Genomic DNA, 224,241 nt, shown 5'->3' on the forward strand with positions numbered 1-224,241 from the left:
CCGCGTGATCATGCAGGACTTCACCGGCGTGCCCTGTGTCGTGGACCTCGCCACCATGCGTGAGGCCGTGAAGGAGCTCGGCGGCGACCCCGCGAAGGTCAACCCGCTCTCCCCGGCCGAGCTGGTCATCGACCACTCCGTCATCGCCGACAAGTTCGGCACCAACGACGCCTTCGCGCAGAACGTCGAGCTGGAGTACGGCCGCAACCGCGAGCGCTACCAGTTCCTGCGCTGGGGCCAGACCGCCTTCGACGACTTCAAGGTCGTCCCGCCGGGCACCGGCATCGTCCACCAGGTGAACATCGAGCACCTGGCGCGCACGGTCATGGTCCGTAACGGCCAGGCCTACCCCGACACCCTCGTCGGCACCGACTCGCACACCACCATGGTCAACGGCCTCGGCGTCCTCGGCTGGGGCGTCGGCGGCATCGAGGCCGAGGCCGCGATGCTCGGCCAGCCGGTCTCCATGCTCATCCCGCGCGTCGTCGGCTTCAAGCTGACCGGTGAGCTCAAGCCCGGCACCACGGCCACCGACCTCGTGCTGACCATCACCGAGATGCTCCGCAAGCACGGCGTCGTCGGCAAGTTCGTCGAGTTCTACGGCGAGGGCGTCGCCGCCACCTCGCTTGCCAACCGCGCCACCATCGGCAACATGTCGCCGGAGTTCGGCTCCACCGCCGCGATCTTCCCGATCGACGACGAGACCATCAAGTACCTGAAGCTGACCGGCCGTGACGCCCAGCAGCTCGCGCTGGTCGAGGCGTACGCCAAGGAGCAGGGCCTCTGGCTGGACCCGGCCGCCGAGCCTGACTTCTCCGAGAAGCTGGAGCTGGACCTGTCGACGGTCGTCCCGTCGATCGCCGGCCCGAAGCGCCCGCAGGACCGTATCGTCCTGGCCAACGCGGCCCAGCAGTTCTCCCAGGACGTCCTCAACTACGTCGACTCCGTGGACGAGTCCGGCAAGGAGTCCTTCCCGGCCTCCGACTCGCCGGCCGTCGCCCCGAACGGCGCCCCGTCGAGCCCGGTCACCGTCACCGCCCCCGACGGCTCGACCTACGAGATCGACCACGGCGCGGTCACGGTCGCGGCCATCACCTCCTGCACCAACACCTCCAACCCGTACGTCATGGTCGCCGCCGCGCTGGTGGCCAAGAAGGCGGTCGAGAAGGGCCTGACCCGCAAGCCGTGGGTCAAGACCACCCTCGCCCCGGGTTCCAAGGTCGTCACCGACTACTTCGACAAGGCGGGCCTGACCCCGTACCTCGACAAGGTCGGCTTCAACCTCGTCGGCTACGGCTGCACCACCTGCATCGGCAACTCCGGCCCGCTGCCGGAAGAGGTCTCCAAGGCCGTCAACGACCACGACCTCGCGGTCACCTCGGTCCTCTCCGGCAACCGGAACTTCGAGGGCCGTATCAACCCCGACGTCAAGATGAACTACCTGGCCTCCCCGCCGCTGGTCGTCGCGTACGCCCTCGCGGGCTCCATGAAGGTGGACATCACGCGCGACGCCCTCGGCGTGGACCAGGAGGGCAAGCCGGTCTTCCTGGCCGACATCTGGCCCTCCGAGGCCGAGGTCAACGACGTCGTGGCCAACGCCATCGGCGAGGACATGTTCAACAAGTCCTACCAGGACGTCTTCGCGGGCGACGCCCAGTGGCAGGCGCTGCCGATCCCGACCGGCAACACCTTCGAGTGGGACGCGGAGTCGACGTACGTCCGCAAGCCCCCGTACTTCGAGGGCATGACGATGGAGACCACCCCGGTCTCCGACATCACCGGCGCCCGCGTCCTGGCCAAGCTCGGCGACTCGGTGACGACGGACCACATCTCGCCCGCCGGCGCCATCAAGGCCGACACCCCGGCCGGCAAGTACCTCACGGAGCACGGCGTCGAGCGCCGCGACTTCAACAGCTACGGCTCGCGCCGCGGCAACCACGAGGTCATGATCCGCGGCACGTTCGCCAACATCCGCCTGCGCAACCAGATCGCGCCGGGCACCGAGGGCGGCTACACCCGCGACTTCACCCAGGCCGACGGCCCGGTGTCGTTCATCTACGACGCCTCGCGCAACTACATCGAGCAGGGCACCCCGCTGGCCATCCTGGCCGGCAAGGAGTACGGCTCCGGCTCGTCCCGCGACTGGGCCGCGAAGGGCACCGCGCTGCTCGGCGTCAAGGCCGTCATCGCCGAGTCCTACGAGCGCATCCACCGCTCGAACCTCATCGGCATGGGCGTCCTGCCGCTCCAGTTCCCGGAGGGCCAGTCCGCCGCGACCCTCGGCCTGACCGGCGAGGAGACCTTCTCCTTCACCGGCGTCGAGGAGCTCAACAACGGCACCACGCCGCGCACGGTCAAGGTCACCACCGACACGGGCGTCGAGTTCGACGCGGTCGTCCGCATCGACACCCCCGGTGAGGCCGACTACTACCGCAATGGCGGCATCATGCAGTACGTGCTGCGCTCCCTGATCCGCAAGTAAGCGGTCAAGCAGGCAGTACGGCAGGGCAGTTGACAGCCCTGCAAGGGCCGCACCCCCCGCGACGGGGGTGCGGCCCTTCGCCATGTCCGCGCCGGGAAATCCCAGGTCATCACCCACCCTCAGGTGGAACACAGCGTTCCTTCAGCGGACCGGGACACGATCCGGACATGACTGGCACCGCAGGGTTCCGAAACGGCCGCGTCCGGGTGGAGGACGGGAGATGAGCCTGCGCCCGCGCCGCCACCGACCTCAGGGGCGCACCCGCGTGCACCGCCCACGGGTGCGCACCCGCTCGCTGCGCACCCGCCTGCTCGTCCTCGTCAGCGCCACCCTCGTCCTCCTCAGCGCCACGATGGCGCTCACCACCGCGTTCTTCCAACGCGCCTACCTCATGGGCGACCTGGACGGCCGGGTCGCGGCGGCCGCCTCGCGCAGCCTGGGCGGGGCCTCGCTGCACCCGGAGATCGACGACGACCTGGGTTTCCTCGACGACAACGGCCACGCCACCGGCATGCTCGCCGCCCGCCTCGACGAGGACGGCGCGATCCTCGCCGCCGAGGTCGTCAGCCAGGACGCGGCACCGAAGGGCCTCACCGCCGCGCAGACCGCGGCCCTGGCGGACATCGCGACGGACGGCTCCCAGCACACCCGGACCGTGCCGGGGCTCGGCACCTACCGGCTCACCGCCGTCGAGAGCGGGCGCGTCCGCGTCCTCGCCGGGCTGCCCATGGACGACGTGCAGCGCATGATCGGCGGACTGGTCGTCGCCGAGGCGGTCGTCGCGGTGGCCGGGCTCTTCGTGGCGGGCTGCATCTGCACCGTGGTCATACGACGCCAACTGCGCCCCCTCGGCCGGGTCGCCGCCACCGCCGCCGAGGTCTCCCGCGCCCCGCTCGACCGTGGCGAGGTCACCGGCCTCACCCGTGTCCCGGCCGGGGACACCGACCCCGCCAGCGAGACCGGACAGGTCGGCGCCGCCCTCAACCGCATGATCGACCACGTCGAGTCCTCCCTCACCGCCCGCCGGCACACCGAGGAACGCATGCGTCGCTTCCTCGCCGACGCCAGCCACGAACTGCGCACCCCGCTCGCCTCGATCGCCGGGTACGCCGAACTCATGAACCGCGGTACCGGCCGGATTGAGCCGATGCTCGCCTGGCGCCGCGTCCGGGCGGAGTCGGCTCGGATGACGGGCCTGGTGGAGGACCTGTTGCTGCTGGCCCGGCTGGACGAGGGCCGCCCGCTGCAGTCCGCCGAGGTGGATGTGGCGGCGCTGGTCGCGGAGGCGGTGTGGGACGCGCGGGCCGCCGGGGGAGACCATGAATGGCAGCTCGAACTCCGCCTCGACGACACGCCGTTGGTCCTGGGTGACGAGGCCCGGCTGCGTCAGGTGGTGGCCGGCCTCCTGTCCAACGCACGGGCCCACGCCCCGCCGGGCACGACGGTGGTCGCCTCCGTCGAGACCGGTGCCGGCCGCTGTGCGATCCGGATCCTGGACGACGGCCCGGGCATCCCGCCCGACCTGCTCCCACAGGTCTTCGACCGCTTCACCCGCGCCGACACCTCCCGGGCCCGCGGCGGCGCGCCGGGCGGCGGCTCCGGTCTCGGCCTCGCCATCGCGGCGGCGATCGTGTCCGCGCACGGCGGCCGTATCGACGTGGAGAGCCAGCCGGGCCGTACGGAGTTCACGATCGAGCTGCCACCCGCGGGAGCCGAGCCACCGCCACCGGCCACGGCGCCGCTCCCGCCCGTCCCGGCAGCGCTGTCCGCCCGCCGGCCCTAGGCCATGTCATCCGGGGCGATCTCCGGCAGTGCCTGTTCGGCCCAGATCACCTTGCCCTGCGGGGTGTACCGGGTGCCCCAGCGCTCGGTCATCTGCGAGACCAGGAACAGGCCCCGGCCTCCCTCATCGGTCGTCGCGGCGTACCGCAGATGCGGGGAGGTGCTGCTGGCGTCGGCGACCTCGCAGATCAGGGTGCGGTCGCGGATCAGCCGCACCTCGATCGGCCCGCAGCCGTAGCGGATGGCGTTGGTGACGAGCTCGCTCAGTACGAGTTCCGTGGCGAAGTCCAGCTCGGACAGGCCCCACTGCGCGAGCTTTCCGGAGACGGCTTCGCGCATCCCCGACACGGCAGCCGGATCGCGTGGCACGTCCCAGTCGGCGACCCGGTCCGGCGGCAGCGCCCGGGTGCGCGCGATGAGGAGAGCGACGTCGTCCTTGGGCCGCCCGGGAAGGAGTTCGTCCAGCACGGCCTGGCAGCTCTCCTCCGGCGGCCGGTCGGGGTGGCCCGTCAGCGCCTTGCGCAGCAGCTCCATGCCCACGTCGAGGTCCCGCGCGCGGTCCTCCACAAGGCCGTCGGTGTACAGGACGAGCTGGGAGCCCTCGTCGAGGTCCAGCTCTGCCGTCTGGAACGGCATGCCGCCGAGGCCGAGGGGCGGGCCTGCCGGCAGTTCGGGGAAGGTCACGCTGCCGTCGCGCTGGACCAGCGCCGGCGCCAGGTGCCCCGCCCGCGCCATGGCGCAGCGGCGCCTCGTGGGGTCGTAGATCGCGTACAGGCAGGTGGCACCCACGATCTCCGCGGCCGTGTCCGCGCTCGAGGACTCGTCCTGGTCGATACGGCCCACCAGGTCGTCCAGATGACCCAGCAGCTCGTCGGGCGGCAGGTCGAGCGTGGAGAAGTTGTGCACCGCGGTGCGCAGCCGTCCCATCGTGGCGGCGGCGTGCAGACCGTGCCCGACCACGTCGCCGACGACCAGCGCCACCCGGCTCCCCGGCAGCGGAATCACATCGAACCAGTCACCGCTCACGCCCGACTGCGCCGGGATGTAGCGGTAGCCGATGTCGAGGGCGCTCTGCTCGGGCAGGGCCCGCGGCAGCAGGCTGCGCTGGAGGGTGACCGCCAGGGCGTGCTCCCGGGTGTACCGGCGTGCGTTGTCGATGCTGACGGCGGCCCGGGCAACCAGCTCCTCCGCCAGCGACAGGTCCTCCTCGTCGAAGGGGTCGTGCCCCGCGGCCCGCCAGAAGTTGGCCATGCCCAGCACGACCCCGCGAGCCCGGATCGGGGCGGTGATCAGCGAGTGGATTCCGTACTCGAGGATGTCCCGGGTGGTTTCCCGGTCCTGCTCGTGCCAGTCCGTCGCGGTCGACAGGTCGGTCACCAGCTCGGAGCGGCCGGTGCCGTAGCCGCGGCCCTGGGGTGAGGAGGGCAGGAAGTCGATCAGCCGGCCCTTTTCGTAGAGCGGATGGTCGTCGCGGATGCCGCGCACGGTGACGCGTCGGATGTCCGTCGCGGTGGGCGGCGGCTCGTCCCCGTGCACGACGCCGTCGGCCAGGTCCACGGTGACGAAGTCGGCGAAGCGGGGGACGGCGACCTGCGCCAGCTCGTCGGCCGTGCGGATCACGTCGAGGGTGGTGCCGATGCCCAGTCCCGCGTCGTACAGCAGATCCAGTCGCTCACGTGCGAGCTGCGCCCTGCCGGACACCGCCTGGAGCTCGGTGGTGTCGCGGAGCGTCACCACTGTTCCCCTGGGGCCTCCGTCACGGTCCGTGGTCCGCTGGTTGACCGCCAGCAGGCGTCCCCCGGCGACGTGCACCTCGTCGGTGGCCTCGCGCCCGGAGACGAGCAGGGCCGCCGTCTCGGGGTCGAGACCGGAGAGCTCCCGGACGTGCCGCCCCTCGGTGTCGGCGGACAGCTCCAGCAGCCGCCTGGCCTCGTCGTTGGCGAGGAGCAGCCGCCCGTCGTCACCGACGATGAGCACCCCTTCCCGTACGGAGTGCAGCACCGCGTCGTGGTGCTCGTACATGCGGCTCATCTCGTCCGGGGCCAGGCTGTGGGTCTGCCGGCGCAGCCGCCGGCCCACCAGCGCCATCCCGCCGGTCGACACCACGAGCGCGCCGGCCCCGGCGCCCAGGATGATCGGCAGTTGCCGGTACACCTGGCTGGTCACGTTCTCGACCTTCATGCCCGACGAGACGAGGGCGGTCACCCTGCCGGCGGCGTCGTGGACGGGAACCGTCGCCTGCACCTCGTCGCCCAGCGGACCCTGGACGCTCTCGGTGTGGACCTTCCCGTCCAGCGACGGCTCGATCCGGCCCACGAACCGTTTGCCGATCCGGTCCGGGAGGGGGTGGGTGTAGCGGATGCCCTTGGTGTCCATGATCACGATGAAGTCGACGCCCGCGGCCTTGCGTCCCGCTTCGGCGAGCGGCTGAAGGACGCTCGACGGGTCAGCCGTCCGCAGCGACGCCTCGACGCCCGGAGCGTGCGCGAAGGTCTGCGCGACAGCGACGGAGCGGCGCTTGGCCTCCGCGTTGGTGTCCCGATCCGACTGCAGAACCAGCGCGAGGACGGCGCCGGCCACGAGCAGCACGACGAGCGCCACCTGCAGCACGAAAACCTGTCCGGCGACGCTTCGGGGGCTCTTGCCGATCAAGGACCGAAGGGAGTGGCGCCCAAAACGGGCGAAACGCTCCGCCATGCGGGCATTTGTAGCACCGCTCATTCCTGGTGGCTATGGCCGTCCAATCGGTGGACGGGTTTCGGGAGGGCGTACGGCCAGGTCGGAACCCCACGAGCGCGTCGAGGTCGATCTCGATCGGGAACGGCAACTCGGTGCCGAGCTTGGTCCACGACGCCGAGTGGAACGGCTCCCTCGATCCGGGGGAGAGCACGACATTCGGCTACGTCGTCTCCGGCTCCGACGGTGACAGTGCGGCGACTCTGCCCTGCCGGGTGGGCTGAACCCCGGGGTTCGGTCCGCCGGGGGCCGTAGCTCCGGGCGGACCCGGTGGACGCTGAGCCGCCGTCCACCGGGTCCGCGAGCCGGACGGGCCCGAAGGGGGGAAGTGGGGCCGTCCGGATGGTGCGTGGCTTGTGCGCTGCCGTGATGCGACAACGTTGTCGATTGGTCTGCACATGACTCTACCGCCTCAACGGACAACGATGTCAACTCAGTTGGCCTGCTCAGCCGTTCGGGTGCCCCGCCTGTGTGCCCTCGCGCCCGCAGGCGTTCCTCCGTGGTACGCGTGGCGCACGCTACTGTCCCTGCGGCTTGTGCGACCTGTGGTGCGCGACCCGTCCGAAGGAGGAGGGGCCGCGTCATGCGCTTCCGTCCCACGAGCCTGCTGCTGGCCGCCGTTCTCGCGGTCACCGGCGCCACCCCCGCCCTCGCGGCGACCACCGCACCCCCGGGCCTGGTCCAAGACCCCACGCCGTACGTCGATCCCCTCGTCGGCACCCGGAACGGCGGCAATGTCTTCCCGGGCGCCGTCACCCCGTTCGGCATGTTCTCCTTCAGCCCGGAGAACACCCGAGGCGATGCCACCCGCACGGCGGCGCCCGGTGGTTACCACTACGACGCCACCCGCATCCGGGGCTTCAGCCTGACCCACATGTCCGGTACCGGCTGCGCGGGCGGCAGCGGTGACGTCCCCTTCTTCCCGTACGCCGGCGAGGTCACCTCGTCGCCCGCGAGCGACACCAAGGACGCCGTCTACGCCTCCGACTTCGCTCACGCCGACGAAATTGCCGAACCCGGCCGCTACAAGGTCCGCCTCGCGTCCGGTGTCACCGCCGACCTCACCGCCACCGCCCGCACCGGCTCGGCGCGCTTCGCCTTCCCGGCCGACAAGCCGGCCTCGCTGCTGGTCAGGACCGCCAACTCCGAGGTGGGGTCGACCGATTCGACGGTCCGGATCGATCCGGCGAAGCGCACGGTCTCCGGGTCGGTCAGGTCCGGCAACTTCTGCGGGTACCTCGACCCCGAGGGCCAACGCGCCTACTACACCGTCCACTTCGTCGCTCGCTTCGACCGTGCCTTCAAGGCCATGGGCACCTGGCAGGACGATCACCTCAACCCCGGGTCCACTTCCGCGAGCGGCGGCACCGGCGGGTTCGCGAACGGCGGGCTGCCGGTGGTGGGCAAGGGCGCCGGCGGCTACGTCCAGTTCGGGCCCGGCGCCGGACCGGTGAACGTCAAGGTCGGCATCTCGTACGTCAGCCGGGCCGGCGCCGAGGCCAACCTCGCCGCGGAGAACCCGCCACAGCGCTCCTTCGACGCCGTACGCGACGCGGCCCACCGCGCCTGGCGTGAACGGCTGTCCGCGATCCGCGTCGGCGGCGGCACCGACGCCGAGCGCACCACCTTCTACACCGCGCTGTACCACGCCCTCCTGCACCCGAACGTCATCAGCGACGCCGACCGCCGATACCGCGGCCCCGACGGCAAGGTCCACACCGTCAGCCGCGGCCACCGGGCCCAGTACGGCACCTTCTCCGGCTGGGACGTCTACCGCGGCCAGGTCCAGCTGCTCACCCTGCTGAACCCCCGCGTCGGCTCGGACATCGCCCAGTCCCTGTACGAACTGGCGGAGCAGAACGGCGGCATCTGGGACCGCTGGCTGCAGGGCGCGAGCGGCACCCACGTCATGAACGGCGACCCCTCACCCATCGCGCTGGCCGGCATCCGCGCCTTCGGCGGCACGGACTTCGACCTCCGTGGGGCACTGAAGTCGCTGGTGCAGGCGGCGACCGTGCCTACGGACGAGGACCTGTCGCCGGCCGGCAAGCCGGTGCTGTCCGTCGGGCAGCGCCCCTCCCTGGACAAGTACCTCAAGCACCACTACATGCCGTCCGTGTCGAACGCGTGGGGCGGTGCCGCCGAGACGCTGGAGATGTCCGGCGCCGACTTCGCCCTCTCCCGACTCGCCGCCGAGGCAGGGCAGAAGGACACGGCGACGACCTTCGCCCGCCGCTCCCAGTGGTGGCAGAACAACTTCAACATCGCCGCCGCCCCGACCGGCGGCTACATCGCCAACCGCAAGGCCGACGGCAGCTGGGTGACCGGCTTCACCCCGGCCACCGGGAACGGGTTCGTGGAGGGTACGGCGGCCCAGTACACGTGGATGGTCCAGCACAACCCGGCGGGCCTGTTAGCCGCGATGGGCGGTCGGGACGCGGCCGTGAAACGCCTCGACGCCTTCTTCCGCAACGCCGACGGCAGCTGGGCCTTCACCGGCAGCGGCGGTGAGAAGTCCGAGCTGGACAACGAACCGTCCATCAACGTGCCCTATCTGTACGCCTACGCGGGCGCCCCGCACAGGACCCAGGAGACGGTCCGGGCGGCGATGCGTGAGCTGTGGTCCACCGAGCCCGAAGGCATCCCCGGCAACGACGACCTCGGTGCCATGTCGTCCTGGTACGTCTTCTCGGCGCTCGGCATGTACCCCCAGGTGCCGTCCCGTGCCGAACTGGTCCTCGCCTCACCGCTGTTCCCCCGCATCGAGATCGACCGCCCGAACGGCAACGACATCTCCGTGCACGCGGACGGCGCCGCCGCCGACGCCCCGTACATCCGCTCCCTGATGGTCGACGGCCGCACGAGCGAACGCCCTTGGCTGTCGGCGTCCCTCGTGCGTGACGGTGGCCGACTGGACTACACCCTCTCCGGTACGCCCGACCCCGCCTGGGGAGCGTCGGCGGCCCCGCCGTCCTTCCGCGAGGGCGAGCAGCCGTACCAGATCGGCGTCGGCCCGACCACGGCGACCGTCGCGCCCGCTGGGACGGCGAAGGTCGGCATTCGCGCCCTGTCGATGGGCGGGAGAGAGGGCCCCGAGGTGCGCTACCGGGCCGACGTGCCCGACGGCATCACGGCAACTCCGGCTGAAGGCACGGTGATCGACGGCTCACAGGAGATCACGCTGAGCACCGCCGAGGGCGTGGCTCAGGGCTTCTACGACGTGGACGTGACCGTGACCTCGGTCGACACCTCCTACGTACAGCCCGTCTCCCTGACCGTCGCCGCGCCCGGGACCTTCCTCGCCGCCTACAACAACACCGGCGTCTCCGACGACGCGGGTGACCACGACGAGGCCGACTTCGACGGCGGCGGCTGGAGCTACTCGCGCCAGGCGCTCGCCGGGGCCGGGCTGACGCCGGGCAAGCAGGGCACGGTCGGCGGCGGGCTCAGCTTCATCTGGCCGGACTCGACGAGCGGCCGTCCGGACAACGTCTCGGCAGCGGGGCAGGTCGTCGAACTCGCGGACCCAGCAAGCCAGTTGTCCTTCCTCGGCAGCGGCGTGAACGGCAACCAGCAGTCCAGGGCCACCGTCACCTACACCGACGGCAGCACCGACACCGTCGACCTCGCCCTGACCGACTGGACCGTCGGCGGTGGCGCCGAGACGGTCCAGTACGGCAACGAGATCGTCGCCCGGGCCGCGTACCGGAACGCCGCCGGCGCGGACCGGGACCCCGTCGACACGTACGTCTTCGCCACCCGGCCGTTCAGCGCGCCGGCGGGTAAGGCGATCGCACGCGTGACGCTGCCGGAGGACAGCGACCTGCATGTGTTCACGCTGGCCGTGAGCTGAGACCTCAGGGGTTCAACTCGACGTCCAGCCGGTCCAGTTGGCGGCGCACATGCACCGCGTCGTCGCCTTCATGGCCGTTGAACGGACAGGGGTGGATCTCCTTGCGCGGGTCGGCGCCCGACAGTTCCGCACAGCGGTTGAAGGCGCCGTACGCCCTGCTCGGCGGGCACACCGTGTCGCGCAGGCCGACGCCGAAGTGGGCCGGGGCGTGGGCGCGGCGGGCGAAGGAGATCCCCTCCATGGAACGCGGCCTCCCGAGCCGCACGACATGGAAGAGGCCGTACAGCAGCCCGGACGCGCCGGACGCGGTGACGGTCGTAGCGCCGTCACCGCGTCCGAAGGTGTAGGTCTCGCCGCCCTCGGTGCCGGTCAGCTCCAGCACCAGGTCGTAGGGACCGGGTTCGGGACGCCGCGCTGTCGCGCGAGACGCTGCCCCCGAACCGTTCGCAGGCCTCCACCACCTCTCCGTGGACCGTGTCCACGAGCGGACCCGAACCACGGATCAGCGTCCGCCGGGTGCCGATCGGCCGGAACGCCTCGTCCGGCAGCCAGGCCGGATCGACACCCTGCATGAGACCCCCAATGCGCTTGCTCAGGCGAGCAGTTCGACTTCCGACACCACCGCCTCACCGTCGAACACGAGGCGGTACTTCCCGTACGTACCCGGTGACCCCACGGAGAACGCCCGTGTCTGCCGGTCCCAGGCGAAGGACTGCCCGGAGCGCTCGTCGAGGGTCCGCCAAGTGCTGCCGTCGTTCGACCCCTGGAGCTTCCAGCCGGTCGGAGCCTTCGCCCGCTCGGCCGGTGACGTCAGGGTGTACTGCACGGCCTTGGCGCGTTCGGACACCGGCAGCTCGGGCGAGGTGACACTCGCCTGCGTCGCCGATGTGTTGTCGAACAGCGCACCGTCACCCTTCAGCACGTCCGTGCGGGGTGTCGGCACCTCGTCGTCCTCGGTGATCGACACCGGGGCGGCGTTCTTGCCGGTGCCCCACGAGGAGGGCCGCGGGCCCATGTCGAACTCCAGGACGCCACCCTTCGCGATCAGCGAGTGGGGGAGCGAAGTCGACTTCCACGAAGCGCCGTTGACCTTCAGGCCCTGAACGTACACATTGCGGGCGCTGTTCTTCGGTGCCTTGACGACGAGCTTGCGGCCGTTCTCCAGCTGGACCGTCGCCTTGGTGAAGAGGGGCGACCCGATGGCGTACTCGCCACTGCCCATGACCAGCGGATAGAAGCCCAGCGCGGAGAACAGGAACCAGGCAGACTGCTCGCCGTTGTCCTCGTCGCCGTGGTAGCCCTGCCCGATCTCGCTGCCGACGTAGAGGCGGGACAGTACCTCACGGACGTTCTTCTGCGCCTTCCAGGGCTGGCCTGCGGCGTTGTACATGTAGTTCGCGTGGTGGGCGACCTGGTTGGAGTGGCCGTACATGCCCATCCGGACGTCCCGCGCCTCCGTCATCTCGTGGATGACGCCGCCGTAGGAGCCGACGAAGTCGGGCGAGGCCGTCTCCGGGGTGGCGAAGTACTCGTCGAGCTTGTCCGCGAGACCGCCGCGGCCGCCGTAGAGGTTGGCCAGGCCCCGGCTGTCCTGCGGGGCGGTGAAGGCATAGCCCCAGCCGTTCGTCTCCGTGTAGTCGTAGCCCCACACGCGCGGGTCGTACGTCGAGGACTCGACGCGCCAGTCGCCCTTCTCGTCGCGGCCCTGGAAGAAGCCCGCCTTGGAGTCGAAGAGGTTGACGTAGTCCTGGGCGCGGTTGAGGAAGTACGCCGACTCCTCCTTGTAGCGCTTGTCGCCGGTCTTCTTGTACAGGGCCTGGCCCATGCGGGCGATGCCGTAGTCGTTGAGGTAGCCCTCCAGCGCCCACGACAGGCCCTCGTGCGTCTCGGTGCTCGTGTAACCGAGGAAGGGCGAGGTCGCCATGCCCTTGCGGCCCACACCGGACGACGGGGGCACCACGGTCGCGTTCTTCACGGCCGCGTCGTACGCCGACTTCGCGTCGAAGTCCACGCCCTTGACGTACGCGTCCGCGAAGGCGACATCCGACGACGTACCCGTCATGAGGTCCGCGTAGCCGGGGGAGGACCAGCGGGACGTCCAGCCGCCGTCCTTGTACTGCTGGACGAAGCCGTCGACCATCTCGCCCGCCTGGCTCGGCGTGAGGAGCGAGTACGCCGGCCAGGTCGTCCGGTAGGTGTCCCAGAAGCCGTTGTTGACGTACACCTTGCCGTCCACGATCTTCGCGCCGGTGTGCGTCGGGGTGTCCGGATTCGGCATCGGCGAGAACGGCGACGCGTACTGGTACTTCGAACCGACCTTCTCGAAGCCGGAGTTGGGGTACAGGTACAGCCGGTACAGGCTGGAGTACAGCGTGGTCAGCTGGTCCTGCGTGGCGCCCTCGACCTGGACCTTGCCGAGCAGCTTGTCCCACTGGCGCTGGGCGCGCGACTTCACCGTCTCGAAGGAGGCGCCGTCGACCTCCTGGCGCAGATTGTCCTTCGCCTGGTCGACGCTGATGAGCGAGGTGGCCAGGCGGAGCGTGACGGTGCGGTCGTCACCGGCGTCGAAGCGCAGCTGCCCCTTGACCCCGCTGGACGAGCCCTCGGTCACGGGCTTGTCGAACACGCCGTGGATGAAGAGACGGGTGGCGCCCGTGGACAGTCCGGACTTCACGTCCGAGTAGCCCGTGACGATCCCGTTCTCCTTGTCGAGCGTGAGCCCCGCCTGGTCCGTCACGTTGTCGAAGAGGACGCTCGCGTCGTCGCCCGGGTAGGTGAAGCGCAGCACCGCCGCATGGTCGGTCGGCGCCATCTCCGCCTTGAGCCCGTTCTCGAACCGCACTCCGTAGTAGTACGGCCGCGCGGTCTCGTTCTCGTGCCGGAACGCCAGCTCGCGCGCCTCACGCCCCGTGTCCGGGGTGCCGGAGGCGGCCGACGGCATCACCTGGAAGGTCTGCCGGTCACCCATCCAGGGGCTGGGCTCATGGCTGGCGCTGAACGCCTGGATCGTCGGCAGGTTGTCGTCGTTGTTCGCACGTGCGTAGTCGTACAGCCAGCTCAGCGAGCCCGCGTTCGTCACCGGCGTCCAGAAGTTGAAGCCGTGCGGGACGGCGGTCGCCGGGAAGTTGTTGCCGCGCGAGAAACCGCCGCTGGAGAGGGTGCCGCGGGTGGTGAGCGCGTAGTCCGACTTGTGGGCCTTGGGCTTCTCCGGCGCGACGGACTTCAGCGCGATGTCGTCCAGCCAGCCCCGGAACTTCGCCGGGCCCTTGGGGGAGTCGTACGCCACGAGTATCCGGTCGACCGTCTTGCCGCCCGCGACCGATCCGATCCGCGAGGCGACGGCGTTCCACTGGTTGACGTACAGCACCTTGGCCGCGCCCTGTCCGCGCGGGGAGAGCGGGAAGCCGTGCTGGTCGGTGGCGCCGAGGTCGCTGAGGTAGGTGCCGTCGGTGAAGGCCAGGTCGACCGAGACGTTCGTGGCGTCGTAGTCGCGGTCGCCGTCCGCCATCGAGGGGAAGACGCGGTACGACAGCCGGGTGTCGCGGCCGACGGCCACGTTCACGTCGTAGACCTTGTTGTACGAGTACGCCCGCCCGTCGGTTGTGTGCCGGCCGGCGTAGCGCAGCGCCCGCTTGCCGGTGAAACCGGCGCCCGCCTTCGCGGTCGGGGAGCCGCTCGGGCCGCGGTCGACGAGGGAGAGCATGTCCTGCGGGACCGGGCCGTCGCTGCCGCCCGTGGAGAACTGGACGTCGGCGAGCTGAAGGATGTCGGAGGCGCCGTTGTTCTGGGTGATTTCCAGCCGGAAGTGCTGGTATTCGGCCGATTCCGAGAGGTCGTACGTCTTTGTCTGGAACCGTTCGGTGAACGTCTCGCCGGAGCGGGTGTCGAGGGTCTTCCAGTCCTTGCCGTCCGTGGAGCCCTTCAGGGTCCAGTCCCGCGGGTCACGTTCGGCGTAGTCGTTGGCCGAGGTGAGCGCGTATTTCGCGATTTTCATCGGTTTGTCAAGGTCGAATTCCACCCATCCGGTGGATTCGAAGACCAGCCACTTGCTGCTCGACTCCCCGTCGGAGAGGTTCTCCTTGACCTCGCCGCCGCCGGTGTTCTCGCCGCTGGCCCGGACGTCGGTGACATGGTCGGTCACATTGCCCGGAATGCCGCTGCTGTAGCCGCCGTCGACGCCCGAGGCGCGCTTGCCGCCGTCCGGGGCGGTGTCGACGGTATTGAGCCAGTCGGGTGCCGGATCGCCGGCCTCGAACGAGGACGCGAAACTCCGGTCAGCCGTCGCGGGGGCCTCGGGCAGGGCTACCGCCACGCCCTGCGAGGCCACGGTCAGAGCAAAGGCGGTCGCCGACACGACCGCCGTACCCCATCTGTGCCGAGCTCTCTGCTGCTTCAACGGGTACCCTCCCTGCGCACGGGACAACGTTGTCAACTTCGCTGCGCAAGGATCAGTTGTGGCTCAAGTGCCGGGTATTGTCAAGGGTGTTGGGTGCGGCATACGAGGCCTATGTCGCGGATTATTCCGGGCAAGCCGCACACAGGCCGCTCATATTTCCGCGAGGTCTCAACTCGGAAAAGACCATCGGCCAACCTTGCATTCGATCTTGCTCCGCTGGCGGGAAGTGGACTATACCTGTCGGCACTTCACATGATTCCGCACTTCCTGCACAACCCAGCGTGACCCGACCGCGGTGCCGGGGAGGATCCGGTTCACCGCCTGAGTCCTGGAGAAGGCGAGGACTTGAGCATGGGATCCACTTCCGCCGAGAACGCCGAGAACACCGAGAACACCGAGAACAACGGCTCCGCACGTGTGGGGCGCCGCGATCTGATCAGGCGGTCCGCCGCCCTCGGTCTGATCTCCGTACCGACGATGAGTTTCCTCTCCGCGTGTGCCACCGGCGGAGGCGGCGGCAGCGACGAGGAGAGCAAGGCCCCGGGTGGCGCGAAGTCCGCCACCAACCCCCTCGGGGTGAAGCAGGGCACCGCCCTGGAGGCGTTCATCTTCAAGGGCGGCCTGGGTGACCAGTACGCCAAGGACGCCGAAGCCGACTACAAGTCGAAGTACAAGGCCGAGGTCAAGCACACCGGCACCCAGCAGGTCGGCCCGAAGCTGACCCCGCGCTTCGCCGGCGGCAACCCGCCGGACGTCATCGACAACTCCGGCGCCGACCACCTGGACATGAACAAGCTGTCCACGCAGGGCCAGCTCCAGGATCTGAAGGCGCTGCTCGACGCGCCCTCGCTGGACGACCCGAGCAAGAAGATCTCGGACGTCATCCACCCGAGCACCATCGAGAAGGGCAAGCACGGCGAGACCTTCGACGTGCTCTACTACGCCTTCACCATCTACGGCACCTGGTACTCGCAGAAGGCCCTCGACGACAACGGCTGGCAGTACCCCAAGACCCTCGACGAGATGGTCAAGCTCTGCGGCGAGATCAAGAAGACGGGCACCGCGCCCTGGACGTATGCCGGAAAGTACCCGTACTACGTCCACTTCAACCTGTTCGCGCAGATCGCGAAGATCGGTGGCATGGAGGGCTGGATCGCCATCGACAACCTGGAGCCGAACGCCTGGACCAGTAACGACGCGGTCAAGCAGGTCGTCGAGCACTACGAGGAGCTGGCCGCCAAGAAGTACTTCCTGGCGGGCAGCCAGGGCCTGACGCACATTCAGTCGCAGACCGCCTGGAACAAGGGCAAGGCCGTCTTCATCCCCAACGGTTCCTGGGTGGAGAACGAGGCCGCCCCGACCACGCCCAAGGACTTCGGGATGTCAGTCGGCGCCCTCTTCGACGGCTCCGCCGGCGACAAGCTGCCGAACGGCACCCTGCGCGCCGAGCCCAGCGAGCCGTACATCGTGTCCGCCAAGGGCAAGAACCCGGCCGGCGGCATGGAACTGCTGCGCATCATGCTCTCCAAGAAGCACGCGCAGAACTTCGCCACCAAGGTCAAGTCGCTCACCTGTGTGGTCGACGCGACCGAGGGCATGACTCTCTCGCCGGGCCTCGCCTCGGCGAGCAAGGCGTTCAAGGATGCCGGGGACAACATCATCAGCCTCCAGCTCCAGGAGTGGTACCCCTCGCTCACCGACGAGAAGATCGGCGGTCTCACCGGCCAGCTGCTCACCGGTGAGCTGAAGGCGGCCGACTGGATCAAGAAGGCGCAGGAATACGCCGACGCCGTGGCGAAGGACGATTCCGTGAAGAAGTTCAAGCGCGAGAAGTAAGAGTCCGGTCCGGCACAACGGCACTCGAAGGGGAAGGGGCCGGGAAGCACCATGCAACACGGCAAATACCGATTCATCGTGGGCTTCCTGGCCCTGCCCGTCATCGTGTATGCGGTCTTTGTGATCTCGCCGTTCGTCCAGGCGTTCCAGATCTCGCTGACCGACTGGTCGGGCCTGGTCGGCACGGCGAAGTTCGTCGGCCTCGAGAACTTCGAAAAGCTCTGGCACAACGAGGACTTCTGGAACGCGCTGTGGCACAACGTCTACATGCTGATCGCGGTGCCGATCGTGACGCTGGGACTCGGCCTGTTCTTCGCCTTCATGCTGAATGTCGGCGGAAAGCGACGCAAGAACGAAGTCATCACCGGTGTCGCGGGTTCGAAGTTCTACCGTTTCGTCTTCTTCTTCCCGCAGGTCATTTCCATCACCATCATCGCCGTCATCTGGTTCAACATCTACAACCCGGACCCGCAGGACGGCATGCTCAACTCCCTGCTGGGCGCGGTCGGTCTGGACGGCTGGCAGAACGCCTGGCTGGGCGAGAAGAGCCTCGCCCTGCTGTGCATCATGGCGGTGATGATCTGGTCCCACGTCGGCTTCTACGTCGTGCTGTTCTCGGCGGCGATGGCCTCCATCCCGCGGGACATCTACGAGGCGGCGCTGCTCGACGGCGCGGGCCGCTTCCCCACCTTCTTCAGGATCACGCTGCCGCTGCTGTGGGACACCGTGCAGACCGGCTGGGTGTACATGGGCATCATCGCGCTTGACGGCTTCGCCCTGGTGCAGATCATGTCGGTCAACATGGGCGGCCCCGACGGCGCCACGGACGTCATGCCGCTGCGCCTGTATCTGACGGCGTTCCGCGACAGCCAGTTCGGCTACGCGTCCGCGATGGGCGTCGCGATGCTCATCGTCACCATGACGTTCGCAGTGCTCACCCTGCGCTTCGCGCGGCGTGAGCGGATCGAGTTCTAGGGGTACGGGGCGATGACGACCGACACGAACACCGGCACGGTCACCAAGACGGACGAGGCGGACCGGCCGAGCGTCACCAAGAAGCTCGGCGCGACCGACGGCCGCAGCTCCGAGGGCGGCGTCCTGCACGTCTTCTCGCACGGCATGCTCGTCCTGTGGGCGCTGATGGTCGGCGTGCCGCTGCTGTGGGTGCTGTGGAGCTCCTTCAAGACCAGCAACGGCATCCTCTCCGACCCGTGGGGGCTGCCGACCTCGTTGCACTTCGAGAACTGGGCCAACGCCTGGAACAAGGCGAACATGGGCCAGTACTTCCTCAACACCGCCATCGTGGTGGGCGGTTCGGTGGTCGGCACCATGGTGCTGGGCTCGATGGCCGCCTATGTGCTGGCCCGCTTCACCTTCCCGGGCAACCGGTTCATCTACTTCATGTTCGTGGCCGGCATGTCCTTCCCGGTCTTCATGCTGGTCATCCCGCTGTTCTTCGTGCTGCGGGACTTCCCCGGCAGCTCGCTGCTGGCGACCTACCACGGGCTGATCCTCGTCTACATCGCCTATTCGCTGCCGTTCACGGTCTTCTTCATGACCGCGTTCTTCCGCACGCTGCCGACGTCGGTCGCGGAGGCCGCACTGATCGACGGGGCGTCGCACACGCGAACGTTCTTCCAGGTGATGGTGCCGATGGCCAAGCCTGGTCTGATCAGCATCGGCATCTTCAACTTCCTGGGGCAGTGGAACCAGTACCTGCTGCCGATGGTCCTCAACCAGAACGAGGACAAGTACGTGCTCACCCAGGGCCTGGCGATGATCGCCCTGCAGCAGGGCTACGAGAACGACTGGGGCGCCCTGATGGCCGGCATGATGATCGCGATGCTGCCGGTGCTGATCGTCTACTTCATCTTCCAACGGCAGGTGCAGGCGGGCCTGACGGCCGGTGCGCTGAAGTAAACGCTCTCTGTTGGCCCCACCGTAAGCAGCACGTCACCCCACGTCATACGTGAGCCGTCCCACACCGGGACGGCTCACGCGTGCGTGTGCACACTTCCGGATCCGGTTCAACCTCTTGACGGGAGGCAACCCGAACAGCTCAGCTTAGAGTTCACTAGTTGGACACGGACGGGGCCTCATCGAAGCGCTCCGCGCGCAGGAGGTCGTCGTGGAGACTCCGGGGTCGCAGTCGTCGCTGCACCGAGCCAACCTGGAGCGGGTCGTCCGGGCCGTCCGGCTTGCCGGATCGCTCACCCAGGCGGAGATCGCCAGGACCACGGGTCTGTCGGCGGCGACGGTCTCCAACATCGTCCGGGAGCTCAAGGACGGCGGCACGGTCGAGGTCACGCCCACCTCGGCGGGTGGCCGACGGGCCCGCAGCGTCTCCCTGAGCGGGGATGCCGGGATCGTCATAGGGGTCGACTTCGGGCACACCCATTTGCGCGTCGCGGTCGGGAACCTCGCCCACCAGGTGCTGGCCGAGGAGGCCGAGCCGCTGGATGTCGACGCCTCCTCGACGCAGGGCTTCGACCGGGCCGAGGAGCTGGTCAACCGGCTGATCGCGGCGACCGGCGTCGACCGGTCCAAGATCGCCGGGGTGGGCCTCGGCGTGCCCGGCCCGATCGACGTCGAGTCCGGCACCCTCGGCTCGACCGCCATCCTGCCCGGCTGGACCGGCACCAAGCCCGCCGAGGAGCTGCGCGGCCGGCTCGGCGTGCCCGTGCACGTGGACAACGACGCCAACCTGGGCGCCCTGGGCGAGCTGGTCTGGGGCAGCGGGCGGGGCGTGCGGGACCTGGCGTACATCAAGGTCGCCAGCGGTGTCGGCGCCGGCCTCGTGATCAGCGGCAAGATCTACCGGGGCCCGGGCGGCACAGCGGGAGAAATCGGGCATATTACTCTGGATGAATCCGGCCCGGTCTGCCGCTGCGGAAACCGGGGCTGCCTGGAGACCTTCGCGGCCGCGCGCTATGTGCTTCCGCTGCTCCAGTCCAGCCACGGCACCGACCTCACCATGGAGGGTGTCGTGCGGCTGGCCAGGGACGGAGACCCGGGCTGCCGTCGCGTGATCGCCGACGTCGGCCGCCACATCGGCAGTGGAGTCGCGAATCTCTGCAACCTCCTGAACCCGAGCCGCGTGGTCCTCGGCGGTGATCTCGCCGAGGCCGGTGAGCTGGTCCTCGGGCCCATCCGGGAGTCTGTCGGCCGCTACGCCATTCCCAGCGCGGCGCGCCAACTGTCCGTTCTCCCCGGGGCACTTGGCGGTCGTGCGGAAGTGCTCGGAGCCCTCGCGCTCGCGCTCAGCGAGATGGGGGATTCAACCCTTTTGGACAGCACGCTGCACGCGGCCACGCCTGCCTTCACTTAGAGAACGTATGGCACCGTTGCCAACCCGTTAAGGATTTACTTCTTGACGTCGCACGTGTGGCCGAGTTGACTTCCAGCCACCTCGGCCGCAACGTCGCGGCCTCGTCAGGGAGGTTTCTGAAGTGAACACGCGTATGCGTCGTGCCGCCGTTGCCATTGCCGCAGGTGCGATGGCCGTCTCGCTGGCTGCCTGTGGCAGCGCCGAGGAAGCCGGCGGCGACAACGACTCGACCGCCTCCGCCGCCAAGGGCAATGACATCAAGGTCGGTCTCCTGCTCCCGGAGAACCAGACCGCGCGCTACGAGAAGTTCGACCGGCCGCTGATCGAGGAAAAGATCAAGGAGCTGACGGACGGCAAGGCGAAGATCGACTACAACAACGCCAAGCAGGACGCCAACCTGCAGGCCCAGCAGGTCGACACCATGATCACCAACAAGGTGGACGTCCTCATCCTGGACGCCGTCGACGCCAAGGCGATCAAGAACTCCGTGCAGAAGGCCGTCGACGCCGGCATCAAGGTCGTCGCCTACGACCGTCTGGCCGAGGGCCCGATCAGCGCCTACACCTCGTTCGACAACGTGTCCGTCGGCAAGACCCAGGGCGAGGCCCTGCTGAAGGCGCTGGGCGACAAGGCGACCAAGGACTCCAAGGTCGTCATGATCAACGGCTCGGTCACCGACCCGAACGCCGCGCAGTTCAAGGAAGGCGCCCACTCCGCGCTCGACGGCAAGGTCACCATCGCCAAGGAGTACGACACCAAGGAGTGGAAGCCGGAGAACGCCAACTCCGAGATGGAGGCGGCGATCTCGGCGGTCGGCAAGAACAACATCGCCGGCGTCTACTCGGCCAACGACGGCATGGCCGGCGGTATCATCACCGCGCTCAAGGCCGCGGGCATCAGCGTCCCGGTCACCGGTCAGGACGCCGAGCTGGCCGCCGTGCAGCGCATCGTCACCGGCGAGCAGTACATGAGCGTCTACAAGCCGTACGCCCCCGAGGCCACCGCCGCGGCCGAGATGGCCGTCGCGCTCGCCCAGGGCAAGTCGCTCGACTCCATCGCCAAGGACAAGGTCGACAGCGGCAGCGAGAAGGGCATCCCGTCGGTGCTCGTGCCCGTCACCTCGCTGACGAAGGACAACATCAACGACACCGTCATCAAGGACGGCGTCTACACGGTCGACGAGATCTGCACCGGCAAGTACAAGGCCGCTTGCGACAAGGCCGGCGTCACCGGCTGAGCCGTAGCGGCGAAAGCAGGCTCAGGCCCCTTTCCAGATGCGGGAATTCACCCTTGAATTCCCGCACGGGGCACGACTGCTACAGACTCCTCCGGCGCCCCGCGCATCAGTCAGCCCCGCAAGCTCGGCGCGGGGCGCCGGACGGAACCCCCGCGGGTATCCCCCGCCCACCCACCCTGCATTTCTCTGCACAACCCTTCCGCCGGGTCAGGCGGCGAAGGAGATGGTTCACGTGTCCGCTACGCCCGTGCTGGCGTTGCGCGGGGTCTCCAAGCGGTTCGGTGCCGTTCAGGCGCTCACCGACGTAGAGCTTGAGGTCCACGCCGGTGAAGTGGTCGCCCTGGTGGGCGACAACGGCGCCGGAAAGTCCACGCTGGTCAAGACGATCGCCGGCGTGCACCCCATCGATGAGGGCGTCATCGAGTGGGACGGCAAGTCCGTCCAGATCAACCGGCCGCACGACGCCCAGAGCCTGGGCATCGCGACGGTCTACCAGGACCTCGCGCTGTGCGACAACATCGACGTCGTCGGCAACCTCTTCCTGGGCCGCGAGCTGAAGAAGCGCGGTGTCCTCGACGAGGTCGAGATGGAGCGCCGTTCGCTGGAGCTGCTCCAGACGCTGTCGATCCGCATCCCCAGCGTGCGTATCCCGATCGCCTCGCTCTCCGGCGGTCAGCGCCAGACCGTGGCCATCGCGCGTTCCATGCTCGGCGAGCCCAAGCTGGTCATCCTCGACGAGCCCACCGCCGCCCTCGGGGTCGAGCAGACCGCCCAGGTCCTCGACCTGGTCGAGCGGCTGCGTGAGCGCGGGCACGCCGTGATCCTCATCAGCCACAACATGGCCGATGTGAAGGCCGTCGCGGACAAGGTCGCCGTGCTGCGGCTCGGCCGCAACAACGGCGTCTTCGAGGTCAAGACGACCTCGCAGGAGGAGATCATCTCCGCCATCACCGGCGCCACCGAGAACGCCGTGACCCGCCGTGCGGCGCGCACGAACGGGGAGGTTTCCAAGTGAGCATCGACAAGACCTCCACGACGTCGCAGGACCACGAGGTCCTCAACACCGAGGCCGCCGCGGCCGCGGTGACCGCCGTCGACCCCCGCCTGCTCGTGCAGGAGCAGGGTCTGGCCGGCTACCTCACCGAGTTCCGGCGCAAGCTGAAGGCCGGTGAGCTGGGCTCCCTGCCGGTCATCCTCGGCCTGGTTGCCATCTGCGTGATCTTCCAGAGCCTGAACTCGGCCTTCCTGTCCGCGCAGAACATCAGCGACATCACCGTCACGATGGTCGGCACGGGCATGATCTCCGTCGGCATCGTCTTCGTGCTGCTGCTCGGCGAGATCGACCTGTCCGTCGGCTCGGTCAGCGGCGCGTCCAGCGCCATCGCGGCCGTCCTCGCGGTGAACCAGGGCTGGCCCGAATGGGCGGCCGTGCTCATCGCCGTCGCGGCGGGCGCCGTCATCGGCGCGGCACACGGCTTCTTCTTCGCGGTGCTCGGCGCTCCCGCGTTCGCCGTCACGCTGGCCGGTCTGCTGTTCTGGCTCGGCTTCATGCTCCAGACACTGGGTGAGAACGGCACGATCAACCTCGACAGCGACGGTCTGATCGGCAAGCTGACGACGTACTTCTTCACGGACGTGGCGGCCGCGTACGGCCTGGCGGCCGTGGTGACCGCGGTGTTCTTCATCACCTCGTTCCTGGGCAACCGCCGCCGTCAGGCCGCGGGCATCCCGTTCCGCCCGATGAGCGACACGATCATGCGGACGGCACTGCTCGGCGTCGTCTCCTTCGCCGCGGCGGTCATGTACAACCAGTACAAGGGCCTGCCGCTGGCCACGGTGATCTTCCTGGTGTTCCTGGTGGGCACGGACTTCCTGCTGCGGCGTACCTCGTACGGCCGAAAGGTCTTCGCCCTCGGTGGCAGCGTCGAGGCCTCGCGTCGTGCGGGCATCAACGTCACCATGGTGCGGATCACCGTGTTCGCGATCTCGGGCGGGTTCGCCGCGATCGGTGGCCTGTTCCTGGCCTCGAAGATCGCCTCCGCCAACCAGAGCGCCGGTACCGGTGACCTGCTGATGAACGCCATCGCGGCGGCCGTCATCGGTGGTACGTCCCTGTTCGGTGGACGTGGCCGCACCTGGAACGCGCTGCTCGGTGTGCTGGTGATCGTCTCGATCCAGTACGGCCTGCAGCTGGAGTCCATCGCCGAGCCGGTGAAGTACATGATCACCGCCGGTGTTCTGCTCACCACGGTCGTGATCGACTCGATCACCCGTAAGACGCAGAAGACCGCGGGTCGCGCGTAGCACCCTCGCGCACAGGCCCTGTGCCCGGCACCAATGGCGGTGCCGGGCACAGTCATGTCGTAGGAACGGCACAAATTGGGTACAGCCGATCGCGTGACCCACGACGGGTGGGCCGGGAACCTTCCGCCTGAGCGGAACATTAGACTCGACAAGCCCGGCAACAGCTCTACTGCAAGGAGGCACGGGTGCCGCTGCTGACCCGCATCACGGGACCGCGCGATCTGGACCGGCTCAGCCCTGAGCAGCTGGACCAGCTGGCCGAGGAGATCCGGACCTTCCTCGTCGAGGCGGTTTCCAAGACCGGCGGCCACCTCGGCCCCAACCTCGGTGTGGTGGAGCTGACCATCGCCCTGCACCGGGTCTTCGACTCGCCCAAGGACAAGGTGCTCTGGGACACCGGCCACCAGTCCTACGTCCACAAGCTGCTCACCGGCCGCCAGGACTTCAGCCGGCTGAAGATGAAGGGCGGCCTGTCGGGCTACCCCTCGCAGGCCGAGTCCGAGCACGACGTCATCGAGAACAGCCACGCGTCCACGGTCCTCGGCTGGGCCGACGGCCTCGCCAAAGCCAACCAGCTGCGCAAACGCGACGACCACGTCGTCGCCGTCATCGGAGACGGCGCGCTGACCGGCGGTATGGCCTGGGAGGCGCTGAACAACATCGCCGAGGCCAAGGACCGCCCGCTCGTCATCGTCGTCAACGACAACGAGCGGTCGTACGCGCCCACCATCGGCGGTCTCGCGAACCACCTGGCGACGCTGCGGACGACCGACGGCTACGAGCGCTTCCTGACCCGCACCAAGGAGATCCTCGACCGCACCCCGGTCGTCGGCAGGCCCCTCTACGAGACCCTGCACGGGGCCAAGAAGGGCCTCAAGGACTTCATCGCGCCACAGGGCATGTTCGAGGACCTCGGGCTGAAGTACGTCGGGCCGATCGACGGACACGACATCGAGGCGCTGGAGTCGGCCCTGGCGCGCGCCAAGCGCTTCGGCGGCCCGGTCATCGTGCACTGCCTCACCGAGAAGGGCCGCGGCTACCAGCCGGCCCTCCAGGACGAGGCCGACCGCTTCCACGGCATCGGTCCCATCCACCCCGACACCGGCCTGCCCATCAAGGCCTCGGGCGCCGACTGGACGTCGGTCTTCGGCGACGAGATGGTCCAGCTCGGCAAGGAGCGCGAGGACATCGTCGCCATCACGGCCGCGATGCTGCAGCCCGTCGGCCTCAAGAAGTTCGCGGACGCCTTCCCGGACCGCATCTACGACGTCGGCATCGCCGAGCAGCACGGTGCCGTGTCCGCGGCGGGACTGGCCACGGGCGGCGTCCACCCCGTCTTCGCCGTCTACGCCACCTTCCTCAACCGCGCCTTCGACCAGGTCCTCATGGACGTCGCGCTGCACAAGTGCGGGGTCACCTTCGTGCTCGACCGGGCCGGCGTCACCGGCACCGACGGCGCCTCCCACAACGGCATGTGGGACATGTCGATCCTTCAGGTCGTGCCCGGCCTCAGGCTCGCCGCCCCGCGCGACGCCGACCAGGTGCGCGCGCAGCTGCGCGAGGCCGTCCAGGTCGAGGACGCGCCGACCGTGGTCCGCTTCTCCAAGGGTGCCGTCGGCCCCGCCGTCCCCGCCGTCGGCCGCGTCGGCGGCATGGACGTGCTGCGCGAGCCCGGCACCGACACCCCGGACGTGCTGCTCGTCTCCGTCGGCGCCCTCGCGCCGATGTGCCTGGAGATCGCCGGTCTGCTCGACAAGCAGGGCATCACCACCACCGTCGTCGACCCGCGCTGGGTCAAGCCCGTCGACGAGGCCATGGCCCCGCTCGCCGAGCGGCACCGCGTGGTCGTCACCGTCGAGGACAACTCCCGTGTCGGCGGCGTCGGCTCGGCGGTCGCGCAGGCCCTGCGCGACGCGGGCGTCGACGTCCCGCTGCGTGACTTCGGCATCCCGCCGCGCTTCCTCGACCACGCCTCCCGCGCCGAGGTCATGACCGAGATCGGCCTCACCGCGCCCGACATCGCCCGCCAGGTCACCGGGCTGGTCTCCAAGCTGGACGGCCGGTTCGACCGCACGGCGGCCGACGTCGACTCGGTGGAGCCCGCCCGGGACTGACAACACCGGTACAGCCGGATGGGCCGGTTCCGCCACTCGTGTCGGTGGCGGAACCGGCCCATCTGTGTGAATCCCCCCGCGTCGGGGCAGGCGTACCACGCCCCCTCTCGATCATGTCGAGGACGACAAGTGTGGGAGGTACGACCGTGAGCAGCACACTCTTCCGGACGAAGAGAGTAGAGCAGTCCATCCTCGATACCGAGGAGCCAGAGCACGCGCTCAAGAAGTCCTTGTCCGCGCTGGATCTGACCGTCTTCGGCGTCGGTGTCATCATCGGCACCGGCATCTTCGTCCTGACCGGCACCGTCGCCAAGGACAACGCCGGGCCCGCGGTGGCCCTGGCGTTCGTCGTGTCCGGCGTCGTCTGCGCGCTGGCCGCGCTCTGCTATGCCGAGTTCGCGTCCACCCTCCCGGTCGCCGGGTCGGCGTACACGTTCTCGTACGCCTCCCTCGGTGAACTGCCCGCCTGGATCATCGGCTGGGACCTGGTCCTGGAGTTCGCGCTCGGGACGGCGGTGGTGGCCGTCGGCTGGTCCGGCTACATCCAGTCGCTCATGGACAACGCGGGCTGGACGATGCCCGACGTCCTCGGCAGTCGGGAGGGCGCCGACGCCTTCGGCTTCGACATCCTCGCCGCCGCACTCGTCCTCGTCCTGACCTTCATCCTCGTCCTCGGCATGAAGCTGTCCGCGCGGATCACGTCCCTGGTCGTCGCCATCAAGCTGGCCGTCGTCCTGACCGTGATCATCGCCGGCGCGTTCCTGATCGACGCCGACAACTACGACCCGTTCATCCCGAAGACCCAGACGGTGGAGGCCGCAAGCAATCTCGACGCCCCGCTGATTCAGCTCATGTTCGGCTGGGCCCCGTCCAACTTCGGCGTGATGGGCATCTTCACCGCCGCGTCCGTCGTGTTCTTCGCCTTCATCGGCTTCGACGTCGTGGCCACGGCGGCCGAGGAGACCAAGAACCCGCAGCGCGACATGCCGCGCGGCATCATCGGCTCACTCGTGATCTGCACCACGCTGTACGTCCTCGTGTCGATCGTCGTCACGGGCATGCAGCACTACAGCCGGCTGTCCGTGGACGCCCCGCTCGCCGACGCGTTCAAGGACACCGGGCATCCCTGGTTCGCGGGCTTCATCAGCTTCGGCGCCGCGGTCGGCCTGACGACGGTCTGCATGATCCTGCTCCTCGGCCAGACCCGTGTCTTCTTCGCGATGAGCCGGGACGGACTGCTGCCCCGCTTCTTCTCGCACGTCCACCCCCGGTTCAAGACGCCGCACCGGCCGACGATCCTGCTCGGCGTGATCATCGCGGTCCTGGCCGGCTTCACCCCGCTGACCGAACTCGCCGCGCTGGTGAACATCGGCACGCTGTTCGCCTTCGTGGTCGTGGCGATCGGCGTGATCATCCTCCGCAAGACCCGCCCCGACCTGCACCGGTCCTTCCGCACCCCGTGGGTGCCGTTCCTCCCGATCCTGTCGGTGCTGGCCTCACTGTGGCTGATGATCAACCTGCCTGCCGAGACATGGGTCCGGTTCGCGATCTGGATGGCCGTCGGCTCGGTCGTGTACTTCCTCTACGGCCGCTCCCACAGCCGCCTCGGACGGAACGAGGAGACGACCGCGGCCGAGGTGGGCAAGAGAGAGCCCGGGGACACCGCATAGGCGGAACCGACGGCTGCAAGGGCCGCGTACGGCAGCCGGCTACGGCCGGACCGTGCGCGGCCCTGCCACGTCCGCCCCCAACTCGGACACCCGCCGCCGCAGTTCCCGGTCCGCGGTCACCACAAGGCAGGGCCGTCCGTCCGCCCGCGCGACCAGCTCGACCATATGGTCGTCGCCGCTCCCGGCGGCGGACTCCACCCGTACCCCCGGCACGCTCTCCACACCCCGGGCGGCCCCCTCGACCACGAGCACGATCTCAACGGGCCCCGCACGCCCCGGCACTCCGTCCGCCGCCAGCCGGTCCCGCAGCCGCTCCGCGGCCCCCCGCCGGTCCCGCCACCATCCGTCGGGCACCGACCCGACGACGTTCGCGGCGTCGACGATCACGAGCAGGGGCATGTCGTCGGACGGGGGGACGTCTTCAGCCGGGGGGACGCCGTCAGGCGGGGGGACGTCGGCAGTCATGGGGCAAGGGTCGCACGGCTCACTCCGGGGCCTTGTCCTCGTCGAAGTCCTCCGCGAAGCTCGCGAAGTACGCCGCCGCCATGTCCTCGTCCCCGTGCCCCTGTGCTGCGGCCCGCTCGAACCGCTCCGCGCTCGCCGCGGCCACATCCAGGCGTACGCCGTGCCGCTCGCCCGCCGCCACGATGAGCCGCGCGTCCTTCGCCGCCGTGGACACCGCGAACTGGGCCGGGGTCAGCCCGCCGTTGAGCACCAGGCCCGTTTTGGCCCGCAGATACCCCATGTCGAGCGGACCCCCGTCGATCACCTCGAAGAACCGCTGCGGATCCACATCGAGCGCCTTGGACAGCGCCAGCACCTCACTGGCCGCGTTCGTCACCGCGAGCACCCAGCTGTTGGCGACCAGCTTCAGCCGTGTCGCGGTACCGGCCGCGCCGTCCTCGCCGGTCCATACCGTACGGGCGCCGACGGCGTCGAACACCGGCGTCACCGTCTCGCGCCCCTTGACGGGCCCGGCCGCCAGCACGGTGAGCTGACCGGCCTCGGCCGGCTGGCGGGTGCCGAGCACCGGGGCGTCGTAGAAGACCAGGTCGTGCTCGCGGGCGAAGGCGGCCAGGTCGGCGATCCCCTCGATGCCGGCGGTCGTCGACTGCACCCAGACGGCACCGGAGCGCAGTGCGGGCGCCGCGTCCCGCATGACGTCCAGCGTCGCGGGACCGTCGTACAGCATGGTCAGGACGACGTCGGCGTCCCGGACCGCCTCGGCGGGGGTGTCGGTGACGAGGACGCCGTCGGCGGCCAGGGGCTCGGCCTTGGGGCGGGTGCGGTTCCAGGCGCGGACGGTGTGCCCCGCCTTGACCAGATTGCGGGCCATGGCGGCGCCCATGATTCCGGTGCCCAGGACGCTCACGGTGAGCTTGTCGGTCATGACGTCGACTTCCTGTTCTCGTGCGGACGTTGCTGTGATCCAGCTTGCCCGGGGCCGGGGCACGCCGTCCGCACGCCCCCGAATAGAGTGAACCGGTGAACGGCGACTGGCTCATCCGCGGCCGCGACGGCCGCCTCAGTGTCTATCTGCCGACCGACGACGCCGTCCTGTGCCGGGCGGAACTCGGACCCGGCGGCCCATGGGAACCCCCGCGTCGGCTCGGCGGCGAGCAGAAGCTGCGCCCCGGCCCCGCGGTCGGCCAGGGCGCCGACCGCTACGCCCATCTGGCCGCCTGGCGTCCCACCAAGCCGGGCGAGGCAGGCCTCGTGCACTCCACGCACTTCCGCCCGCGCCTCGCGGCCCTGGACTGGATCCCCATCGGCCACCCGAACCGGACCGGCGACCGCACGGGCATGCCCGCCGTCACGGTCGACGCGCAAGGGCGGTGCCATGTCTTCGTCCGCAACAAGGCGGGCGGAGTGAGCATGCTCGGGCAGAAGGCGGTCGGCGGCTGGGGTCCGTGGCGTGACCTCAAGGGGCGTGAGGTCGACGAGCGGCTGGCCGCCGTGACGGGGGAGTCCGGGCTCGTCGAGCTGTACGCGGCAGTCCCCGGAGCCATCCTGCACTGGCGGCAGGAGAGTCCGGGCGCCGTCCCGGCCTTGGAGGAGGCGATGGAGACCCCGGTACGCCCGGGCACCCTCCGCGCCCTCGCGACCTCCGCCGAGCACACCACCCTCTTCTACGCGGACGACTCCGGCGACCTGTGTGCCTGGCGCCCCGGCACCAAGCCGGTCACGCTGCTTGCGTCCGCAGGCCCCGGCGCGGTCTCCGTGATCCGCTGCGAACTCGACGGCCACGACTGCACGTTGCTCGCCCAGCGCTCGGCGAGCGGACGCGTCGCCTTCGCCGCCTACCCGACGGAGCAGGAGTCGGCGGGGGCGTGGTGGACGGAGTCCGGACCGCAGCTCGCGGCGGACGCGGTGGTGGCGCTGGCGCTGGACGAGGACGAGCGGGTCGTGGCGGCCACGATGTCCCCGTCGACCGGGCAGCTGCTGGTGACCCGACGCAAGGAGGAGCCGGGGCTGGCGCTGGAGGCCTGGCGAGAGGTCTGACCCCCCGGGAGTCCCGACCCGCCGCCCACGCGAACGACTCCCACTCACGCAACAGGCCCTCCACCCACGCGAAGGGCCCCCACCCACGCGAAAGGGCCCCTGCCGGAGCAGGGGCCCTTACTGGCGTACGAGTCGTGTTACGCCGGAACCGACGCCACGCCCGGCGCCAGGAACTTCTTGCCGTTCACGCGCTCGGAGACACCCTCGCGGTCCAGGTACGGCGTGATGCCGCCCAGGTGGAAGGGCCACCCGGCGCCCGTGATCAGGCACAGGTCGATGTCCTGGGCCTCGGCGACGACGCCCTCGTCGAGCATGAGCCCGATCTCCTGGGCGACGGCGTCGAGGACGCGCTCGCGGACCTGCTCCTCGGTGAGGACGGTGTCGCCCTGCTTGAGCAGCGCGGCGACCTCCGGGTCCAGCTCGGGCTTCCCGCTGTCGTACACGTAGAAGCCGCGCTTGCCCGCCTTGACGACGGCCGCGAGGTTCGGGGAGACCGTGAAGCGGTCGGGGAAGGACCGGTTGAGGGTCTCGGAGACGTGCAGACCGATCGCGGGACCGACCAGCTCCAGCAGCACCAGCGGGGACATCGGCAGGCCGAGCGGCTCGATGGCCTTCTCGGCGACCTCGACCGGGGTGCCCTCGTCGATGACGTTCTGGATCTCGCCCATGAAGCGGGTGAGGATGCGGTTCACGACGAACGCCGGGGCGTCCTTCGTCAGGACCGCGGTCTTCTTCAGCTTCTTGGCGACGGCGAAGGCCGTGGCCAGGGAGGCGTCGTCCGTCTTCTCGCCGCGGACGATCTCGAGCAGAGGCAGGACCGCGACCGGGTTGAAGAAGTGGAAGCCGACGACCCGCTCGGGGTTCTTCAGCTTCGACGCCATCTCGGAGACCGAGAGCGACGAGGTGTTGGTGGCGAAGATCGCGTGCGCCGGGGCGACCGCCTCGACCTCCGCGAACACCTGCTGCTTGACGCCGATCTCCTCGAACACGGCCTCGATGATGAAGTCCGCGTCCGCGAAGCCCTCGGCCTTGTCCAGCACACCGCTGACCAGCGCCTTGAGGCGGTTGGCCTTGTCCTGGTTGATACGGCCCTTGCCGAGCAGCTTCTCGATCTCGGCGTGGACGTAGCCCACACCCTTGTCGACGCGCTCCTGGTCGATGTCCGTGAGGACGACCGGGACCTCCAGGCGGCGCAGGAAGAGCAGCGCCAGCTGCGAGGCCATCAGGCCCGCGCCGACCACGCCGACCTTGGTGACCGGGCGCGCCAGGTTCTTGTCCGGGGCGCCGGCCGGGCGCTTGCCGCGCTTCTGCACCAGGTTGAAGGCGTAGATGCCGGAGCGCAGTTCGCCACCCATGATCAGGTCGGCGAGCGCCTTGTCCTCGGCGTCGTAGCCCTGCTGGAGGTCGCCGTTCTTGGCGGCGGCGATGACGTCGAGGGCGCGGTAGGCGGCCGGAGCGGCCCCGTGCACCTTGGAGTCCGCGATGAAACGGCCCTTGGCGACGGCCTGGTCCCAGGCCTCACCGCGGTCGATCACCGGACGCTCGACCTCGACGTCGCCCTTCACCACCTGGGCGGTCCAGATCAGCGACTGCTCCAGGAAGTCGGCGCCCTCGAAGATGGCGTCGGCGATGCCCAGGTCGAAGACCTGCTGGCCCTTGAGCTGCTTGTTCTGGTTGAGGCTGTTCTCGATGATCACCGAGACGGCCTTCTCGGCGCCGATCAGGTTCGGCAGGATCGTGCAGCCGCCCCAGCCGGGGACCAGGCCGAGGAAGACCTCGGGGAGCGAGAAGGCCGGGAGCGCCTTGGAGACGGTCCGGTACTTGCAGTGCAGACCGACCTCGACGCCACCGCCCATCGCGGCGCCGTTGTAGTACGCGAAGGTCGGGACGGCGATACCGGCGAGGCGCTTGAAGACCTCGTGGCCGCCCTTGCCGATGGCGAGCGCGTCCTTGTGCTCCTTGAGGAGCTCGACGCCCTTGAGGTCGGCGCCGACGGCGAAGATGAACGGCTTGCCGGTGATGCCGACGCCGACGATGTCGCCGGCCGCGGCCTCCGCCTCGACCTGGTCGATGGCGATGTCCAGGTTGGCCAGCGACTGCGGGCCGAAGGTGGTCGGCTTGGTGTGGTCGAAGCCGTTGTCCAGCGTGATCAGGGCGAAGCGCCCGGCGCCGAACGGCAGGTCGAGGTGGCGTACGTGCGCGGACGTCACGACCTCGTCGGGGAACAGCTCGGCCGCTCCCTTGAGAAGCTCAGCGGTGCTCACTTGTCGCCTCCGGCGTCCTTGTGGTGCGGGTTCTCCCAGATCACCGTGGCGCCCATGCCGAAGCCGACGCACATGGTGGTGAGGCCGTAGCGGACCTCCGGCTGCTCCTCGAACTGGCGGGCCAGCTGCGTCATCAGACGGACGCCCGAGGAGGCGAGCGGGTGGCCGTAGGCGATGGCGCCGCCGTACTGGTTGACGCGCGCGTCGTCGTCGGCGATGCCGTAGTGCTCCAGGAAGGCGAGCACCTGGACGGCGAAGGCCTCGTTGATCTCGAAGAGGTTGATGTCCTCGATCGACAGGCCGGCCTTGGCGAGGGCCTTCTCGGTCGCCGGGATCGGGCCGTAGCCCATGACCTCGGGCTCGACACCCGCGAAGGCGTACGAGACCAGGCGCATCTTCACCGGCAGGTTGTTCTCGCGGGCGAAGTCCTCGCTCGCGATGATCGAGGCGGTGGCGCCGTCGTTCAGACCGGCCGCGTTACCGGCGGTGACCCGGCCGTGGACGCGGAACGGCGTCTTGAGGCCGGACAGGCTCTCCAGGGTCGTACCCGGACGCATCGGCTCGTCGGCGGTGACCAGGCCCCAGCCCGTCTCACCGGCCTCGGCGTTGGTCCGGCGCACGGAGACAGGCACCAGGTCCTGCTGGATCTTGCCGTTGGCGTACGCCTTGGCGGCCTTCTCCTGCGAACGCACCGCGTACTCGTCGGCGCGCTGCTTGGTGATCGTCGGGTAGCGGTCGTGCAGGTTCTCGGCGGTCATGCCCATGAACAGCGCCGACTCGTCGACCAGCTTCTCGCTGACGAAGCGCGGGTTGGGGTCCACGCCCTCGCCCATCGGGTGGCGGCCCATGTGCTCGACACCGCCCGCAATGACGGCGTCGTAGGCACCGAAGGCGATCGAACCGGCGACGGACGTCACGGCGGTCAGGGCGCCGGCGCACATGCGGTCGATGGAGTAGCCGGGCACCGACTGCGGGAGGCCCGCGAGGATGCCGGCCGTGCGGCCGAGGGTGAGGCCCTGGTCACCGATCTGCGTGGTCGCGGCGATGGCGACCTCGTCGATCTCCTTCGGGTCGAGACCGGGGTTGCGGCGCAGCAGCTCCCGGATCGCCTTCACGACGAGGTCGTCGGCGCGGGTCTCGTGGTAGATGCCCTTCGGGCCCGCCTTGCCGAACGGGGTGCGGACGCCGTCGACGAAGACGACGTCCCTGACGGTACGAGGCACGATGGCTCTCCTCCAGAGGTGCGGGATCTGCACTGCTGCGCTGCGCAAGCGCTGAGCGCGCGCTCAGGCTCATGCTACTTATGAGTAACGTAGCTGCACAGTCCTGGAGGGGGGAGCGGCGAAGGTCACATCGCGGGGTGGGTGCCGAGGTTCATTCCGGGGCCCCCTACGAGGCGGCCCGGCTGGACGGCGCAGGCGCCGAAGATCTTGGCGTGATCTCGACGTCGCTGTTCCGCTTGAAGGGCCCGTTCGGCGCCCACCGGGAAGCGATCTCGGCAGGAGCGGTGCTGGTGATCCTGCCGACGCTGATCGTCTTCCGGCCAGGCGCCGTTAGGCGGACAAGGCGGCAACCAACACCGGCGTGACCTGCTCGACCTGCCAGGCCCGCGCCCCGTAGCCGGCCAGCGACTCCGCGACCGACTCGGCGTCGACGACCTTCGGCGGCTCCCAGCAGACCCGCCGCACGGTGTCCGGAGTGATCAGGTTCTCCTGCGGCATGTTGAGCTGCTCGGCCAGCGCGGACACGGCGGCCCGAGCCGCGGAGAGCCGAGCCGCGGCAGCAGGGTCCTTGTCGGCCCAGGCACGCGGCGGCGGCGGCCCCGTGACGGGCTGCCCCGGCGCCGGCAACTGCGACTCGGTCAAAGCCTTCGCACGATCGACGGCGGCCTGCCACTGCTCCAGCTGCCGCCGCCCCATGCGATGCCCGAACCCGTTCAGCGCGGTGAGGGCGTGCACATTGCCCGGCAGGGAAAGCGCGGCCTCCACGATGGCCGCGTCCGACAGCACCTTGCCCGGCGACACGTCCCGCTTCTGGGCGATACGGTCACGCGTCTCCCACAGCTCCCGCACGACGCCCAGCTGCCGACGCCGCCGCACCTTGTGCATCCCGGACGTCCGCCGCCACGGATCCTTGCGCGGCTCCGCAGGCGGCGCGGTCGCGATCGCCTCGAACTCCTGCCGCGCCCACTCCAGCTTCCCCTGCCGGTCCAGCTCCTTCTCCAGCGCGTCGCGCAGATCCACGAGGAGCTCGACATCCAGCGCCGCATACCGCAGCCACGGCTCGGGCAGCGGCCGCGTCGACCAGTCGACGGCCGAGTGACCCTTCTCCAGGACGAATCCGAGCACGCCCTCGACCATCGCACCGAGGCCGACTCTCGGGAAACCGGCCAGTCGCCCGGCCAGCTCGGTGTCGAAGAGCAGGGTCGGCACCATGCCTATCTCGCGCAGACAGGGCAGATCCTGGGTGGCCGCGTGCAGCACCCACTCGACGCCGGACAGCGCCTCGCCGAGTCCCGACAGGTCGGGACAGGCCACGGGGTCGATCAGGGCCGACCCCGCGCCCGCGCGGCGCAGCTGCACGAGATAGGCGCGCTGGCCGTATCGGTACCCGGACGCGCGTTCGGCGTCGACGGCCACGGGGCCGGAGCCGGCGGCGAAGGCGGCGATCACTTCAGCGAGCGCGGCCTCGTCGGCGATCACGGGCGGAATACCCTCGCGGGGCTCCAGCAAAGGGATCGGCGCCTCCGCAACAGAAGACCCGTTGTCTTCCGGAGGGGCGCCTCCGGTGGTTCGCAGTGAACTGTCTGCTGCGGTCTCTTGGGCGTCGGTCACATGTCAAGGGTATCTGTGTATGGACAGCGCCCGCCGACGGAACGTTCCGTCGGCGGGCGCCTGAGGGTCGTAAACCAGTCAGTCACGTGAAGGTTCCGGTCCACGACAGATGAGGGACGCGGGCGGGATCAGCGGCCGATCCCGTTCACGTCGGTGAATGATCAAGCGTTCATGGATTCAGTGGATGATGCCCGTCCGCAGGGCCACGGCGACCATTCCGGCGCGGTCACCGGTGCCGAGCTTGCGGGCGATGCGGGCGAGGTGGCTCTTGACGGTCAGGGCGGACAGGCCCATCGAGACGCCGATCGCCTTGTTCGACTGGCCCTCCGCCACCAGCCGCAGCACCTCGACCTCGCGACCGGACAGCTCGCGGTAGCCGCCCGGGTGGCTCGGGGCGCCCGGGTGGCGACGGTGCATACGGGCGGCGGCGGCGCCGATGGGAGCGGCACCGGGCCGGGTGGGGAGCCCGACGTTGGTGCGGGTGCCGGTGACGACGTAACCCTTCACGCCGCCGGCGAGGGCGTTGCGAACGGCGCCGATGTCGTCGGCGGCGGAGAGGGCGAGGCCGTTGGGCCAACCCGCGGCACGGGTCTCGGACAGGAGGGTGAGGCCGGAGCCGTCGGGCAGGTGGACGTCGGCGACACAGATGTCGCGGGGGTTGCCGATGCGGGGACGAGCCTCCGCGATGGACGAGGCCTCGATGACGTCGCGTACGCCGAGCGCCCAGAGATGACGGGTGACGGTGGAGCGGACGCGGGGATCGGCCACGACCACCATGGCGGTCGGCTTGTTCGGGCGGTAGGCGACCAGGCTTGCGGGCTGCTCAAGGAGAACGGACACCAGGCCTCCTGGGTGCGGGGACGGCTTTCAAGGTCACAGTCGTCTTCGGCACCAAACCCGTGGCCCTTTAGAGAAAGATCACGATTTAGTGAGTAACAATCGGGGCAATTCAGACACACGGTCGATCGACTGGCGCGGAAATCGGCTCGATCAAGGGCGGTTCCTGACCGAAAGTGGCCGTATCGACAAAGTGACGGTCAAATCGGTGGCGGTCACCGTGCGTGGCGGGCACGACGAGAAGCCGTCACGGCAAGTGACGGCTACGGAGTCAGTTTCGGTTATGGGGTGAGGGGGCGAGAGGCGGTCAGCGGGACTGCGGGTCCCGCCGCTGCGGCAGCGTCACCACCGACGCGTCGCCCGGACCCGCCGGAGGCAGCCCCGCGACCTGGGCGAGCAGATCGCACCAGGACGTCAGGTGGGCCGCGGTGTCCGGAACGCCGCCCAGGCCCTCGCGCGGCGTCCAGGAGGCACGGATCTCGATCTGCGAGGACGCCGGGCGCTCGGACAGGCCGCCGAAGTAGTGGGAGCTCGCCCGTGTGACCGTGCCGCTCGGTTCGCCGTACGACAGCCCGCGCGCCTGGAGCGCGCCGGTCAGCCAGGACCAGCACACGTCGGGCAGCAGCGGGTCGACGGCCATCTCCGGCTCCAGCTCCGCCCGCACCAGGGTCACCAGCCGGAAGGTGCCCCGCCAGGCGTCGTGACCCGCCGGGTCGTGCAGCAGCACCAGCCGGCCGTCGGCCAGGTCGTGGTCGCCGTCGACGACGGTGGCCTCCAGCGCGTACGCGTACGGAGCCAGGCGCTGGGGCGCCTTGGTCTGCTCGACCTCGATCTGCGGCCGCAACCGACTGCTGCGCAGGGCGTCGACCGCGGCGCGGAACGCCGGTGGAGCCGTACTGCTCGAATGCCGGTCCGCCTCCCCTTTGTCCCTCGCCTCATCCATTCCGCCACTGCCGTCCGACAGTCTTCCCTGAGCCGCAGCCATGCCGGGAAGATTAAGGGGAACCGGGGCTTCGTGCAGGGAGGGACACCCGGACAACACGGCAACCCCAGCGCCGGCCCTGTTGCGGCCGTGCGAGACTTGCCCCCGTGAGTGCCAACCAGACGCCGCCGACCGCCACGTACGATTCCGCCTTCCTCAAGGCGTGCAGGCGCGAGCCCGTGCCGCACACGCCCGTGTGGTTCATGCGGCAGGCCGGGCGCTCCCTGCCGGAGTACCGCAAGGTCCGCGAGGGCATCGGGATGCTCGACTCCTGCATGCGGCCGGAGCTGGTCACCGAGATCACCCTGCAGCCCGTACGCAGGCACAACGTGGACGCGGCGATCTACTTCAGCGACATCGTCGTCCCGCTCAAGGCCATCGGCATCGACCTCGACATCAAGCCCGGCATCGGCCCGGTCGTCGAGCGCCCCATCCGCACCCGCGCCGACCTTGCCCAGCTGCGTGACCTGACCCCCGAGGACGTCTCGTACGTCACCGAGGCCGTAGGCCTGCTCACCCGCGAGCTCGGGGCCACTCCGCTCATCGGATTCGCGGGCGCGCCTTTCACCCTTGCGAGTTACCTCGTCGAGGGCGGCCCGTCCCGCACGTACGAGAACGCCAAGGCGATGATGTACGGCGACCCGGAGCTCTGGGCCGACCTGCTCGACCGCCTCGCGGACATCACGGCTGCGTTCCTCAAGGTGCAGATCGAGGCCGGCGCCTCCGCGGTCCAGCTGTTCGACTCGTGGGCCGGCGCGCTCGCCCCCGCCGACTACGTGCGCTCGGTGATGCCCGCCTCCTCGAAGGTCTTCAAGGCCGTCGAGTCCTACGGCGTCCCGCGCATCCACTTCGGTGTCGGCACCGGTGAGCTGCTGAAGCTCATGGGCGAGGCCGGCGCGGACGTCGTCGGCGTCGACTGGCGCGTCCCGCTCGACGAGGCCGCCCGCCGCGTCGGCCCCGGCAAGGCGCTCCAGGGCAACCTGGACCCGACGGTCCTGTTCGCCGGCACCGAGGCCGTCGAGGCCAAGACCCGCGAGGTCCTCGACACGGCCGCCGGTCTGGAGGGCCACGTCTTCAACCTCGGCCACGGCGTCATGCCGTCCACGGACCCGGACGCGCTGACCCGCCTCGTCGAGTACGTCCACAAGCAGACGGCTCGCTGACGGCGCTCACCACGTGTGGGGCCGCGCTCTCCTGCCGAACAGCAGGCCGCGCGGCTCCGGCGGCGGTGGTGTCCCCGGCTTGAGCGGCCACGCGAGCGCCATGCCGGCCAGGAAGCCGACGATGTGCGCCGCATAGGCCACGGTGCCCGCGTCGGAGACGCCGTCGCCGTTCGAGTACACCGCCTGCAGCACGAACCAGAAGCCGAGCACCAGCCAGGCGGGCAGGCGTAGCGGCAGGAAGATCAGGAACGGCACGAGGACCCACACTCTGGCCTTCGGATACAGCACCAGATAGGCGCCCAGTACGCCCGCGATGGCTCCGGAGGCGCCGATCAGGGGTTCGGCTGAGTCGTCGTTGAGGAGCGCGAAGCCGTACGACGCCGCGTATCCGCAGGCGACGTAGAAGAGGAAGTACCGCACGTGGCCCATGCGGTCCTCGATGTTGTTGCCGAAGATCAGCAGGAACAGCATGTTGCCCAGCAGGTGCAGCCAGCCGCCGTGCAGGAACATCGCCGTGAAGACCGACAGGGCGGGGGACTTGTCGTAGCCTGGCGGGCCGATCACACAGCCCGGGCCCCGCGGGCCGACGGCGACCTCGCCGGTCGGCACCACTCCCGGGAGCTGACCGTGGATCAACTCCCTCGGCACCGCCGCGTACTGGTCCAGGAACGCGTGTAAATGGCACAGCTGGGACAGGCTGCTCTCGCCGGCCACGGTGCCCGCCGTGCCGGGCGTGGACAGGAAGACGAGGACGTTCGCGGCGATCAGTGCGTATGTCACCCAGGGGGTGCGGCGCACCGGGTTCACGTCATGGACGGGGATGACCACGAGGTGTATCTGCCCCCGATGTCTGCCACGAATCGGTGAACGGGCCCGTCGTCGCGCGCGTATGTGTCGGCAACCGCCCGCGGCACGGGGAAGGCGGGTCGCGGGGTCTACGTGAGGAACAGGCGATGAACGACCGAGTTACTCCTCCGATTCACGCGTTGCCCGACGGGGAGGCCGAGATCGCGGTGGTGGTGCGGCTGCCGTGGGAAGACGTGGCTCGGCTGGGGCAGGAGGCCGGCCGCCTGGCTTCGCAGATGCAGCGGCCGGTGACGCTGGACGAGGCCGTCAGCCATCGGCTGCGGTCGGTTCGGCCGGGGGCCGCGCATGCGAAGCCGGCGGGGGAGCAGCCCGCTGCCGCGATGCCGCCGAGTGTGAGCGCGTCCGTGTCGTCCTTGCCGTCGCGGCCGCCGACTGAGCAGGCTCGGCAGGCCATTGAGCGGATCAACGGATCCGCCTAGGGCGCGAATCGAGTCGTGAGCATCGGGTGGTAGCTGTCGGGAGTCTTGGCGTATCGGGTGTCGCACCGTCCCGGTTCCGGCCTCCTGGTACGTCACGCTCTGGGGCATGGGACACGGCCCGGCACCCGGCTCAGGTGCCGGGGAGGATACGGCGCGTTTCGTAGGCCCACATCGCGATCTCGACCCGGTTGCGGGCGCCGAGTTTGGCCATCAGGCTGGCCAGATGCGTCTTCACCGTGCTGAGGCTGATGTGCAGTGCGTCGGCGATCTCGGTGTTGGTCAGCCCGCGGGCGACGGCGAGGAGCACCTGCTCCTCGCGGGCGGTGACGGGGGAGACCGGCTGGGCCGCGGGCCGGCCGGCGGGCAGGTCCGCGAATGCCTGGAGCAGGCGCACGGTGACGCTGGGCGCGATGAGCGCCTCACCGTCGGACGCCGAACGCACGGCCTGTGCCAGAAGGTCCGGTCCCGTGTCCTTGAGGAGGAATCCGCGGGCGCCGGCACGCAGCGCGCCGTAGACGTACTCGTCGAGGTCGAACGTGGTGATGACGACCACGGCCAGCGGGTCGGCGACGCCCGGGCCGGCGACCAGCCGGGTGGCCTCGAGCCCGTCGAGTACGGGCATGCGGATGTCGAACAGGCAGACGTCGGGGCGCAGTTCGCGGGCCAGACGTACCGCTTCCCGCCCGTCGGCGGCCTCGCCGACCACCTCGATGCCGGGCTGGGCGTTCAGCATGATCCGCAACCCGGTGCGGATGATCGTCTGGTCGTCAGCGACGAGGACGCGAATGGACACCGCTCTCGCTCCTCGCCCTCGGCAGTTCGGCGTCGACATGCCAGCCCCGGTCGAGACCCGGGCCGGCTCGTAGTGTGCCGCCGAGCAGGGTCGCGCGCTCGCGCAGTCCGGTAAGTCCGTATCCGTCGCGACCCCGGCCGGTGCGTTGGCCGTTGTCGCGCACACTTACCCGTACCGTGTGCCGTTCGGCGGCGACCCGGATGACGAGCTCGGTCGCGTCGACCGCATGGCGCAGCGCGTTGGTCACCGACTCCTGCACGATCCGGTAGACGGCCGCGTCCACGGCCGGGGGCAGCGCGTCCAGTTCGCCGTCGAGCCCCAGGTCGACCCTGAGGCGGCCACCCGGGGTGCGCACCAGGCGCTCCAGATCCGCGACTCCGGCAGGGGGCGCCAGCTCGGCGCCGACGCCGCGGTCGCGCAGTGCGGCGACCATGGCGCGCATTTCCTCCAGCGTGCGCGCCCCTTCCTCCTCGACCCCCTCCAGCGCCTCGACGGCGGCGGACGGGTCGGTGCCCGCGAGCACCCGGCCCGCCTGGGCGGTGATCACCATGGCCGACACGTGGTGGGCCACCGTGTCGTGCAGTTCCCGGGCGAGCTGCTCGCGCTCGCGGGAGCGCACCTGGTCCAACTGCCGCTCGCGAGCGGTCACCCGGAACCGCACGGCAGCCCCGACCACGCCGGGCAGCAGCAGGAAGACGATGCCCACGAGGTTCTCGACGACCGGGGTCTCGTCCGTGACGGAACACAGCGCCCCGGCCGCGAGGATCACCGCGCCGCCCAGCACGATCTCGCGTCCCGATCCCCACCGGGGCAACGCGTACACCAGCACGAGCACGACCGCGCCGGTGTACAGGCCGACGGGCTCGCGAGGAGCGGCGACGAGCGAGGCCACCTGAAGCAGGACCACCGAGCCGAACGCCAGCGTCACCATCGCCAGCGGGCGGGTCCGGCGCCACAGGGGCAGCAGGCACAGCCATACGGCGAACACCACCGCCACCGGCCGCCACACGACGTTCTCGCGCAGGGTGGCCTCCAGCGCCACACCGGCAAGGCCCGCGGCGAGCAGCGCCCAGTCCCGCCGCACCCGGGCGGGCGCGCCGGGCGGCCGGGGTTCGGTCCACAGGGTTCGCAGGTCGTCTCGCAGCACGGTTCTCAGCCTAGGGACCGCGCCGTGCCGCGCATCAGCCGAAAGGACGGGGTGTCACTCCGACTTGGGGCCGACGGATCCGCGGCCCGCGGGCCGATGCCGCGGAGCGCCGTGGCGACGAGCCTCGGCATCGGCGGCCGTACAAGGACGGCCGACGAGGTGGTTGGAGGACCCGATGCTCTCGAAAGCCCTGTTGCGCCTGGGCGCAAGCGCCGCCCGCCATCCCTGGCGGGTGATCGCGGCATGGCTGATCGCCGCCACGCTCGCCGTCCTCGCCGCCGTCGCCTTCGGCGGGCGGACCGCGGACTCGATGACCGCTCCGGGACTGGACTCCCGACGGGCCGCGGAACTGATCGAGCGGGCAGGCACCGGCCAGGAGGGGATGACCGCCCAAGTGGTCGTCACCCCCCTCGACGACGGTGCGACGTTCTTCGACGACGACGGCGCGCGCACCGCTCTCACGCGGCTGCGGGCCGAGGTGAAGCGGCTGCCGCACGTGCTCGGCACGAGCGACCCGGCGGGGGCGCTCGACGCGGGCGGGGACACCGCCGTGCGCGGCGGCCTCGTTTCGGCCGACGGGCGGATCGCGGTCGTCCGGGTGCAGTACCCCGACCAGAGCCGACTGTCGGCCGAAGACCTCGACGCCCTCGTCGATCTCGGCGACCGGCTGCGCGCCGAGCTGCCGTTGCGCATCGAGATGGGCGGGAACCTCTTCTACGCCTTCTCCGACCCCGACGGCGGCGCGAGCGAGCTGATCGGCCTCCTCGCCGCGGCCGCGATCCTGTTCCTGGCGTTCGGTTCGCTCGTCGCCGCCGCGCTGCCGATCGGCATGGCGGTCTTCGGGCTGACCGTCGGGGTCGCCACGATGACGGTACTGGCGGGGGTGACGGACGTCCCGACCTTCGCACCGGTCCTGGGCAGCATGGTCGGGCTCGGAGTGGGCATCGACTACGCGCTGTTCGTGCTCGCCAGGCACCGGGAGTACCTCGCGCGCGGGCTGGATCCGCACGAGGCGGCCGGACGAGCGGTGGCCACGGCGGGGCGGCCGGTGGTCTTCGCCGGCGGCACCGTCGTCGTGTCGATCCTCGGCCTGGCGGTCGCGAACGTGCCGTTCATGACGGTGGGCGGGCTCGCCGTCTCGATCGTCGTCCTGATCATGGTGCTCGCGTCGGTGACGCTGCTGCCGGCCTTCCTCGGCGCGGCCGGCCCGCGCCTGGCCCGATCCGGCCGGATCGGCCGGGCCCTGCAGACCAGGAAGCCGGTCCGACTCGCGCGGCGGCGCCACCCGGCGGTGGGCGCTGCCCACGCCGCCGGGTGGCGCCGCTGGATCGGGCACGTCAGCCGGCACCCGGTGCCGTACGCGGTCGGCGCGGCGGGGCTGCTGCTGACCGCCACGCTGCCCGTGCTCGGCCTGCGCGTCGGTCTGCCCGACGACGGCTCACTGCCCCACAGCCGTACCGAGCGCCGGGCCTACGACCTCGTCGCCGAGGGATTCGGCCCGGGCACCAACGGTCCCCTCGTCATCGCCGCGGACCCCACCGGTGATCCGGGAGTGCTGGACCGACTCGTCGGGGCGGTCGCGGCGGATCCGGGCATCGCATCCGTCGCGCCGACGCACATCGATCGGGCCACCGGCATCGCGACCCTCGTGGTGTTCCCGACCACCAGCCCTCAGGACAAGGCCACGGCCGACACCATCGCCCGGTTGCGCACCGACGTGCTGCCCACGGCGATCGGGCACGGCCCGGCCAGGGCCCACGTCGGCGGCGCAGCCGCGAGCCTGTCCGATGTGGGCCAACGCACCAGCCAACGCCTGCCGATGTTCGTCGCCGCCGTGCTGGCGATGTCGTTCCTCCTGCTGATGCTGGTCTTCCGCTCGATACTCGTACCGCTCAAGGCGGTACTGCTGAATCTGCTGAGCATCGGCGCGGCCTACGGCATCATGGTCGCGGTCTTCCAGTGGGGCTGGGGAGGCGCACTCATCGGGCTGGAAGCGACGGTTCCGATCGTGTCGTTCATCCCGATGTTCCTCTTCGCCATCCTGTTCGGCCTGTCGATGGACTACGAGGTGTTCCTCCTCTCCCGCGTGCGCGAGGAGTACCTGCGCACCGGCGACAACGGCACGGCGATCGTCGAGGGCGTCTCGCGCACCGCCCGGATCATCACCTCGGCCGCCCTCATCATGGTGGCGGTCTTCCTGTCCTTCGCCGTCGCCGAGGACCCCTCCACCAAAATGTTCGGGCTCGGCCTGGCCACCGCGATCTTCATCGACGCCACGGTCGTACGCATGGTGCTGGTACCGGCGACCATGACACTCCTCGGCCGCAGCAACTGGTGGCTGCCGAAGTGGCTGGACCGGATGCTTCCCCGCGGCCCGGTCGGCACCGACGACACCGACGCGGAATCCACGGGTGAGGCCCCGCGTCCACGGCTGGTTGACCGTTGACTCGACTCCTGCCCGCCCTTGGCGTCCGGCACCTCAGCGCGTCACCCAGGGGCCTGTCGAGTCGTGATCATCGGGTGGTCTGGTGAGGTCCTTGATCCAGATCATCGAGGCGCGCAGGTGGAGACCGGCGAGGTGGCTGTCGGGAGTGCCAGTTGCGCTCGCGTCACGTAAGACCGTCCACCGGACCGGACCGTGCCACGAAGGCACATCCCGCACATTGATCACGACTCGGGCGGGTCGCGCCCACGCGGCCGAGCCGCATATCGATACAGCCCCGCGCCCCTGAGGGCGTTGCCCGCGCCGCCTGTCAAGAAGGTCCGGTGTTGACCGCCTTCGCTGCCTTGCGGGCCGCCACCAGGACCGGGTCCCAGACCGGGGAGAACGGGGGCGCGTATCCCAGGTCCAGGGACACCATCTGTTCCACCGTCATGCCGGCCGTCAGGGCGACCGCCGCGATGTCGACTCGTTTGCCCGCGCCCTCGCGGCCGACGATCTGGACGCCCAGGAGGCGGCCCGTGCGGCGTTCGGCGAGCATCTTGACCGTCATCAGCGAGGAGTTGGGGTAGTAGCCCGCGCGGCTCGTCGATTCGATCGTGGCCGTGACGTACTGCAGGCCCGCCCGGCGGGCGTCCTTCTCGCGCAGACCCGTGCGGGCGATCTCCAGGTCGCAGACCTTGCTGACGGCCGTGCCGACGACGCCGGGGAACGTGGCGTAGCCGCCGGCGGCGTTCGTGCCGATGACCTGGCCGTGCTTGTTGGCGTGCGTACCGAGGGCGATGTGGCGTTCCTGGCCGGACACCAGGTCGAGGACCTCCACGCAGTCGCCGCCCGCCCAGATGTTCTCGTGGCCGCGTACCCGCATGGCGAGGTCGGTGAGCAGGCCGCCGTGGTCGCCGAGGGGGAGGCCGGCCGCTCGCGCCAGCGTGCTCTCGGGGCGGACGCCGATGCCGAGGACGACCACGTCCGCCGGGTACTCGGCGTCCTGCGTGGCCACCGCGCGGACCCGGCCGTCCTCGCCGGTGAGGATCTTGGTGACCTCGGTGTCGTTGACCATGGTGATGCCGAGGCCCTCCATGGCCTCGTGCACCAGCCGGCCCATGTCCGCGTCGAGCGTGGACATGGGTTCGCTGCCCCGGTTGACGACCGTGACCTCGTAGCCGCGGTTGATGAGCGCCTCGGCCATCTCGACGCCGATGTAGCCCGCGCCGACGACCACCGCGCGCCGGCCACGCGTGTGTTCCAGCGTGTCGATCAGGGCCTGGCCGTCGTCGAGGGTCTGCACGCCGTGGACGCCGGGGGCGTCGGCGCCCGGCATGTCGGGGCGGATCGGGCGGGCGCCGGTCGCGATGACGAGTTTGTCGTACGACGTCCAGGACTCGGCGCCGGAATCGACGTCACGCGCGCGTACCCGGCCGCCTGCCACGTCGATCTCCGTGACCTCGGTCCGCATGCGCAGGTCGATGTCCCGCGCGCGGTGCTCCTCGGCCGTACGGGCGATCAACTGGTCGCGCTCCGGGACGCCGCCGCCCACCCAGTACGGGATGCCGCAGGCCGAGAAGGAGGTGAAGTGGCCGCGTTCGAACGCCACGATCTCCAGCTCCTCGGCGCTCTTCAGACGCCGCGCCTGCGACGCCGCGGACATCCCCGCGGCGTCGCCTCCGATGACGACCAGTCGTTCTCGCGTTCCCGACCCACCACTCGCAGCACTCATGTTCATGCGAACACGCTACGAGCGCCGGGCATTTCAGTCCCGCTCGCCGCCCTGTCCGGCGCCGTGCTCGTCCCCCGCGTGCGTGCGCCCCGGTGCCTGGCGGGCCGTCGGCAGCGGACCCAGGGCGGTCGTCGCGGGCGCGGTCGCCGGGCGCCGGGGCATCCGGGGCCGCAGGACCTTCAGCCACAGCAACACGATCAGTGCCGCCACGGCGGCGAAGGGCAGCACGGCGCCGAACACCACCGCGAGCCAGCGCAGCATCGTCACGAACGCGCCCCAGCCGCCCGCGAGCGCGTCCAGGAAGCCGGGGTCCTCGTCCTTCGGGGCCGCCTTCTTCACCGGCGTCTCCGACAGGGAGAGGGTGATCGTGGCCAGGCTGGTGCGGTCCTTCAGGGACGCCTGCTGGGCCAGCAGCGCCTCCAGGTCCGCCTGGCGGGAGCTCAGCTCGCCCTCCAGCGTGACCACGTCGCTGAGCTTGGTCGCCCGGTCCATCAGCTCGCGGATCCGGGCCACGCTGGCCCGCTGCGACGTGATGCGGCTCTCCACGTCCACGACCTGGTCGGTGACGTCCTGCGCCTTGGCACTGCGCTCGATCAGCTTGCCGGCGCCCTCCAGATCGGCGAGGACCTCGGCGTACTTGTCGACGGGCACGCGCAGGACGACGCGGGTGCGCTCATGGCCCTTCCCGTCGCCGGTGGTCGTCTCGTTGCCGACGTAGCCACCCGCGTTCTCGGTGGTGGCGCGGGCCTCGTCGAGAGCCCGCGGTACGTCCTTGACCTGCACGGTCAGGGAGGCCGTACGGATGATGTGGCTCGCCGTGGCCTTGGGCGGCGCGGTCGCCCGGTCCGCGCCGGAGCCGCTGCCCGGGGCGCCCGCGTCCGCACTCGCCTGGACCTCCTCCTTGGCGGCCCCGCCCCCCGCGGCGGCGCTGTCGGATCCCGCGTCGTCCGTGCCGCTGCAGCCGGTGAGCGCGAGGGCGGCGGCCAGCAGGAGGCCGGTCAGGACCTGGACCGGTCGTACGGGTGGTGCGGATCGTGCGGATCGTCGTGCGCGCATGTGGGCGTACCCCCGAGGGTTGTCGTGGCGACTGATGCTTCTTCGACGCGCGGGTCCGGCCGAACGTTGGCGGGAAACGGTCCCGATGCGGTCACGGTCGGGACTCGTGCGGGACACCGGGGCGCGGACGGGCTGTCAGTGGGGTCTGAGAGGCTGGGGACATGCGCGAAGCTCAGACTCGTAGGGGTGCGGGCCAGGTCGTCGTCATCGGCGGCGGGATCGCCGGTCTGGCGGCCGCCCACCGGCTGCTGGCCGCCGGCAGGCGGGTGACCGTCCTGGAGGCGTCGGACCGGATCGGCGGCAAGCTGCTGCCCGGCACGATCGCCGGTGCGCGCGTGGACTTCGGCGCCGAGTCGATGCTGGCCCGCCGCCCCGAGGCCGTCGCCCTCGCCCGCGAGGTGGGCCTCGCCGACCGCCTCCAGCCGCCCGCCACCGCGACGGCCTCGATCTGGACCCGAGGCGCCCTGCGACCGATGCCCAAGGGACATGTGATGGGCGTCCCCGGCACCGCCGCCGCCCTGACCGGCGTCCTGTCCGACGAGGGCCTGGCCCGCATCGAGCGCGACGCCGACCTGCCCCGCACCGAGGTCGGGGACGACGTGGCGGTCGGCGAGTACGTGGCGGCACGCCTCGGCCGCGAGGTGGTCGACCGCCTGGTCGAGCCCCTGCTGGGCGGCGTGTACGCGGGCGACGCGTACCGCATCTCGATGCGTTCGGCCGTGCCGCAGCTCTACCAGGCGGCGAAGACGCACGACTCCCTCACCGAGGGCGTCCGCGAGATCCAGGCCAAGGCCGCCGCCGGCCGGCAGACCGGGCCGGTGTTCATGGGCATCGAGGGCGGCGTGGGCCAACTCCCGCTCGCCGTCGCGGAGTCGGTGCGCGCGCGGGGCGGCGAGATCGTGACCGGGGCGCCGGTGACGGAGCTGCGCCGGGAGGCGTCCGAAGGGTGGCGTGTCGTCGCCGGTGACCGGGTGCTGCACGCCGACGCGGTCGTCGTCGCCGTACCCGCGCCGGCCGCCGCCGCCCTCCTGCGCGCCGAGGCCCCCGAGGCAGCCGCCGAGCTGGACGGCATCGAGTACTCCTCCATGGCCCTGGTCACCCTCGCCTACCGCCGGGCCGACACCGACCTGCCGGCGGGCAGCGGCTTCCTCGTGCCGCCGGTCGACGGACGCACCATCAAGGCGTCGACGTTCGCCTCCCAGAAGTGGGGCTGGATCGCCGACGGGAACCCGGATGTGGTCGTGCTGCGCACATCCGTGGGCCGCTACGGCGAGACGGAGATCCTCGGCCGCGACGACGACCACCTCGTCGACGTCTCCCGCCGGGACCTCCGGGCGGCGACCGGCCTCGACGCCACCCCGCTGGAAACCCGCGTCACGCGCTGGACCGACGGCCTGCCCCAGTACCCGGTCGGCCACCACGCGCGCGTGGCCCGCGTCCGCGAGCACGTCGCCGAGGTGCCGGGCCTCGCGGTGTGCGGCGCGCAGTACGACGGGGTGGGCATCCCCGCGTGCATCGCGAGCGCGTACGCCGCCGTGGACCAGCTGGACGGCGATCCGAGCGGTGTCGAGGAGCTCACCGCCAACCCGGTGCAGAGTCTGCACGGCGGAGCGGGAGAATAGGGGACATGAGTGACGACGCCTCCACCACCGAGTCCGGCAGGATCCCGAACAAGGGCAAGCTGGCCAAGGACCTCAACGAGGTCATCCGCTACACCCTCTGGTCCGTCTTCAAGCTGAAGGACGTCCTCCCCGAGGACCGCGCGGGGTACGCCGACGAGGTCCAGGAGCTGTTCGACCAGCTCGCCGCCAAGGACGTGACGATCCGCGGCACGTACGACGTGTCCGGGCTGCGCGCCGACGCCGACGTCATGATCTGGTGGCACGCCGAGACCAGCGACCAGCTCCAGGAGGCGTACAACCTCTTCCGCCGCACCAGGCTGGGCCGCGCCCTGGAGCCGGTCTGGTCGAACATGGCGCTGCACCGCCCCGCCGAGTTCAACCGCTCGCACATCCCGGCGTTCCTCGCCGACGAGACGCCCCGCGACTACGTCAGCGTCTACCCCTTCGTGCGCTCCTACGACTGGTACCTGCTGCCCGACGAGGACCGCCGCCGCATGCTCGCCGACCACGGCAAGATGGCCCGCGGCTACCCGGACGTGCGCGCCAACACCGTCGCCTCGTTCTCGCTCGGCGACTACGAGTGGATCCTGGCCTTCGAGGCCGACGAGCTGTACCGCATCGTCGACCTCATGCGCCACCTGCGCGCCTCGGAGGCCCGCAGGCACGTCCGCGAAGAGGTGCCGTTCTACACGGGCCGTCGCAAGAGCGTGGCCGAGCTGGTGGCCGGGCTCGCCTGATCAGTGCGGGAGCCGGGCGGTGGCCTGCTGAGGCCGGCCGCCCGGCTTCGTCGCGGTGTGCTGCCTCAGCTTCTTCGCCTTGCTCTCGCCCGGGCGCTCCGGCTTGGGCTCGGGGTGCCCCTCGCACGCCGCGCGCCGGGCCGGGAGGCGGCCCTCCAGCAGGTAGGCGTCGACGTGACCGTTGACGCACGTGTTCGGGCCGTACGCGATGCCGTGCGTGCCGGCGTCCCGCTCGGTCACCAGTACCGAGCCCGACAGCCGCCGGTTCATCTCCAGCGCTCCGTCGTACGGCGTGGCGGCGTCCCGCTCGGCGGCCAGGATCAGGATCGGCGGCAACTCACCCCGCCCGGTCCGGACATCGAGCGGCTCCTGCCGGGGCGCCTGCCAGTAGGCGCACGGCAGGTTCATCCACGCGTTGTCCCAGGTCTCGAACGGCGCCACGCGCGCGAGCCGCGTGTTGTCCCGGTCCCAGACCGCCCAGTCCGTCGGCCAAGGCGCGTCGTTGCACTCCACGGCCGTGTAGACCGCGCTCGAGTTCTCGTCCTCGGCCGCCGCCTCCTTCGCCGGCGCGGCCAGCTCGACCAGCGGCTTCGGGTCGCCCTTCACATACGCCGACAGCGCCTTCGCGCGCGACGGCCAGTAGTCGTCGTAGTACCCGGCCTGCAGGAACGCCTCCTGCAGCTGCCCGGTCCCGACCTTCCCGCCCGCCGGCTCCTCGGCCAGCCGCGCCCGTACCTTCTGGTAGCTGCGCAGCACCTCGTCGGACGTGGCACCGAGGCCGTACACGTCGTCGTGCTCGGCGACCCACTCCCGGAAGTCCGCCCATCGCTCCTCGAACGCGGCCGACTGGGCGAGGTTGCTGCGGTACCAGATCTGCGCCGGGTCCGGGTTCACCGCCGAGTCGAACACCATCCGACGTACGTGCGAGGGGAAGAGCGTCGCGTACACCGCGCCGAAGTAGGTGCCGTACGACGCCCCCATGAAGGTCAGCTTCGACTCGCCCAGTGCGGCCCGCAGGACGTCCAGGTCACGGGCGTTGTTCAGGGAGTTGTAGTGCTGCAGCGCGCTGCCCGTGCGCTGCGCGCAGCCACGCGCGTACGCCTTCGCCCGGGCGATGCGCTCCTTCTTGTACGCCTCCGAGGGGTGCGTCGGCGCCTGCACCGGCCCCTTGACGGACTGCTTGGGGTCCTGGCAGGACAGCGGCGCGGACGGCGACACCCCGCGCGGGGCGTAGCCGACCAGGTCGTACGCCGCCGCCAGCCGCTTCCACGCGGGGAGCAGGCCGATCAGCGGGAAGTGCAGCCCCGAGGCGCCCGGCCCGCCCGGGTTGTAGACCAGGGCGCCCTGCCCGGGCACCCGGCGCTTGCTGTTGTGCGGGTCCTTGTGCGTGGCCCGCACCCGGCTGACGGCGAGCTTGATCTGCTGGCCATCGGGACGGGCGTAGTCGAGCGGGACGGACACCGTGCCGCACTGCATCTTGCCCGGCAGGCCCTGCCCCTTGGCGCATTCGCCGAAGGTGATGCCGGCGGCCTCGGCGCGCGTGGCGGCCACGGTCGTGCCGTGCTGCTCGGCCGTACCCGGGGCGGCCCCGGTGCTGCCGGCCGGAGCGGCGGAGAGGGTCGTCAGGAGCAGAGCCCCGGCGACCGAGTAGAGGGCGGCAGCTCTCATGGCGTATCCCTTCGGTGCACGGCAGCAACAAAAGGGATATTTCGTTCGTCTGTTGATGAAGGCAAGCACCGCCCCGCCGGTGTCGGCCTCAATGCCCCCTATGCGTCACCGAGCCGACGGGCTGTCAGTCGTAGCTGTCACTCGTGCCGGTGGAACGCGTGGTGGTGCGGCTCGCGGTGCGCGAAGGCCGCACGCAGGTCCGGCTCGCCGATGGCGCGTACGCCCCTTATCGCGACGGAGGTGAGGTACGTACGGTCGTCCCCGGCCCGGGAGCGCCGGACCAGGGTGCTCAGCAGCCGCTGCCCGGCCGGGGAGGCCCACTGCGCGTACGGGTGGATCTCGATCCGGGCGATGGCGAGACAGCTCAGGGTGAGCACGAAGGGGAGCGCGAACCAGAGCGCGACCAGGTGGGCCGGCATGTCCGACTGGGCCGGCGCCAGCAGCGCGATCGCGCCCAACGCCAGTACAGCGGCCACGGCGAGCTGCACCTGCCGGATCGAGGCCGCGATCCCGCCGCGCTCCCCGTCGGGTACGGCGAGGCCCGCGCTGACCAGACGGTCGGCGAGACTGCCGACCGCGTCCGCGGCGGCTGCGGCGTCCCGCACCGGCTCGATGCGGGACTGGCCCTGCGGCCCGATGGCCCCTATCACCGAGCGCTCCATCTCGTCCCGGCCGCGCGGATCGACGACCGTCGCCCAGCCGGTGTGCGCGAGCAGCAGGCGCCGCTGCCGCGCCATGGAGACGAGGGTCAGATCGGCGACCCGTCGCGGGCCGCCGGACAGGAAAGCGGCCTCGTACAGCGTCAGATCGTGTCCTTGGCCCGCGGTCGCCTCTTTCGCGTCGGAGGCCGCGGTGTGTACGGCGGCCAGGCACAGGCGCGTGCAGGCAGTGCCGGCGACGGCCCAGGCCAGCAGGAGGAGAAGGACCCAGAACATGCCGCGTTTCTATGCCAAAGGCCCAGTGAAACGCCATGCCTTGTTCACAATGCGGACCGAGAGTTGCCGGGATGTGACGTTCCGGATAGGGCGTCGAGGGCGTCAGGACCCCTGCGGGCGGGGGCTGGTCGCGGCCGGCGGCAGGGTGTACTTGGGTGACGGCGACGGGGGCGGGCTCATCGGGACGGCCGGAGCGGGGGCCTCGGTCGGCCCGGGCGGGGCGGGGGAGGGCGTCAGCGGAGGGGTGCTGTCGGCGACCATGTCCCGGGCCACGGCGTCGTAGTCGACGTAGCCGGTCGCCTCCAGGACCGTGATGTGGTCCAGCACCGTGGTGTTGGCGTCGTCGGCGAGCTTGCGGACGAGGGAGTTGCGCGTACTGGCCCGCACCTGGGCCACGACGGAGAACACCTTGCCGTGCGCCAGGCGCAGGATGTTCGCGAACTGTCGGTCGTACTCGACGCTCTGGGCCGCGCTCAGGGTGTCCAGCCACTCCTGCTGCTGCTCGGTGGGCTCGTTCGGCAGCGCGAGGCTGAGCTTGGCGGCGACGTCACGTACCCGCTCGTCGAGGAACGTGTGCCCCTCGATGAGGTGCCGGCCGGCGGTCCGTACGGCCGGGGTGGTGCCCTTCTGCTGCGCCTGCTCACCCGCGGGCAGCTCCCACAGCCCTGCCAGCCGGACCTTCGTGATGAAGTCGCGGTCCAGCGCGGACAGCGGCCCGTACCCCGTCGAGACGGTCTCCGCGTTGAGCACGTCCAGACCGGTGCCGGACCGGTCGGCGTACGACCAGATGGGAAAGACCATCGCCAACAGCGTCGCCGTCAGGCCGGTGATGATCAGCCCGGTGCCGCTGAAGATGCCTCGGCCGTTGACGCGGGGTTGCGATCGCATGGTGCCTCCTGGTGCGGCACCGCACGTTAGTGCGCTTCGGGGGTGGGTTGGCATATTACTTCGGCGCCGGAGTGTGCCGTGCCCGGCACCCGGCTCATCGCCGCAGCCGCCCCGTCCGCTTCCCAGCTCAGCGCCGCAGCAGCACGCGTCGCGTGGCGCGGGCCAGCCGTACCCCCGGCCGTCGCGACCGCGGCGTGGGGCCCGAGCGCTCCAGCCACCACTCCTGCAACTCCGCCCGGACCCGGGCGTCTTCGAGCCGGCCGCCGACCAGCAGGTACCCGGCGAAGTCCAGGGCGTCGCGCCGGTAGCCGTCGGTCATCGGGTTCCCGTGGCTGTAGCCGAGGAAAGCCCGTCGATACCCGTTCCCGAGGATCACCGGCAGCTCGGGCGCGACCTTCGCCACGACGTCCGCCCGCTTACCGGCGAGCGCCCGCGCCTGCACGCCGAGCCGTACCCGGTCGAACCCCTCCGGCACCGGCGTCCCGGCGACGAGCGCGGACAGCAGCGAGGCCTGTGCGAGGGCGAGCCGCTGACGAGCGGGATCGGTGACTGCCTCGGCCCGCACCGTCCCGTCCCGGGGTGGGGTGTCGACGGCTGTCTCCGCCCGGTGGGTGGTGGCGGGTGGTGCCTTCGGCGGAGTGGATTCGGTGCGGGCCCTCTCGGCCGCGCCCGCGGCCGGCACCGCCTCCGGCGAGGCCCCCTCCAGGCCCGCCGCCTCCGAAGCGGCTTCAGCCGAGGACGCCCCGCCCCGGGTCGGCGTCCCGCGAGGCACCTGGGCCGCGCGCGGCGTCTCCACCGCCCCCTTCTCCACCGCCCCCTTCTCCAAGGCCCCCCGAATCGCCCCCAACTCGCGCTCCAGCTCCCCCGGCTCCGGGAAGTTCTCGTCGCGTTCCAGCAGAACCCCGGGCGGGGTCACGCGGGAGGCGAGGTCCGTCAGGATGTCGAGGACCGGCCGGGGCACGGCGTGGGCGTGGCTGTCGTGCCAGACGCCGTCGCGTTCGAAGCCGCCCGCGACATGGACGTACGCGATGGCCTCCAGCGGAAGTTCGGCGAGGGCCTTGGCGGGGTCCTCGCCCCGGTTGACGTGGTTGGTGTGGAGGTTGGCCACGTCGATGAGCAGCCGCACCCCCGTGCGGTCGGCCAGCTCGTACAGGAACTGCCCCTCCGTCATCTCCTCGCCCGGCCAGGAGATGAGGGCCGCGATGTTCTCCACGGCGAGCGGCACGGGCAGCGCGTCCTGCGCGATACGGACGTTCTCGCACAGGACGTCGAGGGCGTCCCGGGTGCGGGGGACCGGCAGAAGGTGCCCCGCCTCCAGGCGCGGCGACGCCGTGAGCGGCCCTCCCGCCCGTACGAACGCGATGTGCTCGGTGACCAGCGGCGCCCCCAGCGCCTGAACCCGCTCGGCGAGTGCGGTCAGCCGCCCGGTGTCGGGCCGCTCCGCTCCGCCCAGCCCGAGCGAGACACCGTGCGGGATCACGGTCACGCCGCGCTCCCGCAGCCGTACCAGGGACTCCGGAAGATGCCCGGGGCAGACGTTCTCGGCGACAACCTCGACCCAGTCGATGCCCGGCATGCGCTCCACGGCGTCCGCGATCTCCGGACGCCACCCGATCCCCGTACCCAGTCGCTCCATCGTCCCCTCCTCGGCCTCTTCCGTACCCGCTGTCCCGTCTCCTCGGACGTGCCGGACGTGACGGGGGTATGGCCCCGCGGGACCCGCCCGAACCCCTGGGCCGACACCTTCAGAGCAACATTTGAGGTTGGGCGGCCGGGACCCGCGTCCCGCTCCCCGCACCGGACGAGCGGCCTCGCAAGGTCGTACGCACCGCACGCCGACGGCGTTCAAACGCCCCGCCCAAGCACGCCTGAGACCGGGACACGGCACGACCGCCCACCGGGTGGTCGCTCAGGTACCCAGATTCCGGACGGTCTCCGCCACCAGGCGGCTGCCCCGTGGGGCGTACCACGACGTGTACGACGACAGCTTGGCGACCGCCGTGCCCAGCCACTCGGGATCGCCGAGCCGGTGCAGCGCCTTCGCCTCGGTGAGCTCGTCGAACAGGGCCTTCAGCACGATGACGTGGCCGCCCGTGTACCGGCGCTCGTGATGGGTGTACCGCACCCTCCACAGGTCATAGGGATGGCGCACGATCCCGTTCAGGGAGCAGCCGTCGCGGCCCATGTCGGCGCCCGGCGCGAAGGCTCCGGCGAAGCCCGCGAAGGGCGTGGTCTGCCACCTGCGGTAGGCGGCCCGCACCCGCAGCTCCAGGAACCGCGTCCACTCCACGACGAGCAGCGGCGCCGTCTCCCCTCGCCGGCAGTGCTCCAGGCCCTCGGGCGTCAGCACGACACTCAGGCCCTCCTTGCGCGTCGGGTCCCCGATCACCCACCGGTCCCCGATCGGCTCCAGCGGCCCCAAGTACAGCCCCATGGCCTCTCCCCTCGATCCCGTCGCCGGTCCGGTCGCCTGACGCCGGTCCGGCAGCCGCTCCGAGGAACGCCCCGCGTCCTACCGCAGCGCCGGATGGTCGGCGACCACCGTGCACGATCCGGGCGCGATCTCCGTGAACCCCGCGTCGCGCACCAACGGCAGCCCCCTGGTCGTCAGCTCGGGCCAGCGCTTTGGGTCCGCGGTCCGTACGGCGAGCGGGAACCCCGCGTCGCGCCAGGCGGCCCGCTCCTCGTCCGACAGCTCCCACCAAGCGAGTTGCGCCGCGTGCCCGGTCTGCGCCATCGCCTTGCCGGCCGACATGTCGAGGTCGGGGTTCAGCCAGAGCACGGGCCCCGACGGGTCGGCGTCCACGGGCGGCTCGGGGTCGTCGAGGTCGGTGCCGGAGACCTGGAGCTTCGCCAGCTCCTTGGGCCACCCGTCCAACGGCACGGGCGGGAAGACCCGCACCTCGGCCGCCTTGCCGGTGACGGTGATGCCCGGCAGTGTTTCCGCCCGCCGCCACTCGGCGCCGCGGGCCCGCCGCACGACCTTGCGGATCCGGGCGTCCTGCCAGTCCCGCATGGCCGCGGCCCACTCGCCGTCGCCGACGGAGCGCTCGTCGTCGAGGATCACCAGGACGGCGCGGGCGGAGGTTTCGAGGGCGTCGGTGCGAGCGGGTGGAGCGCCCCGCTCGATCCGTACGACGAGAGGCAGTACGAACTGCGGAGCGTCATCGCGGGCACTGGGCTCCGACCGGAAGGGGCTGTCGCCGGCGGACGTCGGTTCTTGGCTCACGACAACACCCTAAGGGGCGCGGAACCGTGTCGATTTTGCTGGTTCGCCGCGTGAGCGCGATCAGCTCCCGGCCGGCCGCCACGCGCCATGGGACAGGATGTCCTCCATGCAACGTGATCTTCGTCTGGACAACGTGGGCCGCCGCTACGGCCTGCGCGGCCCATGGGTCTTACGCGGCGTGCATCTCACCGTGCCGCCCGGCAACCTCATCCGCGTCGAAGGCCCCAACGGCACCGGCAAGTCCACCCTCCTCCGGCTCCTGGCCGGCATCGACGCCCCGACCGAGGGCCGCATCACCGGCCGCCCCCGCACCGCCTACGTCCCCGAACGCTTCCCCACGGCCCTCCCCTTCACCGCCGTCGGCTACCTCACCCATCTCGGCAAGGTGCACGGCCTCTCCCGTGCCGCGGCCACCCGGGCCGCCCTGGAGTGGCTCGACCGCTTCGGCGCCGCCTCGTACGCCCGTACGCCGATGGCCCAGCTGTCGAAGGGCAGCAGCCAGAAGGTCGCCGTCGTCCAGGCCCTCCTCGCCGAACCGGAGCTGCTCGTCCTCGACGAGGCGTGGACCGGCCTCGACGCCGCCGCCCGAGAGGAACTGGAGCGGGCTGTCGCCGAACGCACCGCGGGCGGCACCGCCGTGGTCTTCGTGGACCACGACCCGGGCCGCCTGGCGGGAGCGCCCGACGCGACGTACACCGTGCGGGACGCGGGACTCGACCTGCTTCCGGAAGACGCGCCTTCGGCACCGACCGGCCCGCACGTGACCGTCGTCGTGCGGGGCCCGCGGGGCGGACGGCTCCCCGCCGACGCGACCCGCACCGTCATATCGGCGGAGGAAGCCGAGCCCGGCACCCACCGCCTGACCGTCCCCGCGTCCCATTCGGACGTCCTCCTGCGCGCCCTGCTGACGGCCCGCCCGCCCTGGCACGTGGTGAGCGTGAGACAGGAGCCGACCCCCGAGACCGAGAGCCGCCGATGACCGCCCTTCTCAGCTACCAGACCGCCCTGCTGGCCCGTTCGCAGCGCTGGCTGCCGCCGTTCATCCTGTACGTCGCGTTCCTCGGGATCGGTGTGTCGAGCGGTCAGCCGGTGCTCGACTCGCTCGGCTACACGGCCGCGGCCCTGCTGCCCGTCGCCGCCTGGCTGGTGCGGATCTGCGTCACCAACGAGCCACCCGCCGCCCGCAGTTGTGTGTCCGCAGCGGTCGGGCCGGGGCGGGCGCATCTCGCCGCGCTGCTGGTCGCGCTGACCGCGGCGGCGGTCCTGGGCACGCTCGCGACCCTCGTCGTGACGCTGATCAGCGACCCGGTGAGCGCGGACCACCAGACGCGTGTGCCGCGGCTCCCGGCGGGCGCGGCCGGGCTGCTCGCCACGCTGGCCTGCGCCCTGCTCGGCACGGCCGTCGGCGCCCTCACCACCTGGCCGTTGCTGCGCTCCACGGGACGCGCGGTCCCCACGATGCTGCTCGCGGCGCTGCTGTCCGTGGTCGTGACCGGCTCCCCGGCACAGGCGGCGGTCAGCGGCCTGGTCACCGGCTCCCGCTCGGGCACGGTCCCCATGCCCCTGCTGCCGTTGGCCGCGGCGGCCCTGCTCACGGCGGCGGCGATCGCCGTGGCCTGTGCGCTCACGTCCCGCCGGTCACCCTGAGGAAGGGCTCATCCCGAACAGGCCGTGCGCTGTGCCTCCTGCCACTCACAGACCGGGCAGAGCGTGATCCCCTTGTACGACTCCGGGTACTCCGTGGGCTCCCGGCACAGCACGCACTCGGCGTACGGCGGCCCGTCGGCCTTGGGCGGCCTGGTCGCGTCGATCAGGCAGTAGTCGTTCGTAGCCTGTTCCTCGCTCATGCGTCCAGCGTACGAGCATCAGGTCCGCCCGCCGGCCGCCCCGATCAGCTCGGACACCTTCACGAACCGAAAACCCCTGGCGCGCAGCTCGGGTACGACGCTGCGGACCACCCGCTCGGTCGTCGGAGCGGCACTGAGCGTGCAGTGCATGACGACCACGGACCCCGCCCGCACCCCGTCCAGCACCTCCTGCGCGACAGCACGGGCGTCCGTCGCGAACGCGTCCCCGCTCACCACGTCCCACTGCACGGCGGTGACGCCGGCCGGGCTGAGCGCCTTCAGAGCGCGCCGGTCGTAGCAGCCGCCGGGAAACCGGAAGTACGGCATCGCGTCACGGACCCCCACTTTCCGCAACGCCGCGTACGCACGCTCCACATCCACCCGCATCCGCTCCTCGCCGACCGTCGGCAGCCCGTAGCAGTCCTCGGTGAAGGCGTAGTGGCTGTAGGAGTGGTTGGCGACCTCGAACAGCGGGTTCCGCCCGATGGCCCGGGCCTGCTCCGGGTACTCCTCGGCCCATCGCCCCGTCATGAACACGGTCGCCGGCACCTTCAACTCCCGCAGCGCCGCGACCAGCCCGGGATTGTCGAACCGTTCCCCCCGCGCCGCCCGGGGCCCCTGGTCCGCGGTCATGTCGGCGTCGAAGGTGAGCGCGACGGCCTTGTCCCGACCGCGCGGTCCGTGCTCGAAGACGGGCGTCACACCGGCGGGACCGGGGGCCAGGGTCGGCGGTCCGGCCATGGGGGAGACGTCGGCGGTGGCGCTGGGCGCGGGCAGGGGAGCCCGGGTCGCCTCGTGCGGCGCACAGGCGGCGAGCGCGCTGAGCGCCGCACCCAGGGCGCAGAGGGCGGTGACGCGACGTACAGATGTGATCACCGTATGAAGATATGAGGATTAAACGGTCTTTTCGCTACGCCGACGGATACGCCGGGCCCGTGTCACCCGCCCGGCGGACCGCGGCCTCTCCCGGGCTGCTCAGTCGGTTCGTGTGCAGGAGCCCGTCGGCGCGGTGGCCGGAGGACGGCACTGGAGGCTGTACTCGCTCGCGTCCGTGCTCAGGTAGCGGCCCATGCAGGTGCTCACCGAAGTGCGGCCGCGTTCGGCGCAGAAGGTGAGGGCGGCGCGGCCGTCGGCGAAGGGGCCGGGGGCGTAGATCACCCAGTAGCCGGGGCGCAGGGAGGCGTACTCGTCGCTGCGCAGGACGGCCGCCTCCGGCACCGACCGGCGGACGGTGGCGAGCCGCTTGTCCCGGGCCGCGGTGCCCGCGGCGACGGGTTCGGAGTGGAGCTGGGCGATCCAGCGGCCGTCGGGGGTGGCGGGCGGGGTGGGAGCGGCGGTCTTCGTGGTGGGGGTGGGCGCGGGCGTCGGCTGTTGTTTCGCCGGGGTGGGGGTGGACTTCGTGGCCGGAGGGTTCGAGGTGGCGCGGGCCTTGTCGTCGCCGCCGGTGTCACCGGGGCGCAGGGCGAGGAGGACCAGAGCCGCCGCGGTGGCGATCGCGAGCCCTGCGGTCACGGCCACGGCGAGGGGTCCCCGGCGCCGGGGCTCGTGCATCCGCTGCGGAACCGTGGGCCGGGGCGTGTCGAGCTGCGTCGGCGTCGCAGGCGCGGGCGGTGCGGCGGCGGTCAGCGTCGGCTGTGCCCAGTACGGCGTCGTACCGGCCTCCACCTGCGCCAGCATCGTGTCAAGGCGGGCGGCGTCCGGGCGCGCCGCCGGGTCCCGTACCAGCAGGGCTTCGAGCACCGGCGTCAGCGAGCCCGAGCGGGTCGGCCGCGGGAGAGGCTCGTCGAGTACGGCGGCCAGGGTGGCAAGTGTGGTGGGGCGGCGCAGGGGGCTGACGCCCTCCACGCACACGTACAGCACCACGCCCAGCGACCAGAGGTCGGCGGCGGGGTCGTCGTCGCGGCCCCGGATCCGCTCGGGGGCCATGTACTCGGGCGAACCGACGAGTTCGCCGGTCGCCGTGAGGGCTGTCGTGCCCTGCAGGGCGGCGATGCCGAAGTCGGTGAGGACGGCGTCGCCGTCGGGACGCAGGAGGATGTTGGCGGGCTTGACGTCCCGGTGCTGGATGCCCGCCGCGTGCGCGGCCCGCAGCGCGCCGAGCACCTGACGGCCGACGCGGGCCGCTTCCACCGGAGTCAACGGGCCGTCGTCCAGGCGCCGCTGGAGCGAGACGCCCGGCACCAGCTCCATCACGATCCAGGGGTGCGGGTCGGCGGCCACGATCTGGTGGACGGTGACCACATGGGGATGGCTCAGCCGGGCCAGCGCCCGCGCCTCCCGCAGCACCCGCTCGCGCACCACACCGACCGTGTCCGCGTCGGACCGGACAGCCTTGAGCGCGACCTCTCGGTGCAGCACCGTGTCGCGAGCCCGCCACACGGTGCCCATTCCTCCGCTGCCCAGCCGCTCCACCAGCTCGAAACGGCCGTCGACGACATCCCCCGGTGCGTTCATGCCGCACAGGTTAGAGGACGTTCCGGAGAGGAAGCCTCCACTCGTTCGAGGGACGGTGCGCTACCTGCGCCAGGGGCCCGTCACCGCGAACGTCGTCCCCGGGGTATAGCAGTTGACGTACATCGTCTGCCCGTCCGGCGCGAAGGTGACCCCGGCGAACTCGCCCCACTCGGGCTCCTGCGGCGTGCCCAGGTTCTGTGCGTTGCGCGCCATCGCGTACACCTCCCCGCGCCGGGTCACGCCGAACACGTGCTGGGCGCCGTTGCCGTCCTCGCACACCATCAGGCCGCCGCTGGGGGCGAGGCAGATGTTGTCCGGGGACTCGCCGGGGAGTTGGAGGTCGGTGTCCGGACCGAAGACGATCACGAGGGTGAGGCGGCGCTCGGTGGGGTCGTAGCGCCAGATCTGGCCGTAGTGATCCGCCGCCGAGCCCTCCGCGCTGCGGGCGAAGGACGAGACGAAGTAGACGCAGCGGCCGCCCCAGTAGCAGCCCTCCAGCTTCTGCGCGTGGGTGATGCCCTTCGGGCCGAAGTCCTGGTGGCGGATGGGGGTTTGGGCGGCGAGGGGGTCCGGTACGTCGACCCACTCGATGTTCTCGAAGGTCGCACCCGTCTCCTGGATCGAGGAGAGGTCCGGTACGCCCGGGACACGCATCGCCTGGAGGCGGCCGCCCGCGCGCAGGGAGCCGAGGCCGCCGTGCGGGGCGTGGGGGAGGAAGCGGTAGAAGAGGCCGAAGGGGCGCTCGAAGGCGTCCTCGGTCTCGTAGACGATGCCGCGCCGCGGGTCGACCGCGATCGCCTCGTGCTGGAAGCGGCCCATCGCGGTCAGCGGGACGGCGCCGGAGCGGTGCGGGTTCGCCGGGTCGACCTCGAAGATGAAGCCGTGGTCCTTGGTGTAACCGTTGGTGCCGGCCTTGTCCTCGGTCTCCTCGCAGGTCAGCCAGGTGCCCCAAGGGGTGGGCCCGCCTGCGCAGTTGACGGCCGTGCCGGCGATGGCGACACGCTCGGACAGGACGCGGTTGCGGGAGTCCAGGGTCAGGGCCGTACAGCCGCCCTTGCCCTGCGGGTCGTAGGTGAGGCCGGGGACCGTCGGGACGGGGACGGCCGCCGTGTTGCGGTTCTCGTGGTTGCGGACCAGGTGGACGCGGCCACGGGAGCCCGGCAGGGCTGTCATGCCGTCGTGGTTGGAGGGGACCGGGCCCTCGCCGGAGCGGAGTTGGTCGCCCTCGCGCGACAGGACCCGGTAGCGGAATCCTTCCGGCAGGTCGAGCAGGCCCTTGGGGTCGGGGACCAGGGGGCCGTATCCGGTGTGGCCGAGGGTCTGCGCGGCGGCGGTGCCTGCGAAGAGCTCCGACAGGGACCCGGCGAAAGCGATGCCGATACCCAGGGAGCCGGAGCGGGCGAGGACCTGACGTCGTGTTGCGGACATGGGGGGAAACCTTCCTGCTGGCGGACAGGAACTTGATCCCGCCGTGTCTATCACCTGGCGCGACTCGCGTGAACCACGCGCGTAGCGTGTGTCACTTCAGTGGCGATTGGCCAGGTGGCTCCGCCGGGAGTTCGGCCGGGGGTTCAGGAGTCGGTTCGGACGGAGGTTCCGTGGATTCCTCGACGGCTATCGGCTCCGAGACGGCGGCCGACTCGCCGACGGCGGCCGGCTGGTCGACGGTGGCCGACTCGGGAACGGCGGTCGGCTCGGTGGTCGCACTGGCAGCGTGGTCCTGCGGTGGCTGTGCGCCCCGCTCCAGGAACCGCAGCAGCTCCACCGGGATCGGCAGCACCAGCGTGGAGTTCTTCTCCGCCGCCACCGCCATCACCGTCTGCAGCAGCCGCAGTTGGAGGGCGGAGGGCGCGTCGGCCATCTGGTGCGCGGCCTCGGCCAGCTTCTTGGAGGCCTGGAGTTCGGCGTCGGCGTTGATGACCCGGGCCCGCCGCTCCCGGTCGGCCTCGGCCTGGCGGGCCATGGACCGCTTCATCGACTCCGGCAGGGACACGTCCTTGATCTCGACGCGGTCGATCTGCACGCCCCAGCCGATCGCCGGACTGTCGAGCATCAGCTCCAGGCCCTGGTTGAGCTTCTCGCGGTTGGACAGCAGATCGTCCAGATCGCTCTTGCCGATGATCGAGCGCAGCGAGGTCTGCGCCATCTGGGAGACGGCGAAGCGGTAGTCCTCGACGTTGATGATCGCGGCCGCTGCGTCCACGACCTGGAAGTACACGACCGCGTCGACCCGCACGGTCACGTTGTCGCGGGTGATGCCCTCCTGGGCGGGCACGGGCATCGTCACGATCTGCATGTTGACCTTGTGGAGCCGGTCGACGGCCGGGAGGATCATCGTGAACCCCGGCTCGCGCACGGAGCCCCGCAGCCGGCCGAGCCGCAGGATCACCCCGCGCTCGTACTGCTTGACGACCCGCGCGGCGGCCGCGACGTACACCAGCCCCACCGCTGCGACACCTGCGGCCGCACCCAGCAGTTCCTCGACCATGGCGACCCCCTCGCCGAGAGGTCCGATCAGTACGCTCCTGTAACGCTATGTCCTGCAACGATATGCCCGGTGCCCGGTCCGGGGCCATGGACGGCTCCGGACCGGACACCGGGCCAGGGGTCACACCTCACCGGGGGCACACGCCACCCGGAGTCGTACGCCGGTCAGGCCGCCGTGACCCGTACCGGATCCGTGCCGGCCGCACTGTGGCGCTCGGCCCAGTTCTCCAGGGCCGTACGGCAGGCGTGGTCGAGGTGGTGCAGTCCGGACAGGTCCAGCTCCACCGGGCGGTCCTGCGGCAGGGCCTCCAGGCTGTCGAGGATCTTTGGCAGCCTGAGGAAGGTCGCGTTGCCCGACAGGTACGCCTGGATGGGTCCGGCGCCCTTGTCGATGACCTCCAGCTTCACGTGCGAGGCCTCCCAGGCGGTCTTGGCGACCGACAGGGCCAGACCGATCAGCACGCCCTCGAACATGTTCACCGTGACGATCGAGAGGGCGGTGACCACGAGGATCAGTGCCTCGCCCCGGTGACCCCGCCACAGGGAGACGATCCCGCGGAAGGGGATCAGCTTGAAGCCCGCGTGGACCAGGATGCCCGCCAGCGCGGGGATCGGGATCAGCGCCAGCGTGGCGGGCAGCAACGCCGCGAACAGCAGCAGCCATACGCCGTGCATGACACGCGCTGCCTTCGTCTTCGCGCCCGCCTGGACGTTGGCGGAGCTGCGCACGATGACCGCGGTCATCGGCAGCGCACCGAGGGCGCCGCAGACCGCGTTGCCCGCGCCCTGCGCCATCAGCTCCTTGTCGTACTCGGTGCGTGGCCCGTTGTGCAGCCGGTCCACGGCCGCGGCGCTGAACAGCGACTCGGCCGACGCGATGAGCGTGAAGGCGACGATCGTGGCGAGCACGCCGACATTCGCAAGCTCACCGAGGGCCGTCAGGGACGGCGGCTGGATGGAGCCCAGCAGGCCCTTGACCTCGACGGTGGCGACGGGCAGGGAGAACACGGCGGCGACCAGCGTCGCCAGACCGACCGCGGCGAGCGGACCGGGAATCGTGCGTACCTTGGCCGGCAGCCGCTTCCACAGCACCAGGACGGCGATGGTGCCGGCGCCCAGCCCGATCGAGGCCAGCGCCCCGGTGTCGCCGAGGGACCCGGCGAGCGCGCCGGGCAGCCCGGCTATTTTCTCCAGGCCGGAGGCGGGCGCCTTGGCGTCCGCGACCGAATAGAGCTGTCCGGCGATGAGCACAAGGCCGATCCCGGCCAGCATGCCCTCGACGACGGAGACCGAGATCGCCCGGAACCAGCGCCCCAGCTTCAGGGCGCCCATGAGGAGCTGGAGCGCCCCGGTGGCGAGGACGAGCACACCGAGGACCGGCAGCCCGAACTCCTGGACGGCCTCGAAGACCAGCACGGTCAGACCGGCGGCGGGTCCGGAGACCTGAAGGCTGCTGCCGCGCATCAGGCCGGTGACGATGCCGCCCACGATGCCGGTGACGAGCCCGAGCTCGGCCGGCACTCCGGAGGCGACGGCCACGCCGACACACAGGGGCAGCGCGACCAGGAAGACGACCAACGAGGCGGCGAAGTCCTGCCGCAGATGAGGGTATTTGGTCATCATCATGATCACAGAGCCTCGAACGCGTCGGTCTCGGCGCTGTGGGCGCGCACGGCGCCCTTGTGCACCTCGTAGTACCAGGCGTGCAAGGTCAGTTGACGCTCCTTCAGCTTCTTGTCGATGAACGGGTACGAGCGCAGCCGCAGCACCTGCGTCAGCACATGGGCCTGGACGCCTTCGGCGACCTCCGGGTCCTCGGCGGCGCCGGTCGGACGCGGGGTGGCGTGCGAGAGCCAGTCGCGCACGGCCGGTACGGAATCCAGGTCGTCGCCGCGCACCAGCGCGCCGACGGCACCGCAGTGGGAGTGGCCGCAGACCACGATGTCGCTGACGCCGAGGACCTCCACGGCGTACTCGATGGTGGCCGCCTCGCTGGTGGGGTGCTGGGAGGCGTACGGCGGGACGATGTTGCCCGCGGTGCGCAGCTCGAAGAGCTCGCCGGGGCGGGCGCCCGTGATCAGGGCCGGTACGACCCGGGAATCGGAGCAGGTGATGAACAGGACCTGCGGAGACTGCCCTTCGGCGAGCCTGGCGAACTCCTCAGGGCGCTGTCCGAACATACGGGCGTTGTCGATGAGGGGCTGCATGTGTGGTGACTCCTCCTGGCGCGCCTCAGTGGCGCGTCGGGGTTTACATGACAGGGGTGGGGGGACTGCTCTGCTGCTCAGCAGCGGAAGATCTGAAGCCCCGCCGGAGTGTGGGACGTCGAGGATCTCGACGTGCGCTCGTGCGCGGCGCCGGCTCCGGCCGGCTGGTGCGCGGACGCGGAGTCCCGGGCGAGCAACGGTCGGTCGGGCGCCTGCGGCCCGGAGTCGGCGAAGCGCGGGTGGTCACGGGTGCGCAGTGGACCGGTCGGGTCCCCGTCACCGGACGGGACGCAGTGGCGCGACGTGAGGGTTTCGTCGCGCAGCGCCTTCCCGGAGAGGTTGATTCCGGGTTGGGCCTTGGCCTCTGCCTGACTCGCTGTGTATGCGTGTGCGAAGGCCGCGCCAGGTGCGAAGAACTGGAGGGCGAGCAGGATCGCGGCGAGGATCGACATCGGGGTCCGAACCGTCGTACCTCGGAACATGCGCCCCCCTCCACTCAGTCCACGCCTCATGCACGTGCCAACACTTGGTCAACCGTTGGTCAAGAAACACGTTAACCCGGCAACGTTGTTTGCAGGGTTAACTTAACGTTTCGAGCTGAAGAGAGCCTGAAAGCTGAGGGTGGCTTGGCTTGAACTACCCCTTGACCAGGGGGAGTTACTGGGTTACCAGGACCTTGGCGTCACGGGCCAGCGCGGTGAGTCGCGAGATCGCGCGGAAGTACTTCTTGCGGTAACCGCCCTTGAGCATGTCCTCGCTGAACAGCTGGTCGAACGGCAGTCCGGAGGCCAGCACCGGCACTTCACGGTCGTAGAGCCGGTCCGCGAGCACGACGAGCCGCAGGGCCGTCGACTGGTCGGGAATCGGCTGGACGTCGGTGAGACACACCGCCTTCAGGCCGTCCGTCAGCGCGCCGTAGCGGCTGGGGTGGACGCGGGCGAGGTGCTCCAGCAGATGCGGGAAGTCGTCGAGCGAGGCGCCCTCGGTGGCGTACGCCGCCTTCGTCACCTGTTCGTCGGAGTACGGCGCGGGCGCTTCGGGCAGGCCGCGGTGGCGGTAGTCCTCGCCGTCGATGCGCAGCGCGTGGAAGTGGGCCGACAGGCCCTGGATCTCGCGCAGGAAGTCGGCCGCCGCGAAGCGGCCCTCGCCGAGCTTGCCGGGGAGGGTGTTGGAGGTGGCGGCCAGCGCGACACCCGCGTCGACCAGCTTCCCGAGCAGCGTGGAGACGAGGACGGTGTCGCCCGGGTCGTCGAGCTCGAACTCGTCGATGCACAGCAGGCGGTGGCCGGACAGGGTCTGCACCGTCTGCTGGAAGCCGAGGGCGCCGACGAGGTTCGTCAGCTCCACGAAGGTGCCGAAGGCCTTGAGGGACGGCTCGGCCGGGGTGGCGTGCCAGAGGGAGGCGAGCAGGTGGGTCTTGCCGACGCCGTAGCCGCCGTCGAGGTAGACGCCGCGGGGGCCCGCCGGGGTCTTGGGCGCCTTGGGCCTGCCGAACCCCAGGAAACCGCGCCTGGCCTTGCCGGCGCCGCTCGCGTGCGCGCCGCCGAGCCCGGCCGCGAAGGTCTCCAGGACACCGACCGCCTCGGTCTGGCTGGGCTGGTTCGGGTCCGGGATGTAGGTGCTGAAACGGACCGAGTCGAAGCGGGGCGGCGGCACCATCTCGGCGACCAGCCGGTCCGCGGGCACGTGCGGCTCGCGGGCGCACAGGGACAGCGGGCTCGCTTCGGCTATGGGGCTCGGCCCGGAGGCGGCGGGGGAGGACGACACGGGTCACCATGCTAAGCGCCGTGCCACACTCCCTCACATGCGACGCCTGTTCCCTGTGACCGATGAGACAGCAGCGAGGGCCTCCGGCGGTGCGGCCGGGGACGACGGGGCCGGTGCGCCCGGAGGGTCTCCGGTGGGCGAGGTTCGCCGTGGCGCCGGGTTCCCCGGTGGCGATCTCGTCGATCGTGAGTGGAGCCTCGCCGAGCTCGGCGCCGCATACGCCTATCCCGAGCCGGGTCCCGGCGGGCGACAGCCTTGGCTGCGCGCCAACATGGTGTCCACGCTGGACGGGGCGGCCCAGCACGACGGGCGTTCGCAGCCCATCTCCACCGCGACCGACATGCGGATCTTCGGCACGCTGCGCGCGCTGGCGGACGTCGTGCTCGTCGGCGCCGAAACGGTACGCCAGGAGGGGTACCGTCCGGCACGCGCGCGTGCCGAGTTCGCCCAGGCCCGCGAGGCGGCCGGGCAGGGGCCCGCACCGGCCATCGCGGTGGTGAGCGCCGGCCTGGGCCTCGACTTCAGCCTTCCGCTCTTCACCTCGCCGTTGGTGCCGACCCTCATCCTCACGGGCGCCGCCGCGGCCCCGGACCGCGTCGCGGCCGCGGAGAAGGCGGGCGCCCAGGTGGTGATCGCCGGTGACGGCGTCGGCGTGGACCCCGTGCGCGCCGTCCAGGCCCTCGCCGAGCTCGGCCACACCCGCCTGCTGACCGAGGGCGGGCCGCGGATGCTCGGGCAGCTGGTGGCCGCCGGAGTGCTCGACGAACTCTGTCTGACGATCTCCCCGATGCTCACCGCGGGAGACGCCCAGCGGATCGCCGGGGGGCCGTCGGTGCCGGTTCCGAAACGGTTCGGGCTGATCTCCCTGCTGGAGGAGAACGGCTTCCTGTTCAGCCGCTACCGGCGGACGTGAGGTTAGTTCGGTTCGGAAATGGGTTCTATGAGTGCCGTGCGCCCGAAACGGCGGAATCCATCGTTCCGTTTGGCTTCCGCCGGGCACACTAAAACTCGCAGTCCCCGTGCGAGCACGGGGCAGGATGGTTTCCGCAGAAGGGGCGCCCGGTGTTCACAAGCGTTTTGATGATCGAGAAGGCCCTGACGTCCGCCGACGTGGAGTTCGTCACCACCTTGCACGGGGACGAGGAGGTCTCGTTCCATGTGCTGCTCCAGCCGCGGGGTGAGCAGGCCGACAGGTTGCTGCGCGCCATCGACGACATCGCGCTCGGCGAGCTGGACGAGGCGGTCCGTGAGGGGAACACGCCGGAGGGCCAGGAGGCGCTCAGCACGGGGGAGCGGGCACTGGAGGTGTCGCTCACGGCTCTGCGTACGTCCGGGGCGGCGGCCGAGGGGCGGCTCCTGGAGGACCATCCGCTGGACGCTCTCAGAACGGTGGTGGACGAGGTCGGGGCGGACGAGGTGATCGTGCTGACCGACCCGCACTATGTGGAGGAGTTCTTCCACCGGGACTGGGCGTCCAGGGCTCGGCACAAGGTGGGGGTGCCGGTGCTGAAGCTGTTCTCGCACAGCAAGGCGTAGGGGCACGGTCCGCGGCGTCCGGTGCGCGAGGTCCGCGGTCCCACCCAATAGGCTGGGGCCTCACCGTCGTATCGCACTCCTGGGAGAACACACATGGCACCCGGCATTCCCCACGCCATGGACCGACCGCACTTCATCGGCATCGGCGGGGCCGGGATGTCGGGGATCGCGAAGATTCTCGCGCAGCGTGGGGCCAAGGTGGCCGGCAGTGACGCCAAGGAGTCCGGAACCGCAGAGGCCCTGCGGGCCCTGGGCGTGACCGTGCACATCGGGCACGCGGCCGAGCACCTCGCCGACGACGCCAGCTGCGTCGTCGTGTCGTCGGCGATCCGGCAGGACAACCCCGAGCTGGCCCGCGCCGCCGAGCTGGGCGTTCCGGTGGTGCACCGGGCCGACGCGCTCGCCTCGCTGATGGACGGGCTGCGCCCGATCGCCGTCGCCGGTACGCACGGCAAGACCACCACGACGTCGATGCTGGCGGTCTCCCTGAGCGAGCTCGGGCTGCGGCCGTCGTACGCCATCGGCGGTGACCTCGACGCCCCCGGCTCGAACGCCCTGCACGGCGAGGGCGACATCTTCGTCGCCGAGGCGGACGAATCGGACCGCAGCTTCCACAAGTACGCGCCCGACGTCGCGATCGTCCTGAACGTCGAGCTCGACCACCACGCGAACTACGCGTCGATGGACGAGATCTACGAGTCCTTCGAGACGTTCGCGGACCGCATCACCGAGGGCGGCACGCTGGTGATCTCGGCCGACCAGGACGGGGCGCGGGAGCTGACCCGGCGGGTCTCGGCTCGGGATGTGCGGGTGGTGACGTACGGCGAGGCGGAGGACGCCGACGTACGGGTGCTGTCCGTGCTGGCGCAGGGGCTGAAGAGCCAGGTCACCGTCGTTCTGGATGGCCAGGAGCTCACCTTCGCGGTCTCGGTCCCCGGCCGCCACTACGCGCTGAACGCGGTGGCCGCGCTGGCCGCCGGTGCGGCGCTCGGCATCCCGGCCGCCGAGCTGGCCCCGGCGCTGGCGGCCTACACCGGCGTCAAGCGGCGGCTGCAGCTGAAGGGCGAGGTCGCGGGCGTCCAGGTCATCGACTCCTACGCCCACCACCCGACCGAGATGTCGGCCGACCTGGAGGCGATGCGCGCGGCCGCCGGGGACGCCCGGATCCTGGTCGTCTACCAGCCCCACCTGTTCTCCCGGACGCAGGAGCTCGGCAAGGAGATGGGCGAGGCCCTCGCCCTCGCGGACTCCTCGCTGGTCCTGGACATCTACCCGGCCCGCGAGGACCCGATCCCCGGTGTCACCAGCGAGCTGATCATCGACGCGGCCCGCGCGGCGGGCGCCGAGGTGAGGCCGGTGCACGACAAGAGCGAGGTGTCCTCGCTGATCGCGGGAATGTCGAAGCCCGGTGATCTCGTTCTCACCATGGGCGCGGGCGATGTCACGGACCTGGGCCCGGTCATTCTGGACCGCCTGTCGAAGTGAGGGGCAAGGACTCATGTCGTACGACATCGAAAAGCCGGACGAGCAGTGGCGCGCGGAGCTGACCCCGGCCGAGTACGCCGTCCTGCGCGAGGCCGCCACGGAGCCCGCCTTCACCGGTGAGTACACCGACACCAAGACGACGGGCGTCTACTCCTGCCGGGCCTGCGGCGCGGAACTCTTCACCTCCACCACGAAGTTCGAGTCGCACTGCGGCTGGCCGTCCTTCTACGACCCGAAGGACACCGACGCGGTGGAGCTGATCGCGGACCGCTCGCACGGGATGGTGCGCACCGAGGTGCGGTGCGCCCGGTGCGGGTCGCATCTCGGGCACGTCTTCGAGGGCGAGGGTTACGCCACGCCGACCGATCAGCGGTACTGCATCAACAGCATCTCGCTGCGGCTGACGGCGGACGAGGACTGACGTGGAAGGGGCGCCGCCCGTGCGGCGCCCCGCTGCGCCGGCACGCCGGATGCCGGTGTTCCCGGATGTTCCTAGACTCGAAGGGGACGTCCGGCCCCGGCGGTCAGGTCAGTTCGGTGAGCCCGGTACGGAAGGCGGTGGCGCTGCATGCCGTACGTCGCGGTGAGTGCGATCAGCCATCCCGGACTGCTGCGCGAGCGGAACGAGGACAGCCTCGTCGTCGGGCCGTGGACGCTGTGCGCCACCGTCACCGAGAATCCGCAGACCCTGGTCTTCCCGCTCGGCACGCCCTTGGTCGTGGCCGTCGCCGACGGGCTCGGCGGGCACCCCGGCGGCGATGTGGCCAGTGCGCTGGTCGCCCGCCGGATCGCCTCGCTCGGCCCCGCCATGACCAGCGAGGTCGCCGTCCGTGACGCCCTGAACGCCTGCAACCGCGCCGTGTACCAGGCGGCCGGCGGCGACGAGGGAGGCGACCTGGAGGCCATGGGGACGACGGTCGCCGGCGTCGTCGTGCAGCCCGACTCGCTGCTGGTGTTCAACGTGGGCGACAGCCAGGTCTACGTGGCCGACGGGGACGGGCTGCGCCAGGTGAGCGTCGACGACAGCCCTCCGCACCCGGCCGGGCGCAGTACCTCCCTGGTCACCCAGTGCCTGGGCGGCTCGCCCGCGTTCCGGGCCGTCGATCCCCATGTCACGGAGGTGCCCCTGGCCCCCGGCGAGCGCTACCTCATCTGCTCGGACGGCCTCACGGACCCGGTGCCGACGGACGTACTGGACGAGGTGCTGCGCGAGCACGACGACGGCCAGGCGGCGTTCGAGCTGTGGAAGGCCGCCATTGAGGCGGGCGGGCCCGACAACATCACGGTGGCGGTGGTGCGGGTGGGGCAGGAGTAGGTCTGCGCGCCGCGGGGGAGTCCGGGTCGCCAAGTGCTGGTTGCCCGTTGTCAGTCCGAGGCCAGGGGATCGCGGTGGTCCGCCTCGTCCAGCTTCCAGTAGTCCTTGGCGTGGGCGTGCTGACGGTCCAGGCCGAGGTTCTCCGTGAGGTTGCGGCGGAGCTCCCGTACGGCGCCGGACTCGCAGGGCGCCCACGCGGCGCGCACTGCTGCGGAACGGCGGCCTTGAGTACGGCGTCCCGCAGGGCTTTTCCCTTCGACTGGCCGGCCTCCCGGTGGACCAGATGACGTCGAGGTCGGCCCGCCGGGGCGCCGGGATCTCGGCCTCGGGCCCGGTCACCTTCAGGTAGATGGCGCCGCGGGTGCCGGGCGGGCAGGTTCTCGGCGATGGTGAGCACCGCGGGTTGGGCGCTCTCGTCACCTGCGATGAGGTAGAAGTCGGCGCCCGGGACGGAAGGAGCCCTCGGGACCACCGAACGAGACCTCCTGGCCGAGGAGCATGGCCTCGGGCCAGTGCGCGGCCGACCGTCCGGCCGTCGACAGCGAGTTGGCCGTCCCCACCGACACCGGCAACGGCGGGAAGCGCCGGGGGGCACTCATGTGCAACGGTCCGTCAGGGGGACGCGGGCGACGACTCGCGGGCGCGGGTCAGGACGAGCCGGGCCGTGGTGTCCACGAGCTCCTGGTCGATGGCTGCGCCGAACACGAGCACGCGGTAGTACAGCGGGCCGAGCAGAAGGTCCACCAGGTGATCGAGGGTCCGTTCGTCCACGACCGGTTCGTGGTCGTGGGCGAGGAGCTCGCGCAGGCCGGTCACGTCGCGCTCGCGTTGCTCCTTCAGGAAGCCTTCCCGCAGCGACACGGCCGTGTCGCTCTCCAGTTGGGCCTGGCCGAGCAGGGCCTGGAGTACCTGGCCCGCCGGCTCCTCGAAGAAGTCGGCCACGCGCCGCAGATGGGACGCGAGGTTCTCCTCGGCGCTCGCGGACTCGTCCGTCCGCCACGCGAGGGCCTCGCGGGCGTCGTCGACGAGGGTGTCCAGAAGGATGTCGACCTTCGAATTCCACCAGCGGTAGATCGTCTGCTTGGCCACGCCGGCGCGCTGGGCGATGCCCTCGATGGTCAGACCGGTGAACCCCCGCTCCACGAGGAGATCGTCGGCGGCGTGCAGTACCGCGAGCCGGACGCTCTCGCTGCGGCGTGGGCCGGTTCGGCTGATGACCGGGTTCTGTTCGCCGGCCGGCTTTGGCTTCCGCGTGGCGCTGATGGTCCCGTCAACCTTTCGAGTCGTGCGTTTGGGAGATTCTGGCACAGGGTCCCGGGGTGAACCGCTGTGCGGGGGACCGGACTCAGGCGGCCTTCCGACCGGTGCGCACCAGGCTGAGCAGTACGCCGAGGGAGAGCGCGGCGACCACCGCGCTGAACGTCTCACCGGCGGGGCGCAGGCTGGTCTCGCGGATCAGGACGCCCACGCCGATCGCGGGCACGGCGAGCATCGAGTACAGGATGGCGAAGAACGTGGACACCGAGGCGCCGCGGTGCTGAGGAGCGCTGCGCGTGGTGATGCTGCCGATGCCGTGGCCGACGGCGACGCCGGTCGCCAGTCCGTTGACGGCGGCGCCGACGAGCAGGGGGGCCAGGGTGCCGGTGGCCATCGAGGCGGCGGTCAGGCCCGCGGCGACGATCAGGCCCAGACAGGACGCGGGCAGGGCGGTGGCCGGCTTGAGGGCGCGCACCAGGAGCTGTCCGAAGGCGGTGCAGGCGAAGGCGACGAAGACCACGAGGCCGGTCAGCGCGTGGCTGGTCTCGTGCAGCACCGTGCCGAGGAAGAGACCCGTCACGGCCGTCAGGACGCCGAGCACCGCGAAGCCCGAACCGGCCGCCATCGCGGAGCTCAGGAAGTCCGAGCGGATCTCGGGCGGCACGTGCAGCGGCTGGAACTGGAGCGAGAAGCCGGACCGGTGGCCGGAGCTCTCCCCGTTCACCATGACCCCGAGCATGCCGATGGCGGCCAGCGCGAGCATGACGACCCAGGGAGTGCGCAGTGGGGAGGGGGCGGCGTCGGCCAGGATGCCGGCCAGCAGCGTGCCGCAGGCCAGGCCGCCCATGTTGGCGAACAGCGCGACCGTGGCGGGCTTCACGCGGGCGTCCGGCCCGAGCCGTTCGGCGAGGGAGGCGGTGGCTGCGCCGGTCACCAGGGCCGCCGAGAAGCCCGAGATCACGCGGGCGACGAGCATGGCCCCGAGATTCTCGGCGATCAGGAAGACGGCCGCGGCGCACACGGACAGGAAGGTGGCCGCGATCAGCACGGGGCGGCGTCCCACCTGGTCCGAGAGCCGGCCGAAGACCAGCAGCCCGAGGACGACGCCGAGCGCGTAGACGGCGAAGACCACGGTGACGGTGAAGGGGGTGAAGCCGAACTCCTCGCCGTAGAGCGGATAGAGGGGGGTCGGCGCCGTGGTGCCCGCCATGGTGATCCATAAGGCGAAGGCCACGCTGAACACGGCGAGCCCGCCGCCCTTCACCCTCTCTGGTGCGTTGGTCCGGTCCATGACGCGGACGGTCGGATTTCCCACGGGTGTGGCCTCTCATGAGCGGTTGCGAACAGGAGACGCACACGGGTCAGAGACAAGACTCACCGTTGCGTCTATTCAAGAGGCTAGACTAGTCGTCGCGTCTATTCAATCGGCTCCGACGATGCCGGGGCGACTGCGGCGGGCCCCGGCGGGTGGGTCAGAGAAGCTTGCGCTGGACCATGACGGAGAGCACCAGTGCGCCCGGCAGCAGGGGAACCCAGACCGTCATGACGCGGTAGCCGATGACGGTGGCCGCGGCCAGGCCCATCGGGGCGCCGAAGGTGACCATCGTGAACACCAGGGCCGCGTCCACGGGGCCGATGCCGCCGGGCGCCGGGACCGCGCCGACCGCCGTGCTGGCGAGGAGGAGCGCGAGGGTCACCTGCGTCCAGGACAGCGGCAGGCCGAGCGCGAAGCCGACCGAGGCGATCACGCTCGCCTGGAGCAGCGGGGTCGCTGCGGCGCCGCCCCACAGGGCGAGGACGCGGCTGGGCCGGGTGTGCAGGATCCGCGCGTCGGTCAGGGCGGTGCGGACGAAGCCGAGGAGGGGGCGGCGCAGTGGCCGTACGGTCGTGACGAGTACGCCCGCCGTGACGAGGGCGGCCGTCACGCCACCGGCGACCAGGAGCAACGTCCGCTCGTCCGGGACGAGTTCGCCCAGATGCAGCAGCTCGGGGAAGGCCACGAGGAAGCCGAGCAGCACCACCGTCTTCGCGATCGGCTTGACCAGCGAGTACAGCGCGAGTGAGGCGGTGGCCCGGGCCAGTGGGATGCCGCAGTACTGCAGGAAGCGCAGGGTGACGGCGTGGGCGCCGATGCTGGCCGGCAGTACGTGGTTCGCGGCGCCGGCGGCGAACTGTGAGGCGACCAGCAGGCCGGGCGGCAGGCGTTCCGGTATGGATCCCTGGCGGACGACCGAGGCGGCCAGCCAGCCCATGCACGTGAAGAAGAAGCCGGCCAGCAGCCACCAGGGGTCGGCGGAGGCCAGCCGCAGGGCGCCGTCCTGCACGGTGTGCCAGTCGGCCACCGCCCACGCCCCGATCAGCAGGAGCGGGAGCAGCGTCAGCGCGTGGCGGACGAGGGTTGCGGCGGAGAAGCGGGAGCGGGGACGGGCGGGGGTGGCGGCGGGGGTGGGGCAGGCGGGCAGCGGTCCGGGGAGATCGCTGAGCGGGAGCGAGGACACGGCGCGGTCGTCCTTCCGCGTCACACCCGCGCGGACGCGGGCGGACGGCTTGAGGGCGAGGCAGGAGGGGACGTGGGAAACGTGCCCGTCCGTCATGACGGCGCGGTGTCCGGCAGCCGAAGCGGCGTCGGCGGGCGAGCGACGCGCTGCGGCTCTGCCGCCGTCCTCAGCCGCTGCCCCCGCGCCCCGCCCTCACCGCATCCAGTGCGGTCCGGTGCTCCACCCCAGGAACCGGCGGGCGCGACCCCCGTCCGCCGTGCCGTCCGCGTCGAACGTGCCGCCCTCGGCGGTGCGGACCAGGCCCGCCAGGGCCGGGCCCAGCCGGGACCTGACGTGGGCGGGGTGGCGGGCCGCCTCCTCGTCCAGGGCGCTGAGGAACCGCCGCTGTTCGTCCGGCGGGCACAGGGACAGGGCGAACAGCATCTGACGCCAGGCGTACGCCGCGTCCTTGATGGTGGGGAGGGGACGCTTGTTGTTGTGCACCCGCGCGGTCAGCCGGCACACCGTGTCGAAGCAGCGGCGCGCCAGGTCGGACCAGCCGGGCTGCGGGGCGATACCCACCCGGTGGACGAGCGTGGCCAGGTTGTGCGTGGTGAGGATCTGCGCCTGCTCGATCACCTTGCCGTTCGCCGCCACGGACCAGGAATCGGCCCCGGACGCCGTCCCGGCCCGCTCCGTGCACAGCCGCGCGAAACCGGGAGACGTACGGGAGCCGTAGGAACGGCTGAGCGCCTCGCCCGTCTCGGCGATCGCGAGGTTGCGGATCGCGGCGTAGTCGATGCCGTAGTAGCGCTCGTACAGCGTGCCGCGGAGCAACTCGGCCGCGACCCGCGCCGACTTGAGGAACTTCGGGCTGAAGGTGCCCATGAAGATGTCGGCGGCCAGCTCCTCCACGAACGGGACGCCCAGGTCGCACTGGCGGGCGAGCACGCCGAGCTCGCGGACGAGCGGGTTGGGCAGGACCGTGCCCGGGAAGGCCTGCACGGCCAGCTCGCCCAGCTGCCGCAGCACGGTGAGCGCACCTTGCTCGTCCGGCCTGCCCAGCACCGCGGCGCGCTGGCCGGACACCGCCCGCACCCAGGGCAGTTCCTCGACGCGGACCTGCCGTTCCAGATTGAGCAGGAGCAGCGAGCGGCGGTTGCGGAAAGCCCGGTAGTTCGCGGCCATCAGCGCACGCAGCGTCTCGTCGCCGTACGCCGACGCGGTGGTGGCGGCGACCAACTGCGGTACCAGCTCGGCCAGGACCTCTGCGGAGGGGACGACGCCCCGCTCCACGAGCGTGCCGATCGGCGCGCTCAGCGCGGACTCGACCACCTGCCGGATCACCGGCGGTACCTCCGCCCCGGTGGGCAGGCCGGTCTCGTGCGCCTCCTGCTCCGTCACGGGCGTCAGCAGCGGGGACACCTCGATGATGCCGCTGTCCTGGGGCAGTTCGGCGAGCCGGCGCAGCATCAGCTGGGCCAGTGCGTGGTGGGAGGGGAGCGCCGCCTGGCGCGCCTGCTCCCGGCGCAGCGCCGTGTGCGGTGCGGAGCCGGGCAGGCCGCGCCGCCGCACCATGGAGTCCACCGCGTGCCGCAGCAGCCCGAGCCGGCGCGCGTCCAACGGCCGCCCGGCGACGGTCTCCTCCAGCGCGCCGCGCAGAATGCCCAGGTTCTGCCTGGGGTTGCGGTGCCTGGTGCAGCGGGTGTGTGCCGCGGCCAGCATCCGGTAGCGGTCCAGCAGGGCGGCGCCGCGCTCCAACCAGTCGGCGTCCGGCACGAGTTCGAGCACCCGGCCGTCCCTCGCCGTCTCCAGCCAGTGGACGAGCATGGTGTCGCCGAACGGCTGCCATACGGCGAGCGCCTCGCGCTGGGTCTCCACGGAGGCGTTGGGCCGCCGCCGTATCAGGGTGTCGACGGAGTCGGAGACGGTGTACCGGTGGACGGCCGCGTCCGCCTCCGCCGCGCCGAACGCCGGCGGGGGGCCGTCCGTCGGCCGGGGAAGGAAGCGCAGTTGGCCGGCGAAGGGCTCCAGTTCGGCCGCGAGATCCAGCGCCGTGTCCGTCTCCCCGTGCCGCACCAGCCAGGCCATCGTGAGCAGCGCGGCCTCCTCGGGCACGCCGATCTCGTAGTGGCCGCTGTCCAGCCGGGCCCACAGCCAAGCCAGTCCGGCGTCGGTGAGGCAGTGGGCGAAGAGCGCGCGCCGCTCGGCCGGAACCCCGAACTGCCGGGCGACCTCGGTCTCGTACGGCTGGAGCGGGCCGCCCGCGCTCGCGGTGCCGGTGGCGAAGCCGCCCCGCACCACCTCAAGGGTCACCCAGGCCGGCAGCCCGGCCACCGGGGTGCGCGAACCGGCCGTCAGCCGCCCCGCGGCCATCCCCGCGAGGACCGCCCGCCAGCGCTGCCCGCGCTCCTCGGCACGACGCCGGGTGCCGGCGTCCTCGTGGGTCAGTGCCGTCGTGAAGGCCTTGGCCAACTGGGCCGCCGGGTAGGCGGCGGCCGCGGTGAGGGGCTGCTGCTCAGCGTTGTCGTCCATAAGCCGACGTGGCAGGTTCCGCCCCTGCGCCCTCCGGGTCTCAAGCCCGGCGCTCTGCTGCTGAGCTACACGTCGATGGGAGCCGAGGCTATGCGTCGGGTTGATCGACGGACAAGCGTATTTCCGGGGGCCATGAGCGCACCGGCTCTTGACCCAAGAATGACTTAGGTTAGCCTTCCCTTAATTTGATTCTAAGAGAGGTCGACCATGGCCCCTGTCATGTCCCGCCGCCGACTGCTCACCGCGGGCGGCGCCCTCGGTCTCGGCTCGCTGCTCGCCGCCTGCGGCGGTGACGCGGACACCGAGGGCAAGGCGCGTGAGACGGGCGGAGGTCCCTGGTCCTTCAAGGACGACCGGGGGCGCACGGTCTCCCTCGACAAGGCCCCCGAAACGCTCGTCGCCTTCGTCAGCACCGCCGCCGCGCTGTACGACTACGGCATCGAGTGCGACGGCGTCTTCGGCCCCACCGAACCCGTCGGCGGCAAGCCCAACCCGCAGGCCGGCGACATGGACGTGGCGAAGCTGACGAGCCTCGGTACGGACTGGGGGCAGTTCAACGTCGAGAAGTACGCGGCGCTGGGGCCCGACCTGCTGATCAGCAACATGTTCCCGGCGCCCGACCTCTGGTACGTCCCGCAGGAGAGCCGCAAGAAGATCGAGGCGCTCGCGCCCAGCGTCGGCATCAGCGTCGCCCGCACCTCCCTGCTGAACCCGCTGAAGCGCACCGCCGAACTCGCCGAGGCGCTCGGCGCCGACCTGAAGGCGAAGAAGGTGACGGACGCCAGAGCCCGCTTCGACAAGGCGGTCGAGACCCTGCGCGCGGCGGCCGCTGCCAACAAGGGGCTGAAGGTCATGGCCATCACCGGCGACAACGAGCAGTTCTACGTCGCCGTCCCCGACTCCTATGTCGACCTGAACTACTACAAGGACCTCGGCGTGGAGTTCGTGGAGGGGAAGAAGTCCGACGAGTGGGGCTTCTGGGAGTTCCTGAGCTGGGAGAACGCCGACAAGTACCACGCGGACCTGATCATGGTCGACAACCGTTCCTCGGCCATGAGCGCCGAGCAACTCGCCACGAAGGCGACCTGGGGGCAGCTGCCCGCGGTCAAGGCGGGGCAGACCGTGCCGTGGGCGATGGAGGAGCGCTTCAGCTACGCCGGGTACGCGCCCGTGCTCGAACGGCTGGCTCAAGCCGTGGGGAGGGCGGAAAAGCTGTCCACGTGAGGGTCTGTAGTTGAATCAGTCAGCCATCGAAAGGTTGACTTTAGGCTGACCCAGCCAGAGCATTGCCGGGGTGAGCCACTTCGAGCACGCGTCCCCCCGGTCGGCCGGCCTCCCCGTCGACCTGGACGAAGCCGCCCACCGCTGTCTCGTCGCCGGGTTCGACGGCGCCACGAGCGTGCCGGACACGCTCAAGGAGCTCATCGACCGTGGCCTGGGCGGGGTCATCCTCTTCACCCGCAACGTCCGTGACGCGCGGCAGGTGCGCCGCCTCACGGACGAGCTGCGCGCCATACGCCCGGACCTCCTGGTCGCCATCGACAACGAGGGCGGCGGCATCGGCCACCTGGTCGGCGCCGGCGCCCCGGACGTCCCCGGCTCCTACGCCCTCGGCGTCGCCGACGACCCGAACCTCACCGCCCGCTGCGCCGACGCACTCGCCGGGCACCTCGCCACCCTCGGCATCACCGCCTCCTACGCCCCCGTGGCCGACCTCCAGCACCGCCCCGACAACCCGATCGTGCGCACCCGGTCCTTCGGCGCCGCCCCCGAGCTCGCCGCCCGCCATCTGCGCGCCTGGATCACCGCCACCGAGGCCCGGCGCATCGCCTCCTGCGCCAAGCACTTCCCCGGCCACGGCGGCACCGCCACCGACAGCCACCAGGGAATGGCCGTCGACCCGCGGCCGTACGACGAACTGCGCGCCGATCTCGAACCGTTCCGCGCGGCGATCGCGGCGGGCGTACCGATGCTGATGAGTGCCCACGTCGTGTTCCCGGCACTGGACCCCAACCGCCCCGCCACGCTGAGCCGCCGCGTCCTGGGCGATCTGCTCCGCCACGACCTCGGCTTCGACGGCGTCCTCGTCAGCGACGCGCTGGAGATGAAGGCGATCGCCGACCAGTACGGCGAGGCGGCCGGCGCGCGCATCGCGCTCGCCGCCGGTGCGGACCAAGTGATCGTTGCCGTAGGGGACTTGAACGTCACCCTCGACTGCCGCGACGCCGTGCTCGACGCCTTGCGCACCGGTCAGCTGGCCGAGGAACGGATCGAGGAGGCCGCGGGTCGGGTGCGTCGGCTCGCCGAGCGGTACGCGACCCCCGCCGCCGACGTGGCCGACTGGGATTCGGGCGCCGGACTCGAGGCCGCCCGCCGCGCCGTACGGAGCCGGGGTGTGCCGCCCGCCGTGCGCGGCGCCCACGTCGTCGACCTGTTCCCGCCACCGCACCCCGCCCTCAACTGGGGCGGCGAGGACCTGCTGACCGAGATACGCGCGGTCGACCCCACGGCCACGGGCACGGCGGTCACCGGGGAACCGGCGGACCCGGCCGGGCTCGTCGACGGCATGCTGCGCCGCTGCGGATCCGCTCCGCTGGTCGTGGCCACCTGCGACGCCGGGCTGTACCCCTGGCAGGTTCGGCTGCGGGACGCCCTGCTGGACCGGCGGCCGGACGCGGTGCGGGTGGACACCGGGCTCCCGGAGGGCGGCGCGCTGTGCTCGTACGGGCGGGGGCGGGTGAATGTGCGGGCGGTGGCCGAGACGCTGGCGGGCGTCACCGACGGCACCGACAGCTGAAGGGCGGCCCGCCGCCGCACGGCGCTCAGGACGGCCGTACGACCTCCTTGATCCCCCTGGCCGCCAGGTACCCGGCGTCCGCCGTCCGCTCGGCCAGGACCACCGCCGGGCGTGCTCCTTGGGCCCGCATCCGCATCCACGCCTCGAAGTACGCGCCGCCCGGACCGGACACCGACCGGGTGCCGGGTGTGCAGTCCAGGAGCAGGGCGATGTCGCGCGGTGGGCCGGGGCGGTGTCCCTGACGCAGGTCGGCGACGGTCTCGGCGAGCGCCTGCGCGATCGGCTTCGGACGGCCCTGCGCGTCGAACAGGCCCAGCGTGTACTCCAGTTCGGGGAAGTCCGCCAGCGACCGGTCCACGTCGTGCGAGCACCACCAGGTCACGCCCCACAGCCCCGGGCACTCGGCCGCGTTCCGTACGGTCTCCCGTGCGAAGTCCGGCGCGTCGGCGGCCGGTATGTGCGGCTCGGGTGCGCCCGTCTCCTGGACCCAGACGGGGCGGGCCGGGTCGTCGGCGTACGCCTTGGCCAGCTCGGTGCCGTATTCGGCGAGGTGCCGCACCTGCGGTGAACTCGGGCCGTAGCGGCGGGCGCAGTCGCCGGAGAACACCCAGGGGTGGACGGTCGTCACATCGCCCTTGCGGGCCGAGGCCTCGGGGCTGAAGGGGTGGTCGTCGCCGTACCATGCGGCGTCGTACGCGGAGTGGGTGACCAGGCCGCCGTCGGCGCCGAGTCCGTCGCGGGCGGCGGCCAGCAGGGTGTCGAGGTAGTGGTCGACCTCGTCGACCGTCACCGGGTTGTGCTCGACCAGGTTGTTGAGCTCGTTGCCCAGCTGGAGCCCGATGAGGTTCGGGCGGCCGGTGAGCGCGCGGCCGAGGGTGCGCAGGAGCGTGGCCTGGGCGGCGATGGCGTCCGGGTCGGTGAAGACGTTGCGGTGGTGCCAGCTGCGGGTCCACTCCGGGTAGAAGTCGAAGCTCGACAGATGGCCCTGCACGCCGTCCACCACGACGTCGAGCCCTGCCTCGCCCGCCAGGTCCACGAGGCGCGTCAGCTGGTCGACGGCGGTGGCGCGGACGAGGGTGCGGTTGGGTTGCAGCAGCGGCCAGAGGTGGAAGACGCGGACGTGATCGAGGCCGAGGCCGGCTATCGAGTCCAGGTCCGCACGCGCGCGTCCCGGGTCGAAGTCGTGCCAGGAGTGGAACCAGCCGTGGCGGGGCGTGTAGTTGACGCCGAAGCGGAGCGTGTGGATGGGATCCTCCTCGGGCCGGGCCCGCTCTGCCGGGCTCGGGGCCGGCTCTCGGCCTTGTCCAATACGAATGTATCAACCACCATGGTCGTCGATGAATAGTGATTTGAACCAAAACTCGCCCGGGGCGGCGCGTGCGTACGTCGTCGGCCTGGACGCCGGCGGCACCCGCACCCGCGCCGTCCTGGCGCCCCTCGGCGACGGTCGGCCCGAGGGCGAGGGCGTCTCAGGCCCGGGCAACGCCCTGACGGTCCCGGGGCCGCAGCTCACCGAGCACCTCGCCGAGGCACTCGCGCACGCCGTGCCGGCGGAGCTGCGCGGTCATGTCGTGGCGGTGGCGGGCGGATTCGCCGGCGCCTCCCGGACCGCGCCCGACGAGCCGGGCCGGGTCAAGGCGCACGCCGCGCTCACCGTCGCGCTGAGCCGGCTCGGCATCAGCGCCGACACGGTCGAGATCCACAGCGACATCGAGGCCGCCTTCGCCGCCGCGCCCGGCAACCCCGCCGACGGCCTGGCCCTGGTGGCCGGCACCGGCGCGGTCGCGGTGCGCATCACCTCACGCGCGTGCACCGAGACCGCCGGCGGCGACGGCTGGCTGCTCGGCGACGACGGCAGCGGCTTCTGGATCGGGCGCGAGGCGGTACGGATGGCGCTGCGCATGGCGGACGGACGGGGCGGGCCGACGGGCCTGGCCGCGTCGGTGGGGCGGGAGCTGGGGGTGCCGGAGGACGTTCTGCCGGGGGAGATGCCGGACCCGTACGCCGGCGGAGCCTGGACGCGCGCCCGGCGCGAGGCCTACCGCATGCACCTGCTCCCCGCCGTGATGAACCGGCCGCCGGTTCAACTGGCCCTGCTCGCACCGCTCGTCGCCGAGGGCGCCCGGCACGACGACGCCGTCGCCGCGGGCATCCTCGACACGGCCGCCGACCACCTCACGGGCGCCGTCCGCGCCCTCGAACCCCGGCCCGGCGAACGCATCGTCGTCACCGGCGGCCTGCTCGGCGACGACGGCCCCCTCAACGCACCGCTCACCGCCAGGCTCCGGACCCTCGGACTCACCCCCGACCCGGTGGCCGACGGCTCACTGGGCGCCGTGGCCCTCGCCCGTCTGGGGTACGGGAGTTGAGCGGCGTCAGCGCGCAGCCGCACCGCGCCGGCCTCCCGCGCCCCCCGCCCTACCGCGACGCCACCGCCCCCGTCGACGCCCGCGTCCGCGACCTGCTCGCCCGGATGACCCTGCGCGAGAAGGTGGGCCAGCTCAACCAGCGGATGTACGGCTGGGACGCCTACCGCCGCACCCCCGGCGGCGGCTTCGAACTCACCGACGCCCTGCACGCCGAGACCGACCGCTTCGAGGGGCTCGGCGCCCTCTACGGACTCCAGCGCGCCGACGCCTGGTCCGGCGTCGGCCACGGCAGCGGGCCCGGGGCGGAGGACGGCGCCGCCCTGGCCGAACTGGTGCAGCGGCATGTCGTCGAGCGCAGCCGGCTCAAAATTCCCGCGCTGTTCGTCGAGGAGGTCCCGCACGGTCTCATGGCCCTCGACGGCACGGTCCTTCCGGTCAATCTGGCCGTCGGCGCCACCTGGGACCCAGAGCTCCACGAACGTGCCGCCGCCCACGCCGCCGCCGAACTGCGCGCCCGTGGCGGCCATGTCGCTCTGGTCTCGGCACTGGACATCGCCCGCGACCCGCGCTGGGGACGTACGGAGGAGTGTTTCGGCGAAGACCCGTATCTGGCCGCGCGGCTCACGGAGGCGCTGGTACGCGGCATGCAGGGCACGGGGGAGTGCTTCGCAGGCGACAAGGCTCCCGTCGTGCTCAAGCACTTCGCCGGCCAGGGCGCCACCGTCGGGGGCCGTAACTCCGCCGAGTCCGAGCTGGGCCTGCGGGAACTGCACGAGATCCACCTCCCCGCCGCGCGTGCAGGGATCCGTGCCGGGGCCGCAGCCGTCATGGCCGCGTACAACGAGGTCGACGGCATGCCCTGCTCTGGAAACCGTGCCCTCCTCACCGAACTCCTCAGGGAGAGCTGGGAGTTCGACGGTCTCGTCATGGCGGACGGCCTCGCCGTCGACCGGCTGGCCCGCATCACGGGCGACAAGGTCTCCGCGGGAGCGCTCGCGCTCAACTCCGGTGTCGATCTGAGCCTTTGGGACGAGGGCTTCACCCATCTCGAGGAAGCGGTCGAGCGAGGGCTCGTCAAAGAGCCCGTCCTCGACGCCGCCGTCGCCCGGGTGCTGCGGCTCAAGTTCCGGCTGGGCCTGTTCGAGAGGCAGCCCGCGGCGGCCCCCGTGCCCACCGGAGGCAGGGAGATCAGCAAGGAACTCGCCCGGGCCGCGATCACCCTCCTCCGCAACGACGGCACGCTGCCCATCGGCGAGACGGTCTCGCGCATCGCCGTACTCGGACCCCAAGCAGCCACCGCAGCCCACCAGTCGGGCGACTACACGGCGCCGCAGCGCTCCGGCACCGGCGTCCTCGACGCACTGCGCCGACTCGCCCCGCCCGGCGTCGACATCCGGCACGCCCGGGGCTGTGCCCTCACCGGCGGCGACCTCTCCGGTATCCCCGATGCCGTCGCCGCGGCCGCCGCCTCCGACCTGGCCGTGCTCGTGCTGGGCGGCAGCAGCGCACGCACCTCCGACACCGAGTTCGACGCCAACGGGGCGGCACTCCACGCGGTGTCCGAGATGACCTGCGGCGAGGGCGTCGACCTGGCCGACCTCAGGCTGGGCGCCGCCCAGTACGCCCTCATGGACTCCGTCGTCGCGACCGGCACGCCCACCGCGGTCGTCCTGGTCCAGGGCCGCCCGCACGTCGTGGCGGGCACCGCCGGAGCGCTGCTCACCGCCTGGTACCCCGGTCCGTGGGGCGGCGAGGCGATCGCCGAGGTGCTGCTGGGACACGTGGATCCGGCGGGCCGCCTCCCCGTCTCCGTGCCGCGCTCCGCCGCCCAACTCCCCGTCCACTACAACCACAAGGACACCGAGTACGGCGGCTACGTCGACCAGAGCGCCGAGCCGCTTTACTCCTTCGGACACGGGCTGTCGTACACGAGTTTCGAGTACGGTACGCCACGGCTCTCCGGCACAACCGTCACCGTCGACGTCACCAACACCGGTGGGCGGTACGGGCGTACGGTCGTTCAGGTCTATCTGAGGCGACTGATCACGTCGAGTTGGCCGCGTGCCCTCGAACTGTGTGCCTTCGAGGGCGTCGGCCTCGAACCGGGCGAGCGCCGGACGGTTGGGCTGACCGTGGAAGACACCCGGGCCGACTCCGTCGAGATCCGTGTCGCGGAGTCGGCCCTGGCGGCATCGGGCGTCGCACCCGTCGTACTGGACCTCAGAGTTTGACGGCCCCCGAGGAGACGCCCTTGTAGAACCACCGCTGCGTGATCACGAACAACACCAGCACCGGAATCACGGAGATCACCGACCCGGCCATCACCATCCGCTGGTCGTACCCGAACGACGAGCTCTGCAGCCGCGAGAGGCCCAGCGTCAGCGTCATGTTGCCCTCCGAGCGCAGCACGATCAGGGGCCAGAGGAAGTCGTCCCAGGCGCTGATGAAGGTGTTGATGACGACCACCATGATCGCGCCCCACGCGGACGGCAGATACAGGTGTCGGAAACGCTGCCACTCGTTCGCCCCGTCGAGCATCGCCGAGTCCTCGATCTCGCGCGGCACCGCCAGGAACGCGCCGCGCATCAGCAGCACGTTGATGGCGCCGACGAACCCCGGCAGCCAGACGCCGGCCAGGCTGTCGACCAGGCCCAGGTCGCGGATGCTCAGGAACAGCGACACCATGATCGACTCGAAGGGGAACATCATCGAGGCGACCAGCACCACCCAGACCGCCCGGCGGCCCTTCCAGCCGGGCTTGGAGAGCATGTAGCCGGCCGTGGTGGCGAAGACCAGCTGGCTGGTGACGGACAGGACGACCACGATCATGCTGTTGCGGATGTAGGTGGCCACCGGGACCTGATCGAAGACCGTCCGGTAGGCCCGCAGGGTCGGGTCGTGCGGCAGCAGGGTGGCGCCCGCGCCGAAGACGTCCTCGCCGGTGCTCTTCAGCGAGGCCAGGAGCTGCCAGAGCAGCGGCCCGACGGTGAGGCCGAGGACGAGGAACAGCAGCAGATAGCGGACGATCAGCTCCCTGGGGCGGCCGTAGTCCCGCCAGCGTGGCATCAGGCGCCGGCGGCCGGCCGGGGCAGCGGTCGTCGTCATGCCTCGTCCTCCTTCGTCAGGCGCTGCGCCAGCAGGGTCAGCCCCAGCGTCAGCAGGAACAGGGCCACGCTGACGGCCGAGCCGTAACCGGCGTTGCCGGTGATGGGGTCCAGGCCGACGTCCCGGATGTAGAAGGGCAGGGTGCGGTCGGCGCCGCCCGGGCCGCCGGTGGAGCTGCCGAGCATGTAGATCTCGGTGAACACCCGCAGTGAGCCGATGCCGGTGAGCGTGCCGACGAGCATCATGGCCTGGCGGACGCCGGGCATCGTGATGTGCCAGAAGCGGCGGACCGCGCCGGCGCCGTCCATGGCCGCGGCCTCGTGCAGCTCCTTGGGCACGTTCCCGAGCGCGGCCAGGTAGAAGACCATGTACCAGCCGAGGCCCTTCCACAGCGTCAGGCCCATCGCGGACAGCAGGATCAGCCACGGGTCGGACAGGAACGGGATGGCGTCCCGGATCAGATGGGCCTTCTCCAGCCAGGTGTTGACCAGCCCGTCGTCGGCCAGCAGCCACTGCCAGCTCAGGCCGACCACGACGCTGGACGCGAGCACCGGCGTGTAGAAGGCGGAGCGGAAGAAGCCGATGCCGGGGAGGTTCTTCTCCACCAGCACCGCCAGCATCAGCGGGAGCAGCACCATCAGCGGTACGACGATCAGCGCGTACAGGACGCTGTTGCGGGTCGCCAGCCAGAAGTCGGAGTCGTCCAGCATCCGCGTGTAGTTGTCGAGTCCGACGAACCCCGCGGCGCCGCCGAGCGGCTTGGCGTCGGTGAACGACAGCAGGACCGTGTTGAGGAACGGGAACACCCCGAAGACCACCGCGCACACGATCGCGGGCGCGGTCCACAGCCAGGGCAGCCACCAACGGCGGTACATTGCCGCCCCGTTGGCGCCGGGCGCGGGGCCGGGCAGCAAGGCCCGGGCGAGTCGGCGGGCACGGGAAGGGGCCGGGCCCGGCACGGAGTCGGCGGACTCCGCACCGGGCACGGTCACCGGGTTCGTGGTCTGTGCCGCCACCGTCAACTGCCCTGCTTCAGCAGCTCGTTCGCCTTCATGTGCGCGTCCTTCACGGCCTGCTCGGCACTCTTGTCGCCCTGCATGGCCAGCTGCACCTGGGAGACGATGGCGTTCTGCACGGCCGGGGAGAGGTTCGTCTGGTAGGCCGTGGCGGTCTTCAGCTGCTCGGCGACGAGCTTGCGGGCCTCCGAGAACGGGTCGTCACCGTCGGCCTTCTGGAAGAACGGGTCGTCCAGCGACTCGGTGGTCGTCGGGAAGATCACCACGTTCGGGTCCTTGCACCAGGCCGTCTGGTTCTCGGCGTTGGTGAGGAACTGGGCGAACGCCAGTGCCGTGGGGGCGTTCTTGCTGGTCGCGGCGACCGATATGTACTGCGGTGCTCCGGTGGTGTGGCCGAGCGCGTCGAAGGGCTGCTGGCCGACGCCCGTCTTGTCGTACACGGACGGGCTGTTCTGCTTCACGAAGCGCACGAAGCTCGGGTTCGTGGAACCGTAGGCGACCTTGCCCTGGCTGTAGAGGGTGGACGGGTCGTTGCTGGAGGACAGCGAGTCCTTCGGCATGGCGCCCTCCTTGTAGAGCTTCGCCATCCACTCGACCCACTCGACGGTCCTCGGATCGTCGGCGAACGCGGCCGATCTGCCGTCCGCGGACAGCGTCCTGATGTTCATCTGGTCCCAGTCGGCCGGGATCCGCCACACGGGGTTGGCCATCGTCGCGAAGTACTTCCCGTCGGCCGCCTTCGCGACCTTCTCGTAGTCGGCGAACAGCCCGAACATGGTCGTCGGCGGCTTCTGCGGGTCGACCCCGGCCTTCTCCAGCAGGGCCTTGTTGTACGTCAGGACGACGCCGCCGGTGTACCAGGGCAGCGCGGTGTGCACCGACGTGCCCGAGGCGTCCTTGAAGGTGCTCGACTTCCAGAACGCCGGGACGAACGGCTTCGAGGCGCCGGGGTCCTTGGTGGCCACGTCGAGCAGGTATCCGGCCTTGGTGAGGGCGGTCGCCGTGTCGGAATTGACGTTGATCACGTCGGCCAGGGTGCAGGCCTGGGCGTCGGCGACGGTGCGTGACGTGAACGTGTTGTCGCCCGGGTCGTCGATCCACTTGACCTCGGTGCCGGGGTTCGCCTTCTCGAACGACTCGATCACGCCGTCGAAGAACCCGCCGAAGTCCTTCTTCAGGTTGGTCGTCTGGAAGGTGATCTTCCCCTTGATCTCGCCGGTGAGCTTCCCGGAGCCCACGTTGCCCTTGTCGACCTTGCAGCCGCCGGCGGAGGCCTCCCCGTCGTCGGAGCCGCCGGACAGGCCGCAGCCGGCGGCCGTCAGGGTCAGGACCACCAGACAGGCAAGGGATCCGGTCAGTCTTCTCGCGCGCATTGCTGCCCTCCTGGGACCAGTCGGATGCGGTAGCGCTCCGCTGATTCAAATCACCAACATGGACTCCGGTTGATGAAAAGGTGGACCAGAATTCATCGGAGGTCAATGGGTTGCCGTGTTGCGTTTGGGTTCCGCCGGCGCGTGCTGCGCTTCAGTGCCGGTGTTCGTGGTCCGCGTGCGACGGGTCGCCGGGGTGCTCGTGGCCCGGGGCGTACTCCACGCCGGTGCGCGCTCGGTCCAGCCAGTCGAAGAAGGCCCGGCGCCCGAGGGCCTGTTGCAGCTCGCGCACGATGCTCTCGCGGGCGTGCTCGTACGGCAGGAGGTCCGCCGGGCCGGCTGCGTCGTCGAAGGGGTCGACGCCGCGCCTGAGCGCCTCCGGGGTCAGGAAGCGATCGCGGTTGAGGTCGTAGTACTCCCGCACGGCCTCCTCAGGCAGGAGTTGCTCGCCCTCCAGCGCCGCGAGGAGTGCGCGGGCCGCGGGGGAGTGGGCAAGCGCTGCCGCGACGATGCTGCCGAGGCCTGCCACGTCGGCTTCGGGCACGGTTGATGTGAGGGACGATGACATCTCGGGCGGGGCCGGCAGACCGCGTTTCGCGCAGGTGCGTCGGGCCAGTTCGTCGACCAGCACCACTTGCGTCGCCCAGCGTCGGCGCTGGCGCTCTGCCGCGAGTGCCGCGCTGTGTCGTCGCTCGGCTGCGGGTCCGTTGTGGCTGATCGCGCCCTCGAGGCGGAGCCGCATATCGACACGGCCCGCGTCCCTTGGGGGTGTTGTCGGACCCTGCGCCAGAAAGGTGTCCACGCGCTCCTTCGGGACCGGCTCGCCGTTCACGCGAGCCGCGTACTCCTCCGTCATGGCGTCACCTCCAGCTCCACTGCCTGCGTGTACGCCACGCAGCCGTGCCAGCCCACCTTCGCCATCAGCCAGTACGACCCCGGCGGCACCGCCCCGCCGTCCACCTCGATCACGCACTCCCGCTGCTCCCCGCCGGCCACGGCGAAGCCCTGGCAGCCGGGTGCCACGCCCGCCCAGGTTCCCCACGAGGACACGGCCCACAGCGTGCCGCTGATCGGGCCCCGGGTCGTGTTGCGCACAGCCACCGGGACCCGGGTCCGTTCACCCCGGCGTACGGTGATCCGCTCAACTGCCAACTCGGCCCGGAGCGTCGGGCCGGTGTGCCCACCCGGCACATCCAGCGCCACCACGTCCTCGTACGTCTGCCCGCCGTACGGCAGCCGGGCGGCGAGCCAGTGGCGGCCGGGCTCGGCGTCGGGTGGTGGGGAGACGGTGACGTCGGTGAGTGTGAAGCCGCCGGGGCCCAGCGCGTACGGCAGTTCGGCCGGCTCGACGGACCAGCCGGATGGGACGTGCAGGGTCACCGTGCCCGAGACGGGCGCGTCCGTCAGTTCCGAGCCGACCCGGACCGTGGCCGTGACCGGGCCCTCGGAGACGGTGAGCGTGGTGGGCGAGAGGTACACCGCGACCGGCATGTTGCCGCGCGGGGCGGGGCCCGAGTTGTGGAGCCAGTAGCGGGTCGGGACGGGCTGGGCGGGCTCGTGTGCGGCGATGCCCGGTCCGGGTGCGGTCTCCGCGTCCGTGGCGGCGAGGACCGTCGCGACCTCGAAACCGGTCAGGTCCAGGTCGAGCCCCCCCTGGTCATCGGGCGTCAGCGCCTCCCCGCGTCTCTCCAGTACGTCCGCCCGCGCCCCGTCCGTCCACCCCCGCGGCCCGCGCACCCGCGCCCGCACCTGCCGCCCGTTCACCTCGTGCACCCGGACGACGACGCCACGGCCGGGATCCGCGGCCGACGCGCATCCCCGCGCGAGCGGCGACCCGACCGGCTTGAGCGCGTCCAGCAGCACCTCGCCGGCGGGCTCGACGCCCAACAGCACGGCCTTCCTGGGCAGTACGGCATCCTTGGCCGCCGTCCGCCGCAACCGCGCCGTCAGCGGATGGTTGAACGCATGCCCGGCCTGCGGCAGCCGCAGCTCCCGCCAGTCGCCGGCGCCCGCGACCACGGCGTACTCGAACGTGTGCGACCAGCGCTGGAGTTGGAACGCCGATCCGTCGGGCGCCGTACGGCGGGGCGGGTCGACCCAGATGCCGGACGGCCAACCCGTGCAGGAGCGCATCAGGGACATGTAGAGGTCGCCGGAGGAGGTGACCACACAGCCGGGCGTCCCCCGGTTCAGCACCGCGAAGCTGCGCCCGTCCCACGCGTCCCCCGGCGGCAGGGCCTCCCCGCCGCCCGCCGCCGTGGCCCGCAGCACCGCGTCGTCCAGGTCGGCGATGAGCGCGTCGACGGCCTTGGCATCGTCCTCGGGCCGGTCGCCCGCCACCACGAGCAGCGGCAGCCGCTCCAGGTCGCGCAGGTCGGCACCGGGCACCCACTCCTCCCGCAGCGAGCGCGCGGCGCGACCCAGACGGCGGCCACGCCCCGCTCGGCGAGTTGCCGGCGCAGTTCCCGCCCCGCCGCCGGGTCCCAGCCGAGGGCCTCGGCGACCACGGAGTTGCGTTCCGGCCCGCCGACCGCGACGCGGATGTCGGGGAGGTTGGAGTCGACCTCCAGGTCGCCGTAGCGCGGGCCACCGGCGATCGTCGAGGTCGCCGTCACGCCCACCCGCACCAGGGCCGCCGCGAGGCCGGTGCCCAGCTCACCGGCCTCCTCCCAGGACCCGTACACCAACTCGGCCACCCCGATGGACCGTTCGCCCAGGGGCCGGCCGGAATCGTCGGCGACCGCGACCCGTGCGGTGGACCCGAGCCCGAACCAGGTGTTGGCGGGGTTGTCCAGCGTCCACGGGAACCGCTCGCTGTCCACCTCCACGAACCCGAACCCGCGCCCGATCACCGCGTCCGCCACCTCGTGCACCGGCAGCCCGCCGCGCACGTCGGACGGCCAGCGGACCCGGATGAGCCGGTCGGCACCGTCGTAGCCGTCGAGCGTGGTCGTCAGGTCGAGGCGGTCGACGCCCTTCCACAGAGTGAGCTGCTGCGTGTAGCGGAACAGGCCTAGGTCGGCGCGGACGGTGATGCGTGAACCGGCGGGCGAGTGCTCGACATCGATGTCGGCGGTGACGTCCCGGCTGCGGGCGGCGGTCGTGCCGGTCGGTGTGAGATGCCAGGGGCCCTCGCCGAAGCGCGGGTGCCGCGCGTACTCCTCCTGCACGACGAGTTCGTTGCCGATGTCGCCGGGACGCAGGAGTTCCCGGCCGGCCTCGGCCCTCCCGAGGGCTCGCAGGCTGCTGACGGCGCCGCCGCGCGCGGGGTCGACCGTCAGCTCGTAGAACTCGTTGCGGATGGTGGCGCCCTCTGTGCGTGTCCACTCGGGGACGGTCCCCTCGGCGAGCGGCAGCGCCTTGAGGCCCGTGCCGGGCACCTGCGGTACGACGACACGGAGTTCGCCGTCCTCGCGTACGGCGGGCAGGGGCAGCCCGGTGTCGTCCAGGGGGACGAGCCCCGGGTCCTCGACCGCCAGGACGTCCCGCCGCTCCCAGGTCGCCGCGTTGAAGACCACCAAGTCAGGTGTGCCGCCGGGTAGTTGGGCGACTGCGCCCGCCAGGGCGTCGGTCGCGTCGGCATGCACGGTCTGGGCGAGGTCGTACAACTCCCGCCAGCCGGTGAGCAGGTCGATGTACACCTGGTCCGACTCCGAGCCGGTGACGGCGTCGTGGTGGGCGCCGTAGATCAGTTGCCGCCAGGCCTTGTCGAGCGCCGCGTCCGGGAAGGGGTGCCCGGTGACGAGCGAGGCGAGCGTCGCCCAGGCCTCCGCGTCGGCGAGCAGGGTCTCGCCGTGCCGCTGGGCCTGCTTGGTGTCGATGTACGAGACGTCCTTGCCGGTGTAGATCGGGTTCATGTCCCGCGTCTGCGGGGACGCCTCGCGGCCCTCCTCGTCGAGCTGCGCGCGGACTGCGGCGAAGAAGTCCCGGGGGACCGCGCTGATGAAGCGCGGCCAGACATAACGGGCGTTCCAGTCCCGGTGGATGTCCATCACCCAGCGGCACGGCGGCGCGTAGTCACCACCGACGGGGAGCAGGACGTTGCGGGTGAGTGCCACCTGCTTCAGCCCTCTGAACAGCTTGAGGGCCGCCGCCTCCGCCTCGGGGAGGGCCGGCGCGTTGTCGATCGCCCAGCCGGCGCCGTAGTGGTTGACCATGTACGCGGTCAGCAGCCCGCGCCCGGACGGGGCGATCCAGCTGAACTCCGCCGGGAACTGCATCCGCCTCGGATCCCGCGGCTCCTCGCCGAAGACGGACAGGGTGGGGCCCCACTGGTGGAACGGCCCCCGCGCCCAGGAGCTGGAGCTGACCCCCGCGTCGGCCATCAGCCCCGGGAACTGCGGATCGTGCCCGAACGCGTCCAGCTGCCAGGCCGTCTCCGGAGATGCTCCGATGATTCCGCGCTGGAAGCCGTCGCCGTACAGGGCGTTGCGTACGGTCGCCTCCGCGCCGGTGAGATTGGTGTTCGGCTCGTTGTAGGTGCCGCCCATGATCTCGACGCGACCGGTGCGGATCAGCTGCCGCAGGAACGCGCGCTCCTCCGGGAAGGCGTCCCAGTAGGGCTTGAGGTAATCGACCTCGGCGAGCACGAAGGTGTACGCCGGGTCGCGCCGCGCCAGATCGCAGTGCGCCCGGACCAGGCTCATGCCGGACTGGCCGCGCGAGTCGAAGGTGCGGGCGGGCAGGCCGGTGCCGGCCGGATCGTCGGCGACGTCCCAGGTCTCGGTGTAGGCGGCCTGGGTGTTCCACCAGACGGGGTCGTAGTGGAAGTGGCTGACCATGAACATCGTCCAGCCGGGCTCCGCGGCCGTGAACGCGGCCGTGCGCTCCGCGGTCCGGCCCGGGTCCTCGGCGTCCTCGGCCGTGACCCTCACATGCGTACGGTCACCGGGGGCGAGGTCGGTCGTCACCGGTATCTCGGCGCGCACGGTGCCGTCGTCCCCCGCCGTCAACTCGGCGGTGCCGTGGGCACCAGGGCCCGCCACGGTGAGGCGGACCGTCCGGCCGGGAGCTTCTCCGATCTCGACGGCCACGACCTGGTGGGGATGCTCCTCGGTACCGACGAAGAGCTCGGTCGACTCGACAGAGATGACGCGCATGGGGCTCCTACGAGTGCTCGTGGGGAGCCTCATCCTGGCACCGCCGGGATGATTCAAACAACCACCTTGGCGTTTCCAAGGTGGTTCAGTCATACACTGCGGTCGGGGTTCAGCGCGCCCGGCGATTCTTCACCGCGTGCTGCGGGGTGATGTGGTCCGTCAGGGCGAGCGAGGCGCTCGCACGCTGGTAGGAGACCTGGCCGACCCGGACGTAGAGGCAGTCGACGATCATCAGAACCGAGTGCCTGCCGCCGATGCTGCCGGTGCGGAAGCTGGTCTCCGAGGTCGACGAGATGAGCCGGATGTCGGCGGCCTTGGCCAGCGGTGAGCGCGGGTCGGTGGTGATGGCGATGGTGGTGGCGCCCCGCTCCTTGGCCATCTCGAAGGGTTCGAGGGTCTCGCGGGTGGCGCCCGAGTGGGAGATGCCGATGGCCACGTCGGCCGGGGTGAGCAGGGCCGCCGAGGTGGCCGCCCCGTGCACCTCGGTCCAGCCGCGGACCTGGCAGCCGATGCGGAACAGCCGCGTCTCCGTCTCCTGGGCCACCGCGCCGCTGCCACCCACGCCGTACACGTCGATGCGGCGGGCGCGGGCCAGGGCCTGGGCCGCCCGCTCCAGCGCGTCGAGGTCGATCCGTTCGATGGTCTGCTGGATGGCGCGCAGGTCCGCGCTGCCGACGACCTGCACGACCCGCTCCAGGCTGTCGTCGGGCGAGATGTCGGGGCCGATCTCCGCGCTGCCCCAGTCGGAGACCTCGCCGCGCCCGCGCTCCTGGGCCAGCTCGATCAGCAGATGCTGGTAGGAGTCGAGCCCGATGGCCCGGCAGAACCGGGTCACCGTCGCCTGGGAGGTGCCGGTGCGACGGCCCAGCTCGGCGGCCGAACAGTGGGTGACGGCGGCCGGATCCTCCAGGATCAGCTCGCCGACCTTCCGCAGGGAACCGGCAAGCCGGGGCAGCTCGGTGCGGATCAGTGTGGTGACGTCCGTCGGAGGCATGAGGAGAAGGTATCAGCCACCGTTTGCCGCGCAGGTTGAATACCAGGACCGAAAACCGGGGCCGGGGCGGGGTCGGGAAGCGGACTCGTTGCCCGTACCACCCGGCGTGTGATTTATTGATTCACCGACGCGGTAGTGCAGGGTGGTTCAATCCAACATCGCTCCATCCGCATCGCTCAATTCAACATCGCCATCCATCAGTGCCTCCATCAGTGGTTCCGTGAGTGGGGAGTGACGCGTGTCCGACGAGTCCGTGAGCGCCCGGCGCTTCGTGCGGGAGAGCATGACCGTCCTCGACCGCCTGACCGAGTCCGCCCGCGACGACGTGGCCCGCGCCGCCGAGCTCATCGCCGACTGCGTGCGCGCGGACGGTGTCATCCAGGCCTTCGGTACCGGTCACTCCCAGGCGATGGTCCTCGAAGTCGCCGGCCGGGCGGGCGGACTGGTGCCGACCAACCGGCTCAGCATCGCCGACCTCGTCCTGTACGGCGGCGCCGCGCCCGGCGTTCTGGACGACCCGCTCCTGGAGCGGGAGCCCGGAGTGGCCGCCCGGATCTACGACCTGGCCGCCCCGCGCACCCAGGACCTCTTCGTCATCATCTCCAACTCGGGCGTGAACAACGTCATCGTGGAGATGGCCCTGCACGCCAAGGAACAGGGCCACAGGATCCTGGCCATCACCTCCCTCGCCCACACCCGGGCCGTTCCGGCGGGGCACGCGAGCGGCAGGAAGCTCGTCGACCTCGCGGACGTCGTGCTGGACAACGCGGCCCCGCGCGGCGACGCGCTGCTGGAACTGCCGGGCGGCGGCGCGGTGTGCGCCCTGTCCACGCTCACCGGCGTGATGCTCGTGCAGATGGCCGTGGCGGAGGCTTCCGCCCAGCTCCTCGCCGCCGGGGAGCGCCCGCCGGTGTACGTCTCGGCCAATGTGCCGGGCGGGTTCGAGGGCAACCTGGAGCTGGAGAAGCGGTACGCCGGACGGATCCGGCGCACCGCGAGCTGATCACTGCACGGTCGTCACTCCACGGTCCTCACTTCACCGTCCTCACTTCACGGGTACGGGCGTGACCGCGACGGCCAGCGGATACGCCCCCGTCTTCAGGGCTTCGCCGGCCTTGCCGGACGCGGTGTCGATCGGTACCAGCGTGTTGCCGTCCGCCGTGGTGACGTAGGCCGTGGCGCCGTTCCAGTCCAGGCCGACGTCGAAGGCGGACCTGCCGACCGTGACCTTGGTGCCGGGGGCGCCGGTCACGGTGTCGACGGGCATGGCGTGGTCCCCGTTGCTCGCACTGACCCACAGTGTCCGCCCGTCCGCCGACAGGGCGAGCCCGTAGGCCTGGCCCGTGACGAGCAGGGTCGGCTCGGTGTCGTTCGTCGCCGTGTCGATCGGAGTCACCGTCGAGCCGCCGGAGTTGGACACATACACAGTCTTCCCGTCCGGCGCGGCGACGACGTTGAAGGGGCGGGGGCCGACGGGAATCGCCTTGCCCGCCTTCCCGCTCCCTCCGGTGGTGAGGTCGACAGGGCTGACCGTGTCGTCGTGGATGTTGGCCACGTACAGGGACCCGCCGTCCGGGGTGATCGCCATGTTCTCCGGACCGGAGCCGACCGCGACGGGCGGCTCAGCCTTCAGCGTGCCGGTGTCCACGGGCTGCACCGTGCCGTCCGTGTAGTTGGCCACCCAGAGCGTGCCGCCGTCCGGAGTGAGGGCGAGACCGGCCGGCACCCGGCCCACGGGGACCGTGGCGGTGACCGTGCCGCGGGCCACGTCGATCACGCTGACGGTGTTCGAGCCCTGGTTGGCGGCGTAGGCGGTGCGCCCGTCCGCGCTGACGACGACCTCGCCGGGGTTGCCGCCGACGGCGATGTCCGTGGTCGTACCGGACCCGAGGTCGATGGAACTGACCGACGAGCCACTGAAGTTGGCCGTCAGTGCGCGGGGTGACCCGGTGCCGTCGGCGACCCGGACCGGGATCGCCCGCGTGAGGACACCGTCGCCCGATACGACGACGGAGTGCACGCCGGGTGTGGCGGCGGTCAGGGTGACCGTGACTGACGCGGTGCCCCCGGCCGGTACCGTCACGCTGCCTTCGTCGGGCGAGGCGGTGACCCCGTCGGGCACGTCCAGCTTCCAGGTGACCGTCTTGGCGGTGGTGGACCGCTCGTCCGCGAGGTCGAGGGTCACCTTTCCGGCGGAACCGGGCTTCAGGGAGAGCGAGTTGGGCGTGAAGGCGGCGTCGATGCCGGGGTCGGGGGCGGTGTCCAGCAGCGCCGCGTAGAGGAACTGGTCCATGACGCCCGGCGAGACCTGCTGCGGGAGGGCGTCCAATTCCTTGCGCTGTGCTCTCAGTTGAGACCAGTAAGCGGCGACCGCGTCCGTGTCGCCCCGCTTGTCGGCCAGCAACAGCTCCACCGCCATCCCGCCCGCGCTGCCGTAACGGCCCAGCTTGTCGAGCCAGGCGGAGGTCTCGTCGAGGAACCCCGGGTTGTCGAGGCGGGCGCGCAATTCGGTGGGAGTCTCTGCCATCTCGGCGAAGTTCGCCTTCAGCGCGGCGGCGGCTCGATCGAGGCCGGTGTCCTGCTCACAGGCCTTGCGGAAGGCGGCGATCAGCCGGGTGAGGGTCGGGGACTCGGTCGGGTCGAGCTGGGAGGAGTAGTTGTTCTCGGCGAATATCCGCAGCCACTTCGCGGCACCGGGCCCGGCGAGATCCCGTACGGACGCGAGGAAGGCGGCGCGGGGGTCGTACGCGTCCGGGTTCCACAGGTGGGCCGCCGAGGTGAACAGGGCGAGCCGGCTCGCCTCCGCCTGGACCATCGGGTTGGCGGTGACACCGGTGGACGCGCTCGCCACGCCGGGCTCGCGGCCGGTGTAGGGGCCGAGCAGGAGACGGCTGGTGACGTAGTCGTTGACGGGGTAGTTGTCCCAGACCAGGATCGGGTGGCCGTACACCTCACGGGCCTGCGCGACCTGGTCGGCGGTGATGGTCGGCGCGATCACGCCGACGCCGGTCCACTCGACGACGACGGACGGGTCCAGCTTCTCGCGCAGCGCCTTCTTGTAGGGGGAGTCGGCGAGGTCGGAGTACTCGGTGGGGACCATCTCCAGGGGCCGCAGACCGGTGTGTGGCGGAGAACTGCCGCCACACGGCGTTCAGCAGATGCGCCTGCGCGGCGCCCGCCGCACCCCCGCCCGTTCCGAACTCCGCCTCGTCCGCGGCACAGTTCCACTTGGTGTAGCTGATGTCGTCCAGCGGGATCGCGAAGGACCGCACGCCGATGTCGTACAGCGAGTCGAACTTGGCGGTGAGCGCCTTGATGTCGGCATCGGAGGAGTAGCAGACGGAGAGCCCGGGGGAGAGGGCGTAGGTGAAACGGACGTGGTTGGCGCGGGCCCGGTCGACCAGTTCCCGCAGCTTCGCCAGTTCGGCGGGCGGGTGGGCGTCGCGCCAGCGGGCGCGGAGATAGTCGTCGTCCTTGGGGGAGTAGACGTAGACGTTCTGTTTCGTACGGCCGTAGAAGTCCAGCTGGCGGAGGCGTTCGGCATGCGACCACGGGGTGCCGTAGAAGCCCTCGATGACTCCGCGCAGGGCGGCGGTGGGCCAGTCGCGGACGGTCACCGCGGGGACGCGGTTCTCGGTGACGAGTTGGCGCAGGGTCTGGGCGGCGTAGAAGGTGCCGGTGGTGTCGGCGCCGGAGAGGGCGACGAGGGCGCGGCCGTGGGAGCGTCCGGAGGCAAGCACGTAGCCGCCGGAGGGCAGGCCGGCCGGGGACTTGGCGCGCAGTCTCCGCAAGGCCGTCCCGGTGGCCGTGTTCTCTCCGGGGCCGCCCAGGTAGACCGTGAGGCGTGAGGTGGGCGGCTTCTCGCCGGCCTGGACGGTGACGATGTGTTCGGCGCCGGCGTCGCGCAGGACGGATTCGACGAGGCGTCGGGCGGAGGGGTCCGTGCCGGGTCCGACGACCTCGACGACCCTGTCCGGCACCGTGAGTTGCCCGGAGCCCGCGTGCATGCTCTTCGGCTGGGGCCACACCTGCGATGCCCGGGCGACGGGATCGGATGGTGCGGCGGCCGTGGCCGGTGCGGTGAGGCCGAGGGTCAGGAGCAGGGCGGCTGCGGCCGACAGGAGCGGGCGCGATGGATGTCTGACACGAGGGGCTGAGAGCACAGATCCTCCCGGGGTGAATGTATCCACCGGAGGATGCTAGAGATGCTGATTGTTTCATTCAATGGTGCATTCAATGGTGGCTGAGCACGCGCGCGTGACGGCACGTGGGCGCACACTGGAGAGGTGCTGTCGGTGCTCAAGGGGGTGTCGGCGTGGCTGCGTCCGGATGTTCCACGGTGCGGCTGTGGCGGTGGCGGCGCAGCCCGCTGAGGCGGCGCAGCGACGTCATCGAGGCCTGGGTCGTGCTGTGCGGGTGGGTGTTCGCGCTGGTCGCTGCCCTGTTCGCGGGCATCGCCGCGGCGGACGCGGTGGTGGCCTCGGCGGAGCAGCAACGGGCCGAGAGCCGCAGGGTGACGGCCGTACTCGTGATGGATGCGGAGGATCCGGGGGCTTCGCGGGTCACCACCGACCATCTCGTGTGGACCACCGTCCGCTGGACCGACCCGGACGGCACGATCCACATTGATGAGGCACGGGTACCGCCCAAGATGCACGCGGGCAGCAAGGTCGAGGTGTGGACCGACCGCAACGGCGTCATCGCCAACGAACCGCTGTCCGAGAGCGAGATGCAGCTGCACTCGGTCGCCGGCGGCATCCTGGCCGGGGCGGCCACCGCCGGCATCGTGCTGGGGTCGGCCTGGGTGGTACGGCTGGGGCTGGAGCGGCGTCGGCTGGACGAGTGGGGCGCGGAGTGGGAGCGGCTGGACACGCCGTGGGGGCGGAAGACGGGCTGAGGAGACGCGCCGATAGGGCATCCCGGCGCACGTGACGGTGCACGTGACAGCGCCCCGGAGGAACTCCGGGGCGCTGCAGCTGCTGTTGCCCGACCCTCCGCTACGTGACGTCCGCTACTTGACGTCCGCGCTCGGCAGCGCCGACGGGGACGCGGTGTTCAGGTCCTCCAGGCCCTTCGGGATCGCCAGCGTGAGGACCGGCGAGCCCGGCTGGGGCGCGGGCGGCGTCATCTGCTCCTTCGGGAGCTTCGGCGGCGAGGTCTGCTGGAAGTTGTTGGCGTCGAAGTTGACCATTCCCGTCTTCTCCAGGATGGTCATGTGGTCGAGCACGGTGTCGTTCGCCAGGTCGGCCAGCTGACGGACCAAGCTGTTCTGCGTGGTGCCCCGGATCTTCGCGATCGCCGGGAAGATCTGTCCGTGCGTCACCCGCATGATCGCGACACCCGTGGCGTCGAACTCCTTGCCGGTCTTGGAATCCACCGTCGCCACGAACTGCTGCTGCTGCGGGCTGGCCTGGTTGGGCAGCGTGATGTTCAGCTCGGACGCGAGCTTGCGGCAGGCGAGGTCGAGGCGGGCGTGTCCGACGACCAGGTGCTCGCCGGCCTCCTTCATCTCCGGCGTCGTGCCCCGCTGCATCGCCATCATGCCCAGCGGGTGCTCCCACAGGCCTGCCGCGCGGACCTTGACCACAAAGTCCCGGTCGGCCTCGGTCAGCGGACCGTACTGCGTGTTGGCGATGACTCGGTCCTGGTTGGCGGAGGTGGTCTCCACGCCCAGCATGGCCGGGTAGGCAAGGGCGGAGAGGGTCAGGACGAGGGCGCCTCCCACGAAGACGGTTCCTACCATGCGGCGCGAGATGGGCATCGTGCCTCCAGAGATGAACGGCTGCTACCCCAGGAGGTACGGACGGGACGCGCGAAACAATCACCGCCGCGCGAAAAAACTTGCGGTTCGCTGTGCGTGGTGCGTCACATGTGCGGCCGCGCGATCGAGGGTTGAGCGTTCTCAGGCGCGTCTGCGTCGGGTCAGGAGGGGGGCTCAGCGCAGGTGGCGCTCGAAGAAGGCCATCGTCGCCTCCATGGAGTCCGGCCACCGTGGCCCGAACGTGTGCCCCTCACCCCGGTACGTCCGCAGCTCCACGTCCTTGCCCGCCGCCTCGAACGCCGCGACGGTCGTCCTCGTCCAGGCCAGGGGGCAGGTGTCGTCGGCGGTGCCGTGGTGGATCAGCAGGGGCTCGGTGACCCGGTCGACGTAGGTGATCGGCGAGACCTGCCGCCAGAACTCCGGGTTCTCCTCGGGGGTGCCGTGCGCGGCCTCGATCTCGTCGACGAGCGGGTCGCCCTCGGGGCGCTGGAAGTGGTCGATGTTCTGCTCGGGGCGCGAGCTGACCGGCGCGAACGCGACGGCGGCGTCGACGAGACCGGGCGCCACGACCAGCGTGTTGTACACGACCCCGCCGCCCATCGACCGCCCCATCAGGCCGATCCGGTCGTCGTCGACGTCCGGCCGGGCGGCGGAGCGCAACGCATGGACGGCGGCGATGACGTCCTCGGTGTAGCCGAGACGGAGGTTCACGTCGTTGTCGGGGTCGTCGTCGGAGCCCGCGTGGTTGCGGTAGTCGGTGTGCAGGACGACGTAGCCGTTGCGGGCGAGGAGGTCCTGCTCCCGGGGCATGCCCTGGCCGGTCCTGTACACGTCCGGGTCGATGTAGCCGTGTGCCAGGACCAGCGCCGGGAAGGGGCCCTTGCCGGTGGGGACGTTCATGATGCCGGAGATCTTCAGGCCGTTGGACCGGTACGTGACGGCGTACTGCGTGTAGGCGTCGGTGCGGACGCGTACGGCACCGAGGCGCAGGTCGGAGCCGCGGTGCTCGCGCTGGATCAGGGCCGGGAGGGAGACGGGGTCGGCGGGGGTCGGGGAGGGGGTGGCCGTGGCGGCGCTCGGACTGCCGTCACCTGCTCGGCTCGACGCGGGCGAATCCGTCCGCGCCGGCTCGGCGCCGTCACCGCCGTTACCGCTGCAGCCGACGGCGGTCACGAGCACCAGCACCAGCCCGGCAGCGAGACGGGCCACGCACCGCGGGTACCGCATGCGGCCAAGTATCCCGTGCTCCGTCACGGTTGGCTCCCGCTGCGGCGGGCCCGGTGCGACGGTGTTCCGGGCGATCCCGGTCACCGCAGGCCGAGGAGCGGTGTGCGGCTACCGACGTGGGCATGGCTGTCGCGCTCTGTGACGCGCGGGGACGGATGCGCAGCGGCTCGGCGGTGATCCGGGGCTGCTGAGGCGCCCGTCCACGTCGCCGGCCCCTGCGACCGCCGACCGGCTCGCCGCCCGGTGCCTCGACGGCCTGGCGTTCACCACCGAACCGGTCGCCGGTGAACTCGTCATAACCGCGATCGGCCTGTTCCTCGTCGCCCAGCTCACCGAGCGCCAGACGAGGTGCACGCCCTACGGGAAGATCATTCGGACGGAGCAGCCGCTGCCGGGACCGGCAGTCCCGGCCCGGCGCAGCGCACGTCCGCCACAGGCACCTCCCCGTCGACGAGATAGCCCGCCACCGCCCCGTCCACGCAGGCATTGCCGCGGCTGGCGAACACGCCGTGCGAGTAGTCGTCGTTCAGCGTCACCAGACGGGATCCGGGCAGCAGTTCGCGCAGGCGACGGGCGCCCTCGATCGGGGTCACCGGGTCGTGCGCGGAGGCGACCAGCAGGACGGGCGGGGCGGCCGGGCTGCCCAGCGGGGCGCGCCGCGCGGGGCGGTGGTGCCAGTACGCGCAGGCCGACGCCTCCATGCCGGTCAGGACCGGCTGCGGGTCGGCACGTCGTATGCGCCGTATGTCCGCTACGACCTGGCGGGGTGTCGGCCCCGGACCGTCCGCGCACTTCACGATCCGGTTGGCCGCCTCGTAGTTGCGGGACTCCGGGCTGTCGAAGGCGGCGGCGGGGCGCAGGCCGGCCACGCTCCCGTCCGACTGGTAGCCGCGCAGCCCGTCGGCGAACCCCGTCCAGCGTTCCGTACGGCCGAGGGCGCGGTAGACGGCGCGGTCGAACTCCGCCGGTCCGAAGCCGTCGACCGGTCGCGCGGCCAGGCCCTCGCGTACGCGCAGATACGAACGCCGCACGGCACCCGCGTCGCCGCCCAGCCCGAAGCGCCCGGCGTGCCCGGCGGTCCAGGCGAAGAACGTGTCCCGGGCACGCAGCATCGCCCGGCTCTGGAGCACGTCGAAGTCGTGCCAGTCCCAGGGCCCGACCACGCTGTCCAGCACCATGCGGCCGACCCGGTGCGGAAAGTGCGCCGCGTACGCCGCGCCCAGGTAGGTGCCGTACGAGACACCGAGGAAGCTGGTCCGCGGCTCGCCCAGCACGGCGCGGATCGCGTCCATGTCGTACGCGGTCTGCTCGGTGGACAGGTACGGCAGCACCGCCTTGCCCGCGCCCGTCGCGCAGTCGTCGGCCAGGTGGCGCAGTGACGTGAGGTACGACCGTTCGGTCTGAGGGGTCGTCGGCACCGGGTCGGCACCGGGAGCGGCGAACAGGCCGCCCATCGCGCCGCAGCCGGCCGGCGCGCTGTGGCCGACGCCCCGCGGGTCGAAGCCGATGACGTCGTACGAACGCCGCACGCTCGCGGGAAGTTTGGCGCGCTTGGTCACCGCGTAGGGGAGCCCGGAGCCGCCCGGCCCGCCGGGGTTCACCAGCAGGATGCCGCGCCGCTCGGCCGGCGTACCGGAGGCGGGAACACGGGAGACGGCGATCTCGATGCTCGGGCCGGACGGGTGCCTCCGGTCGCGCGGGACGGTGAGGCGGCCGCATTCCACGCGGTCGGGGGCGGGCGGCGTCGGTACGGAGTCCGGGCAGGCACCGAAGGTGAGGGTGGCCGTCGCGGCCGTCGCTCGGGCGGGGCCGGTCGTGGGGAGCAGGGCTGCCGCGGCCACCAGGGCGCACAGCAGGGCGGTCGGGCGAGGCAGGGCGGTCAAGGTCTCTCCGATTCTCCGAAGCGGGTAAGAACGGGGTGGTAAATGAAAATGATTATCGATAGCGTGTGCCAGTCAAGTCCGGCACCCCTCCCGCCGAGGGGCCCTCCGGGCTGCCCTGCCGTCTGAACTCACGTCGTGAAAAGGGGAGTTGTGGCTCATCTGCTGGTGGTCGAGAGCTGGGTCGGATCGATGAGCAGACTGCTGCCACGCGCCATCCGCGAGGGCGGGCACGAGTTCACGTTCCTCACCCGTGACCTGCATCACTACCTGCGCTCGGCACCCGAGGGGGCGGCGCATCCGCTGCTCGGCGCACGCAATGTGATCACGACCGACACCAATGACCTCGACGCCCTGCTGCCCGAGGTGGAGCGGCTGCACTCGGTGCTGGGCTTCGACGGGGTGATCACCTCCTGCGACTACTACCTGCCGACGGTGGCGCGGATCGCCGGGCGCCTCGGTCTGCCCGGCCCCGGCCCCGAGGCGGTGGAGAACGCCTGCCGCAAGGACGCCACCCGTCGGGTCCTCGCCGACGCGGGCCTGCCCGGACCGCGCTTCGCCGTGCACGAGGAGTGGGCCGACCTCGCGCGGGCCGCGCAGGAGATCGGCTACCCGCTGGTCGTCAAGCCGGTCGACCTGTGCGCGGGCATGTTCGTGCGTCGCGTGGACGACGAGGGGCAACTGGCCGAAGCGGTGAGGGCATTGAGCGCCTTCCCGGTCAACGCCCGTGGGCAGCGGCGCAGCACCGCCGTCCTTCTCGAAGAGCTCCTCGCCGGCCCCGAGGTGAGCGTCGAGACCGTGTCGTACGCGGGCGCCGTGCACATGGTCGGCGTCACCGACAAGAGCATCGGCGCAGCGCCCGCCTTCGTCGAGACCGGCCACATGTTCCCCGCCGCTCTGTCGCTCGCCGACATCGAGGCCGCCGAACAGACCACGCTCGGTGCGCTCAAGGCGCTCGGGCTGACGGACGGGGTCGTGGCGCACACCGAGATCAAGCTGACCTCGGCCGGGCCGCGCGTGGTCGAGGTCAACCCCCGGCCCGCCGGCAACCGCATCACCGAGCTCGTCCGCCACGTCACCGGCATCGACCTCGCCGCCGCCTGCGTGGATGTCGCCCTCGGCCGCAGGCCCGACCTCAGGCGCACGGACACCGGGCTGCGCAGCGCCGCCATCGGCTTCCTCGTCCCGGAGCGCGCGGGCACGCTTGAGGCGCTCGACGGACATCAACTGACCGACCCATCAGGCGTGTTGGAGGTTCAGCTCGCCGAGCCCGGCAAGGTGGTCAAGGCGGCCGGCAGCAACAACGAGTACCTGGGTCACGTCATGGCCGGTGACCCCGACGGGCCCGGCGCCCGCGACCGCGTCGAAGGCCTGCTGGCCGGGCTGCGCGCGGGGCTGGTGATCCGGTGACCACCGTCAACGCCTCGCCGGCGGCGCCGAGCCGGACGTACGACGACCTGGTCGCCCGTGTCCGCGCGGGCGACCTGGGCCCCGACCCCCGCACGCAGCGGATCGCCGTCGCCTTCACCACCCGGCAGGCCGTACGGCACGACGGGCGCGGCACCGGCTACCGCAACGAGGTGCTCAGCCTCCGGCTCGCCGGGGCCGTCGGGTCATGCGCGGTCGAACCGGGGGAGCTGCCCGACGGCGCGCTCGACGACTGCGTCGGCGCCGACGTGGCGCGGCTCCTCGATGACCCGGTGCCTGCCGTGCGGGTGGCCGCACTCGACGCCTACCTGATGCACCTCACCCCGCACACCCCGGACCACGGTGCGCGGCCCGTCGCCCTGCCCGCCGGGTCGTCGCTGGAGAAGTCCACCGCGCGCGCCAGGGCCGTGATAGAGCTGCTCGACCTGCCGCCCGGGAGCATCGTGCTGGTGGTCGGCGTCGTCAACTCCCTGCTGGGGGCCCTGCGTTCGCGTGGTCTCGGCTATGTGCCGTGCGACCTCAAGGGCGGCGCCACGGAGTGGGGCGAGCCGGTCGTCGCGGACGCGCTCACCGCGGCTGCGGGCTGCGACGCGCTGCTGGTCTCCGGGATGACCCTGGGCAACGGCACCTTCGAACCGCTGCGGCAGCACGCGCTGCGGCACGGCAAGCAGCTGGTGATGTTCGCGCAGACCGGCAGTGCGGTGCTGCCCCGCTTCCTGGGGCACGGCGTGAGCGCGGTGTGCGCGGAGCCGTACCCGTTCTTCTGGCTCGACGGCGGCCCCGGAATCGTCCATCGGTACAGGTCCGCCGACGTCGTCGATCGCCACAGCTGTCCCGGCGGTGAGCGATGACCCCGACCACCGCCACCGCCGTACGTCCCACCGCCCGCCCCGAGTTGCTCGCCCTGCTCGGCCGTACGCCCGTCGTCCGGGTCGGCGCCGAACTGCCGCACGCCCACCCCGGTTTCTGGGCCAAGCTCGAAGGGCTCGCGGCGGGCGGCATGAAGGCGAGGGCCGCCGTGTCGATGCTGCTCGGTGCGCGAGAGCGCGGTGAACTGCGGCCCGGTGCCCCGGTGGTGGAATCCACCTCGGGCACGCTCGGCGTCGGGCTCGCCTTCGCGGGGCAGGCGCTCGGCCATCCCGTCGTCCTGGTCGGCGACAGCGAACTGGAGCCGTCCATGCGGCAGTTGCTGCGCGCACACGGCGTCCGCCTGGAGATCGTCGACCGCCCCGCACCGCAGGGCGGCTGGCAGGCGGCTCGGCTGGGCCGACTGCGTGAACTGCTCGCCGAACTCCCCGCCGCCTACTGGCCCGACCAGTACAACAACCCCGACAACACATCCGGTTACGCCTCCCTGGCCGCGGAGCTCTCCGCCCAGCTCGACCACCTGGACATCCTGGTGTGCAGCGTCGGCACGGGCGGCCACAGCGCCGGCATCATCGGCCCGCTGCGCCGGCACTGGCCCGCGCTGCGGCTCATCGGCGTCGACGCCACCGGCTCCACGATCTTCGGCCAGCCCGCCCGGCCCCGCCTGATGCGCGGCCTCGGCAGCAGCATCCACCCGCGCAACGTCGCCTACGACGCCTTCGACGAGGTCCACTGGATCGGCCCCGCCGAGGCCGTGGACAGCTGCCGCAGGCTCGCCCGGGGCAGCTTCGTCAGCGGCGGCTGGAGCACGGGCGCCGTCGCGCGGGTCGCCGCCTGGGCGGCCTGCGTGCACCCGGGGGCGGTCGTCGCCACCGTGTTCCCCGACGGGCCGCACCGCTACCTCGGCACCGTCTACGACGACGACTTCATCGCCGCCCACGGCCTCGACCTCGCCGGCGCCGCCACCCGGCCCGTGGAGATGCCGCACCCGTACGCCGCCGAGGCGAGCGGATGGATGCGGTGCGCCCGGGTGGCCGATCCGCTCTCTCTCGGAAGGACACCGTGAAGATTCACCTGCGCACCGTACGGCTCGAACTCGCCGAGCCGCTGCGCATCTCCCGCTCCACCATGACCGCCCGCGACGCCGTGTGGCTGGGCGTCGAGCACGAAGGAGTGACCGGATACGGCGAGGCCGTCAGCAGCGTGTACTACGGGCTGGACGCCGACACGCTCGTACGGCTCATCTCAGCCGTCCCGCTGGAACGGTTCGCCGATCCCGAGAGCGCCCTGCGGGCCCTGCCCTGCGGTGGCGTACCTGCTGCCGTCACGGCTGCCGTCGAGTCAGCGCTGCTGGAACTCATGGGCAAGCGGGACGGTGTGCCCGTCCACCGTCTCGTGGGCACCCCGACGTCGTCCCGCGTCCCCACCGCACGCACCATCGGTATCACCTCGCTCGCGCATGCCGCAGCCGAGGCCCGGCGTCTTGCCGCGAGCGGATTCGAGATCCTCAAGGTGAAGGCGGGCTCGTCCGATTCCGAGGACGACGTGGAGCGTGTGCGGGTCATCCGTGACGCGGCCCCCCACGTGCGGCTGCTGCTGGACCCGAACGGGGCCTGGAGCGTGGCGGAGGCCGAGCGGTTGCTGCCCCGGTTCGCCGAACTCGGGGTCGAGGCCGTCGAACAGCCTCTGACGCCCGGCGACCCGGACGCGCTCGGCGCCCTCGCCGAGAAGTCGCCGCTACCCGTCATCGCCGACGAGGACGCCGTGTCACTGGCCGACGTCCGGCGACTGGCCGGGCGCGTCCAGGGTGTCAACGTCAAGCTCGCCAAGTGCGGGGGCGTCCACGCGGCCCTGCGGATCGCCGAGGCGATCGAGGGCAGCGGCACCGACCTGATGCTCGGCTGCCTCACCGCCAGCACCCTCGGCCTGGCACCCGCCGTCCACCTGGCCGACCGCGCCCGCTGGACCGACCTCGACGGACATCTGCTGCTCGCCCACGACCCGTGGCACGGGATCGGCGGCGCGGACGGCTTCGTACAGGCGAGTACCCGTCCCGGTCTGGGAGTCGAGGAGGTGGCGGCCCATGAAGACGTGGCATGAGATGCGGCGCTTCCCGCTCGCCGTGCAGCTGCTCCTCGTCAACCAGCTCGGCGTCAACGTCGGCTTCTACCTCCTCATCCCGTACCTCGCCACGCACCTCGGCCAGAACCTGGGCATGTCGGCGGCCGTCGTCGGTGTCGTGCTCGGCGTGCGCAACCTCAGCCAGCAGGGTTTGTTCATCATCGGCGGCTCGGCAGCGGACCGGCTGGGGGCGCGAGGCGTCATCATCGCCGGGTGCGCCCTGCGGACCGTCGGGTTCGCGTTGTTCGCGCTGGGGGACGGGCTGCCCGTGCTGCTGGCCGCGTCCGTGCTGAGCGGGCTCGCGGGGGCGCTGTTCAACCCGGCCGTGCGGGCCTATCTCGCACAGGAGGCGGGAGAGCGGAAGGCGGAGGCGTTCGCGCTGTTCAACGTCTTCGCGACGACAGGCGCCTTGATAGGCCCGCTGCTGGGCAGCGCCCTGCTCCTCGCCGACTTCCGTACGTCCGCGCTGACCGCCGCCGGGATCTTCGCGGTGCTCACGCTCGCCCAGGCTCTCGTCCTGCCGGCGCGCAAGGTCGAGCCCAGCGGGAGCGGTGTCCTCGGAGACTGGCGCGAGGTACTCGGCAACCGGACCTTCCTGGCCTTCGCCCTCGCCATGGTCGGCATGTTCACCCTGGAGAACCAGCTCTACCTGCTGCTGCCCGCCGGGGCCCGCGAGGCCACCGGCTGGGACGGCGCCGCGGGCATCGTCTTCCTGGTCGGCACGGTGGCGAATCTGGCGCTCCAGCTGAGGATCACCCGCAGCCTCAAGTCCCGTGGCAGCAGGGCGGGCTGGACAGCCGTCGGCCTCGCGGTGATGGGCCTGGCCTTCCTGCCGCCGGCCCTGGTGGCGGGCACGGGATCCGCCGGGTGGCTCGACGCGATACCCGTGCTGCTCGGCGCGCTCCTGCTCTACCTCGGCGTCATGGTCGCCTCGCCCTTCGTGATGGAGCTGATCCCGCGCTTCGGCCGCCCCGAACTGACCGGCACGTACTTCGGCATCTTCTACGTCGTCTCCGGCATCGCCGCGGCCGTGGGCAATGCCGTCGTCGGCTGGGCCATGGACGCGGGGGAGAGCGGCGGTCGTGCGTGGCTGCCCTGGGTGTGCTGTGCGCTCTTCGGGCTGGCCTCGGCGGGCGGGGTGGCGTGGCTGCAGCGGCGCGGGGCCCTGCCGGCGAATCCCGCGGCGGCGGCTCCGCTGCGCGGCGAACAGAGGAGCAACGCGTGAGTGCGGCCCGGGGAGTTGGCGAGGGGCGGCGTGGGCCGGGGAGAGCAGACGTGGAGCGGCGCGCGGGCGGCCGGGGGCAGGGTGCTGCTGCCGGTGAGCCGGGCGGTCGGCAGCCCGGCGTGGCCGTCGCGGCGGCGGGCGAGCGGGCCGGTGGGGGGCGGGGAGCCGCTTCCGAGCGGGCCGGCCTGGACGGGCGTGTGGCTGCCGCCGCAGCAGGCGAAGGCTGCGACTCTGCCGGCCGCGACGCGGGCGCGCACGGTGCCCCCGTTCCCGGCGGCCGACCGCACGGCCAGGGCACCCCCGCCCCCGACGACCCGGCCGACAACCGCAACCTCCTCACCGACAACCCCGCCCTCTACGAGGCCCGCTTCCCCGATCCCGACCGGCTCGCCGGGCGCTGGGCCGAGGACTGTCTCCACCGCCACGGTGCCGGACCGCGGGTGCTCGACCTGGGCTGTGGCACCGGGCGGGACGCCGCCCACCTGCACTCCGCCGGCCGTACGGTGACCGGCGCCGATCTCTCCGAGGCGATGCTGGCGTACGCAAGTGGCCGGCATCCGGGACCGGCGTACGTACAGGCCGACCTGCACGGGTTCGATCTGGGCCGGGCCGCCTTCGACGCGGTCGTCTGTCTGGACAGCTCCCTGCTGTACTGCCACACCAACGACCAGCTGGACGGCTTCCTCGCCTCCTGCCGTCACGCCCTCGCGCCGGGCGGGCTGCTGGTCGCGGAGATGCGTAACGGCGCCTATTTCCTGGGCCGTACGGACCTCCTCGACGCCCCGTCCCTCAACACGTTCACCTGGCAGGGCGCCGCCTACCGGTCGACCACCACCCTGACCGTCGACCGCACGGAGCAACTCCTGCGCCGCACCCGCGTATGGACCGTCGTCGACGAAGGTGACGGCGGTGACGTAGCGCCCGTCGCACAGCACTCCGCATGGCGACTGCTGTTCCCGCACGAGCTACGCCACTTCCTCGCCGCGCACGGCTTCGAGGTTCTCGAACTGCACGACGGCCCCGGCCCCCGCACCGAACCTCCGTGGCAGGACGGCCAGTTGCCGGGCACCGCCACGGACGCGGACCGGCTGCACGTCGTCGCGCGCCGCCGGCACGCCCTCTGACACGCACCATCTGCAACGAAGGACACACAGTCATGTACGACGAACGCTTCCCCGGTCTGCGCCGCCGCGGCTTCCTCGCCGCCACCTCAGGCGCCGCCGCCCTCGCCCTCGTCGGCTGCTCGGGCGGCACGGACGACAAGGCGGCCGGAGCCTCCGGCACCCCCAAGCGCGGCGGACGGCTGCGCGCCGCGTTCGCCGGGGGCGGTGCGAGCGAGACCCTCGACCCGCACCTGGGCAATCTCTTCGCAGACGTGGCCCGATCCAAGGCCCTCTTCGACAAGCTCGCCGACTACGGCGCCGACCTCTCCGCCCGGCCCCGCCTCGCCGAGAAGTGGGAGTCAAACAAGACCCTCGACCGCTGGCAGGTCACCCTCCGCGAGGCCACCTTCCACGACGGCAGCCCCGTCACCGCCAAGGACGTCCTCTACAGCTACCACCGAATCGCCGACCCCAAGCAGGCGTTCCGGGCCAAGGCGTCCCTGGAGCCCATCGACCTCGACGCCAGCCGGGCGACCGGTACGCGGAGCATCGAGTTCGTGCTCAAGCGCCCCACCGCCGAGTTCCCCAACGTCCTGGCCGCGTTCGGCGCGTACATCGTCCCCGAGATGGCCACCGAGTTCGACGACAAGCCGATCGGCTCGGGCCCCTTCCGGTTCGTTTCCTTCGCGCCGGGCCGCTCGGCCGTGTTCCGCCGCAACGACGCCTACTGGGACGGCGCCCCGCTCCTCGACGAGATCGAGTTCGTCGTCGCCAACGAGGAGTCCGCCCGGGTCAACGCCCTCCTCGGCGGCCAGGTCGAGTACGCGCACGAACTCAACCCGACCACCGCCCGCGCCCATGAGGGCCGGGGACAGATCGAGATCGTGCGGTTGCGCAACAGCGCCATGCAGGCCTTCTGTATGAAGACCGACCGGGCGCCCTTCGACGACAAGCGGGTCCGTGAGGCGTTCTTCCTGATCGCCGACCGTCGGGAACTCGTCGACGGCGCCCTGTCCGGCGCGGGCGAGATCGGCAACGACCTGTTCGGCAAGGGATACGAGTACTACGCCGCCGATCTGCCGCAGCGCACCCAGGACCTCGACAGGGCGCGCTCCCTGCTCAAGCAGGCCGGCGCCGAGAAACTCAAGGTCAGCCTGGACACGTCGGCCGTCGCCGCGGGGTTCACCGAGGCGGCCGGCATCTTCCGCGACCAGGCCGCGAAGGCCGGCGTCACGATCGACGTCAGGATGGGCAGCAAGGACTCGTACTGGAGCGACATCCTCGACGGCGGCACCCTGTGCTGCTACCGCTCCGGCGCCATGCCCATCGAGTCCCACATCTCCCAGCGGCTGCTCACCGACTCCACCACCAACGCCACCAAGTGGCAGCACAAGGACTTCGACGGCCTCTATCAGCAGGCCCAGTCCATCCGCGACAAGGCCGAGCGTGCGGCCGTGTACGAGCGCATGCAGCGCCGTCTGTACGCCGAGGGCGGCTTTCTCATCTGGGGCTTCGCGGACTGGATCATCGGAACCGCCCGCACGGTGAAGGGAGTTGAGACCAAGGCCCCCGCCAACACCCTCGGCTGGGCCCGCTTCGACAAGGTGTGGCTCGCGTGAGCGGACTTCGCTCCTTCGTCGCCCGGCGGCTGCTGCTCGGCGCCGCGCAGATCCTGGCCGTCGTGCTGCTGGTCTTCGCGCTCACCGAGGCGCTGCCGGGCGACGCGGCCGTTGCCCTGGCGGGAGACCAGCCCGACCCCGCGCGCATCGCCGCGATCCGTGAGGCGCTGGACCTGGACCGGCCGGCGTACGAGCGGTTCGCCGAGTGGGCGACGGGCCTGGTGCACGGCGACCTCGGGACCTCCCTGACCTCCGGCCGCCCGGTCACCCGGTACATCGCCGACGGCTTCGGCCCGACCCTGCTGCTGGCCGCGCTCACGCTGACGCTCCTCGTCCCGCTCGGCTTCGGCCTCGGCGTGCTCGCCGCCCGCCACGAGGGACGGCTCGCCGACCGGCTGGTCAGCTCGGTGACACTGGCCGTGTACGCGGTACCCGAGTTCGCCCTCGGGGTCCTGCTGGTGACGGTCCTCGCCCTCAAGCTGGCCTGGCTGCCGCCGACGGCCGTCGGCTACGGCACCGACCTGCTCGCCCATCCGGCGGCGCTGGTACTGCCGGTACTGGTCCTGCTGTCCCGCCCGGTGTGCTCCCTGTCCCGCCTGGTCCGGGCCGGCATGGTCGACGCCCTCGCCGCCCCCTACGCCGTGCACGCCCGCCGCTACGGCGTCCCGGGCGCCCGCGTCCGCTATGCCCACGCCCTGCCGAACGCCCTCGCCCCGGCCGTGCAGCAACTCGCCCGCACCGTCGACTGGTTGCTGTGCGGGGTGATCGTGGTGGAGGCCCTCTTCGTGATCCCGGGCCTGGGCACGGTCCTGCTCAATGCCGTGGCCGAACGGGACGTGCCCGTGGTGCAGGGGCTGGCCGTGGTGTTCGGCGTGCTCACGGTCGTGCTCAACCTAGGTGCCGACCTCGTGGCCCACCGGCTCACGCCCCGCGCGGGGGTGACCGCATGACCATGCCCGTCGGTCGCCGTCGCCGTTTCGCGCTCGGCCTCGCCATCGTCGCCGTCCCCCTCCTGCTGGCCCTCCTCGGACCGCTGTCGGCCGGTGACCCAGGCCCCCGCGCCACCTCCTTCACCCTCGGCGACGGCCACTGGCTCGGTACCGACTTCGTGGGCCGTGACGTCGGGCGGCAAGTCCTGCTGGGCGGCCGTACGGTCGTCCTCACCGCACTGGCCGCGACCGCGCTCGCCTACCTCGTCGCCGTCCCGGTCGCGCTCATCAGCGCCCTCACCCGCCTGCGAGGGCTGGAGGAACTGCTGATGCGGCCGCTGGACGTGCTGCTCGCCGTGCCGTCGCTGCTGCTGATCCTGCTCGTGGCCTCCGTGCTGTCGCCGGGAGCCACCGGGCTCGCGCTGCTCGTGGCGCTGGTGAACGTGCCCGACGCGGCCCGGATCGTGCGGGCGGCGGCGGGGGAGGCGGCCGCGCGCCCTGCTGTGGAGGCGCTGCGCATGCAGGGGGAGACCTGGTGGCGGATCGCTGTCGGCTACGTCGGCCGTTCGGCGCTGCGCACGCTCGCCGCCGACGCCGGGATCCGGCTGACCGGCGTGCTGTACCTGGTGTCGACGGCCGCGTTCCTGGGTGTCGGAGTGGCGCCGGACGCCGCCGACTGGGCGGTGATGGTCGACCGCAACCGCACCGGCCTGCTGGTGCAGCCCTGGGCCGTGGTGGTGCCCGCACTGCTGATCGTGGCGCTGACGACGGGCACCAACCTGCTCTTCGACGCCGCGCTGGAGAAGAAGGGACGACGCCGGTGAGCCGGACAACTGATACTGCCGTCGCGGAGATCCGTGACCTGCGCGTCGAGATCGACGGCGGCGCGATCGTCGACGGGGTCGATGTCAGGGTGCGCGCGGGGAAGGTGACCGCCCTGGTCGGCGCCTCCGGCAGCGGGAAGACCACCACCGGCCTGGCCCTGCTGGGCGAGTACCCGCCCGGCGCCCGCGTTACGGGCGAGGTGCGGCGGGCGGGCGAGGGGCCGGTGGGCTACGTCCCTCAGCATCCCGCCGCCGTACTCAATCCGGCCCGTCGCGTCGGCGCCCTCCTCGGCGACCTGGCTCGCCCTCAGGTTCGCCATCCGCGCCGGGCGGAACGCCGTACGGCAGCCCGCGCACTGGTCCTGCGCGCCCTGTCCGACGCCCAACTCCCGGACGCCGAAACTCTGCTGCGCCGCTACCCGCACCAGCTCTCCGGCGGCCAGCAGCAGCGTGTCGTCCTCGCGCAGGCCCTGCTGCTCGGGGCCCGCGTGATCGTCGCCGACGAACCCACCACCGGCCAGGACGCGTTGACCAAGAGCCGGATCGTCGAGCAGTTGGCGGCGGTCGCGGCGCGCGGCATCGCGGTCGTGCTGCTCAGCCACGACCTCGACGTGGTGCGCGCCCTCGCCGACGAGGTGCTCGTCCTGCGCGCCGGCCGGGTCGTCGAGTCGGGCCCGGTGCAGCGGCTGTGGACGGCGCCCCGGCACGAGTGGACCCGCCGCCTGCTCGACGAACGACGCGCGATCCCGCCCGACGGGCCAAGCGGTGACCCGGGCCGATCGGTGCTGGAAGTACGGGACTTGACCGCCGTACACGATCGCCGAACCGTCGTCCTGCGCGCCCCGCGCCTCGCCCTCCACACCGGCGAGTGCCTCGCCGTGGTAGGCCGTTCCGGCAGCGGCAAGACCACACTCGCCCGCTGCCTCGCGGGTCTGCACCGTGAGCACGACGGCGAGATCCTGCTCGACGGCACGCCGCTCCCGCGCAGCCTGCGGCAGCGCACCCGTGCCCAGCTCGCCGCCGTGCAGCACGTCTTCCAGGACGCCCGCGCCGCCTTCGACGAGTACCGGCCCGTGCTGCACCAGGTGGCGCGTACGGCGGTACGCCTGCGGGGCGCCGACGAACGGACGGCGGCGGAGGAGGCGTCAGCCACCCTGGACCGCCTCGGCCTGCCGGGCGACCTGGCCCTGCGCCGCCCCGGCGAACTCTCCGGCGGGGAACTCCAGCGCGCCGCCCTGGCCCGGGCCCTGCTGGCCCGCCCGCGGGTGCTGATCTGCGACGAGGTCACCTCCGGCCTGGACACGGTCACCCGGCGCGGCATCCTCGACGTCCTCGCGGGCCTGGTGGGCGGGGACGACGGCATGTCCCTCGTCCTCATCACCCACGACCTGGACACCGCACGTCTGGCTCACCGCATCGCCGTACTGGACGCGGGCGACCTGGTCGAACAGGGTTCGGCGCAGCGGATTCTGACGGAGCCCCGGCATCCGTTCACGCTCTCGCTCATGCGGACGACGGAGCGGCTGGAGTCGGGGAGCCTGCTGTGAGAGCCGGCCTCCGGGCACCCTCGCGGAGGAGACGGGAAGGCCTCCGCGAGTGGCCCGGAAGCCGGCAGTAGGGGGGACGTGCCCGCGCCTACGACCGGGTCGGCAGGCGCCGGCCGCGCGGCCGGGCGGTGGCCCGGGCGAGCAGCGTGTGGATCTGGCGCACCGCGTCTCCCGGGTGGGTGGCCGGGCTGGTGAAGGGCAGGCGGACGTCGTGGTGGGAGTCCGCTGTCTCCAGCCGGAGCACCAGGCCGTGCCGGTCGAGCCGCAGTGGCCGTACGCCGGCCGCGCCGAGTTGCTCCCGGGCCGGCAGCAACCGGGCGAGCGGGGCGACGGTGTCGGCGTGGGCCGCGTCCAGCCGGCCCAGCATCTCCGCCTCGTGCGTGGCCAGCGGGTCGGGGGAGGCGAGCGTCAGCTCGTCCAGGCCGATGAGGGTCGTGCCGTCGTCCTCGGTGAGCACGGCCCGGGCCGGATGGAACACCAGGGCCTTCGGGCCGAGCGAGCTGAGCCAGCCGCCCAGCGTCAGCCGGGAGCGCACCCGTTGGCGCACGGCGACGGCGGCGACGTCGGTGAACTCCACCAGGGCGGCCAGATCGCCGTGCGGCGCCACGGCCAGCTCGGCGGCCAGGTGGCCGTCCGGCGGGTTGTGCAGGAGCAGCCGCGCGGCGGCGTCGACGGTGTGCAGGCCGATCAGTTCGATGCGGTGGCCCTGCGTGGTGACGGTCAGCGAGCCGGCCGCCGCCAGCACCGAGCGGGCACGCTCGGCGGGCGTCGGCTCAGGGCAGGTGGCAGCAGACATGGGAACCTTTCGAGCCGGTTGGCTATCTACTTAGGTAAGCCTAACCTACCTTGGCTTGGCGTGGTCACCAACCCGTCAGCAGCAGGTGGTTGACGAGCAGTGCGAGCACCGCCTGCGCCGCGAGCCAGGCCCGCGGTCCGTTCAGGAAGGCGCAGGCCGGCAGCAGCCACAGCGCGAAGGGCAGCCAGATCCGCTCCGTCTCCGCCTTGCTCATCCCGGACAGGTCGGCGGCCAGCAGCGCGACGAGGGCGCCCAGCACCAGCACGCCGAGGCGGAACGCGGCCGTCCCGCGCTGCCGGATCACCACCACCCCGGTCCGCCGCAGCCCCGCCGCCGTCGCCAGACCCACCACCAGCACCTGGCACGCGAGGTTGGCCCACACCCAGTAGGCCTGCGGCCGGGTGCCGCCGGCGCCCTGGTTGTAGCGGGTGACCAGCAGGTCGTACGCCTCCCACCAGTAGAAACCCAGCGCGGTGAACACCACCGGGACCACCACGAACCCGGCGAGCGCGAAGGGCAGCGGACGGACGCGCTCGGAGCCCAGGAAGAGCACCGCCGCCGCGATCACGACGAAGAGCGTCAGGCCGTACGACAGATAGACCGTCAGGCCGAACAGAAGACCCGAGGCCAGGCCGGTCCAGCGCGGCCGACGCCCCGTCACCGCCAGTGCGAGCAGCGCCACCGCCCAGGCCGCGACAGCCGCGAAGTAGCCGTCGGCGGAGGTGCCCATCCACACGGCGCCCGGCGCCAGTACCAGGAAGGGCGCGGCGCGGCGGGCGAGCTTCTCGTCGGTAAGGGTGCGCACGGTGACGAGGATGCCGAGGGCGGCCGTGGCCCCCACGGTGATGCACCAGACCCCCGCCCACGCGCCGCCGCCCAGCCCGATCCGGTCCAGCTCGACGAAGGTGAGGGTGGCCGCCGGAGGATGCCCGGCGATGTGCGCGGGCCAGTGGTCCGGTGTGCCCAGCAGGATGTGCTGCGTGAAGTCCCGCAGCGTCGCGGGGATGTCCTGGAAGCGGTCGATGACCTGGAGATACTCGTACCGGGTCGTCAGCCGGCGGGCGATGCCGCGCTGCCAGCCGTCGACGAGCGCGAGCGAGAAGATCCAGGCCAGGCCCGCACCCCAGACGGCGAGCAGCAGGCGGCGCCAGGGCAGCCGGGCGGCCAGGACCGGGCCGTACGCCACGACGGCGGCCGCGACGGCGATCGCGGCCGGGGTGCCCGGACCGACATGCGGGCCCCAGTCCGCCAGCAGCGGCGGCCAGTTGACGAACAGGGTGCCGTCGCGGGCCTCGATCGCGGTGCCGACCAGGGCGGCAAGAGCGAACAGGAGCGCGGCGGCCGCGGCCGCGTACAGATCGCGGCGCAGGTCCCTGCCGGCGTCGGGGAGCGCGTCGGGGCGGGCGTCGGGCAGGAGATCGCTGGTCACCTCTGCACGCTAGGACGCACCGGGTCCACCGGACGCGTGACAGGCGCGGACGTCAGAGTTTCGTCATGGTTCGCGACCGCCATTGCGGCCCTGGTCAGGCCTACGGTCAGGACATGGCACGGTCTCCGAACTCTCCCCTGTCTCCCTTCTCTCCCGCCTTCTGGCGCAGCCCGCTGCGCGGCCCGTGGCTGACATCGGTCCTCGGCATCGTGCTGCTCGGCGGGATCACGGTGTTGTTCGTGACGGGGCTGGTGTCCTACGCCGCCTACAACCCGAACCTGGCGCCGGTGAACGACAAGACGCCGGACAAGGGGATCCTCGGCTTCTACCTCTTCTCCTGGCCGACCAGCCCGTACTGGCTGTACCGCCTCAACCAGGGCGTCCACGTCACGCTCGGCATCACGCTGATCCCCGTGCTCCTGGCCAAGCTGTGGTCGGTCCTGCCGAAGCTCTTCACGCTGCCGCCGGCCCGCTCGCTCGCGCACGCGCTGGAGCGGATCTCGCTGCTGCTCCTGGTCGGGGGCGCGTTGTTCGAGTTCGTGACGGGCGTGCTGAACGTCCAGCTCGACTACCTCTTCCCCGGCTCCTTCTACACCCTGCACTTCTACGGGGCGTGGGTGTTCATCGGCGCGTTCGTCGTGCACGCCGTGCTGAAGGCCCCCACCGCGCTGCGGAACCTGCGCCGCATGCGGGAGGGGAAGGAAGAGGGGACCGGGGAGGGCACGGGGGAGGAGGACAGGGAGCTCATCGCGCCGCGTCCCGCCGCACCGACCGTCTCCAGGCGCGGCGCCCTGTGGTTCGTCGGCGGCGGCTCGCTGCTGCTGTTCGCCACGACCGTCGGACAGAACTTCGACGGCTTCCTGCGCCGGACCGCCCTCCTCGCCCCGCACGGCGGTGCCGAGCCGGGGAGCGGGCCGGGCGGCTTCCAGATCAACAAGACGGCCGCGTACGCGGGGATCCGCGAGGCCGACACGAGCGACGAGGCCTGGCGGCTGGTCGTCGAGGGCCGGGACGGCCGGACGGTCCGCCTCAGCCGTGCCGAGCTGCTCGACATGCCGCTGTACAGCGCGGCGTTGCCCATCGCCTGCGTGGAGGGCTGGTCGACGTCCGACCAGTGGTGGCGGGGCGTACGGCTGAGGGACCTCGCGGCGCTGGTCGGCCACGACCAGGAATCGCCCGACGTCCTGGTGGAGTCGCTCCAGCAGCGCGGTGCCTTCCGGCGGGCCGCCCTGCGGGCCAACCAGGTCGCCGACTCCCGTTCCCTGCTCGCCCTGTTCGTCAACGGCGAGGACCTGACCCCCGACCACGGCTACCCGGCACGGATCATCGTGCCCGCCGCGCCCGGTGTGCTGAACACCAAGTGGGTGGCGCGGCTGACGTTCGGAGACCTGTGATGGACCGACTGACGCGGCGGCCGACGGGCCGGCGGATGAGCCGGGGGACGCGCCGACCGAGGCTCGCCCTGGGCAGCCCCCTGAAGATCCTCCTCCTCGCCGGCTCGTTCGCGCTCGCCGGATACGCGGGGGTGCGGCTGCTGGACGGGGACTGGTTCGGGATCGTGCTGTGGTTCGTCGGCGCGGCGATCCTGCACGACCTCGTGCTGGTGCCGCTGTACGGGGCGGCGGACCGGGGACTGCTACGGGGTTTCGAGGCTGTCGACCGCCGGAGCTGGATGCCGTACGTCCGCGTCCCGGCCGCCCTGTCCCTGCTGCTCCTGCTGGTGTGGTTCCCGCTGATCACCGGCCGGGTGGCGGACCGCTACGCCGTCGCCACCGGCCTGTCCACGGACGGCTTCCTGGCCCGCTGGCTGCTGATCACCGCCGCGCTCTTCGGCGGCTCGGCGGCGCTGCTCGTGCTGCGTCGGCGCAGGGGTTAGGCCGCCTGCGCCGACGCCACCGGAAAGCCCTCCGTACGGAGGACCCGACGCCCGGCGTCCACCGCGAACACCTCGCAGCCCGGCCGTGCGGCGGCCCACTCGACACCCTCCGTGCCCATCGCGAACGCGGCGGTCGCCACGGTGTCCGCCACGGTCAGGGAGGACGCCACGACGGAGAGGGACAGCAGACCCGTCGCCGCCCGCCCGGTGCGCCCGTCGATGATGTGGTCGCCGCGCTCGTAGCGAGCGGACGTCGCGACGGCGCCGTCCGTGAGCTCGGCGACCGTGCACACCTTGTCGGCCTGCTCGGGGTGCCGTATCCCCACCCGCCACGGCCCGCCCGCGGCGACCACGTCACCACCGGCGTTGAGTACGAAGCGCCGCGCTCCCGCCGCCCTCAGCAGCTCGGCGGCCCGCTGCACGGACCAGCCCTTCACCACCGCGCACGGATCGAGCCCGCGCCCGGGCAGCCGTACGTCGAAGGCGCCGCCGGTGGCGACCCGGTACTCCTCGCACAGCCCCAGCACCTCGGCGAGGTCCGCACTGACCGCACCCCGGGCGACCTCCCCGCGGTCCAGCCGGCAGACCTCGCTGTCGGCCTTGAACGGGCTGAACCGGGCGTCGACCTCACGCAGCCACGCGAACACGGCATCGGCCGCCTCCTCGCCGACGTGCCCGCCGTCGACCCGCAGCGAGACCGGGAACCCCATGACGTGTTCGACTCGGTGCACGATCAGCCCTTCGCGTCGATGGCGGCCTGGAGGGACTCCTTGTAGCCGTCGCTGGTGATGGTGGCGCCGGAGACGGTGTCGATGTCGGCGCCCTGGGCTTCGAGGGTCTCGGCGATGAGCTTCGGGACGGCGGCCGTGGTCTGCGGGTGGTTCGGCTGCTGGAGCATCTTCACCGAGGCGATCTCGTCGCCGTCGAAGGTCACCTGGACCTGGACGGGACCCTTGTCGGTGTTCACCGTCGAGCCGTCGACCGTCTGCGACTGCGCGGCGGCGGACGCGGACGCCGAGGGGGAGGACGAGGCCGCCGACTTCGCGTTCGCGTCGATGGCGGCCTGGAGGGACTCCTTGTAGCCGTCGCTGGTGATGGTGGCGCCGGAGACGGTGTCGATGTCCGTGCTCTGGGCTTCGAGGGTCTCGGCGATGAGCTTCGGGACCGCGGCCGTGGTCTGCGGGTGATCGGGCTGCTGGAGCATCTTCACGGCCGCGATCCTGGTGCCCTGGAAGGTCACCTGGACCTGCACGGGACCCTTCTCGGTCTGCACGGTCGAGCCCTTGACGACCGTGCTGCCCGAACCCGCGTCCGAGCCGGACGCGGCGGAGGACGACGCCGAGGGCGTCGGGGCCGGCGTGGCGGCGGCGCCGAGCGACGGCTCGTAGCGCCAGACCGGGATCAGGCCCGCGATGCTCAGGACCAGGACAGGTATTGCTCGCTTCACGATGTCTTCCCTGTCCCGCTCAGCCGGCCAGGCTGAATCGCTCGAAGTGGACCTGCTCCTTGGGCACGCCCAGCTCGCGCAGGCTGCCGATCACCGCGTTCATCATGGGCGGCGGGCCGCACAGGAAGACGTCCCGGTCGGTGATGTCGGGGACCAGCCGCTCCAGCTCCGCCGGGGCCAGTCTGTCCGGCGTGACCGGGCCGGTGACCAGGTGCAGCTCGGCGCCCTTGGCGTGGGCGAGTTCCGCCAGCTCGCCGTACAGGACCGCATCCCGGTCCGAGCCGACCCGGTAGATCACGACCGCGTGGCCGTGCAGTTCCTCCAGCAGCGCCCGGATCGGGGTGACACCGACGCCGCCCGCGATCAGCACCGCCTCCGGCCGGGTGCGGTGCATCGCGGTGAACGCGCCGTACGGGCCCTCCGCGAACACACGCGTGCCGACCTTGAGGTGCCTCAGGGACGCCGAGCCGTCGCCGGCCGCCTTGGCCGTGAGCCGCAACTGGTTGCCGTCGGGAGCGGCCGACAGGGAGAACGGGTTGGCCTGCCACCAGCGGTCCTTCGTCAGGAACCGCCACAGGAAGAACTGCCCGGCCCGCGCGGGCAGCCGGTCCAGGTCACGGCCGGTGATGTAGACGGAGACGACGTTGTCGGACTCGGGGACCACGGCGGACACCCGGAACTGGTGGCGCCAGTTCCGCCACAGCGGCAGGACCAGCCGGCCGACGAACACCGCGCCGAGCGCCACGCCCCACACCGCGTACCAGTACGCCGTGGCGGCGGACGAGGAGGCGAAGGACGTACCGACCGCGACCTGGTGCGTGAACGCCAGGACCACCGCCGCGTAGGTGTACAGGTGGATGAAGTGCCACGTCTCGTACGCCAGCCGGCGCCGCGCGAACCGGGCCGAGACGGCACCGATCGCGATGATGATCCCCAGCGCTACGACGGCGCGCAGCACGCCCTCGACCGTCTCGGCCAGGTCGATCAGCTGGTTCACCGGGTCCATGGACGACGACTCGGCGTAGCCGAAGGTGATGAACACGGCGTGCGCGAGGAGGGCCCACAGGACGCTGAAGCCGGTCCAGCGGTGCCAGGAGGTCAGCCGGTCCATGCCGATGCGGCGGTCGAGCCACGGCAGCCGGGCCACCAGCAGCAGTTGGAAGGCCATGAGCAGCGCACCGCACAGGCCGGTGAGGCGGCCGATCACGATGAGCGCGTTGGAGGCGAAGCCGGCGGCGGAGAAGAAGTAGAGCACCACGGCCACGTTCGCGGCCAGCACGGCGTACAGACCCGTGCGGGCGACGACCCTGGGGCGTATCGCCGTGGGGGGCGCAGGGGGCGATTGGACGGTCGTCACGTGCGACAGCTCCTTGATCTCGTCTGTGGATACCGAGCTTGTCCGGCGAGTGCTGTCGAAAAGCTGTCGTACTTCTTTCAACTCGTTATCGATGTCGTCCCGGGCCCACACCCGGCTCATGGGAACGGCGTCGGGTGCCGCAGTATGAACGGGTGGAGAAAGTACGCCTGCTGGTCGTGGACGACGACCCGCCCATCGCCGACCTCGTCGCGACGGTCGCCCGCTACGAGGGCTGGGACGCGGTCACCGCGAACTCCGGCGAGGAGGCGCTGCGGCTGGCCGCCGAGTTCCACCCGGACATCGTGGTCCTGGACCTGATGCTGCCCGACGTGGACGGCTTCGGCGTCCTGGACCGGCTGCGCGGCGCCGGGAAAATGGTGCCCGTGGTGTTCCTGACGGCCCGCGACGGGGTCGCCGACCGGGTGGCCGGCCTGACCCGCGGCGGCGACGACTACCTGGTCAAACCGTTCGCCGTGGAGGAGCTGATGGCCCGGCTGCGCACCGTGCTGCGGCGCAGCGCCGGACCCGGCTTCCAGCGTTCCGTCCTTCGGGTGGCCGACCTGACGATGGACGAGGACACCCGCGAGGTCCGCCGCGGCGACAAACAGCTCACGCTCACGCCCACCGAGTACGAGGTCCTGCGCTATCTGATGCGCAAGTCGCCGACCGTGCTCACCAAGGCGCAGATCCTCGACCATGTGTGGGAGTACGGCTTCGGCGGCCGCTCGAACGTCGTCGAACTGGTCGTCAGCCGGCTGCGCCGCAAGCTCGACGAGCCCGACGACGGCCGCGGACCGCTGATCCACACCGTGCGCGGCTTCGGATACGTGATCCGGCAGGCGGCGGAGTGATCGGGCGGCTGCGGCGGGCGTACCGCGGGATGCGGCTCGGCACCCGCCTGGCGCTGGGCCTCGGGGTGCTGGCGCTGTTCGTGTTCGGTGTCGTCGGCACGGCCCTGACCACGTACATGAGGGACTACCTGTCGGCCCAGCTCGACACCCAGCTCGCGCAGGGCCAGATCGCCCAGTCCAAGAGCATCGCGGACTACGGCACGCTCTCGGGCAAGAAGTACTACAGCTGGTTCTACGCCGTGTACGACGTGTCGGACGGCAAGCCCGTGCTGCGCCGGCCCGAGGACCCCGCCGACCTGCCGCAGGACGTCGACGACTTCACCTCGCTGGCCCTGGCACAGACCGGTGCGCACACGGAGATCCTGCGCACCGAGCATCTGAAGGGCAAGGGCGAGTACCGGCTGCGGGCCTGCGAGGTCGAGCCCGGCGTGGTGCTGGTCAGCGCCGCGCCCATGGCGGACATCGAGGACACCGTGGGCCAGCTGGTCACCATCCAGGCGGTCACCTTCGGGCTCGCGCTGCTGGCCCTCGTGGTGTTCGGACGGGGGATGCTGCGGCGGGGCCTGAAGCCATTGAGCGACATGGCGCACACCGCCCGCGACATCACCTCGCACGACCTCACCGACTCGGCCCAGTTGCCCGTACGGCACGCACGGCGCGGCGGCGGCCCCGAGGTGGAGGAGCTGCGCACCGCGTTCAACACCATGCTGGAGCACATCGACGACTCCCTCGCGGTGCGCGCGGAGGCGGAGCAGCGCCTGCGCCGGTTCGTGGCGGACGCCTCGCACGAACTCCGTACGCCTTTGATGTCGGTCCGGGGCTACGCCGACCTCTTCCAGTACGCCGCGGCCAACGCCCCCGAGGAGCGGGAGCGGCACCTGGCCCGGCTGCGTGCCGAGGCCGCCCGCATGGGCTTCCTCCTCGACGACCTGCTGCTGCTCGCCCGCCTGGACGCCGCCGAGGTGGAGACGCCGCTGCGGATGCAGGGCGCGGACCTGGTGGACCTGGTCGAACAGGCGGCGGACGCCTTCCGCGTCACCCACGCCGACCACCCCCTGACCCTCGCCCCCGGCCCCGGCTCCCTGAAAGTGCGCCTCGACCCCCAGCGCATCCGTCAGGTGCTGGACAACCTCCTCACCAACGCGGCGATCCACACGCCCACCGGAACGCCGGTGTCCGTCGCGGTCACGGCGGCGGAGGGCGCCGCCGTCGTCCGGATCACCGACGCCGGCCCCGGCATCCCGCCCGCCGACCGGATACGCGTCTTCGACCGCTTCTACCGCGTCGACAAGGCCCGCAGCCGCGACCGGGGCGGCAGCGGACTCGGACTCGCGGTGGCGCAGTCCCTGGTCCAGGCCCACGGGGGGCGCATCGAGCTGAGCAGTGAGCCCGGGCAGACGGTGTTCACGGTGACGGTTCCGCTCGTGGTGGACGGGGAGCGGGAGACAGGTCTTACGGACCAGTGACATGACCGGCGCCGAGCGGCCCAAACGTGCCTCGCCGCCCTAGCGTGATCGTATGCGCGTACTGGTCACCGGCGGTGCCGGTTTCATCGGGTCCCACATCGTCGAGGCGCTCAAGGCGCACGGGCACGAACCCGTCGTGTACGACGTCCGTCCCGACCCCGAGTCGGACGTGCGCAACCCCTACGCCGTCCGCCAGGCACTGACCGGCGTCGACGCCGTGTGCCACCAGGCCGCCATGGTCGGCCTCGGCGCCGGCTTCGCCGACGCCACGGAGTACGTCTCCCGCAACGACCTGGGCACGGCCGTACTCCTGACCGCCATGGCCGACGCGGGCGTACGCCGACTGGTGCTGGCCGGATCGATGGTGGTGTACGGCGAGGGGCGCTACGTGTGCGAGCGGCACGGCGTCGTACGCCCCGGTCCGCGCGCCGTGGCCGATCTCGACGCGGGCCGGTTCGAGCCGCCCTGCCCGCAGTGCGGTGCCGACCTTGCCCCCGGGCTGGTCGCGGAGGACGCTCCGGCCGACCCGCGCAACGTGTACGCGACGACGAAGCTCGCCCAGGAACACCTCGCCGCGGCATGGGCACGCGCGACGGACGGCACCGCGGTGTCCCTGCGCTACCACAACGTCTACGGACCGGGCATGCCCCGCGACACCCCCTATGCAGGCGTCGCGTCCTTCTTCCGCTCGGCGCTCGCACGCGACGAGGCGCCCCGCGTCTTCGAGGACGGCCGCCAGCGGCGGGACTTCGTCCACGTCCGGGACGTGGCCGCCGCCAACGTGGCCGCGCTGGAGGCGAGTGCGCAAGCCCTCCCGGGGGGTGCGCTCACGGCGTACAACACCGGCAGCGGCGACCCGCACACCGTCGGCGAGATGGCCCACGCGCTCGCGGAGGCGTACGGCGGTCCGGAGCCGGTCGTGACCGGGGAGTACCGGCTGGGCGACGTACGGCACATCACGGCCGACTCGGCGCGGCTGCGCGCGGAGTTGGGCTGGAAGGCCGAGGTGGGGTTCGCCGACGGGATGCGGGAGTTCGCGGTGGCCGGAATGCGAGGGGCGTAGGCTCCCTCGGACTGGTGGTGCTGCCCGCCTCTCAGGAAGCGGCAGCGGGCAGCACCACCTCGAAGCGGCACCCCCCGGGGACGTTCCGTACCGAGGCCCGTCCGGCGTGCGCCTCCACGATGCCCCGCACGATGGCGAGGCCGAGCCCCGCCCCCGCCGGAGGGGTACGCGCATGGGTGCCGCGCCAGCCGGTGTCGAAGACCCGCGGCAGGTCCTCGTCGGGGATCCCGCCGCAGCCGTCGGTGACGGACAGGACCACGCCGTCGGCCGAGCGTTCGGCGGCGAGGGCGACGGTGCCGTCGGCGGGCGTCCGGCGGATCGCGTTCACCAGCAGATTGCCCAGCACCCGGCTCATCTCCTTGCCGTCCACCTCGACCGGCACCGGTTCGATCCGCTCGCCCACCAGCCGCACGCCGCACTCGCGGGCCAGCGGGTCGGCGCCCGCGAGCGCGTCGCCGACCAGGTCGTACAAGGAGATCCGGCTCGTGCTCAGCGCCAGCGTCCCCGCGTGGATGCGGGACAGTTCGAAGAGGTCGCCCACCATGCCGTTGAGCCGCTCGACCTCCATCCGGATCTGCTTGAGATAGCGGTCGGGATCGACGGCGACCCCGTCCTCCAGCGCCTCCGCCATCGCACGCAGGCCGGCCAGCGGGGTGCGCAGATCGTGCGAGATCCAGGCGACGAGCTCACGCCGGGACGACTCCAGCGCCCGCTCCCGCTCGCGGGACTCGGCGAGCTTGGCGCTGGTGGCTTCCAACTCGCGGCTCAACTCGGCGAGTTCGGCGGTGGCGACGCCGTCGGGCGAGGTGAAGTCGCCGCCGTCGCCGAAGGACCGGGCGGCGAGCGCGAGGGCGTGGCTGCGGGCGGCGACCCAGCGGCCGAGCAGCAGGGCGGTGGCCAGGGAGACCACGGCTGCCATGGCGACGACGGTCGTGACCACGCTCAGGTCGTGCCCGTTCAGGAACATCGCCTGGGCGACGGCGAGCGTGCCCGCGAGCATCGCGGTGATACCGACGCCGGCGACCACGGTGAGGTGCACGATGAGCGAGCGGCGCCGGATCAGCACGAGCAGGCACGCGCCGAGCACTCCGGCCGCGGCGGCGCCGAGGAAGGCGAAGAGGGCGATCAGGAGGGTGTCGCGCATGATCACGCCTCCCCGGCGGGAGAGGGAGAGGGAGAGGGAGCGGGGGCGGGACCCGGGCCGGCGGTGCCGGTCGCGTCGAAGCGGTAGCCGACGCCCCACACGGTCTGGATGAGCTGGGGCCTGGCCGGATCGTCCTCCACCTTGCCGCGCAACCGGCGGACATGGACGGTGACGGTCGACAGATCGCCGAAGTCCCAGCCCCACACCTCGCGCATCAGGTCTTCGCGGCTGAAGACCCGGCCGGGGTGCCGCAGGAAGAACGCGAGGAGGTCGAACTCGCGGATGGTGAGGGCGAGTTCGGCGTTGTTCTTGGTGGCGCGGCGGGCCGCCCGGTCGACCGAGAGGCCGGCCGCGCGCAGGGTGCCCTGCGGCCGGGCGGGGCCGGGGCGGGTGCGGCGGAGCACCGACTCGACGCGCAGGACGAGTTCGCGGGGGCTGAAGGGCTTGGTGACGTAGTCGTCGGCGCCGACCTCCAGGCCGAGGATGCGGTCGTCCTCGTCGCCGCGGGCGGTGAGCATGATGACCGGCACGGGCCCCTGGCCGCGCATCCGGCGGCACACCTCCAGGCCGTCCATGCCGGGCAGCATCAGGTCCAGCACGACCAGGTCCGGCCAGTGCGCGGCGGCCCGGGCGAGGGCGTCGGGGCCGTCTCCGGCGCGGTCCACGACGTATCCGGCGCGGTCGAGGTAACCCGAGACGACTTCGGCCACGGTGGGGTCGTCGTCGACGACGAGAACCCTGGCCCCGGGTCCGCCCCCGGCCTGCTGATACGGCTGTTGCTGCTCCATGCCGCCAGCCTCGCACCCCAGGCGCGCATGTGCCGCAGCCGCGGCCTGACGTCCTTGTTTCGTAAGGAGCCGTAGTCCGGTATGTCCGTTTCTGGCTCGTAGGGTGAAAGCCGTGACGACCCCATCCGCAGCAGCCGGTGAACCCCGCACGGCGTCCGTCGACGTCGTGCTTCCCTGTCTCGACGAGGCCGACGCCCTGCCCTGGGTCCTGGAGCGGATCCCGCCCGGCTGGCGGGCGCTCGTCGTGGACAACGGTTCCACCGACGGCTCGGCCGCCGTCGCCCGCGAACTCGGCGCGACGGTCGTGCACGAGGAGCGACGCGGGTTCGGTGCCGCATGCCACGCGGGGCTGACCGCCGCCACGGCCGACATCGTCTGCTTCTGCGACTGCGACGCCTCCCTCGACCCTGGCGACCTGGTGCCCTTCGTACGCCGGATCGCGGCCGGCGAGGCCGACCTGATCCTGGGCCGGCGCCGCCCCGCGTCCCGGGGTACCTGGCCGCTGCACGCCCGCGCCGGCAACCTCGCCCTCACCCACCTCCTCCACCGCCGCACCGGCCTGCGCCTGCACGACCTGGGCCCCCTGCGCGCCGCCCGCCGCGACCGCCTCCACACCCTCGCCCTCACCGACCGCCGCAGCGGCTACCCCCTCCAGATGGTCGTCCGCGCCGCCGACGCGAACTGGCGCATCGCCGAGTACGACGTGCCGTACCTGCCCCGCACGGGTGCGTCGAAGGTGACGGGCACTTGGCGGGGGACCTGGCAGGCGGTGCGGGACATGAGCCGGGTGCTGGGGGAGCGGGACGGGGGCGGCGGGCGCGGTGGTTCCGGTGCTGAGTCCGGCGGGCGCGGTGGGTCCGGCGCCGGGGGCGGTGGACGTGGCGGGGCTGATGTGGATCCGGGTGCGTGGGGCGGGGCGGGTGCCGCGGCCGATGGGCGGGGTGGGTCCGGCGTCGGACCTGATGGGCGTGGTGGGGTCGGGGCCGGTGAACGTGGCGGGACTGAGGTGGATCCCGGCGGGACGGGCGGATCCGGGGCCGATCCCGATCGGGACGGTGCCGAATCCGACCGGCGCGGCAGGACCTTCGCCGAGCCCGACCCGCAGACCCGGACCGTTGCCGAGCCCCCCGACCGTACCGAAGCCAACTCCGCCCGCCGCCCCGCAACCCACCCCGGCGCCGCCCCGTCGAAAGGAACCCGCTCGTGACCACGCTCCTCGTCATTGCCAAGGAGCCCCGACCGGGGCGGGTGAAGACCAGGCTGACGCCGCCCTTCACGCCCGAGGAGGCGGCCGTGCTTGCGGAGGCGGCGCTCGTGGACACGTTGGACGCCGTGGCGCGGACGCCGGCTCGGCGCCGGGTGTTGGTCCTGGACGGGAGGCCGGGCCCCTGGGTGCCGCCCGGTTTCGACGTCGTACGGCAGTGCGCGGGCGGCCTCGACGAACGGCTGGCCGAAGCCTTCGCGGGGTGTGACGGGCCGGCGCTGCTCGTCGGCATGGACACCCCGCAGGTGACACCGGAGTTGCTGACCGTGGACTGGTCGGGCTGCGACGCGTACTTCGGCCCCGCCGAGGACGGCGGCTTCTGGGCGCTCGGCATGGCCGAACCGGACCCGGCGCGGCTGCGCGGGGTCCCGATGTCGACGCCGCAGACCGGCGAAGCGCAGCGGGCCCGGCTCGCCGGGCTGCGCGTGCGCGACCTGCCCTGTCTGCGCGACGTCGACACGGCATCCGACGCCGACATGGTCGCCGAGGCGGCACCGGGCGGACGCTTCGCAACTGCGCTGGCCCGCCTCACCCCGACGGTGGACCGATGAGCGCCCGGCAGGAGACGACGACGGCAAGGATCGCCCGCCAGACGGGCCCAGTCACGATCCACCAAACGGACTCCACCACCGACAGCCACCCACGAGGGACTTCGCCCGAGCCCGGCACGGACGGCCACCGGTCGCTCCTCCCGCCCGATGCCGGTATCGGGCAGTTGGCCGTGGGCGTGATCCGCGATGAGGGTTGTGTCGCCGGCAGCCGCGCACGGGGGACGGTGCCCGAGTCCGGCGTGGGCGCAAGCCGCGATGTCGGCACGGATGGTCTCCCGTCGTACCTCCCAGCTGATGCCGGTATCGGGCAGTTGGCCGTGGGCGTGATCCGCGATGAGGGTTCTGTCGCCGGCAGCCGCGCACGCGGGACGGTGCCCGAGTCCGGCGTGGGCGCAAGCCTTGACGTCGGCACCGACGGCCGCCCGTCACGTCTCCCTGTCGAGGCCGGTATCCCGCACCCGCACCGCGGCTCGACGCGCCCCCCGGCGACTGGCCACCGGACACCGACGACCCGCCCCGACGCCCCAAGGGCCGCCACCGCGACCGGCGTCGGCGGCGGCCGCCTTCGGGCCGCTCCCGGCGACGCCGTTTCCTGGTCCGCCGACCCCTATGCCCGTGCCCTCACCGCCGGGCAGGGGCCCCTCTTTCTGCGCCGTACCGACGGCTGGCTGTTGCCGCTCGATGTGGAGCGGTGGTGTGCGGATGCCGATGCGGTGGACATGGAGGTGCTGCGGCGTTGTGAGGGGGCGGTGCTGGACGTCGGGTGCGGGCCCGGGCGGCTGGTGGCGGCGTTGGGCCGGCAGGGACGCCGGGTGCTCGGCATCGATGTCAGCGAGGTCGCCGTCGCCTGCACGCTGCGGCTCGGGGGACCGGCGTTGCGCCGCTCCGTCTTCGACTCGCTGCCCGGCGAGGGCCGCTGGGGCACCGCCCTGCTCATCGACGGCAACATCGGCATCGGCGGCGACCCCGCTGCCCTGCTCGACCGAATGGCCCAACTCCTCGCCCCCGGCGGCCTGTTGATCGTCGAGACCGTGCCCGACCAGGACCTCGACGAACGCGTCCACGTCCACGTCACCGACGCGGGCGGTGCCACCGGCACTCCCTTCCCGTGGGCACGCCTGGGCACCCCCGCCCTGCTGCGGCACGCCGAGCGCGCCGGTTGGGGTGCCGTCGGTCAGTGGATGACGGGCGGCCGTTCCTTCGTCGCCCTGCGCGGCAGCGGTAGCGGCAGCGGAGTCAGCGGTCCAGTCCACAGTCCCGCAACACTGGACGTCTAGACTCTCCCCTCAACGGCCCGGACCCGTGGTCAAAAGCGGGCGAAATCTGCCAGACCCGAAGGGCATTGGGCGTTTTGATACGGATAGATTCAGTCACCAAGCGGTATCCGGACGGCACGGTGGCGGTCGACCAGCTCTCGCTGGAGATACCCGACCGCTCGATCACCGTCCTCGTCGGACCGTCGGGCTGCGGAAAGACGACCACCCTGCGGATGATCAACCGGATGGTCGAGCCCAGCGAGGGCACCATCCTCCTCGACGACGTGGACATCCAGCAGCAGCCGGTCAACACCCTGCGCCGGTCCATGGGATACGTCATCCAGAACGCCGGCCTCTTCCAGCACCGCACGATCCTCGACAACATCGCCACCGTGCCCCGCATGCTCGGCTGGGGCAAGGAGAAGTCCCGGGCGCGGGCGCGCGAGCTGATGGAGCGGGTCGGCCTCGACGGGGCACTCGCCAAGCGGTACCCGTACCAGCTCTCCGGCGGCCAGCAGCAGCGCGTCGGCGTGGCCCGCGCCCTCGCGGCGGACCCGCCGGTGCTGCTGATGGACGAGCCCTTCTCGGCCGTCGACCCCGTGGTCCGCAAGGGCCTCCAGGACGAACTCCTGCGCATTCAGGAGGAGTTGGGCAAGACCATCGTCTTCGTCACCCACGACATTGACGAGGCCGTCAAGCTCGGCACGATGGTCGCCGTGATGCGCACGGGCGGCAAGCTCGCGCAGTTCGCCCCGCCGGCCGAACTGCTGACCCACCCCGCGGACGAGTTCGTGGAGGACTTCCTCGGCGCGGACCGCGGCATCCGGCGGCTGTCGTTCTTCCCCTCGGCCGGCCTGGAACTGCTGACCGAGCCCCTCGTGGCCGTCGACGCCACCGCCGAGCGGATCACCGCCGCCACCACCGATGACGTGCCATATCTCCTGGTCACCGACCCGGACGGCAAGCCCCTCGGCTGGGGCGAGCCGCAGGATCTCACCGCCGGGGAGATCGAGACCGACCGACTCCTGCCGTACGGGCGCCCGTTCGTGACCGCGACCGACTCGCTGCGGGCCGCTCTCGACTGTGCCGTGCTCTCGCCCACCGGGTGGGCCGTCGCCGTGGACGCCGACGGCCGGGCCACCGGGGTCGTCTCGCAGCAGACCATCGGCGAGGCCATCCGCGGTGCGCACGCGCACGACGGCAAGGTCGCGGAGGCCGGGGAGCCCGGTAGCTCCGGGACGACCGGGACGACCGGGACGACCGAGAAGGTCGCGCCATGACCGAGCTCTTCGACATGCCGAGCGACCTGCAGAACAGCTACTTCGGACTGGTCGGCCTGCATCTGCGCGAGGCACTGATCCCCGTGCTCGCCGGGCTGCTCGTGGCCCTGCCCGTCGCCCAGCTGTGCGTGCGGGTGCGCTGGCTGTACCCGCCCGTGCTGTGGGTGACGACCGTGCTGTACGCGATTCCCTCGCTCGCCTTCTTCGTCATCCTCATCGACTACACCGGCCTGAGTGAGATCACGGTGATGATCCCGCTGGCCGTGTACAGCCTGGTGGTGCTGGTCCCGGCCATCGTGGACGGTGTGCGGTCGGTGCCGCAGGAGACACTGGCCGCCGCCACCGCCATGGGCTTCGGGCCCGTACGACGCTATCTCCAGGTCCAGTTGCCCATCGCGGCGCCCGCGATCATCGCCGGACTGCGGGTGGCGTCCGTGTCGAGCGTCTCCCTCGTCAGCGTCGGCATGCTCATCGGCAACGCGGGCGCCCTCGGCAACCTGCTCAACAGCGGCCTGATCTACAACCAGCCCCGCCTGGTGTGGCTCTCCGTGGTGGGTACGGCCGTCCTGGCCATCCTCGTGGACGCCGCGCTGATCGGCCTGCGTCTGCTCCTGACGCCCTGGATGCCGCGCGGCACCCGTAAGAACGCCCGCCCGCTCGCCGTGAAGGAGGCCGCCCGGTGAACGTCCTGAACTTCATCAACTCCTTCTTCAGCGACAGTGCGCACTGGCAGGGCTACGACGGCATCCCCGCGCGGCTCGCCGAACACGTCCAGTACACGCTGCTGGCACTCGGCATCGCCGCCGCGGTCGGACTGCCGGTCGGCCTGCTCACGGGCCACACCGGGCGCGGCGGCAACGCGCTCGCCCTGATCGCCACCTCGGCCCGGGCGCTGCCCAGCTTCGGCCTGATGGTGCTGATGTTCATCCTGCTGGGCCTGGGCATGGCCCCCGTCATGATCCCGCTGGTCGTGCTCGCCATCCCGCCCATCCTGGTCACCACCTACGAGGCCATGCGCTCCGTCGACCCCGCGCCGGTGGACGCCGCTCGCGGCATGGGCATGGCCGAGACCGGAATCCTGTTCAGGGTCGAACTGCCCGTGGCCCTCCCGCTGATCCTCAGCGGCCTGCGCTCGGCAGCCATCCAGATCGTCTCGACGGCCACCATCGCCGCGTACGTCAGCTTCGGCGGCCTCGGCCGCTACATCATCGACGGCCTCTACCAGCGCAACTACGAGAAGGTCGTGGGCGGCGCCACCCTGGTCGCCGCGATGGCGCTCACGACGCTGGCGCTCTTCTGGGCAGCGGCACGGTTCGCGGTGTCACCGGGGGTGCGCAGGCGCGGCTAGTTCAAGCACCCCCGGTGGCCCGCTCACGCGACCAGGGCCTGTTGCGGAATTGGCCTCTGCCGCTCACGCAACAGGCCTCAGCCGCGCGGGGACGGCCGTAAGGCGAGCGCGTCGACCTCGAACAGCATGCCCGGCAGCGCGAGCGAGGCGACGCTGCTCAGGGTCTGGGCGGGCAGGCGGTCGCCGAACCGGGCGTGCAGTGCCTTGCCGGTGGCCTCCAGCTTGGCAGCGTCGTGGTCGATGATGAAGGTGCCCAGGCGGACGACGTGCTCGTATCCGAGGCCGACGCCCTCCAGCGCCGAGCGCAGCCGGCCGAGGGCCAGTTCCACCTGGGCCGGGAAATCACCGGGCACAGGTGCGCCGTTTGCTGACGCCTGGCAGCGCAAGTTCGCATTCCGCGCCTGCCGCCTGCCGCCCGCCGCCTGCTCCCGCCGTCAGCCCTCCGTGCGCGCCAGCGCCAGTTCCAGCACGACGAGCAGGGCGTCGCGGACCGAGCCGCGTTCGCGGGCGTCGAAGACGACGACCGGGACGCCGTCGGTGACGTCGAGGGCCCAGCGGATCTCGTCCAGCGTGTGCTCGACCTTGCCGTCGAAGGCGTTGGCGGCCACCGCGAAGGGGATGCCCTTGTGCTCGAAGTAGTCGACGGCGGCGTAGCAGTCGTCGAGCCGGCGGGTGTCCACGATGACGAGCCCGCCGACGGCACCCTCCACGATGTCGTCCCACATGAACCCGAACCGCTCCTGCCCGGGTGTGCCGAACAGATACAGCTTCAGGGTGGGGTCGATGGTGAGGCAGCCGAAGTCCATCGCCACGGTGGTCGTCGTCTTGCGCGGCGTGTGCGTGAGGTCGTCCACGCCGGCCGCGACCTCCGTGATCGCGGCCTCGGTGGTCAGCGGCTCGATCTCGGATATGGCGCCCACGGTGGTGGTCTTGCCCACCCCGAAGCCGCCGGCGATCACCATCTTGACCGGCAGCGGCGGTCGTACGGTGGCCGCCGGCGCGGCGGTTGCGCCGGCGGCCGGTTCAGTCGTCGTCACGGAGTGACCCCTCGTGAGTCGGGTACGGCGCGCAGGCCGTCGATGACCCTGCGCAGGACGGATGCGTCGTGGGTGACGCCGGAGTCGGGCACGTGCACCGTCAACTGCCCGGCGGCGCGCAGGTCCTCGGCGAGGACGCGCACCACGTTGAGGTGGAGCCGCAGCCGGGCCGCGATCTCCGCGATGGACTGCGGCAGCCGGCAGACGGCGACGATGTCGTGCTCCTCGAAGGCAAGCCGGTCAAGCGCGTCGAGCCCCTCGGTGGTGGCCACCACCTGCGTCTCCACGGGCATCGACCGACCGTCGGCGTCACCGACGACCCGCCCGGCGGTCACCAGGAAGGGCCGCACGGCGGAAGCGGGACCGACCGACTCGGACACGCCGGGGTCCGGTACATCGGAGTGCGGCCCGTCAAGGTCCGGCCCATCGTGCTCCGGCCCATCGTGCTCCGGCCCGTCGTGCTCCGGCCCATCGTGCTCCGGCCCGTCGTGCTCCGGCCCGTCGTGCTCCGGCCCGTCGAGGTCCGGCGCTGGGGTGCCGTCCGCCATGGCGTTGTCCGTCCTCCTCGGCCGGGTGCCTGCCTCTCGCCGGGGCTCCCGGGTTTCTTCCCGGCCCGGTCAGCGGGGCGACGTGGCGCCGACGCTGTTCTTCAGCTCCAGCACGAGCTGCGGGCTGAGGGCGGAACCGGCGCGGTTGGCGAACACGGTCATCTCGTAGGCGATGTTGCCCAGCTTGGCCTCCTTGTCAGTGACGACGCCGAGCACGGCGCCGCTGCCGATCGTGGAGACCAGGACGTGGCCGCCCTCCAGGTCGATGATGACCTTGTTGAGGCCGCCGAGGCCGTAGTTGCCGGAGGCGCCGGCGGCCAGGCTGGTGATGCCGGAGACGATCGCGGCGAGCCGCTCCGAGTCGGCGTGCTCACGCAGCTCGGACACGGCGATGAGGAGGCCGTCGGACGAGACGGCGATGGCGTCCACGACACCGGCCGTCTCCTTCGCGAAGCGATTTAGCAGCCAGGTGAAGTCGGCTGCGGCGGCCTGCAGTTCGGCCGGTGTGGGGCCTCCCGCCGGGGTGCCACCTGTCGACGTGCTCACTGCTCCGCTCCTTCCGGGGGGTCGTTCTGGTCGTGCACATGGGGGGCTGGGGTCGTTGCTGTGGCGGACTGCGCTCCGGTGCCGCCGTCACCGGCGTTCCGGCTGTCGCGATGCGCGCGCTCCACGGCGGCCTCGAACTCGTCGAGCGCCGTCCGCACGGCCTCCGCGTCGAGCGTCCGCGCGTCCTGCCGCAACGCAGTCTGCCGCTCGGAGGCCTCGACGGTCGTACGCAGGGTCGCACCACGGACACGGCGACGCAGAGGGCGGGCGGCGGGGGCGTCGCCCGTGGGCGTGGTTGTGGGCGTCGTGCCGGGCCGGGCCGCGGTCACGGACGGGTCCGGCCGGTCGGCCCGCGCGTGATCGGCGGATGCCGCCGCGCCGTCGCCGCTCCCGGACGGCTCCGCGGCAGGACCGCTCCGCGCGATACGGCGGGGCAGGGGGCGCAGCCCGTCGGCGTCCGCAGCGTCGTCCTGCCGTACGGCATCCCCCGGCACGGCCGTGGACGGCCGGGGGCCGGTGGCCGCACCCGCACGGCTTGCGTGCTCGTCCTTCGTCCCCGAGCCGCCGCGGGCAACCGCAGCCAACGCCGCCGTGGCCGTCGATCCCGTAGTGCTCCCCGTCACCAGCAGCGCCGACGGCACCGTCACCTCGGCCGTCACACCACCGCCCGGTGTGCGGGAGAGCGTGACCGCGATCTCCCAGCGGCGCGCGAGCGTGCCGACCACGAACAGCCCCAGGACCTTCGTGGGTACGAGATCGAGCCGTTCGCGGCGGATCAGGCGGGCGTTCTCCTCGTCGAGGCGCTCGGGGCTCATGCCCAGGCCGTGGTCGGAGACGACGATGACCGCGTCGTCGCCGGAGGCCGCCACCGTCACCTCGACCGGGCTGCCCTCGGGCGAGAACGACACCGCGTTCTCCAGGAGTTCGGAGATCATCAGCGTCAGGTCGCCGATGACCTCCGGCTCCACGACGGCCTCGGTCCGCGCGCGCAGCTCCACGCGCTGGTAGCCCTCGATCTGGCCGAGCCCGGCGCGTACGACGTTGGTGAGCGCGGTGGGACCGGAGTCGAGGACCGCCTCGTGGATGCCGGCGAGCAGCATCAGGCTGTCGGCGTTGCGGCGCAGACGGACCGCGATGTGGTCGATGGAGTACAGCCGTTCGAGGAGAGCGGGATCGGTCTCGCCCCGCTCCACCGCGTCGATCAGGGCGAGCTGGCGGGTGGTGAGATTGCTGACCCGGCGTCCCACGTTGCCGAACATCTCGGCGACGTTGCGCCGGCTGAGCACCTGCCGTTCCAGCAACGCGGCCGCCATGGTCTGCACCTGGTTGAACGTCTCGGCGAGTTCGCCGATCTCGTCGCGCGCGGTGACCGGCATCGCGCGCAGCCGCGGCGGACCGTCGTCCTCGGCGTCGTCGTCGGCCACCCGGGCGAGCTCGCGCTCGGCGACCTCGGCGACCTGCCGCGCGGCACCCGTGAGGGCCTGCACCGGGCGGACCACCGAGCGGCGCACCAGCATCGCCAGGACCAGCCAGACGGCGAGGCCGAGCAGGGCGAGCCCCAGCAGCAGCACCGCGCGCCACGCCGCCTTGTCGGAGGCGCTCTCGGCCTGGTCGGCGATCTGGCCGATGAGCGAGGTGGTGATCGCCAGCCGGGTCTTGGCCTGGTCACGATAGGCGGGGTAGGAGTCGAGCGCCGCGTCGAGGGACGTGCGGATCTCCGCGGGCGAACCGCCCTGGGCGGCGCCGGGGTCGATCTGCAGCTCGGCGAAGTGCCGGCTGATGACGCTCTGCGCGGCCGTGTACTTGATCCCGGCGAGCTGCGCTGCCTGGGCGTCGGTGGCGAACCGGGAGAAACGTTCGGCCTGATGCGTGTACTCGTCGTAGGAGCCGACCGCGCCGATGAACTCGATGAGGGCGTTGGAGTCACCGGTCGACGCGGAGAAGACGCCGGTCTCGAAGGCACTGTGGGCGGCACCCGCGCGCAGCAGCGAGTCCAGCAGGTTGCCGGTGAAGGCGGTCGCCAGATCGGGGTTGCGGTCCAGGCCCAGGCCGTCGATCAGGTTCTGCGCGGCGTGGGTGTACGCGGGGTCGATGCTCTCGGCGGGCAGATAATCCCGCTCGATGGTGTCACGCAGGCTGCTCAGGCCCTCGATTCCCCGCAGCGCCTGCGCCTCGGTCTCCGGCAGCCGTTCCCCGAAGGCGTCGCGCACCCGGTCGACCTGGGAGTTCACGAGGGACTGTGCCGTGCGGTAGGCGGCGGACGAGGGCGCGTCGCCCTCGGAGGCCTCGTGCCGTACGGAGAGCAGGACGGCCTGCTGGTGCTCGGACGCCAGCCGGTCGGCGAGTGTGGCGACCTCGGTGCTCTCCCGGACCAGCCGGGCGGCGTCGGCCGCGTCACGTGACTGCGCCGTCTGGTCGGCTATGAGATAGGCGAGGAGGACCGCCACCACGGTCAGCGGTACACCGACGAGAAGGTTGAGCTTGCGCCTGAAGGGCCAGCGGTCGGCGAAACCGCGTAGACGACGTGGGCGCCGAGCGCCCACCTCGTTCGTGGACACCGAGTTGCCTCCTTCGTGGGCGTCACACGGCGCGCGAGGTCTCACGTGACCGTTGTTGACCGATATCGCCCCCGCCAACGTCGGGGACACTACCGCCTCTTGCTTTTCGTGACCGGAACTGTACGTCAAGAATCCGTTACAACACCCTCCGCCCCAACCGTCCCCCTTCACATCGGGGCACAAGCGACCATTGTTCGAGGCCAATCGGTGACCGGATTGCTCTTGACTGGGACAGAACCGGCTGGATTGGATCAGTGGAGAGTTCTGCCCAGACCTCGGGGTCGGCTTCTCCAACCCCCTCAAACCGGAACGGGAATCGTGACTTCCACCGCCGTAAGCAGCAGGTCCTTCAGGAACCATCCCGGCGCGGCCGCTGTCGCGCTCGCCGCCACGGCGGCGCTGCTGGCGGGATGTTCCTCCTCCGACGACAAGTCCGACCCCCTGGCCGGGGACAAGCCGAGCGGCGACACCGTGGTCGTCGGCTCGAACAACTTCGCCGAGAGCATCCTGCTCGCCGACATCTACGGCGAGGCCCTCAAGGCCAAGGGCATCAAGGTCACCTACAAGCCCAACATCGGCAGCCGCGAGACGACCTACGGTCTGCTGAAGAACGGCTCCATCACGGTCCTGCCGGAGTACAACGGCTCGCTGCTCGCCTACCTCGACGACAAGGCGGAGCAGAAGTCGGCCGACACCGTGAACGCCGCGGTCAAGAGCAAGCTGGACGCGAAACTGACGCTGCTGGAGTCCTCGCCGGCCGAGGACAAGGACTCCGTCAGCATCAACGCCGAGACGGCGAAGAAGTACAAGCTGACGGCCGACTCCAGCCTTGAGGACCTCAAGGACATCGCCCCGGACCTGGTGATCGGCGGCTCGCCCGAGTTCCAGACCCGGCACCAGGGCCTGAAGGGCCTGGAGTCCGAGTACGGCCTGAAGTTCAAGTCCTTCAAGGCGCTGGACGCGGGCGGCCCGCTCACCCAGGCGGCGCTGACGAAGAACACCGTGCAGGCCGCGGACATCTTCACCACCGACCCGACGATCATCAAGGAGGGCTTCGTCGTCCTGAAGGACCCGAAGAGCCTCTTCGGCTTCGCCAACGTGACCCCGCTCGTCTACAAGAGCGGCCTCTCCCAGGAGGGCGTCGACGCGCTCAACGCGGTCTCGGCCAAGCTGGACACCAAGACGCTCCTCGACCTGGACTCCCAGGTGCAGCTGGAGAGCAAGGACCCGCTGGACGTGGCGAAGGCCTGGCTGAAGACGGCCGGCCTCAACTGACGTGGCCGGGGGTGGGGCCGTGGCCGGCCGGTGCCGCCACAGCCCCACCCCGTCACCCGGGCCCTTCAGTAACCGGCCTGGAACGTGGCGTCCTGGCGCTCGCCGGCCGTGGAGACCGGGTCGATGCGCAGGGCGTAGTCCGCGTGCCTGAGGTAGCGGGTCGGGTTGTTGTACGAACGGAACGACGCCCAAGAGGCGTCGGCGAGCCCGGCCGTCCGGTAGAAGGTCGCGTCCCCCGCGAACGCCGACGTGCCGTCGCTCTCGTCGAGGCGCAGGGCGTAGCTGTAGTGCCGCAGATAGCGGGTCGGGTAGTTGACCGACTGGAAGGACACCCCGGAGGAGTCGGCGAGGCCCGGCACCAGCTTCCACTGCGAGTCGGGGAACGGGTCGAAGGGGTACGCGTCGATCCGGCCGGCGAAGCCGCTGTGCCGGATGTAACGCGCAGGGTAGTTGTACGACTTGAGCCGGTTCCAGGCCGGAGCGCCCCAGTGCGAGACCAGGTTGGTGTACTGGGCCTGGGTGATCGGCTGGATGCCGCAGTGCTTGGAGTTGAGCGGCTGGGTGTAGAGGCGCTGGTCGAGCGCCGTCCACGTGCCGGCGGCGAGGTCGGCCGACTGCCAGGCGTAGAAGACGCCGTTGGGCGTGTACGTGTCTCCCCACAATGGGGGTAAGGGGTAATGGAAGCGGGCTAGCATCAGGGCATGCCGTACGCGCCCGAATACCTGCACCTCGTCATCACCGGCGTCCGCTTCGAGGCCATCCTCTACGGCCGCAACTCGTACAACGAGTTCGCAGGAATCGCCGGCGCACGAGACTCCGTCGACGACCAGCTCGCCAACGGCCGCGCCCTCTGCCGCAGCCGAGAGTGGCCCATCTTCCGCGAGTTCAAAGACTCCGACCTATCCGCCAGCCGCCACGCGCGGAAGGTCCGCGGCGACTTCGAAGACCTCATCGCCACCCTCATCAACGACCCAGCCCCGCCCGGCGTCAGACGCATCGTCGTCGCCTACGAAGCCTCCCGCTACTACCGCGACCTCGACGCCTACCTCAGGCTCCGCAAAGCGTGCATGGCCAGCAACACCCTCCTCTGCTACAACAACCAGGTCTACGACCTCTCGCGCAGAGACGACCGAAAGGCCACCGCCCAGCACGCCATCGACGCCGAGGACGAAGCCGACGCGATCCAGGACCGCAACGCCCGGACCGTCGCCTCGCAGGCCGCTGCTGGAAAGCCGCACGGACGGCTGCCGTTCGGGTTCGCGCGGGAGTACGCAGTCGTTGGCGGTCGACACCGCTGCATCCGCCAGTACGAACATCCCGAACAAGGGCCCATCGTGCTGGCCGCGTTCCAGCATGTCGACGGCGGCAAGAGCCTGCGCACCCTCCTCCAGTGGATGAACTCCACGAAGGACGCCGCGCGTTCGGACGGCAAGCCATGGTCGCCCCGCACGATCCGCATCCTCCTCACTAACCGGGCCTACCTCGGCGAGCGTGTCCACCGGGGCACGACGGTGAAGGGAGACTGGGAGCCGATTCGAGGCCTGCACACCCCGCAAGGGCGGGCGATGTTCAACCGGGTCTCCGTGCTCCTCGCTGACCCCGGCCGGCGCACGCAGCGCGGCACCGAGGTGTCGCACCTGCTGACCTACCTCGCGCTGTGTGGGGAGTGCGGTGACCACGCGATGCTGTGCTCCCAGTCCGTCACCCGCCGCCCCGACCCGAACATCACCTGCGAGGCCAAGGGCGATGTGTCGATGCGGGAGAAGGTCGTGGACGCGTACGTCGAGCAGGCCGTCGTCACCTGGTTCAGCCGCAAGGACGTAGCGCGCGCCGCGCTGGTACCCAACGACACGGACGTCGCGGAGAAGATGGCCGCCTGCCAGCGCCTCATCAACGGCTACGAGGAGCAGCTCGCCGAGGCACGCGAGCTGGCCGAGACCTTGAACCCCGAGACCGGGAAGCCACGCCTGTCGGCGCTGTCACTCGCCGGTATGGAGGAGCGAATCCAACCGAAGCTCGACGCGGAAAAGAAGCGGCTCGGCGACATGACGGGGGTGTCACCGCTGGTGCTGCGGATGCTGGGCTCCGCTGACCCGGCCGAAGAGTGGAACGACCTAACGCTGGATCAGAAGCGAGAGCTGATCCGCCGGGTGGTGACTGTGCGCCTGCACAAGGCGACCAGGCTGGGCTCGAACAAGCCGGAACTCGGACGGATCCAGCTGGCGTTCGTGGGGCAGCCGGGATTCAGGGACCGACCACTTCGTGTTCCCGCGACCGCTCTCGCTGGTGAGTCGGGTCGACTTCCGGGTGCTGCTTCGGGAAATGGATGAGGTTGCCCTTCTCCGGGGCTTCGGCCTCCAGCATCCCCGCGCGCTCGAAGCGCACGCCGGTCTGGAACGCCTCCTTCTGGAGCTCCAGGCGCGACCGCTCAAGCGCGGCCTCCATGGCGGCCCGCTCGGCCACGAGCATCTTCGCCACCTCCGCGCGCTCGACTGAGACGTCGTGACGCAGGCGCGTCATCTCAGACTCTCCGGCTGACTGGAGGGCGAGGAATCGCATCTGTTCCTGCTCGGCCTGGAGCGTGGCCCGAGCGAGGGCGCGCCGCTCGGCGTTGGTGTCAGTGACCCAGCGCTTGATCCTGCCGAGTGCGATGAGGGTGGTCGAGACGAACGTTACGGCCGCACCGGCCATGGCAATTGCGCCATGGCTAGTGACGGCGCCGTGGGCGCTGGTTGCCAGGCCGGCCACGAGTAGAGCGAAACCTGCTGCCGTGGTGATTCGTGTGCCGACCGTGAGACTCATTCACCGCACCCCCCGCGTCACATCTCCGCTGCTGCGCCCCCGGTGGACTCGTCGGCCTGATCGTCGTCTCGCTTCGTCTTCCTGAGCGTATCGATCATTCCGATGAAGATGGACCGCCGCACTTCGTCATGGAAGCCGAGGTGATCCGCGGCCCGTTCGGCCGCCTCCTCCGGAGTAAGTCCGTCGAAGCCTACCTGTGACTGATTAGTTTCGGACAGTGTCTGCTGTGACTCAAGGGCTGACAAAGGAAAGTGCCCGGCCAGAACCAGCAGCTCTAGCGGGGACATGCCAATGATCTTGCCTAGTTGGGGGAACGACTGGATGTCCGGAACCGTCTGACGGCGCATCAGTCTCGACACTGTCCCGGGGGACATGCCGCTCGCTTCGACGAGCCGCTGCTGTGAGCCGTAGCCGGAGTAGCCGGCCTCTCCGAGGAGGGGGAGGACGACGGCGAAGAACTGCTCGGCGCCGAAGCCGTCGAGTCCGGCGGCGGCGATGCGGGGGAGGACGGCCGTGCGGAAGTGTTCCGCGCGGCCCTGGGGGGCATCCGTCATGTTCCAAAACTGTACCTGCCTAGGTAGGCAGTAGCTAGGGACTGCCTCACGAGGAAGGCTCCCCATCCGGCCAGTGACCTGCGTTAACACAGGTCGCAGCTTTGTTCGAACGGACGTTCGCCTAAAAGAATTTCCTGCCTCGCGTGAACCCTGCCTTGCGCGGCAGGCATTCTGTGTGCCAAAGTCTTCCTCGTGAGGCAGAAACCCCCCGCTACCTGCGGAAGGAGGCGCACACCCATGTTCCAGCTGAACGTCAAGAAGCTCCGCGACAAGGCCCGCGAGCACGGCGACAAGAGCGGTTACGCCATCCAGAAGCGAACCGGCATCAACGACTCGACCGTCTACCGCATCCTCCGCGGCGCCGCCCAACCTGACCTGATCACGGCCCTCCGCTTGGCCAGCGTCTACGACTTCGATATCCGCGACGTCATGGACGAGACCAGCGACGAGACCGCGCTCGGCGCCACCGGATGACCAGCGAAGAGCGCCGAGCCATCCTCGGCGACGCTGCCATCGAACAGATCAACCAGCTGGTGGACGCCGCTCCGGACCCCACCCCTGAGCTGGTCGAAGACCTCCGCCGGATCTGGACGAGCGGGCACACGACCCGCCCCGCCACTACGCCGGCGGACTCGGCGGCCGACGCCGCCTGACAGACCACACGCCGAAGGGCCGCCCTCCTTGCCCGGCTGACGGCCCCCGACCGGCGACCCCACCAATCCAGAAAGTGAGGCCTCGATGCCCACAGAGATTACCTTCCGCCCCGGCATCGAAGGGCTGATGGCCGCCTTCGCTGCTGCCGAACAGCTGACAGCCGGGTCCCCGGCCGTGCCGTCAAGCGTGCGGATCGACGAACACTCCGGCTGGCTCGTCGACCAGGCGCGCCCGATGGGCGTGCACCTGTACTTCCACCGCGACGAGGGCGCGGTCCGTGCGTTCGCCGTCCGCTTCGGCGCGGAGACCGCAACCACGGTCGACGGGCCGGACCGACTCACGACGGTCAATGGCGCGCTCAACGGGGTGCCGTTCCGGGCGTGGACGCTGACGGATGTTGAGGCGTCGGCGGTGGCGGCATGAGCGACTCGATCCTCGTCCGCGTCACGCTCGACTCGTACGACGTCGTGCACCCGTCGGAGAAGCAGACGCAGGTGTACGTGCAGATCCCCGAGGTGGCCCGCGCGTCGTGGCTGCTGGCCGCAGACCGCTTCGAGTTCCTGAAGAGCGAGCCGTGGCCGAGCGCTGTGGAGTTGGCGGAGGAGGCGTACAAGCGGAGTTTCGCAGTCACGGACTCTGTGTCCGCGAATGCTCGGCAGGCGGTCGTCAAGTGGCTGTCGGACGACGCGAATCACGACGCGATGCACGCGGCGTGGGAGGCGGACCAGGCGCGGCGGCACCCGGTGGCGCGGAAGCTGCTGAAGGAGAACGAGCAGCTTCTAGCTCGGGTCGCCGAGTTGGAGGCTGAGCGGCACACCACGAACGAGGCCCTCGACGACGCCGTGACGGAGTTGCGGACGCCGTTCGCCGAGCGGGCGAGGCGGGAGACGCACCCCGGCCGTCGGCAGGCGTGGCGGATGCTCGCGCAGGTTGACGAGTCGGAGCGTGTGGCTGACGCCCTGCTCACCCCGAAGGCCGAGCGGTCGGCGGACAAGCTGACCCAACTGCTGGCGCCGACGCAGGCCATGCAGCCGCTGGAGGACCCGCACGACAGCCCGCTGCACCACACGTACCGCCAGGGCCGGGACCTGCCCGAGGCGGGCGGCCCGCGATGACGCACACGCCCGCCGAGTGGGCCGCCGCCGGATCCCTCGGCCTCACCGCGATCAGCCTGATCCGCCTCGCGCTCGCCTTCGCGGACGCCGACCTCGCCTACTTCGACCCGCGCCCGGCCACCCGCCGCGCGACCGCCGCCCTTCACCGGGGCGCCGTGTACGCCGGCCGCGACCTCACCTGGGCCGCCGCCTCCGCCCGCCACCACGTCGCCCCGACCACGACCTGCGTCTGGCACGCCGTGTTCGCGGCCCGCGAGTTCGCCCGGGACCTGGCCGCCCTGCTCCTCATGCTCACCACCATCCCGACGGGGGACCACCGCCGATGAACCGTATCCGCCTGTACCTGCACCGCCTCTTCCGCCGCCCCGCCCTCACCGGGCCGATTCGCCTCTACATCCGGCCCCTCCCCGACGGCGTCTACCTCGACTTCGAGGAGTACTTCGTCCACGTCATCGAGACCCTCGCCGACGACGAGGACGCCCTCGGACTCCTGCTGGAGATCGTCGAGGACCGCAACCTGACCCGCGAGCACGACGGGTGGGAGCCCGAGAAGCTCCTCATGGAACGCCTCGCCGAGCAGGTCGGCTACGAGGTTCCGGTGCGCGGCGAGGCGCTGGCCCGGCTGGCGAAGCGGCTGCAGTCCGCGGTGCCGAATCGGGTCGTGGTCCCGGCGCAGCGCCGCGAGGGTGGTGCTGCCGCATGAGCGCCGCCATGGAACTGCATGTCGCTCTGTCTCTGCGGCTGGACGCCACGGAGGCGTACCGCCTCGCGCACAACTACCGCGACGAGGTGCTCGCCGCAGCGACTGGCCGTCTGCGGGACTTCGCTCCCGTCTTCACGACCAGCGACGGCAGCGACGTCCCGGCAACCGAACTCCGCTGCGTCCTGTGCGGCGGGCTGATCCAGGGCGTCGGCCCGCACACTCTGCTCAACCTGGCGGAGCTCGCCGAGAAGCACGAGTGCCAGGGCACCGGCACCTCGCCCAGCTTCTTCAGGGTCGACCACACGTACACCGACGGCAGCGGTTTCACGGCCCCCGAGGTCACCACCTACTTCCGCGTCGAGCACGTAACCCGTCACCCCGTGCGCGGTCACCTCCGCGCGATCGGTTGGTCGAAGACCGGTCTGCCGGATGCCACGTGGCATGGCGACTTCCGCGACGAGGACGAGTTCGACGGGTGGACCGAGATCGCCGAGGGCGGTGCCGTCGATGCCTGAGCTCATCCACCGACGCGCCTACCTCCTTGCCGCCATACAGCAGCACGGCCGCCCCGTCACCACCCAGTTTGCCGAACAGCTGCTCGCCGCAAGCAGGTGGGGCTGCCACCGCAACACGGCGCGGAAGGACCTGCGCGCCTTCGTCCGCGACGGCCACCTCACCGCGGACGACGTCAACGGGCGCCGCATCTACCAGCCCACGAACCCCGGAGAGGAAGGCCGCCCGTGAGCCGCCACACCCGAGTCGACCACGCCCAGGTCGCCGCCGCGCTCCGCGAACAGCCGGGCAAATGGCTGACCGTCGGCGAATACCGCAACGCCACCTCGGTCGAATCCGTCGCCCACATGATCCGCACCGGCAGGCAGCACACCGGCGCCCGATACCAGCCCGCAGGCTCCTTCGAGACCCGCACCCGGCTCACCGACGACGGCAAGCTCCTGGAAGCCCGATACATCGGCGCCACCCGGGCCAAGCACCCGGCCAAAATCCATCCGTCCCTCGACACCGAGCGGGTCCTCGGCCAGATCGAACGCGGCGAAATCCGCTGCGGCCGCAACGCCGCCCGCGAGATCGCCGACCGCCACGAGGCCGCGTACGGCGGTGCCTTCAACGGCACGCCCGCCCAAGTCCTGCTCGCCAACCTCGCGTGGGCAGAAGCCCTCACCGCGCTCACCCTCCAGGACGCCGCATGACCGACACGACCGTGGCCGGGGCCACCACCGCCCCGGCCGCCGGCCGCCGGGTCACACCGACCGGCCGGCTCATCCTCTCCGCCGACGCAGACCGCGCCGACTGGCTCACCGCCCGCCGCTCCGGCATCGGCTCCTCCGACATCGCCGCGATCCTCGGGATCAGCCGCTACGGCAACGCCCTGTCCGTCTGGCACGACAAGACCGGCGGTCTCCCGCTGGAGTCCGACGACTCCGAACCGGCCCTGTGGGGGCGCGCGTTCGAGGAGACCGTCGCCCGTGAGTGGGCCCGCCGCAACCGCAGCGTGGTCCGCCGCGTCGGCCTCGTCCAGAACATCGACCGGCCTTGGCAGATGTGCACCCTCGACCGCCGCGTCCTGGAATGCCCGCTCGCCGACGGCGCCGAGAAGTGCGCGGTCGAGATCAAGTGCCGCGACAAGATGAAGGCCTCCCAGTTCCGGGCCGGTGTCGCGGACGACGTCCTCGTGCAGACACTGCACCAGGCTGACACCTGCGGCTACGACCACATGCACGCCGCAGTCCTGATCGGCGGGAACGACTACCGGCAGTACGTCATCCGCGTCCGGGACCACGCCCAGCTGGTCGCCGACCTGCGAGCGGCGGGCGAGCGGGCATGGCAGCAGATCGTCGAGCGCCGTCAGCCGATCCTCGCCGACGACGCCGACCCTGACGTCCTCCTCGACCTGTACGGGCGGCTCCACCCGGACCGCGCCGGGTCGGTGGACATCACCCGGGACGTCGACACGCAGACCGCGGTCGAGGACTACCTCGACGCGCACGCCGAGATGACGGCTGCAGAGAAGCGGAAGAAGGCCGCGAAGGTTCGCATCCTCGCCGGGCTCGGCGACGCCGAGGAAGCCACTGTCCTGGACCGCGTGCACGTGTCGCTCGACGAGCGCACGAAGCGGACTCCCGACCTCAACAGGCTCGCCGAGCGCTGGCCCGACGCCTACGCCGATTGCGTCGAGGACCGCGTCTACCGCCAGATCAACATCCCCCGCTCTGTCCGTGAGGAGCACGCCGCATGACCACGATTGCTGAGCGGGCCGCCGCTGCCGCTGGCCGGACCGACACCGCCGCGGACGTCGAGCCGGCGCCCACCTACACCCCGGCGCCACTGACCGACCCCGGCATCCCTGAGCCTGGTCCGGACGGACCCGAGCAGGTCCCTGTCTGGGTCGCCTGGTCCCGCGTCATGGGCGAGGTTCGCGGCATCAATAAGGGCGACTGGTACGGCAAGCCCGGCGAACGCGGCAGCTACCAGTTCCGAGGAGTCGACTCCGCCCTCAACTCCTTCGGCCCGGCCTGTCGCCTGCACGGCGTCCTCGTCCTGCCGGTCCACGTCGAGACCGCGTACCGAGACGTGAAGACGTCTGGTGGCAAGCCGTCCCGCGAGTGCACCGTCACGGTCACCTACCGGATCATTGGCCCGACCGGCGACAGCATCGAGGTGCAGTCCGCCGGTGAGTCGATGGACTCGGCAGACAAGGGCACCGCGAAGGCCTTGTCGACATCGCTTCGGTCGCTGCTGTTCCTCGGCGGTCTCGTGCCGACCGGCGACCCGGAGCCCGACTCGTCGAACGTCGAGCGCGGCGAGGCGCCAGTGCGCTCGGCGGAGGACTACCGCGACGAGATCCTCAAGACGAGCACGACCAGGCAGCGCCTCGCGCAGATCAACTACGAGATCAAGCAGGTCGGTCACTTCGACACGCTCGTACAGAACGAGGTCGGTGACGAGGAGAAGCTCGGTGCGTTCCTGTTCCGAATCGGGCAGGAGCGGATTCAGCAGCAGGGCGGTGACTCATGAGCACCCCCTGGCACCTGGAGCACATGGCCGCCCTCGACTTCGAGTCCAGCGACAAAGACTCCGAGACCGCCCGCATCGTCACCTGCGCGCTCATCGTCGGCGGCCCCGGACGCACCCCTGACACCCGCACCTGGCTGATCAACCCCGGCATCCCCATGGAACCGGGCGCCATCGAGGTCCACGGCATCACCGACGAGTACGCCGCCAAGCACGGCATGCCCGCCGAACAAGGTGTCGGGGAGATCGCCAAGGCCATCAGTGAAGTCGTCGCCGCCGGCGTGCCGTTGGTCGGCCACAACATCGGCGGCTACGACCTCAACCTCCTTGACCGGGAATGCCGCCGCCACCTCGGCGACAGCCTCGAAGGCATCGTGCGCCAGCCGCTGACCCGGGTCATCGACACGATGGTCCTCGACCGGCAGGCCGCCCCGTTCCGCAGGCGGATCTCGGAGACGCAGGGCCCGTACCAGATGCGGACCACCGCCGAGACCTACGGCCTGCCGTGGGACGAGGAGCAGGCGCACGGCGCCGAGTACGACGCGCTGATGTCCGCCCGGGCGGCGTACCGGATGGGTCTCATCGCGCACACGCCCTACCGGCAGCGCCCCGAGTGGGTGCTCGCCCTGCGACCGAACCGGTTCAACGCCCTGCGCGACATCACGGTCGACGAACTCCATGCACGGCAGGTCGGGTGGTACCGCGAGGACGCCGCGAACTACCAGGCCTGGCTGCGCAACGAGAAGAAGGCCAAGGACAAGTACGACCCCGAGGCCGTCATCGACGGGCACTGGCCGCTGCGTCCGGTCCCGGAGCAGCGCGAGGCGGGTGAGGAGTCATGAGGCTCGTCACCGCGGCCCGGCACGCCGAACTCCAGTACCGCTACGAGCAGATGGCCGCAGCCCGCGAGGACGCGGACAAGCTCGCCGCGGAACGCCTGTCCACCATCACCCGCCAGGCCGAGACGATCACCCGGCTCCGCGACACCCGCCCCGACACGCCGGTCCGCGAACCGCACCCGGTCCAGGGCGACGCAGAACTGCGCCGCCAACTGCACCTGGCTCGCCGGGCGATCACTGAGCTGTCCCAACGGCTGGACGACATGCAGGCCTCGCACATCGCGGACACCCGCGAGCTGCACGACCTGCGCCAGGGGGCCGCATCGTGATCACCTACCCGGCTGCGTGGGCGGTCGCCGCGATGCTCGTCATGTTCGGCCTCACCGCCATCGCCCGCGCCCTGCCCGACCGAACCCGCGGACGCCACCGCGCCGACGACACCATCGAGATCCCCCTCGCCGGCCTCAAGCCCTGGTGGCCCGAACCCGAGCCGAAGGCACTCGCCGCGCAGGCCTTCGCGTACTGCCCGCTGTGCCAGGGCGACGTCGCGGTGACGCTGCACCCGCAGGGCGCGCACCGCTGTGACCGCAACCACGTGACGATCACGGGAGCCGCTTCGTGACCACCACACCCACCCTGTTCGAGCCCGAGGCGCCGGCCGCCACCCCGGTTCCCCGACCCCTCGACCTGCCGACCGTGTACGGCCTCGACCTCTCCCTCACCTGCACCGGCATCAGCAACGGCCAGACCGCCGAAGCGCTGATCCCCGGCGACCGCGACGGACACGACCGGCTGGAGTTCCACCGCCGCGCCATCCACCAGCGCATCCCCGAGGAGACCAGCCTCGTCGTCATCGAGGGCGTGGCCATGTCCGTCGGATACCGGCCCGGCGTCGAAGAGATGACCTACCTCCGCGGCCTCATCCGCCACGACCTGTGGCGCCGCCGGATCCCCGTAGCGATCTGCCCGCCGCAGCACCGCATCATCTACGCCTGCGGCGTCGCCAACCCGGCCAAGGACCACCCGGCCAACAAGCGGAAGACGATCGCGAAGGGCATGGTCCGCGACACCGTCATCGAACGGTACGGCGTGCCGTGCGAGGGCCGCGGCCGCTACGACCAGGCCGACGCCACGGTGCTCGCAGCGATGGGCCTGCACTGGCTGGGCTATCCGATGGCCGTCCTGCCGGACACGCACCGGCGTGCGTTGGACGGCGTGACGTGGCCGCTGAACATCCCGGCGGTGGCCCAGTGAAGATCCGCGCCGACATCGCCCAACTCCTCCGCGCCGGCGTACCGCAGATCCACATCTGCCGCCAGCTGCGCTGCGCACCGATCACCGTGCAACGCACCCGCGAGGCACTCGGTATGCCCGCACCGCGATGCGGGCCGCCCGACACCTACACCTCCGTCGAGGACGCCTACCGCTCGAACAGCGAGGCCATCGACGGCGGTCACCAGCGGTGGACGGGGCACACCGACACGAACGGACACCCCCGGCTGAACTTCCGCCAGCAGCGGCTCTCCGTCCGCCAGATCGCCTTTCGGCTGCATCACGGTCGCGATCCGCAGGGTCGCCTCTCTGTCGGCTGCGACATGACTCACTGCGTCGCGGGGGCGCACCTGGAAGACCAGCCGATCCGCGAAGCGAACCGGCGCTCGGACGCCGCCTTCAAAGCAATCTTCGGAGGTGCGGCATGAGCTACACCGGCGCGGTCCCCGACACCACCCACCGCACAGACGACTGGCGCCTGCGCGCCGGATGCCTCGGCAAGTGGGCCGCCATGCACCCCGAGACCGACGACAAGGAGATCGCACGCGCCAAGGCCATCTGCGCCACGTGCCCAGTGCGACGCGAATGCTTCTTCGACGCCGTGCACACCGGCGACATGCAGCACGGCATCCGGGCCGGACTTCGGCCGCGCGAACGCCGCGCCGTCGTCAAGGAGCTGGAGCGGCGGTCTGAAGGGCGCCTCGCGGCTGTCGAGCTTCCGCGGCCGAAGAAGCCACGCGTGCCCCGCCCTGTCTCCCTCGCGGAAGCTGTCGCCCGCCGAACCGTCGACACCGACGGCGGCCACCAACTGCTCAACGGTGTAGGGCACGTCCAGTTCCAAGGGCAGCGGTACACCGCGCTGCAGGCCGCGTTCACCGTTGCCCACGGCCGTGAACCGCAAGGAACTGTGCGTCGCACCTGCGGGCACTGCGAGTGCATCCGCGGCGAGCACCTGGCCGACGCGGTGATCCGCGAGTCGACTGCGGAGTGTGGGACCCGGTCGAGCTACCTGCGGCACCGCAAGCGGGGCGAGGACTGCGTGAAGTGCCGGCAGGCGAACACGGACGCGGACAACCGGCTGCGACGCACCGGCACATCGAACGCGGTCGCGGTATGAGCGGCGCCTGGTTCGGCGGGCTCCAAGTCCGCGGCCTCGACAAAGGCCAGACGCCCGTCGCCGACCTGTTCTGCACCGCCTGCCGCCACCACGAGCGCACCACCGGCCGGGCGAAGGTCACCGACTACCTGCGCGCCAACCCGCTCACCGAACACCGCGCGAAGTGCAAGCCCAAGACCACCTGACCGCCCAACGAACAGTGCCCCGCCGGGCGGAATCCGGCGGGGCACCACACCCCAAGGAGAACACGTGACCGAGCGTCCGTACACCGACGACGACCTCCGCGCCGAGGCCGCACGCCAGCACGCCGGCCTCACCGAAGACCCCGACTTCATGGGCGTGGGCGAGGCGATGGAGGACCGCTACGTCCAGTCGACCGTCATCGACGAGGACCCCGACTTCGAGCGGGAAGGCAGCACGTGGGGCGAGCTGCTGCCCTACAACCACGACGACGGCAACGCCTACAGCCATGCGCAGCGCGCGATCCACAAGCTGATCAGCCACGCCGCCGACGTGTCCGAGTGGGCCGTCAACCTGGGCGCTGACGGACTGGAGCCCGACGATCACCAGTTCACGCTGAGCGCGGGCGAGAAGCCCATCATCCGCGTGCACTTCGCGTTCGCGCCCGAGCTGTCCGACGAGGCCCGGACCGCGTTCGTCGAGGGCCTCGGCGCCGCCGCAGCCCGAGAGATGCAACTCGCCCTCGAAGAGCAGGCGGCCGTCACCATCCCCGCCGCCACCGCCGCGCACGTCCTCTTCCAAGAGCGGCTCGGCGGATGGCCGCCCAGCACCTTCGCCGCGAAGCTGCTGAACCTCTGGACCTCGGCCGACACCGCGAACGCCGATCACCTCGCCGTCGCCTTCCCCGAGTACGCCGCCGCCATCGCCCTGCTGAAGAGCGGCCCGGACGGCATCGAGCAGCTGCACGCCATCGCCGACGGCACCTGACCACCCCTCCGGCGGCCGACCTGACGGCGCCCCACGCCGCGGCCGCCACCGGGCCCGCCCCGACTTCCCCGCCGCTCACGGGGCGGGCCACCCCGGCCAGACCACACCAGTACCGCCAACCAGAAAGGCACCACCCACACATGACCGCGAACACCGAGACCGGCGAAATCCAGCAGGCACCCGTCGCCGCCTTCCTCGCCAGCCACCTCAACGGCCGGACTGAGGAAGAGCTGAGCGCCGAGTTCCACACCCTCCTCGACGCCGTCCGCGCCCACGGCAAAAAGGGCCAGATGACGATCACCATCGTCGTCGAACCGCCCGCCAACGGCGTCGAGTCCGCGCCCCTGCCGATCGGCGTCGAGTCCGCCATCAAGGCGCCCAAGCCGACCCCGGTCAAGTCCCTCTACTTCCTCGACGACGAGGGCCTGCCCGTCCGCGAGGACCCCCGCCAGATGGCAATCGAGTTCCGCACCGCACCCGCCAACGAGACCTTCAAGGACGCCTGAACATGACCGACAACCTCCAGCCCGTCATCGACACCGCCCTGCGCGCCGCCCCGCCGGCCCAACTGGAGCCCGGCAAGTACTACGCCTTCCACACTCCGGGCGGCATTCAGAAGGTCGACCTCACCGGGCCCGAGCACACCGGCATCCCGCCCAGGAAGTCCGGCCTCACCACCGTCCGCGACGCCCGCTCCTGGACCGCCTACTTCACCAAGCACAGCAGCGACGCGAGCGAGGTCTACGCCGACAGCGAGCGGCTCACCGTCACCGCCGTCCTCAACGCCCACGCCGCTGACGAGCCCTCCTGGGGCGACCACCGCCTCCGCCTCGAACTGCGCACCACCGACGCGTGGAAGCAGTGGATCCAGAACGACGGCCAGCTCCTCGACCAGGAGTCGTTCGCCGAGTTCCTCGAGGACCACCTCCCCGAACTCCTGGATCCGTCCTCCGCGGACATGCTGGAGATCGCCCAGTCCCTCCAAGCCGCGACGAAGGTCGACTTCCAGTCCGGCGTCCGACTCGCCTCCGGGCAACGGCAGTTCCAGTACGTCGAGACCACCACCACGAAGGCCGGGCAGAAGGGACAGCTCACCGTCCCCGAGACCTTCGTCATCGGCCTCGTGCCGTTCGAGGGCAGCGAGGGCTACCGGCTCACCGCACGCCTGCGCTACCGCATCACCGACCGCGGCCTGCGCATGGGCTACAAGCTGGAGCGGCCCGCCGACATCCTGCGCACCGCATTCGCCGACGTCGTCAATGCGATCGACGGGGACATCGAGCAGCCCGTCCTGAACGGGACCCCGGCCTGATGGGCGCCCGGCCGTGGGGAGGCGCCGGCTCAAGCCGCCCTGCGGCCGGGCGCACCAGCTGTGAGCGTTGCGGCGCGGACGTCATCCGTCAGAAGAGCGGCCTGCCATGGGTGGTCACCGCGGACGCCGAACGGCTGACACCGGGCGAGGCGGCGAAGCGGACGACACCGAACCGCCTCGCCTGGTGTCTGCGCGAAACGCAGTGGTCCGGGCTGCGCCTCGCCGAGGTGCTGCCGGTGTTCCACAGCAGCACGTGCCCGTGGGCGCACGTCATCGAGCACGAGTGCCCGCGCGAGGTCGGGGAGTTCGGCCGCCGGCCGGAAGGAGGACTGTGGTGACGTCAGCCGAACGGGCCGACGAGCTTGGCGAATTCATCCGGGTGCGCCTCGCGGAAGGCCTCGACGATCTCGTGGTCCTGGACCGCCTGCACGTAGAAGTCGTGACTCACGATCACCGCGGCTTCCTTCCCGCGGTTGATCAGGATCGTCGGTTCGCCAGCGTATCGGGCGCGCGAGATCACCTCGCCGAGGACGTTGCGCGCCTCGGCGATCTTCGCTCGGTGTTCCTTGCGGGGGGTCGCCATGCCAACAGCGTAGCGAATTCGCGACCACGCGCAAGGACGCGAAGTCGCTCTCTTAGCTATGATAGCTACGAACGATGTGCAATGAAGCCGCCCTGAAGCGAAGGCCAACAACCGTGCCGTGACCAGCACTTCCAGCCACACAGACACGACTGACCCAGCGACAGGAGCACACCCGTGAGCAACGTCCGCCAGCTGCCACCGCAAGACCACACGGCGGACGACGACGCCCTCAACCGGAAGCCGCCCGCCGACCTCGACGCCGAACGCGCCGTCCTCGCCCGCTGCATCCACTACCCCGCCGAGTACCGCGACGCCGCGGACATCCTCGGCAGCGAGGACTTCACCCACCCCGGCTACCGCCTCATCTGGGACGTCATCGGCCACCAGCTCGGCGAGAGCAAGCCCGTCGACCCCATCAGCCTCCGCGCAGCGATCGAGAACCTCGGCCAGCTGAGAACGGTCGCGGGCGGCAACCTCGTCTTCGACGTCTCCAACGCGGTCGGCCCCGTCGACGCCGAGCACTACGCCGGCCTCGTCCACGCCAAGACCCGGCTGCGCCGCATCGACGACCTGGCCGTACGGCTGCGCTCTGGAGTCCTCAACGGCGGCACCGTCGACGACCTCGAAGAACAGATCACCGGCTACGCCCAGCAGCGCAGCAGCCAAGCCACAGGCGGCTCCCGGTTCGTGCCCGGCGGAGCGTTCATCCTCGACCGACCCGACACCGTCCCCGCCATCTGGGGCGAAGGCGACCAAGTCCTGTGGGCCGAAGGCGAAGCGCTCATCATCGCCGGACCGCCCGGAGTCGGGAAGACCACCGTTGGCCAGCAGGTCCTCCTCGCCGCGATCGGTATCCGCCCCCACGCCCTCGGCATGGCCGTCCGCCCCGCCAAGCGCGTGCTGTACCTCGCCTCCGACCGGCCGCAGCAGGCCGCCCGTTCCATGGCCCGCATGGTCACCGCTGAGCACCGCGACCTCCTCAACCAGCACCTCACTTTCTGGCCCGGCCCGCCGCCCAAGGACTTCATCAAGGACCCCGGCATCCTGCTGCGCCTGTGCAAGCAGGCCGATGCCGACATCGTCTGCCTCGACTCGCTGAAGGACATGGCCGGCGAACTCGCCTCCGAGGAAGGCGGGCAGGCCATCAATCAGGCCATCCAGCGCACCCTCGTCGAGGGCGTCGAAGTCCTCGCCCTGCACCACCACCGCAAGCAGGGCGGCGGCAAGGAGTCCGGGAAGGAACCCCAGAGCCCCGACGAGCTGTACGGCTCCGTGTGGATCACCGCCGGTGCCGGATCGATCGTCTCCCTCTGGGGGGCCGCGGGTGACCCGATCATCTCGCTGCGACACCTGAAGCAGCCGGCCGCCGAGTGCGGGCCGTGGCGTCTCAAGCACGACCACCCCATCGGCGTGACCGAGATCTGGCACGAGGTCGACGTCGTCGACATCCTCGCGCACGCCAGCAGCCCGCTCACGCCCCACCAACTGGCCTGCCAGATCTACTCCCCGGACAAGGGCAAGCCGTCCGCGTCCGAGGTCGAGAAGGCCCGTCGCCGTCTCGACCAGCTCGTCGAGAAGGGCCTCGCGCACAAGATCGCAGGAGGCGTTGGGCGGGGCAACGCCGCCGGGTACGTGGCCGCGTTCAACCCCACCGGGGAGATCGCCTCATGATCGCCAGGAAACTCACGCGGAAACTCACGAAACTCACGTTGATCTTGCAACGGAAACTCACGCCGAACTCACGAAACTCACGCCCGGCGCAAACCCGCAGGTCAAAAACTCACGCGGAAACTCACGCGGCTCACGCACCGAAACTCACGCCCGAAACTCACGCAGAAACTCACGCACCTCACGGTGATCAAGGAATCCGCAGGTCAAAAAATCACGCCGAACTCACGCAAGAAACTCACGCACCCCCCTCTCCTACGGAGAGGGAGGGGGGTGCGACCACCACAGCCACCCCACAAGCCCCGCCCACCCACACCCACCCCACGAAAGGCAGACCCATGGCCACCGAGACCACCACCGACGACGCCCCCGAGATCCGCGTCTTCCACCGCCCCGACGGATGGGTGCTGCCCGACTACACCGACCTCGCCGACTGCACCACCAACTTCCACCGCCAACAAGACGGCCGCCCGCCATGCACCGACACCGCCATCTGGAAGGTCGTCGAAGACCACGGCCTCCGCCTCGACATCGGCTTCTACTGCGACACCGACCTCCCCGCCGAACACCGGCCGCCCGTCCAGCCCGGCGCCTGATCGCGGATCCGGATACAGCCCACCCCGCGCGATCACTACCGCGCGTACCGCCCACCCACGGAGGAAGCCATGACCGACCAGACCACACCCGGCACCCTCGACCCCGACACCGTCAACGCGATCGTCCGCGACATGGACGACCCCCGCTACCCGACCCGCATCACCGTCTTCTGCGACCACTGCGGCACCGAGAACGCCGGGGAGTACATGGTCCGTGAAGGCATGACGAGCCGGGAGCGCCTGGACGTGGCCCGCACCCACCTTGTGCAGAACGAAGGGTGGGAGCACACCGGCGACGGCGACGACTTCTGCCCCGAGCACGCTGCGCCGGCCGCGAGCGAGGCCAGCCAGTGAGCGGCCGTCAGATCGCCCTCGACACTCAGCCGCGCCGTATCCAGCGCCGCCGCACCAAGGGCTGGCGCAAGCCCGAGGGAGCCGTCTACGTCGGACGCGGCAGCAAGTGGGGCAACCCCTGCACCCAGGTCCGCATGCCCGGCATCGACGGCTCCGAGTGGGAACGCGAGGGCCGCCTCGGCAAGGTCTCCGGCCAGTGGCACGGCTACCGGCACCCGGACGGCTCGACCACCTCGCACCTCGTGCAGGACGCCACCCGCGAGCAGGCCGTCGCCATGTACCGGCGCTGGCTCGACGATCGGCCGTCCCTCGTCGAGGCGGCGCGCGCCGAGCTCGCCGGCCGGGACCTCATGTGCTGGTGCCCGACCGACCAGCCCTGCCACGCAGACCTGTTGCTCCAGGTGGCGAACGAGGCCGGAGCGCAGTGAGCAGCAGGACGGCCGCCCGCGCTGGTATCGCGGGCGGCCGCACCCCCGATCACACCACACCCACCAGGAGCTGACCATGACCAAGCGCACCGGCCCCGCGTGCGGCAACAACCCGAACTTCCCGCTGAGCGACGGCGACCGCCAGGCCGTCGCCGACTTCCGCGCCTACCTCACCGGCCGGGCCGCGCTCCGCGACCGCATCGCCGAGGCACTGCTGACCACGTCCCGCAAAGACTGGCCGTACACGCCGGGGCAGGAGAAGTGGGACCACCACAAGCACGGTGACCGGCCCGGCCACACCTACGCCATTTCGTGCGCCCTGTGCAGCTACGACGTTGACCGGCTGGCTGACGCGGTGCTGGCCGTGCTGCCCGAGCAGACGGACCGGGCCGCCCTGAGCCGCGTGCGCGCCCTGCACCTGCCCAAGCCCGACGGCAGCGGCTTTCCCGACAGCCTCCAGTGCCGCACGTGTAGCTACGACGGAGGCGACGGCTACCAGTACCTCGTGCCGTGGCCGTGCCCGACCGTAGAGGCAGTCGACGACGAACTGCGCCGGTTGGCTGGCGAGACACCGGCCGACACCGAGGCGCCAGAGCCTACGACCGTGTGCGATGGCTTCGTGTGGATCGGGCAGCCCTTCACCATCTGCGAACGCTGCGGACAGCCCGCATGGGAGCACGAGGGCGAGGAGGTCGCCGCCGAAGGCGCTGTTCCGTTCGACACCCGCCGCACGGTACGCCCGTGGAAGCCAGGCCAAGCCGACGCGATCCGCGCGAAATGGGACCCGCAGTACGCCGCCGGGGCGCGACAGGACGGGGCGCAGCAGTCGTGATCGCCGAGGCCATCGACACCGCCCTCACCATCGGCTACGCCCTCGCCGGCTGGATCATCTTCGGCGCGACTGTCGCCGCGATCCTCACGCTCGCCGCGATCGCTACCGGCGTGTGGGGCGTACGTGCCCTGTGGCGGCGCACCGCCAGACCGTCCTGGCGGCGAGGCCGCATCCGGGCCCGCATCCACGCCGCACGCCGCGCCAGGCGCTCCCGCGGGCGCACACGGCCCCTGTGGTCCCACAGTCAGCCACTCGACTACGAGGAAGCCGCATGAACCCGTACCGCGTACTCGTCACCGGCAGCCGCGACTGGACCGACGTCGACCGGCTCCGCCACCAACTCACCCGCGTCTGGCTCACCGTCGACCGGCCCTTCGTCGTGGTCCACGGAGCCTGCCCAACCGGGGCCGACGACCTCGCCTCCGACTGGGTCGCCAACATGATCGAAGCCGAGATGGGCGACGTCCGCGAGGAGAAGCACCCGGCGCAGCACCACCCCACCGAGGACTTCGGCCCGTGGCCCGCGGCTGGCCCGCGCCGCAACGCCCACATGGTCCGGCTCGGCGCCGACGCCTGCTTCGCCTTCATCGGCCCGTGTACGTCGCCCCGTTGTCGCCGGCCCGGCCGACACCCGAGTCACGGCGCGAGCGGCTGCGCCGACCTGGCCGAGCAGGCCGGGATCCCGACGAGGCGGTGGACTGCCTGATGCCAGCACGCCGTGCCCAAGACCTCCCCGCATCCCGCATCGTCGGCGCCCACGTCCACGCCCTCCGCACCGCACGCGGCTGGTCGATGCGCACGCTGTCCGAACAGACCGCCGCAGTCGGCAAGCAGGTCGGCTTCAACTCCATCTTGCGGATGGAGCGGGGCCGCGACCCCGAGGTGAAGGCGGTGGCGGTCATCGTCGACGACGTCGTAGCGCTCGCGGCGGTGTTCGGCCTCAGGCCCGAGCAGCTGCTGACCGCGCCGGCCTGCTTCGCCTGCATGGACAGACCACCGGCGGGGTTCGCCTGCCGTATGTGCGGAGCCGAGGCGTGAGCGGCGCCCGCCTGGTCGGCGTCCTCGTCGCCGCCCCGTTCGTCATCAGCGCTGCCTTGCTCGGCCTCGGCCGGGTCGGGCGCGCCCTCGCCAACCTTCTACGCAGGAGCCACACATGACCGTCCCCCTCGTCCTCGCCGGGCTCCTCGCCATCCCGGCCGCCGCCGGCCTCCTCTTCCGCCACCTCACCCGGAGCCACCCATGACCAGCCACCACACCGCCCGCATGTGCTACGCCGGCGCGGCACTCACCTTCACCTCCGGCGCCTACCTCGCCACCCGGCCCACGTGGCTGTGCCTGTTCGGCTTCTACGGCAGCGGCTTCTTCATGTGGCTGGCTGCCCGTCACCGCGCCGACCACCGCCACCAGCAGGCCGTCCACGAACGAGCACGCCGCGCTGCCATCGTCGATGACCTGCTGCTGCGGCAGGCGCCGCCGCCGTGCTGCCAGTTCTGGAAGAACTCCGACGGCGCCGTGCATGGCCCGGACTGCACCAGGCCGTCGGACGCGCGTCGGGACGACTACCGGCTCGACGACGCCGGGCGTGCCGAGTTCGAGGAGATCGCCGCGCACTGGGACGACCGGAGCGCAGCATGACCGACCTCGCCGCCATGAACGCCGTCACCGGCCTGGCCGGGCTCGCGTCCATCGTCGTCCTGCTCGTGGACCTTGGCCGCCGAATCGCACGTCTCGCATCGCAGGACCACCGGTGACCGGGCCGAGTAGCGCACCCCGGGGCGAGCACGCGCCCGCCCCGGGCGTCACCTGGGAGCACCAGCTCGTCCGCACCGAGACCGTCGTCGCCGACCCCGACGACACGTCCACCCCCGGCATGAACGAGCCGGCGCCGCCCCGACCGAACCGCGAGACCCGCCGTGCACTCGCACGCGCAGCACGGAGGAAGAAGTGACCGACACCCACCAGGGCCGCCCGTCCACACCCGCGGAAGACATCAAGACGCTGTATGACCGTGTTGCCAAGCTCAACGACATCGCGTCCGCGCTCCTCGCCCGCGCGTGGGGATCCGAGGTGGGGATCATCCCGACCGACCACCCGCTGTACGAGGGCGAGAAGCCGGCCACCGAAACCGAAGCCGCCTTCGACGCACGCCAGCCCGCCTACGACGCCGTGTACGCATACCTCCGCGCCATCGGCGACGACATGCCCACCAGCAAGCTGAACCGCAACGCGATGATCTGGCACGCCGTCAACGACGCCCTCGAAGTAATGCCGGGCGCAGAGGACGCGCAGGAACTTGCACAGCACCGCCACCTCCGCGCCGTCGCCGGCATCCACTGCGGCGCCCTCTTCAACCTCCTGCACGACGACGGCGTCCGCTTCCCCGAGAGCGCGCTGCGCATGTACCAGTTGCTCAACGATGAGCTCACCCTGACGCTCGACGCTCTGGCCGAGCAGCACCCGGCATCACTCGGCCTGCCCCCACGGCCAGCCTGCCCCGACCCGATCGAGTGCGGGCACGAAGCGGCGCTCGGCCTGGCTGAGGACAAGCTCGCTCGCGTCCAAGAGATCGCCAACACGTGGGCGCACGAGGGAGCGCCCGGGCCGACGCAAGCCGCGGGCAGATGTCTCCTCAAAGCGCTCGGCGAGCTGAAGGAGGAGCTGTGAATCCGCGTCTCATCTCCAGCCCCACCCTCTGGAAGCAGCACTGCGAGCAGGGCCGCCGCGACGCCGTCTGTGAGTGGCTGAAGGCGAACAACCTCGACCCGCTCGCCGTGCTCTCCACGGAGGACGTGGTCGTCGAGGACTCCGACAGCGGCGGCCGCCTGATCAGATGCATGGTCATCGAGAAGGACTCAGTCGCCGCCGAGGAACGCATCGTTCCCCTGGTCGTCCCGCCTCCGCCGGGCTGGCCCGTACACGCCACGCTGTGACCAGACAACCCACAGCCCGCCGTCCCGTACCCCTGGGACCGGCGGGCTGTCGGCGCCTCCGAGGGTGCCCCCCTCCGCGGTGTACCACCGTCCCTACCCACGGCGCTCAGCCGGTATCCATCCCCAGGTCGGTGTCCGGCCGGCAGAACTGGCATGGCTCGATCGTCGGGTCGGTGAGCGCCACCCGCGCGTCGTGCTCGGTGATGCGGTGCGGTGTGCCTTCGATCATTGAGCAGTCCCCGGCGTGGATGATCGCGGGTTCGGGGCCGCGGGGTGTGCGTTTCTGCTGGACGACGAACTGCGGGCGCACCGAGATCTGCGCCACCGGCGGGAGGTTCGCGCCACCCTTGGGGAGCCGCGGCTTCCGTGAGGGTGGGGCCTCTGCCTGGGTGATGGCGGCCCGGACGGCGTCGCGCTGGAGCCGCAGGTAGATTGCGACCGTCTCGTTCTCGGCGAGCTGCTTCTCCAGGTGCGCCAGGATCGCGCGCAAGCGGGGCGGGTCAGGAGGCAACTCGTTCACTCGTTCGATTCAAGCATGAGGCCCCCACCTCGTCGAGGCGGGGGCCGCGCCTGCTGATTTACTCGGCTCCCTTCCGGGGGCGATCCTTCCCTGACCCGGTGTAGCCGCGCTCTATGTCCTGCACCGTAGCCAGCCTCTCGCGCCGCCGCTTCACAGAGGCCGCGAACAGGTCGGTGCTGTCAAGGAACTCGATCTCCGCTAGCGTTCCCAACCTCGCCGCTGCATGGCGCGCATAGCCAGCATCCCGCGCAGCTTCCTGCACGTCCCACTGGACGTCACGCGCTGCCGCAACGAGACGAGACCGCAGGCTGGCGAGTGCGTTCCGGCGGAGGACGGCATCGGTCTGCGGCGTCTCGTAGTTGCGCGAGCCCATGACGTTGTACTTCGGCAGCTCGGCCCCGATGGCCTTCATCTCGAAGATGTAGGCGGTGCCCCGGTTCGAGTGCCACTCGTCGGTCCGGCGCGAGACCTCCGGCCACCACGGCTTCTTCTGGTGCTCGCTGCACCGGTCCTGCGGCTCGTATGCCGAACCGATGTAGAGCAGGTTTCCGTGGGCATCCCATAGGCGGTAGACGGCTGCGGGCTCACGCCATCTGCGATCACGGTTCGTCTCGTGCTCTACGCTCACTGAGCGCCCTCTCTCAGGGTGTTCTCGGGCCGGGCGGTCTTCCACACCGCTCGGCCTTCTCTCATTCCTCAGTCGGCGCGTCGAGCTCCTCGGCGAGGATCTGCCGGACGCGCCCGAAGCTGATGCTCATCTCCTTGGCGATCTCGCGGAGTGTCATCCCGCCGTCGCTCATCTCCTGAACGGCCTCTTTCCGTCGCCGTCTCCACTCCAGACGAGCCGCGTCCATGGCTGCGTCCAGTCGCCGCGCCCGCTCCGCGGGTTCCACGTCTACGGCCACAGCGGCGATGGCTTCGCGCACGCGCCGCACCTCCTCCGCCCGGTCGTCCATGTCCGTTCCTTCCCGGGGCTGGGAGGCGGATCCGTCCGTGCCGTCTTGTGTAGGAAGCCTACACGCGTGTAGCTTGACTACACAACGGCGCGAGGGACCCCCCTCAACCGTGATCAACAACAAACCCCCGGCCCGGCGCTGGAACGCCATATGGGCCGGGGGCGCCCACCTTCAATCGCGACAAAGAGGCAGGCATGCCCAACCGTACAGATCAACCCCCTGAGCAGCCCACCCCCGCGGACATGGCGCGGCAGCCCAACCAGATCCTCACCACCCCCGACACCGTCGACTCCTGCCAGCAGGAGTACGCGGCTGGCGCTGACATCCGCGGCCGGCTCGGCTGGAAGGACGCCAGCTGATGGGCCTTCTCTCCTGGCTCGGTGGTGGCAACGACCGCGAGCTCGCCAACACGCACTACAAGGGCCGCGAGTCCGCATCGGCTGCCGCCGCTCGCTCACGCGCCCAGGGCCACCGCCGCAACGTCGGCAAGGCCGCCGCCAAGGGCCAGGCCTGGGAGGACCGCGACCGCGCCGGCGACGGCAAGCGCGGCCCCTGGTACCGCGCCACCCGCTGACCACCGCCAGACCGCCCGGCCCCCGCGTACAACATCCCCCGCGCGGGGGCCGGGCTCATCCCGCGCCCAGGAGAGCATCGTGAAGACGCCCACCGGCGACCGCCTCCAACTCACGACCCTGCAACGCCGACTCGTCATCGCCGTCGCCGCAGGGGCCGCCGCGATCGCCGCGATCGGCTTCGTCGGCTCCTACGCCGCGGTCGCCAAGCTCGCCGAGGCGAAGAAGTTCGGGATGTTCGCGATGATCTTCCCGATCGGAATTGACGCCGGCATCTTGGTGCTGCTCGCCCTCGACCTGCTCCTCACCTGGCTACGCATGCCGCTCGCCATGCTGCGCCACACGGCATGGCTCCTCACCGCCGCGACGATCGCGTTCAACGCGGCCGCCGCCTGGCCCGACCCCGTCGGCACCGGCATGCACGCCGTGATTCCGGTCCTGTTCGTCGTGGTCGTCGAGGCGGCACGGCACGCGATCGGCCGGACCGCCGACCTCACGGCCGGACGCCACATGGAATCCGTCCGCATGGTGCGCTGGCTCCTCGACCCGATCTCCACGTTCCGGCTGTGGCGGCGCATGAAGCTGTGGGAGCTGCGGTCGTACGACGAGGTGATTTCCCTCGAACGGCAGCGGCTCGTCGAGCGTGCCCGGCTGCGCGCGCGGTACGGCTGGCGGTGGCGCTGGAAGGCGCCCGTCGAGGCCGTCATGGCGCTGCGGCTCACGCGGTACGGTCGCAAGCTCGATGAGCCGATCACGGCCGTCCTCAACATCGAGCACGGACCAGCTGAGCCGAGCGGCTCAGGCCCGGCTCAGGCTGAGCTGCCCCCGGCTCAGCCCGTCGTGAGCCGTGAGCCCGCCCCCGTTGAGCCTGAGCCCGTCGACTACGAGACGACCGTGCACACCGCCCTCGTCGTAGCCGCGACCGAGCCGATGCGACCGGCCCCCCTGGAGCTGCCTACCCACGCTGACCAGCCGGTCTCACGTGAGCCCGGCTTGAGCCCGGCCGAGCCACTCGCCGTGAGCCACGCCGAGCTGAGCCCTGAGCCCGCCGCTGAGCCCAGTGAGCCGGAGGTCGACGAGATCGAGCAGCAGATCACCGAACTCGCCACCCGGCTCAGGCAGGGCGAGCGGCTCACCAAGACCACAGCGGCTCACGTCCTCGGCGTGAGCCCAGCCACCGCCGGGCGTCGGCTCAAGGACGCCCGCGGCCGAATCAACGAAGGGACCGGGTTCTACCCGTGAGCCGTGACCTGGGAGCCGACGAGCTCCGCATGCGCAGCCTCCTCCGCAAGCACGGCGTCGGCCCGGACGCCGAACTCCCCGCCGCCCCGCCCGGGCCACCCCCGAACGGCTTCGAACCGGAACCCACGCGTGAGGACTGGTGGGCGCACGAGCCGATGGAGGACGAGACCAGCGACGAACCCGAGAATAGGGCGCGCCCCTTCGAGCCGCAGCCCGACTACTGGCCACGCCCCCACGTGCCCGACGTCATCCACCAGTCCCGTGGCCGGGCAGCCGCCGCCGTCAGCCCCGGCACGCGCCGCCTGCTGTACAACGCCAGCGCGGCCGGCGCCGGATGGGCGCTCGGCCTGTACGACCAGTTCGCTTGGGCGATCGCCGACTGCGGGGAGCAGACCAGCATCGGCGGCGCCCTCGTCCTCGGCGTCGGTGGCACCCTCCTCATCGCCCACGTATGGGACCGGCGCACCCGCCACTGGTGGCCCGGCATCGCCTGGGTCGCCCGGATCCCCCTCGCTACCGCCGTCCTCGCGCTCGCCCTGTGGGCGCCCGCAGCAACCTGACCAGGAGACTTCGTGTACACGCACATCATGGCCGCCGCCCCCGGCATCACGGTGGAGGGCGGGAAGATCCTCGGCTCGATCGGTGCCGGCGGGATCGCCCTCGTCCTCACCCTGATCCTGTGGATCGGCATCCGCGACCCCAAGGGCGGCGGCGGAGGCGGGCCCAAGGGCGACGGCGGGGGTGGGAAGAAGTCCCGCATCCGTAAGCGGCTGACCAGCGACCAAGCCCAGTGGACGGGTGTCGCCGCGGGCACGTTCTACATGGTCGCCGGTTCGATCTGGGTGGTCGGGGAGAACCTGTCCGACGCGTTCGCGAGCGTGTTCACCGGCGGCGGGTTCGGCACTGCGGGCATGGGCGCCGTGTCCCTGCTGCTCGCTGCGCTCATGTACTTCCGGGAGCTGTCCCCGGGCAAGGCAGCCGTCACGGGGATCATCGCGGCGGGGGTGTGGGCTCAGGCCGGGGGGATTTGGGGCCTGCCGCAGGCGCTGATCCTGACTGGGGCGCAAGCGATCGGGGCCACCTGATGAAGATCGTTAAAGGGGTGGGGGAGAAGGTCCTCCCCTACTGGATCCGCTCCGAGCTGCGGCCCGTCCTCGTGTTCACGGGGGCGGGCACCACCCTGTGGTCCGGCTCAGTCGTCCTCGCCCAACGAGCCTGGGATGAGCTCCGTGAGCACCTCGGCTTCTGGGAGAGCATCGGCGCCCTCGCGGCCGGCACATACGTCGCCGGATACGGGTGCTGGCAGTCCCCGCACGTCGCCCGCTTCGCCGTCCCCGCCGGCCTGGTGGCCTGGTGCGTGGCCGCCTGTTGGGCTGCGCCCCCTGCCAAGCCGACGCCCGGGCCCGTCCCCAGGGCGGCAGCCGAGGAACACCCCGCCAACGCCCCGAACGACGTGCACGCGGCCACCCTCGAATGGATCTGGCAGCAGATCGGCGACCGGCAAGGCGTCCACCTCCGCGACCTCCTCGAACACGCCCAAGCCCACGGCATGTTCACGGACCTCCAGGTGGCCGACCTTCGCACCCACCTGGAGCGGTGGCAGATCCCCGTCCGCAACCGTGTCCGCGTGCGCGGCCTGGGCGTGACCGTCGGCATCCACCGCGACGACCTTCAGCCCCCTCCTGAACCCCTCCCCGACCCCGACAGCCAGGACCCCCCGAATTCCGAACTACACCCCGCGTGACCTGCAAAACCACACCTCAACTACAGCCCGGCTACACGGGCCGACTACAGCCCGGGAGAGCCCCTCATGCCGTACCTGTACCGCTGCAGCAGATGCCGCGCATCGTCCCCTCCCGGCTCGCGCCGTGACGCTGAGGCGTACCGGCAGCAGCACCGCGACACCGAACACGGGGGCCTCGTGCCCGACGGCGAGTCCATCGACCGCGTGCCCGGGAGCGCCCCGGATCCGGACGGCCGGTACGTGAGCACGGGCGTAGTACTCGCGGTGCTGGCGCTCCTCGCGCTCGCCTCGATCGTCGCGCGGCTGCTCGACCACTGACCCACCACAAGCCCCGGTGCGGGCCGTTCCCAACCGCCAAGAAGAGCGCGGCCCGCACCGGTCCACCCATCCCGAACACACGAGACAGGAGATCGCCATCATGGCACTCGGATGGACGACCAACCCCGACCCGGACGACGAGCGACTGGAGGGCCACGAGACGACCTACCAGGCCAGCCGGGGCGGCTACTTCCCGGAGCCAGACAAGCCGGTACCGGGTTCTCCGCAGGACCAGCAAGGGGACTGACCGCCTGCCACACTGGAAGCTGCGCGCCGGGTAATGCCCGGCAACCCCTGGGAACGGCCCCGCCTCACATTCCCCCGTCGAGGCGGGGCCGCCTCATGTCACAACTCAGGCACATCCCCTCCACACGGTGCGCACACGGCAGGATGATGCCGATCACGCACCAATCACCCTGGGGGGACTCATGACTGACGCCACGCCACCACCCATGCCTGACTTCCCGCCGCCCCCTCCGCCGACTCCGACGCGAGGACGCACGAACTCCGTCATCATCGGCTCCGCTGCCGCGGTAGTCGCCACGATCGTCATCACGGGGGCGGCCCTCGCAAGCAGCAACAGCAGCGATGAGGCCAAGCCGGCACCGACGGTCACGGTCACCCACACCGCCGAAATGACCGATCAGGAGATCCTCGACAAGTCGATGGAGATCCTGGACGCCGCCGAGTGCGACATCGATGCGGGTATCGAGCCGGATGTCACAGTCCCCGCGATCGAGGAAACCGAGGAGGAGCCGGCCGGGCCGCTCTCCTCAATCGATGAGGGCACGTACCTGGTTGGCGAGGATGTGAAGGCCGGGTCGTACAAGACCTCGGGCCCGAGCAGCAGCATGTGTTACTGGTCGCGGAACAAGGACGACTCGGGCGAGTTTGGGTCGATCATCGCGAACGACATCCTTCAGGGCCCAGGCCGGGTGACGCTGAACAAGGGTGAGGTCTTCGAGACGAACGGGTGCGAGACGTGGGAGCTGGCGAAGTGAGGGCTCTGCCGCGCGCCGCCATCCTGCTCACCGCCTGCCTGCTACTCGCCGGGGCCGCGGTCGGCTGCTCGAAGTCCGCCGACGAGAAAGCAGCGGACTGCGCCGCCGCGCTCACGGACCGGACCGGAGGCGATGCCTCGGACAAGCCGACCGTCAGCGAAGCGAAGGAGCGGGTCGACGCGCTCGACGACACGCTCGCCGACATGGTTCGTTCCGGGTACGAGGGTGTAGCCAAGGACGCGGCCGACACGCTGGAGGAGAAGACCGGGAGTGGGGGGAAGGGCAAGCCGGAGGCCTGCGAGCCGCTGCCGGAGGGCGACTACACCGCGCTGCTGATGGCGAAGGCGATCGACGGCCTGGGGTGGACCGGCGAGGACGGCCAGTTCGACAAGCTGAAGATGGTGGAGAGTCTGGGCGACTAGAGCCTCTGTCGTGGTGAGGCCCCGCTCCGGGAGGGTTCCGGGCGGGGCCTTCGTCATGCGGTGGGGCTACCGGTCCAGGCGCCCCGCGACTCGGATCGTGTGGCCGCACGGGGTCCACGTCACGGTGGACTCGTCGCCGTCGATCGGCACGCTGATCGTGAGCCCGTCGGCGTTCCTGTGGTGGGGGAGCATGAAGGTTCCAAGGCCCGTCACGGTGACTTCGAGTCCGTCGATGCCCGGGGTGGTCGGGCAGAGCGGGCAGAGCTTGGCGAGCCGGTGTTCGGCCGCCTGGACTGCCGCGTCCCACAGTTCGAGTGGCCAGACGGTCGGCACTTCGATGTTGCTCATGGGGTGGGCTCCTCGCCCGGGCGTTCGTAGCTGTGCGGGGCGATACCGTTGGCCGCATAGCTCATGCCGTCGAGGAACTCAGGTTCGACGGTTCCGGCCATGTCGTCGCGCGTCGCGCGGATTTCCCCCGCCAACTCGGCCGCGTAGTTGCCGATGAGCTCGTCCGCCTCGAACTCGTCCAGACCGACGAGCCCCGGGCTCCGTAGCTGCTGGGTCAGTCGGTCGCGTGCAGTCATGCCGGCTTCTTCTGCGCTCATGCGTTCTTCTCCTCGCTGCTCACCGGGCGCTCGAATGCGGCTCGCAGCGACGCGCCCACCGAAGCCAGCCGTGCGCCCAGAGCCTCCCGCGCCTCGTCGCTGATCACCAGGCGAGGCATAACGAGCGCTGACTGGCCGGACCCGTCGGGCAGTGGCGGCGTCTCGTCGTCGTGGCGTTCGACCTGCCGCAGGGCGCGGTCGGCACTGGGGTACGGGCGGTGGGTCATGCGCTCTTCTCCTCTGGCCTGTCCGGGAGTTCGGCGTCCGTCCGCCGCAGGTACCAGCGCACCAGGTCTTTGATGACGGCCGCGCGGTCCCCGCCGGGGGCGCGGTCGGCGAGGTCTGCCCAGTCCTGGTCTTCGATGCGGACTGATCGGTGCTTGGTCTTGGGGGCGTTCGGCATGGGTCCACGGTATCGCGGGTGTACGGACACCGGTAGCCTCCAACCCCTTGCGGTGTACGTACACCCCGCGCTACGGTGTACGTACACCAGGAACGAGGGGGACCCGATGAACGCCGCAGCCACCACCCACCAGCGCACCAACTGCCTCCGCTGCGGGCGTCGTCTCACCTCGGCCAAGAGCTGCGCCACCGGATACGGACCGACCTGCACCCGCAAGGTCCGCGAAGCCGCCAAGGCCGAGATCATCGCCACCTACAAGGCCCACCAGATCGCCAAGGCCGAAGAGCTCATCGAGCAGGGCGCCCTCATCCCCCTCCGCGCCGGGATCTACCTCGCCCCCTCCTCCGACGGCGAGCGCACATACAAGGCCCACCGCACCGCCTGCTCCTGCCCGGCCGGGATCAAGGGACTGCACCCCTGCAAGCACCGCATCGCCGCTCACATCCTCAGCCTCGCTGCCTGACCGAGAGGACCCCGTCATGGACCGGCCCAACCTGGATCGCGCCAAGCAGTACGACCACGAGTACTCCGAGGACGGCGGCCGCACTTGGATCCCGACCAACACCAACTGCTCCGCGATGGTTGAAGCCGAGGTCCTGTACGCCGAAGAGCAGGGCAACCCCGTGGCGGTCGCCGGCCAGGTCGTCGTCATCGACGAGGGCGCCAGCCTCACCCGCTGGACCCCTCGCTCGTAACCCGCCGCCGCCTGACCGCCCGACACGACAGGAGAAACACCATGCAGGTCATCACCGTCACCGACGACGGCACCCTCCGCATCGAGTTCACCGCCGACGAGGCGAAGCAACTCCGAGACGACCTCGAACGCAATTGGAACAGCACCTACAGCACGGCCAAGGAGTTCGTCCGCTACGTCGACACCCTGTACGGCGAACGCCCGGCACCGACGTTCCCCGGCGGCGGCTCCTGACCCCTGCATGGCCGAAGCCCCCTGATCCAACGGACCAGGGGGCTTCCCCCTGCGCCCGGAAGATCACCACCTCGGATCGGGCCACAATCCGACCATGCCCGACTACCCGGCCCGCTGCCCCGCCCGCAATTTGAACGGACGCATGTGCTGCAACCGCGCCGGGCAAGGCACCAAGCACCCCGGCTACGGGCACTGCTTCTGGCACAAAGGATCACAGCAGCACGTCGAGGAGGCATGGGCCATGGCTCACGAGATCGCAGCCGAGCGGAACGTCACCCCACACGAAGCGCTGCTCGACCTCGTCCGCACAGCAACCGGCCGCGCCGCGTGGGTCGATGGTGTCCTCGCGCAGGAGATGCGCGAGCACGTCGAGGCGGGCGGCGATCCGCTGAAGCCGCCGCCCTCGCTGACGAAGTGGCTCGCTCAGTCCCGTCTGGAACGCAAGCTCGCGGCTGCTACGGCGAAGCAGGCCGTCGACGCCGGCGTCATGGTCGCCCTGGAGCGCCGTCTGGATCTGGAGGGCGAGCTCGTCGCGTCCGCCCTGTCGGCTGCCCTGGATTCGCTCGAACTCGACTCGGAGCAGCGGATGCTGGCGCTCGGTGCGGCGCAGCAGCACCTCCTCGGTGCCGGGGGCACCACGACCCCGGAATGATCTTCCCGGCCGGGTGCTTACCGTCCCGGGCCATGAGACTCCTGCTCACCGGGGCGTCCGGGTTCGTCGGCTCCGCCGTCCTCGCCCACGTACTCGACCACACCGACTGGCACATCGTCTGCCCCGTCTCGTACCGGCACCACGGCGACGGCGCCCGCATCAACGCCGTCCTCGACGAACGGCCCGACGCCCGCGGCCGGGTCGACGTCCTCGCGCACGACCTCGCCCTGCCGATCACTCCGCTCCTCGCCGAACAGATCGGCCCGATCGACTACGTGTGGAACATCGCCTCCGAATCGCACGTCGACCGCTCCCTCACGGACCCGGTGCCGTTTGTTCGGAACAACGTCGAGTTGATCCTGAACATGCTGGAGTACGCGCGCCTGGCGAAGCCGCGGCTGTTCCTGCAGATGTCCACGGACGAGGTGTTCGGCCCGGCCGGCCAGGGCTACCAGCACCACGAGTGGGACAGCATCCGCCCCTCCAACCCGTACGCCGCGTCGAAGGCTGCGCAGGAGGCGATCGCGTACTCGTACTGGCGCGGCCTCGGCGTACCGCTGATCGTCACCAACACGATGAACCTGCTCGCGCCGGCACCGCAGGCCGCGGAGAAGTTCATCCCGAAGGTCGCGCGCGCCATCTTCCGCGGGGAGAAGCTTCCCGTTCACGCCTCACCGGACGGGGTGTCCGGCTCCCGCTGCTGGGTTGACGTACGGGACTTCGCCGCCGCCTGGCTGTGGCTCACCGAGCACTTCGACGGCGACGAGCGGGCCACCTACTACCCAACCACCCCGGACGGACCGCTGCGCTACAACATCGTCGGCGAGGAGGCGTCCAACCTCGACGTCGCCCATCGCATGGCCGACGCGGCCGGACGGCCCCTCGACTACGAGCTGGTCGACTACCACTCGCAACGCCCGGGCCATGACCACCGGTACGCCCTCGACGGGAGCAAGCTCGCCGCGCTGGGCTGGCCCGGTCCGCGTCCGCTGGACGACACGCTGGCGGACATCGTGGCGTGGTACGCCGCCAACCCGCAGTGGCTCAACGCGTGAGCGGGGTCTTCCGGGCCGCGGTCATCCCGACCCGGGACCGGCACGACATGCTCGCCGACTGCATCAACTCGATCGCCGACCAAGTCGACGCCGTGTTCGTCATCGACAACCTGTCCTCGCCGCCCATCGACCCGGAGCCGTGGCACGGCAAGGTCGCCGTCGCCTCCGTGCCCATCGACCCGCCGAACATCAGCCAGCTTTGGAACATCGGCCTCGCGCTCGCCGACGCGGCCGCGCACCGAACCGGCGCCAGCGAGTGGGACATCGCAGTCCTCAACTCCGATGTCGTCGTCCCGGCCGGCTGGCTGATGTCCCTGTCGATGGCCATGCGCGGCAGCCCGGCCGTGCTGGCCTACCCCGACGAGCACGGCGGCCGAGACGTCGTGCTGCACACGAAGGCCGAACCGATCGACCTGCGGCAGCGGATCACCGGATACGCCTACCTGCTGCGCGGCGAGGTGGGGCTGCGCCTCGACGAGTCGATGGCGTGGTGGTTCTCGGATGACGACCTTGACTGGCAGGCCCGCGAGCGGGGCGGCGCCCTCCTCGTGCCCGGAATCCCCGTCGAGCACCGCTGTCCGAACGGATCGATGTACGAACGCCCCGAGCTGCAGGAGCAGGCAGGCCGGGACCGGGAGACCTTCGCAAGGAAGTGGGGGCGGACCCCATGGTGAGGAGCCACATGAGAATCGCAGTCACCGGAGGCTCCGGCTTCCTCGGGCAGGCGGCCATCCGCGCAGCTGAGCAGGCTGGTCATGAGGCGTGGTCGTTCGACCGTGCTCACGGCCACGACATCCTCGGCGACCTGGGCGCGCTCCGCGGCGCTGACGTCGTCGTGCACCTGGCGGGGATGCTCGGCACCTCGGAGCTGTTCGACGCGCCGGAGTCCGCCGTGCACGCCAACGTCATCGGCACCCTCCGCGTGCTGCGCTGGTGCGAGCAGAACAGCGCGTCGTTCGTGGGCATCAGCATGCCGCCCGTCTTCCCCAGCGTGTACACGGCGACGAAGGTGTGCGCCGACCGGCTCGCGACCGCCTGGCATCAGGCGTACGACGTTCCCGTCTCCCACGTCCGCGCGTTCAACGCGTACGGCCCGGGGCAGAAGTGGGGGCCCGGCCATCCGCAGAAGATTTTGCCGACGTTCGCCCGTGCGGCGTGGGAGGGCAGGCCGCTGCCGGTGTGGGGCGACGGCGAACAGACCATGGACCTCGTGCACTCCGACGACGTCGGCCGGATGCTCATCGACGCCGCCACCCACGGGGACGACGTCACCTTCGACGCCGGCACTGGTGTCGCGGTCACGGTGAACGAGCTGGCCCGGGCCGTCCTCGACATCACCGGCTCGACCGTCGGAGTGGAGCACCTGCCGATGCGGAAGGGCGAGACGCCGACGCGGATCGTTGCCACGGGTGAGGGCTGGGACCGGCTGGACTGGAAGCCTGAGCACTCGTGGGCGCGCATCGGATCCGTGGTCGACTGGTACAGGAACGCGTCGTGAGCGACGTCGCTATCCTCACCGCGATCTACGACTCCTATGACGAACTGAAGCCCGTGCTGCCGCAGGCCGGCGTCGACGTCGAGTGGGTGGTCGTCACGGACACGATCCCCACGGTTGAGGAAGCCGAGGGCTGGTGGATCGTGCACGAGCCCCGTCCGGGCGTGCATCCGAACCGTGCGGCGAAGCGACCGAAGTACGAGCCGTGGAAGTACACGGACGCGCCCGTCTCCATCTGGGTGGACGCGTCGTTCCGTGTCGTCTCCGACCGGTTCGCACTGGAGGCGACAGCCGCCCTGACCGACGCCGATCCGATCGCGCAGTTCGTGCACCCGTGGCGGGACTGCTTGTACGCGGAGGCCAAGGAGTCCGCGGCGCTGGCGAAGTACGAGGGCGAGCCTGTGCTGGAGCAGGCGGCGAACTACGCGGAGCACGGTCACCCCGAGGGCTGGGGCCTGTGGGCGACCGGCGTCATCGGCCGCCGACACACGGACGCCGTGCGGGAGCTTGGGCTGCGCTGGTCAGTGGAGACCGATGCGTGGTCGTTCCAGGACCAGATCTCGCAGCCGTTCGCGCTGCGGAAAACGGGGCTGCGTCCGATCGCACTGCCCGGGAGTCATCTGGCCACGCCGTGGCTGGCTTACGAGGGGAGCGCGAGGCACGGATGACCAGCATCGAAATCGGCGGCGGGACGCTCGTCCAACCAGGGTGGATCAACCTCGACTCCCGCAACGGAGACGGCGACTGGCGGCGCATGGCGCAAGAGACCCCGTGGCCGACCCCGGACAACAGCATCGACGCGATCCGCGCCAGCCACGTCATGGAGCACATCCCCGCCGGGCAACCGCGCATCGACGTGATGAACGAGGCGCACCGAGTCCTGCGCCCGGGTGGCGTGTTCGAGATCATCGTGCCGATCCTCAACGACCCCCTGTCGTGGCATGCGATCGCGGACCCGACGCACGTGTCGTTCTGGGTGCTGGAGTCGTTCCACTACTTCGACGGGCACTTCGCGGCGAACGCCGACTACGGGATCCGTCTGTGGAAGACGCTGGAGCTCAGGGTCGAGGGCGGCTTCGAGTGCCACTGGAAGGGCACCCCGCGGTGAAGGCGGGCGTCACCGTGGTGACCCCGTTTCACGAGCAGCGGCGCGCGAACGGGATGCTCGACCGCGCCGCCCGCTCCGTCCAGGCACAGACCATCCCCGTCGAGCACATCCTCGCCGAGGACGTCCACCACATGGGCGCCGCCATCACCCGCGCCCACGGCCTGGCGCTCGTTGAGACGGAGTGGACCGCGTTCCTCGACAGCGACGACGAGATGGACCCCGACCACATCGAGCACCTGGTCGCCCACGCGGCCGAGACCGGCGCTGACTACGTGTACCCGTGGTTCCGCGTGCAGGGTGGGAGCGACCCGTTCCCGATGTTCTTCGGCCGCCCCTTCGACCCAGCCTGCCCCAATTCGACGACGATCACGATCCTCGTGCGTACCGAGCTGGCGAAGGAGGTCGGGTTCGCCCGCGACCCCAACGTGCAAGTCTCCGGCGAGGACTATGCGTTCACCCTCGGCTGCGTCGCCGCCGGAGCGAAGATCGTGCACCTGCCTCGCCGGTCGTGGACGTGGCACCACCACGGGAAGAACTCCGCAGGCCTGCCCGACCGCGGCGACGCCCGGCGGCACTGAGCCCCGGAACCCGCCGACCGTCGAACACCCCACAATCCGACCATGACCACCGAGGACCGGGCCCACGTAGCGCAGCGCGCAGCCGCCGCGCTCGGCGCCCTCCTCACCCCACGATGGCAGCCACTCCCACACCAAATCCCGCCGCCCGGCAACTGGTACGGCTGGCTCCTCCTCGCCGGCCGCGGCGCCGGAAAGACCGACGCCTGCGCCGAGTACATCGCCCGCCACGTCGCAGGACCCCCATGCCTGCCAGGCCCCGTCCCGCACTGGGTCGGCATCATCGCCCCCACCCAAGGCGACGCCGTCACCGCCTGCGTCTCCGGCCCGTCCGGCATCAAAGCCCACGACCCCACCGCTCGCGGCCCAATCACCTCCGCTGGCGGTACCGTCGTCCGGTGGGCCAACGGCAGCCAGGCCAAGCTGTACGGAGCCAACTCGCCCGAAGACGTTGAGCGTCTCCGCGCCGGCGGCAACACGTGCATCGCCTGGCTGGAGGAGTTCGCCGCCTGGCGATACATGCAAGAGAGCTTCGACCAGCTCCGTTTCGGCCTGCGGTCCGGGCCGCGCCCGCACTGGGTCGCCTCGACCACCCCGAAGCCGAAGCCGCTACTGAAGCGGCTCATGCAGGGCGAGGTCGCGAACGTGGTCACCACCGCGGCCACCATGTACGACAACCCTCATCTGCCCGCGCACATCCGCGAAATGCTCGAAGACGCCTACGCCGGCACCGACCTCGGCGAGCAAGAGCTGTACGGCCGCGTCCTCGACGAGATCAGGAACGCGCTGTGGAGGCGCAAGGCGATCGCCGCATCACGGATGCGCCTCGACGACCTGCCCGACCTGATCCGGCGCACGGTCGGCGTCGACCCGTCCGGCGGAGCCGGGGAGCAGGGCATCGTCGTCACCGCGAAGTCCGGGCTGATCCTGCCTGGCGTTCTGCCGGGCCCGGAGCCTGACCCCGATGAGCCCGCTCCGGTCGGTGTGCCCCGCCCACAGCCGCACGGCTTCGTCCTCGATGACCGGTCGTGCCAGCTCCCGCCGGAGGGTTGGGGTCAGCGGGCGGTACAGGCCGCCATCGACTGGGAGGCCGAAGACGTGGCGGTGGAGGTGAACTACGGAGGGGACCAGGCGATCGCGGTGATCCGTACTGCGATGGAGAAGCTCGGCGTCGACATTCCGGTGCGGAAGGTGCGGGCTACGCAAGGCAAGGCGATCCGGGCGCAGCCGGTGGCCGCGCTGAGTGCGCAGGGTCGGTGGCATCACGCTGGGACGTTCCCCGAGCTGGAGGACCAGCTAGCTACTTGGTACCCGGAACTCGGCTGGTCGCCGGACCGGTTGGACGGCATGGTGTGGGGGCCGTGGCACATGAAGCTCGTCGGCACGATGCCCCACGGTCAGGGCTCGCTGGGCTCGGATCTCGCCAGAAAGCAGATCGCCGGAACGCGGCTACGGTGACCGGCATGGACACCTGGCTGCTGCTCATCGTGATGGCGCTCGCCACCTACCGGCTGACGAGGCTGGTGGTCGAGGACGTGTTCCCGCCGGTGCTGTGGCTACGCGACCGGCTGGCCGGAGGCTGGCGGCCGTTGACGTCGATCGAGGAGCGCACGCTGACCGTCCTCCCTGGGGAGAAGGCGGCCGAGCTTCGGCAGGTGTGGTCGGTCGACGAGGACGGCGAGAACCGGTACGTCTACCGCTGGCGCTACATCCCGCAGTGGATCGCCGACCTGTTGTCTTGCCCGTGGTGCGCGTCGGGGTGGATCGCGGCCGGGGTGACAGCCGGAGTGTGGGCCACAGCCGGGCTGCCGGTGCCGCTACTGATGTGGCCAGCGGTGTGGGCGGTCGGCGCGCTGATCGCAGCACAAGAGTGGGCGTAACCCAACACCCCGGAATGATCTTCACGGGCTCCGGCCTACCGTCCCCCGCAGACCCAACCGAGCAGGGATGCGGGAGCGCACATGGCCTGGTGGCACGCCTTCACCCGACGCGGACCCCTGCCCACCCTCAACGAACCGCAGGCCGAACCCCACGCTGTCACCGCCGCCGCGACCGCAGTCAGCAGCCCGCGCACCGACCTCATCCGCACCACCGACGTCTGGCAAGACGAAGCGTGGACGTACTACGACACGCTCGGCGAATTCCGGTACGCCGCCGACTGGGAATCCAACATGCTCAGCCGCGTCCGCTTCTACGCAGCCAAGCTGGAGCCCGGAGCCGATGAGCCCGTACGCGCCGACGCCGGCACCGCCGTCGACCTCATGACCCAGTTCGCTGGTGGTGTCGCAGGGCAGGCGCAGATCATGGCCGGGCTCGGCACACAGCTGACCGTCCCCGGCGAGGGCTACCTCATCGTCGAGAACGTGCAGGGCGTCGAGAAGTGGTCCGTACGCTCCATCGACGAAGTCCGGGCCGCACGCGGCAAGTACGAAGTCATCGACGAGAACAGCCCCCGCACCGGCTACAACTGGCGGCCCCTCGCACAGGAGTCGATGGCGCCGATTCGGGTGTGGCGGCCGAACAAGCGGTACCACCACATGGCCGACTCCCCGGCGCGCGCGGCCCGTACGACCATGCGGGAGCTGGAGCTCGTCAACCGGCACATCGTCGCCCAGTACCTCAGCCGGTTGGCGTCGGCCGGCGTGTGGCTCGTACCGGATGAGATCACGTTCCCGGTACGGGAGGAGTTCGCCGACGCGGCGGATCCGTTCATGGCGGAGTGGATCGAGATCGCGGCCGAAGCGATCCGTACGCCCGGCACCGCGTCGGGGGTGGTGCCCATCCCGATCAAGGTGCCTGCCGAGTACGTCGACAAGATCCGGCATCTCGACTTCACCCTGAAGATCGACGACAAGATCATTGAGAAGCGGGACAGCGCCATCAAGCGGCTCGCCTCGCAACTCAACGTCCCACCCGAGGTGCTCCTCGGCATGGGCGACCTCAACCACTGGAACGCATGGGCCGTCGACGAGACGAGCCTCAAGGTGAACGTCGCCCCCGACGCCGAACTCATCGCCGCCGCACTCACCACCGGCTACCTTCAGCCCCGCCTCAAAGCCTCCCGGGTGGAGGACTGGGCGCGGTGGGTCGTCTGGTACGACATGAGCGAACTCACGCTCCGCCCGGACCGCTCCGACGACGCCATCGCCCTGTACGACCGGCTCGAAATCAACGGCGCCGCGCTCCGCCGCGAAACCGGCTTCGACGAAGCCGACAAGCCCAGCGACGAGGAGCTGAAGGAACAGGGCCTCAAGGTCATCATCAAGACGCTGCCCTCCGGCGGCCCGTCGGCCCTGTCGCTCCTCACCGGACAGCGGGTGGAAATCAAGCCCGTTTCCCTCGAACCCACACCGGGCGACACCCCCTCCGACACCGACGCAGACCCGCCGCCGGACGAAGACCGCACACCACCGGATCCAGACGGCGCCCGCGACACCGCCGACCAGCTCAGGCAAGCCGCGGCAGCCGCCCGACAGGAGCGGATGGTGCAGCAGGCGCAGGCCCTGCACGCCGTCCGGTTCGCGACCGGACGGCCCGCGGAACTGCTGCACCCGCCGCTGTGCGCGCAGCACGCCTACAGCTGCCCGTTCACGCATGCCGCGCTGAAGCTGCACTCGCTGCCGAGACCGGGCACGTCCGGCGTGTATGAGGCACGCCTCGATCCGTTCGGCCGGTTCACGATCGGCAGGCACTCGCCGCTGCTGAACATCAGCGGGTTCTTCTCGACGATGACTCGGAGCTCGAATGGCCACGCTTACAGCCGCAGCTGACGGCTCCCACACCTCCGGCGCGATGATCGCCCTGATGCCGACCGTCGAGGACGCGGAGCGGCTGGCAATCGACGGGGGCGAGCCTGCGGAGCAACTGCACTGCACGCTCCGGTACCTCGGCAAGGGCGCGGACTTCGACGAGGCTGCGCGGGCCGCGATCGTGGATTCGGTTCGCATGCTGGCCGAGGGCCTGCCGCCGATCACTTCGAAGCTGTTCGGTGCCGCGCACTGGAACGGCAACGGCGACGAGCCGTCATGGGTGTGGTCCGTCGGCGACGACCCCGAGCACGGTCAGTCGCTGGAGGCGGCTCAGGGCATGGCCGAAGAGGCGCTCCTCGCAGCGCCGATGGATGTCGAACTGCCGGAGCCGCACACGCCCTGGGTGGCCCACGTCTGCGCTGCGTATTCGGCTGACCTCGACCTCATCATCGAGCTGGAGGAGCGGCTCGGTCCGGTCACCTTCGATCGAGTCCGGGTGGCGTTCGCTGGGAATCACACGGACATCCCCCTGAGTAGCACCGTCACGGCGGCCGCTGGTCCGCTGCGCCGCCAGCCCACCGAACTGGAGACCCGAAGCCGCGCCGACTTCGCGCAGATGGACAAGGCGTGGCACGAAGCCGTCGACGCCACCGTCGCCTCATGGGCCGACATCCAGGCCGCGCAGCGCAAGCAGATCACCGCCGCCGTGCAGGCCGCTGCCGAAGCCGACGACCTCGACCGCCTCGACGAGTTCACCGTCGACAGCGACGACGGCGCCCGTCTCCTCATCGCCCGCATGATCTCCTATGCGCGCGAGGCAGGCGAAGCCCAGCAGACCGAAGCCGAAGCTCAGGGCGTCACTGTGCCGGAGTGGTCGCTCGATGACGAGGCGCTCACCGCCGCGGCGATCCGGGACCGGCTGCGGCAGATCGGCCGTACGGCCGCCCGGATCCTCGGAGTTGGGCTCGTACAGTCAGCGGTCCGTCAGGCCATGCGGGTATGGGGCTCCGGCTCCGCGTCGCACGTCGCTGCCGCCGTCGACGAGCACCTCGCGGCCCTGTCGCAGGCGGCGGTCGAGGAGCAGATCGGTGCGGCCATGACCGCCGCGCAGAACGAGGGCCGCATGGCCGTCCTCGCCGTCGCCCCGCCCGGCACCTACGTGGCGAGCGAAGCCCTCGACAAGTCCTCGTGCAAGCCGTGCCGCGACATCGACGGCACCCAGTACACCGCCCTCTCGGAGGCCCGCACCGCCTACCCGACGGGCGGATACACCGGCTGCCTCGGTGGTTCACGCTGCCGCGGGTTCCTCGTCGCCGTGTGGCCCGAGGACGAGGTCGACGAGGAGCAGGCAGCAACAGCCGGAACGATCATGGCGTTGGCTGCGGCCACAATGCCGCCGACCGACATCGAGCAGGGAGGCACCGTGGCGTACAGCACTGTGCAGGACCACCCGGACTGCGGTGCTGACACGCCGTGGGCCGTCGTCGACGAAGAGGGCGAGCTGCAGGGCTGCTACGCCACCCAGGAAGAGGCGGACGCCGCCTGCGCCGAGATGGACGACGACGCCAAGCCGGGCGACGACAGCATGGACTACACCGGCGCGACCGCCCCGTGGGAAGGGCCGCTCGCCGTCGAGGGCATCGTCACCGGCGACGGCAGAGAGTTCGCACCCGGCGCCCTCACCTGGGCTGAACTTCCTTTCCCGCTCAGGTGGAACAAGGAAGACTCCCACGGCGGCGAGGCCCGCACCATCGCCGTCAACGTCGGCCGGATCGACGAGGTGTGGCGCGACGGCAACCGCATCATGGCCCGCGGCGTCCTGGACCTGTCCGACGACGACGGCCGCCGCGTCCACGCGAAGATCGAAGGCAAGTTCCTGCGCGGCGTCAGCATCGACGCCGACTCCATTGGTGACGCCGACGTCGAGTACGTCTTCCCCGACGACGTGAACGCCGGAACCGGCGGCGATGAGGACGACCTGTTCGAGATGCTGTTCGCGCAGCCGGAGAAGGTCGTGTTCCACGGCGGCCGCATCCGGGCCGCCACCCTCGTCGACATCCCCGCGTTCGCCGAGGCCTACATCGCGCTCCTCGACGAGAAGGGCGCGGTCGTGGCCGGCGGGCAGCCGGTGACCGAGGCCGAGCTGGCGGAGATGAGCGCCGCGGAGGAACCGACGCCCACGCCCCGGCCGCTGCGCGCGGTCACTGCCGGCGCGGAGGCGTCGCGGCCGCCGGCGGAGTGGTTCACGGATCCGAAGCTGTCGCTGCCGACGCCGATCACGGTGACGGACGACGGCCGGATCTACGGGCATGCGGCGCAGTGGGGGTCGTGTCACATCGGGCAGGACGAGGTGTGTGTGCAGCCGCCGCACGAGGAGGAGCACCCGTACTACCGCACGGGCGAGGTGGTGTGCGCGGACGGCTCGCGGGTGGCGGTCGGTCAGATCACGGTGGGCACGGGGCACGCGCCGCTGCGCTACGGGGCGACCCCGGCCGCGGAACACTACGACAACACGGGTTCCGCGGTGGCGGACGTGGCGGTCGGCAACGACGCGAACGGCATCTGGGTCGCGGGGGCCATCCGGCCGGGGGCGGATCCGCTACGGGTGTACGAACTGCAGGCGGCCGGGCAAGTCAGTGGGGACTGGCGGCGCATCGGCGGTCAGCTGCGGCTGGTGGGCCTGCTGGCGGTGAACGTGCCTGGTTTCCCGGTGCCGAAGATGCGGGCTCGGGTCGCGTCGGCTGCGCCGGGCGAGGGGGAGAAGACGGTCAAGGCGCTGGTGGCGGCTGGGCGTCCGACGGTGGCGTGGGGCCGGTCGCAGGCTGATGTGGAAGCGGATGCGGTGCGGATCGTGATGCGGATGCTGTCGCGTCGCGTACACCCCGGAGGGAGGTGAGTAAACGTGTGCAGCTGCAATAAGAAGCGTAGGCCGCAGCCCCCTCCGCCGCCCCCGCCGAGCGTCTGACCTTTACTTTCACTGGACCGGTCAACCTAATTGACCTTTACGCAATAGTGTGCTATGCGCTAACCTCCGTGATCAAAGGGCGTGAATGAGCCCGCAACCAACCCTTCGATCACGGAGGACCACGTGCCTGCCGAAGAGCTCTTCACCGCCCCGTCCGACCTCAAACTCTCCAGCGACGCCGACCTCGCAGAGCTGGAGACCCGCGCAGTCGCCGAGTTCAACCGCGTCAGCGAACTCGAATCCGTCGACCCCGACACGCTCGCCTACGCGATGCGCCTCACCGACGACCTCGACCGCATCCGCGGCGAACTCCGCGTCCGCGAGGTCCGCGCCGAGCAGGAGGCCAGCCTCCAGCAGGCCCGCGTCGCCGACCAACTCGCCACCCTCCAGGCCCGCGTCAACGGCGCCCCCGCCGCTCAGGCCACCACCGAGCAGGCCGCACCCGTCGACGCCGAAGCGATCGCGCAGGCCACCGCCCAGGGCGTCACCGCCGCCCTGAGCGCGTTCATGATGGACCGCCGCGGCGGCACCGTCCGGCCCGAGGAGATCGCGCGCCGCGCAACCGCCTCTCTCGCCGAGACCGCACAGCACGCGCCGAAGCCGAACGTCCCCACGCAGCGGCTCGCGATCACCGCCTCCGTCGACATCCCCGGCGTCGCCCACGGCGGCGACCTCACCAGCTTCGACGCCGTCATCGACGTGGTCGGCCGCAAGGCCAAGTCCATGGCGGTCACCAGCGGCAACCCCAACTACCAGACCGTCGCGTCGATCAGGAACGAGTTCGCGCACTCCATCGACGACCGCACCAAGCCGTCCGAGGTTGAGGAACTGTTCCGCTTCCTCACCAGGCGGGACGGCCAGACCGCCGAGGCGCTCGTCGCGGCCGGCGGATGGTGCGCACCCAGCGAGATCCGCTACGACTTCTTCAACATCGCGGGCAGCAGCGGCCTGATCGACCTGCCGACGTTCGGCGTCACCCGCGGCGGCGTCCAGTTCCCCGTGAGCCCGTCCCTGGCCGACGCGATCGACGGCGGCGCGTTCGCCCCGTTCGCCGAGACCTTCGACAACACGTCGAACCCGTGGCTGTGGACCGAGGCCGACGACATCGCCGCCGCCACCGGATCCCCGACGAAGCCGTGCGTGCGGGTGCCCTGCCCGGACTTCGACGAGGAGCGGCTGGAGGCGTACGGCATCTGCCTCACCGCGGGCAACCTCGCCGACGCCGCGTACCCCGAGGCGACGGCGAACATGATCCGTCTGCTGATGGCCGCGCACGACCACGCCGTCAACGCCCGCCTGATCGCCCTGATGCTGGCCCGCTCCTCCTCGGCGATCACCATCTCGGGTGGTGCCGCCACCGACGCGGCCGCGCCCCGCATCTTCAACGCCGCCGGCCTCGCTGCCACCGACTACCGCGAGCGGTACGGCATGGCGCTGGAGGACGTGCTGGAGATCGTGTTCCCGGCGTGGGTCCGGGAGGTCATCCGCGCCGACCTCGCCTGGAAGGCCGGCGTCGAACTGCAGGCCGTCAGCAACGGGGAGATCGACCGGTTCTTCATCGAGCGGAACGTCCGTCCACAGTGGGTCGACGACTGGCAGGTGCGTGGCGCCTCGCAGTTCGGCAACGCGACCGCGATGACCGCCTGGCCGACCACCGTCGACTTCCTGCTGTACGCGGCGGGCACGTTCATGCACGGCAACGGCATGAGCCTCGACCTGGGCGTGGTCCGCGACAGCGTCCTCAACTCGACGAACGACCACACCGCCGCATGGTCCGAGGAAACCCACCTCGTCGCCCGCGTCGGCCACGCGTCCCGCCGCTACACGGTCGGCTTCAACGTCAACGGCAGCACCAGCGCGCTGCTGTCCGGCACGGTCCGGGTCTGACCCGGCCGCCGTGAACCGAACCGACGCTGAAGGGTGGTGAGCACGAGTGGCACGCCAGTTGATCGACCTGCCTACGACGTTCACCACCCTGCCGTACGGGTTGTGGGACACGATCCAGACGCCCAGCCCCGACAGCGTGCACTGGCAGCAGGGCGTGACCTGGATCGAGCGCTGCCCGACCGGTGACACGACGTACGACGAGTGCCTGTCGGTCACCGGCACCGGCGCCCCGCCGGAGCCGCCCGTCAAGACGCCGAACGTCACGCAGGAAGCCCGCGGGGCAACGCCGTTCACGGTGGTCGCGGAATTCCAGTGCACGCCGATCGGGATGGGCGAAGCGCAGAGCGTCGCCCAAGACGCGCTCGCCCGCGTCGAGCAGCAGCAGCTGGAGACGGCGTTCTGGACCGGCCAAGCCGCAGACCAGACCGTCGTCTTCCCGCACCTTGCTGCTGACGGGGAAGTCCTCGACGGCGAGATCGTCCTGCAGACGACCGCCTCCCCGGTCATCACCGGCGCGGACGCGGCGACCGCGCTCGGCGCGCTGGAGCAGGAACTCGCCGACTGCTACAAGGGCCAGGGCCTGATCCACGTGCCGCGTTCGGTGCTGCCGACGCTCGCCGCGTGGAAGCTTGCCCGGCTCGACGAAGTCAGCGGGCGGCTGGTCACCCCGTCCGGGAACCTGATCGTTGCCGGGGGCGGCTACACCGGCAGCGGCCCGGACGGGGCAGCCCCCGCCGACGGGACGTCATGGATCTACGCCACCGGCGCCGCGTTCGGCTACCGGTCCGACGTGTTCTTCACGACGGTCCGTGACTCCCTCAACAGGTCCACCAACACCCTCCGCATGCAGGCCGAGAGGACGTACCTGATCGGCTTCGAGTGCTGCCACCTCGCGGCGCACATTGTCCTGGGCGTGCCCACCGAGTAGGAGATAGATCATCATGGCTACGGTCTCCACGTGCGCCACCCCGATCAAGGGCACGCACATGAGGGTTATCGAACTCGACACCTGTGGTGTCCCCATCACCGGCGCGTCCGGTCTCGTCGTCGTCACCCGAGGCTTCGTCCAGGTGCAGATGGAGCCTCAGTACGAGGACGGCACCGAGTTCTTCGAGCGGACCGCGTCGGGGCTTCCCTGCGTGAACCAGAAGGACGACCCCACGCTGAAGCGCATGAACCTGACCTCGCAGTTCTGCGAGATCAACACCAGCGCGGTCGCCCTGATGATTTCGGCGCGGGAGCTCACCGTCGGCACCCCGACCACGGGTACAGGCTTCGCCGTGTCCGAGGGCAACCCGGACCGGCGGTACTCGCTGGAGGTGTGGCAGGAGGTCGCCGGGGCCGGCGCCTGCGACCCGTCCGGCGTGCAGCGGTTCATCTACAACGCGTGGCCCAACGTCGGCGCGACGCAGCTCGGTTCGTACATGGTTGAGAACGGCCGGTCCACGCTGGAGACCACCAGTGAAAGCCGCGCAGCTACAGCGCAGTGGCTGGCGCTGGTCGGCGCGGACTACCTGCCAGCCGGAGCAACGCTCGACCTCGACGAGCACTGGTTGTGGAACGTCACCACCACAGAGCCGCCGACGATCGCCTGCAACCCGACGACGCTGGCCGCGTAGCACCATCCCGAGAGGGGGAGCCATGGCGCTTGCCCAGTACAGCGAGCTGTTCTGGTTCCCCTCCGGGGAGTTGGCGACCGACGTACCAGCGAGGGTGTTCGTCCACAACGCGAACACCCTCGCCACGCTGTACGCCGACGCGGGCGGCACGACGCCGCTCGCGAACCCGGTCTCGACGTCTGGGACGGGGCGGCTGGAGTTCTGGGCTGAAGAGGGCCGCTACTGGGTCCACATCGACAGCGAAGCGTTCGAGGTCGCCGTGGGCGCCGCGGCCCAACCTGCGACGCAGGCCGACATCACCGCCGCGATCGCAGCCGAAGTCACCCGGGCCGACGCGACCTACGCGACGCTCGTTGTCGTCGACGCACTGTCCGGCACGGTGACCGCCCTGTCGGGGACAGTTGGCACTCTCAACACCTTCGTGACGGACTGCCTCAACCGGGTCGCGGCGATCGAGAACGGCACCGCATTCCTGAGCGCACTCAACGTGGACGGCGACGCTCAGATCGCCAACGGCAACCTCACGATCACCAACTTTGTGAAGGGCTACCGCTACCGCACCGATGGCGGCGCCCTCGACTGGGAGGGCACCGGCAGCGACCTCGTCATCAGCGTCTGGTCGGGCACCGGCTTCAACGGAACCCAGCACTCGTACTTCCGGCTGAGTGCCGACGCCCAGAACGTGCAAGTGGCGGGGAAGGTCGAGTTCGTCGACGCCCTGTACGGCGCCACCCGGCACGTCCTCGACGGCGCGGCCAACACCGCGGGCTTCTTCGGCGCGAGCCCGGTTGGCCGGCAGGCGGTGTCGGGCTCCTGGGCGGACGGCTCCGCCGGAGAGTCCCTCGCTGCAGCGCTCGCCAACCTCGGCCTGATCACCGACAACACCACGCCGTGAGAGGGGGCCCGCGATGCCCGTCATCAACCCGATCCTGAGCACGCCGTCCGGCAGCGGCGGCATGCGCGGCCCCTGCTCGGACTGGCCGGTGCAGTGGACGTGTGAGCTGTCGACGCTGAACCCGGCCGTGACCGGGATCGCTGTGTCGACGGCCACGGAGACGCTGTACGCGCTGACCGGGATGCGGTTCGGGCTCTGCTCGGTGACGCTGCGGCCGTGCCGCGACGACTGCGGGAACGGCTCGTTCTACGACGACTTCGGGCCCCCATGGACCGGCCAGTACTGGCCGCAGCCCGCACTGATCGGCGGCCTTTGGTTCAACCTCACCTGCGGCTCCTGCTCGTCCGGCTGCTCGTGCGGCGAGGTGTCCGAGGTCCGGCTCCCGGCCCCGGTCTACGACATCACCGAAGTCGTCATCGACGGGACGGTGCTCGCCGCGTCCGCGTACCGCCTCGACAACAACCGCATCCTCATCCGGACGGACGGCGGCCGTTGGCCGCGCTGCAACGACCTCGCGGAAGACTCCGGCGCCGGCACGTGGTCGGTGACCGCCCGCTACGGGGAGCCGCTGCCGGAGGGCGCGGCGCTGGCAATGGGCGAGCTGGCGTGCGAGATCGCGAAAGCAGCGGATGGGCAGGACTGCCGACTGCCGGCGGGCGTGCAGCAGCTGGTCCGGCAGGGCGTGACCATCAGCTACCCGGACGTGGGCGAGCTGTTCAAGAAGGGCCGCACTGGCCTGTACCTGGTGGACATGTTCATCGCGACGTGGAACCCGGCCGGGCTGCGGCAGCGGTCCCGCGTGTACCGGGTTGATGCCCCGACCGTACGGAGGGCCGGCACGTGATCACGGGCGAGCTGAAGTGGTACACGGTCGCCTCCCGTCTGGAGGCCGCGGTGTTCGCCGCTCTCACCGATAGCCCCGATCGGCACGGCGTCGTCCCCGGTGCGATCGCATGGGATGCATGCGACTGCGGCATGCTCGCCGTGAGCGTCGCGCAGGTCTACCCGAGCGAGGTCTTCCCGGCGCCGCAGGCCGCGAAGGTCGGCGCGTGCGACGCCCCGTACGAGGTTGCTGAGATCGTCGTGCAGGTTATCCGCTGCGCACCCAATGCCGAGGGGCAGAGCCTGTACCCGTCCTCGGCGGCGCTCGACACGTCGGCCCGGCAGGTCGCTCGCGACGCGTACGAGACTCTGCGGGCCGTGTCGGTGGAGCTGTGCGAGATGAGCAACGCCCGCGACATCTCCGACTTCCTCGTCCGCCCGCAGGTCACGCAGGGCCCGTCGGGTGGCTGCGTCGGCTCCGAACTCCGGGCGCTCGTTTGCCTGCTGAGGAACTGACGCCATGGCGATTCTGCGTATCGACTGGGCGGCCGTCGACCGCATGCTCAACAGCCCGACCGGCGTCGTCGGCCGGGACTGCCAGAAGCGTGCCGACCGCACCGCCGCCCGGGCCCGCCAGTTTGCCCCGGGCAGCATGAGTGAACGCATCGCCCCGCCGGTGGTGCAGCGTGCTGCGGCAGGGCCGTCGGCGGATATCAGGGTTCGGCACCCGGCTGTCGGTTACGTCATCGAGGGCACCCGGCCCCACCCCATCCGGCCGCGGCCGCCGAAGCGGGCCCTGCGGTTCACGGTGGGCGGGCGGATCGTGTTCGCCGCGGCCGTCAATCATCCGGGAACGAAGCCGAACGACTTCCTGAACAAGGCGCTGCCCGCGGCCCTCTGACTCCGGAATGATCTTCGGCGGGGCGAACCTACCGTCCCACCCATGACCGAGCTCCTGACATCTCCGAACGGCGTGGCCAGCCCGCCGCCCATCATGGCTGCCGCCGCGCCGCCCACAACGAAGGACTTCAGCCGCAAGCGCAAGCGGCTCCCCTTCACCGTCGACGGCGACACCTTCGAAGCAGCCAGCGTTCTGCCCGGCGACGTCTTCGCGCAGTTCGTCACCCTCTACAACACGACCGGCGACACCGAGACCTACCAGCAGCAACACGACCTGCTGAAGCAGGCACTCGAACTCGCCCTCCTTCCCGAGTCGTGGCAGCGGTTCTCTGCACGCCTCGCCGACAAGTCCAAGCCCATCGACGACGACCAGATGTCCGACGTCGTGCTGTGGCTCCTGGAGGAGTACGGCATGCGCCCTACACAGCCGTCGCAGCCCTCCTCGGATGGGCCTGCCAGCCCGGAATCTGGCACCAGCTCGACGGAGAGTACGCCGCCCGAGGCGTCGACCTCGGAGCCCTCCCAGCCGACCGCTTCCTGAACGCGATCTACTTCGAAATGCTCCAGCGGCTGATCGTCCACGACGGACAGACCGAGGACCAGGCACGCGCCCGCTTCGACGCCGACCTCGGGATTTCTGCATGGGCACTGCCCGGCCGTGAGCGCCGCGAGGCCGAGCAGCGGCCTGACGACGGCGCCCCCTGGTGGTGGCATGGCGCTGAGGACGCCAGCCAGTCGTTCCTCGCCTCGATGGGGGTGAGCCTCGGTGGCTGACCTGATCGGTACCGCCAGTATCCGCGTCGACATGCCGACCACGGCGGCGGTGCAGTCCATTCGGCGCATGGCCCGCCAGGCCGACGGCCCGCTGCGGCAACTCCAGTCACGCATCTTCCAGGTGAGGGCCGAACTCGGACGGTTGCGCGGCACAGCCGTCGCGGTCACCGTCGATGATCAGACCAGAGCCGGCGCGACCGCCGTACGCGCGGCAGTACGCGAGCTGCAGCAGCTCGGCCCGGTCCAGATCAGTGCACGCCTCGACGCTGAAGTCACCGACATCGCGGCCACCGCGTCCGCCCTGCGCGGACTGCAGGACGCAGCCCGGGGCACCTCGCGCACGCTGGCCACGCTCACCACCCGCGCCACCACCGCGGCTGCCGCGCTCACCGCGCTGGGCGCCGCGGCACGCAGCCTGCGCGGCGAGATGGACGACGTCGACGGTGCGATCCGCCGCACCGGCGACGGGATGACCGCGCTGCGGGCCCGCCTCGGTACGGTCACCCTGTCGGCCAACGACTCCGGCAGGTCCCTGAACGGACTGAAGTCGGCGGCCCTGCTGTTGGCGCCCGCGCTGATCCCGATCGCCGTGCAGGCCGCACCGATCGCAGCCGGCCTGGCCGCGGCCGGTGTGGCCGCCGCCGCGTTCGGTGTCGCGGCAGGCGGCCAGATCGCGAAGCTGTCCGAGGCGTCGGATGCGGAGAAGAAGTACAAGGACGCTGTCGAGGAGCACGGCGCCACCTCCGCCGAGGCGGCGAAGGCGCAGATCGCCTACCGGCGCACCGTCCAGGACATGCCGCACCCCACCCGGGTGGCAGCGACCGCCCTTTCCTCGCTGAAGGACACGTACCGGGAGTGGTCCGACAGTCTGGCCTCCAGCACCATGCCGGTCGCGACGCGAAGCTTCGCCCTGTTCGGCGCCGTGTTCCCGAAGCTGACTCCGGTGGTTGAGGGCGCTGGCCGTCAGCTCAACCGGTTCGTCACCATCGCTGCCGGCGGCGTCCAGTCGCAGGGCTTCGACCGGTTCATGCGCTCGTTCGCCGAGTTCTCCACCGGGGCGATGTCGAAGGCGAACGACGCGCTGATCCGGTTCACGCGCACACTCAACACCGGCAAAGTCAGCGGCGGCGCGAGCGAGTTCATGGAGTACGTCCACGCGAACGGGCCGCTGGTCCGCGACACGCTGTCGAAGCTGGCGGAGGCCCTGTCGAACATCATGCAGGCAGCGGCGAATGTCGGTCCTGGGCTGCTGACGGTGGTGAACGCGCTCGCCGGGCTGGTGGCCGCGCTGCCGCCGGGCGTGATCACGGCGATGCTGCAGCTGGCGATCGCCCTGAAGGCCGTGCGCTTGGCGGCGGCCGGCGCTGCGGCGATCTCCGTGGGTATGACGGCGTTCACCGCTTCCATTGCCGGGATGCAGACGGCCGCCGCGGGCGCGACGGGCGTACTGCCCAGCCTGGCCGCCGCGTTCGGCACGCTGTCCCGCGCCGCGAAGGTAGCTCTGGTCGGTACGGGCATCGGCATCCTGGTGATCGCTCTGAGCGAGCTGTCGCAGATCGGCCGCAAGGCGCCCCCCGATGTCGACAAGATCACGACCTCGCTCGGCAAGCTCGCCCAAACGGGCAAGCTGTCCGGCGAGGCCGCGAGGGTGTTCGGCGCCAACTTCACGGAGCTCGGGGAGGCCCTGCGTACCCTGTCCCGGCCGTCGAACCTGGACAAGGTGCAGCAGACCCTGACCAGCTTCATCGGGATGGACTCGACGCCGGTCAAGGACGCCAAGGAAGCTTTCAACGGCCTGGATGAGGGCCTCACCAACCTGGTGAAGGGCGGCAAAGCGGAAATCGCCGCCGAGGCCCTGAAGGTGGCGACCGCGAACCTGCAGAAGCAGGGCTTCACCGCGGAAGAGGTCCGCGGCCAGCTCGACGGCTATACGGCGGCGCTCGCAGACCAGGCGCTGGAGCAGCAGCTCGCCGCGCAGGCGATGGGCTTGTTCGGGCAGCAGGCGCAGCAGACGTCGGCGAAGCTCGCCGAACAGAAGGCCTCCGCCGACGGGCTGAGGCAAGCGATCCAGGCGTTGAACGACGTCAACCGCCAAGGCCTCGGCGGGATGATCGGCTTCGAGGCGGCCATCGACGCGGCAACGAAAGCCGCGCAGGAGAACGCAGGCGTCCTGTCCATGCAGGGCGGTCAGCTCGTCCTCAACACCGACAAGCAGCGGGCCGCGGCGCAGGCCCTCAACGACCTCGCCGCGAAGACCGATGAGGCGGCGGGAGCGGCACGGGAGAGCGGCCAGTCGTGGTCGGCGGTCAACGGCATCTACGAGCGGGGGCGTCAGCAGCTCGTCGCGAACGCGCAGCAGATGGGCCTCACCCGGGCGGAGGCGGAGAAACTCGCATCGACGATCCTGAAGACGCCGAACCGTACGGCGCTGCTGAAGGCGGACATCTCCGACTGGAAGTCGAAGATTGCCGAGGCGGATAAGCAGCTCAAGACCGCGAAGGGGGAGAAGCGGGCCAAGCTCACCGCCGACATCGCGGACTGGAAGGCCAAGGTCGCCCAGGCCGAGGCGCAGCTGATCCGCGCTCGGGGCACGAAGACGGCGAAGCTGTCTGCGGACATCGGGGTGTGGACGGCCAAGATCAAGCAGGCCGAGCAGCAGCTGAAGAACGCCAGGGGCGAGAAGCGGGCCCGGCTCACCGCGGACATCTCCGACCTGCAGTCGAAGGTCCGTCAGGCGAATGCCGCGTTGAACAGCGTCAATTCCAGACGGATTGTGCTGACGACGGAGCGCCGCACGATCTACACAGGGTCGGGCGGACGTGGCCCGAACGCGGGCGGCGCCACCGGCGGTTTGTACACGGGCTCCGGGTTCCGGTATCGCGGGCGACGCGGCTATGCGACGGGCGGTCTCGTCGACGGGCCCGGCACTGAGACATCGGACAGCGTGTTCGCTGGGCCGTGGCTGTCGAAGAACGAGTTCGTCGTCAATGCCAAGCAGACCGCCCAGCACTTGCCCCTGCTGAAGGCCATCAATGACGGGACCTTCGGCATGGCTGGCGGCGGTCTGGTCGGCGCGGGCGCGGCGGTCGGCGACGGCCTGGCGTCCGGCATGGCCGGGGCGGTGAGCATGGTGCGGGAGGCGGCCAGGGAGATGGCGGCCGCTGTCGTCTCGGGGATCCGCGAAGAGCTGCAGATCGCGTCACCGTCGAAGAGGACGGCGGCACTCGCGAAGGACGTCGGGGCTGGGTTCATCAAGGGGCTGACCGGATCCCAGGCGAAAATCAAGTCCGTGTCCGCGGACTTGGCCAAGGACATTTGGGCAGCGTTCACCGGCAAGAAGGACAACCAGCTTGTCGCCATGGTCAACCGGCAGACGTCGAAGTTGGTGTCGCTGGCCAAGCAGCGGGACAGTGTGGCGAAGAAGATCGCCGACGCGAACAAGTTTGCAACCGACACCGCGAGCAAGGCCAAGGCCACCGGCGCTCTCTCCGGCATCGTCCAGCAGGACGCGTTCTCACCGAAGTTCGTCAAGGGTGAGATGCAGGCTTCCCTCAACCAAATCAAGAGCTTCACGGCGAACGTGCAGAAGCTGCAGAAGAAGGGCCTGAACAAAGACCTCCTTCGGCAGATCCTGGAGATGGGCCCCGAGCAGGGCGCCGCGTTTGCGAAGTCCCTCGCCGGGGCGGACACTGCGACGATCAAGCAGTACAACAGCCTCAACTCGCAGATCACCAAGGAGTCCGGCAAGCTCGGCAAGGTTGGCGCCGACCTGCTGTATGACAGCGGGAAGAAGGCCGGTGACGGCTTCCTCACGGGGCTGAAGGCACAGCAGAAGCAGATCGAAAAGCTCATGCTCGACATCGCAAAGGGCATGCAGAAAGCCATCAAGAAGGCCCTAGGAATCAAGAGTCCGTCCACGGTGTTCGCCGCGATCGGACGGCTCATCGGCGACGGCCTCGTCGCAGGCCTGGCAGCTTCGCACCCGAAGGTCGCTACGGCTGCCAAGAACGTCGGCGCCGTAGCGACAGCGTCAGCCGGGGGCACAGCGAAGCCCGCAGCCGGCCGAACCGCCCGCACCCCGGCGAAGACCGGTTTCACGGCAGCCGTCGCCGAACTGCAGCGGCTGGTGGACACCGGAGGGTGGCGCAAGCGCGGCTCCTCCCTCTTCGAAGACATCAGCTTCCAGGGCATGTCGAAGAACTTCCGCGCGCAGCAGATGAAGGTCGCCGACGGATTCTGGGCGGCGGTCGCCGAGATCAAGAAGGCGGTGGGTTCGGGGGCGAGGGTCTTCGAGGACATGACCTTCAAGGGCATGTCCGGGAACGTGGGCCGTTTCCACGACATGATCGCCCAGATCTGGAAGGGCAACCCGTACGGGCGGAACTTCGGCGACTGGGGCAACTTCGGCGCCTACGGCCGGTACGGCAAGTACGCAGGCGGCGGCCTGATCCAGGGGCCCGGCTCCAGCACTGGCGACCGGGTCCCGATCCTCGCCTCGAACCGCGAGTTCATGATGCGCGCAGCCGCCGTCAACTACTACGGCATGCGCACCATGGCGGCCCTCAACTCGATGAGCATTCCCCGCAGCGCGATCGCGTCGATGCCCACCAACCGCGGGGCCTCGGCGGCGTCGGGGGACGTGCACCACCATTACCACCTGAGCGTCGAGAACCGGGGCGTGATCGGCTCGCAGCGTCAGATGCAGGACTGGCTGGCCCAGTCTCTCGATGACCTCTCGCGGACGAACCGGCTGCCGCGTGGCCTCAGGGCGGTGGGCTGATGCCGCTGATCGAAGTCCTCCGCGACACGTTCACTGACGGCGTCGTCGACACCATCAAGTGGCCCTCGAACTACAACACCGGCCCGGGCGGGACGTTGCCCACGGAGACCGGCGGCCGGGCCCGCGTCGTCTGCGACACCGGGTTCAGTGCGTTCACCAGCGATAACATCTACACGCTCGCCGCCTCGCACGCCTCGGTGCAGATGTTCCCGCCAGCCGCCGGGGGCGCGGCGACGGAGGCGTGGGCGCAGCTGCTGATCACCTCGTCGACGTCGGGCACCGACGCCATCTTCGAGGTGAACACGGTCACCAATCAGCTGACCATGGCTGTGCGTACCGGGTTCTTCGACCCGGGCGCGACGACCCTCACCTACGACCCGGTTGCGCACCGCTGGCTGCGCATCAGCGAGACCGGCGGGACACTGATCTGGTCGACGAGCGCGGACGGCCTGACGTGGACCCAACGCCGGTCGGCGACCACCCCGGCCTGGGCGAGCGACACGGACCTCGAAATCCAGCTCATCACCCACCGGGACTCGGGGACCCCGGACTTCGCGGAGTTCGACAGCTTCAACGTCATCCCTTCGACGGCCGCCTTCGCCGATCTGACGGACGACTTCGAAGCACCGGCCGTGAACACGGCAAAGTGGCCGAGCAACTACAACACCGCCCCCGGCGGGGCGATGCCCGACCAGCCCGACGGGCAAGCCCGCGTCCCCTGCGACGAAGGCTTCGCCGCCTACGCGTCCGGGGAGCTCTACCGCCTGCAAGGCTCGCACGCACGCGCCCAGGTCTTCCCCCCGGAAGGACCCGGGCATACGGAGTCGTACGCCCAGCTCCTCATCCTCTCCGACACTCCCGGAACCCAGCTCGTGTTCCAGGTCGACGCGGTCACCAACCTGCTACTGATGGCCACGCACGTCGACTTCAACGACCCCGCCGCCGCCCAGACCCCGTACGACCCGGTGCTGCATGCGTGGCTCGGCATCCGCGAGGACGCCGGCGTGCTGCTGTGGGAGACCTCGCCGGACGGCCGGGAGTGGACCAGTCAGCACTCCACTACCGCACCGGCCTGGGTCGCCGACAACGACCTTCAGGTGCAGCTCCTCGCGCACTGCACGCCCCTCGTGACCGGCGGCCCGCCGTCGGACGACTACGCCTACTTCGACAACTTCAACATCCGCCCGACGCTGCCGGAGCGGTACACCGTCGCCATCGACTGGACCGGCGACGGCGACTTCGACGACCCGAACGACGACGTCACCGACGACGTCCTCCAGCGCGGGCCCGTCCAATTCGCGTACGGCCGCGACCAAGACAGACAACTCGGCGGCCCAAAGGTGGGCTCCCTGTCGATGACGCTATGCAACGCGGACCGCATCTACAGCCCGGAAAACCCGGACTCGCCGATCGTCAACGACCTCACGCCGGCCGCCCCGGTGCGTGTAGGGACCGTGTTCCAGGACGCCATGTTCCCGTTGTTCGTCGGCCGCATCGACGACTTCCAGGTCCACCCCGACCGCGGGGACCGGTCCGTTGACATCACCGCCCTGGACCTGCTGTCCCTTCTGCAAGGCGTGAAGATCTCCACCGAGCTGTACGCGGCGCAGCGCACCGGAACTCTCGTGCACGTCATCCTCGACGCTGTCGGATGGACCGGGCCCCGCGACGTAGACCTCGGCGCCACCTTCGTGCCGTGGTGGTGGCTGGAGGAAGCCGACGCGCTCAACGCGCTCGTCGACCTCCTCGTTTCCGAGGGCCCGCCCTCGATCGCCTACGTCGGACCGGACGGCACGTTCATCTTCCGCGATCGGCACCACCGGCTCGTGCGGTTCAACTCCCGCCAGTCGCAGGCGGCGTTCGTCGCCCTGCGAGACCAGTGCCTCACCACGCAGGTCGTGGACGGGCCGCCACAGCTGCTGCGCGTGTTCGACGACCACGGGCTCCTCGCGACGCTCACCGTCGGCGCGCGGACCGTCGCCATGCGCGGCACGGAACGCACCTTCTCCGAGACGAAGCGCCCCTTCACCGATTCGTTCGACCGCACCCTCGCGTCCGGGTTCGGATCGTCCGGCGGTGGCGGCACCTACTCCGTCACCGGCACCGCCAGCGACTTCACCGTCAACGGCGACGTCGGTATCGCGAGCCTGCCCACCGCGAACGCATCCCGCTTCGCGACAATCATCGACACCCTCGGCGACGTCGACGTCACCTGCACGGTCACCCTCCCCGTCGCGCCGACCGGGGCGAGCAGCTCGGTGGGTCTCGTCATCGGCTACACCGACGTCGACAACAACACGAGGGCCCGCCTCATCGTCACCACCGCGGGCGTCGTACAGCTGACGCTGGAGAAGGAGGTGGCCGACGTCACCACCACCCTCGGCGCCGTCACCCAGGTCGGCACGGGCTTCGTCGGCGGGGACCTGTGGCACATCCGCGCCGAGCGCACCGGTTCCATCGTCCGCTGCCGTGCCTGGAAAGACGGTACGGACGAGCCGGCGACGTGGCTGCACTCCGTGTCCGACACCAGCAACATGACCGGCCGGGTCGGCTTTCGGTTCCTCGCGTCGACCAGCAGCACGGGCCTGCCGCGCCTGTTCCACACAGTCAGCCTCCGCGTCATCTCCGCGAGCTGGGCGACCACGCCGAGCGTCACCCACAACACGTGGGTGCGCGTCCTCGACGAGGCATTCGACGGAACGTGGACGCCTGCGCTCGCCACGCAGATCCAGGAGTGGGCCATCGACTCCAGCCCCGACGTCCTCGCCCACGCCATGCGCTACATCACCGGCGCCTACCCCCTGTTCGACCCGAACGTCGGCGCGCAGGTCTCCGGGCAGGCCTCGTACGGCCCCCTCGACACCGACGGCAGCCGCCTCGAAGGCGCCGACTTCCACGACTACATGAGCCTGGACTGGACGTTCCCGAACGGGGAGGAGCGCACCGCCGACCCCGACGAAGCCCTGTGCCTGGACTGCTCCGGCTACGTCCGCATGGTGTACGGCTTCCACATGGGCGTGCCCATGGTGTTCGAGCAGAGCATCGACGGCAACAACCTTCCCCGCCGAACCCTCGACATCGGACCCGACGGGCCCGGCATCATCGTCGCCCAGGCCGTCGGCACACCGCCCTCCCTCGCCAACATCCAGATCGGCGACGTCCCCCACTTCGACGCCACCTCCGACGGCGACAGCGGCGGCCAGATCGACCACAACGGCATCTACCTCGGCGTCGACACCCAGGGCAACATGCGCTTCCTCAACAGCAGGAAGACACCGAACGGACCCACCTTCGCCGACCTCGGCGGCGCGTCCGTCCTCAACGGCAGCGGCACCTACACCACCCGCCTGCGCATCATCCGCCGCTTCTAGGAGGACCCCGTGGCCCTGTCCTTCATCGACCCGTTCGGCTACTCCCACGGCTGGCGCGACATCGTCAACACGATCTCGTTCGACGTCGACGAGCGCAGGCCCGACGCGACCCGGTCCGTCGTGTGGCAGAGCGACGACAACATCAACCTCACCATCGGCCAGAGCGTCACCATCCAGGCCAAGGCATCCGACCCGTTCACGGACGCCCTGGACCTCGTCATCGGCACAGACGTCGTCTTCACCGGCCCGGGCACCGTCGTCACCTCGATCTCCCGCCGCTCCGGCCAGTCGACCACCATCACCGTCCTCGCGGCCGGCGGCGCCGTCAACATCAACCACCTTCAGCTGCGGGCCCGGTCCGTACCGGTCTCCCGCACCGGGAAGGTGTCAGCGGACGACCCCGCCAGCATCCAGCGGCACGGCCTGCGCTCCTACCCCGACGACGTGCCGTGGGCCGGCCAGAACGACGCATACGCCATCGCGCTGCTGCTACTCGCCCACTACGCGCAACGCCGCCCTACCGTCCAGCTACGGCTCGTCTCGTCGGACGACGAGCACATGATGCAGATCCTCACCCGCACCATCTCGGACCTGATCACCATCGCGCACGCCGAGCTGGGTCTCGCCGCGGACTTCCACATCGAGAGCATCGAGCACAGCATCGCCCGCATGCCCGGCGAGGAGGAGGCGGTGTCCGGGTGTGAGACGCGCGTGCACTACGCCACCCTCGGCTGCGAGCGCACCGGCCTGAGTGTGCCCCCGAACCCGTTCACGTTCGACGTGCCGGGGCTGGGCTTCGATGACGGGGTGTTCGACCCGACGGCCGCCGACAACCCCGACAACGTGTTCATCTTCGACCACCCCACACAAGGCGCCTTCGACATCGGACGGTTCGGCACCTGACCCCGGAATGATCTTCCGTGGGTGGTGTCTACCGTCCGTTCCATGGTGGAACTGATCGCAGCAACGGCCCGCGCCTGGGTGTACAGCGGTGACTGGGTGGCCGACTGCCCCCGCGGCTGCGGCGGTGTCGAGCACCTCTTCGAGCGCGCGAACCCGCGCGTCCCGACGTCGCCGCGTGTGATGCAGAAGACCGAGTTCCGCTGCTCGTACTGCCAGATGGTCGCGCCCATCGAATGGCCGCCGAACATGAACGAGATTATGTCGGTGCTGGTCTTGCGCCCGATCCCGCACAACCGGAACTGGTTCCCGAAGGACCACGAGACCGCGCTGCGATTCCGAGCCCCACACGGGCAGACCGTCGACGAGCTCCGCGAGGAGAACCGCGAGCACGGCGTACCCGCCACCCTGAACGAGGTGGTGGGCTGATGGCCTGGTCCGCACCCATGACCGCGGTCGCCAACTCGACTTTTACGGCAGCTCAATTCAATCAGTATGTAAGGGATAATCTGAACGAAACAGCTCCCGCGAAGGCCACCGCGGCGAGCCAGATCCCCGTCTCAACCGGCGTCAACGCGATCGCCATGCGCAGCCCCGTGTCGGCGCGCGTCGACACCAGCCAGACCACCACGTCCATGACGTACGCGAACCTCGCCACCGTCGGCCCCGCCGTCACAGTCGCCACCGGGCCAATGGCCCTCGTCTGGTGGGCGGCCGACATGCACAACAGCGCGGACACCTCCCTGACCCGCTGCTCCGTCGCCGTGACCGGCGCAACCTCGGTCGCCGCCAGCGACCAGTGGATGCTCTCGACCGACGGCCTCACAGCCAGCAACTTCTGCCGCCTGTCCATGGCGCACCTCTTCACCGGCCTGACCCCGGGCAACAACACCTTCACCATGCGGTACTCCGTCGGCTCCAACACGGGAACCTTCCGGGGCCGCGAAATCCTCGTCCTCCCGCTGTAAGGAGCGTGCGCAGTGGCCTGGTCCGCACCCATGACCGCCGTCGCGAGCGCCGTCTTCACGGCGGCACAGTTCAACACCTTCATCCGCGACAACCTCAACGAGACCGGCCCCGGCAAGGCCACCACGGCCGGCGCCCACTTCGCCGTGTCGGCACCCAACGAGATCTCCGAGCGGTTCTCCGCCACGGCGAGCGTCCTCATGTCCGAGACGACCACGTCCACCAGTTACACCGACCTCACCACTCTCGGGCCGGCCGTCACCGTGACCACCGGGCCGGCCGCCCTGGTCGTTGTCCACGGCTCCATCGACAACTCGGGAGCGGGCTCGTGCCGCATGTCGTACGCGGTGTCGGGGGCGTCGACGATCGCGGAGGCCGACAACCGGGGCATCGGCGTGTATGGCGTTGCCGGGTCCGGGATCGTCGCCTCCGCGGTCGTGCTGCACACGGACCTCACCCCGGGCAGCAACACGTTCACGGCGAAGTACCGGGTGGCGTCCGGGACGGGCACCTTCAACAGCCGCCGCATCGTCGTCTTTCCCCTGTAAGGAGCGCACGCCATGGCCTGGTACCCCGGCGCCAAGAGACTGGAGCTGCAGCCCGAGAGCGACCAGCAGGCCGCGATCCGGCCCACCCAGTTCATCCTCCACTCGGTGGTCGCTCCGTGGGACGAGCAGCGGATCTATGAGTACTGGCGCGACAGCACCAACCTGGAATCTCACTTCGGCCTGGACTACGACGGGTCGATCGGTCAGTTCATCGGGACGGAGACCCGCGCCGACGCCAACGCCGGCGCGAACCGCCGGGCCGACGGCACCGGCGCCGTGTCCATCGAGACCGCCTCCAACACGAAGGCCTCCGACCCGTGGACGCCGGAGCAGATCGAGCAGCTCATCCGCCTCGGCGTGTGGCTGCACCAGAAACACGGCATCCCGCTGCGGATCTGCCGCAGCCACTCAGACCCGGGTTACGGCTACCACTCGATGTTCCCGCAGTGGTCGACGAACGGCACAGCCTGCCCCGGCAAGGCGCGCATCAAGCAGTTCCGAGAGGTCGTGTTCCCGGGCATCGTCGCCCGCGCAACCGGCCAGAGCAACGAGGAGGACGACATGCCCACCGCCGACGAGATCGCCGAGGCCGTGTTCCGAAAGTTCGCCGCGGGCGGCGGCGTGCTGGAAGGCAGCGACGTGACCAACATCTGGCACGCCGACCTGATCCCGGCCGTGCCACCCCCGTACAACAACGCCGACTGGAACGACGGCAACGAGACGTGGACCGCGAAGTACGCGCTCGGGACCGTCGCTGCGGCCGGGCGGGAAACCCTCGACCGAGTCCGGAAGGTCGAGGCCAAGGTCGACTCGCTGTCCGTCGGCGGCGTCGACCTGGACGCCCTCGCCGTGAAGGTCGCCGACCTGCTCGCTTCACGACTCACCCAGTAACAGGAGGACTTACCCCATGAAGATCTTCGGCCGAGAGCCTGCGCTCATCGTCTCCACCCTCAGCGCCGTCCTCTCCCTCATCGTCACCTTCAACATCGGCATGTCCGGCGAACAGGCCGGCGCCATCGTCGCCATCATCTCCGCCGTGTTCGGCGCCATCACCGCCGCGATGACGAGGCCGATCGCCCCGTCCGCGTTCACCGCGGTGGTCGCCGCAGGGGCAGCGCTGCTGGCCGCGTACGGACTGAACGTGTCCGCGGAGACCGTCGGGGCTACGAACGCGGTCGTCCTCGCTGTGCTGGCGCTCCTCGCGCGCGGGCAGGTCTCCCCGAAGGAGGCAACCGCGTGAGCAGCCCACTGGACGCACGCATCCGCGCACTTACCGTCGAAGAGGGTTCGAAGTACTTCCTGTCCCGGGAAGAGGCGGGCAAGGTTGCCGACTTCCAGGCACCTCCGGACCGCGTGGCCGAGCTGGAGAAGCAGCTCGCCGAGCTCACCGCCCGTGTCGGCGAACTGGAGAAGACAGCGGCCGCACCCACGCCGACCGCCAAGCGCACCACCCGCAAGACCGCGGAGACCACCGAGTGAAGGTCCACGTCTACCCGGCCGACGCGTACGGCTGCGGCTCGTTCAGGATGCGCTGGCCAGCCGAGGCGTGCGCGGCGGCCGGGCACGACGTCCACGTCGTCGAACCCAAAGACCGCAGACTCAGGGCCGTCGTCGAGCACGGCCAGGTCACCGACGTCCTCGATGTCGACGCCGACGTCGTCGTCCTGCAGCGCGTCACCCACGCCTACATGGCGCAGGCGATCGGCGTGATGCGCGCCAAGGGCGTCACCGTGGTCGTAGACGTCGACGACGATCTGTCGTCCATCCACCCGTCCAATCCCGCGTGGGCTGTGCACCGGCCTGGCGCGGGGCCGCACTCCTGGCACAACTTGGCGCTCGCCTGCCGCAACGCGAGCCTCGTCACCGTGTCGACGCCCGCACTGCTCAATGTGTACGCCCGGCACGGCCGAGGCCACGTGCTGCACAACTACCTGCCCGACATGTACTACGGGCTGCCCCGCATGGACTCGGACGTGGTCGGCTGGCCGGGCTCGTTCCACTCCCACCCCAACGACCCGGAGTCCCTCGGCGGGGCGGTCGCCCGGCTCGTCGATGACGGCGCCGAGTTCGTGATGCGCGGCGACAGCACGGGCGCTGGCCGCGCGTTCGGGCTGTCGGCCGATCCGCAGGGTGGGAGCGTGTCGATCGAGGAGTGGCCGGCCGCTGTCGCCTCACTGGGGGTGGGGATCGCCCCGCTCGCCGACACGAAGTTCAACGCCGCGAAGAGCTGGTTGAAGCCGCTGGAGATGAGCGCGGTGGGCGTGCCGTGGGTGGCGTCGCCGCGAGCCGAGTACCGCAGGTTGCACGCGATGGGCGCCGGCGTCCTCGCTGACCGGCCGCGCACCTGGTACCGGGAGCTGAAGCGGCTGCGCGAGTCGGCCGCGATGCGGGCGGAGCTGTCGGATGCGGGCCGTGCGGTGGCCGCGGAGTTGCGGCTGTCGCAGCATGCGTGGCGGTGGGCCGAGGCCTGGCAGCGGGCGTACGAGATGGAGCAGGCTACGCCGCGGGCGGCGGTAGCGGTGTAGCCGCGATCGGTTCCTCGCGCACGTCCCGGATCCACGATGCCCCGCAGCACAGGCACAGCTCGTGTGGGTCGGTGTAGACGAGTGCGACGGCCTGGCAGATCGGACACTTAGCCCGCGTCCGTACCCGGCGCAGCTGGTCCCGCTGGTACGTGGTGGTGCCTGCCCAGTAGCCCTCGGCGCGGTGCAGCATCGCCCACGCGAGGCACCGTGTACGGACCGGGCAGGTACGGCACCACCGCTCCTCGGCCACGGCGGCGTCGGCTTCGGCCTCGACGTCGGGGATGAAGTCGAAGTCGGCGGTGGCGCAGGGCGCGTTGTTCTGCCAGGCGACGTCGTCTGCGGAGAAGAACTCGACGGTCTCCACGGTCGTCTCCTCAGGGGCAGGGGGTGCCGTCGGCGACGGACCATACGACGCCGCCGTGGGAGCCGAGGCACTGCCGGATGCGGCCCTTGGCCTGGAGCCGCTTGCAGGACAGGAACACGGCATCGCGTTCGTGGCCGCTGGCTGCGGCGAGGCCACTGCGGGAGTTGATGCCAGTCGCGATGAGCCGGTAGATCGCTTCGTCTCGCTCGGCGACTTGGGGGTCTCTGGGGCGTCCGGGGCGGCGGGCGGTCTGCTGCATCTCAGCCTCATTCAGTTGACCGGTCGGCTGAAATTCATTATGCAGCGGTGATGCTGTGAAGGTTGCGACCGGAACGAACTCCCCTTACATCAGTGCCAGACTGCCGTTCGAGATGGGCTAGCGAACGGAGGCGAGCGTGGCCGACGACCTGTCCGTGGGCGAACTCGGACGCACCGTCGACGCCCTGCGACACGAGATCCAAGTCATGGGCCAGGGCATCAACGCCCGCCTCGACAAGGTCGTCTCCACCGAGGTGTACGCCCTGCAACAGGCCTACACCGACCAGCGGATCAACGCGCTCAGCCAGGAAGTCCAAAAGGAACGCGACGCGAATGCCGCTCTGGAAAACGCCTTCGAGCAGTACCAGCGCGACGAGCGGGACCGACGCGAACGCGAGCGCCAGGCCCGCCTCTACCAAATGATCGTGCCCGTACTCATGGGCCTACTGTCCGCGGCGATCGCGGTGTGGGCGGTGGTGGCGTGATGAAGGCCGCACACAAGAGACGCCGGCGGCTGCCGCGCGCGGAGTGGCTCGGCGCGGTGACGGGTGTCCTCGCGCTCGGCATGATGGCGGCGCTTGCCGTGCTGGTGGTGGACATGGCACAGGATCGCCGCGCAGATCATGCGGTCATCGAGGCACTGACCCGGCAGGTGGAAGGTCTCGGAGCGACACCGATAGCGGGACCGCCCGGCTCACAGGGGGAACCGGGCGACTCGGTGACAGGCCCGCCCGGGCCGCCGGGCGCGCCAGGTCAGGACGGCGTGGATGGCGAGCCGGGCCCGTCCGGATCGCCGGGCGAGGACGGGGAGAGCGGCGCCGACGGTTCTGACGGAGTGGCTGGGGAGCCCGGAGCCGTCGGCGCTTCGGGGGCAGCAGGTCCGGCCGGCCCAGCGGGACCGCAGGGCGAGCCTGGTCCAGCTGGCCCGCAGGGTGAGGCGGGAGCTGACGGGAAGGACGGGCAGACGTGCCCGGATGGCTACTCGCTGCAGGCGCCGGCCGATGACCCGGATGCGCTCGTGTGCCGTCGCGATGGAGCGCCGGATCCGGAACCGGATGATGGCGGGCTGCTCGGTGCCGGGGCGCTGGACCCCAGCCGCCGCCAGTACGCCTAGGCCGCCTCGACGACCTCGGCCCGCATCGCCGCCACCCACTCATCCCGCAGCTCGTCGTACAACGCCCGCTCCGCCCGCGTCCACGGCCTTCCCCGAGCACCCCTGACAACGGCGCGAATCGCCGTGTTCACGGCCGCGGCAGAGCGTGCGACGCCAGGGCGGGAAGGGTTGGGGGACATGCGACAAGCCTACGGGGACACACGGACCGCAAGAAGCGGATTGCAACGTCGTAGGCTTCCCGGGGTGATTGAGACCATCGTCCTCGACGTCGGCGAGACCATCACCCGCGACGACCGCTACTGGGCATCGTGGGCCGACTGGCTCGGCACCCCCAGACACACACTCTCCGCTCTCGTCGGCGCCGTCGTCGCCCAAGGCCGGGACAACGCCGACGCCCTGCGACTTGTCCGCCCCGGCATCGACGTCGCCGCAGAGCGGGCCGCAATGGAGGCCGCAGGCCGCGGCGAGCGCCTGGACGAGAGAGACCTGTACGACGACGTCCGGCCCGCGCTGACAGCACTGCGGGACCTCGGGGTGCGGGTGGTCGTCGCAGGGAACCAGACGGCCCGCGCCGGCGAGTTGCTGCGCGCCCTCGGTCTGCCTGCCGACCTCGTCGCCACGTCCGAGGAGTGGGGCGTGGCCAAGCCGCAACCCGAGTTCTTCGAGCGGGTGCTGCAGGTGGCTCAGGCCGAGCCGAGCCGGACGGTGTACGTCGGCGACCATCCCGCCAACGACATCGTTCCTGCGAAGGCTGCCGGTCTCCGCGCGGCGCACATCCGGCGCGGCCCGTGGGGACATCTCTGGGTCGACGACCCGGAAGTGGCGGCAGCCGCGGACTGGCGCATCGACAGCCTCACCGAGCTGACCGCGATCATCGCTGGCTGAACGTCAACCACACGGCCCCACCCACGAGATGCGGGTGGGGCCGTTCACGTACCCGAGCTGTCACGGCGCGGGTACGGTTCGGAGTGGACGCACCGAACGGGAGCCAGTATGCCCGCCAACAGCACGCGCGATGTAGGCAAGAGCATCGCCACCATCCGGCACGCCCGCCGGCTGACTCAGGCTGAACTCGCCTCTGCCGCCTTCCTGTCTCTTTCCATGGTCAAGGCCATCGAGCGCGGAGCCAGGACCCCGAGCGATGACGCCCTCGACTCCATCGCTGCCGCACTCGGCGTAGATCCCAGCCACATCGTCAGCGGCAACACCCGCACCGACAGCCGCGTGCACGCGGCCATCCCCTCCATCAGCGCCGCGATCGCCGCGTACGACATCCCCACCGACCCGCCCACCCTGCCTCTCAATGAACTGCATGCCGCCGTCGACGAGGCCGTCAACTGGCGCCTCGGCGCCCAGTACGCACGCATCGCCAACGGCATCCCTACCCTGCTCGACGAGACGCTGCGCACCCTGCACCACAGCGCAGGAGCGCAACGCCTACAAGCCGCCCAACTCGTCGCCTCCACCGCCCGCACCGCAGATGCCGCCGCCTACAAGTACGGCCACCACGATCTCTCCGCCCGGCTGGTCGAGTTGATGCGCTGGGCAGCCCGCCAGGCCGAGGACCCGCTCACTGAAGCCACTGCGGCCTACGTGCGCACGGAGACGTTCTTCGCCGCCCGCGCCCACACAGCTGGACTGCGCGCCATCCAGCACGCGATCGACGCGAGCCCCGCCCCTCGCGGCCGAGAGACCATCGCAAGCCTTGGCGCCCTGCACATGCGGGCCGCAGTCATCGCCGGGCGAGCAGGAGACGGCGCCGTAGCAGACCTCCACCTCGACGAGGCTCGTCACCTCGGTGACCAGATCCCCGAAGGGGAGTATCACGGGACGGCATTCGGCCCGGACTCGGTCCGCGCCCACGAGGTCTCGGTAGCAGTCAGCTTGGGCAGCGACCACGTCTCCCGCGCGCTGGACGTGGCCCGCGAGTGGACACCACCGCGCGATCTACCGGCGGAACGGCAGTCCGGGTTCTGGATTGAACTTGCACGCGCTCAGCTCTGGGCAGGGCTCGCCGATGACTCCTTCGAGTCCCTCAAGGTCGCCCGTCTGATCGCACCGCAGCACACCCGCGAACACCCTTGGGCCCGCGACACCGCCGCCACACTGCGTCGCCTGAAGCGAGCTGATGCTGAGACCCTCACCTCATTTGCGGAGTGGGTCGGCGCCGTCTGACCCACTCGGCCGGGGGACACAAGGGAACACAAGCTGTGTCCCTTGTCGCCCTTGCCGCAGCCCATGATCTGCCTGTCCGAACAAAACAGGCAGATGGGAACGGGGCATGAGCGAGAGCACTACGGCCTCACCGACGGCCCACGTCGATGGGCCGGTGAGCATCGCACGACTCCACGGCCGGGCATGCTGGGACTGCGGTGCCGTCGCGAAAGACCTGAAGCCCGCCGGAACGGTCACGCTTGGCGACGACGGCCGTGAATGGCCGATCGTCACCTGCGGGTGCCAGATGACGGCGGTGGCGTGAGCATGAGCAGCGACCACAGCGGGCAGGCCTTACAGCCAGTAGAGACCCCCGGGGTCCTCGTTCACCCCGCCTCAGACCGGCGCCTCGCAGCCGAACACTGGCTCCTGTCAACCCTCGCCGAAGGACGGCGGCGCCGAGCCCGAGTCGAGTGGCGCGAGCAAGGCGTCACCATGCTGCCCCTCGGCACCCTCTTCTCCGCCATCCGGCTCCCCGGCGACATCGTCCTCGCCGCCGCCTGCAGCCGCTGGAACCCGACACAGGTCGACCAGTTCCTCACCGAAGTCCTCGACGGCCCCGTCATCTGCGACCCGCGCGGACACCGCTACTACGCTCTCGTGCCCCCCAGCGTGCCCCGCACGTGGCACGAAGCAGCCGACGACTGGCGCGAGAACGACGTCGACGTCCTCGGCCTCGGCACGCTCCTCGGCGTCCCGCCCCTGGACCACGACGAGTTCGACCCAGGCACAGCCCTCTCGTACTGGTCAGTGCCGATGGAATCGATGGCCGTCCTGTGTAGGCCGCTCGCTGTCGCCCGCCTGATCAGCGCTGGGCGGGACGAGATGCCCGCTGAGTCGGACGCGTGAGCGACACCGGATGGCAGTGGGAAGAGAGCGGCCGCGGCGCTTCACCGCGGCAACAGCTCGTCGTCCTTGCCGCTGCCAGTGACACCCAGGCCCCCGCCCCGCCAGCACACACCTACCCGGTTGAGCGGCGGAGCGGGTTGCAAGTCCCAGCCAACCAAGCAAGAGAGGACTTCCGCATGACTGTGGCACCCGAAAAGACGGCAGTCGCCCAGAGGCGCGGCCGGGAACTCGTCGACCTCGACGAGTTCGAAATGCTCACCGCGTTCTGCGCGGACGAGTACAAGATGGACCGCGCCCTCGCCGCCCAGGTCATGGACCAGGCCCTGGCCATGATCTTCGTCATGGGCACCACCCGCTCAGGCGACACCATGGCACCGTCGGTGCTCGTCGACCCTGGCTGGCACACCGCGATCCTCCACACCGAGTGGTACGCCAAGTTCTGCCAGGAGCACTTCGGCTACCTCCTGCACCACCAGCCCAACAGCAAGATGCGCACCATCGGCCTGATGGTCGACGTCGCAGCCCGCATCGAGGCTGAGGGTTTCCACGTCGACCGGACCCTGTGGGGCATCGCGGCTGACTGCAACGCGCCGACGTGCTGCGGCGACGGCCCCTGCTGCTGACCCAGCCACTGTCAGTGGCTGCCGCTAGAGTCCGGCTCTCACGGTCCGGACATCGGTACAAATAGGGAGCTTTCATGGCGACTGCCGAGACTGCAAAGGGCCAGGGAAGGGTCACCGTCTTCTCGATGTTCGGGCCCGTCTTCGGCTACGCGAGCCGGTTCGTCGACGGCCAGACCGTCGCGTACATCGGCCCGGTCACGCCGGGTGTGCACTGGCGCAAGCTCTGGCTGATGGCCGACAGGTGCAACCGCGCCACGGCCAGCGAGGCGGAGAAGGCAGCATGGATCGTGTCGCAGGCCAACCGCTCGTTGATCTGCGGCAGTGACGTGGTCGTGAAACTCCCTGAGTCGGACTGGGGTATGGAGGCCGGCGGCTGGCAGGTGGAGCTGGACAGCTGGTGCGGACAGAACGCGCTCGTGACCGGCCACCTGTCCGTTCCGGCGCTGGCCTCGGAGCAGCTCGCCCCGAGGCCCACCTTGTATCCCCAGTACGCGCTTTGACGCACCGACTAGCTCGCCGCCGGAGTGCCTCCCCTGTCACCCGGCGGCGGGTTCCCGTGATGAGGGTGCTGTGTGTGCCCTGCTCGTTCCACTCGACGCAGGCGGGTATACGCCACTGCCTTCGGCCCCGATGTGCCAGGCGTCGCGGCCGGGTTGGATGGGCCACTGACCCCCGAAGGCGGCCCGCCGGGCCCGCCGTCGCAGTGCCTCCCCCGTCACGCTGCGGGGCCACCTACTGCACTAGCTCAGAGAGTGGAACGTCGAGCGCGTGAGCGATGAGCAGCAGATGGTCGATGAGGGTGCCGTGGGTGCCCTGCTCGATCCGGTTGACCGTCTTGCGGTCGAGGTCTACGCGCTCGGCCAACTTCTCTTGGGTGAGCTTCTGCCTCTCGCGTGCGGCTCTCACCTGGTCCCCGATCTCGCGGCGGCGGGTGAGTACCCAGTCGGGCAGTGGATCGGTCGGCACCCGTTGACGATCTCGGGCACGATGATCATTGTCTGTACCATCGTTGGTACAACGTGAGTGCGCTTCTCGTTCATCATGCAAGATCTACTCGACTAAAACACCCGTTCGAGTGACCCGCTTGTTGACCCATTGCCTAATGACAACTGTTCGGCGAACGATGGCCGAACCCCACGAACCCCCGCACCCCAGCGCACCCACAGGTAGACGCACATGACTGACGAGCAGTCCCGCCCCGATCCGGGACCCCTCACCGAATCCCAGCGGACCCGCCTGGAATTCGCCCACCGTGACCTTGAGGAAGCGCGCACAGAAGATCTCGCCCGGCTCCCGCCCGCGGGTCTCGTCCGGCTCGTCGAGCGGCTGCGCATGCGCCTGCATGACACGCTGGCCGTGGTCGACGAGATCAGCCAGCCGTCCCCCCGGGCACCGTCCCATCCTCCCGGAGAACACCCCTAAACGACATTGTCTCCCCACAGGTACCAGGTGTCGGACGTCAGCGACTTCACCACCGTGGGCGCCTCGGTGCCGCCGTGTGCGGCCGGGGTGCTGAAGACCGTGAAGCTGCCGGGGTCGAGTGAGGTGGACCGGGCGCCGACCAGCGTCTGGTCGCGCTTGAAGTAGAGGTAGTTGACGCCGTTCACGCCCACGGTCAGATTGCCGTCGATGACGTCGTGGCCGGGGTCGAAGAAGACCTGCGGATTCCGGCTGGTGCGGAAGTCGGTCGTGTAGCTGACCATGATCACGTTGTGGCCGCTGTTGTTCACCGACGAGTAGAGGATGCCGTACTGCCCGCGTCCGGCGTCCCAGTAGGCCTCCGGCGCCCAGCTGTGGGTGCCGGTCATGTCGTGCAGCTTCAGCAACCGGTAGCCCGTGAAGGACCGCAGGTCGGTCGAGTCCCAGACGTGGATGTTGACGCTGTTGCGGCTCCAGTCGGTGCCCTTGAGGTCGGTCGCCAGCACCACGAAGGTGCCGTCCTGCTTGCGCAGGACGAACGGGTCGCGCAGGCCTTCCGCGCCCAGGGTCGGGGTGACCACCGGGTTGTTCTGGTTCAGCGGCATCCAGCGCAGACCGTCGGTGCTGACGGCCAGGTGAAGGCCGTAGTCGGCCTCAAGCATGGTGGTGGACTCGGTGAAGTAGGCCATGACGTAGGCCGAGTCGGCGGCGTGGGCCGTCCCGGCTCCGAGGGTCAGGGCGCCGGTCGCCGCGAGCGGAAAGGTCGCTGCCATGCCGAGGACATGTCTGCGGGAGGGGTGGGCCATGTGCGCTCCAGGGGGTGCGTGGTCGGTGCGGGCCGTGTGGTCGGGGGCGGACGGGCAGGCCGGCGTCGAATGCCGAACTGTCGATATATCGAACGGAGTTCGGTGAATCGACCAGAAGGTAGGAGAGCGCCGGGTCCGCGTCAATCACACGGTCATCCTTGGCGGATTTTCGCCACCCGGCCGACCAGGGGCCCCAGTTCCGTACGCGCGCGTGCCGCCGCCCCGATCGCCACCGCGTCGGCACCGAGCCCGGCCGGCAGGACGCGGACGGGATGGCCGCTGACGGGCGGTTCGGCGGCCAGGGCAGCACGGATCGAGCGCTCCAGCAACGCCCAGGAGCGGCTCACGCCACCGCCGACGACCACCGTGGTGACGTCCAGCAGGCCCGCCGTGACAAGCAGAGCACGGGCGACGGCGGCCCCCGCCGCGTGGTACACGGCGAGCGCGTCCCCGTCCCCCGACCGCGCGGCCTCGGCGACCTCCACGGACGTGCGCGAACGGCCCGTGCGCTCGGCGTACCGGTCGGCGATCGCGCGGCCGGAGGCCAGGGTCTCCAGATGCCCGCGCCCGCCGCAGGTGCAGGACAGGTCGCCGAAACCGGGGATGTGCCCGATCTCGCCCGCCGCGCCGTGCGGGCCGTCGTGGAGCACACCGCCCAGCCACAGCGCCCCGCCGACCCCCGTGCCCAGCGTCATCCCGAGCACATCCGGCTCGCCCGCCACCGAACCGGCCGTCGCCTCCCCGCGCAGGAAGGCGTTGACGTCGTTGTCCAGGAACGCCGGTACACCCAGCGCCTCCTCGAACGCCGCCGTCACCGCGAACCCGGCCCAGCCGCGGAACGAGTCGCTGGCCACCAGCACCCGTCCGGCCCGCGCGTCCACCACGCCCGCCGCGCCCACCCCGACGCCGAGCAGCCGTGCGGGAGTACGCCCCAGCAGCAGCCGTACGGCATCCAGCGCGGCGCCGGCCATCGCCGTCCCGCCGTCGGAGGCCGGGGTGGGCACGCCGGCGCGGTCCAGGACGCCGAGGTCCGGGTCGCACAGCACCACCTGCGTCGTCGTACCGCCGATGTCGACACCGGCGAGCACTCCCCGCGTCATGCGCCTGCCCCCGTCCCGAGAGCCGCCCGGCGTTCCCTGCGCCGGCGTTGCAGCACCGGATCCGGTACGGGCACGGCCGCGATGAGCCGGCGTGTGTACTCCCTCTCCGGACGCAGCAGGGTCGTCATGGTCGGCCCCTGCTCCTCGATGCGGCCCTCCCGCATGACGACGACGCGCTGCGCGAACTCCTGCACGACGGCCAGGTCGTGGGAGACGAACAGACAGGCGAACCCCAGCTCACGCTGCAACTCGGCGATGACCTCCAGCACCGTGCGCTGCACACTCACGTCCAGCGCGCTCGTCGGCTCGTCCGCGACCAGCAGCCGGGGGTCCAGCGCCAGCGCCCGCGCGAGACTCACCCGCTGCCGCTGACCCCCGGACAGCTCACGCGGCCCACGGCCCGCCAACTCCCTTGGCAACCGCACCAGTTCCAGCACTTCGGCGACCCTGGCGCGCCGCTCGGCCGCCGTCATGCGCCGCCGGTGCACCCGGAGCGGCTCGGCGACGCACTCCGCCACGCTCATCCGCGCGTCCAGCGACGCCACCGGGTCCTGGAGCACCACGCCGACGCCGGACAGCAGAGCCCGCCGCTTCCGCCCCCGGGCGCGGCCCAGGTCGGTGCCGAACAGCGACACCGAGCCGACGGCGGGCGCGATGAGCCCGAGCGCGACCCTGGCCGCCGTCGACTTGCCCGACCCGGACTCGCCCACGAGGCCGACGGTTTCGCCGGGGCGGACGTCCAGGGAGACGCCCTCCAGCGCCCGGACCCGCCCGAACCGCACCGACACGTCCCGCAGTTGCACCACCGGAGCCTTACGCGCCGCGGGCGGATCCTCGCCGCTGAGCCGCAGCCGGGGCACCGCCGCAAGCAAGCCCCGCGTGTACTCGTGCTGCGGCCGCAACAGCACGTCCTCCACCGTCCCCGTCTCCACGATCTCGCCCCGCAGCATCACGGCGACCCGGTCCGCGAAGTCGGCGACCACGCCCATGTTGTGCGTGACCAGCAGAACTCCCGTGTTCGAGTCGGCCGCCAACCGCCGTAGCAGATCGAGGATCTCGGCCTGCACGGTCACATCGAGCGCGGTCGTCGGCTCGTCGGCGATGAGCAGCCCCGGCGAGTTGGCGATCGCCATGGCGATGACGACACGCTGGCGCTGCCCGCCCGACAGCTGGAACGGAAAGGCCGTCGCCCGCCTCTCCGGCTCGGGAATGCCGACCCGGCGCAGGAGTTCGACCGCCGCACGCGCGGCCTTCGACCGGGAGACCTCCCGATGGTTCCGTATGACCTCCGCGATCTGTGAGCCGACCCGGGTCAGCGGATCGAGGGCGGTCGCCGGTTCCTGGAAGACCATGGAGGCGGTACGGCCCCGCAGCCGGGCCAGCTCGGCCTCCGGCGCGCCCACCACGTCTGTGCCGTCGACGGTCACCCGGCCCGAGGCTCGCGCGCTGCCCGGCAGCAGCCCCATCGCGGCGAGCGCCACCGTCGACTTGCCGGACCCGGACTCACCGACAAGGGCCAGCGTCTCGCCGGGCCGTACGTGTAGCGACACTCCGCGCACGGCGGCCACGTCACCGGTGTCGGTCGAGAAGGTCACGCCCAGGTCGGCGATCTCGAGGATGTTCATCCGCGTCCCTTCACGTCGAAGGCGTCACGCAGCCCGTCGCCGATCGCGTTGAACGCGCACACGACGAGGATGATCGCGAGGCCCGGCGGAACGATCAGCCACCAGCGCCCGGAGTACGCCGCCGTCAGACCGGCCGACAGCATGCCGCCCCAGTCGGTCTTCGGCGGCTGAACGCCCAGCCCGAGATACGACACATACGCGACGAGCAGGATCGCGTCGGCGATCTGGAACGTCGCCGCGACCACGATCGTCGACACCGAGTTCGGCAGGATGTGCCGCCGGATCGCCCGGCCGTGCGTGCCTCCGGTCGCGCGCAAGGTCAGCACATAGTCCCGGTTCTTGAGCGTGAGCGTCTCCGCCCGCACCAGCCTGGACGGCACCAGCCAGGACACCAGACCGAGGATCACGACCAGCCCGAGCGGGCCCGGCGAGGTGATTGCGGAGATCACCAGCAGGATGAACAGCGCGGGGATCGCGATCCCGGCGTCGACGACCCTCATCATCACCGCGTCGACCCAGCCGCCCGCATACCCCGCCACCGCGCCCCACAGCGTCCCGATCACGGTCGCCAGCGCCCCCGCCGCGAGCCCGACGAGCAGCGACACCTGCCCGCCGTACATCAGCCGCCCGAGCTGGTCGTGCCCGACGGCGTCGGTGCCGAGCCAGTGCGCTGAGCTGGGCGGGAGGTTGACCTGGGTGAGGTCGGTGTGGGTCTGGTCGGTGGAGTACAGCAGCGGGCCGACGAAGCAGAAGAGCAGGAAGAGCAGAACAATCAGGACCCCGGCCATGGCCAGTCTGTTGCGCGCGAAGCGCGCTCTCACGGGCGCGGGGCTGCGTCGATTCGCGGCTCCTCCGCGGGGCGCGCCCAGCCCCCACCGGCCCGCAGTTTCAACACGACCACTCACGCCCGCCCCTCCTTCACCCGAGGATCGACAACCCGCTGCACCACATCCGCGAGCAAGGTCCCCACCACGGTCGCCACGGAGATGACAAGCACGCACCCCAGCAACACCGGGTAGTCCGAAGACTGCGCGGCGGACCAGAACAACAGCCCCATCCCCGGATAGTTGAAGAGCTGCTCGACCACCAACGCCCCACCGAACAGCACCGGCACGTAGTACCCGAGCATCGCGACCACCGGCGTCAGGGAGTTCCGGAACACGTGCCGGAACAGGACCGTGTACTGCCCGGCCCCACCCGCCCGCGCGGTCCGCACATAGTCCTCGGACAGGTTCTCCAGAGTCGCCGCCCGCATGTACCGACTGAACACGGCCACCATCGAAGCCGCCCCCGTCACGACCGGCAGCACCAGTGCCGCCGGATCGGCGAACACCTGGGCCAACGTGTCCCCTTGGGGCGCCTGCGACGGAAACCACCGCAGGGTCTGGGTGAAGACCAGCACCAGGATCAGTCCCAGGAAGTACACCGGCGTCGAGTACGCGACGAAGCTCAGCGTGGTGATGACGTAGTCGGCCGGCTTGTTGCGCCGCACCGCCTGCCACATGCCGAGTGGAATGGCCAGCAGCAGCCCGACCAGTGCGGACAGCACGGTCAGCACCAGCGTCTTCGGCAGCCGCTGCTCGATCAGCCGCGACACCGCCTCATTGAGGGTGTACGACGTTCCGAGGTCACCCTGCGCCAACTCGCGCAAGTAGTAGACGTACTGCACGGGCAGCGACCGGTCGAGCCCCTGTTCGTGGTTGAACGCGGCGATCTGCTGGGCCGTCGCCTGCGGGCCGAGGATCCCGCGTGCGGGGCCTCCGGGCAGGGTGTGCAGCAGGCAGAAGACCACGATCGTGACGATCAGGATCACGGCGAGCGCTTGCAGGAGGCGGCGGCCGAGATACAGGAGCGTGTCCATGCCTCAGCCGGTCCACTTCCACTGCGCGGGGTGGAGGTTGGCGAGCGAGTCCTGGGAGAAGCCGCCGAGACCGTTCCTGATGACCGAGACCTGATAGACGGGTTCCGGCAGCCAGATCACCGGCAGGTCCTCGGCTAGGGCGGCGCTGTAGTCCTGGACCGCCTTGGTCGAACTCGACGTCGTGGAGGCGGAGATGAGCTTGTCGACGTCCGGGTTGGAGTAGTTGCCGAAGTTCGAGCCGCCGCCGGTCTGGAACAGCGAGTCACCGGTCGGGAAGGCCGGGAAGTACCAGCTGCCGGCCGTGCCGAAGAAGGACAGCTGCCACTTGCAGATCGACTGGCTCGCCTTGCACTGCGGGGTCTGCGCCAGCACCGAGTTGACGGGCGCCGTCTTGATCGAGAACTTGATGCCGGTCCTGGCGAGCGAGGACTGGATCGCGCTCATCATGTTGGCGGTGACCGTCGAGCCGGACTGCGACAGCACCTGCATCTCGAACCTGGTGCCCTCGGCGACGCCTTCACCGCACTGGGAGGCCCCGGCCCCGGGACTCGTGCAGGTCATGACGCCGCCCTGTTCGGTCCAGCCGTGACCGGTCAGCAGCTCCCGGGCGGCCTTCGTCGAGAACGGGTACGGGTTGTCCTTCTGCGCCCGGGAGACGAAGTCGGACGCCTGCCCCTGCGGGACAGGGCCGTAGCCGGCGACCGCCGTACCGTTGAAGACGACTTTCGCCAGACTCGCCTGGTCGATGGAGCGCTGGACGGCCTGGCGGGCGTACAGCTGCTTGAACACCGCGCCCATCGCCGGGTTGTTGAAGTTGTACGGCATGTAGGTGATCGCCCAGCCGGACCACGGCTTCACCTCGTACCCCTGCGCGGTGAAGCTCTCCTTCTGGTCGAGGTCGGTCGCCTCGATGTAGCCGTAGTCGACGCTGCCGGAGCGCAGGGCGTTCTTCTCGGCGTCGGCCGTGGTGAAGGGGAGCAGGTTCACCGTGGGGATGGCGGGCTTCTCGCCCCCGTCGTACTTCTTGTTGGCGGTGAGGACCACCTTGCCGGCCGTCGAGTAGGACTTCACCGCGTACGGGCCGCTGATGGTCTTCCAGAGGGCGTTCTTCTCATAGTCGCCGATGTTCTTCGCGGCGTTGTTGAGGTACGTCCACACCTGCTTGGCGTCGCCGCCCTTGTCCCAGGTGTGTCGCGGCAGTGGTGTGATGGAGCTCAACTCGTTGGCCAGCATCCACTGCGGGTTGTAGGCCTTGTCGAAGGTGAGCGTGAAGTGGCGGTCGTCCTCGGCCTTGAAGGACGTCCAGTTGTCCGGCGCCTGGCCCGGGTTGTACCCCGCCCACTGTGCCTTGTTCGCCTTGATGAGGTCGAACCAGAACTGGACGTCACGGGAGGTGATGGGCTTGCCGTCGCTCCAGTGCCGGTCGCCCAGGGTGATCCGCACGCTCTTGTTGTCGGGCGCGAAGTCGGCGTCGGTGGCGACCGAACCGGCTTTGTTCCAGGCGATCTCACCGGTGGAGCCGTCGTAGGCGATGAGCGGCTCCCACAGCGTGTTCGCGATGGAGATGTTGTTGGTGTTGAGATGCGCCGCGGTGCCGATCGGCAGGATCCAGTTCGGCGTGAAGTTCGCAGGCAGCGCGTAGTTGATGGAGTCGCGGGATCCGGACGGCGTACCGCTGCTCCCGGAGCAGCCCGCGAGCAGCAGCGTGCCGGCGGACAGGACGGCGGCAGCGGCGAGGAGTCTCGTGCGAGCAGGGGACATGGCTCTCCTCAGGGGACAGAAGCGAGGTGCAGTCAGTGAAAGCCCCGTCTGTTCGAAGAAACAGGAGTCCCGCTGTAAAAAGTATGTTTCTGCTGTTCTGGAATTAGCCCGGAGGGCGCTCCCGCGGCCTACTCTCGCTGTCCCGACCGCAGATGACGGAAGTAACTTCGTCCATGACTGAAAAAAGTGGGTCGTTGACCCGGCGCATCCTCGAACTCCTCGCCTCCGGCCAGGCGTCCACGCGCACGGAGCTCTCCGAGCTGCTCGGCGCCGCGCCGTCGACGGTCTCGTTCGCGGTGACCAAGCTGCTGGACTACGGCCTGGTCACCGAGGAGGGCACCATGTCGTCCACCGGCGGCCGGCCGCGCAAGGTGCTCCGGCTCGGCGGCGGCGACGGCTACGCCGTGGCGGCCGAACTCGGCGGCAAGCACGCCCATGTCGGCGTCGTCCACCCCGGCGGCGGACTCACCGACGTCTCCACGGTGCCGTTCGCGACGGCCGACGGACCGCAGGCCTCGCTGCCCGGCCTGGTCGAGACCCTGGAGAACCTCGCCGAGCGGAACGGGCGGGAGTCCCTCAGAGGTGTCGGCCTCTGCCTGCCGGGCCCGGTCGACGTCGAACCGGGCCTGGTGACGCTGCCCGCGCGCATGCCGGGCTGGAACCGGTTCCCGGTACGGGACTGGCTCCAGGAACGGTTCGGGGTCCCGGTGGCCATCGAGAACGACGCCAACTGCATGGCCGTCGGCGAGCACAGCGTCCGGCCCGCCGGGCAACGCCAGGCCATCATGGTGAAGGCGGGCACCGGCATCGGCGCGGGCGTCATCGCCGACGGCCGCCTCTACCGGGGCGGTTCGGGCGCGGCCGGCGAGATCACCCACGTCCGCGTCGAGGCGGCCCACGACATCCCCTGCTCCTGCGGCAACACCGGATGCCTGGAGACGGTCGCCTCGGGGGCGGCGCTGGTCCGCATCCTGCGCGAACGGGGCCTGGAGGTGGAGTCCACCGAGGACGTCGTACGCCTCGCCGGCGACGCCGACCCCGAGGCGACGCGCGCGGTCCGGCAGGCCGGCCGCTACCTCGGCATGGTGCTGGCCGCCAACGTCAACTTCTTCAACCCCGACGCCGTGTACCTCGGCGGCATCCTCTCCACGCTGGAGCCCTTCGTCGCCGCCGTGCGCAGCCAGTTGTACGAGGGCTGCCATCCGCTGGTCACCGAGCACCTGGTCATCGAGCGGGCCGGCCTCGGCGCCGACGCCGGCCTCGTCGGCGCGGGCCAGTTCGCGCTCCAGCGGGCGCTGGCCCACGCACTGCAGTCGGTCGCCGGCACCCACCCCTGACCCTCAGGAGGAGCCATGCCCCAGTCCCAGTCCCAGCTCCAGCCCGGCCTCCGTCCCGTCATCGCGATCGCCGGCCTCGGCATCGAGTCGTCGACCTTTTCCCCGGCCCGCACCGAGGCCCCCGCCTTCCACCCACGGCGCGGACCGGAGGTCCTCGACCGCTACCCGTTCCTGGCGCCGGGCCGGCCCCTGCGGGACGCCGCCGACTGGCGTGGCGCCCTGGTCGGCAAGGCGCTCCCCGGCGGAACGGTGACGGCGGCGGCGTACGCTGAGCTGTCCCGCGAACTCATCGACCGAATCCGTGAGTTGGGGCCGCTCGACGGCCTCTGGTTCGACATCCACGGCGCGATGACCGTCGAGGGGCTCGATGACGCGGAGGTGGACCTGCTGGCCCGTGTCCGCGAGGCCGTCGGACCGGACGTCCTCGTGTCGACCTCCATGGACCTGCACGGCAACGTCTCGCGCCCGCTCGTCCACCTCAGCGACCTGATCACCTGTTACCGCATGGCCCCGCACGAGGACGCCATGGAGACCAAAGAGCGCGCCGCCCGCAACCTCGTCGACCTCCTGGCGAGCGGCGCGCCCCGCCCCGTCAAGGCCTGGGTGCCGGTGCCGGTGCTGCTGGCCGGGGAGCAGACCTCCACCCGTATCGAACCCGCGAAGAGCGTGTACGCGGCCGTCGAGGACGTTGCAGCGGCCCACGGGGTGACCGACGCGGCGATCTGGGTCGGTTACGCCTGGGCGGACGAGCCGCGCAACCGGGCCGCCGTCGTGGTCACCGGACCCGACGAGGCCGCCGTCACCGCGGGCGCCGAGCGGCTCGCCCGCGGATTCTGGGACGCCCGCGACGACTTCGCCTTCGTCGCCCCGACCGGCACCCTGGGCGACTGTCTCGACGAGGCCCTCGCCGCCGACGCCCGCCCCTACATCATCAGCGACACCGGCGACAATCCCACGGCGGGCGGCGCCGGAGACGTCACCTGGGGACTCCAACACGTCCTGGCCCGCCCGGAGTTCAAGGACCCGACCGGACCGGTCGTCCTGTACGCCTCCCTGCCCGGCCCGTCCGCGGTCGACACGGCGGTGAAGGCCGGCGTCGGCGCCACGGTCACCGTCACCGCGGGCGCGGAGGTCGACGACCGGCACGCCGGGCCGCTCACGATGACCGGCGTGGTGCACTCCGTCCGGCACGGCGACCGGGACGCCGGGACGGAGGCCGTCCTTCGGGTGGGCAGCGTGCACGTGATCCTGACCCGGCTGCGGAAGCCGTATCACCTCGAAAGCGACTTCACCGGCCTGGAGCTGGACCCGCGCGCGGCCGACCTCGTGATCGTCAAGATCGGCTATCTGGAGCCCGAGCTGTTCGCCATGGCCGCGGACTGGAAGATGGCGCTCACTCCGGGTGGCGTCGACCAGGACTTGGTGCGGCTCGGCCACCACCGGATCCGGCGGCCGATGTTCCCCTTCGATCCCGCGATGGCCGCCCCCGACCTCACGGCCAGGATCGTCCCACCCGCGAACCGGCCGCTCACCGGCCCCGAGGAGTGACGCTCAGCCCGCCTGCCGGGCGTCGGCTATCAACTGGTCGATCAGGGCGATCAGCACGTCCCGGCACGACTCGCGCTCCCGCGCGTCACACAGCAGCACCCGCACATGCTCCGGGAGCGCGAGGGCGTCCTTGATCTCCTCGGCGGGATAGGGGTGTTCGCCGTGGAAGCCGTTCACGCCGACGACGAAGGGGATCTGCCGGCGCTCGAAGAAGTCGATCGCCGCGAAGCTGGACTCCGGCCGACGGACGTCGATCAGGACGACCGCTCCCAGCGCGCCGATCGCCAGGTCGTTCCACATGAACCAGAACCGCTGCTGCCCGGGCGTACCGAACAGATACAGCACCAGTTCCTGGCTGATGGTGATCCGGCCGAAGTCCAGGGCCACGGTGGTGGCCCGCTTCTCCTCGATGCCGACGAGGTCGTCGATGCCCACGCCCGCGGCGGTCAGGGGTTCCTCGGTGCGCAGCGGGGCGATCTCGCTGACCGACCCGACCAGCGTCGTCTTGCCGACGCCGAAGCCGCCGGCGATGAGGATCTTGACCGTGTCGGGCGGCGCGACCGATTCCACGGTGGTGTCAGAGCCGGCCAAGGCCGTCCCTCACTTTCTGCAGCAGGTCCAGGTCCGGGGTGCGGGGGGTGACGGGGTGTGGCGGGTGCACGGTGATCAGGCCCGCCTCCAGGAGATCGCAGAGCATGATGGCGACCACGCTCACCGGCAGGTCCAGATGGGCCGCCAGCTCCGCGACGGCGATCGGCTCGGCGCAGCGCCGCAGGATCCGCGTCTGCTCGGGCTGCGGACGGGGCGCCCGCTGCGGTGGCGGATCCACCGCCGTCACCGTCGTGATGAGCGTGAAGTCGGTGCGGCTTGGCCTGGTCCGGCCGCCGGTCAGCGTGAAGGGACGTACCAGCCTGCCCGCCGTATCGTCTCCGGCCACCTCACGCGCCAGGGCCGACATGGGCCCGCGGTGCCGCCGACAGGTGCTCGCCGATCTTCTTCACCAGCATGTTCATCTGGTACGCCACCACGCCGACGTCCGCCCCCTGGTTGGTGAGGACGACGAGGTGGGCGCCGGGCCCGGCGGACGTGAGGATCAGATAGCTGTTGGCCATCTCGATCAGCGCCTGGCGGACCGGCCCGCCTCTGAAGTCCATGCTGACGCCCTTGCTGAGGCTCATCAAGCCGGACGCGGTAGCCGCCAGCCGCTCGGCGTCGTCGCGCAGGAACCCGGTGGACTTGCTCACCACCAGACCGTCCTCGGAGAGCACGACGGCGTGGTTGACGTCGGCGACCCGCTCCACGAGTCCGGTGAGCAACTGGTCGAGCTGGGTGTCCGTGGCGGGGGTGGGGCGTGTCATGGCGGTGTCCTTCATGAGCGGTCGGCGGGCGAAGGGGAGGACGTGGGGGAGGTGGCCGCGGCGGCGTCGGTGTCGGCGCCGTCCGCCGCGGGCGGCTCCTCGGGGGCGACGTCGTCGAGCGTCCGGCGGGCGGCCGGGATCCGCTGGTCCGCGGCCGCCTCGGGCGGGTCCGCGCTCTCGTCGCCGCCTTCGTCGCGGGCCTGGAGCGTGCCCCTCTGGAAGCAGGCGAGGGAGGAGGCGGCTCGCTCCGCGGTGAAGTCGTCGTAGCCGTTCTCCTCGGCCTCGGCGGGCCGCGTCTCCTCGCGCAGTTCGGCGGCCAGGCTGGTCTGCGGCACCCGGCGGGGCAGCGCGGTGAGACCGCCCTCGCGGCGCGTGGCGGAGGCGGAGTCCGGGGAGGAGGGCTGGGCGGTCGCGGTGCGGGCCGGGACGACCGGGCGGGACTCCCGTACGGGCTCCTCCGGTTCGGCGGCACCAAAGTGCTCCACTTCGTCCGGTTCCGGGGCCGGCAGGTCCCGCACCACGACGTCGTGCGGGATCAGCACGATCGCCGTCGTGCCGCCGAACGGCGAGGAGCGCAGAGTGACCGCGATGCCGTGGCGCTGGGCGAGCCGGGCGATCACGAACATGCCGAGGCGCAGGTCGTCGGCGAGGGCCACCACGTCGAACTGCGGGGGCTCGGCGAGCTGGGCGTTGAAGGAGTCGTAGTCCTCCTCGGACATCCCGAGCCCACGGTCCTCGACCTCCACGGCGAGCCCCTTGGCCACCATCGCGGCCCGCACCCCGACCGGCGCGGGCGCGGGGGAGTACAGCGTGGCGTTCTCGATCAGCTCGGCCAGCAGATGGATGACGTCCGCCACGGCAGGGGGAGCCAGGTGCACCTCCTCCTCCGTCTGCACCTCGACCCGCCGGTACTCGGCGACCTCGCCGACGGCGCTGCGCAGGATGTCGATCAGCGCGACCGGTTCGCTCCAGCTGCGGCCGGGCCGCTCGCCGCTGATGATGACGAGGTTCTCCTCGTAGCGGCGCAACTGGCTGGCCGTGGAGTCCAGTTCGTACAGACCCTTGAGGATCTCGGGGTCCTGGTGCGCGCGCTCCAGCGCGTCGAGCTTGGTGAGCTGGAGGTTGACCAGGTTCTGGCTCTGCCGGGCGATGCCCAGGATGATCTTCTGGAAGCCGCGCCGGGTGTCGGCGAGTTCGACGGCGGTGTGCACGGCGGTGCGCTGGGCGGTGTTGAACGCCTTCGCCACCTGGCCGAGTTCGTCGTGGCCGTAGTCCAGCGGCGGGGTCGCCAGCTCCACGTCGACCTTCTCGCCGCGCTCCAGCCGCGCCACCACGTCGGGCAGCCGCTCCTGGGCGAGGCCGAGGGTGGCCTCGCGCAGGCCGTGCAGGCGCCGGGACAGCGAGCGCGTGATCCGCCAGGACATCCAGACGCACAGCAGCAGGGCGACCAGACCGCCGGCGCTCAGGGAGGCGGCCTTGATCAGCAGGCCGCGCGCGTTGTCGCCGCTGCGTTGCAGCAGCGCGGTCGTCTGCTGCCGGATCAGGAGCTCGTACTCGTCGGAGACCTTGACCAGCGCGGCCCGCCACTCCTTCTGCGCGTCCGGGACGGCGATGTCCCCGTCCCCGCGCGCTGACGTCCGCGCCGCGAGCACCCGGTCCTCGACGGTCTCAAGGGTCCCCCACTGGGGGCTCCCCAGGATCCGCTCGGTCTCCGCCTTCGCGCTCCCCGTGAGCGAGGGGAGGATCTGGTCCTCGACCAGCCAGCGGCGGGTGTTCACCAGCTCCGCGAACTCGGTCCACGACTTCTCGCTCATCGTCCGCGACGGCGAGGCCAGCGTCAGCAGCGCGTCCTCCCGGGACACCAGCTCCGCCGCGTGCTCCAGCGCGACGAGCGGACCGGCCTGCGAGGTGAGATCGCCGTCGTCGACCTGGGACAGCTCCTGGAAGGCGTGGATCTGGTCGTCGATGATCGACGTGTACTGGCCGAGCGCCTGTACGGCGGTGATGTCGGTGGGGTTGTCCACCTGCCCCCGGTAGTACTCCAGGCTGCTCACCGACGCGACGACCGAGTACAGCCGGTCCTTGATCCGGGAGGGTGCCTGCTGGATCGCGTCCGACTGGGAGAGGAGTTTGGCCACCGCTTTGTCGGTCTTGCTGCGCTGCTCGTCCAGCGCGCCGCGGGCCTCCTCCTGCCGGGACGCCAGCCACACGGCCGAGTAGCTGCGCTCCTGCTGCAGCGCGAGCGTCGCCTCCGTGCCCATGGCCCCGGTCGACTTGCTCAGCCCGGTCTGCGATCGCAGCCCCAGGCCCTCCGAGAACATCTGGATCGTCGTCACGCTCCAGACGGCGGCGAGCGTGACGCTGGGCACCAGGGCCAGCAGGATCAGGGAGAGACGGATGGAGCCGAGGCGGCGCCGGGGACCTGTCCGTGGAGACATCGTCGTCCTAGGGCGATCAGCGGAGGGCGGAAGCGGGAGAGGGAGGGGGCAGCGCGGAAGCGGAAGGTGGACGAGCGCCAGGGGGTGGGGGCGTGTCCGGTACGTCACAGGGGATGCGCTGGATGCTATCCGTACATGTGAGCGTACGTGTCACGCGTGACCGAATCTTTGGCGACACCGTCGGGCAAACTGTCCGGTCACCGGGTTCCGTTGGCGGCGAATCTCGCGACCGAGGCGATGTTCGCCCGGGTGACGAACGCCGGCCCGGTGAGGACGGGCGCCTCGCCACCGCCGAGGGTGTTGCCGTTGGTCCGGTACAGCCACAGCGAGTCCACCGCGAGGTAGCCCTGCAGATACGGCTGCTGGTCGACCGCGAACTGCACGTCCCCGGCCCGGACCGCCTTGACCAGGTCCTCGTTGAGGTCGAAGGTCGCGACATGGGCCTTGGAGCCGGCCTCCTCGGCCGAATTCACCGCGGCCAGCGCGAACTGGGCGCCGTTCATGACGACTTCGTCGATGCTCGGGTCCTGTCTGAGCCGCGCCGCGACGGAGGCGGTCACCGCGTCCATGTCGGTGCCGTCCACGTAGAGGTTGTCGGTATCGCCACCGAACGCCTTCTTCACGCCCGCACAGCGTGCCTCCAGGGCGACGTTGCCGCGCTCGTGGATGACGCACAGGGCGTGCTTGGCCCTGAGGTCGTCCAGCTTGTCGCCGACGGCCCGGCCCGCGACGCTCTCGTCCTGGCCGAAGTACCCGACCAGACCCGCGGACTGCCAGTCGTCTATACCTGAGTTGAGGCCGACCACCGGTATGCCGGCCGCCCGCGCCTGGGCGACGGGGCCCGTCATCGCCGTCGGCTTGGCCAGGGTCACCGCGATGCCGTCGACCTTCTGGCTGATCGCGTCGCGCACCAAGGCGGCCTGGCCCGCCGGGTCGGAGTCGCTGGCGAAGGTCAGGTCGATGCCGTCCTTCGCGGCCGCTGCCTGGGCGCCCTTGTGCACCAGCTCCCAGAAGGCGTCGCCCTCGCCGCCGTGGGTGATGAGGGCGACCTTCAGTCCTGAGGAGCCGGCCGCGTCCGCGTCCGACGCCTCGTCGGTGTCGCCGCCGACGGCGGAGCAGCCGGCCAGCAGCAGACAGGCGGCGGCCGTGAGGGCCGCGACGCGAGTGAAAGAGAGGGAGGGGGGTGGGGTCTTCATGAGGGTGCGGCACCTCGCTGTGCGGCCGAGCCGTAGGAACGAACGAGAGGACGGCCGGTGTCGACCGGGGGTTCGCCGACCGGGTGGAACTCTCGCTGGGGCGGAGCCAATCGCGTGTGACCACCGGTAGTCAAGTGTGCAACAACAACGCGTGAGTTGTCGCTCCCACATCGTGATGAACCGCTGGCCGGAGGGTGGGCGGCCGACCGGTCCGCCCGCATTGCTTGCGCTCGCAAACCGGGTCAACCCGCCTTGCGGGCGAGTGCCCCGTACATCGCGATGTCCTCGTCACGGATCACCTCGGTGTCCGTGCCGTCCGGACGCCACTTGTGGACCTGGACGATGCCCGGCTCCACGTGGTCCAGACCGGTGAAGAACTCCCCGGCCTCGGCGCGGGTGCGCAGCCGCATCGGCATGCCCCGGGCCGCGTACTCCCGGGCGACCCGGCCGACCTCGTCCGGCGCGAACTCGGCGGTGCCGATGGACATCGCCAGGTAGCTCCCGGCGGGCAGCGGCTCCAGCAGCCGCCGCACGATCCCCACGGCGTCGTGCTCGTCCAGCATGAAGTGCACGATCGCGATCACGGTGAGCGCGACCGGCTCCCCGAGATCAAGGGTCTCGCGGAAGGCCGGGGCGTCGAGAATGGCCGCGGGGTCGCGCATGTCCGCCTCGACGTACGCCGTCCTGCCCTCGGCGGTACCGGACATCAGCCCCTTCGACAGCGCGAGCACGAGCGGATCGTTGTCGACGTACACGACCCGGGCCCCGGGGGCCACCGACTGGGCGATCTCATGGATGTTGGGCGACGTCGGAATCCCGGTCCCGATGTCGAGGAACTGCCATATCCCCGCCTCCGCGGCGAGATACCGCACGGCCCGGTTCATGAAGTCCCGGTTGGCCCGCATGTGGACGGGCAGCGCGGGCCACTCCCGCACCATGGCATCGCCCGCCTCCCGGTCGGCGGCGTAGTGGTCCTTGCCGCCGATGATGTAGTCGTAGATCCGGGCGGAGTGTGCGGTCTCGGTATCGATACGGTCGGCGGACACGGGGCCTCCGGGCAGCATGGGCTTCGGGCTCGTTCACCTCGCAACTACCCGGGGAAAGCGGGGAGTTGTCGGTCAGTGCACCAACCTAGGGGCGCGGGGAACTGCGCGACCAGCCCATCACGCACTCGCACCCGCCGAACCTCACCGGACCTTTACGGCGCTCCGGCGTCACGACTCCGGCCGCAGGCCGGAGAACCCGGTTCAGGCGGGCTCCCCGGCCTACTGAACGCCCGTGACCGCAGCGCCCTCCCCTCGCCGCAGACGCCGCCGCTGCCCCCGGCGCCTGGGCTCCTGATCCGGAAGCCACCCAAAGGCAAGAGAACTCCCCGCGACCCCCAGCAGAAGCCCCACGAAGAAGCCCCCGAGGTTGGACGTGGGCCACGACCCCAGGGAAACCAGCACCCCGGTGATCGAGTAGAAGAGCCGCTGAGCCGGATTGAAAAGGATCAGCAGCCCCAGCAGCAGCATCAGCGCCGGCAGCAGATACCCCGCCAGCCCCTGCATCCCGACATGAAGCACGACCTTCATGGACGCCCTCATCGTGAGCAGAATCTCCGCCCCGCCCAGAGCGAGCAGCACCCCGCCCCAGAACGGCCGGTCGGCCCGCCAACGACGAAAGGCCGACCGGAAACCCGCACGCTCACCCATCAGCAACCCTTGCTGCTGAAGCCGAGTTTCAGTCCGGGCAGCTTGAACACGCCGGCTGTGTTCGCGTAGTTGGTCTGCCGCAGGTTCGCGATGCGCACGGTGTCCGCCTGCTGGCTGAAGACGCCGATCGGCCCCTTCACCCCGGCCTTGGTCAACGTGCTCGCGTCGTTGCCGATCTCGATGTTGTTGAACGCCGCGTCGCCCGACAGCTCGGTCGAGTCGGTGGTCAGATCGCTGGCGGTCACCTTCTCCGCCCCGCTGCCCGCGGTGATGAGC

220 protein-coding genes, 1 tRNA gene and 12 pseudogenes (2 of these 233 only partly in view) are annotated in these 224,241 nt (G+C 70.8%); 142 read left to right on the forward strand and 91 right to left on the reverse strand.

Annotated features, from left to right (window positions below):
* Both acnA and ACZ7L5_RS01395 read left to right on the forward strand, forming a co-directional pair.
* Window positions 1-2,482, forward strand: partial view of an aconitate hydratase AcnA gene (acnA, locus tag ACZ7L5_RS01390; protein WP_471513391.1) — the 3' portion only. It extends 236 nt beyond the left edge of the window; only the last 2,482 of its 2,718 coding nucleotides appear in the window; the start codon falls outside the window, past its left edge; its stop codon occupies window positions 2,480-2,482.
* Window positions 2,483-2,702: 220 nt separating this feature from the next.
* Window positions 2,703-4,265, forward strand: a complete 1,563-nt coding sequence (locus ACZ7L5_RS01395) for a sensor histidine kinase (RefSeq protein WP_471513393.1) — start codon at window positions 2,703-2,705, stop codon at window positions 4,263-4,265.
* Here ACZ7L5_RS01395 and ACZ7L5_RS01400 read toward each other — a convergent pair.
* Window positions 4,262-6,961 (reverse strand): SpoIIE family protein phosphatase, encoded by a 2,700-nt coding sequence (locus tag ACZ7L5_RS01400; protein ID WP_471513395.1) that lies wholly within the window; start codon window positions 6,959-6,961, stop codon window positions 4,262-4,264. The genes ACZ7L5_RS01395 and ACZ7L5_RS01400 overlap by 4 nt on opposite strands.
* Before the next feature lie 143 nt (window positions 6,962-7,104).
* On the opposite strand from ACZ7L5_RS01400, the pseudogene ACZ7L5_RS01405 reads away from it, so the two are divergent.
* Both ACZ7L5_RS01405 and ACZ7L5_RS01410 read left to right on the forward strand, forming a co-directional pair.
* Window positions 7,105-7,224, forward strand: a pseudogene (locus ACZ7L5_RS01405) (chitin-binding protein); the annotation flags it as partial.
* A 359-nt stretch (window positions 7,225-7,583) separates the two neighbouring features.
* A complete protein-coding gene (locus ACZ7L5_RS01410; RefSeq protein ID WP_471513397.1) occupies window positions 7,584-10,853 on the forward strand; it encodes a GH92 family glycosyl hydrolase in 3,270 nt (1,089 codons plus the stop codon).
* A gap of 4 nt (window positions 10,854-10,857) precedes the next feature.
* Here the strand turns inward: ACZ7L5_RS01410 and ACZ7L5_RS01415 are convergent.
* Window positions 10,858-11,094 (reverse strand): annotated as a pseudogene (locus ACZ7L5_RS01415) (acetylxylan esterase); the annotation flags it as partial.
* 351 nt (window positions 11,095-11,445) lie between these two features.
* Window positions 11,446-15,186, reverse strand: coding sequence for a GH92 family glycosyl hydrolase (locus tag ACZ7L5_RS01420; protein ID WP_471514469.1), 3,741 nt, complete (start codon window positions 15,184-15,186; stop codon window positions 11,446-11,448).
* Window positions 15,187-15,600: 414 nt separating this feature from the next.
* On the opposite strand from ACZ7L5_RS01420, the gene ngcE reads away from it, so the two are divergent.
* The 9 genes from ngcE (at window position 15,601) to ACZ7L5_RS01465 (ending at window position 27,738) form a co-directional block, all read left to right on the forward strand.
* Window positions 15,601-17,085 carry an N-acetylglucosamine/diacetylchitobiose ABC transporter substrate-binding protein gene (ngcE, locus tag ACZ7L5_RS01425; protein ID WP_471513399.1) on the forward strand — a complete coding sequence of 495 codons (1,485 nt, stop codon included), beginning with the start codon at window positions 15,601-15,603 and terminating at the stop codon, window positions 17,083-17,085.
* Window positions 17,086-17,136: 51 nt separating this feature from the next.
* Window positions 17,137-18,060: a carbohydrate ABC transporter permease gene (locus ACZ7L5_RS01430; RefSeq protein ID WP_363031760.1), complete on the forward strand. Its 924-nt coding sequence runs from the start codon at window positions 17,137-17,139 to the stop codon at window positions 18,058-18,060.
* 12 nt (window positions 18,061-18,072) lie between these two features.
* Complete coding sequence (locus ACZ7L5_RS01435; protein ID WP_383244098.1) at window positions 18,073-19,005, forward strand: carbohydrate ABC transporter permease; 933 nt, start codon at window positions 18,073-18,075, stop codon at window positions 19,003-19,005.
* A 208-nt stretch (window positions 19,006-19,213) separates the two neighbouring features.
* The gene (locus ACZ7L5_RS01440) at window positions 19,214-20,413 is read left to right on the forward strand and encodes an ROK family transcriptional regulator (protein WP_328878579.1); all 1,200 of its coding nucleotides are present in this window, start codon (window positions 19,214-19,216) and stop codon (window positions 20,411-20,413) included.
* A gap of 133 nt (window positions 20,414-20,546) precedes the next feature.
* Complete coding sequence (locus ACZ7L5_RS01445) at window positions 20,547-21,650, forward strand: substrate-binding domain-containing protein (RefSeq protein WP_328884294.1); 1,104 nt, start codon at window positions 20,547-20,549, stop codon at window positions 21,648-21,650.
* Window positions 21,651-21,873: 223 nt separating this feature from the next.
* Complete coding sequence (locus ACZ7L5_RS01450) at window positions 21,874-22,665, forward strand: ATP-binding cassette domain-containing protein (RefSeq protein ID WP_328878578.1); 792 nt, start codon at window positions 21,874-21,876, stop codon at window positions 22,663-22,665.
* Complete coding sequence (locus ACZ7L5_RS01455) at window positions 22,662-23,954, forward strand: sugar ABC transporter permease (protein WP_471513401.1); 1,293 nt, start codon at window positions 22,662-22,664, stop codon at window positions 23,952-23,954. The genes ACZ7L5_RS01450 and ACZ7L5_RS01455 overlap by 4 nt, the downstream gene beginning before the upstream one ends.
* Before the next feature lie 185 nt (window positions 23,955-24,139).
* Window positions 24,140-26,068 carry a 1-deoxy-D-xylulose-5-phosphate synthase gene (dxs, locus tag ACZ7L5_RS01460; protein WP_471513403.1) on the forward strand — a complete coding sequence of 643 codons (1,929 nt, stop codon included), beginning with the start codon at window positions 24,140-24,142 and terminating at the stop codon, window positions 26,066-26,068.
* A 146-nt stretch (window positions 26,069-26,214) separates the two neighbouring features.
* The gene (locus ACZ7L5_RS01465; protein ID WP_471513405.1) at window positions 26,215-27,738 is read left to right on the forward strand and encodes an amino acid permease; all 1,524 of its coding nucleotides are present in this window, start codon (window positions 26,215-26,217) and stop codon (window positions 27,736-27,738) included.
* Window positions 27,739-27,777: 39 nt separating this feature from the next.
* Here the strand turns inward: ACZ7L5_RS01465 and ACZ7L5_RS01470 are convergent, their stop codons facing one another.
* Entirely contained in the window at window positions 27,778-28,137 is a 360-nt protein-coding gene (locus ACZ7L5_RS01470) for an NTP pyrophosphohydrolase (protein WP_365057620.1), read from the reverse strand.
* A gap of 85 nt (window positions 28,138-28,222) precedes the next feature.
* Window positions 28,223-29,128: an NAD(P)-dependent oxidoreductase gene (locus ACZ7L5_RS01475; protein WP_471513407.1), complete on the reverse strand. Its 906-nt coding sequence runs from the start codon at window positions 29,126-29,128 to the stop codon at window positions 28,223-28,225.
* A gap of 95 nt (window positions 29,129-29,223) precedes the next feature.
* Between ACZ7L5_RS01475 and ACZ7L5_RS01480 the strand changes: the two genes are divergently transcribed.
* Entirely contained in the window at window positions 29,224-30,240 is a 1,017-nt protein-coding gene (locus ACZ7L5_RS01480) for a hypothetical protein (RefSeq protein WP_471513409.1), read from the forward strand.
* 137 nt (window positions 30,241-30,377) lie between these two features.
* Here the strand turns inward: ACZ7L5_RS01480 and ACZ7L5_RS01485 are convergent, their stop codons facing one another.
* From ACZ7L5_RS01485 to ACZ7L5_RS01505, 5 genes are all read right to left on the reverse strand, one after another.
* Window positions 30,378-32,504 carry a 3-hydroxyacyl-CoA dehydrogenase NAD-binding domain-containing protein gene (locus ACZ7L5_RS01485; protein ID WP_471513411.1) on the reverse strand — a complete coding sequence of 709 codons (2,127 nt, stop codon included), beginning with the start codon at window positions 32,502-32,504 and terminating at the stop codon, window positions 30,378-30,380.
* On the reverse strand, window positions 32,501-33,727 hold the full coding sequence (locus ACZ7L5_RS01490) for a thiolase family protein (protein ID WP_362386778.1): 1,227 nt from the start codon (window positions 33,725-33,727) through the stop codon (window positions 32,501-32,503). Before ACZ7L5_RS01490 ends, ACZ7L5_RS01485 begins: the two co-directional genes overlap by 4 nt.
* A 330-nt stretch (window positions 33,728-34,057) precedes the next feature.
* Complete coding sequence (locus tag ACZ7L5_RS01495) at window positions 34,058-35,338, reverse strand: HRDC domain-containing protein (RefSeq protein WP_471513413.1); 1,281 nt, start codon at window positions 35,336-35,338, stop codon at window positions 34,058-34,060.
* A 177-nt stretch (window positions 35,339-35,515) separates the two neighbouring features.
* Window positions 35,516-36,178: a response regulator transcription factor gene (locus tag ACZ7L5_RS01500; protein WP_003997051.1), complete on the reverse strand. Its 663-nt coding sequence runs from the start codon at window positions 36,176-36,178 to the stop codon at window positions 35,516-35,518.
* Window positions 36,179-36,482: 304 nt separating this feature from the next.
* A complete protein-coding gene (locus ACZ7L5_RS01505; protein WP_362386782.1) occupies window positions 36,483-37,160 on the reverse strand; it encodes a DUF3000 domain-containing protein in 678 nt (225 codons plus the stop codon).
* A gap of 104 nt (window positions 37,161-37,264) precedes the next feature.
* Here ACZ7L5_RS01505 and hemE point away from each other — a divergent pair, with 104 nt between their 5' ends.
* The gene (hemE, locus tag ACZ7L5_RS01510) at window positions 37,265-38,320 is read left to right on the forward strand and encodes a uroporphyrinogen decarboxylase (protein WP_328878568.1); all 1,056 of its coding nucleotides are present in this window, start codon (window positions 37,265-37,267) and stop codon (window positions 38,318-38,320) included.
* A 6-nt stretch (window positions 38,321-38,326) separates the two neighbouring features.
* Here the strand turns inward: hemE and ACZ7L5_RS01515 are convergent, their stop codons facing one another.
* Window positions 38,327-39,148, reverse strand: a complete 822-nt coding sequence (locus ACZ7L5_RS01515) for a rhomboid family intramembrane serine protease (RefSeq protein WP_471513415.1) — start codon at window positions 39,146-39,148, stop codon at window positions 38,327-38,329.
* 125 nt (window positions 39,149-39,273) lie between these two features.
* Here ACZ7L5_RS01515 and ACZ7L5_RS01520 point away from each other — a divergent pair, with 125 nt between their 5' ends.
* Entirely contained in the window at window positions 39,274-39,606 is a 333-nt protein-coding gene (locus tag ACZ7L5_RS01520) for a hypothetical protein (protein WP_471513417.1), read from the forward strand.
* Between the two features lie 130 nt (window positions 39,607-39,736).
* Here the strand turns inward: ACZ7L5_RS01520 and ACZ7L5_RS01525 are convergent, their stop codons facing one another.
* Window positions 39,737-40,399 (reverse strand): response regulator, encoded by a 663-nt coding sequence (locus tag ACZ7L5_RS01525; RefSeq protein WP_190094168.1) that lies wholly within the window; start codon window positions 40,397-40,399, stop codon window positions 39,737-39,739.
* A complete protein-coding gene (locus ACZ7L5_RS01530; RefSeq protein WP_471513419.1) occupies window positions 40,374-41,546 on the reverse strand; it encodes a sensor histidine kinase in 1,173 nt (390 codons plus the stop codon). The genes ACZ7L5_RS01525 and ACZ7L5_RS01530 overlap by 26 nt, the downstream gene beginning before the upstream one ends.
* Before the next feature lie 175 nt (window positions 41,547-41,721).
* Here ACZ7L5_RS01530 and ACZ7L5_RS01535 point away from each other — a divergent pair, with 175 nt between their 5' ends.
* Window positions 41,722-43,992 (forward strand): MMPL family transporter, encoded by a 2,271-nt coding sequence (locus ACZ7L5_RS01535; protein WP_471513421.1) that lies wholly within the window; start codon window positions 41,722-41,724, stop codon window positions 43,990-43,992.
* Between the two features lie 307 nt (window positions 43,993-44,299).
* Here the strand turns inward: ACZ7L5_RS01535 and ACZ7L5_RS01540 are convergent, their stop codons facing one another.
* Window positions 44,300-45,709 carry an FAD-dependent oxidoreductase gene (locus ACZ7L5_RS01540; protein ID WP_471513423.1) on the reverse strand — a complete coding sequence of 470 codons (1,410 nt, stop codon included), beginning with the start codon at window positions 45,707-45,709 and terminating at the stop codon, window positions 44,300-44,302.
* 27 nt (window positions 45,710-45,736) lie between these two features.
* Window positions 45,737-46,759 (reverse strand): DUF4349 domain-containing protein, encoded by a 1,023-nt coding sequence (locus ACZ7L5_RS01545; RefSeq protein WP_471513425.1) that lies wholly within the window; start codon window positions 46,757-46,759, stop codon window positions 45,737-45,739.
* 161 nt (window positions 46,760-46,920) lie between these two features.
* Between ACZ7L5_RS01545 and hemG the strand changes: the two genes are divergently transcribed.
* Entirely contained in the window at window positions 46,921-48,381 is a 1,461-nt protein-coding gene (hemG, locus tag ACZ7L5_RS01550; protein WP_471513427.1) for a protoporphyrinogen oxidase, read from the forward strand.
* Between the two features lie 5 nt (window positions 48,382-48,386).
* Entirely contained in the window at window positions 48,387-49,118 is a 732-nt protein-coding gene (gene hemQ, locus ACZ7L5_RS01555; RefSeq protein ID WP_471513429.1) for a hydrogen peroxide-dependent heme synthase, read from the forward strand.
* Here hemQ and ACZ7L5_RS01560 read toward each other — a convergent pair whose 3' ends face one another.
* From ACZ7L5_RS01560 to ACZ7L5_RS01585, 6 genes are all read right to left on the reverse strand, one after another.
* Window positions 49,119-50,786, reverse strand: coding sequence for an alpha/beta hydrolase (locus tag ACZ7L5_RS01560; RefSeq protein ID WP_471513431.1), 1,668 nt, complete (start codon window positions 50,784-50,786; stop codon window positions 49,119-49,121). It lies immediately after the preceding gene.
* A 137-nt stretch (window positions 50,787-50,923) separates the two neighbouring features.
* A complete protein-coding gene (locus ACZ7L5_RS01565; protein ID WP_471513433.1) occupies window positions 50,924-51,721 on the reverse strand; it encodes a TIGR04222 domain-containing membrane protein in 798 nt (265 codons plus the stop codon).
* A 102-nt stretch (window positions 51,722-51,823) separates the two neighbouring features.
* Entirely contained in the window at window positions 51,824-52,609 is a 786-nt protein-coding gene (locus ACZ7L5_RS01570; protein WP_471513435.1) for a DUF4142 domain-containing protein, read from the reverse strand.
* Window positions 52,610-52,736: 127 nt separating this feature from the next.
* The gene (locus tag ACZ7L5_RS01575) at window positions 52,737-54,245 is read right to left on the reverse strand and encodes an MbnB/TglH/ChrH family RiPP precursor modification enzyme (RefSeq protein WP_471513437.1); all 1,509 of its coding nucleotides are present in this window, start codon (window positions 54,243-54,245) and stop codon (window positions 52,737-52,739) included.
* 273 nt (window positions 54,246-54,518) lie between these two features.
* Complete coding sequence (locus tag ACZ7L5_RS01580) at window positions 54,519-55,043, reverse strand: hypothetical protein (RefSeq protein WP_471513439.1); 525 nt, start codon at window positions 55,041-55,043, stop codon at window positions 54,519-54,521.
* A 78-nt stretch (window positions 55,044-55,121) separates the two neighbouring features.
* Window positions 55,122-55,838 carry a peptidyl-tRNA hydrolase gene (locus ACZ7L5_RS01585; RefSeq protein WP_471513441.1) on the reverse strand — a complete coding sequence of 239 codons (717 nt, stop codon included), beginning with the start codon at window positions 55,836-55,838 and terminating at the stop codon, window positions 55,122-55,124.
* 106 nt (window positions 55,839-55,944) lie between these two features.
* On the opposite strand from ACZ7L5_RS01585, the gene ACZ7L5_RS01590 reads away from it, so the two are divergent.
* Both ACZ7L5_RS01590 and ACZ7L5_RS01595 read left to right on the forward strand, forming a co-directional pair.
* Window positions 55,945-56,817, forward strand: a complete 873-nt coding sequence (locus ACZ7L5_RS01590) for an ABC transporter ATP-binding protein (RefSeq protein WP_471513443.1) — start codon at window positions 55,945-55,947, stop codon at window positions 56,815-56,817.
* Window positions 56,814-57,485 (forward strand): ABC transporter, encoded by a 672-nt coding sequence (locus tag ACZ7L5_RS01595; protein WP_471513445.1) that lies wholly within the window; start codon window positions 56,814-56,816, stop codon window positions 57,483-57,485. Before ACZ7L5_RS01590 ends, ACZ7L5_RS01595 begins: the two co-directional genes overlap by 4 nt.
* A gap of 8 nt (window positions 57,486-57,493) precedes the next feature.
* Here ACZ7L5_RS01595 and ACZ7L5_RS01600 read toward each other — a convergent pair whose 3' ends face one another.
* The 9 genes from ACZ7L5_RS01600 to zapE form a co-directional block, all read right to left on the reverse strand.
* The gene (locus ACZ7L5_RS01600; protein ID WP_328878552.1) at window positions 57,494-57,685 is read right to left on the reverse strand and encodes a hypothetical protein; all 192 of its coding nucleotides are present in this window, start codon (window positions 57,683-57,685) and stop codon (window positions 57,494-57,496) included.
* An 18-nt stretch (window positions 57,686-57,703) separates the two neighbouring features.
* Window positions 57,704-58,561, reverse strand: a complete 858-nt coding sequence (locus ACZ7L5_RS01605) for a polysaccharide deacetylase family protein (protein WP_471513447.1) — start codon at window positions 58,559-58,561, stop codon at window positions 57,704-57,706.
* A 99-nt stretch (window positions 58,562-58,660) separates the two neighbouring features.
* Window positions 58,661-60,139, reverse strand: a complete 1,479-nt coding sequence (locus tag ACZ7L5_RS01610) for a serine/threonine-protein kinase (protein ID WP_471513449.1) — start codon at window positions 60,137-60,139, stop codon at window positions 58,661-58,663.
* A gap of 60 nt (window positions 60,140-60,199) precedes the next feature.
* A complete protein-coding gene (locus tag ACZ7L5_RS01615; RefSeq protein ID WP_471513451.1) occupies window positions 60,200-61,567 on the reverse strand; it encodes a PhoX family protein in 1,368 nt (455 codons plus the stop codon).
* Window positions 61,568-61,658: 91 nt separating this feature from the next.
* Window positions 61,659-62,627 (reverse strand): slipin family protein, encoded by a 969-nt coding sequence (locus ACZ7L5_RS01620; protein WP_471513453.1) that lies wholly within the window; start codon window positions 62,625-62,627, stop codon window positions 61,659-61,661.
* Between the two features lie 164 nt (window positions 62,628-62,791).
* Window positions 62,792-64,249: a SulP family inorganic anion transporter gene (locus tag ACZ7L5_RS01625; protein ID WP_471514472.1), complete on the reverse strand. Its 1,458-nt coding sequence runs from the start codon at window positions 64,247-64,249 to the stop codon at window positions 62,792-62,794.
* Window positions 64,250-64,254: 5 nt separating this feature from the next.
* Window positions 64,255-64,833: a carbonic anhydrase gene (locus ACZ7L5_RS01630; RefSeq protein ID WP_471513455.1), complete on the reverse strand. Its 579-nt coding sequence runs from the start codon at window positions 64,831-64,833 to the stop codon at window positions 64,255-64,257.
* A gap of 77 nt (window positions 64,834-64,910) precedes the next feature.
* Window positions 64,911-65,315, reverse strand: a complete 405-nt coding sequence (locus ACZ7L5_RS01635; RefSeq protein ID WP_471513457.1) for a hypothetical protein — start codon at window positions 65,313-65,315, stop codon at window positions 64,911-64,913.
* A gap of 175 nt (window positions 65,316-65,490) precedes the next feature.
* Window positions 65,491-66,600 (reverse strand): cell division protein ZapE, encoded by a 1,110-nt coding sequence (gene zapE, locus ACZ7L5_RS01640; RefSeq protein ID WP_328878545.1) that lies wholly within the window; start codon window positions 66,598-66,600, stop codon window positions 65,491-65,493.
* Window positions 66,601-66,637: 37 nt separating this feature from the next.
* Between zapE and ACZ7L5_RS01645 the strand changes: the two genes are divergently transcribed.
* The 5 genes from ACZ7L5_RS01645 to ACZ7L5_RS01665 all read left to right on the forward strand — a co-directional run bounded on the left by ACZ7L5_RS01645 (window position 66,638) and on the right by ACZ7L5_RS01665 (window position 70,936).
* A complete protein-coding gene (locus ACZ7L5_RS01645) occupies window positions 66,638-67,513 on the forward strand; it encodes a pyrimidine reductase family protein (RefSeq protein WP_471513459.1) in 876 nt (291 codons plus the stop codon).
* Between the two features lie 149 nt (window positions 67,514-67,662).
* Window positions 67,663-68,136 (forward strand): indole-3-glycerol phosphate synthase, encoded by a 474-nt coding sequence (locus tag ACZ7L5_RS01650; RefSeq protein ID WP_471513461.1) that lies wholly within the window; start codon window positions 67,663-67,665, stop codon window positions 68,134-68,136.
* A gap of 93 nt (window positions 68,137-68,229) precedes the next feature.
* Window positions 68,230-69,621, forward strand: a complete 1,392-nt coding sequence (murC, locus tag ACZ7L5_RS01655) for a UDP-N-acetylmuramate--L-alanine ligase (protein WP_471513463.1) — start codon at window positions 68,230-68,232, stop codon at window positions 69,619-69,621.
* A gap of 13 nt (window positions 69,622-69,634) precedes the next feature.
* On the forward strand, window positions 69,635-70,042 hold the full coding sequence (gene msrB / locus ACZ7L5_RS01660; RefSeq protein WP_328878541.1) for a peptide-methionine (R)-S-oxide reductase MsrB: 408 nt from the start codon (window positions 69,635-69,637) through the stop codon (window positions 70,040-70,042).
* 147 nt (window positions 70,043-70,189) lie between these two features.
* Complete coding sequence (locus ACZ7L5_RS01665) at window positions 70,190-70,936, forward strand: PP2C family protein-serine/threonine phosphatase (RefSeq protein ID WP_363031727.1); 747 nt, start codon at window positions 70,190-70,192, stop codon at window positions 70,934-70,936.
* 50 nt (window positions 70,937-70,986) lie between these two features.
* Here ACZ7L5_RS01665 and ACZ7L5_RS01670 read toward each other — a convergent pair.
* The 7 genes and pseudogenes from ACZ7L5_RS01670 to ACZ7L5_RS01700 all read right to left on the reverse strand — a co-directional run bounded on the left by ACZ7L5_RS01670 (window position 70,987) and on the right by ACZ7L5_RS01700 (window position 77,280).
* A pseudogene (locus tag ACZ7L5_RS01670) lies at window positions 70,987-71,408 on the reverse strand (siderophore-interacting protein).
* Window positions 71,353-71,535, reverse strand: a complete 183-nt coding sequence (locus ACZ7L5_RS01675; RefSeq protein WP_471514528.1) for a hypothetical protein — start codon at window positions 71,533-71,535, stop codon at window positions 71,353-71,355. The pseudogene ACZ7L5_RS01670 and the gene ACZ7L5_RS01675 overlap by 56 nt, the downstream one beginning before the upstream one ends.
* 13 nt (window positions 71,536-71,548) lie before the next feature.
* Window positions 71,549-72,079, reverse strand: coding sequence for a TetR/AcrR family transcriptional regulator (locus ACZ7L5_RS01680; protein ID WP_471513465.1), 531 nt, complete (start codon window positions 72,077-72,079; stop codon window positions 71,549-71,551).
* A gap of 202 nt (window positions 72,080-72,281) precedes the next feature.
* A complete protein-coding gene (locus ACZ7L5_RS01685; RefSeq protein ID WP_471513467.1) occupies window positions 72,282-73,484 on the reverse strand; it encodes an MFS transporter in 1,203 nt (400 codons plus the stop codon).
* Between the two features lie 181 nt (window positions 73,485-73,665).
* Window positions 73,666-74,691: a lysylphosphatidylglycerol synthase transmembrane domain-containing protein gene (locus ACZ7L5_RS01690; protein ID WP_471514474.1), complete on the reverse strand. Its 1,026-nt coding sequence runs from the start codon at window positions 74,689-74,691 to the stop codon at window positions 73,666-73,668.
* Between the two features lie 192 nt (window positions 74,692-74,883).
* Window positions 74,884-77,205, reverse strand: a complete 2,322-nt coding sequence (locus ACZ7L5_RS01695; RefSeq protein WP_471513469.1) for a hypothetical protein — start codon at window positions 77,203-77,205, stop codon at window positions 74,884-74,886.
* Window positions 77,206-77,208: 3 nt separating this feature from the next.
* Window positions 77,209-77,280 (reverse strand) — tRNA-Ser (locus tag ACZ7L5_RS01700).
* A gap of 132 nt (window positions 77,281-77,412) precedes the next feature.
* Between ACZ7L5_RS01700 and ACZ7L5_RS01705 the strand changes: the two genes are divergently transcribed.
* Together ACZ7L5_RS01705 and ACZ7L5_RS01710 are read left to right on the forward strand one after the other, a co-directional pair.
* Window positions 77,413-78,429: an ABC transporter substrate-binding protein gene (locus ACZ7L5_RS01705; RefSeq protein WP_471513471.1), complete on the forward strand. Its 1,017-nt coding sequence runs from the start codon at window positions 77,413-77,415 to the stop codon at window positions 78,427-78,429.
* Between the two features lie 70 nt (window positions 78,430-78,499).
* The gene (locus ACZ7L5_RS01710; protein ID WP_471513473.1) at window positions 78,500-80,002 is read left to right on the forward strand and encodes a glycoside hydrolase family 3 N-terminal domain-containing protein; all 1,503 of its coding nucleotides are present in this window, start codon (window positions 78,500-78,502) and stop codon (window positions 80,000-80,002) included.
* Between the two features lie 25 nt (window positions 80,003-80,027).
* Here the strand turns inward: ACZ7L5_RS01710 and ACZ7L5_RS01715 are convergent, their stop codons facing one another.
* A complete protein-coding gene (locus ACZ7L5_RS01715; protein ID WP_471514476.1) occupies window positions 80,028-81,248 on the reverse strand; it encodes a glycoside hydrolase 5 family protein in 1,221 nt (406 codons plus the stop codon).
* A gap of 91 nt (window positions 81,249-81,339) precedes the next feature.
* Between ACZ7L5_RS01715 and ACZ7L5_RS01720 the strand changes: the two genes are divergently transcribed.
* Both ACZ7L5_RS01720 and ACZ7L5_RS01725 read left to right on the forward strand, forming a co-directional pair.
* Entirely contained in the window at window positions 81,340-82,371 is a 1,032-nt protein-coding gene (locus ACZ7L5_RS01720) for an N-acetylglucosamine kinase (RefSeq protein ID WP_471513475.1), read from the forward strand.
* Window positions 82,372-82,475: 104 nt separating this feature from the next.
* Window positions 82,476-84,628, forward strand: a pseudogene (locus tag ACZ7L5_RS01725) (glycoside hydrolase family 3 N-terminal domain-containing protein).
* Here the strand turns inward: ACZ7L5_RS01725 and ACZ7L5_RS01730 are convergent.
* From ACZ7L5_RS01730 to ACZ7L5_RS01755, 6 genes and pseudogenes are all read right to left on the reverse strand, one after another.
* Window positions 84,592-85,476, reverse strand: a complete 885-nt coding sequence (locus ACZ7L5_RS01730; RefSeq protein ID WP_328878533.1) for a carbohydrate ABC transporter permease — start codon at window positions 85,474-85,476, stop codon at window positions 84,592-84,594. The pseudogene ACZ7L5_RS01725 and the gene ACZ7L5_RS01730 sit on opposite strands and share 37 nt — an antisense overlap.
* Window positions 85,473-86,492, reverse strand: coding sequence for a carbohydrate ABC transporter permease (locus ACZ7L5_RS01735; RefSeq protein ID WP_471513477.1), 1,020 nt, complete (start codon window positions 86,490-86,492; stop codon window positions 85,473-85,475). The genes ACZ7L5_RS01730 and ACZ7L5_RS01735 overlap by 4 nt, the downstream gene beginning before the upstream one ends.
* Window positions 86,493-86,494: 2 nt before the next feature.
* Window positions 86,495-87,865, reverse strand: coding sequence for an extracellular solute-binding protein (locus tag ACZ7L5_RS01740; protein WP_471513479.1), 1,371 nt, complete (start codon window positions 87,863-87,865; stop codon window positions 86,495-86,497).
* Between the two features lie 151 nt (window positions 87,866-88,016).
* On the reverse strand, window positions 88,017-88,718 hold the full coding sequence (locus tag ACZ7L5_RS01745) for a peptidyl-prolyl cis-trans isomerase (RefSeq protein ID WP_471513481.1): 702 nt from the start codon (window positions 88,716-88,718) through the stop codon (window positions 88,017-88,019).
* Window positions 88,715-92,961 (reverse strand): annotated as a pseudogene (locus tag ACZ7L5_RS01750) (glycoside hydrolase family 38 N-terminal domain-containing protein). The gene ACZ7L5_RS01745 and the pseudogene ACZ7L5_RS01750 overlap by 4 nt, the downstream one beginning before the upstream one ends.
* Window positions 92,962-93,070: 109 nt before the next feature.
* Window positions 93,071-93,955, reverse strand: a complete 885-nt coding sequence (locus ACZ7L5_RS01755; protein WP_328878528.1) for a MurR/RpiR family transcriptional regulator — start codon at window positions 93,953-93,955, stop codon at window positions 93,071-93,073.
* Between the two features lie 238 nt (window positions 93,956-94,193).
* Here ACZ7L5_RS01755 and ACZ7L5_RS01760 point away from each other — a divergent pair, with 238 nt between their 5' ends.
* Window positions 94,194-94,958, forward strand: a complete 765-nt coding sequence (locus ACZ7L5_RS01760) for an SIS domain-containing protein (RefSeq protein ID WP_328878527.1) — start codon at window positions 94,194-94,196, stop codon at window positions 94,956-94,958.
* 42 nt (window positions 94,959-95,000) lie between these two features.
* On the opposite strand, the gene ACZ7L5_RS01765 is transcribed toward ACZ7L5_RS01760, so the two are convergent.
* On the reverse strand, window positions 95,001-95,543 hold the full coding sequence (locus tag ACZ7L5_RS01765; protein WP_471514478.1) for a YncE family protein: 543 nt from the start codon (window positions 95,541-95,543) through the stop codon (window positions 95,001-95,003).
* A 34-nt stretch (window positions 95,544-95,577) separates the two neighbouring features.
* Window positions 95,578-97,962, reverse strand: a pseudogene (locus tag ACZ7L5_RS01770) (beta-N-acetylglucosaminidase domain-containing protein).
* Window positions 97,963-98,270: 308 nt separating this feature from the next.
* Here ACZ7L5_RS01770 and ACZ7L5_RS01775 point away from each other — a divergent pair.
* Window positions 98,271-98,852 (forward strand): Rv1733c family protein, encoded by a 582-nt coding sequence (locus ACZ7L5_RS01775; protein WP_471513483.1) that lies wholly within the window; start codon window positions 98,271-98,273, stop codon window positions 98,850-98,852.
* Window positions 98,853-98,966: 114 nt separating this feature from the next.
* Here ACZ7L5_RS01775 and ACZ7L5_RS01780 read toward each other — a convergent pair whose 3' ends face one another.
* The 3 genes from ACZ7L5_RS01780 to ACZ7L5_RS01790 all read right to left on the reverse strand — a co-directional run bounded on the left by ACZ7L5_RS01780 (window position 98,967) and on the right by ACZ7L5_RS01790 (window position 102,826).
* A complete protein-coding gene (locus tag ACZ7L5_RS01780) occupies window positions 98,967-99,716 on the reverse strand; it encodes a DUF4142 domain-containing protein (RefSeq protein WP_467480370.1) in 750 nt (249 codons plus the stop codon).
* 174 nt (window positions 99,717-99,890) lie between these two features.
* Entirely contained in the window at window positions 99,891-100,943 is a 1,053-nt protein-coding gene (locus ACZ7L5_RS01785) for an alpha/beta hydrolase family protein (protein ID WP_471513485.1), read from the reverse strand.
* Between the two features lie 368 nt (window positions 100,944-101,311).
* Window positions 101,312-102,826 (reverse strand): alpha/beta hydrolase, encoded by a 1,515-nt coding sequence (locus ACZ7L5_RS01790; protein WP_471513487.1) that lies wholly within the window; start codon window positions 102,824-102,826, stop codon window positions 101,312-101,314.
* A 150-nt stretch (window positions 102,827-102,976) separates the two neighbouring features.
* Here ACZ7L5_RS01790 and ACZ7L5_RS01795 point away from each other — a divergent pair, with 150 nt between their 5' ends.
* The 10 genes and pseudogenes from ACZ7L5_RS01795 (at window position 102,977) to ACZ7L5_RS01840 (ending at window position 114,486) form a co-directional block, all read left to right on the forward strand.
* Entirely contained in the window at window positions 102,977-104,233 is a 1,257-nt protein-coding gene (locus tag ACZ7L5_RS01795; protein WP_471513489.1) for an ATP-grasp domain-containing protein, read from the forward strand.
* The gene (locus ACZ7L5_RS01800) at window positions 104,230-105,102 is read left to right on the forward strand and encodes a hypothetical protein (protein ID WP_471513491.1); all 873 of its coding nucleotides are present in this window, start codon (window positions 104,230-104,232) and stop codon (window positions 105,100-105,102) included. Before ACZ7L5_RS01795 ends, ACZ7L5_RS01800 begins: the two co-directional genes overlap by 4 nt.
* Window positions 105,099-106,184 (forward strand): PLP-dependent cysteine synthase family protein, encoded by a 1,086-nt coding sequence (locus ACZ7L5_RS01805; protein WP_471513492.1) that lies wholly within the window; start codon window positions 105,099-105,101, stop codon window positions 106,182-106,184. Before ACZ7L5_RS01800 ends, ACZ7L5_RS01805 begins: the two co-directional genes overlap by 4 nt.
* Complete coding sequence (locus tag ACZ7L5_RS01810) at window positions 106,181-107,218, forward strand: dipeptide epimerase (protein ID WP_471513494.1); 1,038 nt, start codon at window positions 106,181-106,183, stop codon at window positions 107,216-107,218. The genes ACZ7L5_RS01805 and ACZ7L5_RS01810 overlap by 4 nt, the downstream gene beginning before the upstream one ends.
* Window positions 107,202-108,464, forward strand: a complete 1,263-nt coding sequence (locus ACZ7L5_RS01815) for an MFS transporter (RefSeq protein WP_471513496.1) — start codon at window positions 107,202-107,204, stop codon at window positions 108,462-108,464. The genes ACZ7L5_RS01810 and ACZ7L5_RS01815 overlap by 17 nt, the downstream gene beginning before the upstream one ends.
* Before the next feature lie 329 nt (window positions 108,465-108,793).
* A pseudogene (locus ACZ7L5_RS01820) lies at window positions 108,794-109,588 on the forward strand (class I SAM-dependent methyltransferase); the annotation flags it as partial.
* Between the two features lie 32 nt (window positions 109,589-109,620).
* Window positions 109,621-111,186: an ABC transporter substrate-binding protein gene (locus ACZ7L5_RS01825; RefSeq protein WP_471513498.1), complete on the forward strand. Its 1,566-nt coding sequence runs from the start codon at window positions 109,621-109,623 to the stop codon at window positions 111,184-111,186.
* Complete coding sequence (locus tag ACZ7L5_RS01830) at window positions 111,183-112,136, forward strand: ABC transporter permease (RefSeq protein WP_471513500.1); 954 nt, start codon at window positions 111,183-111,185, stop codon at window positions 112,134-112,136. The genes ACZ7L5_RS01825 and ACZ7L5_RS01830 overlap by 4 nt, the downstream gene beginning before the upstream one ends.
* Entirely contained in the window at window positions 112,133-112,939 is an 807-nt protein-coding gene (locus tag ACZ7L5_RS01835; RefSeq protein WP_471513502.1) for an ABC transporter permease, read from the forward strand. Before ACZ7L5_RS01830 ends, ACZ7L5_RS01835 begins: the two co-directional genes overlap by 4 nt.
* Window positions 112,936-114,486, forward strand: a complete 1,551-nt coding sequence (locus ACZ7L5_RS01840; protein ID WP_471513504.1) for an ABC transporter ATP-binding protein — start codon at window positions 112,936-112,938, stop codon at window positions 114,484-114,486. The genes ACZ7L5_RS01835 and ACZ7L5_RS01840 overlap by 4 nt, the downstream gene beginning before the upstream one ends.
* Before the next feature lie 88 nt (window positions 114,487-114,574).
* Here ACZ7L5_RS01840 and ACZ7L5_RS01845 read toward each other — a convergent pair whose 3' ends face one another.
* Together ACZ7L5_RS01845 and ACZ7L5_RS01850 are read right to left on the reverse strand one after the other, a co-directional pair.
* Window positions 114,575-115,282 (reverse strand): DUF2470 domain-containing protein, encoded by a 708-nt coding sequence (locus ACZ7L5_RS01845; RefSeq protein WP_471513506.1) that lies wholly within the window; start codon window positions 115,280-115,282, stop codon window positions 114,575-114,577.
* Between the two features lie 64 nt (window positions 115,283-115,346).
* Window positions 115,347-116,711 carry a hypothetical protein gene (locus ACZ7L5_RS01850; protein WP_471513508.1) on the reverse strand — a complete coding sequence of 455 codons (1,365 nt, stop codon included), beginning with the start codon at window positions 116,709-116,711 and terminating at the stop codon, window positions 115,347-115,349.
* A gap of 113 nt (window positions 116,712-116,824) precedes the next feature.
* On the opposite strand from ACZ7L5_RS01850, the gene ACZ7L5_RS01855 reads away from it, so the two are divergent.
* Both ACZ7L5_RS01855 and ACZ7L5_RS01860 read left to right on the forward strand, forming a co-directional pair.
* Window positions 116,825-118,105 (forward strand): molybdopterin-dependent oxidoreductase, encoded by a 1,281-nt coding sequence (locus ACZ7L5_RS01855; protein ID WP_471513510.1) that lies wholly within the window; start codon window positions 116,825-116,827, stop codon window positions 118,103-118,105.
* A complete protein-coding gene (locus ACZ7L5_RS01860; protein ID WP_471513512.1) occupies window positions 118,105-118,587 on the forward strand; it encodes a hypothetical protein in 483 nt (160 codons plus the stop codon). Before ACZ7L5_RS01855 ends, ACZ7L5_RS01860 begins: the two co-directional genes overlap by 1 nt.
* Here the strand turns inward: ACZ7L5_RS01860 and ACZ7L5_RS01865 are convergent.
* The 3 genes from ACZ7L5_RS01865 to ACZ7L5_RS01875 are packed head-to-tail and all read right to left on the reverse strand — an operon-like array spanning window position 118,584 to window position 121,391.
* Window positions 118,584-119,297, reverse strand: coding sequence for an FAD:protein FMN transferase (locus ACZ7L5_RS01865; protein ID WP_471514480.1), 714 nt, complete (start codon window positions 119,295-119,297; stop codon window positions 118,584-118,586). The two genes, ACZ7L5_RS01860 and ACZ7L5_RS01865, sit on opposite strands and share 4 nt — an antisense overlap.
* A gap of 23 nt (window positions 119,298-119,320) precedes the next feature.
* Window positions 119,321-120,034 carry an FMN-binding protein gene (locus tag ACZ7L5_RS01870; protein ID WP_471513514.1) on the reverse strand — a complete coding sequence of 238 codons (714 nt, stop codon included), beginning with the start codon at window positions 120,032-120,034 and terminating at the stop codon, window positions 119,321-119,323.
* A gap of 19 nt (window positions 120,035-120,053) precedes the next feature.
* Window positions 120,054-121,391, reverse strand: a complete 1,338-nt coding sequence (locus ACZ7L5_RS01875; RefSeq protein WP_471513516.1) for a ferredoxin reductase family protein — start codon at window positions 121,389-121,391, stop codon at window positions 120,054-120,056.
* A gap of 152 nt (window positions 121,392-121,543) precedes the next feature.
* Between ACZ7L5_RS01875 and ACZ7L5_RS01880 the strand changes: the two genes are divergently transcribed.
* The 3 genes from ACZ7L5_RS01880 to ACZ7L5_RS01890 are packed head-to-tail and all read left to right on the forward strand — an operon-like array spanning window position 121,544 to window position 124,771.
* Window positions 121,544-122,242, forward strand: coding sequence for a response regulator transcription factor (locus ACZ7L5_RS01880; RefSeq protein WP_328878508.1), 699 nt, complete (start codon window positions 121,544-121,546; stop codon window positions 122,240-122,242).
* Entirely contained in the window at window positions 122,239-123,708 is a 1,470-nt protein-coding gene (locus ACZ7L5_RS01885; RefSeq protein ID WP_471513518.1) for a sensor histidine kinase, read from the forward strand. The genes ACZ7L5_RS01880 and ACZ7L5_RS01885 overlap by 4 nt, the downstream gene beginning before the upstream one ends.
* Before the next feature lie 52 nt (window positions 123,709-123,760).
* Window positions 123,761-124,771 (forward strand): NAD-dependent epimerase/dehydratase family protein, encoded by a 1,011-nt coding sequence (locus tag ACZ7L5_RS01890; protein WP_471513520.1) that lies wholly within the window; start codon window positions 123,761-123,763, stop codon window positions 124,769-124,771.
* 31 nt (window positions 124,772-124,802) lie between these two features.
* Here ACZ7L5_RS01890 and ACZ7L5_RS01895 read toward each other — a convergent pair whose 3' ends face one another.
* Window positions 124,803-125,915, reverse strand: a complete 1,113-nt coding sequence (locus ACZ7L5_RS01895; RefSeq protein ID WP_328878505.1) for a sensor histidine kinase — start codon at window positions 125,913-125,915, stop codon at window positions 124,803-124,805.
* A gap of 2 nt (window positions 125,916-125,917) precedes the next feature.
* Window positions 125,918-126,703 carry a response regulator transcription factor gene (locus tag ACZ7L5_RS01900; protein ID WP_471513523.1) on the reverse strand — a complete coding sequence of 262 codons (786 nt, stop codon included), beginning with the start codon at window positions 126,701-126,703 and terminating at the stop codon, window positions 125,918-125,920.
* Window positions 126,704-126,806: 103 nt separating this feature from the next.
* Between ACZ7L5_RS01900 and ACZ7L5_RS01905 the strand changes: the two are divergent.
* The 6 genes and pseudogenes from ACZ7L5_RS01905 to ACZ7L5_RS01930 form a co-directional block, all read left to right on the forward strand.
* A pseudogene (locus ACZ7L5_RS01905) lies at window positions 126,807-127,520 on the forward strand (glycosyltransferase family 2 protein); the annotation flags it as partial.
* 386 nt (window positions 127,521-127,906) lie between these two features.
* Window positions 127,907-128,518 carry a TIGR04282 family arsenosugar biosynthesis glycosyltransferase gene (locus ACZ7L5_RS01910; protein ID WP_471513525.1) on the forward strand — a complete coding sequence of 204 codons (612 nt, stop codon included), beginning with the start codon at window positions 127,907-127,909 and terminating at the stop codon, window positions 128,516-128,518.
* Between the two features lie 449 nt (window positions 128,519-128,967).
* Window positions 128,968-129,795, forward strand: a complete 828-nt coding sequence (locus ACZ7L5_RS01915; protein WP_471514482.1) for a class I SAM-dependent methyltransferase — start codon at window positions 128,968-128,970, stop codon at window positions 129,793-129,795.
* Between the two features lie 74 nt (window positions 129,796-129,869).
* Window positions 129,870-131,054 (forward strand): ABC transporter ATP-binding protein, encoded by a 1,185-nt coding sequence (locus ACZ7L5_RS01920; protein ID WP_471513527.1) that lies wholly within the window; start codon window positions 129,870-129,872, stop codon window positions 131,052-131,054.
* Window positions 131,051-131,737 carry an ABC transporter permease gene (locus ACZ7L5_RS01925; protein WP_328878501.1) on the forward strand — a complete coding sequence of 229 codons (687 nt, stop codon included), beginning with the start codon at window positions 131,051-131,053 and terminating at the stop codon, window positions 131,735-131,737. The genes ACZ7L5_RS01920 and ACZ7L5_RS01925 overlap by 4 nt, the downstream gene beginning before the upstream one ends.
* Window positions 131,734-132,402: an ABC transporter permease gene (locus ACZ7L5_RS01930; protein WP_328878500.1), complete on the forward strand. Its 669-nt coding sequence runs from the start codon at window positions 131,734-131,736 to the stop codon at window positions 132,400-132,402. Before ACZ7L5_RS01925 ends, ACZ7L5_RS01930 begins: the two co-directional genes overlap by 4 nt.
* Before the next feature lie 77 nt (window positions 132,403-132,479).
* On the opposite strand, the pseudogene ACZ7L5_RS01935 reads toward ACZ7L5_RS01930, so the two are convergent.
* The 5 genes and pseudogenes from ACZ7L5_RS01935 to ACZ7L5_RS01955 all read right to left on the reverse strand — a co-directional run.
* Window positions 132,480-132,776: pseudogene (locus ACZ7L5_RS01935) on the reverse strand (RidA family protein); the annotation flags it as partial.
* A gap of 60 nt (window positions 132,777-132,836) precedes the next feature.
* A complete protein-coding gene (locus ACZ7L5_RS01940) occupies window positions 132,837-133,439 on the reverse strand; it encodes a GTP-binding protein (protein WP_362388999.1) in 603 nt (200 codons plus the stop codon).
* A pseudogene (locus ACZ7L5_RS01945) lies at window positions 133,426-133,819 on the reverse strand (DUF742 domain-containing protein). Before ACZ7L5_RS01945 ends, ACZ7L5_RS01940 begins: the two are co-directional and overlap by 14 nt.
* 237 nt (window positions 133,820-134,056) lie before the next feature.
* A complete protein-coding gene (locus ACZ7L5_RS01950) occupies window positions 134,057-134,533 on the reverse strand; it encodes a roadblock/LC7 domain-containing protein (protein WP_328421984.1) in 477 nt (158 codons plus the stop codon).
* Window positions 134,530-137,091: a sensor histidine kinase gene (locus ACZ7L5_RS01955; RefSeq protein ID WP_471513531.1), complete on the reverse strand. Its 2,562-nt coding sequence runs from the start codon at window positions 137,089-137,091 to the stop codon at window positions 134,530-134,532. Before ACZ7L5_RS01955 ends, ACZ7L5_RS01950 begins: the two co-directional genes overlap by 4 nt.
* 318 nt (window positions 137,092-137,409) lie before the next feature.
* Here ACZ7L5_RS01955 and ACZ7L5_RS01960 point away from each other — a divergent pair, with 318 nt between their 5' ends.
* A complete protein-coding gene (locus ACZ7L5_RS01960; RefSeq protein ID WP_391400252.1) occupies window positions 137,410-138,366 on the forward strand; it encodes an ABC transporter substrate-binding protein in 957 nt (318 codons plus the stop codon).
* 65 nt (window positions 138,367-138,431) lie between these two features.
* Here the strand turns inward: ACZ7L5_RS01960 and ACZ7L5_RS01965 are convergent.
* Window positions 138,432-139,028: pseudogene (locus ACZ7L5_RS01965) on the reverse strand (AbfB domain-containing protein); the annotation flags it as partial.
* Window positions 139,029-139,067: 39 nt separating this feature from the next.
* Here ACZ7L5_RS01965 and ACZ7L5_RS01970 point away from each other — a divergent pair.
* Complete coding sequence (locus ACZ7L5_RS01970) at window positions 139,068-140,696, forward strand: recombinase family protein (RefSeq protein WP_471513533.1); 1,629 nt, start codon at window positions 139,068-139,070, stop codon at window positions 140,694-140,696.
* On the opposite strand, the gene ACZ7L5_RS01975 is transcribed toward ACZ7L5_RS01970, so the two are convergent.
* Window positions 140,611-141,168 (reverse strand): hypothetical protein, encoded by a 558-nt coding sequence (locus ACZ7L5_RS01975; RefSeq protein WP_471513535.1) that lies wholly within the window; start codon window positions 141,166-141,168, stop codon window positions 140,611-140,613. The genes ACZ7L5_RS01970 and ACZ7L5_RS01975 overlap by 86 nt on opposite strands.
* 17 nt (window positions 141,169-141,185) lie before the next feature.
* Window positions 141,186-141,722: a hypothetical protein gene (locus ACZ7L5_RS01980; RefSeq protein ID WP_471513537.1), complete on the reverse strand. Its 537-nt coding sequence runs from the start codon at window positions 141,720-141,722 to the stop codon at window positions 141,186-141,188.
* 237 nt (window positions 141,723-141,959) lie between these two features.
* On the opposite strand from ACZ7L5_RS01980, the gene ACZ7L5_RS01985 reads away from it, so the two are divergent.
* From ACZ7L5_RS01985 to ACZ7L5_RS02090, 22 genes are all read left to right on the forward strand, one after another.
* Window positions 141,960-142,196 carry a helix-turn-helix domain-containing protein gene (locus ACZ7L5_RS01985; protein WP_471513538.1) on the forward strand — a complete coding sequence of 79 codons (237 nt, stop codon included), beginning with the start codon at window positions 141,960-141,962 and terminating at the stop codon, window positions 142,194-142,196.
* A complete protein-coding gene (locus ACZ7L5_RS01990) occupies window positions 142,193-142,375 on the forward strand; it encodes a hypothetical protein (protein WP_471513541.1) in 183 nt (60 codons plus the stop codon). The genes ACZ7L5_RS01985 and ACZ7L5_RS01990 overlap by 4 nt, the downstream gene beginning before the upstream one ends.
* A gap of 85 nt (window positions 142,376-142,460) precedes the next feature.
* Window positions 142,461-142,799: a hypothetical protein gene (locus tag ACZ7L5_RS01995; RefSeq protein ID WP_471513543.1), complete on the forward strand. Its 339-nt coding sequence runs from the start codon at window positions 142,461-142,463 to the stop codon at window positions 142,797-142,799.
* A complete protein-coding gene (locus ACZ7L5_RS02000; RefSeq protein ID WP_471513544.1) occupies window positions 142,796-143,491 on the forward strand; it encodes a hypothetical protein in 696 nt (231 codons plus the stop codon). The genes ACZ7L5_RS01995 and ACZ7L5_RS02000 overlap by 4 nt, the downstream gene beginning before the upstream one ends.
* Window positions 143,488-143,817 carry a hypothetical protein gene (locus tag ACZ7L5_RS02005; RefSeq protein ID WP_471513546.1) on the forward strand — a complete coding sequence of 110 codons (330 nt, stop codon included), beginning with the start codon at window positions 143,488-143,490 and terminating at the stop codon, window positions 143,815-143,817. The genes ACZ7L5_RS02000 and ACZ7L5_RS02005 overlap by 4 nt, the downstream gene beginning before the upstream one ends.
* Window positions 143,814-144,194 (forward strand): hypothetical protein, encoded by a 381-nt coding sequence (locus ACZ7L5_RS02010; RefSeq protein WP_471513548.1) that lies wholly within the window; start codon window positions 143,814-143,816, stop codon window positions 144,192-144,194. Before ACZ7L5_RS02005 ends, ACZ7L5_RS02010 begins: the two co-directional genes overlap by 4 nt.
* On the forward strand, window positions 144,191-144,709 hold the full coding sequence (locus ACZ7L5_RS02015; protein WP_471513550.1) for a hypothetical protein: 519 nt from the start codon (window positions 144,191-144,193) through the stop codon (window positions 144,707-144,709). The genes ACZ7L5_RS02010 and ACZ7L5_RS02015 overlap by 4 nt, the downstream gene beginning before the upstream one ends.
* The gene (locus ACZ7L5_RS02020; protein WP_471513552.1) at window positions 144,702-144,938 is read left to right on the forward strand and encodes a hypothetical protein; all 237 of its coding nucleotides are present in this window, start codon (window positions 144,702-144,704) and stop codon (window positions 144,936-144,938) included. Before ACZ7L5_RS02015 ends, ACZ7L5_RS02020 begins: the two co-directional genes overlap by 8 nt.
* Window positions 144,935-145,402, forward strand: coding sequence for a hypothetical protein (locus ACZ7L5_RS02025; protein ID WP_471513554.1), 468 nt, complete (start codon window positions 144,935-144,937; stop codon window positions 145,400-145,402). Before ACZ7L5_RS02020 ends, ACZ7L5_RS02025 begins: the two co-directional genes overlap by 4 nt.
* Complete coding sequence (locus tag ACZ7L5_RS02030) at window positions 145,399-146,448, forward strand: YqaJ viral recombinase family nuclease (RefSeq protein ID WP_471513556.1); 1,050 nt, start codon at window positions 145,399-145,401, stop codon at window positions 146,446-146,448. Before ACZ7L5_RS02025 ends, ACZ7L5_RS02030 begins: the two co-directional genes overlap by 4 nt.
* On the forward strand, window positions 146,445-147,227 hold the full coding sequence (locus ACZ7L5_RS02035) for an ERF family protein (RefSeq protein WP_471513558.1): 783 nt from the start codon (window positions 146,445-146,447) through the stop codon (window positions 147,225-147,227). The genes ACZ7L5_RS02030 and ACZ7L5_RS02035 overlap by 4 nt, the downstream gene beginning before the upstream one ends.
* Window positions 147,224-148,066: an exonuclease domain-containing protein gene (locus tag ACZ7L5_RS02040; protein WP_471513560.1), complete on the forward strand. Its 843-nt coding sequence runs from the start codon at window positions 147,224-147,226 to the stop codon at window positions 148,064-148,066. Before ACZ7L5_RS02035 ends, ACZ7L5_RS02040 begins: the two co-directional genes overlap by 4 nt.
* Window positions 148,063-148,392, forward strand: coding sequence for a hypothetical protein (locus tag ACZ7L5_RS02045; RefSeq protein ID WP_471513561.1), 330 nt, complete (start codon window positions 148,063-148,065; stop codon window positions 148,390-148,392). Before ACZ7L5_RS02040 ends, ACZ7L5_RS02045 begins: the two co-directional genes overlap by 4 nt.
* Window positions 148,389-148,685 (forward strand): hypothetical protein, encoded by a 297-nt coding sequence (locus ACZ7L5_RS02050; protein WP_471513563.1) that lies wholly within the window; start codon window positions 148,389-148,391, stop codon window positions 148,683-148,685. The genes ACZ7L5_RS02045 and ACZ7L5_RS02050 overlap by 4 nt, the downstream gene beginning before the upstream one ends.
* On the forward strand, window positions 148,682-149,317 hold the full coding sequence (locus ACZ7L5_RS02055; RefSeq protein WP_471513565.1) for a hypothetical protein: 636 nt from the start codon (window positions 148,682-148,684) through the stop codon (window positions 149,315-149,317). Before ACZ7L5_RS02050 ends, ACZ7L5_RS02055 begins: the two co-directional genes overlap by 4 nt.
* Window positions 149,314-149,763 (forward strand): hypothetical protein, encoded by a 450-nt coding sequence (locus ACZ7L5_RS02060; RefSeq protein WP_471513567.1) that lies wholly within the window; start codon window positions 149,314-149,316, stop codon window positions 149,761-149,763. The genes ACZ7L5_RS02055 and ACZ7L5_RS02060 overlap by 4 nt, the downstream gene beginning before the upstream one ends.
* Window positions 149,760-150,452: a WhiB family transcriptional regulator gene (locus tag ACZ7L5_RS02065; RefSeq protein ID WP_471513569.1), complete on the forward strand. Its 693-nt coding sequence runs from the start codon at window positions 149,760-149,762 to the stop codon at window positions 150,450-150,452. The genes ACZ7L5_RS02060 and ACZ7L5_RS02065 overlap by 4 nt, the downstream gene beginning before the upstream one ends.
* Window positions 150,449-150,637, forward strand: a complete 189-nt coding sequence (locus ACZ7L5_RS02070) for a transcription factor WhiB (protein ID WP_471513571.1) — start codon at window positions 150,449-150,451, stop codon at window positions 150,635-150,637. Before ACZ7L5_RS02065 ends, ACZ7L5_RS02070 begins: the two co-directional genes overlap by 4 nt.
* A gap of 64 nt (window positions 150,638-150,701) precedes the next feature.
* The gene (locus ACZ7L5_RS02075) at window positions 150,702-151,400 is read left to right on the forward strand and encodes a hypothetical protein (protein WP_471513573.1); all 699 of its coding nucleotides are present in this window, start codon (window positions 150,702-150,704) and stop codon (window positions 151,398-151,400) included.
* 140 nt (window positions 151,401-151,540) lie between these two features.
* Complete coding sequence (locus ACZ7L5_RS02080; RefSeq protein ID WP_471513575.1) at window positions 151,541-151,906, forward strand: hypothetical protein; 366 nt, start codon at window positions 151,541-151,543, stop codon at window positions 151,904-151,906.
* A 2-nt stretch (window positions 151,907-151,908) separates the two neighbouring features.
* On the forward strand, window positions 151,909-152,712 hold the full coding sequence (locus ACZ7L5_RS02085; RefSeq protein ID WP_471513577.1) for a DUF2303 family protein: 804 nt from the start codon (window positions 151,909-151,911) through the stop codon (window positions 152,710-152,712).
* 110 nt (window positions 152,713-152,822) lie between these two features.
* Entirely contained in the window at window positions 152,823-153,050 is a 228-nt protein-coding gene (locus ACZ7L5_RS02090) for a hypothetical protein (RefSeq protein ID WP_471513579.1), read from the forward strand.
* Window positions 153,051-153,052: 2 nt separating this feature from the next.
* On the opposite strand, the gene ACZ7L5_RS02095 is transcribed toward ACZ7L5_RS02090, so the two are convergent.
* Window positions 153,053-153,295, reverse strand: coding sequence for a type II toxin-antitoxin system prevent-host-death family antitoxin (locus ACZ7L5_RS02095; RefSeq protein WP_471513581.1), 243 nt, complete (start codon window positions 153,293-153,295; stop codon window positions 153,053-153,055).
* 174 nt (window positions 153,296-153,469) lie between these two features.
* Between ACZ7L5_RS02095 and ACZ7L5_RS02100 the strand changes: the two genes are divergently transcribed.
* From ACZ7L5_RS02100 to ACZ7L5_RS02160, 13 genes are all read left to right on the forward strand, one after another.
* A complete protein-coding gene (locus tag ACZ7L5_RS02100; RefSeq protein ID WP_471513582.1) occupies window positions 153,470-154,966 on the forward strand; it encodes a DnaB-like helicase N-terminal domain-containing protein in 1,497 nt (498 codons plus the stop codon).
* Window positions 154,967-155,301: 335 nt separating this feature from the next.
* A complete protein-coding gene (locus tag ACZ7L5_RS02105; protein ID WP_471513584.1) occupies window positions 155,302-155,559 on the forward strand; it encodes a hypothetical protein in 258 nt (85 codons plus the stop codon).
* Window positions 155,560-155,628: 69 nt separating this feature from the next.
* Window positions 155,629-155,913 (forward strand): hypothetical protein, encoded by a 285-nt coding sequence (locus ACZ7L5_RS02110; protein WP_471513586.1) that lies wholly within the window; start codon window positions 155,629-155,631, stop codon window positions 155,911-155,913.
* The gene (locus ACZ7L5_RS02115; protein ID WP_471513588.1) at window positions 155,910-156,341 is read left to right on the forward strand and encodes a DUF4326 domain-containing protein; all 432 of its coding nucleotides are present in this window, start codon (window positions 155,910-155,912) and stop codon (window positions 156,339-156,341) included. Before ACZ7L5_RS02110 ends, ACZ7L5_RS02115 begins: the two co-directional genes overlap by 4 nt.
* A gap of 76 nt (window positions 156,342-156,417) precedes the next feature.
* Window positions 156,418-157,173, forward strand: coding sequence for a hypothetical protein (locus tag ACZ7L5_RS02120; protein ID WP_471513590.1), 756 nt, complete (start codon window positions 156,418-156,420; stop codon window positions 157,171-157,173).
* On the forward strand, window positions 157,170-157,448 hold the full coding sequence (locus ACZ7L5_RS02125; protein ID WP_471513592.1) for a hypothetical protein: 279 nt from the start codon (window positions 157,170-157,172) through the stop codon (window positions 157,446-157,448). The genes ACZ7L5_RS02120 and ACZ7L5_RS02125 overlap by 4 nt, the downstream gene beginning before the upstream one ends.
* Window positions 157,445-157,879, forward strand: coding sequence for an SLOG family protein (locus ACZ7L5_RS02130; protein ID WP_471513594.1), 435 nt, complete (start codon window positions 157,445-157,447; stop codon window positions 157,877-157,879). Before ACZ7L5_RS02125 ends, ACZ7L5_RS02130 begins: the two co-directional genes overlap by 4 nt.
* On the forward strand, window positions 157,879-158,211 hold the full coding sequence (locus ACZ7L5_RS02135; RefSeq protein WP_471513595.1) for a hypothetical protein: 333 nt from the start codon (window positions 157,879-157,881) through the stop codon (window positions 158,209-158,211). The genes ACZ7L5_RS02130 and ACZ7L5_RS02135 overlap by 1 nt, the downstream gene beginning before the upstream one ends.
* The gene (locus ACZ7L5_RS02140) at window positions 158,208-158,330 is read left to right on the forward strand and encodes a hypothetical protein (protein ID WP_471513597.1); all 123 of its coding nucleotides are present in this window, start codon (window positions 158,208-158,210) and stop codon (window positions 158,328-158,330) included. Before ACZ7L5_RS02135 ends, ACZ7L5_RS02140 begins: the two co-directional genes overlap by 4 nt.
* An 82-nt stretch (window positions 158,331-158,412) precedes the next feature.
* Window positions 158,413-158,808 carry a hypothetical protein gene (locus tag ACZ7L5_RS02145; protein WP_471513598.1) on the forward strand — a complete coding sequence of 132 codons (396 nt, stop codon included), beginning with the start codon at window positions 158,413-158,415 and terminating at the stop codon, window positions 158,806-158,808.
* A 112-nt stretch (window positions 158,809-158,920) separates the two neighbouring features.
* Window positions 158,921-159,121 (forward strand): hypothetical protein, encoded by a 201-nt coding sequence (locus ACZ7L5_RS02150; RefSeq protein WP_471513600.1) that lies wholly within the window; start codon window positions 158,921-158,923, stop codon window positions 159,119-159,121.
* Window positions 159,118-159,837 (forward strand): hypothetical protein, encoded by a 720-nt coding sequence (locus ACZ7L5_RS02155; RefSeq protein ID WP_471513602.1) that lies wholly within the window; start codon window positions 159,118-159,120, stop codon window positions 159,835-159,837. The genes ACZ7L5_RS02150 and ACZ7L5_RS02155 overlap by 4 nt, the downstream gene beginning before the upstream one ends.
* Complete coding sequence (locus ACZ7L5_RS02160; protein ID WP_471513604.1) at window positions 159,834-160,103, forward strand: hypothetical protein; 270 nt, start codon at window positions 159,834-159,836, stop codon at window positions 160,101-160,103. Before ACZ7L5_RS02155 ends, ACZ7L5_RS02160 begins: the two co-directional genes overlap by 4 nt.
* Before the next feature lie 106 nt (window positions 160,104-160,209).
* Here ACZ7L5_RS02160 and ACZ7L5_RS02165 read toward each other — a convergent pair whose 3' ends face one another.
* The 3 genes from ACZ7L5_RS02165 to ACZ7L5_RS02175 form a co-directional block, all read right to left on the reverse strand.
* Window positions 160,210-160,593 (reverse strand): DUF6233 domain-containing protein, encoded by a 384-nt coding sequence (locus tag ACZ7L5_RS02165; protein WP_471513606.1) that lies wholly within the window; start codon window positions 160,591-160,593, stop codon window positions 160,210-160,212.
* Window positions 160,594-160,681: 88 nt separating this feature from the next.
* Window positions 160,682-161,251 carry a GIY-YIG nuclease family protein gene (locus tag ACZ7L5_RS02170; RefSeq protein WP_471513608.1) on the reverse strand — a complete coding sequence of 190 codons (570 nt, stop codon included), beginning with the start codon at window positions 161,249-161,251 and terminating at the stop codon, window positions 160,682-160,684.
* A gap of 61 nt (window positions 161,252-161,312) precedes the next feature.
* Window positions 161,313-161,579: a sigma factor-like helix-turn-helix DNA-binding protein gene (locus ACZ7L5_RS02175; protein ID WP_471513610.1), complete on the reverse strand. Its 267-nt coding sequence runs from the start codon at window positions 161,577-161,579 to the stop codon at window positions 161,313-161,315.
* Window positions 161,580-161,773: 194 nt separating this feature from the next.
* On the opposite strand from ACZ7L5_RS02175, the gene ACZ7L5_RS02180 reads away from it, so the two are divergent.
* The 10 genes from ACZ7L5_RS02180 (at window position 161,774) to ACZ7L5_RS02225 (ending at window position 166,878) form a co-directional block, all read left to right on the forward strand.
* A complete protein-coding gene (locus tag ACZ7L5_RS02180) occupies window positions 161,774-161,938 on the forward strand; it encodes a hypothetical protein (RefSeq protein ID WP_471513612.1) in 165 nt (54 codons plus the stop codon).
* Window positions 161,938-162,153: a hypothetical protein gene (locus ACZ7L5_RS02185; RefSeq protein ID WP_471513614.1), complete on the forward strand. Its 216-nt coding sequence runs from the start codon at window positions 161,938-161,940 to the stop codon at window positions 162,151-162,153. The genes ACZ7L5_RS02180 and ACZ7L5_RS02185 overlap by 1 nt, the downstream gene beginning before the upstream one ends.
* 79 nt (window positions 162,154-162,232) lie before the next feature.
* Window positions 162,233-163,393, forward strand: a complete 1,161-nt coding sequence (locus ACZ7L5_RS02190) for a DUF2637 domain-containing protein (RefSeq protein ID WP_471513616.1) — start codon at window positions 162,233-162,235, stop codon at window positions 163,391-163,393.
* Between the two features lie 29 nt (window positions 163,394-163,422).
* Window positions 163,423-163,953 (forward strand): hypothetical protein, encoded by a 531-nt coding sequence (locus ACZ7L5_RS02195; protein WP_471513618.1) that lies wholly within the window; start codon window positions 163,423-163,425, stop codon window positions 163,951-163,953.
* A 12-nt stretch (window positions 163,954-163,965) separates the two neighbouring features.
* Complete coding sequence (locus ACZ7L5_RS02200; RefSeq protein ID WP_471513620.1) at window positions 163,966-164,478, forward strand: hypothetical protein; 513 nt, start codon at window positions 163,966-163,968, stop codon at window positions 164,476-164,478.
* The gene (locus ACZ7L5_RS02205) at window positions 164,478-165,137 is read left to right on the forward strand and encodes a hypothetical protein (protein WP_471513622.1); all 660 of its coding nucleotides are present in this window, start codon (window positions 164,478-164,480) and stop codon (window positions 165,135-165,137) included. The genes ACZ7L5_RS02200 and ACZ7L5_RS02205 overlap by 1 nt, the downstream gene beginning before the upstream one ends.
* A gap of 66 nt (window positions 165,138-165,203) precedes the next feature.
* Window positions 165,204-165,455, forward strand: a complete 252-nt coding sequence (locus ACZ7L5_RS02210) for a hypothetical protein (RefSeq protein WP_471513624.1) — start codon at window positions 165,204-165,206, stop codon at window positions 165,453-165,455.
* 100 nt (window positions 165,456-165,555) lie between these two features.
* Window positions 165,556-165,702, forward strand: a complete 147-nt coding sequence (locus ACZ7L5_RS02215; RefSeq protein WP_471513625.1) for a hypothetical protein — start codon at window positions 165,556-165,558, stop codon at window positions 165,700-165,702.
* 205 nt (window positions 165,703-165,907) lie between these two features.
* Window positions 165,908-166,456, forward strand: coding sequence for a hypothetical protein (locus tag ACZ7L5_RS02220; protein ID WP_471513627.1), 549 nt, complete (start codon window positions 165,908-165,910; stop codon window positions 166,454-166,456).
* Window positions 166,453-166,878: a hypothetical protein gene (locus ACZ7L5_RS02225; RefSeq protein ID WP_471513629.1), complete on the forward strand. Its 426-nt coding sequence runs from the start codon at window positions 166,453-166,455 to the stop codon at window positions 166,876-166,878. The genes ACZ7L5_RS02220 and ACZ7L5_RS02225 overlap by 4 nt, the downstream gene beginning before the upstream one ends.
* Before the next feature lie 66 nt (window positions 166,879-166,944).
* On the opposite strand, the gene ACZ7L5_RS02230 is transcribed toward ACZ7L5_RS02225, so the two are convergent.
* The 4 genes from ACZ7L5_RS02230 to ACZ7L5_RS02245 are packed head-to-tail and all read right to left on the reverse strand — an operon-like array spanning window position 166,945 to window position 167,886.
* On the reverse strand, window positions 166,945-167,226 hold the full coding sequence (locus ACZ7L5_RS02230; protein WP_471513630.1) for a hypothetical protein: 282 nt from the start codon (window positions 167,224-167,226) through the stop codon (window positions 166,945-166,947).
* On the reverse strand, window positions 167,223-167,483 hold the full coding sequence (locus ACZ7L5_RS02235) for a hypothetical protein (protein WP_471513632.1): 261 nt from the start codon (window positions 167,481-167,483) through the stop codon (window positions 167,223-167,225). The genes ACZ7L5_RS02230 and ACZ7L5_RS02235 overlap by 4 nt, the downstream gene beginning before the upstream one ends.
* The gene (locus ACZ7L5_RS02240) at window positions 167,480-167,710 is read right to left on the reverse strand and encodes a hypothetical protein (RefSeq protein WP_471513634.1); all 231 of its coding nucleotides are present in this window, start codon (window positions 167,708-167,710) and stop codon (window positions 167,480-167,482) included. The genes ACZ7L5_RS02235 and ACZ7L5_RS02240 overlap by 4 nt, the downstream gene beginning before the upstream one ends.
* Window positions 167,707-167,886 carry a hypothetical protein gene (locus tag ACZ7L5_RS02245; protein ID WP_471513636.1) on the reverse strand — a complete coding sequence of 60 codons (180 nt, stop codon included), beginning with the start codon at window positions 167,884-167,886 and terminating at the stop codon, window positions 167,707-167,709. Before ACZ7L5_RS02245 ends, ACZ7L5_RS02240 begins: the two co-directional genes overlap by 4 nt.
* 106 nt (window positions 167,887-167,992) lie before the next feature.
* On the opposite strand from ACZ7L5_RS02245, the gene ACZ7L5_RS02250 reads away from it, so the two are divergent.
* From ACZ7L5_RS02250 to ACZ7L5_RS02380, 27 genes are all read left to right on the forward strand, one after another.
* Window positions 167,993-168,349, forward strand: coding sequence for a DUF6011 domain-containing protein (locus ACZ7L5_RS02250; protein WP_471513638.1), 357 nt, complete (start codon window positions 167,993-167,995; stop codon window positions 168,347-168,349).
* 16 nt (window positions 168,350-168,365) lie between these two features.
* The gene (locus ACZ7L5_RS02255) at window positions 168,366-168,581 is read left to right on the forward strand and encodes a hypothetical protein (RefSeq protein WP_471513640.1); all 216 of its coding nucleotides are present in this window, start codon (window positions 168,366-168,368) and stop codon (window positions 168,579-168,581) included.
* A gap of 41 nt (window positions 168,582-168,622) precedes the next feature.
* Window positions 168,623-168,814 (forward strand): hypothetical protein, encoded by a 192-nt coding sequence (locus ACZ7L5_RS02260; RefSeq protein WP_471513642.1) that lies wholly within the window; start codon window positions 168,623-168,625, stop codon window positions 168,812-168,814.
* Between the two features lie 94 nt (window positions 168,815-168,908).
* Window positions 168,909-169,466, forward strand: a complete 558-nt coding sequence (locus tag ACZ7L5_RS02265; RefSeq protein ID WP_471513644.1) for a hypothetical protein — start codon at window positions 168,909-168,911, stop codon at window positions 169,464-169,466.
* Window positions 169,467-169,498: 32 nt separating this feature from the next.
* A complete protein-coding gene (locus tag ACZ7L5_RS02270) occupies window positions 169,499-170,521 on the forward strand; it encodes an NAD-dependent epimerase/dehydratase family protein (protein ID WP_471513646.1) in 1,023 nt (340 codons plus the stop codon).
* Window positions 170,518-171,195, forward strand: a complete 678-nt coding sequence (locus tag ACZ7L5_RS02275; RefSeq protein ID WP_471513648.1) for a glycosyltransferase family 2 protein — start codon at window positions 170,518-170,520, stop codon at window positions 171,193-171,195. Before ACZ7L5_RS02270 ends, ACZ7L5_RS02275 begins: the two co-directional genes overlap by 4 nt.
* A gap of 8 nt (window positions 171,196-171,203) precedes the next feature.
* Complete coding sequence (locus ACZ7L5_RS02280) at window positions 171,204-172,019, forward strand: NAD-dependent epimerase/dehydratase family protein (protein WP_471513650.1); 816 nt, start codon at window positions 171,204-171,206, stop codon at window positions 172,017-172,019.
* Window positions 172,016-172,684 carry a glycosyltransferase domain-containing protein gene (locus tag ACZ7L5_RS02285; protein WP_471513652.1) on the forward strand — a complete coding sequence of 223 codons (669 nt, stop codon included), beginning with the start codon at window positions 172,016-172,018 and terminating at the stop codon, window positions 172,682-172,684. The genes ACZ7L5_RS02280 and ACZ7L5_RS02285 overlap by 4 nt, the downstream gene beginning before the upstream one ends.
* Window positions 172,681-173,124, forward strand: a complete 444-nt coding sequence (locus ACZ7L5_RS02290; protein ID WP_471513654.1) for a class I SAM-dependent methyltransferase — start codon at window positions 172,681-172,683, stop codon at window positions 173,122-173,124. The genes ACZ7L5_RS02285 and ACZ7L5_RS02290 overlap by 4 nt, the downstream gene beginning before the upstream one ends.
* The gene (locus tag ACZ7L5_RS02295; protein WP_471513656.1) at window positions 173,097-173,702 is read left to right on the forward strand and encodes a glycosyltransferase family 2 protein; all 606 of its coding nucleotides are present in this window, start codon (window positions 173,097-173,099) and stop codon (window positions 173,700-173,702) included. Before ACZ7L5_RS02290 ends, ACZ7L5_RS02295 begins: the two co-directional genes overlap by 28 nt.
* Before the next feature lie 42 nt (window positions 173,703-173,744).
* Complete coding sequence (locus ACZ7L5_RS02300) at window positions 173,745-175,157, forward strand: terminase large subunit domain-containing protein (protein WP_471513658.1); 1,413 nt, start codon at window positions 173,745-173,747, stop codon at window positions 175,155-175,157.
* 5 nt (window positions 175,158-175,162) lie between these two features.
* Window positions 175,163-175,579: a DUF1360 domain-containing protein gene (locus ACZ7L5_RS02305; RefSeq protein WP_471513660.1), complete on the forward strand. Its 417-nt coding sequence runs from the start codon at window positions 175,163-175,165 to the stop codon at window positions 175,577-175,579.
* Window positions 175,580-175,660: 81 nt separating this feature from the next.
* A complete protein-coding gene (locus ACZ7L5_RS02310) occupies window positions 175,661-177,469 on the forward strand; it encodes a hypothetical protein (RefSeq protein ID WP_471513661.1) in 1,809 nt (602 codons plus the stop codon).
* Complete coding sequence (locus tag ACZ7L5_RS02315; RefSeq protein WP_471513662.1) at window positions 177,444-180,344, forward strand: hypothetical protein; 2,901 nt, start codon at window positions 177,444-177,446, stop codon at window positions 180,342-180,344. Before ACZ7L5_RS02310 ends, ACZ7L5_RS02315 begins: the two co-directional genes overlap by 26 nt.
* A 192-nt stretch (window positions 180,345-180,536) precedes the next feature.
* A complete protein-coding gene (locus tag ACZ7L5_RS02320; RefSeq protein WP_471513663.1) occupies window positions 180,537-182,300 on the forward strand; it encodes a major capsid protein in 1,764 nt (587 codons plus the stop codon).
* 46 nt (window positions 182,301-182,346) lie between these two features.
* Window positions 182,347-183,228 (forward strand): hypothetical protein, encoded by an 882-nt coding sequence (locus ACZ7L5_RS02325; RefSeq protein WP_471513664.1) that lies wholly within the window; start codon window positions 182,347-182,349, stop codon window positions 183,226-183,228.
* Window positions 183,229-183,241: 13 nt separating this feature from the next.
* Window positions 183,242-183,919, forward strand: a complete 678-nt coding sequence (locus tag ACZ7L5_RS02330; RefSeq protein WP_471513665.1) for a hypothetical protein — start codon at window positions 183,242-183,244, stop codon at window positions 183,917-183,919.
* A gap of 22 nt (window positions 183,920-183,941) precedes the next feature.
* A complete protein-coding gene (locus ACZ7L5_RS02335) occupies window positions 183,942-184,814 on the forward strand; it encodes a hypothetical protein (RefSeq protein WP_471513666.1) in 873 nt (290 codons plus the stop codon).
* 13 nt (window positions 184,815-184,827) lie between these two features.
* A complete protein-coding gene (locus ACZ7L5_RS02340) occupies window positions 184,828-185,658 on the forward strand; it encodes a hypothetical protein (protein WP_471513667.1) in 831 nt (276 codons plus the stop codon).
* Window positions 185,655-186,152 (forward strand): hypothetical protein, encoded by a 498-nt coding sequence (locus tag ACZ7L5_RS02345; RefSeq protein WP_471513668.1) that lies wholly within the window; start codon window positions 185,655-185,657, stop codon window positions 186,150-186,152. The genes ACZ7L5_RS02340 and ACZ7L5_RS02345 overlap by 4 nt, the downstream gene beginning before the upstream one ends.
* Before the next feature lie 4 nt (window positions 186,153-186,156).
* Window positions 186,157-186,537, forward strand: a complete 381-nt coding sequence (locus tag ACZ7L5_RS02350) for a hypothetical protein (protein WP_471513669.1) — start codon at window positions 186,157-186,159, stop codon at window positions 186,535-186,537.
* A 42-nt stretch (window positions 186,538-186,579) separates the two neighbouring features.
* Window positions 186,580-187,077, forward strand: a complete 498-nt coding sequence (locus ACZ7L5_RS02355; protein ID WP_471513670.1) for a hypothetical protein — start codon at window positions 186,580-186,582, stop codon at window positions 187,075-187,077.
* A gap of 17 nt (window positions 187,078-187,094) precedes the next feature.
* Window positions 187,095-187,310, forward strand: coding sequence for a hypothetical protein (locus ACZ7L5_RS02360; RefSeq protein ID WP_471513671.1), 216 nt, complete (start codon window positions 187,095-187,097; stop codon window positions 187,308-187,310).
* Entirely contained in the window at window positions 187,303-192,090 is a 4,788-nt protein-coding gene (locus ACZ7L5_RS02365) for a hypothetical protein (protein WP_471513672.1), read from the forward strand. Before ACZ7L5_RS02360 ends, ACZ7L5_RS02365 begins: the two co-directional genes overlap by 8 nt.
* Window positions 192,090-195,461: a hypothetical protein gene (locus tag ACZ7L5_RS02370; protein WP_471513673.1), complete on the forward strand. Its 3,372-nt coding sequence runs from the start codon at window positions 192,090-192,092 to the stop codon at window positions 195,459-195,461. The genes ACZ7L5_RS02365 and ACZ7L5_RS02370 overlap by 1 nt, the downstream gene beginning before the upstream one ends.
* A 9-nt stretch (window positions 195,462-195,470) precedes the next feature.
* Window positions 195,471-196,364, forward strand: coding sequence for a hypothetical protein (locus ACZ7L5_RS02375; RefSeq protein WP_471513674.1), 894 nt, complete (start codon window positions 195,471-195,473; stop codon window positions 196,362-196,364).
* A gap of 42 nt (window positions 196,365-196,406) precedes the next feature.
* On the forward strand, window positions 196,407-196,790 hold the full coding sequence (locus tag ACZ7L5_RS02380; RefSeq protein ID WP_471513675.1) for a hypothetical protein: 384 nt from the start codon (window positions 196,407-196,409) through the stop codon (window positions 196,788-196,790).
* Between the two features lie 61 nt (window positions 196,791-196,851).
* Here ACZ7L5_RS02380 and ACZ7L5_RS02385 read toward each other — a convergent pair whose 3' ends face one another.
* Window positions 196,852-196,998 carry a hypothetical protein gene (locus ACZ7L5_RS02385; RefSeq protein WP_471513676.1) on the reverse strand — a complete coding sequence of 49 codons (147 nt, stop codon included), beginning with the start codon at window positions 196,996-196,998 and terminating at the stop codon, window positions 196,852-196,854.
* Between ACZ7L5_RS02385 and ACZ7L5_RS02390 the strand changes: the two genes are divergently transcribed.
* The 6 genes from ACZ7L5_RS02390 to ACZ7L5_RS02415 are packed head-to-tail and all read left to right on the forward strand — an operon-like array spanning window position 196,997 to window position 200,400.
* The gene (locus ACZ7L5_RS02390; protein WP_471513678.1) at window positions 196,997-197,329 is read left to right on the forward strand and encodes a hypothetical protein; all 333 of its coding nucleotides are present in this window, start codon (window positions 196,997-196,999) and stop codon (window positions 197,327-197,329) included. The genes ACZ7L5_RS02385 and ACZ7L5_RS02390 overlap by 2 nt on opposite strands.
* A gap of 12 nt (window positions 197,330-197,341) precedes the next feature.
* Window positions 197,342-197,875, forward strand: coding sequence for a hypothetical protein (locus ACZ7L5_RS02395; RefSeq protein WP_471513680.1), 534 nt, complete (start codon window positions 197,342-197,344; stop codon window positions 197,873-197,875).
* A gap of 12 nt (window positions 197,876-197,887) precedes the next feature.
* On the forward strand, window positions 197,888-198,766 hold the full coding sequence (locus ACZ7L5_RS02400) for a peptidoglycan recognition protein family protein (protein WP_471513682.1): 879 nt from the start codon (window positions 197,888-197,890) through the stop codon (window positions 198,764-198,766).
* Between the two features lie 16 nt (window positions 198,767-198,782).
* On the forward strand, window positions 198,783-199,115 hold the full coding sequence (locus tag ACZ7L5_RS02405; protein WP_471513684.1) for a hypothetical protein: 333 nt from the start codon (window positions 198,783-198,785) through the stop codon (window positions 199,113-199,115).
* Complete coding sequence (locus ACZ7L5_RS02410; protein WP_471513685.1) at window positions 199,112-199,354, forward strand: hypothetical protein; 243 nt, start codon at window positions 199,112-199,114, stop codon at window positions 199,352-199,354. Before ACZ7L5_RS02405 ends, ACZ7L5_RS02410 begins: the two co-directional genes overlap by 4 nt.
* A complete protein-coding gene (locus ACZ7L5_RS02415) occupies window positions 199,351-200,400 on the forward strand; it encodes a glycosyltransferase family protein (protein WP_471513687.1) in 1,050 nt (349 codons plus the stop codon). Before ACZ7L5_RS02410 ends, ACZ7L5_RS02415 begins: the two co-directional genes overlap by 4 nt.
* On the opposite strand, the gene ACZ7L5_RS02420 is transcribed toward ACZ7L5_RS02415, so the two are convergent.
* Together ACZ7L5_RS02420 and ACZ7L5_RS02425 are read right to left on the reverse strand one after the other, a co-directional pair.
* Window positions 200,372-200,764: a WhiB family transcriptional regulator gene (locus tag ACZ7L5_RS02420; protein WP_471513689.1), complete on the reverse strand. Its 393-nt coding sequence runs from the start codon at window positions 200,762-200,764 to the stop codon at window positions 200,372-200,374. The two genes, ACZ7L5_RS02415 and ACZ7L5_RS02420, sit on opposite strands and share 29 nt — an antisense overlap.
* 10 nt (window positions 200,765-200,774) lie before the next feature.
* Entirely contained in the window at window positions 200,775-201,023 is a 249-nt protein-coding gene (locus tag ACZ7L5_RS02425) for a hypothetical protein (protein ID WP_471513691.1), read from the reverse strand.
* Window positions 201,024-201,159: 136 nt separating this feature from the next.
* Between ACZ7L5_RS02425 and ACZ7L5_RS02430 the strand changes: the two genes are divergently transcribed.
* Window positions 201,160-201,507 carry a hypothetical protein gene (locus ACZ7L5_RS02430; protein WP_471513693.1) on the forward strand — a complete coding sequence of 116 codons (348 nt, stop codon included), beginning with the start codon at window positions 201,160-201,162 and terminating at the stop codon, window positions 201,505-201,507.
* Window positions 201,508-202,132: 625 nt separating this feature from the next.
* Here the strand turns inward: ACZ7L5_RS02430 and ACZ7L5_RS02435 are convergent.
* The gene (locus tag ACZ7L5_RS02435) at window positions 202,133-202,315 is read right to left on the reverse strand and encodes a hypothetical protein (protein WP_471513695.1); all 183 of its coding nucleotides are present in this window, start codon (window positions 202,313-202,315) and stop codon (window positions 202,133-202,135) included.
* Between the two features lie 64 nt (window positions 202,316-202,379).
* On the opposite strand from ACZ7L5_RS02435, the gene ACZ7L5_RS02440 reads away from it, so the two are divergent.
* The 5 genes from ACZ7L5_RS02440 (at window position 202,380) to ACZ7L5_RS02460 (ending at window position 206,322) form a co-directional block, all read left to right on the forward strand.
* Window positions 202,380-203,021: an HAD family hydrolase gene (locus ACZ7L5_RS02440; RefSeq protein ID WP_471513697.1), complete on the forward strand. Its 642-nt coding sequence runs from the start codon at window positions 202,380-202,382 to the stop codon at window positions 203,019-203,021.
* A gap of 108 nt (window positions 203,022-203,129) precedes the next feature.
* Entirely contained in the window at window positions 203,130-204,311 is a 1,182-nt protein-coding gene (locus tag ACZ7L5_RS02445; RefSeq protein ID WP_471513699.1) for a helix-turn-helix domain-containing protein, read from the forward strand.
* A 474-nt stretch (window positions 204,312-204,785) separates the two neighbouring features.
* Window positions 204,786-205,199 (forward strand): hypothetical protein, encoded by a 414-nt coding sequence (locus ACZ7L5_RS02450; RefSeq protein WP_471513700.1) that lies wholly within the window; start codon window positions 204,786-204,788, stop codon window positions 205,197-205,199.
* Between the two features lie 176 nt (window positions 205,200-205,375).
* Window positions 205,376-205,822, forward strand: a complete 447-nt coding sequence (locus ACZ7L5_RS02455) for a glycine-rich domain-containing protein (RefSeq protein ID WP_471513702.1) — start codon at window positions 205,376-205,378, stop codon at window positions 205,820-205,822.
* Window positions 205,823-205,896: 74 nt separating this feature from the next.
* Complete coding sequence (locus ACZ7L5_RS02460; protein WP_471513704.1) at window positions 205,897-206,322, forward strand: hypothetical protein; 426 nt, start codon at window positions 205,897-205,899, stop codon at window positions 206,320-206,322.
* A 232-nt stretch (window positions 206,323-206,554) separates the two neighbouring features.
* Here ACZ7L5_RS02460 and ACZ7L5_RS02465 read toward each other — a convergent pair whose 3' ends face one another.
* Entirely contained in the window at window positions 206,555-206,788 is a 234-nt protein-coding gene (locus tag ACZ7L5_RS02465) for a helix-turn-helix domain-containing protein (protein ID WP_471513706.1), read from the reverse strand.
* A 210-nt stretch (window positions 206,789-206,998) separates the two neighbouring features.
* Between ACZ7L5_RS02465 and ACZ7L5_RS02470 the strand changes: the two genes are divergently transcribed.
* Window positions 206,999-207,244: a hypothetical protein gene (locus ACZ7L5_RS02470; protein ID WP_471513708.1), complete on the forward strand. Its 246-nt coding sequence runs from the start codon at window positions 206,999-207,001 to the stop codon at window positions 207,242-207,244.
* 8 nt (window positions 207,245-207,252) lie between these two features.
* Here ACZ7L5_RS02470 and ACZ7L5_RS02475 read toward each other — a convergent pair.
* The 6 genes and pseudogenes from ACZ7L5_RS02475 to ACZ7L5_RS02500 all read right to left on the reverse strand — a co-directional run.
* Window positions 207,253-208,047, reverse strand: a pseudogene (locus ACZ7L5_RS02475) (glycoside hydrolase family 43 protein); the annotation flags it as partial.
* A gap of 152 nt (window positions 208,048-208,199) precedes the next feature.
* Window positions 208,200-209,147, reverse strand: coding sequence for an ROK family protein (locus ACZ7L5_RS02480; protein WP_471513710.1), 948 nt, complete (start codon window positions 209,145-209,147; stop codon window positions 208,200-208,202).
* Window positions 209,144-210,772 (reverse strand): dipeptide ABC transporter ATP-binding protein, encoded by a 1,629-nt coding sequence (locus ACZ7L5_RS02485; protein ID WP_471513712.1) that lies wholly within the window; start codon window positions 210,770-210,772, stop codon window positions 209,144-209,146. Before ACZ7L5_RS02485 ends, ACZ7L5_RS02480 begins: the two co-directional genes overlap by 4 nt.
* Entirely contained in the window at window positions 210,769-211,641 is an 873-nt protein-coding gene (locus ACZ7L5_RS02490; RefSeq protein ID WP_471514484.1) for an ABC transporter permease, read from the reverse strand. Before ACZ7L5_RS02490 ends, ACZ7L5_RS02485 begins: the two co-directional genes overlap by 4 nt.
* Window positions 211,642-211,673: 32 nt before the next feature.
* On the reverse strand, window positions 211,674-212,633 hold the full coding sequence (locus tag ACZ7L5_RS02495) for an ABC transporter permease (protein ID WP_471513714.1): 960 nt from the start codon (window positions 212,631-212,633) through the stop codon (window positions 211,674-211,676).
* Window positions 212,634-212,636: 3 nt separating this feature from the next.
* A complete protein-coding gene (locus ACZ7L5_RS02500; RefSeq protein WP_471513716.1) occupies window positions 212,637-214,394 on the reverse strand; it encodes a peptide ABC transporter substrate-binding protein in 1,758 nt (585 codons plus the stop codon).
* Between the two features lie 173 nt (window positions 214,395-214,567).
* Between ACZ7L5_RS02500 and ACZ7L5_RS02505 the strand changes: the two genes are divergently transcribed.
* Both ACZ7L5_RS02505 and ACZ7L5_RS02510 read left to right on the forward strand, forming a co-directional pair.
* Window positions 214,568-215,731, forward strand: a complete 1,164-nt coding sequence (locus ACZ7L5_RS02505) for an ROK family protein (RefSeq protein WP_471513718.1) — start codon at window positions 214,568-214,570, stop codon at window positions 215,729-215,731.
* A 15-nt stretch (window positions 215,732-215,746) separates the two neighbouring features.
* The gene (locus ACZ7L5_RS02510) at window positions 215,747-217,279 is read left to right on the forward strand and encodes a M81 family metallopeptidase (RefSeq protein WP_471513719.1); all 1,533 of its coding nucleotides are present in this window, start codon (window positions 215,747-215,749) and stop codon (window positions 217,277-217,279) included.
* Between the two features lie 3 nt (window positions 217,280-217,282).
* Here ACZ7L5_RS02510 and ACZ7L5_RS02515 read toward each other — a convergent pair whose 3' ends face one another.
* The 8 genes from ACZ7L5_RS02515 to ACZ7L5_RS02550 form a co-directional block, all read right to left on the reverse strand.
* Window positions 217,283-217,870, reverse strand: a complete 588-nt coding sequence (locus ACZ7L5_RS02515; RefSeq protein ID WP_471513721.1) for a GTP-binding protein — start codon at window positions 217,868-217,870, stop codon at window positions 217,283-217,285.
* Window positions 217,857-218,237, reverse strand: a complete 381-nt coding sequence (locus tag ACZ7L5_RS02520; protein WP_471513723.1) for a DUF742 domain-containing protein — start codon at window positions 218,235-218,237, stop codon at window positions 217,857-217,859. The genes ACZ7L5_RS02515 and ACZ7L5_RS02520 overlap by 14 nt, the downstream gene beginning before the upstream one ends.
* Complete coding sequence (locus ACZ7L5_RS02525) at window positions 218,218-218,637, reverse strand: roadblock/LC7 domain-containing protein (RefSeq protein ID WP_147997842.1); 420 nt, start codon at window positions 218,635-218,637, stop codon at window positions 218,218-218,220. Before ACZ7L5_RS02525 ends, ACZ7L5_RS02520 begins: the two co-directional genes overlap by 20 nt.
* Window positions 218,638-218,648: 11 nt before the next feature.
* The gene (locus ACZ7L5_RS02530; RefSeq protein WP_471513725.1) at window positions 218,649-221,075 is read right to left on the reverse strand and encodes a sensor histidine kinase; all 2,427 of its coding nucleotides are present in this window, start codon (window positions 221,073-221,075) and stop codon (window positions 218,649-218,651) included.
* Between the two features lie 197 nt (window positions 221,076-221,272).
* The gene (locus ACZ7L5_RS02535; protein WP_471513727.1) at window positions 221,273-222,271 is read right to left on the reverse strand and encodes a substrate-binding domain-containing protein; all 999 of its coding nucleotides are present in this window, start codon (window positions 222,269-222,271) and stop codon (window positions 221,273-221,275) included.
* A 242-nt stretch (window positions 222,272-222,513) separates the two neighbouring features.
* Complete coding sequence (locus ACZ7L5_RS02540) at window positions 222,514-223,317, reverse strand: SAM-dependent methyltransferase (RefSeq protein ID WP_471513729.1); 804 nt, start codon at window positions 223,315-223,317, stop codon at window positions 222,514-222,516.
* A 219-nt stretch (window positions 223,318-223,536) separates the two neighbouring features.
* Window positions 223,537-223,965: a DUF6114 domain-containing protein gene (locus tag ACZ7L5_RS02545; RefSeq protein ID WP_471513731.1), complete on the reverse strand. Its 429-nt coding sequence runs from the start codon at window positions 223,963-223,965 to the stop codon at window positions 223,537-223,539.
* Window positions 223,965-224,241 carry the 3' portion of a DUF6230 family protein gene (locus ACZ7L5_RS02550; RefSeq protein WP_471513733.1) on the reverse strand. Its footprint extends 416 nt past the window's final position, so only the last 277 of its 693 coding nucleotides appear in the window; the start codon falls outside the window, past its right edge; its stop codon occupies window positions 223,965-223,967. The genes ACZ7L5_RS02545 and ACZ7L5_RS02550 overlap by 1 nt, the downstream gene beginning before the upstream one ends.

The organism is Streptomyces sp. NPDC107528, assembly GCF_055639295.1.

Coding starts and splice junctions, on each gene's coding strand:
- ACZ7L5_RS01395 (WP_471513393.1), top strand. CDS start 2,703: ATGAGCCTGCGCCCGCGCCGCCACCGACCTCAGGGGCGCACCCGCGTG.
- ACZ7L5_RS01400 (WP_471513395.1), bottom strand. CDS start 6,961: ATGGCGGAGCGTTTCGCCCGTTTTGGGCGCCACTCCCTTCGGTCCTTG.
- ACZ7L5_RS01410 (WP_471513397.1), top strand. CDS start 7,584: ATGCGCTTCCGTCCCACGAGCCTGCTGCTGGCCGCCGTTCTCGCGGTC.
- ngcE (WP_471513399.1), top strand. CDS start 15,601: ATGGGATCCACTTCCGCCGAGAACGCCGAGAACACCGAGAACACCGAG.
- ACZ7L5_RS01430 (WP_363031760.1), top strand. CDS start 17,137: ATGCAACACGGCAAATACCGATTCATCGTGGGCTTCCTGGCCCTGCCC.
- ACZ7L5_RS01435 (WP_383244098.1), top strand. CDS start 18,073: ATGACGACCGACACGAACACCGGCACGGTCACCAAGACGGACGAGGCG.
- ACZ7L5_RS01445 (WP_328884294.1), top strand. CDS start 20,547: ATGCGTCGTGCCGCCGTTGCCATTGCCGCAGGTGCGATGGCCGTCTCG.
- ACZ7L5_RS01450 (WP_328878578.1), top strand. CDS start 21,874: ATGGTTCACGTGTCCGCTACGCCCGTGCTGGCGTTGCGCGGGGTCTCC.
- ACZ7L5_RS01470 (WP_365057620.1), bottom strand. CDS start 28,137: ATGCCCCTGCTCGTGATCGTCGACGCCGCGAACGTCGTCGGGTCGGTG.
- ACZ7L5_RS01475 (WP_471513407.1), bottom strand. CDS start 29,128: ATGACCGACAAGCTCACCGTGAGCGTCCTGGGCACCGGAATCATGGGC.
- ACZ7L5_RS01505 (WP_362386782.1), bottom strand. CDS start 37,160: ATGGCTGCGGCTCAGGGAAGACTGTCGGACGGCAGTGGCGGAATGGAT.
- ACZ7L5_RS01520 (WP_471513417.1), top strand. CDS start 39,274: ATGAACGACCGAGTTACTCCTCCGATTCACGCGTTGCCCGACGGGGAG.
- ACZ7L5_RS01535 (WP_471513421.1), top strand. CDS start 41,722: ATGCTCTCGAAAGCCCTGTTGCGCCTGGGCGCAAGCGCCGCCCGCCAT.
- ACZ7L5_RS01540 (WP_471513423.1), bottom strand. CDS start 45,709: ATGAACATGAGTGCTGCGAGTGGTGGGTCGGGAACGCGAGAACGACTG.
- ACZ7L5_RS01545 (WP_471513425.1), bottom strand. CDS start 46,759: ATGCGCGCACGACGATCCGCACGATCCGCACCACCCGTACGACCGGTC.
- hemG (WP_471513427.1), top strand. CDS start 46,921: ATGCGCGAAGCTCAGACTCGTAGGGGTGCGGGCCAGGTCGTCGTCATC.
- hemQ (WP_471513429.1), top strand. CDS start 48,387: ATGAGTGACGACGCCTCCACCACCGAGTCCGGCAGGATCCCGAACAAG.
- ACZ7L5_RS01560 (WP_471513431.1), bottom strand. CDS start 50,786: ATGAGAGCTGCCGCCCTCTACTCGGTCGCCGGGGCTCTGCTCCTGACG.
- ACZ7L5_RS01565 (WP_471513433.1), bottom strand. CDS start 51,721: ATGTTCTGGGTCCTTCTCCTCCTGCTGGCCTGGGCCGTCGCCGGCACT.
- ACZ7L5_RS01570 (WP_471513435.1), bottom strand. CDS start 52,609: ATGCGATCGCAACCCCGCGTCAACGGCCGAGGCATCTTCAGCGGCACC.
- ACZ7L5_RS01575 (WP_471513437.1), bottom strand. CDS start 54,245: ATGGAGCGACTGGGTACGGGGATCGGGTGGCGTCCGGAGATCGCGGAC.
- ACZ7L5_RS01580 (WP_471513439.1), bottom strand. CDS start 55,043: ATGGGGCTGTACTTGGGGCCGCTGGAGCCGATCGGGGACCGGTGGGTG.
- ACZ7L5_RS01590 (WP_471513443.1), top strand. CDS start 55,945: ATGCAACGTGATCTTCGTCTGGACAACGTGGGCCGCCGCTACGGCCTG.
- ACZ7L5_RS01595 (WP_471513445.1), top strand. CDS start 56,814: ATGACCGCCCTTCTCAGCTACCAGACCGCCCTGCTGGCCCGTTCGCAG.
- ACZ7L5_RS01600 (WP_328878552.1), bottom strand. CDS start 57,685: ATGAGCGAGGAACAGGCTACGAACGACTACTGCCTGATCGACGCGACC.
- ACZ7L5_RS01610 (WP_471513449.1), bottom strand. CDS start 60,139: ATGAACGCACCGGGGGATGTCGTCGACGGCCGTTTCGAGCTGGTGGAG.
- ACZ7L5_RS01615 (WP_471513451.1), bottom strand. CDS start 61,567: ATGTCCGCAACACGACGTCAGGTCCTCGCCCGCTCCGGCTCCCTGGGT.
- ACZ7L5_RS01620 (WP_471513453.1), bottom strand. CDS start 62,627: ATGGTCGAGGAACTGCTGGGTGCGGCCGCAGGTGTCGCAGCGGTGGGG.
- ACZ7L5_RS01625 (WP_471514472.1), bottom strand. CDS start 64,249: ATGATGACCAAATACCCTCATCTGCGGCAGGACTTCGCCGCCTCGTTG.
- ACZ7L5_RS01630 (WP_471513455.1), bottom strand. CDS start 64,833: ATGCAGCCCCTCATCGACAACGCCCGTATGTTCGGACAGCGCCCTGAG.
- ACZ7L5_RS01635 (WP_471513457.1), bottom strand. CDS start 65,315: ATGTTCCGAGGTACGACGGTTCGGACCCCGATGTCGATCCTCGCCGCG.
- ACZ7L5_RS01645 (WP_471513459.1), top strand. CDS start 66,638: ATGCGACGCCTGTTCCCTGTGACCGATGAGACAGCAGCGAGGGCCTCC.
- murC (WP_471513463.1), top strand. CDS start 68,230: ATGGCACCCGGCATTCCCCACGCCATGGACCGACCGCACTTCATCGGC.
- msrB (WP_328878541.1), top strand. CDS start 69,635: ATGTCGTACGACATCGAAAAGCCGGACGAGCAGTGGCGCGCGGAGCTG.
- ACZ7L5_RS01665 (WP_363031727.1), top strand. CDS start 70,190: ATGCCGTACGTCGCGGTGAGTGCGATCAGCCATCCCGGACTGCTGCGC.
- ACZ7L5_RS01675 (WP_471514528.1), bottom strand. CDS start 71,535: ATGAGTGCCCCCCGGCGCTTCCCGCCGTTGCCGGTGTCGGTGGGGACG.
- ACZ7L5_RS01685 (WP_471513467.1), bottom strand. CDS start 73,484: ATGGACCGGACCAACGCACCAGAGAGGGTGAAGGGCGGCGGGCTCGCC.
- ACZ7L5_RS01695 (WP_471513469.1), bottom strand. CDS start 77,205: ATGGACGACAACGCTGAGCAGCAGCCCCTCACCGCGGCCGCCGCCTAC.
- ACZ7L5_RS01705 (WP_471513471.1), top strand. CDS start 77,413: ATGGCCCCTGTCATGTCCCGCCGCCGACTGCTCACCGCGGGCGGCGCC.
- ACZ7L5_RS01720 (WP_471513475.1), top strand. CDS start 81,340: ATGAATAGTGATTTGAACCAAAACTCGCCCGGGGCGGCGCGTGCGTAC.
- ACZ7L5_RS01730 (WP_328878533.1), bottom strand. CDS start 85,476: ATGACGACGACCGCTGCCCCGGCCGGCCGCCGGCGCCTGATGCCACGC.
- ACZ7L5_RS01740 (WP_471513479.1), bottom strand. CDS start 87,865: ATGCGCGCGAGAAGACTGACCGGATCCCTTGCCTGTCTGGTGGTCCTG.
- ACZ7L5_RS01745 (WP_471513481.1), bottom strand. CDS start 88,718: ATGACGGAGGAGTACGCGGCTCGCGTGAACGGCGAGCCGGTCCCGAAG.
- ACZ7L5_RS01755 (WP_328878528.1), bottom strand. CDS start 93,955: ATGCCTCCGACGGACGTCACCACACTGATCCGCACCGAGCTGCCCCGG.
- ACZ7L5_RS01765 (WP_471514478.1), bottom strand. CDS start 95,543: ATGGCGATCACCCCGGACGGCGGGTCCCTGTACGTGGCCAACATCCAC.
- ACZ7L5_RS01780 (WP_467480370.1), bottom strand. CDS start 99,716: ATGCCCATCTCGCGCCGCATGGTAGGAACCGTCTTCGTGGGAGGCGCC.
- ACZ7L5_RS01785 (WP_471513485.1), bottom strand. CDS start 100,943: ATGCGGTACCCGCGGTGCGTGGCCCGTCTCGCTGCCGGGCTGGTGCTG.
- ACZ7L5_RS01805 (WP_471513492.1), top strand. CDS start 105,099: ATGACCCCGACCACCGCCACCGCCGTACGTCCCACCGCCCGCCCCGAG.
- ACZ7L5_RS01815 (WP_471513496.1), top strand. CDS start 107,202: ATGAAGACGTGGCATGAGATGCGGCGCTTCCCGCTCGCCGTGCAGCTG.
- ACZ7L5_RS01825 (WP_471513498.1), top strand. CDS start 109,621: ATGTACGACGAACGCTTCCCCGGTCTGCGCCGCCGCGGCTTCCTCGCC.
- ACZ7L5_RS01835 (WP_471513502.1), top strand. CDS start 112,133: ATGACCATGCCCGTCGGTCGCCGTCGCCGTTTCGCGCTCGGCCTCGCC.
- ACZ7L5_RS01845 (WP_471513506.1), bottom strand. CDS start 115,282: ATGTCTGCTGCCACCTGCCCTGAGCCGACGCCCGCCGAGCGTGCCCGC.
- ACZ7L5_RS01855 (WP_471513510.1), top strand. CDS start 116,825: ATGGCACGGTCTCCGAACTCTCCCCTGTCTCCCTTCTCTCCCGCCTTC.
- ACZ7L5_RS01860 (WP_471513512.1), top strand. CDS start 118,105: ATGGACCGACTGACGCGGCGGCCGACGGGCCGGCGGATGAGCCGGGGG.
- ACZ7L5_RS01865 (WP_471514480.1), bottom strand. CDS start 119,297: ATGGGGTTCCCGGTCTCGCTGCGGGTCGACGGCGGGCACGTCGGCGAG.
- ACZ7L5_RS01890 (WP_471513520.1), top strand. CDS start 123,761: ATGCGCGTACTGGTCACCGGCGGTGCCGGTTTCATCGGGTCCCACATC.
- ACZ7L5_RS01895 (WP_328878505.1), bottom strand. CDS start 125,915: ATGCGCGACACCCTCCTGATCGCCCTCTTCGCCTTCCTCGGCGCCGCC.
- ACZ7L5_RS01900 (WP_471513523.1), bottom strand. CDS start 126,703: ATGGAGCAGCAACAGCCGTATCAGCAGGCCGGGGGCGGACCCGGGGCC.
- ACZ7L5_RS01925 (WP_328878501.1), top strand. CDS start 131,051: ATGACCGAGCTCTTCGACATGCCGAGCGACCTGCAGAACAGCTACTTC.
- ACZ7L5_RS01970 (WP_471513533.1), top strand. CDS start 139,068: ATGCCGTACGCGCCCGAATACCTGCACCTCGTCATCACCGGCGTCCGC.
- ACZ7L5_RS01975 (WP_471513535.1), bottom strand. CDS start 141,168: ATGAGTCTCACGGTCGGCACACGAATCACCACGGCAGCAGGTTTCGCT.
- ACZ7L5_RS01980 (WP_471513537.1), bottom strand. CDS start 141,722: ATGACGGATGCCCCCCAGGGCCGCGCGGAACACTTCCGCACGGCCGTC.
- ACZ7L5_RS01985 (WP_471513538.1), top strand. CDS start 141,960: ATGTTCCAGCTGAACGTCAAGAAGCTCCGCGACAAGGCCCGCGAGCAC.
- ACZ7L5_RS01990 (WP_471513541.1), top strand. CDS start 142,193: ATGACCAGCGAAGAGCGCCGAGCCATCCTCGGCGACGCTGCCATCGAA.
- ACZ7L5_RS01995 (WP_471513543.1), top strand. CDS start 142,461: ATGCCCACAGAGATTACCTTCCGCCCCGGCATCGAAGGGCTGATGGCC.
- ACZ7L5_RS02000 (WP_471513544.1), top strand. CDS start 142,796: ATGAGCGACTCGATCCTCGTCCGCGTCACGCTCGACTCGTACGACGTC.
- ACZ7L5_RS02005 (WP_471513546.1), top strand. CDS start 143,488: ATGACGCACACGCCCGCCGAGTGGGCCGCCGCCGGATCCCTCGGCCTC.
- ACZ7L5_RS02010 (WP_471513548.1), top strand. CDS start 143,814: ATGAACCGTATCCGCCTGTACCTGCACCGCCTCTTCCGCCGCCCCGCC.
- ACZ7L5_RS02015 (WP_471513550.1), top strand. CDS start 144,191: ATGAGCGCCGCCATGGAACTGCATGTCGCTCTGTCTCTGCGGCTGGAC.
- ACZ7L5_RS02020 (WP_471513552.1), top strand. CDS start 144,702: ATGCCTGAGCTCATCCACCGACGCGCCTACCTCCTTGCCGCCATACAG.
- ACZ7L5_RS02030 (WP_471513556.1), top strand. CDS start 145,399: ATGACCGACACGACCGTGGCCGGGGCCACCACCGCCCCGGCCGCCGGC.
- ACZ7L5_RS02035 (WP_471513558.1), top strand. CDS start 146,445: ATGACCACGATTGCTGAGCGGGCCGCCGCTGCCGCTGGCCGGACCGAC.
- ACZ7L5_RS02040 (WP_471513560.1), top strand. CDS start 147,224: ATGAGCACCCCCTGGCACCTGGAGCACATGGCCGCCCTCGACTTCGAG.
- ACZ7L5_RS02045 (WP_471513561.1), top strand. CDS start 148,063: ATGAGGCTCGTCACCGCGGCCCGGCACGCCGAACTCCAGTACCGCTAC.
- ACZ7L5_RS02065 (WP_471513569.1), top strand. CDS start 149,760: ATGAGCTACACCGGCGCGGTCCCCGACACCACCCACCGCACAGACGAC.
- ACZ7L5_RS02070 (WP_471513571.1), top strand. CDS start 150,449: ATGAGCGGCGCCTGGTTCGGCGGGCTCCAAGTCCGCGGCCTCGACAAA.
- ACZ7L5_RS02080 (WP_471513575.1), top strand. CDS start 151,541: ATGACCGCGAACACCGAGACCGGCGAAATCCAGCAGGCACCCGTCGCC.
- ACZ7L5_RS02085 (WP_471513577.1), top strand. CDS start 151,909: ATGACCGACAACCTCCAGCCCGTCATCGACACCGCCCTGCGCGCCGCC.
- ACZ7L5_RS02095 (WP_471513581.1), bottom strand. CDS start 153,295: ATGGCGACCCCCCGCAAGGAACACCGAGCGAAGATCGCCGAGGCGCGC.
- ACZ7L5_RS02105 (WP_471513584.1), top strand. CDS start 155,302: ATGGCCACCGAGACCACCACCGACGACGCCCCCGAGATCCGCGTCTTC.
- ACZ7L5_RS02110 (WP_471513586.1), top strand. CDS start 155,629: ATGACCGACCAGACCACACCCGGCACCCTCGACCCCGACACCGTCAAC.
- ACZ7L5_RS02120 (WP_471513590.1), top strand. CDS start 156,418: ATGACCAAGCGCACCGGCCCCGCGTGCGGCAACAACCCGAACTTCCCG.
- ACZ7L5_RS02130 (WP_471513594.1), top strand. CDS start 157,445: ATGAACCCGTACCGCGTACTCGTCACCGGCAGCCGCGACTGGACCGAC.
- ACZ7L5_RS02135 (WP_471513595.1), top strand. CDS start 157,879: ATGCCAGCACGCCGTGCCCAAGACCTCCCCGCATCCCGCATCGTCGGC.
- ACZ7L5_RS02145 (WP_471513598.1), top strand. CDS start 158,413: ATGACCAGCCACCACACCGCCCGCATGTGCTACGCCGGCGCGGCACTC.
- ACZ7L5_RS02175 (WP_471513610.1), bottom strand. CDS start 161,579: ATGGACGACCGGGCGGAGGAGGTGCGGCGCGTGCGCGAAGCCATCGCC.
- ACZ7L5_RS02180 (WP_471513612.1), top strand. CDS start 161,774: ATGCCCAACCGTACAGATCAACCCCCTGAGCAGCCCACCCCCGCGGAC.
- ACZ7L5_RS02185 (WP_471513614.1), top strand. CDS start 161,938: ATGGGCCTTCTCTCCTGGCTCGGTGGTGGCAACGACCGCGAGCTCGCC.
- ACZ7L5_RS02195 (WP_471513618.1), top strand. CDS start 163,423: ATGCGCAGCCTCCTCCGCAAGCACGGCGTCGGCCCGGACGCCGAACTC.
- ACZ7L5_RS02205 (WP_471513622.1), top strand. CDS start 164,478: ATGAAGATCGTTAAAGGGGTGGGGGAGAAGGTCCTCCCCTACTGGATC.
- ACZ7L5_RS02210 (WP_471513624.1), top strand. CDS start 165,204: ATGCCGTACCTGTACCGCTGCAGCAGATGCCGCGCATCGTCCCCTCCC.
- ACZ7L5_RS02215 (WP_471513625.1), top strand. CDS start 165,556: ATGGCACTCGGATGGACGACCAACCCCGACCCGGACGACGAGCGACTG.
- ACZ7L5_RS02220 (WP_471513627.1), top strand. CDS start 165,908: ATGCCTGACTTCCCGCCGCCCCCTCCGCCGACTCCGACGCGAGGACGC.
- ACZ7L5_RS02230 (WP_471513630.1), bottom strand. CDS start 167,226: ATGAGCAACATCGAAGTGCCGACCGTCTGGCCACTCGAACTGTGGGAC.
- ACZ7L5_RS02235 (WP_471513632.1), bottom strand. CDS start 167,483: ATGAGCGCAGAAGAAGCCGGCATGACTGCACGCGACCGACTGACCCAG.
- ACZ7L5_RS02240 (WP_471513634.1), bottom strand. CDS start 167,710: ATGACCCACCGCCCGTACCCCAGTGCCGACCGCGCCCTGCGGCAGGTC.
- ACZ7L5_RS02245 (WP_471513636.1), bottom strand. CDS start 167,886: ATGCCGAACGCCCCCAAGACCAAGCACCGATCAGTCCGCATCGAAGAC.
- ACZ7L5_RS02250 (WP_471513638.1), top strand. CDS start 167,993: ATGAACGCCGCAGCCACCACCCACCAGCGCACCAACTGCCTCCGCTGC.
- ACZ7L5_RS02255 (WP_471513640.1), top strand. CDS start 168,366: ATGGACCGGCCCAACCTGGATCGCGCCAAGCAGTACGACCACGAGTAC.
- ACZ7L5_RS02260 (WP_471513642.1), top strand. CDS start 168,623: ATGCAGGTCATCACCGTCACCGACGACGGCACCCTCCGCATCGAGTTC.
- ACZ7L5_RS02265 (WP_471513644.1), top strand. CDS start 168,909: ATGCCCGACTACCCGGCCCGCTGCCCCGCCCGCAATTTGAACGGACGC.
- ACZ7L5_RS02270 (WP_471513646.1), top strand. CDS start 169,499: ATGAGACTCCTGCTCACCGGGGCGTCCGGGTTCGTCGGCTCCGCCGTC.
- ACZ7L5_RS02280 (WP_471513650.1), top strand. CDS start 171,204: ATGAGAATCGCAGTCACCGGAGGCTCCGGCTTCCTCGGGCAGGCGGCC.
- ACZ7L5_RS02290 (WP_471513654.1), top strand. CDS start 172,681: ATGACCAGCATCGAAATCGGCGGCGGGACGCTCGTCCAACCAGGGTGG.
- ACZ7L5_RS02300 (WP_471513658.1), top strand. CDS start 173,745: ATGACCACCGAGGACCGGGCCCACGTAGCGCAGCGCGCAGCCGCCGCG.
- ACZ7L5_RS02305 (WP_471513660.1), top strand. CDS start 175,163: ATGGACACCTGGCTGCTGCTCATCGTGATGGCGCTCGCCACCTACCGG.
- ACZ7L5_RS02310 (WP_471513661.1), top strand. CDS start 175,661: ATGGCCTGGTGGCACGCCTTCACCCGACGCGGACCCCTGCCCACCCTC.
- ACZ7L5_RS02315 (WP_471513662.1), top strand. CDS start 177,444: ATGGCCACGCTTACAGCCGCAGCTGACGGCTCCCACACCTCCGGCGCG.
- ACZ7L5_RS02330 (WP_471513665.1), top strand. CDS start 183,242: ATGGCTACGGTCTCCACGTGCGCCACCCCGATCAAGGGCACGCACATG.
- ACZ7L5_RS02335 (WP_471513666.1), top strand. CDS start 183,942: ATGGCGCTTGCCCAGTACAGCGAGCTGTTCTGGTTCCCCTCCGGGGAG.
- ACZ7L5_RS02340 (WP_471513667.1), top strand. CDS start 184,828: ATGCCCGTCATCAACCCGATCCTGAGCACGCCGTCCGGCAGCGGCGGC.
- ACZ7L5_RS02350 (WP_471513669.1), top strand. CDS start 186,157: ATGGCGATTCTGCGTATCGACTGGGCGGCCGTCGACCGCATGCTCAAC.
- ACZ7L5_RS02355 (WP_471513670.1), top strand. CDS start 186,580: ATGACCGAGCTCCTGACATCTCCGAACGGCGTGGCCAGCCCGCCGCCC.
- ACZ7L5_RS02360 (WP_471513671.1), top strand. CDS start 187,095: ATGCTCCAGCGGCTGATCGTCCACGACGGACAGACCGAGGACCAGGCA.
- ACZ7L5_RS02370 (WP_471513673.1), top strand. CDS start 192,090: ATGCCGCTGATCGAAGTCCTCCGCGACACGTTCACTGACGGCGTCGTC.
- ACZ7L5_RS02380 (WP_471513675.1), top strand. CDS start 196,407: ATGGTGGAACTGATCGCAGCAACGGCCCGCGCCTGGGTGTACAGCGGT.
- ACZ7L5_RS02390 (WP_471513678.1), top strand. CDS start 196,997: ATGACGTACGCGAACCTCGCCACCGTCGGCCCCGCCGTCACAGTCGCC.
- ACZ7L5_RS02385 (WP_471513676.1), bottom strand. CDS start 196,998: ATGGACGTGGTGGTCTGGCTGGTGTCGACGCGCGCCGACACGGGGCTG.
- ACZ7L5_RS02400 (WP_471513682.1), top strand. CDS start 197,888: ATGGCCTGGTACCCCGGCGCCAAGAGACTGGAGCTGCAGCCCGAGAGC.
- ACZ7L5_RS02405 (WP_471513684.1), top strand. CDS start 198,783: ATGAAGATCTTCGGCCGAGAGCCTGCGCTCATCGTCTCCACCCTCAGC.
- ACZ7L5_RS02425 (WP_471513691.1), bottom strand. CDS start 201,023: ATGCAGCAGACCGCCCGCCGCCCCGGACGCCCCAGAGACCCCCAAGTC.
- ACZ7L5_RS02435 (WP_471513695.1), bottom strand. CDS start 202,315: ATGTCCCCCAACCCTTCCCGCCCTGGCGTCGCACGCTCTGCCGCGGCC.
- ACZ7L5_RS02445 (WP_471513699.1), top strand. CDS start 203,130: ATGCCCGCCAACAGCACGCGCGATGTAGGCAAGAGCATCGCCACCATC.
- ACZ7L5_RS02450 (WP_471513700.1), top strand. CDS start 204,786: ATGCTGCCCCTCGGCACCCTCTTCTCCGCCATCCGGCTCCCCGGCGAC.
- ACZ7L5_RS02455 (WP_471513702.1), top strand. CDS start 205,376: ATGACTGTGGCACCCGAAAAGACGGCAGTCGCCCAGAGGCGCGGCCGG.
- ACZ7L5_RS02460 (WP_471513704.1), top strand. CDS start 205,897: ATGGCGACTGCCGAGACTGCAAAGGGCCAGGGAAGGGTCACCGTCTTC.
- ACZ7L5_RS02470 (WP_471513708.1), top strand. CDS start 206,999: ATGACTGACGAGCAGTCCCGCCCCGATCCGGGACCCCTCACCGAATCC.
- ACZ7L5_RS02480 (WP_471513710.1), bottom strand. CDS start 209,147: ATGACGCGGGGAGTGCTCGCCGGTGTCGACATCGGCGGTACGACGACG.
- ACZ7L5_RS02485 (WP_471513712.1), bottom strand. CDS start 210,772: ATGAACATCCTCGAGATCGCCGACCTGGGCGTGACCTTCTCGACCGAC.
- ACZ7L5_RS02495 (WP_471513714.1), bottom strand. CDS start 212,633: ATGGACACGCTCCTGTATCTCGGCCGCCGCCTCCTGCAAGCGCTCGCC.
- ACZ7L5_RS02500 (WP_471513716.1), bottom strand. CDS start 214,394: ATGTCCCCTGCTCGCACGAGACTCCTCGCCGCTGCCGCCGTCCTGTCC.
- ACZ7L5_RS02505 (WP_471513718.1), top strand. CDS start 214,568: ATGACTGAAAAAAGTGGGTCGTTGACCCGGCGCATCCTCGAACTCCTC.
- ACZ7L5_RS02510 (WP_471513719.1), top strand. CDS start 215,747: ATGCCCCAGTCCCAGTCCCAGCTCCAGCCCGGCCTCCGTCCCGTCATC.
- ACZ7L5_RS02520 (WP_471513723.1), bottom strand. CDS start 218,237: ATGTCGGCCCTGGCGCGTGAGGTGGCCGGAGACGATACGGCGGGCAGG.
- ACZ7L5_RS02525 (WP_147997842.1), bottom strand. CDS start 218,637: ATGACACGCCCCACCCCCGCCACGGACACCCAGCTCGACCAGTTGCTC.
- ACZ7L5_RS02530 (WP_471513725.1), bottom strand. CDS start 221,075: ATGTCTCCACGGACAGGTCCCCGGCGCCGCCTCGGCTCCATCCGTCTC.
- ACZ7L5_RS02535 (WP_471513727.1), bottom strand. CDS start 222,271: ATGAAGACCCCACCCCCCTCCCTCTCTTTCACTCGCGTCGCGGCCCTC.
- ACZ7L5_RS02545 (WP_471513731.1), bottom strand. CDS start 223,965: ATGGGTGAGCGTGCGGGTTTCCGGTCGGCCTTTCGTCGTTGGCGGGCC.